Consider the following 200,724-nt stretch of genomic DNA (forward strand, 5'->3'; position numbering starts at 1 on the left):
CGCCCTCTCCCCCGCCACCTGGCACCTCGGCGACAACCTGCACGCGCTGGCCACCACCGGGGACGGCATCTACTTCCGCTGGTACCTCAACTCCCTGCTGTACGCCGGGCTCGGCGCCCTGGCCTGCGCCCTGGTCTGCGTCTGCGCCGGGTACGCGTTCCACGTCCACGCCTTCCCCGGCAAGGAGAAGCTGTTCGGCCTGGTGCTGCTCGGCGTGCTGGTGCCCACCACCACGCTGGCCCTGCCGATGTACCTGCTCGCCTCGGACCTCGGCGTGGTCAACACCTTCTGGGCGGTGTTCGTGCCCTCCCTGGTCAACCCCTTCGGCGTCTACCTCGCCCGGGTGTTCTGCGCGGGCTACGTCCCCGGGGAGGTGCTGGAGGCGGCCCGGATGGACGGCGCGGGTGAACTGCGCACCTTCTGGTCGATCGGCCTGCGGATGATGACGCCCGGCTTCGTCACGGTGTTCCTCTTCCAGTTCACCGCGATCTGGAACAACTTCTTCCTCCCCCTGGTGATGCTCTCGGACAACCGGCTCTTCCCGGTCAGCCTCGGCCTGTTCAGCTGGAACGCCCAGACCCACGCCTTCCCCGAGTACTACCCCCTCGTCGTCAGCGGCTCGCTGCTCGCCGTCCTCCCGCTGGTGGCGGCCTTCGTCGGCCTGCAACGCCACTGGCGGGCCGGCCTGACCGCAGGAAGCGTCAAATGACCACCACCACAGCCGACATCCGCTCCCCCGCCGCCCCGGCCCGCCGGCCCCGCGCCCTGCTCGCGATGGACCGCGCCCTGCCCGCCCGGCTGCTCGACCGGCACGCCGTCCAGCGGCTCACCGACCTCGCCGACCTCGACCCCGACCTGGTCGTGGACGACTTCGCCGCCCCCGAGGCCGCCGCCGCGCTGGCCCGCACCGAGGTCATCATCAGCGGCTGGGGCTGCCCGCCGCTGGACGAGGCCGTGCTGGCCGCCGCGCCCCGGCTGCGCGCCGTCATCCACGCCGCCGGCTCGGTCAAGCACCATGTCACCGAGGCCTGTTGGCGGCGCGGCCTCCTGGTGACCTCGGCGGCCTGGGCCAACGCGCTGCCCGTCGCCGAGTACACCGTCGCCGCCGTGCTGCTCGCCAACAAGCGGCTGCTCGCGATCCGCGAGGACTACCGGCACCGGCGCGCCCCGCACGACTGGCAGGGCGCCTACGCCGCCGCCGGGAACTACCGGCGCACAGTGGGCATCGTCGGCGCCTCCCGGATCGGGCGCCGGGTGCTCGAACTGCTCGGCCCGCACGACCTCGACCTGCTGCTGTACGACCCGTACGTGGAGGCCGCCGAGGCCGCCGCGCTCGGTGCCCGGGCCGTCGGCCTGGACGACCTGTGCGCCTCCTCCGACGTGGTCACCGTGCACGCCCCCGAACTGCCGGAGACCCATCACCTGGTGGACCGTCGCAGGCTCGCCCTGATGCGCGACGGCGCCACCCTGGTCAACACCTCCCGCGGCTCGCTGGTCGACCAGCAGGCGCTCACCGACGAACTCGTCGCCGGCCGCCTGGACGCCGTCCTCGACGTCACCGTCCCCGAGGTCCTGCCCGCCGACTCACCGCTGTACGAGCTGCCGAACGTCCTGCTCACCCCGCACGTGGCCGGCTCGCTCGGCGGCGAGCTGCACCGGATGGCCGCCGCCGCGGCCGACGAACTCGCCCGCTACGCGCGGGGCCTGCCGTTCGCCCACGCCGTCCACCCCGAAGGCATCCACCGCACGGCCTGACCGCCCCCCCCCGTTACCAGCTGCAAGGAGAACACCCGTGGACCGCAAGGTGATCGGTGTCGTCCTGAACGGCGTCACCGGCCGCATGGGCCACCGCCAGCACCTCGTCCGCTCGATCCTCGCCATCCGCGAGCAGGGCGGCCTCGACCTCGACGACGGCCGGGTGCTCTGGCCCGAACCCATCCTGCTCGGCCGCAACGAGGCCAAGCTGCGCGCCCTGGCCGAACGCCACGGCCTGGAGCACTGGACCACCTCGCTCGACGAGGCGCTCGCCCACCCGCTCACCGAGGTGTACTTCGACGCCCAGGTGACCCCCGCCCGGGAGGCCGCCCTGCGCGCCGCGATCGGCGCCGGCAAGCACGTCTACACCGAGAAGCCGACCGCCGAATCCCTCGACGCCGCCCTGGAGCTGGCCCGCCTCGCCCGGGCGGCCGGCGTCCGCAACGGCGTCGTCCAGGACAAGCTGTTCCTGCCCGGGCTGCGCAAGCTCAAGCGGCTGGTCGACGGCGGGTTCTTCGGCCGTATCCTCTCCGTGCGAGGCGAGTTCGGCTACTGGGTCTTCGAGGGCGACTGGCAGAGCGCCCAGCGCCCGTCCTGGAACTACCGCGCCGAGGACGGCGGCGGCGTGATCCTCGACATGTTCCCGCACTGGCGCTACGTGCTGGACAACCTCTTCGGGCCCGTCCGCACGGTGTACGCGCACACCGCCACCCACATCCCCCGCCGCGTCGACGAGCAGGGCCGGGCCTACCCCGCCACCGCCGACGACGCCGCGTACGGCGTCTTCGAGCTGGCCGGCGGCGTCGTCGCGCAGATCAACTCCTCCTGGGCGGTGCGGGTCGACCGGGACGAACTGGTCGAGTTCCAGGTCGACGGCACCGAGGGCAGCGCCGTCGCCGGGCTGCGCGAGTGCCGCGTCCAGCACCGGGCCACCACCCCCCGGCCGGTCTGGAACCCGGACCTCCCGGCCACCGACCCCTTCCGCGCCCAGTGGCAGCCGGTGCCCGCGAACGAGGAGTACGACAACGGCTTCAAGGTGCAGTGGGAGCTGTTCCTGCGCCACGTGGCGACCGGCTCCGCCTACCCGTGGGACCTCCTGGAGGGCGCCAAGGGCGTCCAACTCGCCGAACTCGGCCTGCGCTCGGCGCGCGAGGGCCGCCGCCTCGACGTCCCCGAGCTGGTGCTCTGATGGCCGAACTGGACCTGCCCGGGCACGGCCGGCTGCGGCTGCACGAGCCCGCACCGCTCGACCTGCCCGCGCACCCGCCCGCCTCCCGCACGGCCTTCGCGGCCGCCCACGTCGTCGCCGACCCGCTCGGCCCCAACGCCGCCGGCGCCCCGGCCGCCCTGGACTGGGACGCCACCCTCGCCTTCCGCCACCGCCTCTGGTCGCTCGGCCTCGGCGTCGCCGACGCCATGGACACCGCCCAGCGCGGCATGGGCCTGGACTGGGCCGCCACCCGCGAACTCATCACCCGCTCCGGCGCGGCGGCCCGCGCCGTCGGCGGCCGGCTCGCCTGCGGCGTCGGCACCGACCAACTCACCGACCCGGCAGGCTCCTTGAGCGACATCACGGCCGCTGCCCTGAGCGAGGTGGCGGACGCCTACGAGGCACAGCTCGCCGTGGTCGAGGCGGCCGGCGCGCAGCCCGTCCTGATGGCCAGCCGGGCCCTCAACTCCCGCGCCCGCGGCCCGGAGGACTTCCTCCGCGTCTACGACGGGCTGATCCGGCAGTCCGCCCGGCCGGTGATCCTGCACTGGCTCGGCGCCGCCTTCGACCCGGCACTGGCCGGCTACTGGGGCTCCGCCGACCTCGACGCGGCCACCGACACCGTCCTCACCCTCATCCGCGAACACCCCGGGCGGATCGACGGCATCAAGGTGTCGCTGCTGGACGCCGACCGGGAGATCGCGCTGCGCCGCGCCCTGCCCGCCGGGGTGCGGCTCTACACCGGCGACGACTTCCACTACCCCGAACTGATCAAGGGCGACGAACTCGGCCACAGCGACGCCCTGCTCGGCGTCTTCGACCCGATCGCCGGCCACGCCGCGGCAGCCCTGCACGCCCTCGACGCCGGCGACACCGCCCGCTACGACGCGCTGCTCGGCCCGACGCTTCCGCTGGCCCGGCACCTCTTCGCCGCGCCGACCTACCAGTACAAGACCGGTGTGGTCTTCCTCGCCTACCTGGCCGGCCACCAGGAGCACTTCACCATGGTGGCCGGCGCCCAGAGCGGCCGGTCCGTACCGCACCTCGTCGAACTGCTCCGGCTCGCCGACGCCGCCGGGGTGCTCCCCGACCCCGAGCTCGCGGCCGACCGGATGCGCCGCTACCTCGCCCTGGCCGGGTGGTCGGCATGACCGCACCTCACCCCGCCGAACGGGGCACCGCCGCCCCCGGACTGGAACGGCTCTCGCTCAACCAGATCACCACCAAGCACTGGTCCCTGCCCGAGGCCGTCCGGGGCTGCGCGCAGGCGGGCATCCCGGCGATCGGCCTGTGGCGGGACAAGGTCGCCGAGACCGGAACGGCCCGCGCCGCCCGGCTGGTCCGCGACTGCGGCCTGACCGTCAGCAGCCTCTGCCGGGGCGGCTTCCTCACCGCCGCCGGAGCGGAGGGCCGCCGCGCCGCGCTCGACGACAACCGGCGGGCCGTCGAGGAGGCCGCCGAACTCGGCACCGACACCCTGGTGCTGGTCGCCGGAGGCCTGCCCGAGGGCAGCCGCGACCTGCCCGGCGCGCGCGCCCGGATCGCCGACCTGCTCGCCGAACTCGCACCGTACGCCGGGCAGTTCGGCGTAAGGCTGGCCATCGAACCGCTGCATCCGATGTTCTGCGCCGACCGCGCCGTGGTCTCCACCCTCGGCCAGGCGCTCGACCTCGCCGCGCCGCACCCGGCCGCCCAGGTCGGCGTGGTCGTCGACAGCTACCACGTCTGGTGGGACCCGGCGCTGCCCGAACAGCTCGACCGGGCGGGCCGGGACGGCCGCATCGCCGCCTACCAGGTGTGCGACTGGACGCTGCCGCTGCCCGCCGACGTCCTGCTCGGGCGCGGCCACGTCGGCGACGGCCACATCGACTTCCGTTCCCTCACCGACCAGGTCACGGCCGCGGGCTACACCGGCTGGATCGAGGTCGAGATCTTCAACGAGCGGATCTGGGCCACCCCCGGCGCGCAGACCCTCGCCACCGTGGCCGACCGCCACCGCACCCACGTGGTCGTCGCGCCGCGCCGGTAGCCGTCGGGCGCCCGCCGTTCGGCCCTGCCCTACCCTGGCAGCCCGTGCCACCCCCTCGAAAGCTGGTCATGCCATGATCGAAACGATCGAACTCGACTACGACGACTCCGGGTTCCGCCGCAACGGGGCCCCGCACCGGATCGTCGCCGGCGCCCTGCACTACTTCCGCGTCCACCCCGAGCTCTGGGACGACCGGCTGCGCCGCCTGCGCGCCCTCGGCGTCAACACCGTGGACACCTACATCCCCTGGAACTTCCACGAACTTCCCACCGGTGAGATCGACTTCACCGGCTGGCGGGACGTGGCCCGGTTCGTCCGGCTGGCCCAGCAGCACGGACTGGACGTCATCCTGCGGCCCGGCCCCTACATCTGCGCCGAATGGGAGTTCGGCGGCCTGCCCGCCCGGCTGCTCGCCGTCGACGGCCTGCGCCTGCGCTGTGCCGACCCCGCCTTCCTGGCCGCCGTGGACGGCTGGTTCGACGCCCTCGTACCCGAGCTGGTGCCGCTGCTGGCGAGCCGCGGCGGTCCCGTCGTGGCCGTCCAGGTCGAGAACGAGTACGGCAGCTACGGCACCGACGCCGGCTACCTCGCCCACCTGCGCGACGGCCTCCTCGCGCGCGGCGTGGACTGCCTGCTGTTCACCGCCGACGGCGCCGAGGACTTCATGCAGCAGGGCGGCGCGATCCCCGGCCTGCTCGCCACCGCGACCTTCGGCTCCCGCGCCCCCGAGCGCTTCGAGGTGCTGCGCCGCCGGCAGCCCAAGGGGCCGCTCGCCGCCATGGAGTTCTGGATCGGCTGGTTCGACCGCGTCGGCGGGCCCCACCACGTCCGCGACCCGGAGGAGACCGCCCGTTCCCTGGACGCACTCCTCGCCACCGGAGCCTCCGTCAACCTCTACATGGCCCACGGCGGCACCAACTTCGGCCTCTGGTCCGGCGCCAACCACACCGGCACCAGCCCCGACACCCCGGGCTACGAGCCCACCACCACCAGCTACGACTACGACGCCCCCATCGGCGAGGCCGGCGAGCTCACCCCCAAGTTCCACGCCCTGCGCGACGTCATCGGCCGGTACCTCCCCCTGCCCGACGGCGAACTCCCCGCCGAGCCGCCCCGCCTGGCCCCGCGCCGCATCGACCGCAGGACCGGCCGGGCCCGCCTGTTCGACTCCCTCGACGCGCTCGCCACCCCGCACCACCGGCCCGTCCCGGAACCCATGGAGAACCTCGGCCAGTCACTCGGGCTCATCCACTACCGCACCCGTGTCCCCGGTCCCCGCCCCACCCTGCCGCTGCGCGTCGACGGCCTCGGCGACCGCGCCCAGGTCTTCGCCGACGGCAACCCCCTCGGCACCCTCGACCGCAACGACCCCGGCGCCACCCTCCCGCTGGCCACCGCGCCGGCCGGCACCACCCTGGACATCCTGGTCGAGGCGCTCGGCCGCACCAACTACGGCCCCCAACTCGACGACCGCAAGGGCATCCGGCGCGGCGTCTCGCACGAACGCCAGCGCCTCCACGACTGGGAGATCCGCCCGCTCCCCCTCACCGACCTGAGCGGCCTGGCCTTCGACCCGGCCACCGCCGCCACCGACGGCGACCCGGCCTTCCACCGCTTCGAGACCGACCTCGACACCCCCGCCGACGCCTTCCTCGCCCTCCCCGGCTGGGGCCGCGGCCTGCTCTGGCTCAACGGCTTCCTCCTCGGCCGCTACACCGACGAGGGACCGCAGCGCACCCTCTACGCCCCCGCCCCGCTCTGGCTCCCGGGCACCAACACCCTCGTCCTCCTCGAACTCACCCGCCACGGCGAGGCCCTCGACCTCCGCGACCGACCCGACCTCGGCCCCGTCACGGACGCCCCCAGCTCCGAGTTCTGAAACCCCGCCTCACCGACATCGTGACCGCCCTGCTCACCGGCTACGCCGTCGCCTCGACGACCCGTCCGGTCGGGGACTGAGCGTTCCCGCGGTGGTCGGCTACCGGCGCCGGCCCCAGCAGGTGATCAGCGGGGCGGTGGTCACGTCCAGTTCGGTGTCGCGGAGGTTGGCCAGGTGCCGGTCCAGGTCGGCGGCGGTGAGGTCGGGGCCGACCAGCTGGTCGCGGAGCTGACGGACCGTCGCCGCCTCCAACTCCCGGCAGGCCGGGGAGGTGACGGGGAAGTACGCCTCGGCGGCGACGTCCGTCAGGCCCGCCTCGCGGAGCAGCCGGGGCAGGGTGCGGCCGAAGGCGAGGTCGGCGCCGCGCTCGGCGAGCCGGGCCCGGAACGCCCGGCGCACCCGGTTCGCCAGCTCCTGGTCCGGTCCGTGCTCGTCCGGGCAGGCGAGCGGTTGCAGGGCCGGGTCCGCGTCCTCCACCACCAGCCAGCCCCCGGGCCGGACCGCCGACGCCAGCCGTCGCAGCACCTCGGCCCGGTCGGGCAGGTGCACCAGCACCAGGCGGACGTGCACCAGGTCGAACAGCTCGTCGGGCAGCGGGTCGCGGGTGACGTCGTGCCGGCGGACCTCGACGCGGTCGGCTGGCAGTCCGGTCAGCCAGCTGGTGTCGAGGTCGCTGGCCAGGACCCGGCCGGTCGGCCCGACCCGCTCGGCCAGCGCCAGCGGGATCCCCTGGCCGCCCGCACCCACCTCCCAGCAGTGGTGCCCGTCGGCCGGGCCCAGCCGGTCCAGGTGCTCCAGCGTCCACGGGTCGAACAGCTCGGCGATGCCCTCGAACCGTCGGCCCGCCTCCTGCTGCCGGTTGTCCAGCAGGTAGCCGCGCTCGTCGCCCATGCTCCGCGCCTCTCGGATCGCCCTTGCCCGTCGCCCCGCCCGTCGCTCGACGCGGCCGACCGCGATGGTAGGCGATCGGCGCCGGGTGCGCGAAGGCGCCCCGAGGAACGCACCCTCGCGTCTCCCGCCCCGGGCTGCGGCGTCCCGGGACGGGGGAGGGACGGCGAAGCCATGGTGGACCGGGCCTCCGCGCTCCTAGCGTGGCGGCCGACCGGTCCGACGGGTGCGGACCGCCCGCGGACCCGCCCGGACCCGCCAGCCAGCCCGCCCGCCAGCCCGCCCGCCCGCCCGCCCGCCAAGGAACAGGTGACCCCGTTCATGTACCCCGACTTCACCCCGCCCCGCCCCGGTCGCCGCTCCTTCCTGACCGCCGCCCTCGCGGTCGGCGGCGGCGCCTTGCTCGCGTCCGCCCTGCCCGCCGGGGTGGCGCGAGCCGCCGACGGGCCGACGGTCGCCGACACGGCCGCATGGGGCGCCCGGCCCTCCAGCATCCCCGTCAACGTCCTGGCCGGGGTGCCGGACAAGGTGATCGTGCACCACACCGCGACCCCCAACGTGACGGACTACTCGCAGGCGGCCGCGTTCTCGCTGGCCCGGTCGATGCAGACGTACCAGATGGACAGCGAGGGCTGGATCGACACCGGGCAGCACTTCACCATCAGCCGCGGCGCGTACGTCCTGGAGGGCCGCCACAACAGCCTGTCCACGCTGCGCGGCGGCGCCCAGCACGTCGAGTCCGCCCACTGCACGGCGCAGAACACGGTGGCGATCGGCATCGAGAACGAGGGCACCTACACCACCGTCGACCCGCGCGGCGAGCAGTACGCGGCGCTGGTCGACCTGATCACCTACATCTGCCGCCAGTACGGGCTGCGGGCCTACCAGATCTACGGGCACCGGGACTTCAACAACACCGAGTGCCCCGGTGACCGCCTGTACGCGCTGATCCCGCAGCTGCGCCGCGACGTCGCGGCCCGCATCGGAGGAGACCCGACCGGGCCCGTGTGGCCGGTGCTCACCAGCGGGGCCTCGGGCGAGACGGTGCGGACCCTCCAGTACCTGCTGGTGCAGCACGGCGCGAGCCTGACCGTCGACGGGGCGTACGGGCCCGCCACGCAGAGCGCCGTCACGGCCTTCCAGAACCTCACGCACGCCGCCGCGGACGGCATCGCGGGCAACCAGACGTGGAGCCAGGCGGTCGCGCCCCTCGCCGACGGCGCCTCGGGCGGCGCGGTGCTGGCCGTACAGAACCAGTTGGTCGCGCACGGCATCCAGGTGGGCGTGGACGGCGCGTTCGGCCCCGGCACCCGGTCCGCGGTGACGGCCTTCCAGACCTCGGCCGGACTGCCCGCCGACGGGGTGGTGGACGCCCGCACCTGGAGCCGGCTGGTCGCCTGACCCCGTGCCCGCCGGCCCTGGCCCGGATCACCCGACGCCCCCGCGGATCCGTTGCGTCCGCGGGGGCGTCGTCGTGGTCAGCCCAAGGTCCTGTCCGGCCGGGACGGCCGGCGGCCTGTGACGGCCAGCACCAGGCCCGCCCCCAGCACCAGCACGAGGGCGATCAGCGGCCTCAGCAGGGCCGTCCGACAGCGGTGGGTCCCCGTCGGCCCGGGTGCCGGCGGCACGGCGGTGTCCGGCGGTGCGCCGACCGGTGCGCCCGCGGCGCGGCAGCCGTCCGCCCGGCGCCACAGGTCGAGCAGCCGGTCGGCGTCGCCGGCGCAGACGGAGGCGATGCTCTCCACGGCGTCGCGCGGCGGGAACTGCTTGCCGTTCACCCACCGCTCCCAGGAGGACTTCGCGTAGTGGGTGCGTTCGCTGATCCGGGCGTACGTCAGGCCCGACTCGGACTTCAGCGACCGGAGCTCCCTGGCGAGTTCGTCGGCAGGGGCTGGAGACGTGGTGTACGACGCGTGGTGGCGGTCCATGTGGCTTCTCCCCCGTTGCTCTGTGCTGTGACCGTGCCCGGGCCGGGAGCCTGCCGGCGTGCCGGCCAAGGCGCGGCCCACTCTGCGGGATTCTCCGCCGGTCTTCGAGCGTCTTCGGCGGTTCTGAGACGGTCCGAGGTCGTCCCACGGCCCGGAGCTGCACCTTGGGACGCCGGGGCGGAGGCATCGTGAGACGGCGTCCGGGACGCGGGCCCCGGGTGGGCGCGCCGCAGGGCGCGGCGCAGGGCGCGGCGCCCGGGGAAGCGGGCGGTGGCCGAGAGAGGTCGACCGATTAGACTGATCATCCGAAAGTGGATCAGTTTGCATCCTCCACCGACCCGCCCGAGGTACCCGCGATGAGCCAGTCCTGGAAGCCGCTCCCTGACGATCTTTCGGAACCCGCTCGGCGTCTGGCCGAGGAGCTGCGCGCGGTCAAGGACGCGCACCAGGTCTCACTGGCCGAACTCGGGAAGAGGACCTACCTCAGCAAGGCCTCCTGGGAGCGCTGGCTGAACGGGAAGCGCCTGATCACCCCGCAGGCCCTGGCCGGCCTGATCGCCACGGTCGAGTGCGACGCCGATCTGCTCACCTCCCTGCTGCGGAAGGCCGAGGCCGCGCGCGACGCGGACGAGGCGCTCTCCCCCGAGGCCGCGCCCGCGCCGGCCGAAGCCCCCGTGCCCGCGCCCGCAGCGCCGGCCGAGGCCCCCGAGCCCCAGCCCGTACTCGCGCCCGCGCCCGCACCGCCCGCCGAGGTGCCCGAGCCGGCGGCCGAAGCGCCCGACGCCGCCCCCGCCTCACCGCGGCCCGCCCCGTGGCGGCGGCCGGCGGCCGGCGTGGGAGCCGCCGTCGCCGCCGTGCTCATCCTGTTCGCGGCCCTGTACCTGCGCGGCCCGCACGGCGGCAACGGCACGGCATCGGCGGCGACGCTCCCGCCGAAGACGGCGGCGACGACGGCGACGGCCGGGTCGGCGCCGCTCTGCGAAGGCGTCGGCTGCGCCGGCAAGGACCCCCAGGACATGCGGTGCGACGTCGACCAGCGCACCCTGCTGACCGGCAACGTGGGCAAGGTCGTCCTCTACGTCCACTACAGCCCGCGGTGCCGGGCCGCCTGGTCGGGGATCACCGACGGCTCCCCCGGGGACAGCGCCACCATCACCACCAACCACGGCTCGCAGGAGACCGCCCTGATCCACTGGGGCTACGACAACTACTCCGTGATGGTCGACGCGAGCCCCGGCGACACCACCTTGCAGGTGTGCGGCCACCAGAAGGAGGGCGACAGCTGCACCGGCGTCGTCACCGACCTCGCCGCCCGCGCGAGCGCCCTCCCCGGCCCCCCGCCTCCGGCCGCCGCTCCCACGCCCACGCCGACACCCACGCCGACACCCACGCCCACGCCGACGCTCTGAGGAGCCGCCACCATCGCGGCGAAACTCACTGGCGGCTCGGGCCCGCACGAACGAACATGGCCCGCATGAGCGACCAACCCGAACGATGGACCCAGGCGACCGTCTACCCCGACATGTGGGCCGACCCGGACGACGACCCCCGCAACAGCGAGGGAGTCAGCCCGGACGGCGAACTCCCGACTCTGAACGACTTCCTGACGAACTACCGCCACACCCTGCGGATGAAGTGCGAGGGCCTGGACCCGGAGCAGCTGGCCCGCCGCTCCGTCCCACCGTCGACGATGTCACTGCTCGGCCTCGTCCGGCACCTCGCCGAAGTGGAACGGGACTGGCGCGGCTGGATCAGCGACGGTGATCCGCTGCCGAAGCTCTACGGCCAGCGGGACGCGGACTTCGACGGAGCCGTCGCCGAGCAGGCCGAGGTCGACGCGGCCTTCGCCGACCTCGCCCGCGAACAGGCCGCCACCGACGCCGCCCTGGCCGCACACCCCGATCTGGGCGTGCGGCTGGGGAAGAACGGCATCGCGGTGCGAGAGCTGCTGGTGCACAGGATCGACGAGTACGCCCGTCACTGCGGGCACGCCGACCTGTTGCGCGAGTGCCTCGACGGGCGGGTCGGCCAGTGAGGCCCGCCCCGGTGCGCTGACCTCGGCGGGCGGCCCCGTCAGGCGGCGCCCCGCCGGAACACCGCCGACAGGCTCGCTCCCCCGGTGCCCGCCACCGCGCAGCGCAGCGCCAGCGGCCCGGCGTCCGAGAGCACCGTGATGCCGGTGCCGCCGCTCGCGAGCCGGTAGCCGTCCCGCGCCAGCGTCAGCTGGACGGTGGCCGCCTTCCGGGTGGGGTCGGCGACGGCGACGGAGAGGTCGCCGCCGTTCTCGCGAAGCAGGACGGAACAGGGGGCGGAGACGGTCAGCGGGCCGACCGTGCCGGGGGCGAAGAAGTTGGCGAGGGTGAGTCCGAGACCGGGCACGCTGATCGCCTGGGCGGCGGCCGTGTTGGCGAGCACGGTGGCCGTCGGGGCCGCCGCGCGGGCCGCCGCCTGGTCCGGGCCGGCCCCGGGCATCAGCACGTAGTGGTACGTCCCGTCGACGGGGTCGGTGCCGTGGTCGAGGCCGATCGACAGGTAGGTCCGGGTGATCGGGTCGGGCGCCCCGCCCCGGTTGATGTCGGCCCACGCCCCGGTCCGCCGTTCGCGGGCGAGGTCGAGGGTGGCGCCGTCGGGGAACACCCAGGCGCCCGACCCGGCCAGCGCCGCCCAGCGGACGCCGTCGGCCCTCCGGCTCCAGCCGGGGTCGGCGGGCTGGCGGACGCCGTCCAGCACGAACTCCCGGTCCTCGCGGGCCCCGAGGTTGCGGTGGTCGACGGTCGTGCGGACGGCGACGCCGTCGGTGCAGCCGATGCCCGCGCCGAGGCAGACGATCGAATCGTCCAGGCAGAACCAGGACTTGCGCCCGACCAGGGCGGAGCCGAGGCCCCGGACGTCCTGGCCGACCACCGACCAGTCGCCGTCGCTCGCCCCGCCCGCCCAGGCGGTCGCCGGGCGGGCCTGGCCCCAGTCGCCGCCGGCCCCGTCGGCCAGCGGGCGCGTCGACACGGTGGTGCCGGGCAGCCGGTAGGGGTCGGCGGTGGGCCAGAAGGAGTCGCTGTACTGCTCGTCGCCCTGCTCGCCGCCGTACCAGTAGAGCATTCCGCTGCCGCTGTGCCAGGCCCGCAGGTTCTCGCCGTTACCGCACTCGTAGAAGGCGGTCCGGGACGAGGACAGGCTGAGCTGCGCGCTCCAGCCGGGCCGGCGGTGGACGGCCCGGTCCATGGTGAACACCCGGCTGCCCGTGCCCTCGTCCGCCGCCCGGGTGCCGGAGTCCGCCAGGAGGGCCTGTGCGCGGGCGAGTTCGGGGATGTCGGCGAGGACGTTGGACAGGTAGGGGAGCACCTGGTCGCGCTGGAGGGAGCCCTTCACGGCGGCGCGCCAGGCCGCCGCCTGGGCGGCCGGCACCGACCCGGAGTCGGCCAGCCGCAGGACGTCCCCGAGCAGGGCATGACCGCGCACGTGGTCGTCCAGGCGGGCCCGCCGCGCGTCGCCGGCCTGCACGCCCCGGCTGACGGCGCGGCCCGAAACCCCGTCCATCACCAGGCCGTTGAAGAGGAACGGCAGGAACCCCCGGTCCACGGCGGTGAAGACGTTCCGCAGCGCGGGATCGGTGACGGCCCAGGGCGTTCCGGCGAGCAGGCGCAGCAGCCGGCCCAGGCTGCCGAGCAGCACCTCGCCGTAGCTGCCGGTGTACGGCACCCAGGTGTGCTGGACGAAGCTGCCGTCGGCGTAGATCCCGTCGCCGGTGGTCACGTAGCGGAACACCGGTGACAGCCCCCGCTGCGCGGCGGCGACCGGGGCCGCCGAGCGGCCGATGACACCGCGCAGCGCGAGCACCCGGCACAGGTCCACCCGGTTGGCCCCGGTGCTGGTCCCGGTGTACTTGTCGACCACCGTGGACGGGACGAAGTGGTCCACGGCCGCACCGCACGCGGCCGCCCGTTCGGCCGTCAGGAGGTCGCCGATCAGCACGCACACGTCCAGCAGCGCCTGGGGGGCGCCGATCTGCCAGTCCCACCAGTTCCCGTACGACGTGGTGGTGGCGGTGTAGGCGCGCTGGAGCACCCAGTCCAGGCCGGTCGCGACGGCGGCGCCGAGGCCGGGATCGCCCGTCGAGCCGGTGGCCGGCCGGGTGAGGGCCAGGGCCATGAGCCGAAGCCGCCCGACCGTCGACGTGACGGCGGCGGAGGCCGAGCCGACCGGCAGGTCGGGCCAGAGCGACCCGGGCTGCGGGCTCAACGCGGCCTGATGGCCCCGCGCCTGGTCGCCCAGCGCGGTGAGCGCGCGGGCGAACGGCGGCGCGGCCGGGTCGTACCCGGTGCCGGTCAGCTGCTCGGACCAGGCCGCGCGCATCGCGTCGTAGCCGTCGGCGGCCCGGGCCTCGGTGGGCCCGCCGAGCCACCACGCGGCCGCCGCGGCGGTGGCGGCGGCGCTGGTCCTGAGCAGTCCGCGCCTGCTCAGGACCGGTATCGCCGCCGGGCCACCGGTCTCCGTCCACGAGCTGTCCATCGGGCCGTCCTTCCTCGCGAACTCCCTTGTCTGACCGGAGAGTAAGCGCTTTCTATCGCGAGGACAACGCTTCCGGCACGGGCCCGTGACCGGAGGCCGGCTACCCGACCGGCCCCGTCGACCCGCGGGGCACCAGCTCGGTGGCGAGGACGGCCCGCTGCCGCTCGGGGCCGGGGCGGTGCAGCGCGAGGCGCAGCGCCGTGCGGCCGAGGTCGAGGTGCGGGATGCGCACGGTGGTCAGGCCGGGCCTGAGGTCCTCGGCCCCGGGCAGGTCGTTGAAGCCGACCACCGAGACCTGTCCGGGCACGGCGATCCCGTGCTCCCGCAGGACCGTCAGCACGACGGCCGCCACGTCGTCGTCGTGCGCGAAGACCGCCGAGAAGTCCGGCGGCCCCTGGGCCAGGCGGCGGCGCAGCCAGGCCCGCGCCCCGTCCCGGGTGTGACACCCCTCCACCGTCAGTTCGGCCGGGCGGCGCAGACCGTGGGCCGCCAGCGCGGCCTCGTACCCGGCGAGGCGCTCCCGGGTGGTGGTGGTCGCGGCCGGTCCGCCGAGGAAGAGGATCCGCCGGTGGCCCAGCGCCAGCAGGTGGTCGACGGCCGCCCGCGCGCCGCCCGCGTTGTCGTAGTGCACGGCCGTCAGCGGCAGCTCCTCCCCCGGGGCCGGCCGGCCGCAGAGCACCAGCCGGGAGCCGGCCGCGTCCAGGATGCGCGCCAGCCGGGCGATCCGGGAGCGGTACCCCGGGCTGTCCTCCACCCCGCCCACCAGCACGACGGCCTCCACGTCGCGCGCCCGCATCTCCTCGACCAGCGTCAGTTCGCGGTCGGGGTCGTCGTCGGTCGCCGCCACCAGGCAGAGGCAGCCCTCGTCCACCGCCTGCCGCTCCACGCCGTGGGCGACCCGGTTGTGGAAGGGCGCCGCGAGGTTGCCCAGCAGGATCGCCACCGTCCGGGACCGCCGGCCGGCCAGCGCCCGCGCCTGCGCGTTGACGACGTAGTCGAGGTCGCGCACCGCGCGCAGCACCCGCTCCCGGGTGGCCCCGGCCACCGGGTAGTCGCCCGCCAGCACGCGCGACACCGTCGCCATCGACACGCCCGCCAGCGCCGCCACGTCGTTCACCGTGGGCCTGCCCCGCCGGGCTCTCCCCCCGTCGCTCACCGCTGTCCCCCCGGTCCCGACCAGCTCCACGCCCGGCCTCCACGGCGGGCCGTGCCCCGAGGATACGGGCGGCCGCCCTTCCCGCCTCCGCAGACCTCCGAAGACCTCCGAAGACCTCCGAAGTCCTCCGCCGACTGCTCGCCGGCCGTCCCGCGTCCGGCGGGCTCAGGAACCGTCGTCAGATGTCGGACGTCACTCCCCCTGCAAGCCGTTCGCGCAGGTCGCGGGCGAGTGGGAGCCGGAAGGGACGGGTGGGGAACGGTGACGCAGGTGACCGAGGTGACCGAGGTGACCGAGGTGGCGGACGGGGCCGTGGCCGGTGTGGACGGAGCTGCGCCGCAGGGGCGGCGGGCGTTCGCGGTGGCCGGGTTCGCGTCGGGGCGGGGCGGGAGGGCGCGGGAACGGGGGAAGGCGCTGCGCGGGCGCATCCCCCGGGAACGGCACGCGGAGTTCTCGCCCGGGCCCGGGCGGCCGACGGCCGTCGAGGCGATCGAGGCGTCCAACGCGGGCCGGATCGCCGCGTTGGTGCCGATCCGGGTGGGGCGGATGGCCGCCACGCCGTTCGCGTTCCTGCGCGGTTCGGCCGGACTGATGGCCGCCGACCTGGCGGGCACCCCGGACACCGGGGTCGGCGCCCAGCTGTGCGGGGACGCGCACGCCGCCAACTTCGGGCTGTACGGGGACGCCCGCGGGCAACTGGTGATGGACATCAACGACTTCGACGAGACCGTGCCCGGCCCGTGGGAGTGGGACCTCAAGCGGCTGGCCGCGAGCCTGGTGCTGGCCGGCCGCGAGACCGGGGCCGACGAGACCACCGCCCGGGAGGCCGCCCAGCACGCGGCCGGCTCCTACCGCCGGACGATGCGCACGCTCGCCAAGCTGCCCGCGCTGGACGCATGGAACGCCGTCGCGGACGAGCAGTTGGTCTCCTTCACCGAGGCGCACGACCTGGCCGAGGTGCTGCGCAAGGTCGGCGCGAAGGCGCTGGGCAACACCAGCGCCAGGTTCGCCGCCCGCAGCACCGCCCGTACGGCGGACGGCGGACGGCGGTTCACGGCCGCTCCGCCGGTGCTCACCGAGGTGACCGACGCGACCGCGCGGGCCGTCGCGCAGTCGCTCGGCCCGTACGTGGCGACGGTGCCCGCCGAGGTGCGCACCCTGCTGTCCCGCTACCGGGTGCAGGACGTGGCGTTCCGGGTGGTGGGCACCGGCAGCGTCGGCACCCGCTCGTACGTGGTGCTGCTCACCGACCACCGGGACCAGCCGCTGGTGCTCCAGGTGAAGGAGGCCCGCCCGTCCGTGCTGCTGCCGTACCTGGAGCGCGCGGGCCACCCGGTGGCCGGTCAGGACGGCCACGAGGGCCGCCGGGTGGTGCTCGGGCAGAAGCACATGCAGGTGGTCAGCGACACCCTGCTGGGCTGGACGACGGTGGACGGACTCCCCTACCAGGTCCGGCAGTTCCGCAACCGCAAGGGCAGCGTCGACCCGGCCGCGCTGCTGCCGGGCCAACTGGACGACTACGCCCGGATCACCGGCGCACTGCTGGCCCGGGCGCACGCGCACACCGCCGACCCCGGCCTGCTGGCCGGCTACTGCGGCAGGAGCGAGGCGCTGGACGAGGCGGTCGCGGCCTTCGCCGTCGCGTACGCGGACCGCACCGAGGCCGACCACGCCGACCTGGTCGCGGCGGTGCGGGCCGGCCGTCTGCCGGCCGAGTTCGGCGTCTGACCAGGGGCACCGGGCCCGAACGGAGCCCGCGCGTCAGGACGCCCGGGTCAGGACGCCCGGGTCAGGACGTCCGCGTCAGGACGCCCGGGTCAGGACGCCCGGGTCAGGCGGACAGGAACGGCGCCACCGCGGCGACGAACTCGGCGGGCCGGGCACTGTGCACGAGGTGCCCGGCCTCGATGGTGACCATCCGGCAGTCCGGGATCAGCCGGGCGAGCTCGGCGAGCCGCTCCTGCGGGACGTGGCTCGCCGAGCCGCCCGCGACCACCAGGGTGCGGGCGGTGATCCCGGCCATCCCCGCCAGCCAGGCCGGGTCGGGGGTGTCGACCTGCGCCTTGACGGCCTTCACCACGGCCCAGTCGAAGTGCACCGGCTCCTCCGGCGCGTCCGGCACCGCGCCGGCCGGGCGCGGGTGCGGTGCCGGGATGTCCTCCAGGACCAGACGGCCGATCCGCTCCGGCCGGGCCTGGGCGACCAGGTAGCCGACCACGCCGCCCATCGAGTGGCCGACCAGGTCGACCCGCGCCAGGCCGAGCGCGTCGAGGAAGGCGAGCACGTCGTCGCGCATCTCCTCCAGGCCGTACCGGGCGGTGCGGCCGCTGTCGCCGTGGCCGCGCAGGTCGAGCGCGTACACGCGGTGCCTGGGGGCGAGCTCCGGCAGGACGACGTCCCAGTCCGTGGCGCGCTCCCCGAGGGCGTGCAGCAGCACCAGCGCCGGGCCGTCCGGCGGGCCGCTCTCGCGGTAGGCGAGCGCCACCTCGGGCAGGTCCACGATCCGGTTCTCGGTCATGCCCGCCACCGTACGTGCGGGCCTGCGCTAACGGACCGCTGTTCGCCCACGGCTCACCGCGACGGGCTCGCCGGTCGCCTCCCGGGCCGCCCGCCGGCCGGCGAACACCGAGGCCAGGACGGCGAGGGCGGCGACCGCCGCGCACACCACGCTGGTGGCCAGGTAGGCGGAGCGGTGGTCGCCGCCCCCGGCGGTCTGCCGCAGGTAGACGCCGGACAGCGCCGAGACCGCGACGGCCGCCGCGATCCGCTGGGCCATCTGCAGGATGGCCCCGCTCACCCCGGCCGCCTCGGCGGGCGCGTGGCGCAGCACGTACGCCTGGTTGGTGGCGCCCATCACGCCGATCGAGGCGCCGCCGAACAGTTGCAGCAGCGCCAGCAGCCAGGGCAGGACGGCCTCGGGCGCCCAGTGCGCGACGAGTCCGCTCGCCAGCATGACCAGGGCGGAGCCGGTCATGCCCGCGGTGATGGTGCGCCGCCCGAAGCGCTGCACCACCCGCCAGGCCAGCGCGGAGGCGACGCCCATGGCCACCGCCGAGGGCAGCGCGACGAGCGCGGCGCCCATCGGGGAGAGCCCGAGGCCGTCCTGGAGGAACATGGTGAGCACCAGTCCGGCGGCGAGCGAGGAGCCGAACTGGGCCATCGCGGTCGCGGTGCCGAGCGCGTACGGCGCGGAGCGGGTGAGTGCCGGGTGGATCAGCGGGTGGCCGCCGGAGCGGGCGTAGCGGCGCTGCCACCAGGCGAGGGCGCCGAGCAGCAGGACGGCGACGGCGGCGAAGGCCAGCCAGCCGGTCCAGCCCGGCGGTTGGACGAACGGCAGCATCAGGGCGAGGGTGAGCGCGGCGACCAGCAGCAGGCCGACCAGGTCGAGGTCGGCGTGCCGGGCACTCGGGCGCGGCCTGGGCAGGTGACGCACCGCCAGCGCGACGGTGGCCAGGCCGAACGGCACGTTGAGCAGGAAGGTCAGCCGCCAGCCGTGCTCGGGGCCGGCCGCCGCCAGGACCGCGCCGCCGATCGGCGGGCCGAGCGCGAAGGCCAGCCCTCCCGTGACGGCGTACATGCCGAGGGCGCGGGCCCGTAGTTGGCCGTCGAACACGTCCTGGAGGGTGCCGATCATCTGCGAGTTGACCAGTCCGGCGCCCACGCCCTGGAGCAGCCGGGCGGCGATCAGCACCTCGGGCGCGGTGGCGGTCGCCGAGACCAGGCTGACCAGGGTGAACAGGGCGAGGCCGGTGACGAAGAACCACTTGCGGCCCCTGACGTCGCCCAGCCGCCCGCCGGGGATCAGTGCCAGGCCGAAGGCGAGCGAGTAGCCGGCCACGATCCACTGGAGGTGGGCGGGCTGGGCGTGCAGGCTCTCGCGCAGGGCCGGGATGGAGGTGTTGAGGACGGACTGGTCGAGCAGCGTGGTGAAGCCGCCGGCGACGCAGACCAGCAGGACGCGGCGCCCGGCGGCGTCGAAGCGCTCGCGGGGCCCGGCGGCTATCCGGGTCTTCGGGCGCCTCACGGTTCCACCACCACCAGGGCGTACCGGGCGTCGTCCGGGCCGGGGGCGCGGAAGCGGCTGGTCCCGGAGACGTAGCGCAGGCAGTCGCCGGGGCCGAGCAGGTGCCGCTCGCCGTCGACGGTGAGCTCCAACACCCCCTCGAACACCCACAGGTGGTGTTCCAGGTCCGCCACGCAGGGGCGGTCGTAGGCGATGTCGGCGCCGGCGGGCAGCCGGCCCTCGACGATCTCGGCGCGCAGCGAGCCGTGCGGCGGGGAGACGGAGCGGCGGACGAAGCCGGTGGTCTCGTCCCGCCAGATCCGCTGGTCCGCGGCCCGCACCAGCCGGGCCGGCGCCGACTCGACCTCGGCGAGCAGCCGGGACATGGTCCGCCCGTAGACGGCGCAGAGCCGCCCGAGCAGCGCGGCGGTCGGGCTGACCTCGGCCCGTTCGACGCGCGACAGCGTCGAACGGCTGACGTCCGCCAGCCGGGCCAGTTCCTCCAGCGTCCAGCCCCGTTCCAGCCTCAACTCGGCGAGCCGGTTGGCGAGCCGCTCGTCGGCGGCCGTCTCGATTCCCATATTCGCGATGCTATCCCGGATATGAGATCACTCCCAGGGGCGCGGGCGGCTGTGGCCGGGGCGTGGAGAAGGGCGGGAGGCGTGGACTCGGCCGGGACGGCGTGCCGTGTTCGGGTGCGCGCCCCTGCGCTCCTCGCGCCCTCGCCCTTCCTCCGGATCCTCCGCCCCTCGGCTCTTCCGCCCCCTCGGCCCGGGAGGGGCGGTGATCATATGATGTGCGGCGGATCAGGGCTGGTCAGCGGCCCACCGGCGAGGGGGAAACGTGTTCGGCATCATCAGACCGTGCAAGCACCGGCTGTCCGAACGGCTTCAGGCGTCGTGGCTGGCGCACCTGTGCGGGCTCTGCCTCGCGCTGCGCGACGACCACGGCCAACTCGCCCGCACCGCCACCAACTACGACGGCCTGATCATCTCGGTCCTGGTCGAGGCCCAGGCCGCCCGCGAGGACGCCTCCTGGCGGCGCACCGCCGGGCCCTGCCCGCTGCGCGGCATGCGCACCGCCTCCGTCGCCCGGGGCGAGGGCGCCCGGCTCGCCGCCGCCGTCTCGCTCGCCCTCGCCTCGGTCAAGATCCGCGACCACGTCGAGGACCGTGACGGCGTGTTCGGCCGCCGCCCGGTCGCCGTCGGGGCCCGCGCGGTCACCCGGCGGTGGGACCGGCAGAGCGCCGGCAGCGCCTCGACGGTCGGCTTCGACACCGGTGTACTCCTCGAAGCCGCCTCCCGGCAGGGCGAGTTGGAGCGGTCACTGCCGCCCGGCGGCTCAGTCCTGCTGGTCACCGAGCCCACCGAGACCGCCACCTCGGCCGCGTTCGCGCACACCGCCGTCCTCGCCGGACGCCCCGGCAACGCCGCCCCGCTCGCCGAGGCCGGCCGGCTCTTCGGCCGGCTCGCCCACCTCCTCGACGCCGCCGAGGACCAGGCCGCCGACGCCGCCGGCGGCGCCTGGAACCCGCTGACCGCCACCGGCACCGGCCGCGCCGAAGCCGAACGCCTGTGCCGCGACGCCGTCCACGGCATCCGGCTCGCTCTGCGCGAGGTCGAACTGACCGACCGGGCCCTGGTGCACCTGCTGCTCGCGCACGAGACCGAGCGGGCCGTCGAGCGGGTCTTCGGCCCGGCCGCCCACGCAGCCGCCTGCCAGACCCGGAACGCCGGACCCGCCGCCGCCGGGTCCGCGCACCCGGCGACCGGCGGGCACCCGCACACCGCCGCCGGGGAGCACCCGCACGACGCGCCGCCGCGCCAGGCGCCGCCCGGGCAGGATCCCGGCCGGACCCCGCTCCCGCCGTGGGTGCCCCAGGGCCCCGGCTTCACCCCGATCGGCGCCAAGCCGCCGCGACCGCGCAACCTGCTGGCCGGGTGCGCCGTGTGGGCGCTGATGGCCTGCACCTGCCAGTTGCTCTGCTGCGAGCACGACGACCCGTTCAGCCGGGAGCGCCGGGAGGGCTGGTGCCAGCGGCACGACTGCGACTGCGCCGACTGCTGCGACCCTTGCAATTGCTGCAACGGTTGCGATGGCTGCGACGGCTGCGGCTGTTGTGATGGTTGTGACTGCTGCGACTGCAGCTGCTGACGTGCCGTACCGTCAGCCGTCCGGATTCCACCGCGCCGCCGGCGGCAGCGGCGGCATCTGCGACACCGCCACCTGATCGACCGCCACCGGCCCGGAGCGCCCCCGCGGCACCCCGGGCCGGTCAGCCGGCCCGTACGCCTCACCGCGCCGCCAGAGCGGCAGCACCACCACCGGGCGCCGCTCCGGCCCGTCAGGCATCGGACCCGGCCGCCGCCCGGCGCCTCGCCCGGTCAGCCGTCCGATCCGCCGCCAGCGAGTTCTCCAACCGCGCCAGCAACTCCCGGAACCGCTCGGTGTCCTGCTCCGTCATCCGCCCCTCGGGCGCCGCCCCCGGCCACTCGGCCGTCATCTCGTTCATGGGTCCGACGTTACGCCCCGACGATCAACAGGCGATAAATGCGGAACGCACGCCTACGGGTGCGGCGGTGAACGGAGCCGGTCCTCTTGGCGCGCACGGGGGTTGGTGGTTCACTTTCCATGTTAGGCAACTTTCCTAACATGACATCAGCGCTCGACCGCCTCCCCCGCGAGAGGAACACCTCCCCATGGGACGTAGCAGCACCAGGACACTGATCGCCGCGGCGGCACTCGCCGCCCTGCTCCCGCTCGCCTCCGCACCGGCCGGGGCCACCGCACCCGTCGCACCCGCCCCGCACAGCCCGCGGCCCGCGTTCCAGCACCCCGGCGTGCTGGTCGGCGACCAGCAACTCGGCTTCCTCAGGGACAAGCTGGCGGCCGGGGCCGAACCCTGGACGTCCGCCTTCGCCGACCTCCGGTCGAGCAAGTACGCCTCGCTGGACTGGCGGCCCCGGCCGCGCGCCACCGTCGAGTGCGGGTCCAGCTCCCACCCCGACAACGGCTGTTCGGACGAGCGCGACGACGCGATGGCCGCCTACGCCCACGCCCTCCAGTGGGTGCTCACCCGCGACCAGCGGTACGCCGACAAGGCGATCGAGATCATGGACGCCTGGTCGGCCGTGATCCAGGAGCACACCAACAGCAACGCCCCGCTGCAGACCGGCTGGTCGGGCAACAACTGGTCCCGGGCCGCCGAGTTGATCCGCCACTCCGGGGCGGGCTGGCCGGCCGCCTCGATCGACCGCTTCGCCGCCATGCTGCGCACCGTCTACGTGCCGCTGCTGTCGCCCGGCAGCCCGCGCAAGAACGGCAACTGGGAGCTGATCGAGACCGACGCCCTGATGGGCATCGCGGTCTTCCTCGACGACCGCGGCCTGTTCGACCAGGCCGCCGGCATGTGGCGTAAGCGCCTGCCCGCCTACGTCTACCTGTCCTCCGACGGCGATCTGCCGGTGCCGCCGCCCAAGGCCGGGATCGAGGGCGAGGCCGCGCTGGTGAAGTACTGGTCCGGCCAGTCGACCTTCGTGGACGGGCTCTCGCAGGAGACCTGCCGCGACTTCGGGCACACCGGCTGGGGCCTGGAGGCCGCCGCCCAGACCGCCGAGACCGCCCGGCTCCAGGGCCTCGACCTGTGGGGCGAGGGGCGTGAACGGCTGGTCAAGGCCCTGGAGTTCCACACCGCCTACGACAACGGCGCGAACGTGCCGGACTGGCTCTGCGACGGTTCGGCGAAGACCGGCCTCGGCCCGGCCGTCCAGCTCGCGTACAACGAGTACCACCTGCGCGAGGGCGTGGCGATGCCGCAGACCGAGCAGTACGTGGCCGCGCACAGCCCGTTCGGGGCCAACTACTTCATCGGCTGGGAGACCCTGACCCACACCAGCGCGCCCTGACGGCGCGGGCGGCACGCGGCGGTTCCGGGAGTGCACCCGCCCGGAGCCGCCGTCGCGGCTGCTCCCTTCCCGGGAGCGTCCGTTCCGGGAACGGGCCTTCCGGTAACAGGTGGTCCCGGAACGGGCGTTCCCGGGAACGCCCGTTCCGCGCGACTCACCCCTCGGGGAACAGGCCCTCCAGGACGACGGCCACCCCGTCCTCGTCGTTGCTGCCGATGACGTGGTCCACCGCGGCCAGCACCTCCGGGTGGGCGTTGGCGACGCCGTACGAGGTGCCCGCCCAGGCCATCATCGGCAGGTCGTTGGGCATGTCGCCGAACGCGACCGCCTGCTCGCGGGTGATCCCGCGCCGCCTCGCCAGGTCGCCGAGCGCGGCGGCCTTGCTGACGCCCTGCGCGACGGCCTCGACCAGCCGCTCGCCGTTCGCGTGGTAGACCGTCACCAGCTCGCCGAGCACCGGGCGGGCCAGCGCCAGCAGCTCGTCCGCGGACAGCTCCGGGTGACGGCCGATCAGCTTGGGCGCCGGTCGGCCGAACAACCGTGTGTCGTCGAGGCGTTGCACCGCGGTGTCGGCGTCCCAGGCGCCCGCCTCGTAGTGCGCGTCCCCGGCCAGCTCCTGGGCGTACTCGACGGCCAGCCCGATCCCCGGCACGGCCTCGCGCAGCCGCCGGGCGCTCTCGCCGAGCACGTCGACCGGGATCGGGTTCTCGGCGATCACCGTGCGGGTGCGCATGTCGTAGCCGAAGGCGCCGTTGGAGCAGATCGCCACGCCCCGGTGGCCGAAGGCGGCCGCGATCTCGCCCATCAGGCGCGGCGGGCGGCCGGTGACCAGGACGACGAGCCCGCCGGCCCGTTCGACCCGGGCGAGGGCGGCGACGGTACGGGCCGAGACGGTGCGGTCGCCGCGCACGATCGTCCCGTCGAGGTCGGTGGCCACCAGGCGCGGCGGCCGTATCGGGGTGACGGTGGGTGGGGTGGCGCTCGGGAGGCTCATGGGTCGGTGCTCCGTGCTGGTCGGGGTTTCGGTGGGGCGGCCGGGCGCGGGGACGTGTCCAGTACGCGCGCGCACGGCGCAGGCGGTGCGCACGCGGCGGGCACGCGGTGTGTGCGTGCGCGCGGGGCACCCGGGTCGGCGGTGCAGGGAGCTCGCGGGCCGGGCCCGGCGGTGGCCGGGCAGTCGGTCGCCAGACGCTCGGACGGTATCACCGGGGTGGCCCGATCGGCGACGGCCGAGCACCGCCTCCGAGGCCGAAGTAATTTTATTAGGAAACTTTCCTTACCTTATGGACCGCCACCGACCGCAGACCGTACTCTGCTGCCGCGAGCTCGCGCTCTTGCCCCCACAGCGCCCGGTCGACCGGCGCGCCACCCCCCACTGCCTCCGGCGGCACCGCCCCGGAGATCGGAGCACACCCATGCGAGTTTCCCGAACCCGACGCCTCGCCGCCGCCACCGCGGCAGCCGCCCTGGTCGCCGGTGCGGCCTGGGCCGCCACCTCCGCCTCGGCGTCCGCCGCCCCCGCCCGGGCGACCGCCGCGGCCGTGCAGCGGGCGTCCGCAGGCGGCCTGACCCCCGATCAGCACCGTCGGGCCGACCAGCTGATCAGCATCTTCGAGAACAGCACCACCGAACTCCAGTACGGCTACGCCGAGAACATCAACGACGGCCGCGGCGTCACCGCCGGCCGCGCCGGCTTCACCACCAACGACGGCGACGCGCTCAAGGTCGTCCGCGCCTACACCGCCGTCTCCCCCGACAACCCGCTCGCCCGCTTCATCCCCGAGCTGGAGCGCCTGGCCGCCGCCGGCAGCGGCGACACCAGCGGCCTGCCCGAGAGCGACTACGTCGCCGCCTGGAAGCAGGCCGCCCAGGACGCCACCTTCCGGCAGGTCCAGGACGACCAGGTCGACCAGCGCTACTTCACCCCCGCCATGAACCAGGCCGACCAGCTCGGCCTCACCACCGCCCTCGCCCGCGCCGAGCTGTACGACGCCTCCATCCAGCACGGCAACGGCAGCGAGTACGACGCCCTGCCCGCCCTCATCAGCCGCACCAACGCCAAGGTCGGCTCGCCGTCCGGCGCCGGCGAGAGCACCTGGCTGAACGCCTTCTTCGACGTCCGCGTCGACGACCTCACCAACCCCGCCAACTCCTCCACCGCCGCCGAATGGAGCAAGTCCGTCGACCGGGTCGAGTGCCTGCGCCGGATCGCCGCCACCGGCAACTACAACCTGGACGGCCCGCTCAGCGTCACCGCCTTCGGCTCCGGCTACACCATCAGCTGACCCACCCGCACCCGTCGAGCCCGGGGTCCGGTGTGTGGGACCGGACCCCGGCCCGGCGAAGCCCGCCCCCGGACTCCCCGGCCCCGGCGGAGCGCGGCCGCGCCGGGCGATCCGACCGCCGGTGGCGGCAGGGAGCCGGGACTCCCCGCCGCCACCGGCGGTCCGCGCTTCCACTCCTCCACTCCGCCGATCCGCTCACTGCCCGTCCTCTCACCGCCCGTCCTCTCACTGCCCGTCCTCTCACTGCCCGTCCTCGTTCGTCGGCTGACGGGTGCCCTACGATCGACCGAATGAGCACAGCAGGACGGACTACGGCCACGGACGGGGCGCCGCAGCCCGTCACCCTCGCTCCACTGTCAGGGCCTGGACAACAGCCGTGGAACCGGCAGCGGCTCCGGAGCAACAACGAGTGGCTCCTGCTGGAGCGGCTGCGCCGGCACGGCCCGCTCTCCCGGGCCCAACTCGCCCGCGACACCGGGCTGTCCAAGCCCACCGTCTCCACCGCGCTGGCCACCCTCGAACTCGCCGGACTCGCCCGCGAGGCCGGCCGGTTCGCCCCCGAGCGCGGCCGCACCGCCGTCCTGTACGAGACCGACCCGGCCGCCGGGCACGTCCTCGGGCTCGACATCGGCCGGGCCCGGCTGCGGGTCGCCGTCGCCGACCTGTCCGGGTGCGTCGTCGCCCGCCGCGACCTGCCCAACCGCGGCCGCTCGGCCAACGCCGTCGCCGACGCCGTCGTCGCGGCCGCCCGCGAGGCCATCGCCGAGGCGGGCCTGCCCGGCACCGCCGTGGCCCACACCGTGGCCGGCACGCCCGGGGTCTGGGACGAGCGCAGACGCAGCGTCAGACTCGCCGCCAGCCTGCCCGGCTGGGGCCGCCCCGGCCTGTTCGACCGAATAGCCGACGGCCTGGGCACCACCGTCACCGTCGCCAACGACGCCAACCTCGCCGCCGTCGGCGAGTACACCTACGGCGCGGGCGCGGGCAGCCGGCTCTTCGTCTACCTGCTGGTCGGCACCGGACTCGGCCTGGGCGTGGTCAAGGACGGCGAACTGCTGACGGGGGCGCACGGCGCGGCCGGCGAACTCGGGCTGCTGCGCCTGCCGGGCTGCACCTCCACCACCAGCACCGGCACCGGCACCGGCACCGGCACCACCCTGGAGGAGACCGTCTCCGCCGACGCCGTGGTGCGCGCCGCCCTCGACCTCGGGATGCGGCGGCCGCTCACCGCCGAGAAGGTGTTCACCCGGGCCCGGCTCGGCGAGCCCGCCGCGGTCGAGGCCGTCCGGCAGGAAGTGGACCGCCTGGGCTACGTCCTCGCCGTCGTCGCCGCGCTGCTCGACCCGGACGTGGTCGTCCTCGGCGGCGGCATCGGGCGCAGCGCCGACCTGCTGCTGCGCCCGATGGAGCAGGCCCTGTACGAGCGCTCCCCGCTGCGGCCCCGGTTGGAGCCGAGCCGGCTCGGCCAGGACGCCGTCCTGCTGGGCGCCGTCGCCACCGCCCTGGAGGCGGCCCGCCCCGAGGTCTTCGAGCGGCGCACGGCCCCCGTCCCGGGCTGACGGCCCCCCGGTCCGTCAGGTGCGGGCGGACAGGGCGGCGTCCAGCAGTACGCGGGCGGCCGCCTTGGCGTCGGCGGCGGCGCTCGGGTCGCCGTGCACGGCGGCGGTGGTCATCGCCCCCTCGGCGAGCAGCGCCAGCTGGGCGGCGGTGGCGGGCGGGGCGCCGGCGGCCTCGGCCAGGCAGACGAGGTAGGCGTTGAACTCCTCCTTGTGCTGCCGGGCGGTCGCCGCGACCGCCGGTGAGACGGCGCCCAGCTCGCCGAAGGAGTTGACGAACGCGCAGCCCCGGAAGCCGGGTTCGGCGAACCAGCGACCGAGCCAGTCGAAGACGGCGAGCAACTGGTCGCGCGGCGGCGTGGCGGCGCCGGCCACGTAGGCGGCGAGGTTCGCCCGCCAGCGCCCGTCCCGGCGCCGCAGGTACGCCTCGACCAGGTCGTCCTTGGACGGGAACTGCTGGTAGAGCCGGCGCATCGTCAGGCCGGAGGCCGCCCGGACGGCGTCCATGCCGACCGCCTGGATGCCCTGCCCGTAGAACAGCTCCTCGGCCGCGTCGAGGATCAGGCCCCGCGGGTCGTGCTGGTCCATCTGCCGTGCCCTTTGCGTGAGAACGATGGTTCTCCTAGGGTAGTCGCTGCGGCGAGAACGACCGTTCTCGCCGTCGGCTCCGCCGCACCCGAGGAGACCCCGTGACCGAACAGCGCCCTCCCCTGCCCCCGTTCACCCCGGAGACCGCCCGACGGAAGGTCCGCGCCGCCGAGGACGCCTGGAACACCCGCGACCCCCACCGCGTCGCCCTCGCCTACACGCCCGACAGCCGGTGGCGCAACCGCACCGAGTTCCTCACCGGACGCGAGCAGATCGCCGACTTCCTCACCCGCAAGTGGCACCGCGAACTCGACTACCGCCTCGTCAAGGAGCTGTGGGCGCACGACGGCGACCGCATCGCCGTCCGCTTCGCCTACGAGTGGCACGACGACTCCGGCCAGTGGTACCGCTCCTACGGCAACGAGAACTGGGAGTTCGACCGCGACGGCCTGATGGCACACCGCCACGCCGCCATCAACGACCTGCCGATCACCGCCGCCGAACGCCTCTTCCACTGGCCGCTCGGCCGGCGCCCCGACGACCACCCCGGCCTCACCGCCCTCGGACTCTGACCCGGCATCAGGCTCCGCTCCCGGCAGGGCGGCCGGGGCGGCTGTTGTTCCACGACCGTGACACGGCTCGCACCGGTCGTGGAACTCCCCCTGGGATGCTCCTCCTCGAACGCGAACAGCACCCGAGGGGGGACCTGGAAATGTCCGTGCGCAACAGATTCGGCACCACCGCCGCGCTCGCCCTGATGGCCACCGTCGGCGCCGTCCTGCTCTCCGCCTGCGGCCCCGACAACGCCGGCTCGGACCCGACCGCCGCCACCGGCAGCGCGGCGCCCGGCGCCACCGGTCCGGGGACCCCGGCCCCGGGCCGCTCCGCCCACCCGAGCACCCCCACGCCGAGCACCCCCACGCCGGGTGCCCCCACGCCGGGTGCCAAGGAGGTCAACGGCACCAGCGCCGCCAACCACCTGACCATCAGCACCGGCACCCGGGCCGTCGCGATGAACGGCACCACCGTCGACTTCGGCACCGTCGTCCGCGACCTCGCCTGGTCCCCCGACGGCAAACGAGCGGCCTTCATCGACGGGAACGGCGACCTCGTCGTCGCCGACCCCGACGGCGGCGCGAAGGTCACCCTCGCCACGGCCCCCGGCGGCGAGACCTGGTCCCATCCCACCTGGCAGCACGCCGCGCAGGGCCCCAGCGACCTCCCCGAATCCGCCGAACGCTTCGACACCATCGTCTTCGCCGCCGCCGAGGGCGGTGTCCTGCGCCTGGAGAAGATCCCCACCAAGGCCGTCGGCGGCACCCCCGAGGTGCTCACCCCGCACACCTCCCTGGACGGCAGCGCGAACATGCCGCAGCCGCCGCAGACCGGCAACACCTGGGCCGACGCCGGCGGCCGGCACGGCGAGATCGTCTACGCCAACACCCCCGCCGACGAGGTCTACCTCTACGACGACTACATCCGCCCCGCCACCCGCGACCTGGGCCAGGGCTCCCAACCCGCCCTCTCCCCCGACGGCGAGCACGTCGTCTTCGTCCGCTCCGTCGACGGGCACGACCACCTGTTCGCCCGCTCCAGCCGGATCGACCAGAAGGACGAGAAGGACCTCACCCCCGCCGCCACCGCCGACTACACCGAACCCGCGTGGTCCCCCGACGGCCGGACCATCGCGGCCCGCACCCCCGACGGCGTCAGCACCCTCCCCGCCGACGGCTCCGCCGCCCCGGCCCAGGTCTCCACCGTCAAGGGCCTCCCCGCCTACCGGCCGTGAGCCCCCGGATCGGGCAGCGTGATCGACGGACGCGGCCCGTTGAACCCGGGCGGCCCGATCATCCGTCCTTCACAAGGGGCTTGAGAAATCGCCCGCACGGGTTCGGGCCGGCGCACCGCGGGCGTCAGGCCTACGCAAGGGATGCGTATGGATCGAGACAAAGTGGCACTGATCGGCTGACCGGAATGCCATATTTTGTCCCGCCCATCACAGAACTCGCAAGGAGAGCACGTGCGTTCGACGAAGAAGCTGTCGGCCCTGGCCGCAGGCATGAGTGCCGTGGCCGTCCTGGGTCTGGCGGGGCCCGCGATGGCCGACGGCTCGTACGACCCGGCCCAGGAGAACTGCAACGCCGCCAACACGGTGACTCCCGGCTCGACCAGCCTGGTGTGGTGCATCGAGGCGGCGCAGCACACCTCGGAGGTCAAGAACCAGGCCCGCGGCGAGTTCGTCCAGGGCACGCTCGACATGCTGATCAAGGCGACCGGCGGCAGCTACAACATCATGGTCTTCAACATCAAGGGCGACAACGCCTTCGGAGACCCCTGGTACGTCCACAACTACGAGCAGAGCTTCCAGAACGTCGCCTTCACGTACGACGTCGACTACCACGACAAGACCTCGCGCGAGGACCAGACCTACCGGATCTGGGTCTTCTCCGGCGGCGGCAGCTTCGCCAACGGCTTCGACGGCGGCTGGGGCAACTGGGGGTTCTACGGGCTCTTCAACCGGACCACCCGCGAGCACACCTGGACGTACCCGAGGGGCACGGGCAGCGCCGGCCAGCGCTACAACCACACCGACGGCGTCGTGAACTTCTCCCCGATGGCGTTCCCCGGCGTGCCGAGGGACCCGGGCACTCCCGCGCCGGGCGGGCTGCCGGCCACCCAGATCGTCCCCGCGATGCCGCAGGACCCCGGCACGCCGTACGACCCCGGGGTGCCCGCCACGCCGGCCAGGCCTCCGCACACCGGCAAGCCCGGTGAGCCGGCCGAGCCCGGCACCAAGCCCGGCACCGGCACCGGCTCCGGCCGGCCCGCGCTCAACACACCCGTGCACCTGCGGACCGTCAACAACCTCGGCGCCGTCGCCACCGGCTCCGGCGAGGGCGCCTCGGTGATCGCCGGGAAGCCGGGCGACGCGGGCGGCACCTGGACGTTCCGCGACGCGGGCGGCGGTCGCTACCGGATCACCAACGCGCTCGGGCGGGACCTCACCGAGAACACCGGCACCTACTTCGCCAACACCAAGGGGTGGAAGGGCTCTTCGGAGCAGAAGTGGGAGGTGAAGAACGTCTCGGGCGACCGGTACGTGATCCGGATCAGCGACCAGGACTGCCTGACCTACCACGAGGACGACAAGGAGCTCGGGGTGTGGACCTGCGACGGCTCCGCCGAGCAGCAGTGGACCATCACCCGCTAGCCATGGCGCCGTCCCGCCCGCCGCACGGGCGGCGGGCGGGCGGCGGGCGGGACGGCGAATGCCTTCGGCCGGGCAGGGCCCAGCGGAACCGGCCCAGCGGACGGGCCCCACGGAACAGGCCTGGCGGAAAGGCCTAGCGGAACAGGCGGTCGCCGCTGTTGGCCATGCGGTGGGTGCCGCTGTGGCGGTTCACCCAGTCACGGACGAGGTTGATGGCATTGGCGCACTGCCAGCTGTTGTCGTACTCGCGCACGCCGGTGAAGGCGCCGTAGCCCGCGATGATGCCGTCCACACCCGCATCGCCGAGCAACTTGTCGACGTACCACGGGTCGTTGTAGGTGGTCGTCCAGGACAGCGTGGCCGCGAGCCGCCCGGCGGCGCGGTCCCCGGCCCCCTTCTTCAGCTCCGCACACGTGTTGTAGGTGGCCTCCGTGCAGTTGCCGAAGCCCTTGGTGATGTCGGAGTCGCCGTAGTCCATCGCCCGGTGACCGGCCGGGAATCCGGAACCGGACCGGTTGAAGGCGCCCTGGACCTGGTCGCGGGTGCCGGTGGACGTGATGCCCTCCAGCGGGCCGAGCCTGCCTTCCAGGCTCTGCCAGCCCCTGCCGCCGACGTCCGGGGTGTTGCCGCCGTGGTACTCGAAGAAGCCGTAGAGGACCTGGATCCCGGCGGCCGTCAGCCGCTGCGCCTTGTCGCGCAGTCCGGCGACGCTGCACGTGCGGTTGGGCTGCTCCCCGCAGTAGTTCGGGTCCTTGATGTCCAGCCAGACCAGCGACAGCCGGCGTCCGGCGTTGGCGTTGGAGAGGATGCGGTCGATCATGCTGTCGAAGCTGGGGCCCAGGCGGTTCTCACCGGCCGAGGAACAGTCGTGGTAGGCGCGCCATTCGTTCGGGTTCCACCAGGCGCAGACGTCGATCTCGATGGCGTTGGCGCCGTGGCCGAGCGCGGCGTCCACCCCGTCCAGGGTGTCGACCCGGTGCGCGATGGCGTAGATCGCGTGACGCGAATCGGCCGCCGCCGCAGGGGTCGTACCGAGCGCGGTGAGGCCGACGATCCCGCACAGTGCCGCCAGCAGCGCCAGCGCCTTCCGCGCGCCGGTGCCGTGCCTGAGGTGAGTGGTCAAGAAACGTACTCCTCGATGTCGGCGCCCTGAAGCCGTCGCTGATGGACGGCCGCCCCCGATCCAGGACTGGTCATGTCCGCCTCAGTCTGACACTGGTTCGTGGCCGGTACGGGGCGAACCGCGCAAATCCTCCGCTAAAGTCCGTCGCGCGAGGCCAACTCGGCCCGGAGCGCGGACACATGCTCGTCGGCGGACTCGTGCGGCAGGAACTCGACCGGGTCCAGGAAGCGGAACAGCACCCGGCTCTCGGTGACGGCGAACTCGTAGTCGCCGAACCCGACCACCGCCCCCGTGCCGCCCCGCACCGCCCCGCGGACGGCGGTCTCCGTCAGCTCGTCCACTCCGCCGGGCGCCGTCGCCCGGCGCCGGGCGTTCGGCCGGGCCAGGTACGGGCACACCATCGCCGCGTAGAGCATGCAGGCCCGGTGACCGGGCCCCTCCATCGTCGGCGCGAGGTTGCGGTACGGCCGCCCCTCGGCGAGCGCGGCGGCGATCGCCGCGCTCTCCGCCGCTCCGACCACGCGCCACACGGGGCCCCGGGCCATGAACCCCCCGCACACCGAACAGAGGCGCTCCAGCGCGCAGTTCGCGCTGCGCTCGTGGTCGGTCAACGCGAACTGCGGCTCGCCGCCCCGCCACGGCGTGACCGCCGGCACCGGATAGCCCCGGACGTCCCGGGGCCGCTCCCCCACCCGCTCCGGCATCGGCACCGCATCGAATCGCACGCTCCCATCCTCGCCGCCCCCCGCGCCGCTGTCGACCTCCGACGCGGCGGCCGCCCCGCGCGGCGGGCGCGGGGCGGCCGGTGGTCCGGGTGCGGCTCCTGGTGGATCGTCCGAGCGGCGGGCCAGGACCTAGTTCCAGATGCCGGTGATGTCACCGGCGTTGGCCGCGTTGCCCGCGTGGGTGGTGGCGCCGGCGAGGTCCTCCAGGGTCCGCAGCACGTTGTAGTGGTTGTAGGTCGCGGCGGAGGTGCTGCCGGGGGTCACGTGGGCGCCGTAGAAGACGGTCGGGATGCGGTTGCCCGCGAGCCGGTTGTCCTCGTCGAAGGTGACCACGAGCAGGCTGTTGTGACTCTTGGCCCAGGTGGCGTAGGCGCCGAGGTTGTTCTTGATCCAGGTGTCGCCGGTGCCGACCGAGCAGTCGTGCATGTCGCTGCAGAGGTTCGGCACGACGAAGGAGACGTTCGGCAGGGTGGTGTAGTCGGTCGGGAACTGGGCGAAGGTCCTGGCCGAGTTCAGCGGGACGTTGCCGAAGCCGAACCAGGGGTTGTGCTTCTGCGCGTACTTGCCGCTGCTGCACGCGGTGCTGCCCTGGGCGGGCAGGGTCTCGTTGTAACTGGCCCAGGTCCTGCCGGCGGCGGTGACCTCGGAGGCCAGGTTGGGGCCCTGGAGGGCACCGACGGAGACGCAGCTGTCGTCGGTGACACCCTGGGTGGAGCCGGAGAACAGGGCGTAGTAGTTCGGCTGGCTGGGGTGGGTGATGCCGAACGACTGGGTGAGGTTGGCGCCGCCGGTGGCCAGGGAGTTGAGGTAGGGGGCGCTGCTGCTGCCGACGACCTGGTTGTAGGCGTGGTTCTCCATCACCACGACGACGATGTGGTCGGGCGCGGGCAGGGCGGCGGCCTGCGCGGTGGAGGCGGTGGCGGCCCAGAGGCCGGCGGAGGCCGCGACCAGGGCTGCCACCGAGCCGAGGGCGGTGGCGGTGCGACGGGAGCCGGGCTTGGTGGACGAAGTCATGACAATTCCTCGGGTAGGGAGCGGCCCGGGCGCGGACGCTCGATCAGGCCCGCGCGACGAACCGTTCTAGTACGGCGTGCCGTTGGCGAAGTCGCGGGCGACGGTGGACTCGACGGTGGTCAGCACGCCGGGGTCGGTGGTGATCAGGCCCAGCTCGCGGTTGTTGTTCAGCGAGTTGTCGGAGAAGTTCTCCGAACCGGCGAACACCTTGGCCGAGGGCGTGCCGTAGTCGGCGACGATCGCCTTGGCGTGGATGTACAGGCCCGTGGTCGAGGAGTAGGTGACCACCTGGCCGCCGGCCGTGACCACCTGGTCGAAGTAGCTGCTGTAGGACGAGGGGTTCATGCCCACCACCCGCACGGTGACTCCCCGGCCGGCGGCCGCGGCGACCGCGTCCACCAGGGCCTGGTCGCCGAACTCCAGCTGCTCCAGGTCCAGCGTGTGCTGCGCGCCGTTGATCAGGTCCAGCAGGCGGGCCTGCGAGTCGGTGGGCGACCAGACCAGGTTGTCGCCGTCGGAGGGGGTGATCGAGGTCTGGGCGTAGTCGGCGGCGAAGACCTGCTCGATCGCGGCGACGTCGTTGGCGTCGGTGTCGACGACGCCGTAGTCGCGGCTGCTGGAGTAGTAGGTGGAGTCCAGGTTCCCGGTCAGGATCAGGGACTTGGCGCCGTCCACGGTGACGGTCTTCTGGTGGGTGTAGACGAACGCGGAGGAGGAGTACGTCACCCCGACGCCGGCGGCCCGCAGGGCCGAGTAGGCGGCGCCGTTGACCGAGGTGTGCCGGCCGTCGAGGATCACCCGGACGGTGAGGCCGGCCCGCTGGCGGCCGATCAGGGCGTTGACGGCGGTGGTGTCGCGCAGCTCGTACATGGTCACGTCGACCGAGCGGGTGGCCGAGTTGATGAGGTCGTAGACGACGCCGTGGTCCCGGTCCGGGAACACGATCGGCGTGTACGTGGCGGCGGTGGTGGCGGCCTGGGCGGTGCCGGACAGCGGTATCAGGCCGGCGGCGGCGAGCAGCAGCGCGCCGGCCCGGCGCGCGGAGGTGGCCAGGGGCATGCGGAACTCCACGATCGATGAGGGGGAAGGCCTGGGCGAAGGTGCGGGAGCACGCGCGAGGCGCCCGAACAGCATCGGGTGGATCGGTCGACGCGGGTAGACGACAGCAGGTAAAACCTTGACCCCGGGTCGGGAAACGGATGGTGCGGCCGATCGGGTTCACTTTGCCAGCCGCACGCCCCTCCGGTGATAGTGGATCTTCGAGGACGTGGCCGGACGCCGCGTCAGCCGAGTGAGAGAACAGAGGATCATGGCGAAGATCAGCCTTCTGCGTCCGCTCGCGGTGGCGGCCGCGGGTGTCGTCCTGCTGGCGACCGGAGCCGCGCACGCCGTGGCCGCCGACCAGGGCACCACCGGCGCGCCCACCCCGGACACGGCCGCGGTGCGCGCCGCCCTCCAGGCGACCACCGACGCGGGCGCCCCGGGCGCCTTCGCGGTGATCCGCGACCACGGCGACGCCGAGTCCACCCGGTCGCTGGCCGTCGGCAAGGCCGATCTGGACGGCACCCCGATGAACTCCTCGTGGAGGTTCCGGGTCGGCAGCAACAGCAAGATGTTCAACGCCGTTCTCGTGATGCAGCTGGCGGAGCAGGGCCTGATCGACCTCGACAAGCCGCTGCGCGACTACCTGCCGGCCGGCACCCTGCCGGACACCTGGACCATGACGGGCCGCCAGGTCATGGAGCACCGCGCCGGGATCTACGACCACACCAACGACCTGCTGGAGCAGGTCGGCGAGGAGACCACCAGCGCCTTCGAGGCGCGCATCCGCACCAACGTGTACGCGCCGCGCGACCTGGTGGCGATGTCCGTCAAGCACGGCCAGCAGTACACGCCCGGGAGCCGGTACTCCTACTCCAACACCGACTTCGTCCTGATGGGCCTCGCGGTCGAGCACCTCACCGGCCGCCCCTACGAGGACGTCCTGCGCGAGCGGATCATCGAGCCGCTGGGCCTGAACAAGACCTCCTTCGTCGTGCCCGACCAGGACATCCAGGGCGCGCACGTCACCGGTTACCTCACCAACGACGACCGCACCAAGCCGCTGCTGGACTCCACCGCGCAGACCGGTTCCTGGGTGTGGACGGCCGGCGCGGTCATCTCCGACGCCGCGGACCTCGACCACTTCCTCACCGCGCTGATGGCGGGCAGCTCCGGCGGGCTGGTCTCGGACGACTCGCTGAAGCAGATGACGGCCGCCCTGGCCACCCCCACCGCCAAGATCAGCTACGGCCTCGGGCTGCGCCGCATCTCGCTGTCCTGCGGTGACGTGTACGGCCACGGCGGCATCGTCCAGGGCTTCCAGACCCAGTCGTTCGCCACCCCGGACGGCAAGCGCTCCGTCGTCGTGTTCGCCAACGCCTCCAACAACGGCTCCGTGACGCAGGGCCTGATGAACGCGCTGGAGCCGGCCTTCTGCGGCAAGAAGCCGACCGTCGCGCCGCGGACCTCGTTCGCCCCGAGCGCCTTCGCCGAGAACCACACGCTGCCGGTGGTCGAGGACACCCGGATCTGACCGTCCCGCACAGTCCGCCGCTCACGCGCCCGCACGGCCCACCCGCCGTGCGGGCGTGCGCGTTTCGCCCGCCACCGGGCTTCCCGCCTCACCCCGTCCGGCGCCGCCCCTGCCGGGGGCCGTCCGCGCTGAGGTCGGTGAGCGCCTCGGTGAGGAGTTCGCGGGCCTCCTCGGCGCGGCCCTGCTCGATCAGGGCGGTGCCGAGCTCGGTGAGGGTCTTGGTCATGCTGTCCGGCCGGCCGATCTCCTCGTAGTGGGTCAGGGCCTGCCGGTAGGCCTTCTCGGCCGCCGGCCAGCGCCCCAGCGCGGCGCGGTCCAGGCCGAGTTCGTGTGCCGTCATGGCCGCCGCCAGGTGCATCAGCGGCGAGGACCAGCGCTCCACCAGTTCCAACGCGCCGGCCAGCGCGCGCCGGCGGGACTCCACCGCCTCCTCGGCCCGGCCCGAGTCGCGCAGGCAGTTGGCCGCGCCGCGCAGCGTGACCAGCCGGCCGATCCAGCCGGAGCGGCTGTTGACGGCGGCGAAGGTGTCCGCGGCCCGGTGGTAGGCGTCGATGGCCTCCCGGTGCCGGTGCAGGTGCCGAAGGCCCGCCGCGAGGTAGGTCAGCGCCCAGCCCTCCTGCTCGCGGGCGCCGATCCGGCGGGCCAGTTCCAGCCCCTCGTTGGCCAGGTCGATGCCGCGCTGGTAGCGGTGCAGGCAGGTGACGTACGTCCACGCCAGGTAGTTGACGTGGACGGCCTCGGCCAGCTGGTCTCCGCAGGCGCGGGCCGCGTCGACCGACAGCTGGAAGACCTCGGCCCAGATGTCCCAGCTCAGCAGCCGGTCGGAGAACCAGTGCATGGCCTCGGCGGTGTCGATCACCTCCCGGTGCCGGCCGGCGGCGAAGGCCTGGTGGAGGGCGGCCAGCCACTCCGGGTGCTCCTCCTCCAGCCAGCGCGCCGCCTCGGTGAGCGGCACCGGGGGGCCGGTCCGGTCCGCGTCGGCGTCGGGATCGGTGTCGGGGTCCGCCGTCGCGTGGTCCGGGTCGAACCGGAGGCCGTACTCGGCGGCCCGGTTCAGCAGCCAGTCACCGGCCCTGGCCCGGGCCCGCGCCACCGCCTCGGGGCCCTCGTCGGCGCCGAGCCGCTCGCCCGCGTAGAGCCGGACCAGGTCGTGCAGCCGATAGCGCTCCGGGGTGGCGAGTTGCACCAGCCCGGCGTCGATCAGCTGCTCCAGGACGAGTTCGGTCCGGCCGACCGGCAGGCCCGCGTAGGCGGCGGCGACGGCGGCGGTGAAGTCGTGCCCGGCGGTCAGTGCGGAGCGGCGCAGCACCAGCTGGGATTCGGCCGGCAGCCGCCGGTAGGACAGCGCGAAGGCCGGACGGACGGCCAGGTCTCCGGTCTCCAGCAAGTCCAACCGGTGTTCCTCTGCGGCCAGTTGGCGCACCAGATGGCTGACCGGCTGCTGCGGGCGGGCCACCAGCCGCTGCCCGGCGATGCGCAGCGCGAGCGGCAGGTAGCCGCAGAGCCGGGCCAGTTCGGCGGTGGCGTCGGGCGCCGCGTCGATCCGCTCGCGGCCGGCGATCCGGGCCAGCAGGTCGGCGGCCTCGCCCGGGGCCAGGGCGTCCAGCCGCAGGCGGAGCACCGACTCCAGTCCGGGCAGGGTGTTGCGGCTGGTCACCAGGGTCACGGCGGGCCCGGAGCCGGGCAGCAGCGGGCGCACCTGGCTCTCGTCGGCGGCGTTGTCCAGGACCAGGACGAGCCGGCGCTCGCGCACCAGGGCCCGGTAGAGGCCCGCCCGTTCCTCCGTCCCGGCGGGCACCGCGTTGTCGGCGACGCCCAGGGCGCGCAGCACCTGGCCGAGCGCGTCGCGGGCGGAGAGCGGGGTGGCGGCCATGCCGCCGAGGTCGAGCGAGAGCTGCCCGTCGGGGAAGGAGGGGGCCAGGGTGTGGGCGGCGTGCAGGGCGAAGGCGGTCTTGCCCAGGCCGGGCTGACCGCTGATCAGCACCACCCGGGGGTGGGCGGGTCGGTCGTCCTCGGCCAGCTCGGTCAGCAGGGCGAGGGCGTTCTCGCGGGCGGTGAAGTCGGCGATGTCGCGGGGCAGCGCGAGGGCGCCCGGCACGAGCGGGGCGGGGGGCGCGGCGTCCCCGGTCTCGGCGTCCCCGGTCTCGGCCGGTCCGGCGGGGGCCGGGGCGGGGGCGGCCTGCCCGCGGGTGGGGGCGGCGGCCGGCACCGGCCTGGTCCCCCGGGGGCGGCCGCACTGAGCGGCGCGGTCCAGCGCGGCGGTTTGCGGGGCGTCCAGGCCCAGCGTCTCGGCCAGGGCCCGGACGGTGCGCCGCTGCGGCCCGCGGGTGCGGCCGCGCTCCATGTCACCGACGGCGCGCAGGCTGACGCCGGCCGCCGCGGCGAGCTCCTCCTGGGTCAGGCCCGCCGCCACCCGGTGCCCGGCCAGCAGGCGGCCGAAGTCGCCGGCCCCCTCGGACTCCGTGCCCGCTCCCGTGCCGCTCACAGCCGTCATGTCCCGCCCCTGCTAGCGCCGTTACTTCTGCCAGGCCTTGTGCCTGATCGACCGTCCCAGGCAGAAGTATGCCCGGGCAGAAGTATGCCTCGCACCCAGCCCTTTCCCAGCATCGAGCGCCCAGCTCAGGCGCCGGGCACCCCGGTGCGGGCCGCGGCGTCCCACCTGCTGGTGGGACGGCCGTGCGTGCTGGTTCTGCCCATAGTTCCGCCTGTAGTTGTGCCGATCGGACGGGACGAACGGGACGAACGGGACGGGCAGGACGGGCAGGACGAGCGGGACGAGCGGGACGGGCAGGACGAGCGGGACGGGCGGGGCAGGGCTGCTGCTGCGGCGGCGGGGCGGCGCACCGTCAGCGCTCCCCCGCCGCCAGGGCCCGGGCCGCCTGCCGTCTGGCGACGGCGCCCTCGGTGGTGCGACCCAGTTCGCACAGCAGGTCAGCCAGCAGGCCGTGGGTGCGGGACTCCAGTCCGGTGTCGCCGACCGTACGGCCCAGGGCGACGGCGAGTCGGGCCGTGGACAGGGCGGCGTCGCGGCGGCCGAGCGCGTGCAGGGCGCGGGCCCGGCTCTGGGTGGCGAGGACGGCCTCGGCGCCGGAGCGGGTGGTGGCGACCCGGACGGCCTCGTCGGCGTGGACCAGGGCCGGGCCGGGGGAGCCGGCCAGGACCAGCGCGTCGGCGAGGTCGGTGAGCGCGCGGACGAGCAGGCCGCCGACGGCCGGGGTGCGGGCGGCGCTCACCAGGTCGGTCATCAGCGGCAGGGCCTGGTCGTAGCGGCCGGCCCGCAGCAGCGCACCGGCCACCCGGGCACGGCATTGGTGGCGCAGCAGTTGGTCGCCGGCCCGGTCTGCGGCGGCCACGGCCCGTTCCAGTTGCTGGACGGCGGTGCGATGGGCGGCGCGGTCGACGTGCAGGACGGCGAGGTCGGTGGCCAGCCGGGCGACGGCCGCCTGGTCCGCGCAGCTGTGGGCGGCGCGCAGGCCGGCCTCGGTGACGGCACGCCAGTGCGTCCGGTCGTGGCCGGTGGTCTCGTACAGCAGGCCTATCCGGTGGGCGAGTTGCCAGGATTCGGCGGTCCGGCCGAACTGCTCGGCGCAGACCACCACCGCGCGCAGGGCGCTCTCCTCCCGGCGGAACCAGGCGGCCGCCTCCGCCGGGGCCGCGCCGCCGCCCTCGGGCGTCCAGGCGCCGGTGGTGCAGCCGCCGGTGGTCCAGGCCGCGGTGACCGCGAGGTAGTGGGCGATCAGCCGGTCGAGGGCGACGAACCGGTCGTCGCAGGTGAGTTCGGCGGCCTGCCCGGCCGCGAAGCGCCGGACCAGCTCGCGCCGGGCGTAGCGGCCGGGCGTGGTCTCCTCCAGCAGGTGGACGGCGTCGAGGCGGGTCAGCAGGGTGCGGGTGGCGGCGGGCGGCAGGTCGGCGAGCGCGGCGGCGGTGGCGGTGTCGATCACCGCGCCGGGGTGCAGGCCGAGCAGGGTGAACAGCCGGGCGGGGGCGGGCGGCAGGGTCCGGTAGGTGTGGTCCAGGGCGGTGGTGACACCGATCGGGCCGCGGTCGGTGCCGGCCAGGGTGGCGAGGCCGGTCTGCTCGTCGGCGAGTTCCGCGGCCAGGTCGCCCAGGGTCCAGCCGGGGCGGGCGGCCAGCCGGGCGGCGGCCAGCCGCAGGGCGAGCGGCAGGTGGTCGCAGGCCGCGGCGAGGTCGGCGGCCGCCTGCGGTTCGGCGGCGACCCGGGCCGGGCCGAGGGTCCGGGCGAGCAGTTCGGCCGCGTCCTCGGCGCCGAGGACGCCCAGCGGGAGCGGGATGCCGCCGTCGCGGACCAGCAGGTCGCGCAGCCGGCTGCGGCTGGTGACGACGACGACGGGGGTGCCGCGGGTGCCTGCGTCCCCGTCCCCGGCCCCGTCCCCGTCCGGGCCGTCCCCCGGCGGGGGCGGGTCGGGCAGCAGCGGGGCGAGCTGCTCGTACGAGCGCGCGTCGTCCAGCACGATCAGCAGCCGGCGGCCGGCCAGCAGTTCCCGGTAGCGCTGCTCCCGCTCCTCGGGCGAGGCGGGCAGGGCGCCCGCCGGCTCGCCGAGGGCGAGCAGGAACCCGGCCAGCACGTCGGCGGGTTCGCGGGGCCCGGCCGGGTCGAAGCCGCCCAGCTCGGCGTGCAGGACTCCGTCGGGGAAGTGCCCGGTGGACCGCTGCACCCAGTGCTGGACCAGGCTGGTCTTGCCGACCCCGGCCGGTCCGGTGACCAGGATCGGGTGGCCGGACCGGACGGCGGCGGCCAGGGCCTCGTCGAGCCGGGCGAATTCGGCCGACCGGCCGGTGAACCTGCGGTCCGGCGCACCACGCCTCGGAAGCCGGGCGGGTCTGGGCGGCGCGTCCCGCTCGGGGCCGTCCGCCGACCGTTCACCGGCGTGGCACAGCTCCGGACCGGGCGGGCCGGAGAGCCGGGCCACCGCCCGGTCGTACCAGGCCGCCGCCTCGTCCCGGCGGCCGGCCTGGTCGAGGCAGCGGACCAGCCGGGCGACCAGCGTCTGCCGGGTCGGGTGGGCGGCCGCCGCCTCGGCCAGCTCGGCGGCCAGCTCGCCGCCGCGGCCGGCCCCGAGCAGGCCCTCGGCGAGCCGGTCCAGGGCGCGCAGCCGCAGGTCGGTGACGTGCGGCAGGGTGCGCTCGCGCAGCAGGACGGACCCGCAGTCGACGAGGGCCGGGCCTCGGAACAGGTCCAGGGCGGCACGCAGCAGGGGCACGGCCGGATCGTGCGGCTCGGGCTCGGTGCTCCCGGCGGGCGCGGCCGGGGCGGGCCGCAGCACGCCCGCCCGGTCGCAGAGCCCGCGGAAGTGCAGCAGGTCCACCCGTTCGGGGTCGCCGGCCAGCAGGTAGCCGGCGCCGCGGGTGCCCAGGGTGAGCCCGGGGCAGTCGAGCAGTTGGCGCAGGGCCGCGACGTGCCCCTGGAGCGCGGCGCGGGCGGTGGGGGGCGCGTCGCCGTCCCAGACCAGCTCGATCAGCTCGTCGGTGCCGACGGTCTGGTTGAGCCGGATGGCGAGGGTGCTCAGCAGCGCCCGGCGTTTGGGGGCCGAGGGTGTGACCGTCGTCCCGTCGTCCCGTCGTACGGCGACCGGCCCGAGCAGGTCGATGTGCATGCGGCCCTCTCCTCCCCTGTCGCCGATCGGATCCGCCGCCGACGACAACCTCCGGCGTCTTCCCGGCGTCGTCAGAGGATAGGCCTGGTCCGGTCACGTGCACGCGGCCGGATGGGGTCTGCTCGGATCTGGTGGATCTTGTCGGGTCGGACCCGGACCCGGCAAGATCCGCAGGGCCCGGCATCGACGTCCGTTCCGCCGGGCGCCGCCACCCGGTGGCGCCCGGGGAGTGGGCGATCTGGCGCGAACAGGACACTTCAGGGCACTACACTGCTCCACCCCGGGGCACGCCCCGGACGTCAATGGGGCGGGGGGACGCCCTGCCCGTCGTGGGTGAAGTGGGGGTACTGGTGCGGATTCGGCTCCTCGGCCCGGTGGAGCTGCGGGCCGGGGCGGACGGCTTCGCCTCGCTGCCGGGGGCGCAGCGCAGGGCGATCCTGGCGCTGCTCGCGTTGCGGCTGGGCCGGGTGGTCGGGGTGGACGGCTTCTGCGAGCTGCTGTGGGGCGAGCGGCCGCCGGCCAGCGCCCGGGCCGCCCTACAGGGGCACGTGGCGGCGCTGCGCAAGGCGATCGCCGACACCCCGTTCGTGCTGCACACCCGTTCGTCCGGCTACCTGCTGTCCGGTCCGGCCGAGGAGGTGGACGCGCTGCGCTTCGAGGCGCTGACCGACCGGGCCGCCGAACAGGCCGGACTCGGCTGCGACACGGCGGACGCGCAGGCGATCGCGCTGCTGGAGCAGGCGTTGCGGTTGTGGCGCGGCGAGGCCCTGGCCGACCTGCCCGACACCGCCGTGCGCGCGGCGGTGGTCGACCAGCTGGAGCAGGCCCGCACCGCCGCCGTGCTCAGCTGGGCCGGGCTGCGGCTGCGCCAGGGCAGCGGGGTGGCGGCGGTGCCGGCCCTGGAGCAGCACGTGCGGACCGACGGGCTGCGCGAGGAGCTGGTGGCGCTGCTGATGCGCTGTCTGCACCAGGCCGGGCGGCCGGCGGACGCGCTGTCCGCCTACCACCAGGCCCGGGTGCGGCTGGACCGCGAGCTGGGGATCCGGCCCGGCCCGGCGCTCCAGGCGGCGCTCGCCGAGGTGCTGTCCGGGGGCCGGGCCGAGCAGCCGGCCCCGGCCCGCTCGGCGGCCCCTCCGGCCGCGCCGCGGGTGCCCCGTCAACTCCCGCGCCGCCCGGTCGACTTCGTCGGCCGGGACAGCGAGGGCTGCTGGCTGGACGGCGAGTGCGGCCCGGACCGCGCCGGTGACGGCCTGGCCGTGGTGGTCGGACCGGCCGGGGCCGGCAAGAGCGCGCTGGTCACCGCCTGGGCGCACCGCCGCGCCCCGCACTTCCCGGACGGGCAGCTGTTCGCCGACCTGCGGGGCCTCGACCCGGCCGGCCCGGCCGACCCGGAGGCCGCCCTCGGCGGCTTCCTGCGGGCCCTCGGGGTCTCCGAGGGCGCCGTACCCGAGGACCGGGACGACCGGGCCGCGCTCTACCGCGACCGGACCAGGGGGCGGCGCCTGCTGGTGGTCCTGGACGACGCCGCCGATGCCGACCAGGTCGCCGACCTGCTGCCGCAGGGGCCCGGCTGCGCCGCCGTGGTGACCAGCCGCGGCTCGCTGGAGGGGCTGGTGGCCGCCGACGGTGCGGCCCTGCTGCGCCTGCCCCCGCTGCCCCAGGACGACTCCCTGCGGCTGCTGGAGCGCGCGCTCGGCCCCGACCGGCTGCGGGCCGAACCGGCCGCCGCCGCCGAACTGGCCGGGCTCTGCGACCACCTGCCGCTGGCGCTGCGGATCGCCGCGGCCCGGCTGGCCACCCGCCCGGACTGGACGATCGCCGAACTGGTCGCCGAACTCGCCGACGAGCAGACCAGACTGCCCGTCCTGGACGCCGACGGCGCGACCGGCGTCACCACCGAGCTCCTCCTGACGTACCGCCGCCTCTCCCCCGGCGCCGCCGAACTGCTCACCCTCCTGGCCGCCCACCCGGGCCGGGAGGTGGACACCCTGACCAGTGCGGCCGTGCTCGGCGCCGACCCGGCCACCGCCCGCCGGTCGCTCGGCGAACTCGCCGCCCACCACCTGCTCACCGGTGCGGCGCCCGGGCGCTACGGCCGCGCCGAGCTGGTCCGGCTGTTCAGTGCCGGGCTGCTCGCCGAGCAGCCCGAGCCGCGCCGGCGCCTCGCCCGGGAGCGGCTGCTGGACTACTACCAGGCGGCGCTGCGGCAGGGCGGCGAGTTCATCGAGCCGGGCCAGGACGGTTTCGACGCGCTCGTCCACCCGCCGCGGGCCCTGCCGCCGGCCGACGGCATCCGCGCCGCACTGGACTGGTTCCAGGCCGAGGAGCCCGCGATCCGCGCGCTGATCACCGGCACCGCCGACGACCCGGACCGGGTCTGGCGGCTGGCCCAGGCCGCCGGCCCGCTGTACTACGGCTCCAGCCGGTTCACCGACTGGCTGGGCTGCCTGCGCGCGGGCGTCCGGGCGGCCGAGCGGTGCGGCGACGAGCTGGCCGCCGCCCAGTTGCACGGCGCCCGGGCGAACGCGCTGCTCGGGCTGGAACGCCGTCAGGAGGCGGCCGAGGCCGCGCGCCGGGCGGTGGCCGCCGGCGAGGCCGCGACCGGGCCCGCGGGCCGCGCCGCGTACGCCCGCGCGCTCGCCACCCAGTCGCTGATCACCGCGATCCTGGGCAGCGCGACCGAGGCCGCCCGGCTGGCGTCCGGCTCGGCCGCGCTGGCCGTGGAGTCCGGCGACCCCCGGCCGCTGGCCGTCGCCCTGGTCCACCACAGCTGGGTGAGCCTGCTGGCCGGGGACCGGCAGGGTGCGCTGCGGCAGGCCCGGGAGGCCAGGGAGCTGCTGCCCGCCCGCCCGGTCACCTCGATCCACCTGTGGTCGATGCTGACCGAGGCGCACACCCTGCCCCCGCACGGGCGCAGCGAGACCGTCGACCTGGCCTGGCACCGGCTGCTGGCCGGCTGCGAGGAAGCGGGCCTGCTCTACCTCCAGGCCATCGCCGAACAGTCGCACGCCGCCTACCTGCTGAGCCGGGGCCGCGAACTGGAGGCCCTGGACCGGCTGCGCTCGGCGCTCGACCGCTTCCGCAGCCACGACCGACTGGCCGGGGTGCAGAGCGAGTTCACCACCAGCCTGGAGGAGTCCCTGAGCTCGCGCGCGCCACACCGGCGCAGTCAGCAGTCAGCGGTCAACGGTCAGCGGGAGACGGCGGCACCCGGGCGGTCGAGCGCGGCCGCCTGGCCGCGGCCGTCGGCCGGGCCGTAGCCGTGCTCCGCCGCGAGGACCGGGCGCAGCGCCCGGATCGCGTAGAAGTTGCGGGACTTGACCGTCCCCGGCGGCACCCCGAGCCGGGCCGCCGCCTCCACCACCGAGCGGTCCCGCAGGTGCAGTTCGACCAGCACCTCGCGGTGGTGCTTCTGCACCCGGCGCAGGGCCAGTGCGATGTCCCGGGCGACGACCACCTGCTCGTACGGGTCCTCGGCGAGCGGACGGTCCTCCAGCGGCTCGCCGATCACCTCCTTGGCGCGGGCGGCGGCCATCCGGTAGTGGTCGATCGCGATCCGCCGGGCCACCGTGAACAGCCAGGGGCGGCTCTGCTCGGCACCGGCCGCCAGCGCCTCGGGGTGCTGCCAGGCGCGCAGCAGGGTCTCCTGGAGGATGTCCTCGGCCTTGCCCCGGTCGCCGCCGGTGGCGCGCAGCAGCGCGCGCAGCAGGTAACCGCCGTGCAGCCGGTGGATCTCGGCGAGCGTGTCCGGGTCGAGGGTCGGGCGGGCCGCCTTCGGCGTGCCGGGCGCGGGGGCGGATCCCGTGGTGGCCGACGGGTCCGTGCCGGCCGGCGGGCCGACGGGCGGCTGGGCGACGGACGTGGGCTGGGCGACGGGCTGCTTCGACACGCGCGGCCTCTCAGATCGGGCAAGGGCAGGGCGACACACCGACCGGACTTCCCCGGCGGCTACAAGCAGCAGACTGCCCGCAGCCGCCAAGGCCGCACCAACGATCCGCCAACGCCCCGGCCCCGCACGACCGGGCCGCAGGCCACGACTCCGCACGGACACCAGCCAGTCATCTCGCAGCCATCTCCCGGCCGCCTCATGGCCACCAGGCCGCCCCTCAGGCCTCGTTGAGCACGCGCACCAACTCCTGGACCCCGTCCTCCCCCCGGTGCTCGATCAGCACCGCGACCCAGGTCGCCAGCTGCTCCCGCTCCACCGCCGACCAGGCCGGTGCCGAGGGGTGCTCGTCGACCACCAGCGCCACCGCCAGCTCCCGCAGCCCCGGTGCGGGCTCCGGCCTCCACCGCTCGGTCGGCAGCGCCCGCAGGGCGAGCCGCCGGGCGGCGGCGGTCACCTCCTCCGCCGTGCCCTCGGGCACCTCCAGCGCGGGCGGCCCGGGCCTGCTCGGCTCCTCCTGCCGTACCAGCGCCGCGACGACCTCGCGCACGTCCGGCCCGTCCGGATCCATCGTTGTCCCTCCCCCATCCCGTCCCACGGGAGTCACGCCGGCTGCTCCTGCATGGCACTCGTTCCGCATCGAGTGCCATCCGAAGACGGTATCTACTGACAGCCGGTCCAGCAGAGGGTTTTCCGGTACGGCCGGGCAGTTGCCGCTCAGCTGCCGCCCGCACGCCGGTTCGGCCGGCGACGAGGCGCCCGGCTGGGCCTCCGCGTTTCGGCAACACCGCGGCCACCGGGCGGGCGCCCACCCCGCACCACGACACCGGCCCCGCCCCAGACCGCCGTCGAGGCCGGGCCGCCGCCGGCGTCCGCGCCGGCCGGAGGACCGGCCGACGACGGCGGACCGGCCGTCGTGACGGCGCGGTTCCTGGTGGCGCGCATGAGCTCCTCCGAGCATGACGAGGAACGCGAGGTGCGCCCTGTCCCGCTCAACGGACCTTCCACCGGGGGCGGTTCACCGATCCGCAGGGTGACGCGCGTTGAACCGGAACGGGCCCTTCGCCCGTAGTCCCGACTGAACGCACCGACGGTCCGGCCCGGCGCACCGTGAACCAGGAGGTCACCCGATGGCTTTCTCCGACGGCACCCCCGACGACGGAGCCGCCGCCACCCCGGAACGGCCCGACTACACACCCGCCGCCTGGCCCGAGCCCGTCCCGCTGCTCCCCCGGCAGCCCCTCGACCCGCTCGGCACCGTCCTGATCCCGCCCGCCGAACGGCGGCTGTTCACCCGCGCACCGGCGCCGCAGGCGCAACCGCCCGCACCGCCCGGCGACCCCACCCCCACCGCCCTGCTCGCGGTACCCACGCCGTCCCCGGCCACGGCCCCCGCCGCGCGCCAGGACCGGGCGGCCCACCCGCGCGCCCTGCGACTGCCCTTCGGCGGCGGCACGGAGGCCCGGCGCCGCCGCCTCGTGGAGCGGATCCGGACCCCGCTGCGCAGCTGCCACCGCATCGCCCTCCTGGGCAGGCCCGCCGGGGGCGTCCCGGTCACGCTCGGCGCCCTCCTGGCGCAGCACCGGCCCGACCCGGTGATCGTCCTCGACCTCGCCGACGCCTCCCGCGTCTCGCACGCCGACCGGCGGATCCTCGACCGGAGCGCGGCCGGCCGGCTCGACATCCTCGCCGTCCGCCCGGACACCCCGGGCCCCGCGTTCCGGGACGCCCTGACCGACCTCAGCGGCCGCTACCCGATGATCCTCAGCGACACCACGGCCGCCGCGGGCGACGTCCAGCTCACGGCCGTCGAACTCGCGGACCAACTGGTCATCTGCGAACACGCCTCCGCCGACGGCGCCCGCAACGCCTCAGCGCTGATCGACCACCTGACCTTCCGCGGCCACGGCGACCTCGTCCGCGGCGGCACCGTCGTCTTCGTCCCCAGCCCGCCCACCGAGCGCCCCGTCGCCGACCGCCAGCTCCTCGCCCACTTCCGCACCCTCTGCCGCGACGTCGTCCTCCTCCCCGCGCACGCCCCGGGCATCCCCGGCCGGCTCCGCCCCCACACCCACCTCGCCTACCTCGAACTCGCCGCGCTCGTCGGCGACGCCCTGGCCATCCGCCACACCGTCTGAGGCCGCACCCCCGCCCGGAGGACGGATGGGCGGCCTCGGGGTACGTGCATCACGGGACGAACGAGGGGGCGCCCCCGCCCGGAGAGCGGCTACGAGCGCCGGGGCCACCGGGAGCCCGGCGGTCGAGGGCGCGGCGCCCACGCCCGAGGAGCCGCGCGACGGTGCAGCGGGAGGACGGCCGGGCCGACCTCTCACGCCTGGCCGTCCTCCGCCCTCCCCGGGCGCCAGCCGCGAGCACGGGCACGCGGCGTGACGGCGCCGGCGGCGGCGACGAGGGCGATGACGGCCAGTGCGGCCAGGGAGATCACCACGGCCTGGGTGGGGGCGGTGGAGGCGGGTGGAGCGGGGGGCATGGCGAGGGCGGCCGGTGTCGCGGCGGGGGGCGCCTGGTCGGGGACGGAGAGCTGGGTGACGGCGGCGACGGGGTCGATGGTGCCGTAGCCGACCTGCGGGTCGGGGGTGGTGACGGTGTGGTAGGCGGTGGTCTCCAGGCGCCGGATCAACTGGTCGGCGGTGAGGTCCGGGTGGCTGCCGAGGGTGAGGGCGGCGGTGGCGGCGACGAAGGCGGCGGCGAAGCTCGGCCCGGCGCCGGTGTAGTTGCCGCCGGAGGCCGGGCCGGTGCCGGTGACGGCGTCGCCCGGGGCGGCGAGGTCGACCCGGCCGCCGATCGGGACGGCTCCGGCGCCCGAGGGGAGGGCGCCGCCGGGGGCGAGGTCGCGGACGGCGAGGACCTCGCCGTAGGCGGCCGGATAGGCCGGTCCGGGTTTCCCCGAGCCGGGCTGGACGTCAGGGGCCGCAGGCGCGACGATGACCGCCCCCTTGCTCCGGGCCGCCCGCACCGCCCCGGCGAGCGCGTCGTTGCCGGCCGGCAACGCCGCCCCGACCGCGATGATCCGCACTCCCCGTTCGCTCGCCGCCGTGATCCCCTGGGCGAGCAGGTCCGCCGTCGTGGCACCGCCGTCGTCGGTGACGGAGACGGCGAGGATCCGGGCCCGTGGGGCGAGTCCGGCGAAGCCCGTCCCGTCGCGGCGGTCGGCGGCGATCAGGCCGGCCAGGAAGGTGCCGTGGCCGACGCAGTCACGGGCTGGGTCCCCGCCTCCGGTGAGTTTGGGGGCGTAGTCGAGGCGACCGGCGAGCAGGCCGGTGCCGTCGGTCACGCCGGAGCCGAGGACGGCGACGGTGACGCCGTCACCCTGGCTGAGCGGCCAGACCCGGTCGGGGCGCAGGAAGGTCTGGGGCCAGGGCGTGAGCGACGTGCGCTTGGTGGACGGGGGCAGGCAGCCGGCCGGCTTCCCGGACGCGTCGCGCCGCAGCTGGGTGACGCCCGGGAGGCTGTCGTCGCCGACGGGGGTGTCGGCCAGGGCCGTGCCCGCCGTCGGCAGCAGCAGTCCGACGGCGAGGAGGGCGGCCGCCGTCCTCACGCGAGGCTGCCGATCCGCCCGGCCGGGATGTCCTGGGGCAGCAGCAGGCTGAGTTCGTCCAGGTCCGCCACCTCCAGCCGGGAGAGCCGGCCGGCCTGCCGGGTGATCATCGACTCCAGCACCTGACGGGCGAAGCGCCCGTTCCCGAAGGACCGGTCGCGCGGGACGGCGGCGAAGAGTTCGCCGAGCGCCGCCAGCGTCTCCGGTGTGCAGTTGTACCCGGCGGTCTCCGCCTGGAGGCGGACGATGGTGACGAGTTCGTCGTCCGCGTAGTGGTCGAAGGTGATCTCGCGGGAGAAGCGGGAGGCCAGGCCGGGGTTGGAGGAGAGGAAGCCGCGCATCTCCTCCTGGTAGCCGGCCACGATCACCACGACCTCGTCGCGGTGGTCCTCCATCAGCTTCATCAGGGTGTCGACGGCCTCCTGACCGAAGTCGCCGCCGGTGCCGTTGCGGGGCGTCAGGGTGTAGGCCTCGTCGATGAAGAGCACGCCGCCGCGGGCGCGTTCGAAGGCGTCGCGGGTGAGCTGCGCGGTGTGGCCGATGTAGCGGCCGACGAGGTCGGCGCGGGCGGTCTCGATGAGCTGACCGGCCGGCAGGACGTCGAGTTCTGCGAGGAGTTCGCCGTAGAGCCGGGCGATGGTGGTCTTGCCGGTGCCAGGCGGGCCGGAGAAGACCAGATGGTGGCTGATGGTGGCAGCGGGCAGTCCGGCCTCGACGCGGCGGCGGGTCTGCCGGGTCAGGTTGACCAGGTCCTCGACCTGTTCCTTGGCCGCGGCGAGGCCGACCATGCCGCGCAGCCGGTCGAGCAGGCCGGGCTCCTCGGGCTGGTCGGCTCCGGCGGCGGCGCGGGCGACGGCGGCGGCGGCCTGCTCGCCGACGTCGGCGGGGAGCAGCCGGCTGAGGTCGGCGTTGTCGAAGTCCTCCAGTTCGGCGAGCCGGGAGGCCTGGCGGTCGACCATCTCCTCGAAGACCTTGCGGGCGGCGCGGCCGTTACCGAAGTCGGCGCCCTTGGGCATCCGGTCGAAGTGGACGGCGAGGGCCTCGCGGGTGCCGTCGGCGAGCTCGTAGCCGTGGCCCCCGGCGGCGTGTTCGACGATGGTGGTGAGTTCGTCGACGCTGTAGTTCTGGAACTCGACGGTGCGGCTGAACCGCGACGCGAGGCCCGGGTTGGAGGCCAGGAAGTCACGGATCTCGTTCTCGTACCCGGCGACGATCACCACCAGGTCCTCGCGGTGGTCCTCCATCAGCTTGACGATGGTGTCGATGGCCTCGCGGCCGAAGTCCGGTCCGGTCCCGCCGGAGCCGGCCGACAGGGTGTACGCCTCGTCGATGAAGAGCACGCCGCCGAGCGCCTCCATGACGACCTCGGTGGTCTTGAGCGCGGTGCCGCCGATGATCGAGGCGACGAGGTCGGCGCGGGCGACCTCGACCAGGTGGCCGCTGCGCAGCACGCCGAGTTCGGCGAGGATGGCGCCGTAGAGTCGGGCGACGGTGGTCTTGCCGGTGCCGGGCGGGCCGGCGAACACCAGGTGGCGGCTCATCGGGAGGGAGGGCAGCCCGGCCTGCTCGCGGCGCCGGGCCAGCTTGTTGAGGTTGACCAGGGTGGCGACCTGCTCCTTGACGCCCTCCAGGCCGACCAGGGTCTGCAGGACGGCCTGCGGGCCCTGCGGTCCGGGAGCGGCGGGGGCCTCCTGCGGGGTGCCGTCGGCGGACTCGCCCTCGTCCCCGGCGGCGGTCGCCGCGGCGGTGACCGTGCCGTGCGCGTCGGGCGAGCGGTTGTCCCGGCTGTCGAGGTTCTCGACGGCGAGCCGGTCGGTGGGCTCGCTCTGCCGCAGCCCGGCGCCCTGGTTCTCGGCGGTGACGCAGTCGGTGAGCCGGACGGGTTCGGCGGACTCCGAGCGCAGGCCGTCCACGGTGTTGTCGGTCAGCTGGCAGCCGGTGAGGGTGGCGCGGGCGCCGGGCAGCAGGTGGAGCCCGTGGCGGCGGTTGGCCCGCAGCCTGGTCCTGGTCGCGGTGAGTTCGCCGCCGTGTTCGACGCTCGCGCCGTCGAACGCGTTGTCGGCGGACTCGACGTCGCGCAGGGTGGCGATGCCCTCGGCGCCGATCGAGATGCCGCAAGCCTTGCTGCCGCGCACGAGGCTGCCGCCGAGGTAGGTGTTGGCGCCGTCGGCGATCCGGATGCCGTTCTTGCCCGCGTCGAGCACGGTGGCGTCCTCGATCCGGCCGCGCCCGTCCCGCACCACCTCGACGCCGTGGCCACCGGCGTCCGTGACGGTGGTGCGGCGCAGCAGCGGGTTGGCGCCGTCACGGATGACGATGCCGCCGCCGGCCGCGTCGCGCACCTCCAGGCGGTCGAACTCGGCGGCGCTCTCCCCGGTGAGGTCGACGCCGTCGGTCTCGCTGTCGCGCACCACGGCCCGCACCAGGCTGGGGCTGGCCGATTCGTCGACGTGGATGCCGGCCTGCGCGGCGGCGGTGACCTCGCAGTCCTCGAAGGTGCCGCGGGCACGGCCGGCGATGTGCAGGCCGTGGCCCTGGCTGCGGACGGCGCGGCAGCGGCGCAGCAGGGGGTCCGTGCCGTTGGTGAGGACGTACCCGTGGCCGCGCACGGCGGTGACGGTGCAGTCCTCCAGCACCACCCGCGCGGTGGAGCCGAGGAAGACGCCGACCGCGCTGTCGCGGACCTCGGTCCGCAGCAGGCGGGTGGTGCTCTGCTCCTCCAGGGCCACGGCGGGTTTGTCGGTGGCGGAGATCTCGCAGTCCTCGATGACTCCGCGCGCCTCCCCGTTGGCGCAGATGCCGTTGCCGCGCGCGTCGCGCAGGACGCAGCGCCGCACGGTGGGGTTGGCCCGTTCGCCGATCACCAGGGCGGAGGTGCCGAGGTGTTCGATGACGCTGTCCTCGATGACGCTGGCGCCGGTGGAGGTCTCGACCAGCCCGGCGCCGGCGGTGTTGACCACCCGGCAGCCGCGCATGGCCAGTTCGCCCTGCTGGCGGGTGAGAACGGCCGTCCAGGCGTTGCCGATCACCTCGCAGTCCTGTAGGGCGAGCTGGCCGCGCGGGACGTCGACGGCGGGCAGGTCGTCGTCCTGCCCCTGGATCACCAGGCCGGTCAGCTGGACGGCCTCGGCCAGGACCTGGACCACCGAGCCACGGCGCGGACTGATCCGCACACTGCCCCGGACGTCCTCGGCGGTGATGGTCACCACCTTGGTGAGCACCAGGTTCTCCTCGTACCGGCCGGGGCGTACGGAGATCACCGCGCCGCTGCGGGCTGCCTGGAGGGCCTCGCCGATCGTGCGGTAGGAGCCGCGTTCCCGCTGCTCCGCGCAGACCGTCAGCACCGGGCGCGACATGCCTGGGGGTTCCCTTCGTCGTGGGGCGTTCGTTCGTGACCTGCTCGGAGGATCAGGGTCAGGTCAGGGTGTGCAGGTGACGCGCATGGCGCTGGCGGCGTGGTGGGCGTAGGTCTTGTTACCGCCGACCCAGTCCTGGCCGCGGGTGTGCAGGGTGACGGACAGCGAGCCGCGGTACTGGAAGGTGCCCTCGCCGACCCAACGGCCCTGGTTGGAGGTCTGGTTGATCTTGAAGTCGCTCGACCCGCTGCCGCTCTGCACGGTGTAGTAGGTCGGGTTCCCGCCGACCTTCTTCACGTCCCCGCTGGCCGGGATGTAGACGTCCAGGGTGCAGCTGGTGACCTTGTCCACGGTGAAGGTCCACACCACCGAGTTCTTGTCGTCCGAGCCGTCCCCGGACATCGGCACCGAGGTGTACGTCCCGTTGCAGCCGTCGCCGCTGTAGCCGCCGGAGTTGCTCCGCCAGCCGGAGTCGCCCTGGTCGAACCAGCCCTTCTGGCTGTACACGCCGCTCTTGTTGCCGCAGTACGGGCCGGTGACCACGACGGTGGGCGCGGCCTTCTGCGGGGGCGGCGGCGCGGGCTGCTGGGAAGCCGGCGGCGGCGCGGGGTTCTGCGGGGCCGGCTGCTGCGGCGCGGGGTTCTGCGGGGCGGGGTTGGCGGCGCCACCGGCCGCGCTCCCCGCCGCGCCACCTGCGGCGGCAGCGGCGGCGCCACCGGAACCGGAACCCGAGCCGGAGCCGGAGCCGGAGCCGTCCTGGGCGCGACCTGGAGCGGTGGTCGAACTCGCTTTGCCACCACCGGAGTTAGCGGCTCCGCCGGATCGAGCGACAGTGCCCCCCGCGCCTCCGCTGCTTCCGGTGCCGTTCGGGGCCGAGGCCGGCTGGTCGCCCGGGGCGGGCGTGCCCGTACCGGCGTCCGCGGCCGGGACCACCGCGTCGGGCTGACCGGGGGCAGGGGTGCCGCCGGAGCCGCTGGTACCGCCGTGCTCGTCGAAGTTCGGGACGAAGCCGTTGCCGCCGTCCCCACCGCTCTGCCCGTAGCCGGGCGGGGCGTCCGCCTGGGCCGGGCCGCCCTTGTGCTCGTTGCCGCCGAGCTGGGTCACCACCACGGAAGTGCCCACCAGCACCAGGCCGACGGCGACGGCCGCCGCGATCATCGGGCGGGAGACCCGGCCCGGCCGGGGGCCCTGGTCGGTGCCGGTGTCGGTGGAGGGCTCGGCGACGCTCGCGGCGGCCACCGCCTCGGGCGTCCCGGCGGCGGTGGGTGCTGCGGTGGCGGGTGCTGCGGTGGCGGGTGCTGCGGTCGTCGTGGCCGTGGCCGGTGCGGGCACGGGCGGGACGGCGGGAGGTGCAGCCGGCTGCTCGCGCTCCGGCTGCGCGGGCAGCACCGCGGTCGCGGCGCCGGAACCCGCCTCCGCCGCTTCACCCTTCGCCGAGGCGGTTCCCTCCGAGGCGGCCGCCGCCGACGCACCCTCCGGCGGCTCGACCTCCGCCGCCAGGGCCCAGTTCACCTCCGGGAGCTGGAACCCGGCGCCCGTCCGCCCCGCCTCGCCGCGCTTCTCCTCGGCCACCATGCATCCCCTGCACTCGACGACACTCCTGTGGGGAGGTACGGACGGAGTGGCCGAACCGGTTCAGCCGCTACGAGCCGACCGTCCAGACCGGCTCCTCGTCGGAGTCCGGCGGGGTCAGGACGAAGGACACCGCCCGCTCCAGCACCGCCGCGTCCGGCGCCGCCCACGGACCCTCGCCCTGCGCGCGGACGTGAGCGAGCAGCTCCGGGTCGGGCGCCAGCCCGTACTCCTCCAGGTAGTACGTCACGGTGTCGGTCCAGATCCAGGACCCGTCGGTACGGAAGCCCATCGGGACGATGGAGCGTCGCTGCCGGTCCACCACGTCGTCCATCAGCATCGGCGTCAGCAGCACGGGCGCGCCCGCGCGCAGGTAGCCGACGAGTGCCTCGCGCTCCGCGCGCTCCTCGATCCTCGGCCGGTCCGGCCCGAAGCCCGGCCCCGTCACCGGGTCCACGGCGTCGAACACCGACGCCAACCGGAAGTCGTCCCGCATCGTCCCGCTCGTCCCGCTCATCCCGCACTCCTCCCGCCGGTTCGCCCCTACGCTTCGTCCGACGGACGGAAGGCCGCCCCGGGTTCATCGCGGTGCCGGGCCGTCGGCCGACGGCCCGACCGGCCGGGTCGGAGCCAGGGCCCACCACCGGCCGGGGAGAGCGGGAGGGGCGCCGGTGCCGCGCCTCGGACCAGGTGATCCGCGCCACGACGGCCGCCCGGCCCCCACAGGACGTCACCGTCCGGTCGCGCCGCCGAGGTCCAGGAGGTAGCGGGCCGGGTCGGCGGGGCGGATCCGGTCGGCGGGAGCGACGGCGTCGCGCCGGGCCAGCCAACTGCGCAGGCGGTCGGGGCGCGGGCGGACGCCGCCGATCTCGTGGAGCAGCACGCGGGCCGGACGCCCGGTCGTCTCGTCCGGCAGGTCGACGTCCACCACCTCGAACTCCGTCCCCGGGGCGAAGATCACGGTCGGCTGATCGCCCGGCTCGCCGAAGACCGAGCTGCGGCGGCCACCGACGGACCAGATGGCGAACTCCACCCCGACGTCCTCGCCGAAGTCCGCGCCCGGCGCCGCCAGGCCGCTGACCGGGGCCCGCTCGGTGACCACGGTTCCCGGGGTGTAGGCGGCCAGGTCGGCCGACTCGACCGGGCCCGCCACCAGCACGCCTCCGTAGTGGCTGGGCAGCCGCCGGAGCCCGGCCGCGAGGCAGCGCAGGTAGGGGCCGAACGGGCCCGGGGCGCCCGACCGCGCCGCGGCGCGGAGCTCGGCGCGCTCGGCGAGGACGGTCGAGTCGGTGTGGTGGAGCAGCACGGCGACCAGTTCGGGCCGCGGATCGCCCTCGTCGGCCCGGGCCCGCAGGCCGGGCAGGCGGGTCGCGACGTCCTCGGCCCGCCGGACGAAGCGCTGGTAGGCGGGCCCGAGGAGGGTGACCAGGGCCGCGCGGTCCTCGGCGGGGGTGGAGAGCTCGACCAGGTCCGACAAGGGGGCGGTCGACTGCGCCTGAGCTTGCTCGGGGACCTGCTCGGGGGCAGGCCCCGGGGCCTGCACTGGCGTGGAGCCGGCCGCGGGCTCGGGCGTCGAGTGTGCCCCGGCCTGGCCCGCCGTGGTTCCCGGCGGCTCCGTGGACTCGGCGGTCTCGGCGGCCTCCGTGGACACGGCCACGGGCACGGGCTCAGGGTCGAGTGCCGGGGCAGGGGCCGGCACCTCCTCCGCTGCGGGGGTGCTCTCCTCCGAAGCTGCTGCCGGCGCGGGCCCGGGGCCGGCCTCCCCGTCGGGCGGCGTCCGGTCTCCTCCCCCGGGTGCGGCACTCGCCCCCGGCTCCACGGCCGGGCCGGGGCCGGCGTCCGGGGCCACCGTCGTGCCGGTGTCGCCCACCACGGCCGCAGTCGGCCCGGGGGCGGGCTCGGGGGTGGGAGGGGAAGCGGGGCGTTCCCCGGGCTCTCCTCCGAAGACCCCCATCGTGGCCATGGGGACCGGTACGGCCACCGGATCCGTCTCGATCCCGCGCTCCGTCCCAATCCCGGCTTCGGACTCTGTCCTGGTCTCGGTCTCCGTCCCGGTCCCAGCCTCCGTCTCGATCTCGAACACCGGACCGGTCGCGGCCACCGGCTCCGGCGCCCCGGGCTCGGTCGACACCGGTAGCGGCGCCGGGTCCGCCTCCGCCGACGCTCCGAGCTCCACCGACGCGGGCTCAGGTACAGCTACGGGCCCGGCCGCAAGCTCGGGCGCCGCCTCCGGGCCGGGCGCCGCCACGACAGCCGAAGCAGCGGCGGGTCCGACCCAGTCGAGCCCGTACAGCCGGGCGCAGAAACGCCCGACCGCCCCGGACTCGAGGTCCAGCGTCCCCTCGACGGCGAGGGCGAGGCGCGCGGGCGTCGGCGGGAGCGAGCCGAGGACGGCCCCGAGGTGGTCCCAGAGTGTCTCGGGGACGGGGCGTCCCGGGGACCCGACGACCAGGGCGGGGCCGGCCGGGTCGGGCCTCCGAAGGCGGGGGCCGCGGTCCGCGGTGGCGGCCGGGCGGAGCCAGAGTCCGGCCGCGACGGCTTCCAGTTCCCAGCCGGGGAAGGCCGGGTAGCGCGCGGGCCCGGGGGCGGCGGGCAGGTCGGGCCGGCTGCGCCAGCCGACGGCCGTGACGGTGCGGTCGGTCGGGCAGGCGACCAGTTCGGTGAGGTAGGGCTCCCACCCTTCGGTGCCGTCCGCGGCAAGGTGGACGTGGCGCAGCCCGGCCGCGCCCCGTACCGGCAGGCCGACGGCCGCCCGGACCTCCCGCCCCAGCGAGGCCGCCGCGACCGCCGCGAGTTCGATGAGCTCGACCGGCGCGGCCCACGGCGCGCTCAGGGTGAGGCGCGCGTCCTCCGCGACCGTCCCGAGCAGCAGCGCGGCGGCGTTGGCGAGTTGGGCCCCAGTGGGCAGCCGCCCGGCCGGTTCGCCGAGGACGAGCAGCAGTCCGCCGTCGGTCGCGGCCGCGTGGTCCAGCGCGGCGGGCCGCGCCCGGCCCGCGATTTCGGTGACCCAGTACGCATCGCGCGTCAGCGGGGTGATGGCGGCCGCGGCGGGCCACCGCGCGCCGAGCGGTTCGGCCCGGAGCTGGGCGCCGCCCGGCGGGCAGCGCCACCAGGAGCCGTCCGGGGCCGACAGCGTTCCGTCCGGCTCGATGCTGACCATCGCGTCGGGCGCCACGATCGTCAGCCCGGAGCGGGCGGCGAGCAGTTCGGCGGGCCGCCGCCCGTCCGGCCCGATCGCGGCGAGTCCCGAGGCGGCGAGCACCAGCACGTCGGCGCCGCGCTCACCCGCCGCCCGTACGAGGTCGTCGAGCGAGGCGAGCAGGACGGGCGCGGCGTCCGCGGCGGCGGCCAGCAGCAGCAGCGCGCCGGGTTCGGCCCCGACGGGCGCGAGGGCTTCGGCCAGTCCGGCGGCCTCCGCGCCGGGCGGCGCGATGACGTAGTGCGGGCCGAGCGCCCGCAGCGTGGAGGCGGTCACCGGCCGGCCTCCGGTTCGTCCGCCACGTGCCCGGTCTGCACCTGGACGGTGCGCCGCCGGGTGATGTAGAGGCCGCGCCCGGCAGGGAACTGCCGGGGCTTGACGTTGCCGAACAGGTACCCCTCCGAGGGCGGACAGGAGAGCAGCAGGGAGGGCGAGTTGACCTCCTGGAGCTTGCGCATCAGCGGGTCGCCGAGGGCTCGCCCGACACCGTTGGCGCCGCGCGCGACGACCAGGTGCAGGCCGATCTCGGCGCCCTGGGAGAGGTCTTCGAGCAGGGCCGCGAACGGGTGGGCGCCGCTGGTGGAGCCGACGAGGTCGTAGTCGTCGACGAGGATGAACAGTTCGGGCCCGGTCCACCAGTCGCGCAGCCTGAGCCGGGCGGGGGTGATGTCCGCGGGCGGGATGCGGTTCTTCATGGCGCGCGAGGCGCCGTCGACGATCTGGCGGAGCTTGTCGACGGCCACCGCGTAGCCGAGCTGGTACTCCTGGGGCACCGCGTCGAACAGGCCGCGCCGGTAGTCGACCAGCATGATCCGCGCCTCGGCGGGGGTGTAGGCCGAGGTGATGGCGTTGATCATGAGCCGCAGCAGGTTGGTCTTGCCGGATTCGCTGTCGCCGACGACCAGCAGGTGCGGGTTCTCCTCGAAGTCGTGCCACAGCGGCGAGACCTCGGTGTCCTCCAGGCCGATCGGGACGCGCAGCCGGCCCTCGGGGGCGGGGAGCCCGGCGGCGTCGAGGGTGAGCGGGAGCATCCGGACCTCGGGGGCCCGTGGGCCGGTCCAGTGGGCGGCGACCGCGTCGACCAGGTCGGCGACACCGTCGCCGAGGTCGTCGGTGTTGCCGGAGCCGTCGATCCGGGGCAGGGCGGTGAGGAAGTGCAGTTGCTCGTCGGTGAGGCCGCGACCGGGCAGCTTGGGGACCTTGGCGGCCGCGCGCATGTTGATGACGGAGTCGACGGAGTCGCCGAGCCGCAGTTCGAAGCGGGTCTGGAGCTGGTCGCGCAGGCCGCCGCTGATCTCGCCCCAGCGGGTGGTGGCGACGACCAGGTGGACGCCGTAGTTGAGGCCGCGCTGGGAGATCAGGGTGAGCGGCTGGAGGAGGTCGCCGAACTCCTGGCGCAGGGTGTTCCAGCCGTCGATGACGAGGAAGACGTCGCCGTGCGGGTCGTCGGGCAGTTCCCCGGCGGCCTTGCGGCGGCGGAAGGACGCGATGGAGTCGATGCCGAGTTCGGCGAAGTACTGCTCGCGGCGGGTGATGATGCCGTTGACCTCGGCGACGGTGCGCAGCACCCGTTCGCCGTCGTGCCGGCCGGTGACGCCGCCGAGGTGCGGCAGCCCGCGCAGGGCGGAGAGCGTGCCGCCACCGAAGTCCAGGCAGTAGAACTGGACTTCGCGCGGGGTGTGGGTGAGGGCGAGGCCGGTGATCAGGGTGCGCAGCATGGTGCTCTTGCCGCTCTGCGGGGCGCCGGCGATGCCGACGTGCCCGCCGGCGCCGGCCAGATCGGCGGTGAGCAGGTCGCGCAGCTGCTGGAAGGGGCGGTCGACGATGCCGACCGGCAGGCCGAGCGAGCCGTGGGAGCGCTCGTCCTCGGTGGTGAGGCCGCGTTCGGGGTGCGGGACGAGCGGCGGCAGCAGCTCGTCGAGGGTGGGCGGGACGTCCAGGGGCGGCAGCCAGACCCGGTGGGCGGGCGGTCCGGCGTCGCGCAGCCGGCCGGCGGCGACCTCCAGCAGCGAACCGTCGGACGCCTGCTCCTCCTCGGGCTCGGCCGCGGCCACCGGGAGGTGACGCGGCAGCACGTAGTCGGTGCCGTAGGAGACGACCTGCCCGGCAAGGGCGGCCTGCTGGGAGGACCGGCGCTTGGGCCGGTACGGCCCGGAGACGTAGGCGGCCTTGAACCGGGTGAGGGTGGAGATGTCGCTGCGCAGGAAGCCGTTGCCGGGCTGGGAGGGCAGCTGGTAGGCGTCGGGGACGCCGAGGACGCCGCGGCTCTCCATCGCGGAGAAGGTGCGCAGGCCGATCCGGTAGGACAGGTGGGACTCCAGCGCGCTCATCCGACCCTCGTCGAGGCGCTGGGAGGCGAGCAGCAGGTGGACGCCGAGCGAGCGGCCGAGCCGGCCGATCATCACGAAGAGTTCCATGAAGTCCCGGTGCGCGGACAGCAGTTCGCTGAACTCGTCGACGACGACGAAGAGCGTGGGCATCGGGCGCAGCGCGGCGCCGCCGGCGCGCGCCGTCTCGTAGTCCAGCAGCGAGGCGTAGCCGGCCTCGCGCAGCAGCTCCTGGCGGCGGATGAGTTCGCCGTGCAGGGCGTCGCGCATGCGGTCGACCAGCGCGGCCTCGTCGGCCAGGTTGGTGATCACGGCGGATGTGTGCGGCAGGCCGTCCAGGCCGAGGAAGGTCGCGCCGCCCTTGAAGTCGACCAGGACGAAGTTGAGCACCTCGGAGGAGTGGGTGACGGCGAGCGCCATCACCAGGGTGCGCAGCAGTTCGGACTTGCCGGAGCCGGTGGCGCCGATCAGCATGCCGTGCGGGCCCATGCCGCCCTGCGCGGACTCCTTCAGGTCGAGGTCGACCGGGCGGCCGTCCGGACCGAGTCCGAGCGGGACGCGCAGCCGCTGCGCGATGCCGCGCTGGCCCCAGAGCCCCTCGACGTCCAGGGTGTTCAGGTCGGGGATGCCGAGCAGGGCGGTCAGGTCGAAGTCCGTGGCGAGCGGCTCGGCGACGTCCACGCCGTCGGCGATGCGGTAGCGGGCGAGCAGCGCGGCCAGGCGGGTCGCGGCGGGCACGGCGAGCGCGTCGGGGCGGCCGAGGTCGGTGACGACGTCCTTGCGGTTGCGGTCGGCGCCGATCATGGCGAGCCGTCCGTCGTCGATCCGCAGCCGCAGGGTGGTGCGGGCGGCGCGCCACTCCAGGCTGTCGGACAGGTCGATCAGGACGGCGTTGCGGTAGCCGGTGAGCGCGGCGCGGCTGCCGGTGTGGGCGCCGGGGCCGTCGAGCACCAGGACGGTGAAGGGCTCGTCCCGGTTGGGCACGGCGTCCGGTTCGAAGCCCGGGCGGCTGGTGAACTCCTCGCCCAGCAGCTGCTCGACCTCGCCGAGGCTGCCGGCGACCAGCCGGACCGGGCCGGCGCCGTCGGTGTCGGTCGGGTGCAGGGCGTGCGGCAGCCACTTGGCCCAGTCCCAGGAGGTACGCCGCTCGGCGTCGGTGACGACGGCGATGCGCAGTTCGTCCGGGCCGTGCACGACGGCGAGCTGGGCGAGCACGGCCCGCACCAGGGCGCGGGCGGCCTCCGGGTCCTCGGCCCGCAGCAGCAGTTGGGCGAAGCCGCGCAGGTGGATCGCCATCGGCTGGTCGGCGACGGTGCCGTAGGCGTGGATGAAGCGGCGCAGCGCGTGCGCGCACAGCGGCTCCAGGTCCTCGACCGGCTTGGTGGCCAGCGGGGCGAGCGGGGTGGCCAGGCGCTGGGCGCCGACCGCGATCCGGACGTCGCTGAAGTCCGGGTGGGCGGCCCGCCGCTCCCACAGCCGGGTGGTGCCCACCAGTGACCACAGCTCGTCCGGGGCCGGGTGCCGCCAGGCGAGCGCCTGCCGTTGGGCGTCGACCGAACGCCGCACCTGGCGGCGCACCTGGGAGAGGTAGCGCAGGTAGTCGCGGCGCTCGCCGCGCAACTGCTGCTTGCGGTCGCTGGAGCCGCGGATCAGCTGGGTGACCAGCATGCCGACGGCGGACAGCGCCATCATCCCCATCGCGAGGTAGCTGAGCGCTCCACCGCCGCCCTCGCCGCCGCCCGGGTGCAGGAACATGAAGACCATCGACAGCGAGCCGAGCGCCATCGGGGCCATGCTGATCACGCTCGCCATGCCGCTCTGCTTCTCCGGCAGACCCGGCGGCTCCTGCAACTGGATCTCGCCGTCCGGCATCTCGGGCCCCGGGCGCCGGGGCGTCCGGGTGACCAGCACAACGCTCACTCAGGGCTCCTCACTGTGACGGGCTCCTCACTGCGACAGCCGTCCCTCTGGCTCACGGACGGCGTGGCACCCGGGGTTCAACCGCGGTTGAACGCGGCGCGCCGAGCCGCCCGTTCAACCGAGCGGAGAACACCACCGAGCCGGAGGACTGGCGTGAGCAGCAGTGTCGTCGCAGGACTGTGCCGATTGAGGTTCCACGCGCCGGAGGTGGTCTTCGAGCTGGCCGTCCCGGCCGACGTACCGCTCGGCGACCTGCTTCCCGCCATCCTCGGCCACGCGGGCCCGGACCTCGCCGAGACCGGGCTGGAGCACGGCGGCTGGGTGCTGCAACGGCTCGGCGAGGACCCGCTCGACGAGGAGCAGAGCACCGAGGCGCTGAAGCTGCACGACGGCGACGCGGTCCACCTGCGCCCGCGCCACCAGGCCCTGCCGCCGGTCCACTTCGACGACCTGGTCGACGGCGTGGCCTCCGGCATGAACGAGCGCGGCGACACCTGGCGCCCCGCCCTCACCCGCCGCCTCGCTCTCGCCGTCACCCTCACGGCCCTCGCCGCCGCCTGGGTGCTGCTCGCCCTGCCCGGCCCCGCCGGCCCGCGCCAGGCCGCCGCGGCGGCCGTCGCGGCCCTGCTGCTGCTCGGCGCCGCCAGCGCCTCCCGCGCCATGGCCGACGCCGGCGCGGGCGCCGCGCTCGGCGCCGCCGCCGTCCCGTACCTGGGCCTCGCCGCCCTGCTGCTGCCCAGCGGCCCGGGCGGGGACGACCTGCTCGGCGCCCGGGTGCTGGCGGCCGCCTCCGCCGGGGCCGGCGCGGCGGTGCTGGCCCTGGCGGCGGTGGGCGGGGCTGCCCCGCTCTTCCTCGGGGTGGTGCTGGTCGCGGTGCTCGGGGTGCTGGCGGGGGTGCTGGTGCTGGCGGGGCTGACGCTCGGCAAGCTGGTCGCCGTGGTCGCGGTGGTGGCCGTCCTGATCGGCGCCTTCGTGCCGTCGTTCGCCTTCCGGCTCTCCGGGCTGCGACTGCCGATGCTCCCGCGCAACGCCGAGGAACTGCAGGAGAACATCGAGCCCGTCCCGGCCGCCGCCGTGCTGCCGCGCGCCCTGATCGCCGATGACTACCTGATGGCCCTCTACACGGCGATCGGCGCCGTCTGCGCGGCCTGCCTGACCGTCCTCGCCTTCACCGACGGCTGGGCGGGCCCGGCCGAGGCCGCGGCACTCAGCCTGCTGCTCCTGCTGCACGGCCGGGCCGTCGGCAGCATCCGCCAGCGGCTGAGCATCCTGCTGCCCGGGGTCTACGGCGGCCTGGTGCTGGTCTCCCGGGCCGCGGAATCGGCCTCGCCCACCGAGCGGCTCGGCCTGCTGGGCGGCCTGCTGGCGGTGGCCGTCGCCCTGCTGGTCGTCGCCTGGACGGTCCCCGGCCGGCGTCTGCTCCCCTACTGGGGCCGGATCGCCGACATCCTGCACACCCTCAGCGCCCTCTCCCTGCTCCCGCTCGCCCTCCAGGCCTGCGGCGTCTACCACACCCTGCGGGGCCTCGGCGGCTGAGCCGCCAAGGCCCCCGGGGCGGGCCCCGGCCGGATCATCCGGCCGGGGCCTCGCCGTCTTCGTCCGACGGGGCCTTGTACTGCTCACGGCAGATCTGGTAGATCCTCTTCAGCTGGTCCTCGGTCAATTTCCCGACCATTTCCTTGACTTCCGGGGTCCAGAAACCCTTCCGCATTTGTTTGATGGTCTTCTCGTCCACCCCGGGGTTGGCCTGCCTCGTCAAGTACTCGGCGAGAGCCTCCTCCAGCCCCTCCCTGATCGCCTTGAAAGCGGCGTTGCTGACCTTCTTGTCGATGGTTCCGGTGTAGTCCTCCGCCAGGACCTTCCAGTGGTTGTCGGCTATCCAGGTGACTCCGAGCGCCTTGAGTCCGTTGGCGCCGAACTCCGGCACGGCAGTCGCGCAGACCTTGGCGGCCGCCGACTCGATCTCGTGCGCCATGTCCTCCGCCAGAGCCAGCTGCCCCTCCACCTGCTCCCACGCGTCAGGAGCGAGGCGCTCCTTGAATTCGTTGAATTCACGCAGGTAGGGCAGGGTCTGCTTCGCCAGTTCGAAGCCGGTCATCTCCTTGACGGCCTTCATCTGCTCCAGGCCCACGCGCACGGGATCCGCCAGGTGCGGGTGGGACTCGTGCCCGACTTCCATGGGCCTCTCGTGACGGCCCAGATAGAATTCGATCGCACTTCGAATCACCTTCGGATCGCCCCCCAGGAACTTTCCGGGGAACGCGCCTTCGAGCATCCGGTCATTCGCCCTCGCCTCGGTGATGAATGCCCGGCCGTAGTTCCGCCCCATGGCTTCCTCGAACTTCAGTCCGCGCGTCCATCCCTTGGACTGCTTGAGGTTCGGCAGCCCGTCGCCCTCGTTGCGGTGCGGGCTGATGTCGATCGAGACGATCTTGATTCCGGCGAAGGAGAGCTCGTCCATCACGCCGCTGCGCATGCCGACCGCTCCGACCACCTCGTACGTGTCGGAGAGGTACTTGAGGAGCGCGAGCTCCTTACGGCGGTTCCCGACCGACGGCCAGTTCCAGTACTCCCGCAGGGCCGGCCCCTCCCAGACGGCGGGCTCCTCGCCCATCGGAACGATCGTGTGACCGTCCCCGAGCGCCGCCTTGGCCTGCTCGATGATCTGCACCACGCCCTCCGTACCGGTGTCGAGGGCCGGTGCGTTGGCGCCGGCCCGGCCGCTGTGACCGCTGCCCCGGTACACCACGAGCACGTACTTCTTCCCCTCCTCGAAGCCCCCGAAGTCCGGATTCGCCAGGTCCCGCCGGAAGGCCTCGCCCTCTTCCGGGGTGTAGTGCCCGTAGCCACGGGCGAACTCCGTCACCCGGGCGTCCTGGAACGTCACCTCGCCCGTCGGATCCTGATAGTTCGCGGTGCGCTTCTCGACCATGCCCACGGCCCGTGTCAGCGCCTGCACCTGCTCCTTGGTCTCCGCGTTCCTCGTCGCGGACGGCACGGCACTGTTGACCAGTTTCAGATGGTCGGCGACGAGCGGCCGCTTGAGGTAGGCGGCGAGATCCTCCGACGCGTCGGTCTCGTTGCGACCGAACTTGCTCGGCAGTTGCGTCTCGGTCGTGTACACCACCGTGCGCCCCGACCGGATCAGGTCGTCATGCAGATTGATGATCTGTTCGACCTGGCCCTTGGTGGCTTCGGTGACGTTCCAGATCACCAGGCCGCGGTCCGGATAGGCGACCAGGGCGGCGCGCATGTGGTACATGTCGCCGGAGTTCTCCGCCCTGATGGTGTAAGTCGTCTTCGGAAGCAGCTTCAGACCGTCCGCCGATACGTGGTCACCGGACGCCGTCACCCACAGGTGGGTGTCGGGCGTGATCGACGGGGGAACGACCGCGCCGGCGGACTGTTCCACGCTCTCCTGTGCTTCCTTGAGCTCCCAGCGCAGGCCGCCTCCCTCCTCCTCGGTGTTCCCGCGGACGGTCCACACCTCGGCGAAGCCGCCCGGTCGGGTGACGGCCACCGTGGCCACGGTGGCGGAATCACGCAGCCGCAGCTCCAGCGCGGTGCGGGCCGCTTCTCCGGTGCCGTAGTCGTACGCCAGCCGTTCCAGCCTCCTCGACCCGGGTGCGCCGCCGCCGTCCGTCGGGCCGTACACCTCCCCCTCGATCCGGTTCCGCTTCGGCGGTTGGAGCAGCTCCAAGGCGCGGGTGCGCTGAACCGACCACTCGGCCGGGGGCCTCGGCGCGGCCGGGGTCTCCGCCACCGGCAGGGGCACCGTCACGTGGAAGGTCATCAGGACCGAGTAGACGGAATCGCCGTCGCTGCTCGAAGATCCGGCGACGGCCTGGTCCTCATCGCCCGCATGCCCGGCGACGGCCTGGTCCTCATCGCCCGCATGCCCGGCGACGACCTGATCCTCATCGCCCAGATGTCCGACGCCGACCTGACCCACGTCGCCCAGGACGACCGGCACCGGCTGGTCCGGGTCGATGGGGTCGTGCTCGGTGGCCTGGGGGACGGGCTCCTCGTCCGGGCGCAGGAGTTCCTGGCCGTGTGCGGTGGACTGGACGGTGCCGTGCTCGGTGACCGCCAGGTGGTACCAGTCGCCGGCCCCCTCGACTCTCGGGAGGCCGTTCCCCGTGTAGCCGACGCGCGCGGCGACGACCATGCGGGGCTGGTCCCCGCCGGTGAGGTGGACCAGGCCCCCGGCGGCGAAGGCCTCGGGGCGGCCGAGGCGCTCCAGCGCCGGGCTGAGGGGCAGGTTGTTGGCCTCGGCGAAGGCCCGGCGGGCCGCGAGCGCCTCGTGGAGGGCGAGCAGGGTCCTGTCGGCGTAGGAGGCCTGGCGCTCGGCGCTTCCCTCGGGGCCGGGCGGGCGGTAACCGGAGTTGCAGGAGAGGAAGCGCAGCGGCTCGCCCTGCCACTGGCCGCCTTCGGCCAGCCGCAGCAGCACGCCCGCCATCTCCTCCGGGCTCAGCTCCCTGCCGAGCCAGGTCGGCGCTCCGTCGTGCTGGAGGGTGTGGTAAGCGAGGGTGAAGTACCGGGAATCCGCCGGGAGGTGGCTCAACGCCTCCAGGACGGCCTGCGCGGCGGGGGTGCCCCGCTCGTTCAGGTCGGCGAGGTAGTGCACCCCGTTGGCGGGGCCGGGCAGGGGCGTGGCGAGCGTCTCGGCGACGGCGTCGGAGGTGGAGCCGCGGCTGATCGTCTGCCCCTCGGGGTGCAGGACCGAGTACAGCACCCGGTGGTTGCTCACCGACTGGACGACGGTGGTCTCGCTGATCGGGATCTCCATCTCGATCGGGACGAGGCCCTTCACGGTCTCGGTCCGGTCGCCGTCCCGGAAGGTCAGCTGGACCTCGGCCTGGCCGACGTAGCGGGCGGCCGGGGTGGGGATCTTGGCGTTGGCCACGGTCTTCCCGGAGGAGCCCGCGGAGGGCCCCTCACGCCACCGGTGGCCGCCCCCGCCGACGACGCCGACGGTGAACTCGGCGGCGCCCTTGGTGCCGAACTTGGCGCCGAGCTGGCCCTGGGCGTTCCACCGCCGCCAGTCGAGGCGGGTGTGCCGCCCGCCGCTGGTGACGTCGTTGGCCGGGCTGAAGGCGGCCGCCTGGTTGTCGCTGTGGTACTCCAGCTGGACGATCGAGATGGTGGCGCTGATGCCGGCGTCGTCGACGAACAGGCGCTTGCCGGCCGACGGGGTCTCGATGGTCCGGCCGTCCTGCACCACCGCGTCGCGGCGCGGGGCGTTCGGGTGCTCCTCCGACGGCGCCAGGATCTCCCGGCCCCGGACGACCGACCCGAACAGGGCGGACAACTGCGCGTGGCTGTGGGTGTTCCGGGCGACGGACTCCAGCCAGGACCACGTCCCCTCGCGGAAGAAGCGCTCACCGAACACGGTCAGCAGGTCCCGCACGCCGGAGGTGTCGTCGAGCCAGCGCACGATGCCGGTGTCGTGCAACCCGTTGGTGAACACCGATGCCGGCGGCCGCCGGACGACCTGCGTCGCGGACGGCACGGCCGGGGGGATCGGGGGCAACTGCCGGTTCGGATCGTCCGGGCGCGGCGGCCGGACGGGCTCGCCCCGGCCGGACTCCAGCAGCACGTCGGCGTGGATCCGCGTCTCCACGACCGTCCGCCGGTACAGGCCGACGCGGGCGAGGCGGTCCCCGGTCCTGACCAGCTCCCGGTTGAGGGCCTGGAACTTGGACGGAGCGGCGCTGCCGCCGGCCTCCTGCCGCTCCCTGTCCTGCCGCCGGAACATCTGCTCCCGTGCCTCGCGGCTGGGGCGGATCTTGTGCGGGGAGGCCAGGCTCACCGCCGGCTTGCGCTCGAACTCGACCTTCAGCACCACGTCCGCGCGGTAGGACCGGCCGTCCGTCACCTTGCTCTTGACGGCCGTCCCGCTGGCGGTGCTGGCGCTGCCGTGCTCAAGCCGGTCGACGCCCCACGCCCCGGTGACGCTGCCGCCGCCGACGAACGCCGCCCCCGTGGGCAGGACGTCGGTGGTGGCGAGCAGGCTACCGGTGATCGCGGTGCCCTGGCCGCCGCCGGTGTTGGTCCCGCCGTCGGAGCTGGTGAGCGAGGTCTGGGCGCCGTGGCCGATGTTGAACTCGACCACCGGTGCCGAACCGGTCGGGGTCAGTTCCCGTACCTCGGCGGTGATCCACGCCCGGCTGCGGCCGTGCTTCACCACGATGGGGTGACCGGCCATCACCGACTTGAGGTCGGTGTGCAGCCGGTCGAAGTCCAGCTCGGCGAGCAGCTTCCGCTGCATGCCGGGCCAGTCCTTGCCCAGGAAGCCCGCAGCCCTGCGGCCCAGGTCCTGGACGACCTCGTGGACCGTCCCCTCCCGGGCCGTCCCGTCCGGGCCCAGCCTCCGGTAGACGGCGGTGACGACGTCGGAGGAGCCGAGCCGGTGGCTCGGGAGCTGCCGCACGGGCGCGGCCGGATCGACGGTGCGGTGCGGCGCGGCCACCACGGCCGGCACCGGAACGGTCAGGTCGTCAAGCCTCGCCGACCGCTTCGACGGCTCGAAGGAGACGGTGAACTCGGCGGTGGAGTCGGACAGTCGGGCCGACTCCGTGGCCTTGGCCCGACTGTTGGTGCCGCCGGTGCGGTCGATCGAGAGCCCCTTGACGAAGTCCCGGGTGTGCGAGGCCTCCCCGGCGAGGTCGACGTGCGGGACGGAACCCCCGAGCTTGAGCCGGAACCGGAACCGGGTGCGCAGGTCGGAGGTGGTGCCGGTGGTGGTGCGCTGCTGGCTGCCGACCTCGAACTCGAAGCCGGTGACCAGCGTCTCCCTCGGCCGGGGGTTGATCAGCTCGGCCGCGACCACGACCGTTCCCTTCCACCCGTCGAGGTCGACCGGGATCCGGATCCGCTCGCCCCGGCTCAGCCGGGACAGCGCGGCCTTGAGGCCGTACGGGTCGACCGCCCTGGCGAGCCGCGCCAGGACGCGCTCGGGCACCGGGTGGCCGGACTGCCGTTCGAGCGTCTCCCTGATCTGCCTCAGCACGGCGGTGTCGCCCCTGCCGAGGCTCAGCACCACGTCGGACTGGCCGAGCCGGGTGACCGTCCGCTGCGTGGCCACCTGCTCCGCGACCTCCTGGTGCGGGGCCGAGGGAGCCGTGAAGCCGTTCCGGTCGTGCTCGCCGACCTGGCGCAGTGCCGTGTGCACCTGCTCCAGGCTCAGTTCGGCGGAGAGCGGGACCGACCCGCGGTGCTCCCCGTTGACCGTCACGTCCAGGGTGATCTCCGTCCGGAACAGCTCCTGCGCACTGCCGTACTTGCCGTTCGCGTAGCTCTTGCTGGACTCCCCGCCGCGCCACCCGTCGCGGACCCGCGACTCCACGGAGGCCGTGACGTTGCCCTGCATGCTGTCCTTGAAGGGCTTGCCCGCGGAGTCCAGCACCTCCCGGGTGTGCACCGGGCCCTTGCCGCCGCCCTGGCCCTGCACGGTCTTCGTGTCGGAGCGCAGGTGACGCGACGAGTCGAAGGTGCTGCTCTCGCGGATCGGGTTGAGCTCGGCGTTGCTCTGGGGCCGCACGTGGTCGATCCGGGTGACCCGGGCCGTGACGGAGACGTGCATCTTCTCCAACGGGCCGAGGGTGACCTCGGGACCGCGCAGTTCGGATCCGCGCGACATCCCGACCAGGTGGGCGCTGACGGCGGCGTGCGAGTAGGCCTGCAGGATGTCCTCGCGCACCGCCGACCAGCCCTGCTCGCCGCCGAACACCTCCCGGCCGATCCGGTCGAGTGCGGCGTGCAGCGGGGCGACGCTGCGCAGGTCCCGGACGGTGGCGGTGTCGGGCAGCCCCTGCCAGAACTCGTCCCGGGGGGCCAGCACTTCGTCTCCCACCGCGTGGGCGTGCTCGGGGGGTGTGAGCTGCTGGGCGGCGGTGAACACGGGCGGCTGCGTGCCGAGCACGACCTCCTCGACCGGGGTGACGAGGATCGCCTCGGCCTGGTCGATCACCGTCCGGAAACCCAGAGCGACGTGGGCGTCCTGGTCAGCGGGCTGGGACAGCCTGCTGCGCCAGCCGAAGGTGACGACCAGGTCGGCCGTCCCCTCGAAGAGCACCGCCGGGTTCTTGACCTTGGTGCCGAGCCCCAGATCGTCGCCCGAGCCGTGGAGTTCGACGTCGTCCCGGCCGGCCCGGCCGCCCACCCCGCCCCCGGCACCGCCGTTCTTGGCGGCCCAGTTGCCGACCGAGGACGGCAGCGTCTGCCAGTCCTTGCTGCCGGTCTTCTGCTCGACGTGCGAGCGGGTCGTCGCGGTCGCGATGTTGAGCTCGGTGGTCGGCAGAACGTGGACCTGCTGCATCCGGGAGACGGTCCCGCCGCCGATGGTGAGCACCGCGGCGGGCCCGGTCAGGCTGTCGTCCACGATGGTCAGCTTCTGACCGGACATCACTCCCTTCAGCTCCTGGTGCAGGGTGCCGAGGTCGAGTTCCTCCAGCAGCCTGCGCTTGAGGGCGGGCCAGCGGCCCTCGAAGTACCGCTCGGCCTGGCCCTCGAAACCCGCCACGAACCTGGCCAGGGCCGCCGCTCCGTTGGCTACGGGCGTGACGGGCTGGTTCACCGCGGCGAGCTCGATGTTGCCCTCGGCGTCCGGCACGGGCGCCGGCGGGCGGTCGACCGGCCAGACGTCGGTCACGATGTGCGAGCCGGCCAGCCGCAGGTTCTCGGCGGTCTCCCGCGGCACCGTGTAGTGGGCCTGGGGCACCTGCGGCGCGTTCGCGGTCTCCCGCACCGGCACGGCGACCCGCCCGGTGAAACCGAGGTCGATCGGCTGCGGCACCTTCCACGGCCCCGGTGCGCCCTGGAGGCGGGCGTCCAGGAACTCCACCCGCACGTTGAACGGAGTGTCGAACAGCGCCGCCGGCTCGACGGTCTTACCCCGGGCCAGTGTCCTGCTGGCCTCGGCGGTGGCACTGCCGTGCAGCCAGCCGTGCTGATAGCCGAGTGTCTCGGTGAGATCCCCCGAGCTGCCGAACTTCGCCTTGAACTGCACACCGAGGTTGGCCTGCGTCAACCCGTCGGAGGTGACGCCGATCATGCTCTGCTGCTCCGAGCCGTACTCGAACTCGAAGCCGGACACCGTCTCGACGTACGTGCCGTCCCCCGCGCCACCCGTGATCCGGACCGTGCCGGACCACTGGCCCGCCTGGAAGTCCACCTCCCGGACATCGCCCCGGGACAGCGCGGACACCGTCGGCCGCAGCACCTCGCCGCCGAACAGACTGTTCGCCAGCGTCCGCGCGGCATCCCGGTCCCCGTGCAGCGCCTCGGCGAACCGGTCGGTGAGCTGGTTCAGAATCCGCACGTCGTCGTGGTTCAGAGCGACCAGGACGTCGTACGCGGCCAACCCGCGCTCGCCGACGCGGGCCGGCGGTAGCGGGGCGGGCGGCGGCGGAGGCTGCACCTCTTGCTGCTGTTGTTGCTCCAGTTGCTGTTGCTGTTGCTCCTGCTGCTGCTGCTGCTGCGAACTCTGCGTTACCTCATGGGAGTTCGCCACCGCCAGCGACTCGTCGGTGATCCCCTCGGTGGTCTCCTCGGTGTGCGAGGAGGTCTGCTGGAGCGCAGCCCCCTCATCGTCCGTGGTCAGCGGCAGGTCGCTCTCTTCGGCGACCACCGATTCCTGCGTGGTGGACTCGTCGTGGGAGACGGTGTGGTCGACGGCCTGCTCTACCGACTCGGTCTCGGAGACGACGTGGGAGGTGTCCTGCGACACGACCGCCGTCTCCTCGGGCACGACGATGTGCTGTTCCTCGCCCCTTCCGTCCATGAACTCCCGGAAGCCCTGGAACATCTCCTCTACGCGCTGCTCCTCGGACCTCCCGTCCATGAACTCTCGGAAGCCCTGGAACAACTCCTCTTCACGATGTTCCTCGGCCCTCGCCTCCATGAACTCCTGGAAGACCTGGTACATCTCCTCCTCGGCCCGGGCTCGGCTGACCTGGTTCGAGGGCCGCGCCTGGACGGACTGCGGATCGGGCCCGTAGAGCTGCTCCAACAACGGCAGCAGCTCCGGCTCGTTCTCACGGACCCAGTCGACACCGTTATTGCGAGGCTTCCCGGTCTGCGGATCGTTCCCGTGGTTCGTCCCGAGATACGTATTGCTCAACTGAGCGAAGAACTCGTGCACATCCGCCGAGGAGTAGTTGCCGACCAACTCACCCACAGCATTGCGCCGCGATCCATCGGGCCAGACCGTCACGGACTCCTCACCGAACAGATCAGCCAGACCGTCCGCGAGACGCTTACCCCGGTACGCCTCCTCGACCAGCGCCCTCTGCTCACGACTCAGCCCGAACTCCAATACCGCGTGCGCGAGTTCATGAGTCACCGAGGAATACCCCTCAGGCTGCGTGGCATGCGGACCGACCGTCGTCCGCTCACCGAGCAGGTTCTCCTCAGTGATCGCCACCAGAAGCTCGTCGTTCGCCCCCCGCAACTGGTCAACGCTGCGCCCGTTGCCCGCCTCACCATCGGCCAGGACACCGCGAAGCCGCTCGAAACCCGCCACCCCGGTCAACGGCACGTCACGCGGCACCACCACCACCCGCACACCCGCCGCCACCAGCCTGGCCGCAACCTCCTTGTCCTGCAACATCCGCGCAACCTGCAACTCGGCCTCACGCCGCGAAGCAACCGGCTGATGCACACGGGGGTCCACGTCGATCACCAACCGCGCCGCCGCCTGCGCAAAGTCCTCCGCCGACAACTCCGACCGCAGGCTCTCCACAAAAGCGGTAGAGGCCGCGAGCTCCCGCCGGGCCTCCGGACCGAGGTGCTCCAACGCCTGCACCCGCTCATGCAACGGCCCCGGCACCGGCATCCCGCCACCATGCTCCACCGCCAGCGGATTCACCACCACCGACTCCTCCGACACCCCCGACGGCGCCTGCCGAAGCTTCTTCCCCGCCTGATCCTCCGGCTCCGAGTCACTGTTGTGCTCAAGCTGCCGCTTCTGCCCCCCATCGCCTTCCTGGGTACTGCCGGCAGCCTGCGCCCCTTCCGGGGCCTCGACCCGAGCCAGCGGGGAGTAGTGACTATCGGAGAGGAACAGGTACACATCCCTGGTGCCCTCGGGGGCACCGGGTACCGGCGCCAAGGAATGCCAGTTGACCCCGTCGAAGATGTGCAGCCGCACCCCCAGGGCCGAGGCGACGATCGACGGGATCAGATCACCGTTCGACCCGGCCCACCACCCCCTCGTCTTGACCATCCAGCCGAGATCATCGGGCTTCGCCCCGTGCGTCTGCGCGAACGCGGTGACCAGCTCCATGTTGTGGCCGATCCACCTGGAGACGCGGTTGCGCAGCATCGCCGCGTTCTGAGGGCTGACGGCCGTGTCCATAACGTGGTTGACGGAGTGGTAGAGACAGTCCCCGTCGCGGGGCACCTCGTGGATCTGGTAGCCCATCTCGTACAGGTACGCGCCGTCGTGGAGGCTACGGTGGTACGACTGCAGTTCGGGCAACAGGGGCAGCCCCTCCTCGGCCATCCTCCGGTACACCTGCCACGGGGGGTTGTCGGCGTACCGCGGCCCGTCGGCGAAGACCTCGTCGAACTTGCCCAGGTAATCCTCCACCGCCCGTCCGCCGCCCGAGGCCGTCACGACCTCCTGGCGCAGCTTGCCGTACCGGTTCCGCAGGTGCTGGACGCGGTTGGCGGCGAACTGCCCGGCGTCGAGCGGCCGGTCACCCGAAAGCCCCAGCTGCTCCCGGATCTTGGCCACAGCGTCGTACCCGAAGCCGCGTTCCTGGCCGTAGACGTCGACGGGCTTGCGCCACCGGAGGATGTCGCCCCTCAGGTGGAAACCGTGGTTGGGCTTGGCCTGCGGCTGGTTGCCCTTGCCGCCCCCACCCGACTGCTTCTTCTCCTTGCCCTTACCGCCCGCCCCCGACTGCTTGGAGGCGCCGTGCTTCTCGTCGTACGGGATGGTGTACCGGCCGGACGCGGTGGGCGGGGTGGGGATCACCACACGCTCGTAGCCCGGCGCCATGCCTCCGGCCTTGGTCTTGCCTGCGTCCTGCTCGTGCCACTTCTCCATCCGCTCCCGTCCGCTGGAGCCCTTCTCCTCCAGGTACGTGACCTTGTGGCCGAGCAGCGCGGCGGCTTCCAGGTTTCCGGAACGGGTCCCCAGGTGGTTCATGTCGTAGTGGCGGTCCAGGAAGTCGTACAGCCTCAACTGCCCGGTCCTGAGGTTCTCCGTCCAGACCGAGGGGTCCGATCCACCGTCCTTCCAGAAGCCGGTGACGTGGTGGATGGTGTCGATCCCGAGCTCCTCGCGCATCTCCGCGACCAGCTCGTTCCACTTGTTCTGCCGAGAAGGATGGGGGTCACCGGTGATGAGCACCATGCCCTGCTCACGGGCGACCTCCCGCAGGATCTGCCGCACGCCCTGGAAGCTCGTGTCGTGCTCCATCCGGCCACCCAGGTCGGCCCACTGCGTGGCCTTGCCGGTGAAACGGGACCACAGCACCAAGACCTTCGAACCCCGGGCAGGCAGCGTGATCCCACGGCCCGTCAGCCAGTCGGCGATCCGCTGATCGTGCGCAGGAGTCATCTTCCAGGCGTCGCGGACGGTCTGGCGCAGTTCGTCCGAGAACACCTTGGCGACCTTGTCAGTACCGAACGTGACGCTCTTGACCGCCGCCTCCTGGTCCTGCTCGGAAAGCACCTCCCAGTCCTCGGCCACGATGCGGCGGGCCTCCGCGTCCATCACCTCGTAGAGGCGGCCCGTCTCCATGGTCGGCACCTCCACGGTGTGGATGCGATCCCCGTCGATCCCGATGGAACGGTAGAAGGCCTCGATCTCCTGGGACTTGTCCTTGGGATTGACGGCATGACCCTCCGCCGTCCGCGGCCCCCGCGCGATCAGAACATGCAGATTCGGGTCGTTCAGCAGCGCGACCGAGATCCCGAACTGGTCACCGGACGAATAGCCCGGCTGCTTGATGAGCCGCTTGTGCTCCGCCGGCAGGTTGTCCTCATGGATGTTCGCCCTCGGCGCGACGTCGAGCGGGCCACCCTCGTGCGAGCCGATCCCGAGCGGAGCCGACACCGGGTCCACCCAGACATGCTCACGGTCATGCACCGCCGCCAACGACCAGGCCTCGTCCCAGGTCCGGCCATGCGTAGCAGCCGGGTCCAGGTGCCCCACCACCGACGAGATCAGCTGCAAGTGCCGCTCACGCAGACCACCCTGCCGCAACCCCTCCGGCGCCGGGGCCCGGTGGTCACCCAGCAGACTGCCCTCGACCGCCGGACGGTGCGGCAGACCCGAAGCCCGGTACTCGTCCCGCAGACCGATCTGGTGGCCCAACTCGTGCGCGTAGTCGATCGGATCGGCGTCCAGCCACCAGGACCTCTGATCCATCTCCCGGCCCCGCGAAACCAGGTCCACCGTCAGATGCGCCCGCTCACCCGGCCTGGCCGGCAACACCGTGACATGCATCCGGTCACCATTGGCCAACCGGTAACCGGGCGCATTGAGATACTCCTCCACACCCCGAACGACCTTGTCCCACACCAGAGCCGTGTTGTGCCCCCGACCACCCTCGACGAAATCGATCCGCACCGTCAGATCCGTCACCGGACCCTCATGATCGAACCGACGCGCCTCGAACGACGACTGCACCACGAAACGCGGCGTCCGATCCACCACCATCCGCGGCGCCGACACCGGCGACTCCACAGACTCATGCACGACCACCGTCTCGTCGGAGGTGTGGACGACCGCCTCGCCGTCGGGCCGGGGCCGCAGCGTGAGGTCGGACGGGGCATCGGTGTGCGACGGTGCGGGCTGCTCCTCGGGCCGGGTGGTGGCGCCGGTCAGCGCCGTCTCGATGGACTCGGGGAGGTCGTCCTGCCGAGGGCGTTCGTGCGAATCCGTCTCGTGCGAATCCGTCTCGCGCAAATCCGTGTGGTGGCCCGCCCCCTCCGGGGTTTCGGTCCGGGGGGTGGTCCGGATCAGCGCGAACTGCTCCTCGGCGGCCGCGGCCTCCTCCTCCCGGCGGCGGGCGAAGGCGTCCTCGTGGCCGCGTTGGTGGGCGCGCCAGCCGGCCGCGTCCAGGTGGGCGAGCTTCCACAGTTCGCGGTACCGCGCGAAGAACTCGTCGCCGTACTCGCGCTTGAGGAAGGCGATCACGTCGTCGGTGAGGACGTGCGGCGCCGCCCGGTCCTCGAAGCCCGCCGCGGCGTCGCGCAGGGCGGGCGCGGCCTCGGCCTCGAAGGCGGCGTGCTCGACCAGCTCCTCGGTGAGCTCCCGGTGCCGTGCGTCCCACTCCTCCTGGCGGACCTTCAGGTCCTCGGGCTTGCCGAACACCTGGTCGAAGGCGGAGGTGATCCGGTCCCGGTGGCCCTCCTTCAGGCGGCCGATGCCGTGCCCGGTGAGGCCGCCGTGCTCCTGGGCGGCCTTCTCGGCGGCCTCCTCGGCGGCGCGGCGGGCCCCGAGGCGGGCGGCCTGGTGGGTGAGCCGGTCGTGCACGGCACCGGTGCCGGTGAGCTCGTCGAGTTCCCGGCCGAGCGCCTCGGTGTCCTTGGTGCCTCGGTTGAGGTGGTCGGCGACCAGTCGGTCGGCGGCCTTGGCCAGTTCGCGGGTGACGGTGCCACGGGCCTGCTGGACGTCGTGCTCGGTGACACCGAAGGCGGCGGCCCGGTCCTTGCGTTCGGCGCCGGCGTCCGTGTTCCAGGATTCGGTCGCCTTCTCCGCCTCCGTGGCGGCGCGCCGGATCACCGCCTCGCGGACCGCCTGGACGGCGAACTCGTGCGGCAGGCCCTGGGCGCGGCCGGCCAGCGCCAGGCCGAAGAGGTCCACGGCCTGGGTGCGCTCGCGGCGCGGTCCGGCGGCCGTGTCGACGGGGCCGGCGACCTCCTCGAAGTCGGTGCCGAGGCGGTCCCGCAGCTGTTCCCTGATCAGGGTCACGCTGTCGGGTGACAGCTCGGGGCGCTCCGTCACCCCGGCGGCGGCCAGCAGCTCCCGGTCGGCCGGGGAGAGGCGGTCGTACCAGTCGGCGGTGGCCCGCTCGACCAGGTGCTCCGCCTGGGCGAGCGCGGTCTCGTGGTCGGCGCGGAAGTCGAGTTCACCGCGCAGGTGCTCGGTGAGCCGGTTCAGGGCGTGCTGGGCCTGCGCGTTGCCCACCCCGGTGAGGTCCTCCGGGCGGGCGTAGATCCGGGCCACCTCGGCCTCGGCCCGGGCGCTGAAGCCGCCCCGCGCCTCGCTGCGGATCAGGTCCCGGATCACCGCCGGGAGGTCGGCGTGCGAAACGGTGGCGGTGCCGTCGCCGAGGGCGCTCGGCGGGGCGCTCCACTCGGTCACCGTCCGGTCGAAGCGCTCCATCGCCACCCGGACGGCCGCCTCGCGGACCGCGGCGAGGTGGGTGATGCCGTCCAGGCCCGCGAGGATCTGCTCGCGGTCCTGCGGCCGGGCCGTCAGCTCCTGGTACATCAGGTCCTTGGCGCGCTTCCACACCGCCGTGGGCAGGCCCGGCGGCGCGTCGTCGGGGAAGCGAACGGGCCCGTCGGTGAAGGCCTCGCGGAGCAGTTCCTCGGCCTGCGCGTCATGGACGTGGCCGCTGCCGTCCGGGTCCTGGCGGAGCTTGTCGGCCGCCTCGGCGAGCTTGGCGTCGTAGGCGTCCTGGAGGTCGCGCTGGGCCTGGCGCCACTGCTCCCCGCGCCGGCCGTCCTCGTCGGCGCGGACGTGTTCGGGCGCGTCGGTGTAGTGGTAGGCCGGTGGCGGTTCCTGGCCTGGCGCCGATCGTTCGTGCTCCTGCGCGGATTTCGCCGCGTCGCCGAAGACCGAGGCCTCCGCCATGTCCGTGTGCTTGGAGCCCGACGTGTAGTGCTCCGGCAGCGGCGAGGGGTACGAGCGCACCAGCGGCTCGCCGGCCTCGATGCGCGCCTTCCCCTCCTCGGAGGCGGGGTTGACGTATTCGTACCAGTTCCCGCCGCTCTCGACGACCGGCCGGCCGTCCGCGCCGAAGCCGACCTTCGCGGCGACCACGACGTGGCCCGTACCGGGGCCCTCCTTCATCGCGGTCGGGGAGTCGAACCCCGGCACCACCCAGACCGGGCCGTCGGCCGCCACCGCCTTGACGTCGGCGAGCTTCGGGTCCGCCCAGATGTGCTCCATCACCTCCTGGACGTAACGGGCGTTGAGCGGCCCGTTCAGGTCGCAGGCGACGAACTCGATCGTGCGCCGGTCCCCGCCGAGGTGCCCGGTCTGGGCGAGCCCGCGCACGATGGAGGCCAGCTTCTCCACCGACAGCTCGCGGCCGTTGTGCATCGGCATCCCGTGCTCGTTGGTGTGGATCACCAGGGCGAAGCGGGACGGGTCGAGGGGCAGGCGCTCCAGGGCCTTCAACGTCTCCTGGGACGGCCTGTCACCGAGCACCCAGCCGGGCTGCCGCTCCGGGCCGGCGGACGGCAGGTGGTGGCCGTGGTCCTTCGGGGCGCTGGACTCGTCGACCTCCAGGTACTGCAGTTCCTCGTTGTGGGCGTGGGTGTTCTGGTTCTCGTGGGTGTTCTGGTTCTCGTGGGCGCTCTGGTTCTCGTGGGTGTTCTGCTGTTCGGGGGTCTTCTGGTTCTCGTGGGAGTTCTGGCTCCCCCGGGGGTTCTGCTGCTCGGGGGTCTTCGGGTTCTCCCGGGTGTTCTCGTTCCCCCGGGGGTTCTCGTTGTCGCGGGTGTTCTCGTTCCCCCGGGGGTTCTGCTGCTCCCGGGGGTTCGGCTGCTCGTGCCCGCCGGTCACCGGGACGTGGGCGGGGGCGGGGGCAGGGACGTTGGATTCGGACGTCGTGGCGGGCGCGGGCACCGTCTCGTGCGCCGGAGGTTGCTGCGTCGACTTCTGCCCCTGCTCGTGCGAGCCGCCGCCGGACGTAGGCACCTTGGCCGGCGGCTCGGGCTTGTTCGACGTCTCCCCGGGGGCCTTGGCCTCCGTCTTGACCGGAGCGTCCTTGGTCTGCCGCTCCCCCGTCGTGGACGACTGCGACCTGGAGCCCTCGGAGCTGGTGTGGAAGTCCTTCGGCTGGGTGGCGTGCTCGAAGTTCCCCTCCGCCGCCAGCCGGGCCTCGCGGGCCTTCGGCCCCTCCGGCCGGGGGATCAGCAGCGAGGTCGGGTGCCCCATCAGGGTGGACGCGATGGCCAGCAGGGTGCGCGGGTGACCCAGGCCGTAGTACTTGCCGTCGCTGGTCATCGAGGACTCCGCGTCCCACGCGCGGATCTTGTCCTGGAACCGCAGTCGCGCCGGGCCGGTGAGGGTGTGCCCGGCGTGGCCGATCGCACCCATGGCGACGCCCGCGAAGAAGGTCTCGGCGGTGACCGAGAACGAGCCGTCGCCGAAGATCGAGTTGTAGGTGCCCTCGGTCAGGATGTTCTGGACGCCGCCCTTGAGGTAGCCGCCGATGCCCTCGCCGAACTTGTAGAGCATCTGCAGTGCGGTCTGCGGCCGCAGACCGTCCATCAGGTGGAGCGTCCGGTCCGCGAGGTCCTTGACGGCCTGGTGCTCGCCGCCCTTGCCTGCGTCCTTGACCGCCGCGTCCAGGAGCTTGCGGACGGTCCCGAGGTCCACGGCGTAGCGGGCGCCGCTGCCGGCGATCGTCTCGGCGACCTTCCGCCCGGCCTCGTTCGCCAGGTCCTTGGAGATGCCCAGGCTCCCGAGCTGCTCCTCGAAGGACTTGCCCATCTCCTGGGTGAACTTCTCGACGTTGGACAGCTTCTTCTCGGCGGCCTTGACCGCGTCCTCCGCCGCGTCCTTGGCCCCGGCCTTGGCCGCGCCCTCCGCCGCATCCTTGGCCCCGGCCTTGGCCCCGGCCTTCGCCGCGCCCTCCGCCGCATCCTTGGCCCCGGCCTTCGCCCCAGCCTTCGCCGCACCCTCCGCCGCATCCTTCGCCCCAGCCTTCGCCGCACCCTCCGCCGCATCCTTGGCCCCGGCCTTCGCCCCGGCCTTCGCCGCACCCTCCGCCGCGCCCTTGGCCGTGGTCTTCGTCGCCCCCTCGACCGCGTCCTTGGCCGTGGTCTTGGCCGCGCCCTTGAGGCCGTCCTTCACCCCGGTCTTGCCGAGGCCCGCCAGCCCGCCCTCGCCGGTCTTCTTGAGGGTGTTGAGCCCCGCATTCTCCAGCGAGCGGCCCGCGCCCTTGGCGAGGTCGGCCGCGGTCTTCAGCTCGGCGCCGGCCAGGTTCTTGAGGTTGTTCTGCAACTCCTTGCCGATGCCGCCGCCGAACACCTTCCCGAAGAGCTTGCCGAAGCCGAAGGTGAGCAGTTCCAGCGGGCCGGTGAGCAGGCCGTTGATCGCGCCGAACTCGATCGCCTGGAGGAAGGAGTCCTTCTCCCAGTGGTCCTTGTGGCCCTGGCCGATCTGGATGCCCTGGATGATCCCGTCCATGATCATGGAGGTGGTGATGTTCAGGAACTCGTGCAGGGCGATCTGCTTGAACAGCCAGATGAAGACCTGCTTGACCAGTTCCCTGGTCGCCACCTCGGCGGCGAAGATGGTGGCGAGCGAAGCCCCGAAGGTGAGCGGGATGTTGGCGATGGCCCAGGCGATCTGCGCGGCCAGCTGGACCAGCTGGGCGATGATCATCCACTTGGCGTACTCGACCTGGTTGGCGGTCTTGTGGGCGTAGTCGCCGAGTTCCTTCGCCGAGTCCCCGGAGGCCGTCACGTAGTCGGTGCCGCCGTCGGCGCCGATCAGCTGCCCCATCTGCTGGACGAACCGGTCGGCCGCCTCGCCCTCGAACTCATCCTTGACGTAGTTCACCAACTCCAGCAGGTAGGAGCGGAGTTCGGGGACCTTCTTGTAGATCTCCAGGTAGTCGTCACCGGCCGTGCGCAGCCGGTCCTCGTTGGCCTCGGGCCACTTCATGCCGGTCACGAACCCGAACAGCTTGGCCAGGGCCGGGGGAAGCATGATCGACACGGGGGCGTACTCCTGGCGTTCGTCGGGGGTCGGGCGAAGCGGGCCGGCACAAGGGACTGACGGATCGTCAGTTCTGGTTCTTGGCTTCCTCGTCGGCGTTCTTCAGCATCTCGGAGGTCTTCTGACCCTTGGTTCCGGCGCCCTCGACCTGGTCGCGCACCTTCTTGAACAGGTCGTCGAGATCGGCGGTCGGCCCGTCCACGTTCTTGTGGTACTCCTTGCCGATGTCGTCGTTGCCCGCCGAACTCTTGTTGAACTCGTTGATCTCGTCGGTCCACCGGCGAACTTCCTCGATGGTGTCCGAGAGCGGGCCGAACTTGGCGAACTTGTCCTTGAGGTCCGCCATCGCGGTCAGCTGAGGCTTAGCCACGGAACTCCTCCTGCCGGTCGCGCTTGCGGCGGTCCGCCGCGGCGGCCTCGTCGGCGTAGCCGGGCCGCATCTCCCGCAGCGGCGCGAAGAGGTCGTCGAGTTCGGTCCCGCCCGTCATCGAGGCCCGCAGGGCCTCACCCAGGCCGCTGAACGCGCCCATGGTCTCCGCGACCCGCTCGCCGATGTCGGCCCGCGCGGTGTTCAGCACGTCGGCCAGGACCTGACCCAGCTGGGCCGGCGCCATCGACCGGTACGCGGTGGTGTGGAAGACCAGGGACACCACCTGCCCCTGCGCCCCGACCGTCGCGGTGACCATCCGGTCCTTGGACGTCACCGAGGCGGTGGCCGCCTGCAACTCCTTGGCGGCCACCGCCATCTTGGCCTGCTGCTCCTCCAGAGCAGCCATGGCCTGTTCGATCTGCTCGGCGTACGACAACGCCATCACCCGCACTTCCGTCTCGTCCCGAATCCCGATGACGCGTCCCGGGCCTACGGGGGTGAGGCCCGGGACGCGCCGGCTCGTGGGGTCGTACGGTTCTCTCTACGGATGGGCGGGGTCCTGCGGTTCGACCGCCGACGCGAATCGCCCGCTCAGCGGCCGATGACGCCCGTCACGGCGCCCGAGTCGGTACCCCAGACCTCCTCGTCCTCGGCCAGCCAGGTGGTGCGCTGCCGTTCCTTCTCCCCCTGACCGCCCGCGCCCGCGCCGGCACCGGCGCCCATCGGCGGCATCATGGGGCCGCCGCCACCGGTGGTGGAGACCCCCCGGCCCATCAGCTGGGCCTCCTCGCCGGCCAGCCCGGCCGCTGACGCCCGCTCGGCGGCCATGGTGCGGGAGGCCATGGCCTCCTCGGCGGCCGTCGCCCCCTTGTCGATGCCCAGGGCGGAGGCCAGGCGGTCGCTGACGCCAACGCGCGGCGGCCCCTGAGCGGCGATCCCGCCCATGGTCTTGGGGCCGGAGCCCTGGCCACTGAAGGGCTCGCCGAACAGGTCGGTGCCGCTCTTGAGGGAGCTCGAACCGCCGGAACCGCCGAAGGAGATTCCGCCGCCGCCGAGCGAGCTCGGCAGGCCGGTCCAGCTGCTGCCACTGCCGCCGCTGCCGCCTCCCCCGCCGACGACGAGCCCGCCGCCCCGCCCGGAGAGCGCGTGCTCCTCGTCGGACAGCAGCTGCTCGAACTGCGAGACGGGCCGACCGCTCGCGGTGCGGACGGTGCCGTCCGCGTCGATCTTGTCGTCCTTGCGGAGCACCACCGGGTTGCCGTTGGAGTCCTTCAGCAGGTTGCCCTCGGGGGTGGTGACGGTGCCGTCGTCGTTGATCTTCGACCCCGGCGGCACCTTGAACGCCGTGTTGGAGGTCGATCCGCCCCCCGAACTGCCCGATCCGCCCGATCCGCCCGATCCCGTGGTCGGCTGGCCCACCACGGTGCCCACCGGCACGTGCCGGGGCTTGCCGTCCTTGTCGAGGAGCGGCTTGCCGTCGGGGCCGATGAGTTCGCCCTTGTCGTTGACCTTCGTCCCCGGCGGGACGTACATCGGCTTGCCGTCCTTGTCGAGGAGCGGCTTGCCGTCCTTGTCGAGCAGCGGCGCCTGGCCGTTGCCGCCGCCGATCCCCCCGATGCCACCGATTCCGCCGATGCCTCCGGTCCCGGTGCCGCCGCCCTTGCCGCCGGTGCCGCCGCCTCCGCCGCCGATCCCGCCGGGCTTCGGCGGCGGGGGGCCAGTGTCGATCTTCGGCGGCGGCGGACCGCCGATGCCGCCGTCCTTCGGACCGTTCTTGTCGTCCTTCGGGCCGTCAGGGCCGCCGGGCCCCTTGTCGGGGCTGTCCTTCGGGGGGTCCACCTTGTCCGGGGCCAGGTCCATGTTCGGGGCCGCGAACGACATCAGGACCTTGGACGCGGCCTCGTAGGCGGCGGCGAGGGCGGTCCCGGCGTCGGTGGCCGCCTTGTCGAGCGTCTTGACCACCTCGTCCGTCCACTGCTTGGTCGCCGCGTTGTTCAGGACCGTGGCGAAGGCGGCGACCGATGCGGTTCCGGTGGAACCGCTCGTCATGCTCGTGGTGCCGCCGCTGACCGTGGCCTCGTACGAGGACTCGTTGTTGAACGTCGTCGGGTAGCGGACCGCCGTCAGCTTCTGGACTTCCTGCGTGAACGCGTAGTGGATGCACAGGTCCGGCCAGGCGTACGTGGCGTGCTTGTCCGGGTCGTCGTTCTTCTTGTACGCCCACGAGCCCGTGGGGTCCGTCAAGGCGCTGTACCCGCGCCAGGGGTTGTACCCGTTGTTGTACATGTCCTGCTGGACCTTGACCAGCGCATCGCCGGCCGCCTTCAGCTTGTCGGCGATGCTGCTGCCCGCGGCCGGCGCGGGGGCGTCGTCCTTGAACGCGTCGAGGTCTCCGCTGAGTCGGTAGTGCAGCGTCTTGAACTCGTTCTGCAGCCCGACCAGGACCTCCTTGAACCGGCCGGCCGCACTGCCCTGGAAGTCGCTGCCCGCGCCGTCCACGGACTCGGCCCACTGGTGGATCTTCGCCCGGTTGTCCGCGAAGAACGCGTCCACCAGGGCGAGGATCCGCGCCGCCTCGGTCAGCGTCTTGTAGTTCGTGTTGTCGTTCCCCGGCCCCCCCTGGAAGATGGCTCCGCCCAGGATCTCTCCGGGATCGGTGTGGAACCGGTGCAGCACGCTCCCCGACGTGCCGGAGGGCGTGTCGTCGAAGAAGTGCCAGTTGTAGGTCACACCCAGGATCGTGGTGTACGGGGTAGTGGCGTTGCCGTCACCGTAATCCCACTCCGCCCACATGTCGTAGCCGGCGTTGTTGGACAGGCCACCCTGCTTCTTGCGCAGGTTGTTGTTGTACCGGGAGTCCGTCACCAGCTCCTGCCCGGTGATCCACGGCTGCCCCGTGACGTCCGTCCGTTTCACGATGGCGCTGTGGTCCGACCCCGCGAACGCCTCCAGCATCTGTTCCCAGGTGTACGTGACCTTGGGCGGCTCGTCCGCCATGGTTTCCTCCGAACGCGGTGACACGGGTCAGGACAGCGGTGTGCCGTCGGATCGGGCGGCCCCACAACCGCCCGATCCGACGACGGGCCCTCACTTGGGCGGGGTGGGAGGTCCGGTGACTCCGCCGAGCACGTCCTTGAGGACGTCCATCATCTGGGCCTCCGACAGGGCTTCGCCGTCACCGAGGTGCAGCTTCTCCCGCGCCTTGATCAGGTCGAGCACGATCTTGTCGACGTCGCCCCGGATGGCCTCGATCGATTCGCCCACACTCTTGGAGAAGGCCTCGAAGTTGGTCTTCAGGGCCTTCGTCGCGGGGAACGATTCCCGGCCGGGCTTCAGCGCCGGCACCTCGGTCCAGGACGTCTTCTGGCCGTTGACGTCCTGTTCGAAGGTGTTCAGATCCTTCACGAAGGTCTCCAGACCTTCGACCGTCACCTTGATCGTCGTTTCACCCATGGTCGCGCGCCCCCGCCCGGACTAGAACTGCTTGCCGGCGTTGTAGTCCGATTCCGTCATGATGTCGTGCATCTTGGTGAGCGTGTTCGCCGCGGCCTCGATGTCCTTGTCCATCTGCGACTCGTTGGCCGCGACGACCCGGGAGAGCTCCTCGAAGGCGGTGGCGGCGACACCCTGGAAGTGCCCGCCGTCGATCACGCCCCTCAGCTTGCCCATGAGTTCTTCCAGGTTGCTGTGCATCAGGTTGCCGGCCTGCCGGAGCTCGGCCGCCGACTGCTCGACCGTCTCGTGGTGGAGCTGGATGTTTCCGAAGTCCATCGGTTCGCTTTCCCTAGTCTTCCTGCTCTTCCGACGCGTCCTCAGGCGCCCTGGAGCCCGTTGTAGATGCCGTCCGCAGCGTGCGCCCGGGCATCGTTCTCGGCCTGGGTGAGGATCTGGTTGGCGCCCTGGGTGGACTGGACGAAGTTCTCGAAGGCACCGATGACCTTCTGGTAGCGCTGCATCCAGTCATCGACCTTCGACTGGAACATGCTGCTCGCGCCGGAGATGTAGCCGGCGGCGAGCTCCTCCTTGATCCGCTCGACCGTGCGGCCGGCGGTCACCATGTTCTCGATCTGCTGCTCCAGGCTCGAAAGAACCTGGCGGATCGCCTCGTCTTCCTTCGTCAACATGGACGGTGTGCCCACGGCATGCTCCCTTCCCTGCACGAGCGGGGGCGCGACTGCGACCCCGCACACGTTCCTGACCGACTCAACGGGCTCGCGAGACCGGGTGGTTCAGCTGCACGGGGCCGAACCGGGCGCGGCGGCCGCGGCGGCGGCCGTCGAGGCGGCCGTCGGCGTGGCGGCGGCCCCGTCGGCCACCGCCGCCGGGTCCAGGAGCGGCCCGGTGGGGAGCAGCCCGACCACCGGGGCGGGCACCGAAACCGGCGTGGCACCCCCGTAGCCGAGCTGTTTGGCGACGGCCGCCGAGGGCAGCGGATACCGCACCCCCGCCTCGGTGACCAGGTACTCGGTGCTGCCCGTGCCCGCGCCGGAGACCACCTTGACCAGGGCCCCGCGCCCGGGCCGGACGGAGATCCGGTCGGCCACCGCGCAGCCGCTGCCCACCGCACCCGCCGGAGCGGTCGGCGGGCGGCCGGTGTCCGCCCCGGCCGCGTCCAGGAGGGTGATCGCGGTGACCGGGGAGCCGGCGCCGGTGTGCAGGTCGGCGCAGACCCCCTCGCCGTGCAGCGGGGTGACCAGGGTCGGCGGCGTCTCGGGCAGTCCCGTGGCCGGAGCCCCGCCCGGCGCGGTGTGGGCGGCCAGGTCGACCGGGCCGATCAGCGCGGGCGCCGGGGCGTTGTTCGCGTACGCCTCCTTCTGGGTGCGCGGATCGCCGCGCAGCAGCTCGTACAGGGTCGTGGTGAGCGGGACCAGGCCGTCCTTGGTGAGCAGGTAGTGCGCACCGCCGGCGACGTCGAAGAGCTGGCCGATGCGGGTCGGCTTCCCGGCCAGCACCGGGCCGTCGCCGCCGCGCCCGGGGACGGCGGGGGAGGCGAGATCCGGTCCGGCGGGCAGCGCGTTCAGCACCCCGGCCGGGACGGGGAAGGGCGTCGCCCCGCCGTAGCCGAGCGCCTGCAGGGCCTGGTTGGCGGTGTCGACGCGCAGTCGCTGGCCCTGCCAGAGCAGGTGCACCGTCCCGTCCGGAAGGGACACCAGCACGGCCTGACTCGGGGTCAGCACCTTGCCCTCCTTGACCGGGTCCATCAGCAGGCCCAGCCGGGGTGCGGGGGCGCCGGTCGGGCCGGGCTGGACGGTCCCGCACACCAGCCAGGTGCCGCCCGCGAGTTCGGCGGCCGGCGGCAGCCCGTCGGGGGCGCCGACGATCCCGACCGGAGCGCCGCGCGGCACGTCCGCGAGCGACGCCCGGCCGACCTGGGCGACCGCCATCTGGTCGCCGGCCACCAGCCGGGCGCTGGTGTCGTTCAGCACCGGGTGCAGCTGCCCGCCCACGAACAGGTAGCGGGCGCCCGTCTCCTCCACCACCACGAGCGTGCCGGGCTTGGTCCAGCCGGCGTCGCCGCCGGGCTTGATGACCCCGTACACCACGACCCCGAGCCCGATCAGGACGGCCACGGCCAGTCCGGTCGTGGTGCCCCGGGTGGTCCGCCCGGTGGGGGTGTCCGGCGCGTCGGGCTCGGCCCGCAGCATGCCGGAGGCCAGCCTGCTCATCACGAACAGGTGCGCCTGCACCTGGTCGCGTCGGGACTGCATCCAGTTCCTCCCCGGTGTCCGGGCGCGCCGCTTCCGCGCCCCCACCCCGGTGCTACGGCTCGGAGGGGCGCGGGAGTTCACCGGGCCTCGTCGACCGCGGTTCTCCGTGGCTCGGCGTCAAGTCAAGTTGTCTGTACAGCTCCGGGCCCCTTGGCGGCCATCGGATCGTCATCGAACTCCCCGGCCCCGGTCACCTCGGTCGCTTAGAAACATGACTGGTCCGGGTCGAACCGATGGTCCGGCGCCCGTCAGCAAGGAGCCCCACCCGATGAGTCCGATGCCCGAACTGTCGCGCCGCAGCCTGCTCGGCGGCGCGGCGGCGGCCGCCGTGCTGTCCGCCCTCCCGATCAGCGTCCAGGAGGCGCTCGCCGCGCCGGCCAAGCCCGGACGGCTGGCGGACATCCAGCACGTCGTGGTGCTGATGCAGGAGAACCGCGCGTTCGACCACTACTTCGGCACCCTGGCGGGCGTCCGCGGCTTCGGCGACCGGACGGCGGTGCGCGGGATCAACGGGCGCTCGGTGTTCCACCAGCCCGACCCGGGCCGCAAGGAGGGCCACCTGCTGCCCTTCCCGATGAACGCCGCGCACACCAGCGCCTACCAGCAGGGCGCGCCCGCCTTCGGCTTCGTGGACTCCATGAAGGCCTGGAACGACGGCCTCGCCGACGGCTCGGTCACCCGCCGCTCCGGCGGCTGGCTCGGCCAGGGCTACTACGAGAGCGCCGACATGCCCTTCTACCACGCGCTCGCCTCGGTGTTCACCACCTGCGACGCCTACTACGCGTCCGTCCAGTGCAACACCAACACCAACCGCGACCACCTGATGACCGGGACCAGCGGCGGCACCGTACGGGACACCCCGGTGACCGACAACACCGAGATCCCCGGCGGCTACGAGTGGACCACCTACGCCGAGCGCCTGGAGCGGGCCGGCGTCAGCTGGAAGACCTACCAGGCGCTGGACAACTTCGACGACAACGCGCTCGCCTGGTTCGCCCCCTTCGTCAAGGCCAAGCCCGGCGAGCCGCTGTACGAGCGCGGCATGCGGGCCGTCGGCGACCCGGCGAAGAAGAACGACCCGTTCGCGATGGGCGACGCCCTGGTCGACGCCTTCGCCGCCGACGTCCAGGCCGACCGGCTGCCGCAGGTGTCCTGGATCGTCGCCCCGGCCGCGCTCTCCGAGCACGCCAACTACGCGCCGCCGAACGGCGAGCACCTCACCGCCAGGCTGCTGGCCGCCCTGGCGGCGAAGCCCGAGGTGTGGCAGAAGACCGTCTTCATCCTCAACTACGACGAGCACGGCGGCTTCTTCGACCACCAACTGCCGCCCGTCCCGCCGCTGGCCACCGGGCGCGGCAAGTCGACCGTGCCGGTGGACGGCGAGGTCGTCGTCCGCGTCAGCAAGGGCTCCGCCACCTACCACCGGGTCGTCGGTCAGGACGGCAAGTACCGGGTCAAGGCCGCGGACGGCTCGCTCACCTGGTCCGACACCCTGCCGGCCGGCGAGACCCTGGTCTCCGGCCCGTACCCGATGGGCCTGGGCGTGCGGGTGCCGATGGTCGTGGTCTCGCCGTGGACCCGCGGCGGGGTCGTCGACTCCACCGTCTACGACCACACCTCGGTGCTGCGCTTCCTGGAACAGCGCTTCGGCGTCCAGGAGCCCAACATCAGCCCGTGGCGGCGCACCGTCTGCGGCGACCTCACCAACGTCTTCGACTTCTCCGGCCGCAACCCGGCCTGGCCGCAGCTGCCCGACACCAGCGGCAACCGGCAGAAGGTGGTCGACACCGGCAAGCTCCCCGCCCCCACCGTGCCCAGCCCGCAGGCCTTCCCGCAGCAGCAGCGCGGCACCCGCTCGGCCCGCCCGGCGCCCTACGACCTGCTGGTCAAGCCCCGGCTGAAGGGCGGCGAGCTCACCCTCGACCTGGTCAACCAGGGCCGCCAGGGCGCGGTGTTCGCCGTCTACCCGGCACCGGGCGGCGCGCCCCGGCACTACACCGTCGGCGCGAAGAGCCGGCTCTCCGACGTCTGGACGGTCGGCCCGGAGGGCTACGACCTGCGCGTCCACGGCCCCAACGGCGCGCTGTGGCACCTGCGCGGCGATGCCGCCGCCACGTACGAGGTGTCGCTGTCGGAGGAGCGCGACGGCAAGGTCCTCGAAGTCGACGTGATCAACCGCTCGCGCACCGCCCAGACCTTCCTGGTCGGCGACCTCGCCTACGGCGACGGGCTGCGCGAGGTGCGGGTCGCGGCCGGCGACGACCGGACCGTCAACCTCGCGGTCCGGCCCGAGGGCTGGTACGACGTCGCGGTGGCCGTCCGCGGGGACCTCACGTTCCGCCGCCGGATCGCCGGCCGCTTCCCCTGGGACGACCGGACGGTCACCGACCCGGCCCTGGGCCTGGCCGACCCGCTCGCCGTGGACGTCGCCCTCGGGGCCGCCTCCAGCACCATCGACGAACCCGTCCTGCTGCCCGGCCGCCCGGCCCGGGTCTCGGCCGTGCTCACCGCCACCGCCGCGCTCACCGCCGTCGAGGCGCAGCCGGTCGTCCCGCCGGGCTGGACGGTCACCGCCGTCACCGCGCCGCCCGCCGCACTCGCCGCCGGCGCCACCGCCACCGCCGTCTGGGAGGTCACCCCGCCCGCCCAGCTGCCGGACGGCGCCACCCACCGGATCCTGGTCACCGCCCGGGCGCTGGCCGGCGACCGCTTCGCGATCGCCGACGGCGAACTCGCGGCCCGCCCCGCCCCCGTGATGGCCGGCCACCTGCTGGGCGAGGACTTCGAGTCGCTGGCCGGCGCGCTCCAGCCGCAGGACGGCGTGCTCGGCTGGACGGCTCAGGCGCCGCAGGGCTGGTCGGTGGTCAACGCCCCCGGCATGCCGCAGGGCACCGTCCGTCTCCAGGGCTGGACCTTCCACACCAAGCGGGAGTGGTCCACCCCGGCCGGGCAGGACCGCGGCAACTTCACCCGCGGTCTGGGCGTCCTCGCCGTCGCCGACCCGGACGACTGGGACGACACCGGCTCCCCCTCCCGCAAGGGCGTCTTCGACTCCACGCTCGTCTCCCCCGCCGTCCGCCTCCCGGCCGGCGCCGACACCCTGTACCTGGCCTTCGACTCGCACTACCGGCAGGAGGCCCCGCAGAAGGCGTCCGTCACCGCCGTGTTCGACAACGGCACGGAGACCCGCCTGGTGTTCTACAGCGCCGACGCCACCGGCAACGACAACGCCGGCAAGGACGTCCAGAACGCCCTCGTCACCCGCCGCCTCGCCGTCCCGGCGGGGGCGCAGGCGGTGACGCTGAAGTTCCGGATGTACGACGCGGGCAACAACTGGTACTGGGCGGTCGACCACATCCGCCTGGACAGCCGGCCGATCACGGGCTGACCGTCCGGGAACGGCCCGAGCGGCCGTGCTGCGCCGCCCCGGCTTCCGGGCTCGGCGCGGCCCGGCCGATCGGTCAGGTCTGGTCGCTCGGTCAGGCCGGGCCCGAGGAGCCGCCGGAGGCCCCGGCGGCCCCGGGCTGCTGTTGGGTCGAGCAGTGGATGCCGCCACCGCCGGCCGCGATGGCGTTGATGCTCACCGGGACGATCTCGCGGCCGGGGTGGAGGTCGGCCAGCACGCCCGCCGCCCGGTCGTCGGAGGCCTTGTCCCCGAACTGGGGCATGATCACGGCCCCGTTGACGACGTAGTAGTTGAGGTAGGTGGCCAGGAAGTCCTTGCCCCGGTCCGGCTGCCCGGTGAGGTCGGGTTCGGCGAGTTCCACGATCCGCGGCTTGCGGCCCTTGGCGTCGGTGGTGGAGCCGAGCACCTGCAAGGCCTGGTCGGAGGCGCGGGACCAGATGTCCGGCGGCGTGTCGGGGCCGGGGCGGTGGATGACGACCACGCCCGGCTCCGCGAACCGGGCCAGGGCGTCGATGTGGCAGTCGGTGATGTCCTGCCCGGCCACGCCGGCGAACCAGATGACCTTCTGGACGCCGAACAGGTCCTTCAGGGCCCCCTCGATCTGGTCGCGGCTCGTGCCCGGGTTGCGGTTCGAGTTGACCCACGAGCTCTCGGTGGCCATCAGGGTGCCCTCGCCGTCGACCTCGATCGCGCCGCCCTCGCCGGTGATCGGCGCCTGGATGCGCCGGATCCCGTAGTGGTCGAGGAGGTTCCGGGCGACCTTGGCGTCGTTGTCGTGGGTCTGCTTGCCGCCCCAGCCGTTGAAGTTGAGGTCGACGCCGGCCAGCCCTGCCGGGCCGGTGACGAAGGTCGGGCCGGTGTCGCGGGCCCACAGGTCGTCCACCGCCAGGTCGAGGACCTCGACGCTGGAGCCGCACAGCTGCCGGGCCGCGGCGCTCTGGTCCGGTCGGGCCATCAGCACCACCGGTTCGAACCGGGCGACGGCCTGCGCGACGTGCGCGATGTCCTGGCGGACGGCGGGCAGTTGGTCGCCCCACACCGAGTCGAGGGCCGGCCAGGCCATGAACGTCCTGGTGTGCGGACGCCACTCGGCCGGCATCGCGTACGACGCCGCGGCGCTCGCCGCTCCTCCCGTGCCCGTGCCGGCGGCCGTGGTCGGCTCGTCCTTCGGGGACGAGGCCCCCGACGAACCGCAGCCTTCCACCATCGCGACCACGGCCACGGCCGCCCCGGAGCGCAGCACGGCCCGGCGGGACAGGGCGGGTTCTCTCACGGCAGGTCCCCTCGTCGACACGGATTCCACCCCGAAACGGGCGATATCCGACAGTAGGGGCGGCCGGCGGGTCCGGCGGCGAGCCCGCGCGGCGCCGATCGGGCGAATCGGGCGATCCGCCGGGCCGGGAGGCCTGGGTGGGCGACTCCCGGGAGAAACTGAAAGTTCAGTCAATAATTCGAGTACAGTGGACCACCATGCCAGACCGTCGAACAGAGATACTGAGAGCGGCCACGAGACTCATCGCGCGACGCGGCGTACGCGGACTGCGGGTGGGGGAACTCGCGGCCGCGGCCGGGGTGTCGACCTCGCTGATCTACTACCACTTCACCGACCGCGCCGGGATCCTCCGCGAGACCCTGGAGTTCATCGGCGAACGGGCCGACCGCTACACCGCCGAACCGGAGCCCGGGGCGCCCGCGAACGACCCCTGGAGCGAACTGGCCCAGGCCCTGCTGCTGGAACTCCAGGACTCCACCGAGGTCCGCGAGAACAGCACCGCCTGGGGCGAGTTGCGGGCCAGCGCGGTCTTCGAGTCCCGCCTCCGCGAGGACCTGGCCAGGGCCACCCACACCTGGGTGCACGAGATCGCCGGCCTGCTCGGCCGCGCCCACCCGTTCGGCACCGCGCCCGCGCACGCGGCCTCCGCCGAACGCCTCACCGCACTCCTGGAGGGCCTCTCCACCCGGTGGCTGAGCGGCTCGCTGCCGCTCGACCGCGCGCGCAGCCTGCTCGGCGAGGCGATCGGCACGGAGATCGCGGGCTGGCGCGCCGAACGTCTCCCGGGCCGACCGGACAGGCCCTAAGGCAGCGGTTCCTGCATCGTGGAGCAGTGGATGCCGCCGCCCCCGGCCATCAGGCGGTCGACGTCGAGCTGGACGACCTGGCGCCCGGGGAAGGCCTCGGCGAGGGTGCGCCGGGCGGCCTCGTCCTTGTACACGTCGCCGAACTGGGCGGCGATCACGCCCCGTTGACGACGTGGAAGTTCAGGTACGAGTCGACGAACTTCGAGTCGCGCGAGCGGACGGTGTCGGGGCCGTCCACCCGGATCACCTGGAGCCGGCGGCCCCTGGCGTCGGTGGCCCGGGAGAGGATGTCGAACTGCTCGCGGGCGTCCCGGGCCCAGACGTCGTGGCGGTCCGCCGGGGGCAGTTGCACCAGGACGACGCCCGGCCGGACGAACCGGGAGGTGACGTCGATGTGGTCGTCGGTGATGTCCCGGCCCTTGATCCCGGGGACCCAGATCATCTTGTCCGCGCCGTACACCTCCAGGACGGCCTCCTCGATCTCGTCCCGGCTCATGCCCCGGTTGCGGTTCTTGTTGACCAGGCTGCTCTCGGTGGCCATCAGGGTGCCGTCGCCGTCGGTCTCGACCGAGCCGCCCTCGCCGACGAACTCCGCGTAGGAGAAGGGGAGTCGGAGCATCTCGGCGATGCCGCGCGCGACCTCGGCGTCGTCGCGGTGGGTCTGCTTGCCGCCCCAGCCGTTGAAGTTGAGGCCGACGGCGTCGAGCCGCCCGTAGCCGTCGCGCCGGAACACCGGGGCGGTGTCCCGCATCCAGAGGTCATCGGTGGGGACGGCGTCCGTCACGGTGACGGCGGATCCGCACAGGGACCGGGCCTCCCGGACGCTGTAGTCGTCCGGGGCGCACATGACCACCGGCTCGAATCGGGCGATGGTCCGGGCGATGAGCGCGATGTCCTGCTGGACACCCGCCAGCTGCCGGCCCCAAACGGACTTGCGGGACGGCCAGGACATCCAGGTGCGGGCGTGCGGGACGTCGTCGCGGTCCACCCACCACTGCGGGAGCCCGGCCTCGCCGGCGTACGGCAGCCCGTGCTCCGCCTGGTGCGGGGGCGGGGGCGGGGGCGGGGGCGGGGCCCCGAAGAGGCGGTCGAACAGGGAGCGGTTGTCACCGTGGGTGTTGCTCATGACGATCTCCGAATCAAGTATTGCCCACCGAGCGACCGGTGGCCCCGCAACCGCAACTCTGACATTGACTGAATTTTCAGTCAAGCTCCAGATGACGGAACTGCCCAGCCGGCCCCGACACGGGAAAAGGCCCGGCCCGGGAAAAGGCCCGGCACGCGAGAAGGCCCCGGGCCGCCTCGCCCGGGGCCGGAACGCGACGCGCGCTACCCGCGCAGTCGCTCCACTTCGGCCTCGATCGCGCCCGCCATCAGCTCGCGCGCGTGCGCCACCGGCAGGCTGCCGCTGAGCCAACGGACGCTCAGCCCCTCCAGCAGCGCGGTCAGCCGCTCGGCCGAGGCCGCCAGGGCGGCCGCCCCGTTCATCGGCCGCACCTGTCCGAGCAGCTCCGCGACCTCCTGGACCCAGACGAGGGTGGCCCGGGCCAGGTCCTCCCGCAGCTCGGGGTCGAACACCGCACTCGCCCGCAGCTCGCCCCAGGCCGTGCTGTTCTCCCGCACCTCGGGGGTGTCCTGGAGCTCCAGCAGCAGCGTCTGCTCCAGCTCGCCCCGGGCGTCCAGCGGCGGCGCGTCCGCCGCGCGCTCCGTCGTGTAGCGCTCGGCCCGGTCGTTGATGAACTCCAGCGTCGCGCGGAGGATCCCCGCGCGATCCTTGAAGTGGTAGTAGATCAGCGCGGTGGACACACCCGCCTCCGCCGCCAGTTCCTCCACGCGCAGCCCGCGGACGCCGCGCCGGGCGATGACCCGCGCAGCCGCTTCCATGATCAAGGTTCGACGGTCAGCCACAAGGAATCACCTTACCCGGAGGGGGCACCGACCGACCGGAGGACCCCATTCCTGACTGAAATCCCAGTCGGGTTATGATCCGGTGCGCTTCACGACGCCGGCGTCCGCCCGGGCCCCGGCCCGCCTGCCTGCCTGCCTGCCTGCCTGCCTGCCTGCCGCACCCTCGCCTTGCCCCGCCCCGCCTTACCCCGCCCCCCGCTCCGCCACTCCCCCGTCCCACCCGCACGACCCGCTGGGAGCCAGCATGACCGCAGAGCCCTTCGGCGCCCCGTCGCCCACGGCGTTCCAGGCGCTGTCCCCGGACGACCCCCGCGAGGTCGGCGGCTACCGCCTCTGCGCGCGGCTCGGCGCGGGCGGCATGGGCCTCGTCTACCTGGCCTACACCCCCGGCGGGCGGCCGGTCGCGCTCAAGGTCGTCCGGCCCGAACTCGCCGAGGATCCCGAGTTCCGGCACCGCTTCGCCCAGGAGGTCGCCAGCGCCCGGCGCATCCACGGCCTCTACACCGCCCAGGTGGTCGACGCGGGCACCGACGCCGCCACTCCCTGGCTGGCCACCACCTTCGTGCCCGGCCCCTCCCTCCAGCAGGTCGTCCAGCACTACGGACCGCTGCCCGAACGGGCCGTCCTGCTGCTCCTCGCCGGCATCGCCGAGGCCCTCCAGGCGATCCACGCGGCGGGCGTCGTCCACCGCGACCTCAAGCCCGGCAACGTCCTCGTCGCCGCCGACGGCCCCCGCGTCATCGACTTCGGCATCGCCCGGGCCGCCGACGCCAGCCCGCTCACCGGCACCGGTCTGCGGATCGGCTCGCCCGGCTTCATGGCCCCCGAACAGGCCCTCGGCCTGTCCGCCTCCCCGGCCACCGACGTCTTCGCGCTGGGCGCCCTGATCGCCTACGTCGGCTCCGGCACTCCCCCCTTCGGCGACGGGCCCGAGCCCGCCTCGCTGTACCGGGCGGTGCACGAGGAGCCCGACCTCTCCCAGCTGCCGCCCGGACTGCACGAACTGGTCCGGCTCTGCCTGGTTAAGCGCCCCGAGGACCGGCCGGGCACCGCCCAGCTGATCGAGGCCGCCCGCCTGCACCCCGCCACCGGCGGCGAGCTCCGCTTCTCCGACGACTGGCTGCCCCAGCGGGTCAGCAGCGCGATCCGCCGCCACAGCGACCTGCCGACCACGCCCGGCGCATCCGCCCCGCCCGCCACCGTCCTCTCCCCGGCCCGGGCCGCGGCCGACGCCCCGACCACGCTCGGCCTCCCCGCCCCGCCGCCCACCCGGCTGCAACCGGCCCCCGACAGACCCGAGCCCGCCGCCCCGGCCCGCCGGCGCACCCGCACCCGCACCGTGCTCCTGACCACCGCCGCCCTCCTCGTCGGCGCCGCGGCCGCGTTCGTCCTGCTCGATCCCGAGTACCTCGACGACCTCGACGACCAGAACGTCGCCGCCGGCCTCGCCCCGTCCGCCGGCGCCGCCGCCACCACCGCTCCGGCCCCCGGCCAGGCCACCGCCGCCGCCACGACGGCCGCCGGGTACACCTCCGTCCACACCAACCTCGAACTCACCTCCCCCGACCCCACCTACGAGTTCGACCTCAAGGCCGGGAAGGTCACCGCCCAGGACGCCTCCACCTGGTACCTGGGCCGCCACGCCGGCGAGTTCTCCATCCCCGAGGACAGCGACGCCTACGTCGCGCCGACCGGCCGGCTCACCCTCCCCGACTGCGTCAAGGGCGTCGAGACCCAGCCGGTCTCCGCCCTGCCCTTCAACGCCCTGCGTACCGACCGCAGCTTCTGTGTCCGCGCCCAGGGTGGCCAGGACATCGCCATCGTCCGCGTCCTCGCCACGGCCGACGACGGCCCGGTCCGGATCTCGCTCACCTCCTACCACCGCTCCGCCTGACGCGGCGCCACCCCGGGCGGACGGCCTGGACGACGAGCAGCTGCGGCGAACGATGACCCCGTCGGGGACGAACCTGCCGGGCCTGGTCAAGCACCCGGGGGGGTGCCGAGCCGGGCTGGTTCTGCGAGGCGTTCGGCCGCGGGACGGGGCCCCTGCCCTTCGACCTGGAGGCCGACGAGACCTCCGACATGAGGGTGGAGCCGCACGAGTCCACATGGACATCCTGCGCGAACTCCTCGACGGCGCGGCCGGCGACCACAACCGGGGCTGAGCCGGGCAGGAGCCGCACCCGCGCCATCCCGCGCTGTCTCCGGCGAACGCCTGACGTGCCCGCCCGGCGCCTTCACACTGGTGGTGAAAGACGCAGGCCGACCTGCGACCGCGAAACCCCGAAGGTGCACATGAGTGAGCGATTCGCCGCGTTGGACGACCTGGCCGAGCGGTGGGGCCTGAGCGGCCTGGAACTCGTCGGCCAGGGGCTGGAGTTCTCCGTGTTCCGGGCGCAGGCGCGGGACGGGCAGCCCGTCGCGGTGCGGCTCGCGCGCCAGCGGTTCGAGTCGAACGCCAACGACCCCCACGTGGACACCCGGACCCTGCTCCGGCAGGAGTACGCCATCGCGAAGCACCTGGCCGCCCACGGCCTGCCGGTCGCGCAGCCGAGGGAGCTCGTCCTGGCGGACGACCCGGCCGCCCCCGACGTACTGCTGTCCGCCTACGTCCCCGACGACGGCTCGGACCTCGACTCCTTCGAGCTGGGTCACCTCCTCGCGCGGCTCCACCGGGTGCCGCCGCCGCAGCTGAGGCCCGTCGCGGCGGAGGGAACCGGCACGGCGGCGGCGATCGCCGCACGCATCGGGCGCCGCTGGGCCGAGATCGGCCGCCGCGTCGGCGACTGGCCCGAGCCGCCGGCCGCTTCCCTGATCGCCGGCCACCTCGCCGGTTCCACCGAGGACAGCCTGCTGCACCTCGACGTGCGCAGCGCCAACATCCGCCGCCGCCAGGGGCGGGCGGTCGCCCTGCTCGACTGGTCGAACGCCCTGCTCGGGCCCCCGGCCCTGGAGTTCGGCCGGCTCGTCGAGTACGCCCGGTACCCGGAGAACGACCTCGACCCGGCGGCGGTCCGCAGCGGGTACGCGAGGACGGCGACCGCCCCGGCCGACGACGATCCGTGCCTGGCCGTGGGCCGGCTGGACGCCGCGCTGATGCTGGCGCTCGTCTTCCTCTCCGAGGCGCCCGACGCCGGCCGGGGCCCGGCGGCGGCCGACCACGCCCGCGAGCTCGCGCTCAGGATGGGCGCGGGCCGCGCGTGAGGAAGCCCGGGAGCAGGGCTCTCAGGGCCGGCCGAGGACACGGTCGACGGCGATCTCGATGACCACCCGGTCCGGGTTCGCCCGGGGTTCGCGGTAGCGCTCGGTGTAGCGCCGCTCGGCGTCGGCGACCTGCTCCGGCTCGTCCCGGACGACGGCCACGCCCTCCAGGGTCGACCAGCGTGCCCGGTCCACCTGGCAGACCGCGACCCGCAGGCCCTGCGGGCCGGCCGCCGCCACGTTGCGGGCCTTGCGGCTGGTGCGGCTGGTGATCACCCGGGCCGTCCCGGTCTCCGGCTGGTACGTCACGCCGACCGGCACCACGTGCGGCGAGCCGTCCGGGCGAGCGGTGGTCAGGGTGGCGATGTGACGCTCCCGCCAGAAGGCGAGGAAGGCGTCGTCGAGGTCGCGGGGATCATGGGCCATGATCGCGATGCTACGGCCCCGGAGCACGCGCCGTGCTCCGGGGGCCGTTCGTCGTCAGTGCCCGCGGGCGATCCAGTCCGGCAGGGCCGGGGCCTCGGCGCCGATGGTGGTCGGGTCGCCGTGGCCGGTGCGGACCACCGTCTCGGCCGGGAGCGACAGCAGCCGCTCACGGATCGAGTCGATGATCGTCGGGAAGTGCGAGAACGACCGGCCGGTCGCGCCCGGGCCCCCGTGGAACAGCGTGTCGCCGGTGAAAACGGTGCCGAGCTCCGGCGCGTACAGGCAGACCGCGCCCGGGGCGTGGCCCGGGGTGTGCAGGACGGTCAGCTCGGTGCCGGCCACCTCGATCCGCTGCCCGTCGGCGAGTTCGCCGTCCGGGAGGCGCTCGGGGTGGGTGAGCTTCCACAGCGGCAGGTCGTCCGGGTGCAGCAGGATCGGCGCGCCGGTGCGGGCGGCGAGGGCCGGGGCGGCGTCGATGTGGTCGTTGTGCGCGTGGGTGGAGACGATCGCCAGCAGCCGGCGCCCGCCGAGCGCGGCCTCGATCGCGTCGGCGTCGTGCGCGGCGTCGATCACCACCGCCTGCTCGTCGTCGCCGACGATCCAGACGTTGTTCTCCACCTCCCAGCTGCCGCCGTCGAGTTCGAAGGTACCGGCCGTCACCAGCCGGTCAATGCGCGGACTCATGCGCCCACCTCGCTTCGCTCGGCAGGTGCTTCGCCCGATGCGCACCTCTCGATGGTTCGCTCGCTACGCTCGCTCACAGGACCACGACCGAACGGAGCACGTCGCCCTGGTGCATGCGCTCGAAGGCCTGCTCCACCGCGTCGAGTTCGATGGTCTCGGTGACGAACGCGCCGAGGTCCAGGCGGCCCTGGAGGTGGAGGTCGATCAGCATCGGGAAGTCCCGCGAGGGCAGGCAGTCGCCGTACCAGGAGGACTTCAGCGCGCCGCCGCGGCCGAACACGTCGAGCAGCGGCAGCTCCAGCGTCATCTCCGGCGTGGGCACGCCGACCAGGACGACGGTGCCGGCGAGGTCGCGGGCGTAGAAGGCCTGCTTGTAGGTCTCCGGGCGGCCGACCGCCTCGACCACCACGTCCGCGCCGTTGCCGCCGGTCAGCTCCCGGATCGCCTCGACCGGGTCGGTGCTGCGGGAGTTGACGGTGTGGGTGGCGCCGAGCTTGCGGGCCGTCTCCAGCTTGCGGTCGTCGATGTCGACGGCGATGATCTTCGCCGCGCCCGCCAGCCGCGAGCCCATCACCGCCGCGCCGCCGACGCCGCCGCAGCCGATCACCGCGACCGAGTCGCCGCGGCCGACGCCCCCGGTGTTGATGGCGGCGCCGATGCCCGCCATCACACCGCAGCCCAGCAGGCCGGCGACGGCCGGCGAGACCGCCGGGTCGACCTTGGTGCACTGGCCGGCCGCGACCAGGGTCTTCTCGGCGAACGCGCCGATCCCCAGCGCCGGGGACAGCTCGGTGCCGTCCAGCAGCGTCATCTTCTGCTTGGCGTTGTGGGTGTTGAAGCAGTACTGCGCGCGGCCGCGCCGGCAGGCGCGACACTGGCCGCACACCGCGCGCCAGTTGAGGACGACGAAGTCGCCCGGCTCGACCTCGGTGACGCCCTCGCCGACCGACTCGACGACGCCCGCCGCCTCGTGCCCGAGCAGGAACGGGAACTCGTCGTTGATGCCGCCCTCGCGGTAGTGGAGGTCGGTGTGGCAGACCCCGCAGGCCTGGATTTTGACCACCGCCTCGCCCGGCCCCGGGTCCGGCACCACGATCGTGGTCACCTCCACGGGCGCGCCCTTGGCGCGCGCGATGACTGCCTTGACCTGCTGGGCCATCCGATTCCACCTCCGTCGGCCGATGCGGCTCTGCACCGGCGTGACCTGCGACAAACGACTGCCCACGAAGCGTAGCGCCCGTAGCGACGGGCGCCGACGGGGCGGGCCCGGTGATCCGGCTCACCGCACCGGCCGCGAGGGCGTCATATGCCGTCGAGATATCCGCCGGACCCCCGGCGCGGCCCGCACGGCAGGGCGCGCGGGCGGCGCCGAGCGCCCGTCAGCGTGCCTCGAAGTGCCCGGAAAGGAGCGCCGTTGGCTGGAAGTGCCGCTGACGCGCGCACCACCGCCCACGTACGGTCGTAGCAGAAGCGGTCCACGCGACCACGCTCAGCACATCCGCCCCACCCGACGGTGCGCCACCGCGCGCCGTCCGCGCCGAGGCGTACCGACCGTACGCCGTCGCACGATTCGCGCCATCCCCCGTTCCGGTCCGCGTTCGCCTTCGCTTCCGCCTTCGATCCGCCGTTCGTCCCACCCGATCCGCCGTTCGTCCCGATCTGCCGCCCCACCCGATCCGCCGTTCGTCCCGGTCCGCCGGACCCGGCCCGGGCCGAGCCGCCCGCCGGCCCGCCCCACCCGTCCCCGCACCATCCCGGTTCCACCCCCCGTCGGGCCGTCACGCGCGGCCCCCCGCCCTGGAGTCTGGAGTACGGATGTCCGCCGAGAACAGTGCGACCGGTGCCGGAACCGGCACCGTCCCGCTCATCCCGCTGCACTGCCTGCGCAGCCTGGAGCCCGGCCCGCCCCGGCTCGCCGCGCTGCCCACCGGCACGCCCGTCTGGCTGGTCAGCCGCCACGCGGACGTGCGGCAGGTGCTGACCGACCCGCGCCTGGGCCGCGCCCCGCTGTACGAGCCGGACGCGCCGCCGATCACCGCCATCCCCAACATCCTCGACGACCCGCAGGGCCTGCTGAACATCGACGGCACCGAGCACCAGCGGCTGCGCCGCACCGTGCAGCGGGCCTTCACCCCGCGCGCGATCGCCCGCTGGCGGCCCTGGGTCGCCTCGGTGGTCGAGGGCCTGATCGACGAGCTGATCGACCACGGCTCCCCCGCCGACATCGTGGCCGGCTACACCCGGCCGCTACCGGTCCACGTGATCAGCCGGCTGATGGGGCTGGACAACCTGGACGGCAAGAAGCTCGCGCACTGGAGCGACCACGCGCTCTCCGCCACCGCCTACACGGCCGAGGAGATCGCCACCGCCATGACCGAGTTCGCCGGCTTCGGCGCCGCCGTGATCGCCGAGCGCCGCGCCGACCCCGGCGAGGACCTGGTCAGCAGCCTGCTCGCGGCCGCCGCCGAGGACGGATCGATCACCGAACGGCAGCTGGTCACGCTGGTCATCGGCCTCGTCGTGGCCGGCCACGAGACCACCATGACCAGCCTTGGCAACGCGCTCGTCTACCTGCTCGCCGACGGCCGCGAGGCCTGGCAGCGGCTCGCCGCCGACGAGGCCAGCGCGACCGCCGCGACCGAGCAGATCCTGCGCGCCGTCCCGCTCGGCGACGCCAAGCACCTGCCCGGCCTGTTGCGCCGCACCATCGAGGACGTCGAGATCGGCGGGGTGGTCATCCCGGCCGGCAGCGTCGTCGCCGCCGACACCGGCGCCGCCAACCACGACCCGTCGGTCTTCACCGGGGACCTGCTCACCGAGCTGTTCTCCCCGCTGGCCGCGCCGATGCTGACCTTCGGGGCCGGGCCGCACCACTGCCTGGGCGCCTGGCTGGCCCGGATGGAGCTCGAACTCGCCCTGCACCGCCTGGCCCGCCGGCTGCCCTCGCTGCGCCTGACCGGGCCCGTCGAGGAGATCGACTGGCGGAAGGGCCTGCTCACCCGCAGCCCCGAGACCCTCCAGGTCGCCTGGTGACGGCCACCCCGGGGACGGGCGCCGACGCGGTGGTCGTCCGGGTCGACCGGGACCGCTGCATCGGCTCCGGGATGTGCGCCCTGAGCGCCCCCGGCTCGCTGGCGCTCGGCGCGGACGGGCTGGCCGAGCCGGTGGCCGACTACGCGGCCGACGGCGCCGAGCTGACGGAGGCACTGGCCGACGCGGTCGACTTCTGCCCGGTCGAGGCGCTGACCCTCTACTCGGCCGCGGGCGGCCACCGGATCGCCCCGCCGGAGTGACCGCGCCCCGGCGCCGCCTGCCGCACCACGGCGGGCGGCGCCGGGGGCACCCCTGGATCGATGAACCTGGCTAATCGACGGATGAGCTCATCGATCTTGTTCCGCCCTCGGCGCGGCTGATGGGCTGGCTCCATGACCGACACCGACACCCTCGCGCCCCCGGCCGCCCCCGGCAGCCCGCCCCGCTGGGCACCGATCACCGCCGTGGCCCTCGCCACCTTCACCGTGGTCTCCGCCGAGATGATGCCCGTGGGGCTGCTGACCCCCGTCTCGAAGACCCTCGGCGTCTCCGACGGCGTCACCGGGCTCTCCCTGACCATCACCGGGCTCCTCGCCGCCGCCCTGTCCCCGTTCGTTCCCGCGCTCATCGGGCTCCGGGACCGCAAGCACGTGCTGGTCGCCTTCATGCTGCTGCTGTCGCTGGCCAACGCGCTCACCGCGCTCGCCCCCGACTACCCCGTACTGGCCGTCGGCCGCGTCCTGCTCGGCCTCGCGATGGGCGTCGTGTGGGGCATCACCGCGGGGCTGGGCCCACGCCTCGCCGACGGGCCGCGGATCGCGCTCGCCACCACGCTGATCTTCTCCGGCGTCTCCATCGCCTCGGTGCTCGGCGTCCCCCTGGGCACCTACCTCGCGGCGCTGCTCGGCTGGCGCTCCGCGTTCTGGGCCCTCGCCCTGCTCGGCGCGGTGTCCGCCGCCGTCCTCGCCCGCACGCTCCCCGCCCTCCCCGTCCACGAGCGCGGCCGGCTCGACCGGATCGCGGACGCGCTGCGCAGCCGGGGAGTCGCCGCCGGACTCGCCGTCACCGCGCTGGTCGTGCTCGGCCACTTCACCGGCTACACGTACGTACGGCCGGTGCTCGAACTCGACGCGGGCCTGAGCAGCGGCGTCATCGCCGCCTGCCTGCTGGTCTACGGACTGGCCGGCGTCGCCGGGAACTTCACCCTCGGCCCGGCGGCCGGCCGGCGCCCCAAGGCGGCCGTGACCACCGCCCTCGCGGGCGTCGCGCTCGCCACCGCCCTCCTGCCGCTCCTCACCGGGAGCGTGGTGGCGGTGCTGATCGCGCTCGTCGTCTGGGGCGCCTCGTACGGCGGGGTCTCGATCTCCACCCAGACCTGGGTCCGGATCGCCGACCCCACCCGGATGGAGGCCTCGGCGGCGCTGTGGGCGGGCGTGTTCAACGCGAGCATCGCGCTGGGCTCGCTCGCCGGCGGCCTGGTCGTCGACCGGGCCGGGACCCACGCCGTGCTCCTCACGGCGGCGCTGATCACGGCGGCCGGACTGCTGCTCGCCGCCGTCACGCGCCCACGGCGGTGAGCGCCCGCACGAAGGCCCCGGCCAGCGGGTGCGGCGGCCGCTCGCCCTGCACCACCAGCAGCGTGGACGGCTCCAGGCCCGGCACCGGCAGATAGCGGATGTCCGGCCGCTGGACGTACGCCGTGCTCGCCTCGCACAGCAGCAGCCCCAGGCGGGTGCTGGCCACCGTCGACAGCCCCTCCTGGAGCGTGGCCGCGCCCGCCGGGTAGGCCAGCTCCCGCCCGTCCGGCGTCCGCCGCGGGGCGTTCGCCCGGCGCCAGTAGTCCGGGGCGGGCCCACGCGGTTCGATCAGCGCCAGCCCGGCCAGTTCGTCCGCCGAGACGCTCGCCGCCCCGGCCAGGCGGTGCCCGGCCGAGAGGGCGACGTACATCGGCTGCCGCGAGAACTCCAGCAGCACCCGCAGACCGTCCTCCCGGCACGGGGACAGCACGATGGCCAGGTCGATCTCGCCCCGGCCCAGGTGGGAGAACGGATCGCCCCAGGACAGTTCGACGAGCTGGGCCGCCCCCTCCGCAAGGCCCGCGATCGCCCTGGCCACCGGCTCGTACACGGCGCACTGGAACCCCAGGCGCAGCGGCCGGTCCGTCGAGGCGGCCCGGGCGCGGGCCGCCTCGAAGCCCTCCCGGAGCCGGTCGACGGCGGGCACCACCTGCTCGGCCAGCTCGCGCCCCAGCCCGGTCAACTCGACCCGCCGGCTGGTGCGTTCGAACACCGGGGCGCCGACCCGGCCCTCCAGCCGCTTGATCAGCTGGGAGACCCGGCCCTGGGAGACGCCCAGGAGCTGCGCCGTCCGCCCGAAGTGCAACTGGCGCACCAGGACGGAGAAGCACTCCAGTTCCTGGAGCGGCAGCTCCGGGAGCACGGGGCCTGGCGTCGTCCGATCCACCCCGGCAGTCTAGGTGTTCCGACCTGTGAGGTCGGGAACGCCGCAGGCCAGTGCCGCGCGCAGCTCGGCGGCCGGGTCGCCCGCGTGGTACGGGCGTTCGCTCTCCTCGATGTGGTCCAGGAACTCCTGGTAGCGCAGCGCGTAGGACAGGTGGTACAGCGGCTCGACCAGCTCCAGCGCGCGCCACGGCCGGGATCCGGGCGCGTGCTCGCTCCAGGCCTTCAGCCAGACCTCGACGAGGTGCTGCCAGCGCTCCGGCGCGAGGTAGGCGCGCGGGCGCAGCCCGTCCAGGGCGGGGTGGCCGAGGTAGGAGTCGGCGTAGTCGACGACCACCGGACGCTCGCCGTCGGAGCGCCAGTTGCCGGGGTGGAAGTCGCCGTGCACCAGGGTCTCGGGGAGGCCGCAGGCCGCCAACTCCTCCAGCAGCGCCGGCAGTTCGGCGACCAGTCGGCGGACGTCGGCCAGTTCCCCGGGCGTCAGGTCGGTCTCGCCGGGGAGCCGGTCGAGCAGCGCCTGCGCCTGGGCGAGCAGGGTGCGGGGCGTCCGGTCGCGCAGCCCGGCCTTCGCCGCGCGCCCGTCGGCGGCCAGCGCCGCCTGGGCGGCGACCAGCCGGGGCACCACCTCCTCGACGGTGTCGAGGGACGGCGACCAGCAGTCCTCGCCGGGCACGTGGTCCAGCAGCAGCCGCCCGCCCGCCGGGTCGGCGGCCAGCACCGGCGGCACGAGGCCCGGGTCGACGCCGCCGAGCAGCGCGATCACCTCGCCCTCCCGGGCGTTGAAGGCGGGCGTCGTGGTCTTCAGCCAGGCGTCACGGCCGGTGGCCGTCGGGAGGCGGAGGAGGCCCGACAGGTTCCAGGTCCGGATCTGCCGCGCCGGGCCGGCGACCGGACGGCCCGCCCCGGCCAGCTCCGCCTCCGCCCAGGCCAGCGCCTCCCCCAGCCCGGCCGGCGTGGCCCAGGCCGCGCGGCGCTCGGCGGGGCCGAGCAGCGCGGCCGTCCCGGCGTCCAGCGGCCGGGCCTCGACGGCCGTCGGCCGCTCCAGCGCCTCGGCGTGGTACCACACCTGCCCACCGTGCCCGCCGCGCCCGCCCTGCTCGCCCCGGCCCTCCACCAGCCGCAGCACCAGCACCGGCACCCCGGCGAGTTCGGCCGTCCGCGCCCCCACCCCGTCCACCGACGACCACCACCCGCCCGCCGCCTGGAACGGGCCCACGGGACCGAAGTACTCGGCCCCGTGGGTGAGATGGACCGTGACGGTGCGTTCGCTCGCTCGCTGCATCCGGGCAGCTTCGCCCACCCGGGCCCGGTATGCGAGCGAATTTCCGGACGCCTCGGGCCGGGGCCGGGCCGATCGCGTTCGCGCTACGGGATCGCCACCGCCGCGCCGGACACCCGGATCCGGCTGTCCGCCGTCCGTAGTTCGACGTGGAGCACGCCCGGGCGGCCCAGGTCCTCGCCCTGGTGGAGGGTCAGCACCACCGGGGCCGCCGCCGCGCCCTGCTCCCGCAGGTAGGCGCCGAAGGCGGCCGCGGCGGCGCCGGTGGCCGGGTCCTCGACGACGCCGCCGACCGGGAAGGGGTTGCGGACGTGGAAGACGTCCGCGGCCTCGCGCCAGACGAGTTGGAGGGTCACCAGGTCGCGGGCCCGGGTGTAGGCGGCGAGGCCGTCGAAGTCGTAGTCGAGGCGGGCCAGGCGGTCACGGGTGGCGGCGGCGAGGACGAGGTGGCGGGCGCCGGCGTAGGCGATCCGGGGCGGCAGGGTCGGGTCCAGGTCGGTGCGGGCCCAGCCGAGCAGGGCGAGGACTTCGTCGACGTCGGCCTCGGTCACGTCCTCCACCTGCGGCTCGACACTGGTCAGGGTGGCGCGCAGCACGCCCTCCGCGTCCTGGTCGACCTGGACGGGGACTTCGCCCGCGGCCGTCGTGAAGACGTACTGCCCGGGGCCGGTGCGGGCGGCGAGCGCGACGGCGGAGGCGACCGTGGCGTGGCCGCAGAACGGCACCTCGGTGAGCGGGCTGAAGTACCGGACTCCGTAGGCGCCTTCGGTCGCTCCCGCGGTCAGGAAGGCCGTCTCGGAGTAGCCGAGCTCGGCGGCGATGGCGAGCATCCGCTCGTCGGTCAGGCCTGCGGCGTCGAGTACGACGCCCGCCGGGTTGCCGCCCTCGGGGCGGGTGGTGAAGGCGGCGTAGCGCAGGATGCGGGGTGAGGCGTCGTCGGTCATGCCCGGACGAACGCGTTCCGCTCCCCCGCTGTTCCCGCTCACCCGCCGCCGCTCACCCGCCGCCGCTCACCCGTCGCCGCTCCGCCGGTCACCACGACACCGGTCACCGCAGCAACGCCTCCAGGAAGTCCGAGCCGAGCCGGGCGCTGCCGGACAGGTCGAGCTGGTAGAGCATGTACCGCCCGCGCCGCTGGGTGATGAGCAGCCCCGCCTTGCGCAGGACGGCCAGGTGCCGGGACACCTCCGGCGCGCTGAGCTGCCAGGTGGAGGCGAGTTCGCCGGTGGTGTGCGCGCCGCGGGCCATGGTGCGGGCCAGACGCAGCCGGACGGGGTGGGCGAGGGCTTCCAGCCGCTGCTGGACGAGGGCCAGCGAGACGGGTTCGGGGATGCCCGCCTCGGCGACGGGGTACTGGAGGACGGGACGCCAGCCGGGGGTGTACACCACCACGAGGTGGGGCCGGCCGAAGGCGGTGGGGATGAGGGTGACGCCGCCGCCCTCGGTGCCGCTGGTGGCGTTGTCCTGGAGCTTGTCGATGACGATCCGCCGCCGCCCGTCGGCGCTCTGGTCGAGGGTGACGGAGGGTGAGACCGCGGCCAGCGCCTCGGCGGGGCCGCGCCGGGCCAGCAGATCGGCCTTGCGCCGGGCGTCGGCGGCGAGGGCGGGCAGGACGCGCTGCCAGGCGTCGGCGAAGAACGCGGACTCGCAGTCCTCCAGCATCCGCCGGACGAGGGCCCGCACGGCGGGCGGGTCGGCGAGCAGCCGGTCCGCGAAGGCGGCCTGCCGGGGGCCCCGGGCGAGCGCGAGTTCGCGGGCCCGCTCGTTGGCCACCGGGTCGGTGAGCGGGGAGGGCGCCCGGCGGGCCGGCCGGGAGGAGCCGCAGGTGGTGACGAGGGCGGCGGCGACGTACAGCTCGTCGTCCATCCGGTCGACGGCGTCGAGCTCGGCGGCCAGGGTGGCGCCGGGCAGGCCGGGGACGAGGAAGTCGGCGCGGGAGGAGCGCCAGAGGAAGTCGGCCTCCAGCAGCCGCTCGGACAGCTCCGGCGGGATCGTCGCGGCGGTGCTGGACGCCCAGCCGTGCAGCGCGGGGTGGTGCGCGGGCTCGGCGAGGACGTCCAGCATCGCGGTCAGCTCGCCCAGCGGGGACGGTGTGAAGAGCAGGCGCTCGTCCGGCAGGCCGGTGATGTCGATGGTCACGCTCATGCGCCCGCCGTGCTCCTCCCGGCAGGGGCGTTCGCCCACCCGCGCCTCTCGATGATCGGTTCGCTCACGACGGCGATCCTGCCACCCGCCCGGATCCGCTCCCGCGTCGATTGACGGTTAGCGTCAATCGACGTGCCCGGCGGGCCGGGCAGGGCGGACGGTACCGGCCATGAGCCTGATCCAGGAGAAGTCCGTCCATGACCACGCCGCCGTCCGCGACGGCGTGCCGCCGGCCCCGCCGATCGGTGCGAGCCGCGGGGGCCCGTCCACGCTGCTGCGGCTGCTGACCGCCGCGGGCGGGCCCCGGTACGCGGCCGCGCTGGTGGTGGACGCGGTGGGCTCCGGCCTGCTGCGGCCGTTCCTGCTGCTGTACGGGATCGGGGTGCTGCACCTGGGCGCGGCGGCGGCGGGGCTGACGATGTCGGCGGGGATGGTGGCGGGCCTGCTGGTGGTGCCGCTGACCGGCCGGTGGATCGACCGCGGCGCCCGGACCGTGCCGGCGGCGGCCACGTTGGCGGTGCGGGCGGCGGGCGCGCTGGCGCTGCTGGTCTCGGACGGCCTGCCGGGGTTCGTGGCGGCGTCGGTGCTGATCGGGGTGGGCAGCCAGTCCTGGCCGACCACGCACGCGGCGGTGGTCAGCACGCTGACCGAGGGCCGCCTGCGGGACGCCGCGCTGGCGGCCGGGCGGTCGCTGCGCAACGCGGGACTGGGCGCGGGGGCGCTGCTGGCCACCCTGGTGGTGACCGGCGGGACGGGCGCGATCCGGGTGCTGGCCGGGGTGACGGGCGCGGCCTGCCTGGCCGCCGCCGCGCTGGTGCTGTCGCTGCGGGTGCGCGCGCCGCAGCGGGCCGCCGACCGGGCGGTGGACGTGCCGGAGCAGGGCGAGTCGCTGCGGCGGATCAGCCTGCTGAGCCTCGCCAACCTGCCGTACGCGTTCTGCTTCGACGTGCTGGAGGTGGCGCTGCCGGCGCTGCTGGTGCTGCACCTGCACGCCTCCCCGGCGTGGTCGTCGGGCGTGTTCGTGGGCAACACGGTGCTGGTGATCGCGCTGCAGCTGGTGCTGGTGCTGCGGCTCGCGGACCGTTCGCGGCGGGCCGTGCTGGCCGCCTCGGGGGTGACGCTGGCCCTGGCCTACCTGGGGTACTGGGCGGTCGGGTCGCTGGGCGGCACCGCGGGCGCGGCGGGCGTCGCGGCGGTCTCGGTGGTGTTGACGCTGGGCGAGATCCTCTACACCGGTGCGGGGACGGCCCTGGTGACGGCCGCCGCCCCGCCGCACCTGCTGGGGCGGGCGCTGGCGCGCTGGGAGCTGTCCTCGGGCGTGGGCCGGGCGGCGGCGCCGGCGGCGCTGACGGCGCTGCTCGCGGCCGGTCCGGGGGTGCTGTGGCCGGTGCTGGCCGGGGCGACCCTGCTGGGGGCGCTGGCGGTGCTGCGACTGGCCCCGAGGACGTGACGCCCACGGCGCGGGTCGGATCGGGCCCGGCCCCGCCCCTCCTCCGGATGCGGAGCGCACCCGCAAGGCCGATGCTGGCCGCGAGGCGTGCCCGGCAGCAGGAAGGACAACAGACCCATGAGTGCTCTCGACTTCGAGATCATCGACAGCCCCGACAGCTCGCTCAACAAGACCTCCGTCCTGGTCACCGGCCCGAAGGACGCCCTGCTGGTGGACGCCGGGTTCACCCGCTCCGACGGCCGCCGGCTGGTGGAGCGGATCCGCGCCGCCGGCAAGCGGCTGGCCGCGGTCTTCGTCAGCCACGGGGACCCGGACTTCTACTTCGGCGCCCAGGAGGTCCAGGACGCCTTCCCCCAGGCACGGTTCCTGGCCACCGCCTCCACCGTCGAGCACATCCAGGAGACGTTCGAGGGCAAGCTCAGGGCCTGGGCCCACCTCGGCCCGGAGCTGCCCACCCGGCTGGTCCGGCCCGAGCTGCTGCACGGGGACGAACTCGTCTTCGAGGGGCACCGGTTCGAGCTGCGCGGCGCCGACTTCCACCTGCCCGACCGGCACTACCTCTGGCAGCACCACCACCGCGCCGTACTCGGCGGCGTGCTGCTCTTCGAGGGCCTGCACGTGTGGACGGCCGACACCCCCGAACCGGCCCAACGCGCCGCCTGGATCGACCTGTTGGACGGGATCGAGGCGCTCGAACCGCAGTTCGTCGCGGCCGGCCACCGCACCGCCGGCGCGGCCACCGACCTCACCTCCGTCCGTCACACCCGGGACTACCTGCGCGCCTTCGAGACCGAGATCGGCCGGGCCCCGGACGCGACCGCCGCGAAGGAGGCGCTGGAACGGCGCTTCCCCGACCTGGGGCTGAAGATCGCCGTCGACCTCGGCACCAAGGTCGCCATGGGCGAGATGGCCTGGGGCTGAGCGACGATGATCGAGATCCCGAGGGACACCGCCTCGTTCGCCGAGTCCTCCGCCCCGGCCGACGTGGTCCGCCGCCAGTACCTGGCCTCCGCCCACGGCGACCTGGCCGCGCTGCGCGCCACGCTCGCCGACGACGTGGAGTGGACCGAGATGGCCGGCTTCCCGCTGGCCGGCACCTACCGCACCCCGAAGGGCGTCACCGCCAACGTGATGGAGCGCCTGGCCGCCGCCTGGGAGAACTGGACGGCGCACGACGACACCTACGTGGTCGACGGCGAGAACGTGGTGGTGCTGGCCCGCTACACGGCCGTCCACAAGATCACCGGAAAGCCGCTCGCGGTGCGGGTCGCCCACCACTTCACGGTGCGCGGCGGCCGGATCGTCCGATTCGAGCAGTTCGCCGACACCGCGCTGGTCCGGGAGGCCATGACCCCGTAGCGAATTCCCTGACCGCGCCCGTAGCGGTTCGCGTTCACCCGTAAGGGGGAGCATGGCGCGGCGCGCCCGGCACGCCCTCGACACGCCACCCGGACGGCGGCAGGCTGGCCCCTGATTCCGGCCGGAGAGCGAGGAGTTCAGCATGGGCACGGGCACGGCGGGAACGGCGGAGGACGGCGGGCGCGAGCGGCCGATCGTGATCGTCGGGGCGTCCCTGGGCGGCGCGAAGGCCGCCCAGGCGCTGCGCGAGGCCGGGTACCGGGGCGGCATCGTCCTGATCGGCGACGAACACGAGCGCCCGTACGAGCGGCCGCCGCTGTCGAAGGGGTACCTGCTCGGCAAGACGCCCCGGGAGAAGATCTACGTCCACCCGCCGCAGTGGTACGGGGAGCAGGACGTCACGCTGCGGCTGGGCACGGCGGTGGCCGCGATCGACCCGGCCGGACACACCGTGACGCTCACCGACGACGGCCGGATCGAGTACGCCAAGCTGCTGCTCACCACCGGCTCGACCCCGCGCCGGCTGCCGGTGCCGGGCGCGGACCAGGACGGCGTGCTCTACCTGCGCCGGGTCGAGGACAGCGACCGGATCAAGGCCGTGCTGCGCCCGGGCGCGCGGGTCGCGGTGATCGGCGCGGGCTGGATCGGCCTGGAGGTGGCGGCCGCCGCCCGGGAGGCCGGCGCCGAGGTGACGGTGCTGGAGGCCGCCGAACTGCCGCTGCTGCGGGTGCTGGGCCGGGAGGTGGCGCAGGTCTTCGCCGATCTGCACCGCGACCACGGCGTCCAGCTGCGGTTCGGCGTCGAGGTCACCGAACTGACCGGCTCCGGCGGCGCGGTGAGCGGCGTGCGGCTGGGCGACGGCACGACGGTACCGGCCGACGCGGTGGTGGTCGGCATCGGCATCACCCCGGCGACCGGCCTGGCCGAGGCCGCCGGGCTGGAGATCGACAACGGCGTCAAGACCGACCAGCAGTTGCGCACTTCCGACCCGGACGTCTACGCGGCCGGCGACGTCGCCAACGCCTACCACCCGCTGTTCGACACGCACCTGCGGGTCGAACACTGGGCCAACGCCGTCAACCAGCCGCAGACCGCCGCCCGCGCGATGCTCGGGCACCCGGACGCGGTGTACGACCGGATCCCGTACTTCTTCAGCGACCAGTACGACCTCGGCCTGGAGTACGTCGGCTACGTCGAACCGGACGGCTACGACCAGGTGGTGTTCCGGGGCGACCCGGCCACCCGCGAGTTCATCGCCTTCTGGCTGGCCGACGGCCGGGTGCTGGCGGGGATGAACGTCAACGTCTGGGACGTCACCGACCCGATCCGCGAACTGGTGCGCTCCAGGCGGGTGGTGGACCCGAAGGCGCTGGCCGACCCGGACACCCCGCTCGGCGAGGTCTGACGTACGCGCGCTGCCCTGGGACCCCGCCACCCCTTTCCGGAGTGGCGGGGTCTCCTGGCCGACCGCTCCCTGATGAAGCTGTTGAAAGCACGCCCGGCCTGTACCAGTTCGACCTGATCGACACTTACCGGCGATCCGGAGTGAGTCGGGCAGTCAGAGCAGGATCTTCAAGAGGCTTCCAGGGATCCGGCCAATGGCTTCGGGTCAGGTCCGCTTGCGGCTCGCGATCTCGTCAGCGAGCTGCTGCACGTGGGCGGGGTCCGCGTCCCGGGCAAGGGCGACGTAGTGGTCCATGACGGCCGGCCGGTAGCGCACGGGAAACGTCTGTCCTGGGGCGAGTCGGGTGAGCTCGGTGATCGTGAGGCCTTCGTCCGCGATACCGCGGAACGAGATGCCGTCGGCGGTCTCCACGTCGAGCATCAGGACCACGCGCGGACTGCTGTTGACCTCCCGCCAGTCGACGAGAACGCCGAGCGCAAGCGCCCCCGTACGCAGTTCCGCATTGCGCTTCCGTGCGTCACTGCTCAGGAACGGGTTCGGGGCGACGCCCGGGAAGTCGGGCCCGACACCGAGCGATTCCCGACTCAGGTCGGGCCTGAGCTGCGCCATCAGATCGTTGAGCTTCTTCTGCGAACCGAACATCCTGGCCCTCCCTCACACCGGTGCCGGAATCTCGGCCTGGCGCTTCGTATTCACTGCGATGGTATGTCGCGGCCATTCCCGACCTCCGGCGCATCGCCCCGTCCCGATGGGGTCGCCGTCTGCGGTCGCGGAGGGACTCGGTCGGTGCACCTGTCTGTCGGACGAGCCACGTCCACACGCCGACAGGAGGACCAAGCCGTGATCGATACTGACCCCAACCGCGCGTCCCGGGCAAGACCGTACGGTGCCGCGATCCTGTGCGGAGCGGCCGTCACGCTGATCAACTTCTTCTGGACCGTCGGCCAGTGAACATCAACGCACAGAGCTCGACGATCCCGTCGTAGGCCACCCTGGTCTCATCCTGGTGTTTCAACACAGGCAGGAAACCAAGAGAGGATCTACCGCGACCACCGAGCCTCAGCGGTTCAAGTCTTCGTACAGCGACAACGGCGGCGCTTGCGTAGAGGTGGCCGCCAACGTCCCCGGTGTTGTCCCCGTCCGCGACTCGAAGGACCCCGAGGGCCCGGCCCTCGCCTTCTCCCCCGATGACTTCGCGGCCTTCGTTGCCGCCGTCCGTACCGGCGAGTTCGGCGACGTCTGACGTACGCGCGGTGCCCTGAGGGCCCCGTCACCCCTTTTTCCGGAGCGGCGGGGCTCCGCCATGAACTGGGCGGGTTCCAGGCGTCAGGAGTCCCTGCGGTCGGCAATACTGGGGTGTCCGGGGGCGATTCGGACAGGGAGGCGCGGTGGGCGGGACGGCCGGATTCGCCGTGGTGGTGTTCGGAGGCCTGGGCGGCGTGGTCGCCTACCTCGCCGGGGTGGTCGGCCTACGCGACCTCCGGCGGCTGCGCCGGGTCGGCGTCCCGGCCCTGGCCCTGGTGCGCGCCCGCGTCCCCGCCCCGGAGGACCGCGCGCTGCCGCCGCGCCCGCTGCTGCAGTTCGAGACCGAGGACGGCCGGGTGGTGGAGGTCTTCTCCCCCGTCCCGTCCACCCCGCGCCACCCGCTGCCGGACGGCGGCCACGTGCAGGTCCGCTACGACCCGGCCGACCCCCGGCAGGTCCTGGTGGAAGGCCGCGAGCGCAGACCCCTGGAGTACGGCTTCGTGGCGCTCGGGCTGCTGATGGTGCTGGCCGCGATCACACTGGCGGTCGCCGTCCTGTGAGGCTGCCCGCCTGAATCGTCTTCGAGAACGAGGCCGGGTTCGCGATGACGCCGCCGCGCGCCCGCACCTGGGGCCAGCGCGGACACACACCCGTCGTCCGCGTCCGGGGACGCTCCCGCCGCCGGATCTCGGCGGCGCGCCTTCGTGCCGCGCGCGGCGTGGTCGAGCCGATTCCGCGGCACCGCCGAAACACCGGCGCTCCGGCGGTTCGACCACGGCATTCCGGCGCTCCGGCGCCGGCCGGAACAGCCGAGGCGAATATGACGCCCAGTCATCGGAAAGTCACGCATTTTCATGGTCGGCGCACACCCACGATATTCGCGGCCCGATTCCCACGGACGGATCTCCGTAGCCGGTTCGTCACGTCCCGCATTCGCTCCGCCCGGAATTCCACGCGCGACACGCGGCCCGCGCGGGCCTTCCGGGTGGGCCTTCGGGCAGTCCTTCAGGCAGGGCTTCAGGCAGGGCTTCCGCGCAGGCCTTCCGGACGGGGCGCGGACACCCGGGCCGTCGGCCCGACCTCGGCTAGACGTCGAGAGCGGCCTCGATGCGCTTGAGACCGTGCCGGGCGAGCGCGAGGTTGGCGCGCGAGCGGTCCAGCGCCAGGTAGAGGAAGAGCGAGCCGTGACTGCGGGTCAGCGGGCGGATCAGGTGGTACTGGGTGCCGAGGGTGATCAGGATGTCCTCGATGACATCGTCGATCGACAGCGCGGCCAAGGCGCGTATCTTCGCACGAACGACCTCGGTGTTGGCGGCGGCCGCAATCTCCAGGTCGAGCTGCTGCCCCCCGCCGAGGAACCCGAGCGACATGCCGCTATCGTAGTCGGCCACAGCCACTCCGATGGCCCCCTCGATGGCCATCGCGTCCTTGAGTGCGTCGTCAATGTTCATGCGCTGTTCGTCCTTTGCGTGACTTCCGGGCAGAACTCCCGTGTGCAGGAACAAAATAGCAAGAAGTCACCGGTTGTGGTCGCCTCGTGAAAATGATGGAATAAAGTACGCTACCGGGGTTCAGAACGTGAAGGGGTACTGGTGCGCGCACTCGAAGCTTCCCTCTCCGATGTGCTCGGCTCCCCCGGAGTGGTCGGTGCCGCGCTCGTCGACGCCGTCACAGGTCTCAGCTACCAGTCCGCCGGGGACCACCGGCTGCTCGGGCCCGGGGCCGAACTCGCCGAGCTGACCAACCTGATCGGCGAGCGGCTGTACGAGGCAGGGGCGGAGAGCGAGTTGGAGAGCCTGGTGGTCACCAGCACCCGCCATCACCAGGTCGTCCAGGTGGTGTCCCGGAAGGGCGACCCCCTGCTGCTGGCCACCGTGCTGGACCGGGAACGGACCAACCTGGCGCTGGCCGTCCGCCAGACCGCCGACCGCGCGCAGGACTTGCTGGCATGACCGACCCGTCCCACGACACGGCGCCGCCCGCCATCCCCGCAGCTCCCACGACGCCGGCTCCGCCCACCGCGCGCAACGTGCCCGCGCTGCTGCTCGCGCTGCGCCGGACGGAGTTCACCGGCTCGGTCACCGTCTCCAGCGCACCGGGCGGCACGATCCACCTGGAGCAGGGTCTGGTCACCGCGATCGAGACCCCCGGGGCCCCGACCGCCGCGACCCTGCTGCTGAAGTCCCGGCGCGTCGGCGAGGAGGAGTGGGCGTCCGCCGAGGTGGCCGCGTCGGTCGGCCGGCCGACCGACGCTCCCCCGACCTGGGGCGGCGACCTCGGCGCGGCCCTGGTGGCTCAGGGGTCGATCGGCGCCGCCGAGCTCGAAGCCGTCTGCGCCGCCGCCGCCTTCGACGGGGCCTTCGCCCTGGTGCTGAGCCCGCCCGGCGGTTGGGAGACGGCCGAGGCGGCGCCGCCTGCCAGGATCGCGCTGCGCCCGGGCATCGAGCCGGAGCGGCTCTTCGCGGAGACCGCCCGGCGGACGGCCCTGCTGACCCGCCTCTGGGGACCGCCCGGCGAACTGGCCCGCATCCGGATCCGTCCTGCCGCCCGGGCCGAATCCGGTGCGCTGCGGATCCCGGTCCGCTACCGGGAGATCCTGGCCGCCGCCACCGGCCGCCGCACCGCGCGCGACCTCGGCTTCGCCCTGGGACGCGGCGTGTTCGCGGTACTCCTCGACGTCGTACGGATGGACGCCCGGCACCTGCTCCACCGGGAACCGGCGCACCCGGCTCCCCTGGCACCGAGCGTGGCCCCGCGCATAGCGACGAGCGAACCGCCGCCGGCCGACACCGGGCCGCTGCCGCGCCGCGTCCGCAGCGGACGCGGCGCGGGTGGTCCGGGCGGCCCCGGCGGCCTGCCCGCCCGATCCGAGGGAGCGGCGGCGGCTTCCGACGGCCCACCGAACGCACACCGCGCCGAGCACACCGCGCGTACCGAGACGACCGAGCAGAGTGAGAAGAGCGCACCATGAGCAGCCAGACACCGACCGCCGTACTGGTCGACGAGTTGAAGTCCCTCCGCGACCGGGTCATGGGCATCTCGGAGAGTGTCATCTCCACCACCGACGGCCTGTTGGTGGCCGCCGACACGGCTGCCGTCCACCCCGAGTCGGCCGCCGCCCTGTCGGCCGCCATGCTCGGCCTCGGCCGGCGCACCGCGGCCGAGGTCGGCGTGGGCGGCCTGCGTGACGTGGTCACCCGCTGCAACAGCGGCTACGTCGTGGTGCTGGCGATCGGGGAGCAGGCGCTGCTGATGATCCTGGGAGACGAGGGCCTCGACGTCGCCGGCCTGCACCGCGAGTCACCCGCCACGGTCCGCCGCCTGAGCGAGCTGCTCGGGATGGTCCCCGCGGTCTAGAAGTCTCCTGAAGATCTTGCTTCGGACACCCGATTCACCCCGGTTTGCCGGGAAATGTCAACCAGGTCGAACTGGTGCAAGCCGGGCGCGTTTTCAAGATCTTCATCAGCCTTCTAGTCCCAACGCCGTTCAGTTACAGCAATCAGGGGCGATCGGGCCGGTCGCCGCACAGGGCCTCGACCAGCCGCCGGGCCCGGGTCTCCTCCGAGAGCAGCGTCTCCACCAACGGCCCGGTTCCCGGCCTGTCCGCCGCGCCGGACAGGTAGGCCTCGACCGCCCGCGGGTCGGCCGCGAGCGGCACCCGCCCGGCGGTGAGCGCGGCGTGGGCCCGGGCGTAGTCCAGGCCGAGCCGGGCCAGCCGCACCCCGCCCGCGTGCCGCTCGGCCGGGTCGACGCCGCCCTCGCCGGCCAACTGCGGGTGCCGGCAGGCGACTTCGTGCACGGCGAGAACGGCCAGCAGCACGTGCTCGGTGCCGGGCGCACGGCGGCCGAGGCGCTGCGCCTGCCCGTCGGCCTCCAGCCGGACCCAGGCCATCGGCGCGGCCGCGATGTTCACCTTGGCGAAGCCGGGTACCAGCAGCCGCTTCCAGCGCGGCAGCCGGTACGGCGTGCGGCCGAGCAGCGCGTCCCGGGTGGGGCGCAGCAGCGGGTCGAGGTCGTCGCGGTCGGGGGCGCCCGGGGCACCGGGACCGTCCGGCGCGTCAGGGCCGGCGGGCGCCGCCAGTCGCTCCAGCACCGCTCCCCGCGCGACGCCCGCCGCGCGCAGCAGTTCGACGGCCCGGGCATGCGGATCGGCGAGCAGGGCGCGCAACAGGTGTTCGGCGCTGAACTTCCGCTCGCCGTCCTGCCGGGCCCGCTCCATGGCACCGGTCAGGGCGCGGGCGGCGGCGCCGCTGAGCAGCACGCCGCGCTCCCCGGTCGGGCCGAGCGCATCGCGGGCCGGCACGCTCGCGCCGGCCCCGTCGTCCGAGCCCCAGCGTGCCGTGTCGGCCCCGCCCTGGCGGTCGCGCAGGACGGCGAGCAGGGCGGTCGCGGTCGCCCCGGCGGCCGCCAGGGCCTCGCCGGCCGGGCCCTTCGCCCCGGCGACGGCGGCCAGCAGGTGTTCCGTCCCGAGGCGGCCGTCACCCCCGCCGCGCGCGCCCCGGGCCGCGCCCAGGACGCCGAGCGTGCGCCAGTCCGGTTCCAGCGTCGTCTCCATCCGGCCCCTCCCACCACGATGCTTTGCCCGAACTATATGCCTGCTTTGCTAGTCCTTTACACGTGACTGCGCGTCAAGGAAACGTCAGAACCAGCCGGTTCGGGGCACCGGCAACTCAGGGCGCGGAGGCCGGGTCGGCGGCACTCACCGGGACGTCCGGGTGGCGGAACCAGGACCCCTGCACCACCCGCTGCACCAGCATCAGCACCGCGCCGAGCAGCAGCGCGCCCAGCCCGATCACCGTCACCCCGCCGACCCGGCCGACGCCCGGCAGGTCGATCGAGGTGGCGCCGTAGTCCGGATCGGCGTAGACGTCGAAGGCGCCGTAGGCGAAGAAGTACAGCAGCATCAGGCCGCCGGCCAGCGGGAGCACGCCCTTGAAGACGAAGTCCCGGACGCTGCGGGTGAGGACCCGGCGGTAGTACCAGACGCAGGCGAAGCCGGTCAGGCCGTAGTAGAAGGCGATGCCGAGGCCGACCGAGGCGATCGAGTCGGCCAGCACGTTGCCGCTGATCGCGGTGAGCAGGACGTAGAAGGCGATCGACGCCAGGCCCATGGCGACCGTCGACCAGGTCGGGGTGCGGTGGCGCGGGTGCACCCGGGCGAAGCCGGTCGGGATGGCCCGGTGGGTGGCCATCGAGAAGGTGGTGCGGGCGGTGGGCAGGATCGTCGTCTGGGTGGAGGCGGCGGCCGAGGTCAGCACCATCAGGATCAGCAGCCGGCTGAGCACCGCGCCGATCCCGGTGGTGCCGAACACCGCGTCACCGAGGCCGGACAGCACGTCCCCCGAGTGCGCCGGGTTGCCGAGCCCGATGCCGTCCGCGCCGACCCCGGCGAAGGACTGCGCCGAGGTGGCGACCAGGACGTAGATGAGGAGCAGCAGCACGGTGGAGATGACGGCCGCGCGGCCGGGCGTGCGCGCGGAGTCGGCGGTCTCCTCGTTGACGGACACGGCGGTGTCCCAGCCCCAGTAGATGAAGACCGCGGCCAGCATGCCGGCGGTGAACGCCGAGGTCGAGGGCACGTTGAACGGGTTGAACCAGGACGCGTCGACGGGGATGGCGGTCGGGGGCGCGGCGGAGCCGTACGCCTTGACGAGCGCGGTGACCGAGAAGGCGACCAGCATCACCACCTCGACGGCCAGCAGCCGGCGTTGCAGGGTCGCGGACAGCTCGATGCCGACGTAGCAGATCGCGGTCATCAGGAGGATCCACAGCACCCCGGCGCTGGTCGTCCACACCCGGCTGTCCGCGAGCGAGTCCAGGCCGACCAGCCGGAAGCCGTACACCCCGGCGATCTGTGCCAGGTTGGCCATCACGATGACGTCGGCGACGACGATGCCCCAGCCGCCCATCCAGCCGGTGCGCGGGCCGAACGCCCGGGCGGCCCAGGTGAAGGTGGTGCCGCAGTCCGGGTCGGCGGCGTTGAGCTCCTTGTAGGCGTAGGCGATCAGCAGCATCGGGATGAACGCCAGGACGGTGACGACGGGCGCCTGGAGGCCGACCCCGACCACGACGATGCCGAGGGTCGCGGCGAGGCTGTAGGCGGGGGCGGTGGAGGCGAGGCCGATGCACACCGAGGACAGCAGGCCCAGGGCGCCGCTCTTCAGGCCCTTCTCGCCCGCCCCGGAACCCGTCGGACGGTCACGGGGACCGCCGGTCGGGGGGCTGGTCGGGGACGCCGACACTGGCCCCACCCCCTTGGGTGCGCAGCGGGGGCCGCGAGGACGGATCTGGTCGTCTCAGCGTACCGCCGCCCTCGGCGGGCGGCCCGGGGGCGGCGAGCGGGCGGCCCGGGGGCGGCGAGCGGGCGGCCCGGGGGCGGCGAGCGGGCGGCCCGGGGGCAGGACTGCCGGGCTACCGGGCTACCGGGCCTGCGGGCTGCGGGCTGCGGGGCTGGACGGACGACGCGCGGCGCGGGCCGTGGTGCGGTCGCGGCGGTGCCCGCCTGGCTCGGCGGGCCCGCTGTCCGAACGGCGACCGCTCCGCCGCCACGGCGCCGCGCGCCTCCTACCTGTTTTCCACCGGTTGCCGAGGGCTCCGGAGTACCGGCCGGAGCCCTGGTCTCGGCGTGGTCCGCCCGCCGGCCCGAAGGCCGGTGAGGGACCGTCTGTGGGGTTTCACCCGAGCTGGTCGAGGCGCAGCCGCGCCACCCGGACCGTCCGGCGCGGCAGGGTGGTGGGCAGGGCCACCAGCAGGGCGGTGGCGGTGAACATCGCGAAGTGCGAGCCCTCCGGCCAGGTCCCGGCCCAGCCCAGTTCGCCGTGCCGGTGCTCGGCGAAAGCGTTGCAGCACAGCCAGGCCGCCAGTCCGATCAGCGGCGCCGCCCGGGGCCGGGAGAAGGCGCCGAGCATCGCGCACAGGCCGAGGTAGGCGACGTGGGCGAGCCCGCCGGAGTGCAGTTCGCCGAGCCCGCCGAGGCCCATCGCCAGGACGCCGCCGGCGAGCAGCGCCACCGTGCCCGAGGCCGGGGCGGAGAGCCGCTCCAGGACCGGGTGGTAGCGCCGCCCGCCCGGCCGGGCCGCGTACATCCGCACGCCCTACCCCTTCGCGGCGACGAGTTCGGGCGCCGGGCCGACCGGCAGGTGCCACCGGGTGCGCCGGTGCAGCGCCTCCAGCTCGTGCAGCAGCTCGGGCACCGGGACGGTCAGCACCGGGCAGCCCGCCTCGCGCGCGCAGTGCGCCGTGACCGAGCGCCGCAGCCGGCGGCGCAGCAGGCCGCCGCTCCGGCCGAGGACCAGCAGGTCGTCCGTCCGGTCGGCGGCCTGGACGAGGGCGGGCCCGGTCTCGCCCCTGATCACCAGCGGGCGCAGCGGCACGCCGGGGTCGGCGCCGCCGAACGCCGCGTCGAGGGCGTCCCGCAGCCGCTGTTCGGCCGCCTCCCGCACCGCCGCGAGCAGCGGCGGGCACGGCGACCGGCGATAGCCGAGTTCGCCGCCGGGCGGCTCCCAGGCCAGCACCGGCACGAGTTCGGCGCCACGGCTGCGGGCTTCCGCCACGCCGCGGTGCAGGGCGGCGAGGCTGCCGAGCGATCCGCTGACCCCGACCACCACCCTGCCGGTGCCGCTGCCCTGGTGCCGCCCGTTGCCGTGCATGGTCCGTCCTCGCGTCGTCGTTCCGGTACCCGGCGTGTCGCCCGGTGTGTCACCTGGTGTGTCGTCCTCCACCCAACCGCCGCGCCGGCCGGCCGCCGCCCGTCCTTGACGCCTTCCTGACGCGCCGGGCCGCCTTCCCAACGCGCTCCATACGCCTGCCTCCCGCCGGCACCTGGTTTCACCCGTTCGGCGGACGGGAGCCGGGAGGCAGGAGACAGGAGCCGGGAGGCGACGCGGTGCCCCGGATACCGGATCACGGGCGATCAGCCGTAACGTCAGGCCGGGGCGCGGGCGAGGTCGAGGGTGTAGGCGGTGCCGCCGGCGGGAGACGGTTCGACGGTGAGCTCGCCGTTCATCGCCTCGACGAAGCCCCGCGCCACGGTGAGGCCGGTGCCGTCGGCGGCCGGGCCCGGGGCCCTCACCCGGAGGTGGATCCGCCCGCCCACCGCGCCCGCGTCCACCAGGGCGGGCCCGGCGGCCCCCGCCAGGAGGTCCGCGAGGGCGCGTTCCAGCAGGCCGGCGTCGGCGAGCACGGGCGGCAGGCCGTCCGGGAGGGCGAGGCGCACGTCGCGCTGCTCACCGCTCTGCTCGGCGGGCAGGGCGGCCAGCGCGGCGGCGAGCACCGGGGCCAGCGCGGTCGGACGCAGCAGCACCGGTTGCTCGCCGGCCCGCAGCCGGTCGAGGTCCAGCAGGTCGGCGACCAGGCCTTCCATCCGCCGCACCTCGGCGGCGATCCGCCGCCCCGGCGGCCCCGGCAGGTCGGCGGCCTCGCGGCGCAGCGCGGCGAGCGGGGCGCGCAGGTCCTGTCCGACGGCCTCCAGCAGCGCGGTGTGCAGGGCGTCGGTGTGGGCGAGGGTCTCGGCGGCGGCGGCCTGGGCGGCCAGCCGTTCGCGTTCCCGGGCCAGTCGCAGCTGGGTGACGTAGGGGCCGAGCAGTCGGGTGTCCTGCTCGGTGAGCGCCGGTCCGCGCAGCGCCAGGACGGCGTCCGGACCGAGGTCGACGGCGAGCGAGGCCTCTTCGGGGTGCTGCGGGAGGGCGGTGCCGGACGCGGCGGCGGGGCGCCAGAGCCGGCCGGTGCGGACCAGGACGACGGCGCCCTCCAGGCCGAACACCTGGCGCAGGTCGGCGACCAGGTCGGGCACTGCGCGGGCGCCGGATTCGGCCGCCGCCCCGGCCAGCCGGGCCAGCACCGCCGCTTCGGCGCGGGCCCGGTCGGCCTGCTGGGAGCGGCGGGTGAGGCCGTCGATGAGGTGGGCGATGATCCCGGCGACGGCGAGGAAGAGCAGCAGCGCGGCGAGGTCGGCGCCGCGGGTGACGGCGAGGCTGTGCCAGGGCGCGGTGAAGAAGTAGTCGGCGGCGAGCGCCCCGGCGGCGGTGCTGGCGGCGGCGGGCGGCAGGCCGCCGAGCCGGGCGGTGGCGGCGACGGCCAGCAGCAGGCAGAGCAGGGCGCCGGGGAGGGCGAGCGAGTCGCGCAGCGGGGAGAGCGCCCAGGCCAGGGCGGCCGTTGCGGCCGGGCCGGCCAGCCAGGCCAGGCGCCGGCGGCGCGGCGGGACGGCGGCCGGGCGGCGGCGCCGGGGTGCGGGCGGGACGGCGAGCAGGCCGGGTTGGGGCGGGGGGACGACCCGGACGTCGATCGGGCCGGCCAGCCGGATGACGCGGTTGATCACCGAGCCCGAGACCAGTTCGCGCAGGCGGCTGCGGCTGGTCGGGCCGAGCAGGATCTGGGTGGCGCTCTCGGCGTGGGCGAAGTCCACCAGGGCGCGGGCGGCGTCGTTGCCGTCGACCTCGATGTAGCCGCCGTGGAGTTCGTGCAGCAGGGCGCGCTGGCCGGCGAGGGCGGGCGGTTCGTGGACGGTGGCGCCGTCGTCGGGCCGGACGTGCACGCCGATCAGGTCGCCGTGGACCCGGGTGGCGGTGCGGGCGCCGCGGCGGATCAGGTGCTCTCCCTGCGGGGCCCCGTTGAGGGCGACGACGATGCGTTCCTTGGTCTCCCAGGGCGCCCGGATGCCGTGCCGGGCGCGGTAGTCGGCGAGTTCCTCCTCGACCCGGTCGGCCAGCCAGAGCAGGGCGAGTTCGCGCAGGGCGCCGAGGTTGCCGGCCCGGAAGTAGTGGTCGAGGGCGACGTCGATCCGGTCGGGCGGGTAGATCGCGCCCTGGGCCATCCGGGTGCGCAGGGCCTGCGGGCTGAGGTCGACGAGTTCGATCCGGTCGGCGGCGCGGACCACCTCGTCGGGGATCCGCTCGCGCTGGGCGACGCCGGTGATCTGCTCGACGACGTCGTTGAGGCTCTCCAGGTGCTGGATGTTGACGGTGGTGGCCACGTCGACGCCGGCGTCGAGGAGTTCCCGGACGTCCTGCCAGCGTTTGGGGTGGCGGCCGCCGGGGGCGTTGGTGTGGGCGAGTTCGTCGACGAGCGCGAGCTGCGGGCGGCGGGCGAGCAGGGCGTCGACGTCGAGTTCGGTGAGGGTGGTGCCGCGGTGGCCGACGGTGCGGCGGGGCAGCACGGGCAGGTCCCCGAGCTGGTGCTCGGTGCCCCGGCGGCCGTAGGTCTCGACCAGTCCGACGACGACGTCGAGGGCTTCGTCGTCGCGCAGCCGGCGGCCCTCGGCGAGCATGGCGCACGTCTTGCCGACCCCCGGCGCAGCCCCCAGGAACACCCGCAGTCGTCCGCTCACCGCCGTGCCGCCACCTCCTCGGTGTCCATGCTCCGCCGGGACGCCGGGGTGCGCGAGGGGACGGGCGCTCCGGCGGGTGCCGGGGGGCACGAGGGGACCGCCGCAAGATCCGGATGGTGCTATCGTCATTAGCACCATGTTGCTGAAGCTGGACACCGGTGACGCCCGTCCCCTGCACGAGCAGGTGGCGGGCGCGATCAGGCGGGCCGTCGCCGAGGGCGAGTGCGCCCCCGGAGACAGGCTGCCACCGGCCCGGGAGCTCTCCCGGGCGCTGGGCGTGAACACCAACACCGTCCTGCGCGGGCTGCGCACGCTGCGCGACGAGGGCGTGCTGGAGTTCCGCCGGGGCCGTGGCGTCACGGTCGCCGAAGGCGCCGAAGCGCGCTCCGAACTCGCCGATCGGGTAAGGCAGTTGGTCGCCGATGCGGCCCGGGCCGGCTACAGCAGGAACGATCTCGTGGACATGATCAGGGGGATGTCGTGACGGACGGGAAGCTCATAGCGAAGGAGCGCCGGGAGCCCGGGGCGGGGCGCGGCGCGCTCTGGGGCGCGGTGGCCTGGTCGGCGGGCGTCCTGGCCCTGCTGATCGCGCTGCCGTGGGCCGCGCGCCACCGGCTGCCGGACCCGCTCGCCACCCACTGGAGCGGACAGGACCCGGACGGCTCCATGTCGTTGACGGCCGCCGCGCTGTTCCCGGCGGGAGTCTGGCTGGTGCTGGTGCTGGCCGCCGCGGCCGCCCGCCGGTTCCGGGCCGGGACGGCGGGCGGCGCCACCGGGGCGGCACTGGCGGCCGTCGGGGTGCTCCTGACGGGGGCACAGACCTCCATCGTGCACGCCAACCTGGACCGCGCGCGCTGGCAGGAGGCCGCGCCGATGGGCTTCGAGGTGGTCGTCCTGGTCGTGGCGGCGGGCCTGGCCGGCCTGCTGACCTGGCTGGCCGTCCGCCCGCGCATCGACTCCCCGACCGGGGCGAGCCCGGCGGCCCGGATCCCGGCGCCGGCGACCGCGCCGGGCGAGCAGCTGGTCTGGCTCTCCCAGGCCGCCAACCCGTGGCTGCAACTGGGCGCCTCCGTCCTCGCCCTGGGCGCGCTGGTCGGCGTGCTGGCCCCGGCCAGCGGGCTGATGGAGTTCAGCTGGGCGACGGTCGTGCCGTTCGTCACCACCTCCCCCATCGTCCTGTGCTCGGCCTCGGTCAAGGCCCGGGTGACCGCGCAGGGCCTGTCCGTCGGCTTCGGCCCGTTCGGCTGGCCCAGCCGGCGCTGGTCCCCCGCCGACCTCGACTCGGCCCGCGCCGAGCTGCGCACCCCCGCCCAGGCCGGCGGCTGGGGATACCGCGTCAACGGCCTCGGCACCACCGTGATGCTGCGCCGCGGCGTCTGCCTGGTGGTCCGCACCCGGCGCGGGCGCGAGTTCGCCGTGAGCGTCGACGACGCCGAGCGCGGCGCGGCCCTGCTCAACTCCCTCATCGCCAGGTCCGCCAGCCCCACCGGCTGACCCCCGTCACGCCGCTGGGGCCCGTCTTCAAACCGCCCGTTCCGGTGGTGTGGACAGGGGTCGCACCGTGGGTACACCAGCTGACAGCTGCTCATAGTGCAGAGGGCAAGGAGGCGTCCGTGACCCACGAACGGCGGACGGCGGAAGACCCGGAGCGCGACGCGGTCGACGCCCGGGGAGGCACCAACCAGGACGAACGGACCATCACCTTCCTACGACTCGGCGTCGGACTGATCGGCATCCTGCTGCCGCTCGCACTACCCCTGGGGAACTGGCTGTTCGCCGAGCTCAGGGGCCAGAGCACGGCGGGATTCTGGCCGGCCTCGATGAGCGGCTCGTACTACACCAGCACCCGGAACCTCTTCGTGGGCGGCCTGTGCGCGCTCGGGGTGTTCCTGATCTGCTACCGCTTCGACCGCCGGGACGACCGCTGGAGCACCGCCGCCGGCGTGTTCGCGCTCGGGGTCGCCCTGTGCCCGACCGCGCCGCAGGGCGCCACCGCGTTCCAGAGCGCGGTCGGCCTGCTGCACTACGCCTTCGCCGGACTGCTGCTCTTCGTGCTGGCGATGTTCTGCGTCTACTCCTTCCGCAACCCGCGCTCCACCCAGCCGTCCTGGGTCAGCCGGGCCTACCTGGCGGCCGGGGTGCTGATCCTGGCGCTCCTGCTGCTCGCCGTCGTCGCCGGGGTGGCCGGCGTCGGCACGGACTGGGCCGTCCGCCCGCTGTACCTGTGCGAGTGGTTCTCGACCTGGGCCTTCGGTGCCGCCTGGACCGGCGCCGCGCTCGAACTCGCCGCCGCCGGTCGATCGTACGGACACCATCCGCTCCTCCCGGGGCAGAGCGGCTCCCCGACCGCCGGCAGCCCGGCGGCCCAGCCCTAGGATGCGCTCTTAAGGGGGCCTTAACCCCAAGAGATGGTCATCTTGTCGTCCCGTAACACCGTTACCATGCGCACCAAGGCCCGCCACCAGGGCGGCCGGTGACGGAACCCCAGCAACGGGAGGACGAGCATGTCGAACGAGGTCCGGGCAGGGCGCGGCCCGCAGGAGGAGTACCCGTCGGTGGATCTGCGGATGGACGTACCGCACTCGGCGCGGGTCTACGACTACCTCATCGGCGGCAAGACCAACTTCGAGGCGGACCGCGTCGCCGCGCACGCCTCGGTGCAGGCCTGGCCGTCGCTGCCGATCTCCATGCGCACCACCCGCGACTTCATGCAGCGCGCCGTCCGCCACCTCACCGAGGAGTACGGCGTCCGGCAGTTCCTGGACATCGGCACCGGCATCCCCACCTCGCCCAACGTCCACGAGATCGCCCAGTCGATCGCCCCGGACGCGCGGGTCGCCTACGTCGACAACGACCCGATCGTGCTCACCCACGCGCGGGCCCTGATGTCCAGCACGTCGCAGGGCCGCACCTGTTACGTGGACGCCGACTTCCGCGACCCGGAGTCGATCATCCAGAACCCCCGGCTGCGCGAGGTCCTCGACTTCTCCCAGCCGGTGGCGCTGTCGCTGATCGCCATCGTCCACTTCGTGCTCGACGAGGACGACCCGCAGGGCATCGTGCGCCGCTTCATGGACGCCCTGGCACCGGGCAGCTTCCTCGCCCTGACCGTGTTCACCGGGGACACCGACCCGGTGGGCGTGGGCGGCGTCGGCCGGGAGTACAACGCGCGCGGCATCCCGCTGCAGATCCGCGACCAGAAGGAGACCGCGGCCTTCTTCGACGGCTACGACCTCCTCGACCCCGGCGTCACCCTGGTCCACCACTGGCGCCCGGACGCCGGGGCCGCGCCGATCCGCGACCAGGACATCGCGATGTACGCGGGCGTGGCGATCAAGCGCTGAGCCTGCCGACGTCAGCCGGGGACGGCGACCAGGCCCGCCTCGTAGGCCAGGATGACGAGGTGGACCCGGTCGCGGGCGTCGAGCTTGGCGAGCAGCCGGGTCATGTAGGTCTTCACGGTCGCGATGCTGAGGACCAGTTCGGCGGCGATCTCGGTGTTGGACAGGCCCCGGCCGACCAGGGTGAGGATCTCCCGCTCCCGGCCGGTGATCGCGCCCAGCCGCCGGGCGGCCGGTGTCGGCGCGGGGGCCTGCACCGGCGCACCGGTCGGTGACGCGGCGATCGGTGACGCGGCGGCCGGGCCCGAAGCCGCCGCCGGGCCCGGAGCCGGCCGCTGGTCCGCGAAGGAGGAGATCAGCCGGCGGGTGACGCTCGGTGCGATCAGGGCGTCCCCGGCGGCCACCACCCGGACGGCGGCGAGGATGTCGTCCAGCGCCATGTCCTTGACCAGGAAGCCGGACGCCCCGGCGCGCAGCGCCGCGTACACGTGGTCGTCGTCGTCGAAGGTGGTGAGCACGACGACCCTGGTCGGCCCACCGCCGCCGGTGATCAGGCGCGTGGCCTCGATGCCGTCCATACCGGGCATCCGCAGGTCCATCACGACGACGTCGGGCCGCAGTTCGCCGGCCAGCCGGACGGCCTCGGCACCGGTGCCGGCCTCGCCGACCACCTCGACGTCGGCGGTCTCGGTGATGACCATCTCCAGCGCGGCCCGGACCAGCGGCTGGTCGTCGACCAGCAGGACGCGGGTCATGCGGTCACCTCCCCGGGGATCGGCAGTCGGACGGCGACCCGGAAGCCGCCCTCGGGGCGCGGCCCGGCCTCGAACTCGCCGTCCAGCAGGCCGACCCGTTCGCGCAGCCCGGCCAGGCCGAAGCCCCCGCCCCGACCGGTGCCGGTGCCGCGGCCCCGGTCGGTGATCTCCACCGCCACCTCGCCCGCCGTGCGGCGGTCGACCAGGACCTTGCAGGAGCGGGTGTCCGCGTGCCGCACCACGTTGGTGACGGACTCCTGGATGACGCGGAACGCCGAGAGGTCGATCTCCGGTGGCAGCGGGCCCTGTTCGCCCCGCCGCCGGACCTCGACCCGGACGCCGGCGGCGGTGGTCGCGGCGGCCAACCGGTCGAGGTCGGCCAGACCTTGAGGGGTGGTCGCCGACGTCGAGCCGTCGGCCTGGCGCAGCGCGACGAGCATCCGGCGCAGCCCGGCCAGGGTGTCCCGGCCGGCGTTCTCGATCTCGCCGAGCGCCTGCTTGGCCCGTTCCGGGCGGGTGTCGATGACCCGGCGGGCGGCGCCGGCCTGGAGCGCGACGATGCCGATGGTGTGGGCGACGGTGTCGTGCATCTCGCGGGCGATCCGCAGCCGTTCGGCGGTGACGGCCTCGGCGGCCGCCCGGGTGCTCAACGCCCGGGCGTGCTCGCGGTTCTGCCGCATCGAGCGGCCGACCAGCCAGGCGACCAGGGCGAGCAGCGCGGCGCCGTCGGCGGAGCCGACGTGGGTGCCGGTGAAGATGCCGACGGTGTTGCCGTGCACCAGGCCGATGTGCAGCACGAGCAGGCTCATCACCAGCGCGAACGCGGTCCGCGAGCTGCGGCGCGGCCGGGTGGCGGTGATCAGGCAGAGCGCGACGTCCACGGCCAGCAGGGAGGCCGGCGGCACCTGGGTGTCGGCGGCCCAGCCGTCGGTCTCCGTGAAGGCGGCGACGAACAGCAGGGCGACCGCGAGCACCGGAAGGCGGCGCACCAGCGCGGCGCCGGCGAAGGCCACCACCGTGGTGGCCAGGGTGAAGGCCAGTCCGCCGTGGGCGGCGGCCCCGCCGTGGTACCGGGCGTTGCCGCCGAGCAGGACGGCGGGGTAGGCGGCGGCCACGCACCAGGCGAGCCCGACCCAGACCTCGGGCGGAACGCGCCGGAACAGGGGCGGAGAGGGCGTCGCAAGCATACGAAGATCGTATCGGCGGCCTGAATCACCGTCATCGGACCGTGGTTGTACGACCGGGGGTGACAGCCGGGGCCCGCGGTGTCAGCGCCGGTCCGATGCGGCGGCCCGGCCCCGCCCGGCACCGTGGAGCCCATGATCGAAGTCACCGAGCTGACCAAGCGCTACGGCCGCACCGCCGCCGTCGAACGCCTCACGTTCACCGTCCGGCCCGGCCATGTGACCGGCTTCCTGGGCCCCAACGGCGCGGGCAAGTCCACCACCCTGCGGCTGATCCTCGGCCTCAACGACCCGACCGGCGGCACCGCCACCGTTGACGGCCGCCCGTTCCGGGCGCGGACGCGCGGCCTGCGCGACGTCGGCGCCCTGCTCGACGCGGGCGACGTCCACGGCGGGCGCACCGGCGCGGCGCACCTGCGGGCACTGGCCCGCGCCAACGCGATCCCGGCCGCGCGGGTCGAGGAGGTGCTGCACGAAGTCGGGCTCACCAAGGCCGCCGGTCGCCGGATCGGCGGCTACTCGCTGGGCATGAAGCAGCGGCTCGGCATCGCCGGCGCGCTGCTCGGCGACCCGCCGGTGCTGCTGTTCGACGAGCCGCTCAACGGCCTCGACCCGGAGGGCGTGCTGTGGGTCCGCGGCCTGTTCCGCCGCCTCGCCGAGGAGGGACGGACGGTCTTCGTCTCCAGCCACATGATGGCCGAGATGGAGCACACCGCCGACCGGCTGGTGGTGATCGGCCGGGGCCGGCTGATCGCCGACGAGAGCCTGGCGGAGTTCTCCGCCCGGGCCGACCGCACCGGCGTCACCGTCCGGGCGGCCGAACCCGACCGGCTGGCGGCCGTGTTGACCGCCGCGGGCGCCACCGTCCGCCCCGGCCCGGACGGCGCGCTCGCCGTGACCGGCCTGGACGCCACCCGGATCGGCGAACTCGCCCTGGAGCAGCGCCTGTTGCTGCACGCCCTGACCTCCCGCGCCGCCTCCCTGGAGGAGGCGTTCATGGAACTGACCGCCGACAGCGTCGACTACCTGGCCGGAGAGCCCCGATGATCACCGCGACCACCACCCCCCAGCCCCAGCCCCACCCCCACCCCCAGTCCCGTCCCCGGCCCCTCCCCCGGCCGCGCGCCCGCTTCGGCGACCTGCTCGCCGCCGAGTGGATCAAGTTCTGGTCCCTGCGTTCGACCGTCTGGGTGCTGGGCCTGAGCGCCCTGTTCGTCATCGCCGCCAACCTCAAGGCGGCCCGGTACACCTACGACCACTACACCGTCGGCGACGGCGATCCGGCGACCATGCTGCAGGTCGCGCTCGGCGACTCCTTCACCATGATCGCCGCCGACGTCGTGATGATCGTCGCGGGCAGCGTCGGCGCTCTCGCCCTGGTCGGCGAGTACGCGAGCGGGCTGATCCGCACCACGCTGGTGGCCGTCCCGGACCGCCGGGCCGTGATCGCCGCCAAGGCCTGCGTACTGACCGCGGTCATGCTCGGCTACGGCGCCGTCACCGCGGGCGTCTCCTTCGGTGCCTGCCAGGCGGTCCTCGCCGACACGCACATCGGCGTCTCCGTCACCGACCCCGCCGCGCTGCGCTTCGTCGCGGCCGCCGCCCTGTTCGCCCCGGTCTGCGCCCTCGCCGGATTCGCCCTCGGCGCGCTGATCCGGCACACCGCCGGAGCCGTGGTGGGCACCGTCCTGGTGCTGTTCTTCCTGCCGGCGTTCTTCAACGAGCGCTACCGCTGGTCGGCCGACCTCCTGCACGCCATGCCGCTCCAGGCCTGGCGCCGGCTGGCCCAGGTCGACCTGACCCACTCGCTGCCCTCGGCGCACCCGGCCACCGTCGCCGGATCCTGGGCCACGTTCGCGCTCTGGGCGCTCGCCTCGGTGGTGGTCGCCGTGGCCGTCGTCCAGCGCCGCGACCACTGACCCGCCGTCCGGCGGCGGCGCCGGGAGCGGTGCTCACCCGTCGCGGCGGCCCGCCGCCACATCCGCCAGCGCCACCAGCAGCGCCGCCAGGACCAGGCCCGCCGCGACCGTCACGCCCAGCTGGAAGGCCAGCGCCCAGTCCGGGTGCGGGCCCTGGGCGTGGGCGAAGAAGACCGAGCCGACGATGGCGATGCCGACCGCCGAGCCGACCCGCTGGGCGGTCTGCAGGACGCCGCCGGCGCTGCCCGCCCGGGCGATCGGCACCCGCTGGAGGGTCAGGGTCTGGTTCGGGGCGATCACCAGCCCGCTGCCCACCCCGGCGACCAGCAGCGGCACCACCGTCGCCCAGCCGATCGCCGACCCCGACCACAGCTGCACCGCCAGGGCCGAGGCCAGCAGGCCGACCAGCACCAGCACCAGGCCGAGCAGCACCAGCCGGCGGCCGAGCCGGTGCACCAGCCGTCCGCCGATCGCCGCGGACACGCCCGAGCCCACCGCGAACGGTGTGACCGCCAGGCCCGCCGTCAGCGCCGAGTAGTGCAGGCCCGCTTGGAGGTAGAGCGTGAAGATGAAGAAGATCGCGGTGAACCCGGCGAAGTACACCAGCGACAGCGCCACTCCCGCCGCGTACGGGCGCACCGCGAACAGCGCCATGCTCACCAGCGGCTCCCGGCCCCGCGCGTAGTACCGCTCCCAGCCCACGAAGGCCCCCAGCAGCACCGCCGCCAGCGGCAGCAGCAGCCAGCGCGTCGAGCCGTGCCACTGCTGCGCCTGGACGAACGGCAGCAGCAGCGCGACCGTCCCGGCACCGAGCAGCAGCACCCCGACCGGGTCGAAGTCCCGGTGCCCGGCCCGCGAGGCCGCCGGCGGGGGCGGCGGGAGCAGCCGGTAGGCGATGGGCAGGGCGGCGACGCCGATCGGCAGGTTGACCAGGAACACCCAGCGCCAGCCGTTCTGCGGGCCGAACAGGTGGATCAGCAGACCGCCCAGCAGCGGGCCGACGGCGGTGGACAGACCGATGGTGGCGCCGAGCGCGCCGAAGGCCCGGCCGCGTTCGGCCCCCTGGAACAGGACCTGGATGAAGCCGGAGACCTGCGGCACCAGCACCCCGCCGGCCGCGCCCTGGAACAACCGGGCCAGCACCAGCCACTCCTGGTTCTGCGCCGCCCCGGCCAGCGCGCTGGCCGCGGTGAACAGGGCGAGCCCGGTGAGGAAGACGGCCCGGCGGCTGCGGGCGTCGCCGAGCCTCCCGGACGGGACCAGCACCAGGCCGAAGGCGAGCGCGTAGCCGCTGAGCACCCACTGCAGGCCGCTGTCGGACATGTGCAGCCCGGCCCGCACGGTCGGCAGGGCGACGTTGACGATGCTGACGTCCAGCAGCGTCATGAACCCGGCGACCAGGCAGACCGTCAGCGCCCGCCAGCGCCGCGCCTCGGCCCGCCGGCCCGCGGCGGAGGCGCCGGGCCGCTGTTCCGGGGTGCTGCACGGGGGTTGGGCCGTCATGGGAGCACCTTCCGGGCGTCCGGCGGTCGTCTGGCTTCGCGTCCGGCGGCCGGCCGTCGTCCGGCTTCCCGGTCCGGCTGCCCGCCCGCCGCGCGCGGCCCCCCTCCGAACGGCCATCGTGGACGGCGCGGCCCCGGAGCCGCCAGCCGGGCTGCGCCGCCCGCGCCGCCGCTCACCCGGACGGCCGAACCCGATCGCGGCCTCCCCCGGCGCCCCGGAGGCTGAGGACATGAACGCCGCCACCGAAACCCCGCCGACCGCCCCGCCGGTGCTGGACGCCCGGCAGCGCAACGTCGTCTTCGGCACCATCGTGCTCGGCATGCTGCTGGCCGCGCTCGACCAGACCATCGTCGGCACCGCGCTGCCCACCATCGTCGCGGACCTCGGCGGGGCCGCGCACATGTCGTGGGTGGTGACGGCCTACCTGCTGGCCGAGACGGTGGCCACCGTGCTGGCCGGCAAGTTCGGCGACCTGTACGGGCGCAAGCTGCTCTTCCAGATCTCGGCGGTCGTCTTCATCACCGGCTCGTTCTTCTGCGGCCTGGCGACCAACATGACGCTGCTGATCGCCTGGCGGGCGCTCCAGGGCATCGGCGCGGGCGGCCTGATGGTGACGGCCATGGCACTGATCGCGGACGTCATCCCGCTGCGCGAGCGCGGCAAGTACCAGGGCGCGATCGGCGCGGTGTTCGGCGTGGCGACGGTGATCGGGCCGCTGCTGGGCGGGCTGTTCACCGACCACCTGTCCTGGCGCTGGGCGTTCTACGTCAACGTGCCGATCGCGATCCTGGTGGTGATCGCGGCCGCCCGGACCATCCCCTCGGTGCGCTCGGCGGTGCGCCCGGTGATCGACTACCTGGGGATCGCACTGGTCGCGATCGGCGCCAGCGCACTGATCCTGGCGACCAGTTGGGGCGGCAACGAGTACGCCTGGGGCTCCGGGGTGATCATCGCCCTGTTCGCCGGCGGCGCCGTCGCCCTCGGGCTGTTCTGCTGGGTGGAGAGCAGGGCCGTCGAACCGATGCTGCCGATGCGGCTGTTCCGGAACCCGGTGTTCGCGGTCTGCTCGGTGCTCAGCTTCATCGTCGGCTTCGCGATGCTCGGCGCGCTGACCTTCCTGCCGACCTACCTGCAGTACGTCGACGGCGACTCGGCGACCGTCTCCGGCGTGCGGACGCTGCCGATGGTGATCGGGCTGCTGCTCGCCTCGATCGCCAGCGGCAACGCCGTCAGCAAGACCGGCAGGTACCGGGTGTTCCCGATCGTCGGCACCCTGGTGATGGCCGTCGGCCTCTACCTGCTCTCCCGGCTCGAACCCGGCACGGGCACCGCGCTCGCCTCCCTCTACATGTTCGTGCTCGGCGTCGGCATCGGGCTGAGCATGCAGGTGCTCACCATCGCCGTGCAGAACACCGTCGACTACGCGGACCTCGGCACCGCCACCTCCGGCGTGACCTTCTTCCGCACCATCGGCAGCTCCTTCGGCACCGCCGTGTTCGGCACCATCTACGCCAACAGCCTCAAGACCGAACTCGCCCGGGGCGTGGCCTCCTCGGCCCGCCTCACCGGCGCGGACCCGGCGCTGCTCACCCGGGCCGCCGAGAGCCCGCAGGGCCTGCACCGGCTGCCCGCCGCGCAGGCGGCCCCGATCGTCCAGGCCTACTCCGACGCCCTGCACACCGTGTTCCTGTGGACGGTGCCGGTCGCCCTGGTCGGGTTCGTGGTCGCGCTCTTCCTCAAGCAGGTGCAGCTGCGGGACACCGCCCGGGCCGGCTCCACCGACATGGGCGAGGGCTTCGCCCAGCCGACCACCAGCGACTCCGACCCGCACCTGGAGTACGCCGTCGGCAAGCTCGTGCACGGCGTGGACCTCGACACCGTCCGCTCGATCGTCGACGACGCCGACACCCGGGTCGACCTGGCCGGGGCCTGGGCGCTGATGGAGGTCGCCGGCCACACCAAGGCCGTCGGCCAGGCCTCCCTGGACCTCATCGCCGCCCGCAAGCGGGTGCCGCCCGAGGTCCTGGAGCCGGTCTTCGACCGGATGGCCGCCGAGGGCTACCTCACCCGCGACGGCGACCGGCTCTCCCCCACCGAGACCGGCTCCCAGGAGGTTCGCGTCCTCGCCCAGGCCTGGTCGGACTGGCTCAACGCCCGGCTGGACGCCGACGCCGGCCGCCCGCGCAGCCCCCAGCTGCGCACCGCGGCGACCGCCATCGCCTGGCGCCTGATGGTCGAGGACCTCGCCAACGGCCTTCCGGCCCACGCGCGTTCGAAGGACGCGGTGCGAACCTAGGCCGCCAGGACCTAGGGCTTCCTCGCCAGGATCAGTTCGCGCCGCACGCCGTCGGCCATCAGGTCGCCGGGCTCGTCGGTCTCGGCGAACCCGTTGCGGTGGTAGAGGGCGATGGCCGCGTCGTTGTCGGGGTTCACCGCCAGCTTGAGGGTGGTGAACCCCTGCTCGGCGGCCCAGCGGGCGATCGCGCCGATCAGCCGGTCCCCCACGCCCCGGCCGCGCGCCGCCGGGCCGACCCACAGGGAGATCAGCTCGGCGGCCGCCCCGCCCTCGTCGGCCGGGACTCCGCTGGCCATCGCGACCGGGCGGCCGTCCAGCACCGCGACCAGGTCGAGGGCGCCGGGGATCTCCAGGCGGGAGCGCCAGCGGGCCTCGTGGTCGCCGGCGCCCTGCCAGTCCGCCAGGGTGGAGCCGAAGGCGTACGGCGCCTCGGTCAGCGCGGCCAGGCGCAGCTCGCGCCAGAGCGCCCAGTCGTCGGAGCCGAGCCGGCGCAGTTCGGGTTCGGGCAGTTCGGGTTCGTGCAGTTCGGACATGGTGCGGACCTTGCCGCAGGCCGGGCGGCACGGCAAGCGGATTACCCGGTTCAGCCCACGAGCGGCGGGTTGAGGCGGGCGAAGGCCTCCTGCCGGCGGTAGGGGAAGTACGGGTACGGCGCGGTGCGGGCGCTGGCCGCGTCGAGCCGGGCGACCTGCTCGTCGGTCAGCGACCAGCCGACCGCGCCGAGGTTCTGCCGCAGCTGCTCCTCGTTGCGGGCGCCGATGATGACCGAGGAGACGGTCGGGCGGCGCAGCAGCCAGTTGATGGCGATCTGCGGGACGGTGCGGCCGGTCTCGGCGGCGATCCCGTCGAGCGCGTCGACCACCCGGTACAGCAGTTCGTCCTCGACCGGCGGGCCGTAGTCGGCGGTGTCGTGCAGCCGGCTGTCGGCCGGGAGCGGCCGGCCGCGCCGGATCCGGCCGGTGAGGCGGCCCCAGCCGAGCGGGCTCCACACCAGGGCGCCGACGCCCTCCTCCTGGGCGAGCGGCATCAGCTCCCACTCGTAGTCGCGGCCGACCAGCGAGTAGTAGACCTGGTGGGCGGCGTAGCGGGGGCGGCCGTAGCGCTCGGCGACGGCGAGGGACTTCATCAGCTGCCAGCCGGAGAAGTTGGAGACGCCGGTGTAGCGGAGCTTGCCGGCCCGGACGAGGTCGTCGAGGGTAGCCAGTACCTCCTCGATCGGGGTGCCGGCGTCGTAGGCGTGCAGTTGGAAGAGGTCGAGGTAGTCGGTGCCGAGGCGGCGCAGCGCGTCGTCCACGGCCCGGGTGAGGCGGGCCCGGGAGGTGCCGGCGTCCTGCGGGCCGTCGCCGGTCGGCAGGCCGGCCTTGGTGGAGACGAGCACCTGGTCGCGGCGGCCGCGGATAGCCTGGCCGAGGACCTCTTCGGAGGCGCCGTCGGAGTAGACGTCTGCGGTGTCGAAGAGGGTGACTCCGGCGTCGATGGCGATGTCGAGCAGGCGGCGGGCCTCCTGGACGTCGGTGGTGCCCCAGGCGCCGAACAGCGGTCCGCGGCCGCCGAAGGTGCCGGTGCCGAGGCTGAGCGCGGGGACCTTGAGGCCGGACGAGCCGAGTCGGCGGTATTCCATGGCGGTTGCCGTGCTGGTTGTCGTGTTGGTTGTCGTGTTGCTTTCCATGGCAGTTCTCCCCTCGGAGCCCTTAACGGGACTCCCATTCCGTTAGGATGGTTCGACCTTAGCAGGGCCCATCGACCTAATGGAACAGGAATCCCGTTAATGACTGCCGAGCCCTCCGCGCCGGACGCACCGGACACTCCGGACGCGCCGGAGACCCCCACACCCGGGACGCGGCGCCCCGGTGGCCGCACCGCCCGGGTTCGCACCGCCGTCCTGCGGGCCGCCGAGGACGCCCTGGTCGAGCGCGGCTTCAGCGGGCTCGACCTCGGCGACGTCGCCCAGCGGGCCGAGGTCGGCCGGACCACCGTCTACCGGCGCTGGGGCACCACCAGCGCGCTGGTCGCCGACCTGCTCGCGGACATGGCCGAGCAGTCACTGCCGCGCACCCGCAGCGGCTCCCTCGCCGAGGACCTGCGGGCCAACGCCCGGCTGGTCCAGCGCACCCTGGCCGACCCCCGACAGGGAGCGCTGTTCCGTGCGGTGATCGTCGCCGCCACCTGCGACCCTGACGCCGCCGAGGCGCTGCGGCACTTCTACCTGCGCCGGGTCGAGGAGTGGGCGCCGTGCGTCGCCGAGGCCGTCGAACGCGGCGAACTCCCGCCGGACACCGACGCGTTCGAGGTGGTCCGGGCCGTCTCCGCGCCGCTCTACTACCGGATGCTCACCACCGCCGAGCCGCTCGACGAGGCCGCCGCCGACCGCGCCGCGACCGCCGCCGAGGCGGCCGCCCGGGCGGGGGCGCACCGGCGGGAGAGCGCCTGACGGCGCCCGGGAACGCCGCCGGCCGCGCAGTTCGGCGAACTGCGCGGCCGGCGGGAGGGCTGGCGGTCCGGGGGCGACCCGGGGAGCGGCCTAGAAGAAGCTGTCGTCGTCGCCCTCGTAGTAGTTGTTCACAACCACCTCGGGCGTGTCGTCGCTGAACGCCTCGTTGAGCAGCGCGCCGCCGACCAGGCCGGCCGCGCCCGCGCCGATCAGCGCGCCGGTGCCGAAGCGGCGCCCGCCCTGGCCCGGCTGGCCCTGAGCGGGCTGGCCCTGGACCGGCTGCGGATAGCCCTGCTGGACCGGCTGCGGGTAGCCCTGCTGCGGGGTGTAGAACGGCGGCACGGTGGTCTGCACCCGCTGGGCGCAGGCGGCGCAGGTCTCGATCTGGCGCGGCACGCCCCACTGCGGCGACCACAGCACCGCCGTCGAGCCGAGGCCGTGCGAGGGGTCGAAGAAACACGTCACGGGGGAACTCCCTGGTCCTGGCTGGGTCATCGGGACAGCGGGCGCCACGGCGGGCACGGCGGGCGCCATGGCCGGCGCGGCGGGCACGACCGGAGCCGGCGGGGGCGCGGCGGGCGCGGGGGCGGCGGGTGCCGGTTGCAGGACGTCCACCCCGAAGTCGGCGGCGATACCCGCGAGCCCCGACGCGTACCCCTGCCCGACGGCCCGGAACTTCCAGTCCGCACCGTGCCGGTACAGCTCGCCGAACACCATCGCCGTCTCGCTGCCCGCCTCGGCCGCCACGTCGTAGCGGGCCGTCTCGGCGCCGCCCTCCGGGTCGGTGAGCCGGATGTACGCGCCGCGGACCTGGCCGAAGCTCTGGCGCCGCTGCACCGCGTCGTAGACCGCGACCGCGAAGACGATCTTCTCCACCCCGGCCGGGACGTCCGCGAGCCGGACGTCGATCCGCTCCTGGTCGTCGCCGCCAGCGGCGCCGCCCTGGTGGCGGACCGAACCGTCCGGGCTCTGCAGGTTGTTGAAGAAGACGAAGTGCTGGTCCGAGACGACCTTCCCGGAGGCGTCGCAGAGCAGGGCGCTGGCGTCCAGGTCGTACCCGGCGCCGGCCGTCCAGCCGAGGCCGACCCGTACGACCCGCAGCCCGGGGGCCTGCTTGCCCAGGGAGACGTTGCCGCCCTTCGTCAGGGCCACACTCATGGGACTCCTCCGCAACCGTTCGAATTACCGCTGTTTCCGCTGTTCGACCACGACAACGCTGTAGAGCTCGCGCCGGTTCCCGACTTCCCGTCAGTACTGGACGGGACGTTCCAGCAGGCCACGGGCCCGCGGCGCGGCCTTGCCGGCCGGGGCGCTCGGGCGGTGCGCCCTGGCGGGGCATCGACCCCCGACCTATTGTCAGGTGACATGACACGCCTTCGTCGCGCCGCCACCCTGGCCGCCGCCCTCACCGGCACCCTCGCCGCCCTGCTCGCCCCGGCCGCCGCCCAGGCCGGCCCGGCAGCCTGCCAGATCGTCGGCACCGCCCCGGTGGACACCGAACAGGCCCGGCTCCAGGACCAGCGGACGACCGCCTTCACCGAGCGCTCCGGCCTGCGCGACCTGCTCCGGGGCTTCCCCGCCGCCCTGTGCGCCGCCCGGAACACCCGGCAGGCGGAACGGGTGGCGGGCGCCTGGGGCCGGGCGCTCTGGCAGGCCGGGGTGGACCGGGCCCAGGGCCGGCGGCCCAGCGGCGAACTCCCCGCCCGCGACGACCGCCCGCTGTACTGGACCAGGCTCGCCATGACCGTCCAACTGGCCCGCTGGCAGCCCGGGTTCGACGTCGACCCGGCCGACCTCCGGGCCCGCTTCGAGGACGCCTCCCGGGGCCTCGACGACGGCTTCACCGCCGCGCCCGGCGTCCGGCGGATCTTCGTCAGCGGCTTCGACCCGTACGGCCTCGACACCGAGCCGCGCCGCGCCAACCCCTCCGGCGCGGCCGTGCTGCAACTGCACGGACGGCGGATCACCCTCGCCGACGGCAGCCCGGCCGAAGTCCGGGCCGTCCTGCTGCCGGTCCGCTACGGCGACTTCGACGACGGCGTCGTCGAGCGCGCCTTCGGCCCGCACCTCACCCCCGGCCCGCAGGCCGCCGACCTGATCACCAGCATCAGCCAGGGCTACCCGGGCCTGTTCACCCTGGAGGCCTGGGCCGGGCGGGCCCGCTCCGCCGATCCCGCCACCGACAACACCGGCACCCTCTCCGGCGGCACCCGGCAGCACCCGGTCACCGCCCCGGGCCTGGACGACGGCCCGGAGTTCATCCGCACCACCCTGCCCACCGACGCCATGACGGCCGTCCAGCAGCCCTACCCCGTCCGCCTCAACACCACCGTCACCGAGATCCCCGAGGGCGGCGTCGACCCCGTCGACCGCGCGGACGGCCCCACCCCCGGCTCCCGCGCCGTCGCCGGTGGCGGCGGCGGGTACCTCTCCAACGAGGTCGCCTACCGCTCCAACCGCCTGCGCCTCGACCTCGCCCCCGACCTCCCCGGCGGCCACCTGCACACCCCCGTGCTCACCGGCCTGCCCGCCCAGCAGGACCGCCTCACCGCCCCGGAGTTCGAGCAGAACGAGGCCGCCATCGCCGACCAGGTCCGCGAGATCCTGCGCCACGCCCGGTTCTGAGCCCCGGTGCCGCGCCCGGTTCTTGAGCCCCGGGCGCGGCGGGGACGGCTACTACACCGGCCGGGCGAAGCGCGTCCCCGCCGCGCGCGCCCGGGACTCGGCGATCTGCGCGTACGCGGCCTCCCGGTCCGCCCAGTGCGAGCCCTCGACCGACTTGCCGCGCTCCAGGTCCTTGTAGACCTGGAAGAAGTGGGTGATCTCCAGCAGGTCGAACTCGCGCAGGTCGCCGATGTCGCGCAGGTCGCCGTAGCGCGGGTCGTGGGCGGGGACGCACAGCACCTTCTGGTCCGGCCCGCGTTCGTCCCGCATCACCCACATGCCGACCGCCCGGCAGGTGATCACGCACCCCGGCACGGCCGGTTCGCCGCCGAGCACCAGCGCGTCCAGCGGCTCCGCGTCGCCGCCGAGGGTGCCCTCGACGTAGCCGTAGTCCACGGGGTAGCGGGTGGCGGTGAACAGGGTGCGGTCGAGGCGGATCCGGCCCGCCGCGAAGTCCATCACGTACTTGTTCCGCGACCCCTGCGGGGTCTCGATCAACACCTCGAACTCCACCGCCGCCTCCTCCTCTGCGCCTGGGGAGATTGTCCGCCGTCCCGGCCGTCCGGGCACCCTCCGCAAACGCCCTCCGCGGCCCGCTGGGGTCCGTTAGCATCCGGATCATGGGGAGTTGGCGTGTCACCGTCCAGGACCATCACCGGCGCAGCGGCGGGCGGCCGCAGGGGCGCCCGGAGGGGCCGCTGGCCCGCCACGGCGGCCTGGCGCTGTACGGGCGGGACGGCGAGATCAGCTGCGTCGACGCCGAGGGCCTGGTCCGCTGGCGCCGCCCCTGCGCGGGGCGCCCGAACGCGGCCCACCTCTCCGGCGGCCGGGCGCTGGTCACCACCGACTCCTTCGAGTACACCGCCTGGGGCCACCTCGGCCCGGCCCTGCTGCTGGACCTCGACGACGGCGCCCTGGTCGCCGAACTGCGCGGCGAGCGCGGCACGGCCCTGGGCGGCGGCCGCTTCGTGCTCGGCCTGGAGGGCTACGGCGCCTTCGACACCTGGGCCTACGACCGGGACGCCACCCTGGTCGACTCCTGGCGCAGCTACGGCCACTACGTGGTCGGCGGCGGCCTGCGCGTCGTCGAGACCGACCGCCGCCGGCCGACCGGGAGCCGGGTGGTGCGGCTGCTGCCCGGCGGGGGGATCGAGAGCGGCCCGCTGCTCGCCGACCCGCAGGCCCCCGCGCCGGTGGTGCTGGCCGACGGCACCGTCCTGGTGCTGGACGCGGGGGTGCTGCGCGCCGTCGGGCGCGACCTCGACACCACCGTGCTCGCCGAGTTGCTCCCGCTGTCCGGCGACGACCTGCACCGGTTCACCGGCACGCTGCGCCGCACGGCCGACGGCCTGACCGTGACGCTCGTGGAGCGCCACCCGACCCGGATGGGCGGCTACACGACCCACCGCTGGACCCTCGGGCTGGAGTCGCCGAACTAGGGCGTGTCCGGCCGGGCGAACTGCTCTCCCGGCCCCCGGCGTTCCCCGGCGGCCACTCTCCGCGACCGCTCCCACGGAGCAGTACCGGGCGCGGGGCCGCTCCGGCGGCGGTAGGACGGACACAGACGTGCCCGGGAGGAGAGACCGTGAAGATCGTCGTCGACCTCAACCGCTGCCAGGGCTACGCGCAATGCGCGTTCCTCGCTCCCCGAGTGTTCGAGCTGCACGGGGAGGAGGCCCTGCTCTACACCCCGCAGGCCGCCGAGGACCAGCGTGACCGCGTCCGGCGGGCCGTCGCGGCCTGCCCGGTGCAGGCCATCGTGGTCGAGGAGGAGGGCCGGTCCGATGTCCGATGACCTCAAGAACGGCCGGATCGTCATCGTCGGCGCCTCGCTGGCCGGCCTGCGCGCCGCCGAGACGCTACGGGACGAGGGCTTCGCCGGGCAGCTGACCGTGGTCGGCGAGGAACGCCTTCCCCCGTACGACCGGCCGCCCCTGTCCAAACAGGTGCTGCTCGGGCGGGTGCGCGCCGAGGAGACCGCGCTGCCCCGGCGCCGCGAGGTGGACGCGCAGTGGAAGCTCGGCGTCCGCGCCACCGGTGTGGACGGGGCCGGCAGGCAGGTCCTGCTCGCGAACGGCGAGCAGCTGCCCTACGACCGGCTGCTGATCGCCACCGGCACCCGGGCCAGGCCCTGGCCGAAGGCCGAGCAGGCCGCACTCGACGGGGTGTTCACCCTGCGCACCGCCGAGGACGCGGCCGGCCTGGCCGAGCGGCTGGACGCCGGCCCGAAGCGGGTGCTGGTGATCGGCGCCGGGTTCACCGGCTCCGAGATCGCCTCCGCCTGCCGGGAGCGCGGTCTGGCGGTGACCGTCGCCGAGCGCGGCCCCGCCCCGCTGGTCGGGGCCCTCGGCGGGGCCTTCGGCGCCCTCGCGGCCAAGGTCCAGCTCGCCCACGGCGTCGACCTGCGCTGCGGGGTGACCGTCTCCGCGCTGACCGGCCGAGCGGGCCGGCTCACCGGCGCCGAGCTCTCCGACGGCACCCGGATCGAGGCGGACGTCGCCGTGGTCGCCCTGGGCGCCGTCCGCAACACCGAATGGCTGGCCGAGTCGGGGCTCGCCGCCGGTCCGCGCGGGGTGGCCTGCGACGCGGGCTGCCGCGCCTTCAACATGTACGGGATCGTCACCGACGACGTCTTCGTCGCGGGCGACGTCGCCCGCTTCCCGCACCCCCTCTTCGAGTACCAGCTGCTCTCCCTCGAACACTGGGGCAACGCGGTCGCGCAGGCCGAGGTGGCGGCGCACAACATGGTCAGCCCGGGGCCGCAACGGCGGCCGCACCTGAGCGTCCCCTCCTTCTGGTCCAGCCAGTTCGGGCTCAACATCAAGTCCGTCGGCGTGCCCACCTTCTCCGACCACGTGGTCCTCGCCCAGGGCTCGGTCGAGGAGCGCCGGCTCGTCGCGGTCTACGGGTACCGGGGCCGGATCACGGCCGCCGTCAGCGTGAACCGGGCCAAGTGGCTGGAGCACTACCAGCGGCTGATCGAGGCCGCCGCGCCGTTCCCGCCCGACTGGGACGGCGTGGAGCCGCCCGCCTCCCGCATCCCGGTCCCCTCCGACGTACCCGACCCGAAGGTGCTCTCGCACGGCCCGACCGTCGCCCTCACCGGCCACCTGCCCGACCGGCGGCTGACCCTGCGGCGCTGGGGCGGCTGAGCCCACCCGCCACCGCTCGACGGGCGCACGCCCACCGGGCCCCGCCGCCCGTCGAGGACCACTACCGCCGCCACCCCCGAGGAGCCACCGCGCATGGCCGCCGCCGACACCCTGTTCCGCCGGATCACCGACTACGCCAACCGCGCCGACCCCTACCCCCTGTACGCCGAGCTCCGCGACCACGGCGTGGCCCGCCAGGACGACGGCAGCTACCTGGTCGGCACCTACCACGAGGTCGCCGCGCTGCTGCACGACCCGAGGATCAGCTCGGACCGCCGCAACCGCACCGTCCCGGACGAGATGCAGGGCAGCGTCCCGGTCGCCTTCATCGGCCGGGACGACCCCGAGCACGAACGGCTGCGCAGCATCGCCATGCGGCCCTTCGGCCCGCCCCACGCGCCCGACCGGGTCGACGCCATGCACGACGAGATCGCGCGGATCACCGGGGAACTGGTCGACGGGCTCCGGGGCCGCGACCGGATCGACCTGGTCGAGGACTTCGCCTACCCGCTGCCGGTCACCGTCATCTGCCGGCTGCTCGGCGTGCCGCGCGAGGACGAGCCGCGGTTCCACGCCTGGTCCGAGACACTGATCGCGGGCTTCGACCCCACTCCCGACAGCGATCCGACCGAGCGCCAGCGCGCGGCCACGCAGGCCCGGATGGAGATGGGGCTGTACCTCGGCGAACTCGCCGAGAGCCGCCGGGGCAAGCCGTCCGACGACATGCTCTCCGCCTTCGTCAACGACCCCGGCCCGTCGGGCGGCTTCACCCAGACGGAGCTGATGGCCACCGCGGTCCTACTGCTCATCGCCGGGCACGAGACGACCGTCAACCTGATCACCAACGGCGTGCTCACCCTGCTGCGCCAGCCGGAAAGCCTGGAACTGCTGCGCGACAAGCCGGAGTTGATGCCGCGCGCGGTGGAGGAACTGCTGCGCTACGAACCCCCGGTCCAGCTGTTGCCGCAGCGCACCGCGCTCACCGACATCGAGGTCGCCGGGGTCACCGTCCCCAAGGGCGCGCCGCTGATCCTGGTGCTCGCCGCCGCCAACCGGGACCCTCTGCGGTTCCGGGAGCCCGACCGCTTCGACCCGAACCGCCCGGACAACCAGCACCTCGGCTTCGGCAGCGGCGTGCACAGTTGCTTCGGCGCACCGCTCGCCAGGGTCGAGGCGCAGCTCGCGCTCACCGCGCTCATCCACCGTCTGGACGGCCCCCGGCTGCTCCAGGACCCGCCCGAGTACCGGCGCAGCCCCGTCCTGCGCGGGCCCCGGCACCTGCCGCTCGCGCTGTCCGGCGTCAGGGACTGAGCAGCCCGGGCCCGGGAGGCCGATGCCGCCTCCCGGGCCCGGGCACGTTCGGCGGCGCTACGGGGTGCCGCGCACCACCGGCAGCTCCAGGAAGGACGGGTCGGCTCCACCGTGCCCGATCCGGTAGCTCGCCCGGCCGTCGGCCGGGAGCAGTTGGAAGGAGTCCGGGTTGGCGGCGGCGACGGTGAGCCGGATCCGCTCGCCGGCCCGGAAGAGCACCGCGACGGGTTGCAGGTCGATGGTGACCTGACGGGCCCGGCCCTGCGGGAAGGGCGCCGCGTCGGCGGCCGCGTAGCTGCGGGGCGTGCGCAGCCGGCGCCAGTCGGGGTTGTCGTCCCGGTCGGCCACGGCCCGGTCGGCGAGGGCGAGTTGGCCCTCGGTCAGGTAGGTGACCCGGCCGTCGGGGGTGACGTCCTCCAGGTAGACGTGCAGGGCGCCCTGGGCGGTGCCGTCGAGGCCGGTGACGTCGAGCGTGACGCGGCCGTTGCCGGTCACCCGGGTGTCGCCGGTCAGCGGCGGGGTGGTGTAGCTGAGGAGTTCGGCGTCCACGGCGGCCCGGTCGGGGTAACTGACCTGGTTGCCGGTGAGGTTGGCGTTCCAGCGGTCCAGCGGGCCGGTGCCGGCGGTGGGGTCGAGGCGCAGCAGGTCGGTGCCGGGGCGGTCGTCCGGATCGGGCCGCCGGCGGCTGAGCGTGGTGCCCTCGCCGAGGTAGAGCCGCTGCGGGCGGGTGCCGGGCAGCGGCCAGCGGGTGGTGGTGCGCCAGACACCCTCGTTGAAGGTGTAGTAGTGCAGGTGCCGGGTGCCGTCGGGGCGGCCGTCGGCCCGCACGTAACGGTCGAAGAAGTCGAACGTCCGCTGGGCGATCTGGGCGCGTTCCTGGTCGGTGAGGTGGCGGGCGGGCTGGAAGGGGTCGGCGAGGTAGCCCTGGCCGTGGCTCCACGGGCCGATCCAGGCGTCCTGGGTGTTGGAGAGGCCGGTGAACTGGGAGAGCACGCCGTTGGCGGTGCCCGCGTCGAGCCAGCCGGCGTCGGTGAGCACGGGGACGCCGCCGGCCTCGACGGCGTCGGCCTTCTCGCCGACGCTGCCGACCGTCCAGCTCTTCGGGCCGTCCCGGTAGTCGCGGTACACGCCGGCCTCGGCCATGTCGACCAGGTTGGCGTTGCCCGCGTGCTCGGCGCGCGCGGCGGCGAGCAGGGCCGGTCCGTCCGGGCCGTCGACCGGCCGGGGCACGGCGCCGGTCAGGCCGGTGGCCGCGCAGGCCTGCCGGGTCTGCTCGTCGGTGTCGCAGGTGGTGCCGCCGGCCTGGTCGAGGATGCGCAGCAGCAGCGCGTACGGGGCGATCCGGGGTTCGATGAGCAGGCCGCCGGGGCGCACCAGGTCCTCGTACGGATCGAAGTCGTAGGAGATCGGGGCGGCGGCGGTGATGTGGTGGTTGCCGAGGGCGGTGGCGAGCATCGCGGTGTCGCCGCCGTAGGAGACGCCGGTGGTGCCGACCCGGCCGTTGGACCAGGGCTGGGCGGCGATCCAGTCGCTGAGCGGGCCGCTGTCGGCGACGGTGTCGGCGCCGAGTTCGGAGCTCAGGGTGCCGAAGGAGGCGCCGGTGCCGCGCAGGTCGGCGACCACGTAGGCGTAGCCGTGGGCGTTCCAGCCGTCGGCGTCGCTGCTGCGGCCGCCGTCGCCGGGTGCGCCGGGGTAGACCCGGGCCCGCCAGTAGCGCTGGGTGACCAGGACGGTGGGCAGGTTCGCACCGTCCCTGGTGCCCTCGGGCAGCCAGACGTCGACGGCGAGGCGGACGCCGTCGGGCATCGTCACGTAGCGCGACTGGAGGTGCGGCTCGGCGGCCGGGGCGGCCGCGGCGGGCGCCACCGCGAGTCCGAGCACGGCCGCGGCCGCGACCAGCGCCGCCAGCGGGCGGCGCTGGATCCCCCCTACCCGGCTCACCGGGAGGTCGCCTTCCAGGGGCCTTCCTCGGGCCTGGCCTCGGTGTCGGTGCCGGGCCAGGGCGGCATGGTGACGGCGGCGATCCGCAGCGGCCGGTCGGCGTCCTCGTCGGCCCGGAACTGGAACGCCGTACCGAGCGGGATCGAGGCCGCCGTCCCGGGCACGAGCCGGACGGTCTCCTCCCGCCCGCCCTGGCGGCGCCACAGTTCCCCGGCGCCCTCGACGACCTGCCACAGCTCCTGCACGGTGGCGTGCGACACCGCGTGCGACACCTGCCCGGGGGCGAGCTCGAACACCGCGAGGCTCCCCTGTCCGTCCAGGACCAGCAGCGGGAACACCGCGGCCCCGTCCGGTGCGGTCACCACCTGGACGTCACCGACGTCCGCTGTCTGGAACGGTTGCTGCGCTGGCTGACTGGTCATCCGACCCGGCCTCTCTCGCGTCACGGAGTACCTTGGTCTCGCCCCCCACCGCCGATGAGAACACGCCCCGGCGCCCGGCCGCCACCCTGAGATGTCCCGTAGTTCGACGCGTCGGCCCCGCGCCGGTCCGACGGTGGCCCCGCGCCGGCCACGCGCCGGTCTCAGCCGCCGGCGGGCGTGCCGAACTCGCGGAGGGCGTCGGTGACGATCGCGTCCAGCCGGGCGTGGTGGGCGCCGCGCCAGTAGGCCTGGCCGCAGTCGACGCACTGGGCGAAGACGTCGTAGGAGCGCTCGGTGCCGTCCCGCAGCTGCTCGCGCACCGAGGTCTTGTCGGCCTCGCGCAGCGTGCCGTTGCAGGTGGTGCAGCGGCTCCACGGATCGAGCGGGGGCGCGAAGCGGGAGAGCACGTCGCGCAGCTGCTCGTTGGGGCGGTGGCTGTAGACGTAGGCGCCGGCCCACAGTTCGCGGCGGCGCAGCAGGCCCCGGTCGCGCGAGAGCAGGACGCGCTGCTCGGCGGCGGAGCGGGCGGCGAGCGCGGCGTCGCCGATGTCCGGGTTCTCGTAGGCGGCGTCGACGCCGAGCAGGCGCAGTCGGCGGGTGAGGGTGCCGAGGTGGACGTCCAGCAGGAAGCGCGGCGGGGCGGGCGAGGGCTGCGGCCGGTCCACGGCCCGGACGGTGACGTGTTCCTCGTCGACCGGCACGTGCGACCCGGGCACCGGCCGGCCGTCCACCAGCAGGGTGCCGACCTCGGTGAGCGGGACGCCCAGGGACTCGACGACATGGCCGAGCGTCGAGGTGCCGTCGGTGCGCAGCGCCGAGCGGCCGGCCCGCCGGGGCCCGGAGACGAAGAGGTGCAGCTCGGGGGCGAAGTCGAGCCAGATCTGGGGTCGGTCCACGCGGCCAGCATGCCAGCGGGCGGCGGCCCGGGCCACCGGTTTCCGGTCAGCCGTCGGAGCATTCTCGGGCGGGCTCGCGGCGGCGGCGGCCGGCGCGGGCCCCGACCGGGGCTGAGCAGCCGGTTCGGGGCGGCGCGCAGGGGCGTCGAGAAGGGGCGTCGAGGAGGGCGCCGGGTCGGCGGGGAAAGCCGGTGCGGGGCGCCGGGTCGGCGGGGAAAGCCGGTGCGGGGCGCCGGGTCGGCGGGGAAAGCCGGTGCGGGGGCCGCTACGGGACTGCGACAGCGGAGGTGACCGGCGCCGGGCGGCCCCGGTCGCGGTCCCGCTCGGCCCAGCGGACGACCGGCCCCATCGCGTACCCGGCCGCCAGGAAGAGGCCGCCCAGGACGAGCCAGCCCGCGAGCCCGCCGTCCAGCAGCAGGGTGGTCAGCAGCAGCGGCCCGAGGGTGCGGGCGACGGCCACGCCGGTGCCGAAGAAGCCCTGGTACTGGCCGATCCGCTCGGGCGGGGCGAGGTCGAAGCTGATCTGCCAGGAGCCCGCCGACTGCCGCATCTCGCCGATCACCTGGAGGACGGAGGCCACCACCAGCAGCGCGGCGACCGCCCACACCGGGACGTCCAGGGCCGACAGGCCGAACACCGCGCAGGAGGCGAGCAGCACCAGCCCGGCCGAGCGGACGGCCCGTGCGGCCGGGCCCAGGCCGGTGACGCCGCGCGCCGCCCGGACCTGGAAGGCCAGCACGGCCAGGGTGTTGAGGACGAACAGGGCCGAGCCGAGCCAGCCGATCCCGGGCGCCCGGTCGGCGATCCAGAGCGGGATGACCAGGCTGAGCAGCGGCATCCGCAGCAGCAGCACGGTGTTGACCAGCGCGACGGCGGCGTACCGGCGGTCGCGCAGGACGGCCAGCCGGGGCCCGGCGCCCGACCGGGCCGGGGCGGGCGGGGCTTCGGGCAGCCGCAGCAGGATCAGCGCACCGGCCAGGAAGCCGAGCGCCGTCACCACGAAGGCGCCGAGGAACGCGGCCCGGGTGCCGACGGTGAGCGCGATGCCGCCGATGGCGGCGCCGACGGCCAGCCCCCCGTTGAGGGTCGACTGGAGGTGGGCGAGCAGCCCGGTGCGCTGGGCGGGCGGCACCAGGGTGGCGACCAGCGCCTGCCGGGCGGCGGTGAGCCCGGACTGCGTCGTGGCGTAGAGGCAGACCGCGACCAGGAACGGCCCGTAGGAGCGGACCACCAGGAAGGCGGCGACCACCACCGCCGTGGCCAGGGCGAGCGCCACGGCCGTCCGGCGCGGGCCGCGGCGGTCGGCGAGGGCGCCGAGCGGGACGCCCGCCAGCGCGCCGAGCGCCCAGGCCACGGCGAGGCCGGCGCCGAGAGCGGTCGCCGACATGCCGACGACGTGGGTGAAGTAGAGCGCGGAGCAGGTGTAGTAGGCGCCGTCGCCGACGGAGCTGGCCAACTGGGCTGCGGCGAGGGTCCGTTGGGGCCCCGGGGGCGGGATGAGGGCGGGCGCCGGGGCGCTGCTGGTCGACACGGGTCTCCTGGCTGGGGGCGGCGCGCGGGCCGGGTGTTCGCAACGGGTTCACGGCCCAGCCTAGGCAGGAGGCGGACCGGCGGTAAGGTCCAGTGATCACGGAACTCCTTGGTCCACTTCCGGGCCCCACCGCACCGGCGGGCGAGCGCTGAACCCCCGTACGACGGCGGCGGATCGCTCCTCCCGCGGGCCCGGAACCGGCCCCGGCCGTACCGCCGCCGCGCCCTCCGTACCCGCTCCGAATCCGCCTCGCCCAGCGGCCTTCGGGCGTCACCGACCCCGCCGAAGGGCCAAGTTTTGCCGTATTGACCGGTCAGTAACGCCCTCCTATGCTCAACGGCGTTCGCGATCCGGCACCGGGCCCGGCGCCGCCGTGCCCGCCCGATCCGCCGCCGTCATCGGCTCGAAGGGCTCTTCCCATCAGCACCTCCATCGCCCGCTCGGACGACACCGGCCACTCGGGCAACGCACGGGACGGCGCCGGCACCCGCCGCCGCCGTTTCCTCACCTACCTGCTGGCCGCCCCGACCCTCACCGTCGGCGCCCGGCTCGGCCTCGACGCCGCCGCGCCCGCCACCGCGCGGGCCGCCGTCCGCGCCGCCGCGGCCGCCCAGGACGCCGCCGCCCCCTCGCAGTTGATCGGCCTGCCCGGCATCCCGGACATCCTCGACCTCGGCGACGCACTGATCGTCGCCGGCCTGCCGACCTCGCACCTGCTCGTGCTGGAACTCACCGCCGCCGGGCGCGCCGTGCTGCACCTGCCCCGGCTGGAGGTCGGCCAGGGCCTCACCACGGCCATCGCGATGCTCGTCGCCGAGGAACTCGACGCCCGGATCGGCGACGTGGACGTGCCGCTCTCCGACGGCCGCCCCGAACTGCTCTTCAACCAGCTGACCGGCGCCTCCAACTCGGTGCGCTCGCTGTACGACCCGGTGCGCGCCGCGGCCGCCGCCGCCCGCGCCCGGCTGGTGACCGCCGCAGCACGGCGCTGGAACGTTCCGGCAGACACCCTGCGCACCGCCGACTCCGCCGTCCTGGCCCCCGACGGCCGCCGCGCCGGCTACGGCGACCTCGCCGCCGAGGCCACCGCCGTCGCCCTCCCCGCCGTGTCCAGCTCCCCCAAGACCGCCGACCAGTTGCGCCTGGTCGGCCGGCCCACCGGCCGGATCGACGCCCGCGACATCGTCACCGGCCGCGCCAAGTACGCCGGGGACCTCGCGATCCCGGGCGCCGTCCCCACCGTCGTCGCCCGCCCGACCACCATCAACGGCACGCTCAGGACCCTGGACGCCTCGGCCGCCCGCGCCATGCCCGGCGTGCTCGGCGTGGTCCGGATCCCCAGCGGCGTCGCCGTCCTCGCCGAGACCTTCGACCAGGCGCTCAAGGCCCGCGACGCGCTGCGCACCTCCTGGAACCCGGGCCCGGTCGCCAACCTCTCCACCCCCGACATCCGCGCCCAACTGCGCGCCGCCCACGCGCCGTTCCTCATCCCCCCGCTGCTCACCCAGTACCTGGACGGCGAATTCGACTTCGCCTTCGTCAACCACGCGCCGATGGAGGTGCTGACCGCCGTCGCCGACGTGCGGCCGAACCGGGCCGAGCTGTGGTTCGCCGCGCAGGCGCCGATCGTCGCCCAGCAGGCCATCGCCGCCGAACTCGGCCTCCCGCAGAACGCCGTGACCGTCCACGTGGTGCGCGGTGGCGGCTCGTTCGGCCGGCGGCTGTTCTTCGACGCCGCCCTGGAGGCCGCCCAGATCTCCAAGGCCGCGGGCCGACCGGTCAAACTCATGTGGACCCGCAACGACGACATGCGCCACGGCCGGATGCGCCCGGCCAGCCACCACCGGATCCGGGCCACCTACGCGCTCGGCCAGGTGCTCAGCTACGAGCACCGCGCCGCCACCGTCAAGACCGACTTCCGGCACGGCCTCGGCGAGATGCTCACCGCCGCCGGCTTCAACCTCTCGCTCGCCGGGCTCAGCCTCGCCCAGGCCTTCTTCCTGCTCAGCGAGAAGAACCCGTACAACGTCGGCATCCCCACCCAGCTGCTCGCCGAAGTGCCGCTGGACGTTCCCACCGGCAGCTGGCGGTCGGTCTACTCCGGCACCGTCCGGGTCGCCGACGAGATCATGATGGACGAACTCGCCCGCCGGATGGGCCAGGACGCCGTCGCGTTCCGCCGCGCCCGGCTGCGCAGCGCCGCCGGCCGGGCCGTCCTCGACACCGTCGCCAAGGCCGGCGGCTGGGGCCGCCCGATGCCCCCCGGCCACGCCCAGGGCATCGGCTACCACGACGAGAACAGCGGGTGCGCCGCCTACCTCGTCGAGCTCGACGCCACCGACCCGGCCGACCCCCGGGTCACCAAGGCCGTGATCGCCGCCGACGTCGGCCGGGTCATCAACCCCCGGGGCCTGGAAGCCCAGCTGACCGGGGCCCTGATCGACGGCATCTCGGTCATCCTGCAAGCCGGCAACCACATCGACAACGGGGCCGTGCGCGAGGGCAGTTACGCCGACTTCCGGTACGCCCGACAGCGGCACACCCCGCCGGCCGTCGAGATCCACCTCATGCCGCCGAGCGGAGCGCCCGGCGGCGCCGGCGAGCTGGGCGTCCCGGCGGCCTCCGCCGCGGTCGCCAACGCCTACGCGCGCGCGACCGGCACCAGCCCGCGCTCCTTCCCGATCAACTTCTGACTCCCCCAGCCAAGGAACCCCACCACCCCATGCCCACCCACACCTTCGTCCTCAACGGGCACCCCGTCACCGTCGAGGCCCCGGACGACATGCCGCTGCTCTGGGTGCTGCGCGACAAGCTCGGCGTCACCGGCCCCAAGTACGGCTGCGGGGTGGGCGTCTGTCGCGCCTGCACAAGCCACCTGGACGGTGAGGAGTTCCAGCCCTGCACCCGCTCCGTCAAGGACTGCGAGGGCCACCGCGTCACCACCATCGAGGGCCTGGCCGACGGCGACACCCTGCACCCCGTCCAGGAGGCCTGGCTCGGCTGCGACGTCGCCCAGTGCGGCTTCTGCCAGCCGGGCCAGATCATGACCGCCGTCGCCCTGCTGCGCCGCACCCCGAACCCGACCGACGCGGACATCGACCAGATCCAGAACATCTGCCGCTGCGGCAGCTACCCGCGCATCCGCGAGGCCATCAAGCAGGCGGCGGCCCGGCAGGTGTCCGGCTGACGGCACGCCGCCCCGCCCGGGGCACGGGCGGGGCGGACGGGTTCAGCCGGTCGTCAGCACGCCCGCAGGCCGTTGTGGAAGTACCAGTTGCCGTCGGCGTACGCGCCGTAGACGTAGGCCGGTCCGAAGAAGTTGCCGTTCGTCCCGCCCACCTGGTACCAGACGTTGCCCTGGCTGTTGATGTCCTCGCCCCTGATCCAGCACTCGATGTAGATCTCGTCGGACGACCACGTGTACGATCCCAGGTCGCCGGCGACCTTGGCCGTCCAGGAGTACTGCTGCGCGTAGACGCCCACACCGTGGCCGCTCGCGTGGTAGCGGAGCGCGTACCAGCCGTCGGCGAACGCGCTGCCCTCCGAGACGCCCACCGCGCCGGCGGCCAGCGCCACCACGGCCGCCGCGGTCGCGCCACGGCGGCCGATCTTCTTGAGGATGCCCTTGGCCATGTCGATTCCCCTGTTCGGTCGGACCGTTGCGCCGCCCCGTTGGCCGCGGCGACTGGGACAGCTGACCCGACTTCCCACGGTGTTCGGTACCGCCTGACGGAAACTGACAACACCTGACACCGGCCGACGCCCGCCCCGAACACCCCGTCCTGCCAACCGGAGTCCGTCGATCACGTAACGCCGCAGCCACGCGTCACTATGATCCGTACGCGACAAGCAGACACCGGTCGCCGTTGGATCTGACATCTGACAACAGGGGGACGCCATGGCGGAACAGGAGTCGCAACCCGCGGAGAGCGAGCAGGCCCCGAGCGCGGCGGAGGCCCTCGCCGCCGACCTGCGCCGGTTGCGTCTGGGGGCGGGCCAGCCCTCGTTCCGCACGATGGCGAAGACGGCCGGCTCCATCTCCCACACCACGCTCCACGAGGCGGCCTCCGGCTCGCGCCTCCCGTCCTGGACCACGACCAGGGCCTACGTCCGGGCCTGCGGCGGCGACGAGGCCGAGTGGCACCGCCGGTGGACCGCCGCCGCCGACGAGGGGGCGGCCCAACCTGCCCCACCGACCCCACCGGTCGAGCCCTCGGGACCACCGGTCGCCGCGAACACCACGGCCGACACCCCGGCCGACGCCAGGGCCGACCGCACGGCCGCCTCCGCCGCCGAGCCCCCGGCCGCACCGGGCCGGGGCCGCCGCCGGATCTGGACCCACGCGTTCTGCCTGCTCCTCGGCGTGGCGCTCGGCGTCGGCAGCACGCTCGGCGTGGTCGGCTTCCGCGCACCGGACGCCCCGCCGCCGTCCGCGCACGGCTGCCCGTCCGGGGACACCGAGTCCGCGCCCGCCGAAGCGGCCGCCCGCCCCGCGCCGGGCCCGCGGCCGGCGGCGGCACGAACGGCCGCCGACGACGGCGCACCGTCCTGGGCCTCTCGGATCGCCTTCGACCAGCAGGCCGTCTCCAGTACCGAGATCGTCCTTCCGGTGCTCTCCCCCGTCACCCCGGGTGACGCCCTGGTGGTCACGATGATGCTGACCAGCACCTGTCCCGGCGCGGTCACGGTCACCGACAGCCAGGGCGACCGCTTCCGGATCGTCGGGGACGTCACCGACTCGCTCCGGCACCGGGTGCTCCTCCTCGCGGCCTTCGGGGCGTCCGCACTGACCGCGGAGGACTCGATCCGCGTCGCCCACCCGCGGGCGAGCAAGTACCACGTCGCCGTCGACGAGTTCCGCGGCGTCTCCGCCGTCCGGTCGGTCGGCCGCGCCTCCGGTGACGCCGGCGGGACCACCTTCTCCACCGCGGCCAACGCCGCCGCCTGCGCGCCGGGCGACCTCCTGGTGGGCACGGTCGGCAGCAACAGCGGCAGCGCCCCCGAGTTCGGCACCAGTTGGACCAGCCTGCCCGCCCTGCGGCTCTCCTCCTACCGCCTCACCACCGCCCACCGGATCGCGACGGATCCGGACCACTGCGCCGCCACCGGGCAGACCACCTCGCAGTGGGGCGCCGTCCTCGCCGTCCTGCGCTGACCGCCCCCACCGCTCCGCCACCCCTGGCCCGGCCGGTCCGGACCACTTAGGCTGACCGCACCTCAACCACCCCACCACCGAGGGATGCTGGATGATCAGGCGCCGTTCACTGCTGGCACTCGCGGGCCTGGGCGGCGCCGCAGCCCTGCTGCCCACCGGGCCCGCCCAGGCCTCTCAGACCAATACCGCTCAGACCGCCCGGCCGCGCGCCATCGACCTGCCCGCCCCCACCACCGGTCGCCCGGTCGGCACGACCACCCTGCACCTGGTCGACCGCGATCGCCCGGACCCGTTCGTGCCCGCCGCCGGCCCGCGTGAGCTGATGGTGCAGCTCTGGTACCCGGCACGCGCCACCGCCGGCCGCCCCCGCGCGCCGTACACCACGCCCCGGGTCGCCGCCGCCATCGATCAGCGCCTGCCGCTGGATCCGGGCACCATCGCGGCCGTCCGCCCCACCGCCCGTACCGACGCGCCCGCGCTCCCCGGCCCGCTCCCCCTGCTGCTGCTCGGCCACGGCCGCACCGGCTTGCGCAGCAACTGCACCGCGCTGGCCGAGGAGTTGGCCGCCCACGGCTACCTCGTCGCGTCGGTCGACCACACCTACGACGCCCTCGCCGTCGAGTTCCCGGACGGCCGGCTGGTGCGCACCGTGCTGGAGGACGAGCCGGCCGACTGGGAGGCCTCCGAGCGCCGCGAGATCGCCGCCCGGGTCGCCGACCTCCGCTTCGTCACCACCGAACTGACCGAGCGCCAGGACCGTTTCCGCGTCGACGGGGGCCGGATCGGCGCGCTCGGCCACTCGATGGGCGGCTCGGCGGCCGCCGAGGCGATGCGCCAGGACGAGCGGTTCCGGATCGGCCTCAACCTCGACGGCGGCCTGTTCGGCTCGCCCGTTCCCGACCTCGGCCTGGACCGGCCCTTCCTCCTGCTCACCTCCCTCGCCGACCACGAGACCTGGCAGCGCTGGCGCAGCCACCAGCACGCCTGGGGGAGGCAGTTGCACACCTTCGGCGCCGGCCACCTCAGCTTCACCGACCTGCCGCACGCCACCCTCCCCGGCAACCTGCCGGGCCACCTCCCCGCCGACACCTACGCCGCCCTGCTCGGCACCATCGCCCCCGCCCGGGCGACCGCGCTCACCCGCGCCTACACCCGGGCGTTCGCCGACCACTTCCTCCGCGGCCGCCCCGCGCCCCTCCTCGACGGCCCGTCACCGCGCTTCCCGGAGGTCGAACTCCGCTGGAGCCGCGACTGACGCCCGGCCGGGGCCGCGACCTCGGACGTCAGGCCCGCCGGGTCGCCCGCAGCGAGTTGCCGTCCCGCCGAACCCGGAGGAAGAGCACCGTCAGCGCCACGACGGTGAGCGTCACCAGGATCCCGGTCTCGACGAGCTGGATCGGCACGAAGTGCCCGACGGGGTGGTACTCGATCCAGTTGCTCGTGGCATCCTCGCAGCCCTTCGTCCGATCGCCGTCCCAGCAGAACTCGTTCGAGGCCCACCGGCCGTCCTGGAGCACGACCCCGCGGTCGATCAGCCACGCGTTGCTGGGCTGCCCGAAATAAACGCCGCGCGGGGCCAGCTCCCTGACCGACGGGTAGAAGGAGGCGCGGTTGCACCGGAGCAGGCCGTGGACGACCGCCAGCAGCACACCGGTGGTCAGGACCGAGGCCACCGTGCGGCGCAGCAGCTGCCCGACCAGCAGGCCCAGCACCAGCGCGAACAGCGACCAGGCGACCGGCACCACCCCGAGGACGGGGTAGGTGAGGCCCTGGAACGGCGGATCGAAGGCGAACGGGCGGCCGCCGATGTCCGCGCGCCACACCCAGGTCGCCAGGACGGCGAGCACCGCACCGGCGGTCAGCACCGCCAGTGCGGGCAGGGCGATCCGCGCGGTGAGCCAGCGCAGCGGGCTGACGGACTGGGTCCAGGCGAGGCGGACGGTTCCGCGCTCGTACTCCTGGGCGAGCATCGGGGCGCCGAGGAACATGCCGATCAGCAGGGGGACGGCGGCCAGGGCCGGCTGGAGCCACATCGTGTACAGGTAGGTGCGGCGGGTGATGGGCGCGACCATGCCCTGGCAGCCGGCGTTGGACCAGCTGACGATCTCGGAGCACTCGGCCCGGCGCAGATCCGCCATCAGCGGCTGGAGGGAGAAGTGCAGCCACAACAGGGTGGCCGACGCGGTGACGACCAGGGCGGCGATCGCCCAGAGCGCGGTGCGGCTCTGGCGCCAGCTCAGCCAGATCAGGCCGCCCGGGCGGGGCGCGGTCCGCGGCTCGCGCGGTGGCGCCGCGGTGGCGCGGCCGGCCAGGACGTTGGTGCTCATGCGGCGATCCCGTTCTCGGTCGTCTGGGCCTGCGTGGCCGGTCCGGTGGCGGCCCGGGCGGTGCCGGCCGGGGTCCGGAGGTAGCCGAGCAGCAGCTCCTCCAGGCTCGGCCGGCCGCTCTCCCACGGGCCGTCCACCGGATCGCCGGTGCGGACCAGCGCGTCGATCCGGCGGCCGGTGGAGCGCTGTTCGACCAGGACGTCCTCGGGGAGCGCGCTGCCGGCCGGACCGGTGAGCAGCTGGTGTCCGTCCAGCAGGTCCTCCACGTCGCCGCAGAGCCGGATCCGCCCGGACTGCACCAGCAGCAGGTAGTCGATGACGCCGTCCAGCTCGGGGATGATGTGCGAGGAGACCACGATGGTGGTGCCGCGCTCGGCGGCCTCGGCCATCAGGGTGCCCATCAGCTGGTGCCGGGCGAGCGGGTCGAGGTCGGACATCGGCTCGTCGAGCAGCAGCAGGTCGGGGCGCTTGCCGAGGGCGAGCGCCAGGGCGACCCGGGTGCGCTGGCCGCCGGAGAGCGAACCGATCTTCACCATCATCCTCAACTCGCCCTGATCTATGACCTGTTGAGCGAGGTCCTGGTCCCAGGACGGGTTCAGCTCCCGGCCGAGCCGCAGGGTCTCGGCCACCGTGAAGCCGGGGTAGAGCGGCTTGTCCTGGGCCACGTACGCGACCCGGGCGCGCAGGTCCTCGGTGGTGGCGGGCTCACCGAACACCCGCAGCTCGCCCTCAGTGGGGGTGAGCAGACGGGCGGCGATGCCGAGCAGGGTGCTCTTGCCCGCACCGTTGGGGCCGGCCACCCCGCAGATCCGCCCGGCCGGGACGGCGAACGTGCAGTCGCGCAGCGCCCACTCGCCCCGGTAGCGCTTGCCCAGGCCGTCGGCCGCGAGCGCCGCCGGGGCCTCCGGCGCCGCCGCTGCCGGTGGTGTGTTCATCGGGTCGTCCACCCGGTCCCCCCACTGTCCTCTAACTCGGTGTTTCCGGGGAGACCCCGGTGTCGAATCGCTGCTCCAGAACGGAGGCCATCAGCGCGGCGATGTCCTCACGCTCCAGTCCGACCTCGCGGGCCCGGTCCACCCAGCCGACCAGGTCCGCGCGCAACGGCCCGTCGGCGGCCGCCTCCGGCCGGGCGAGCGAGCGCCGGACGAAGGTGCCGAGCCCCGGCCGGGGCTCGACCAGGCCTTCGCGTTCCAGTTCGCGGTAGGCCTTCAGCACGGTGTTGGGGTTGATCGCGGTCAGCTCGACGACCTCCCGCGCGGTCGGCAGCTTGTCCCCTGGCTGGAGCAGCCCGAGCCGCAAGGCCTGCTTGGTCTGCTGAACGATCTGCTGGTAGGTGGAGACGCCGCTGCGCCGCTCGATGCGGTACTCGATCACACGCGATTCGACCTTTCACTAGTCCAATAGTGGAATAGTGACCCACTGCGGCACCCGGGTCAAGCCGGACCGGGGGCCCGGCGATGCGGACGATCAGGGCCGCCGCAGCAACAGGAGGGAGTCCTGGTCGACGACCCGCCGGTAGCCGCGCTGCTCGTACTCGACCAGCATCCGGGCGGTGTCGGCGGTCGCACACGGGGCCTGCACGCTCGGGTCCGTCCGGTCCACGACCACCCACTCGGGCCCCGGCCCGGTCGGCGCCTGGCAGACCAGGGTGACGGTGGCCCGGCCGGTCAGCTGCGCGGCGAGGCGGTTGGAGGCGGCGACGGTCGCGCCGTCGGGTATCGAGCCGAGCAGCGCCCGGGTGTACGCGAGCCGGGGCGAGGTGCGCCACGCCTCGGGCATCACCACCTCGTGCAGCGGATAGACCGGCACCGTCACGGCCGCCACCAGGGCGCTGACGGCGAGCGCGCGCCGCGCCCGGCGCGGGTCGGTGCGGGTCAGGGCGTCCACCAGCGCGGCGAGCACCAGCGGCATCAGCACCGCGCTGTAGTGGTAACTGACGCCCCAGTAATGCGGGTTGGCCGAGAGCAGCCGCCAGCCCAGGGTGGGCACGCAGAGCAGGACCAGCGGCGAGCGCAGCCCGAGGAAGCCCGCGGTGGCGGCGAGCAGGAAGAGCAGCAGCCACTTGATCGGGGGCCAGCCGATCCGGGCCGCCAGCGACCAGGGCGAGGGCCGCCCGCCGCCGTCCAGCTGCTGCCAGTAGTCGAACCCGCCGTGCGGGTTGAACGAGGGCAGCACCACCGTCACGGTGAGCACGGTGGCCGCGAGCCCGACGCCCGCGAGCACGAGCCCCGGCAGCGGGCCGCGCCGGCCCCGGCGGGCCTGCCAGGCGATCAGCAGGCCGAAGGCGGCCACGGTCAGGCCCAGGTCCTCCTTGACCAGCAGCAGCGGCAGCGACCACAGCGCCGCGGCCAGGTGACGGCGCCGGCCGAGCGCGGCGGCTGCGAAGGCCAACAGCGGTACGGCGAAGGCGATTTCGTGGAAGTCGTCACTGACGGCCCGGACGATCCCCCAGGACGCCCCGGTCACGCATCCGATCACCAGGGCGACCCGCGGCCCGCCCGCCTCGTACGCCCACCGGGTGAGCGGCACGACCGCCAGCGCCATCAGCAGCGCCTGGGCGACCAGCAGGGTGACGGCCCCCGGGAACAACCGGTAGACCGGAGCGAGCACGGCGATCAGCGGATGGAAGTGGTCCCCGAGCAGGTGGTAACCGGGCCCCTTGAGCGGCACGATCGGCGCCTGCCCGTGCGCGTACGCGCGGATGGCCTGCTCGAAGATGCCCAGGTCGTAGGCCTTGCTCAGGCCGCGCCGGTAGCGGTTGACGGCGACGCAGGTGTAGAGCGCGGCGAACCCCGCGGCCAGGCCCCAGGCCAGGACGGCAGGTCGACGCGGCGGACGGAACAGACGCATCGGCAAAGTACCCTTTCACTATTCGATTAGTGGAAGGGTGGTGGAAGAGCACACCGTCGTCAATCCCGGTCCGGCCGCGCCGACCGGGCCTCTGACCTGCCCGGATGCGGTCCGCTAGGCGGGTGATGTGGAGCCTGCGGAGCCCGCCGGCTCAGTGGGACTCAGGACCGCACGGCCTCCGGGTCGCGGCCGAAGAAGCCGGCGAGCCGGTCGTACGGCGGGGCGTCCTCCGGAACGGCGACCTCGGGTCCGAAGGCGTGCCGCTCCTCCTCGGCGCCGCGGTACCCGGGCGTGAGGGCGCCGCGGGCCCAGGCCAGGGCGGCGAGAGCCACCTCATGGTCCAGCCCCTCGGTGGACTGGTCGGTGGCATGGGCCAAGTCCCAGTCGTGGACGGCGAATTCGGCGATCTGCTGGTCCACCGGGAAGCGGGCCGGCAGGGCGCCGACGCCGGGGACCTCCAGCGTGCCGGTGAGGTCGCCCGCCGCCCGCCAGGCGTCGACCAGCTCCTCGGCGCCGGCCTCGAAGGCGTGCAGCCAGTCCTCCTCCACCCGCTCGAAGGGCTGCGACCAGTCCGGCTGCCCGCCCCCGGCCCGGACGGTGAACTGCCGCAGGTCGAACAGCAGATGGCTGACCAGGTCGCCGACGTCCCAGGAGCGGCAGGCCGTCGGGTGCCCGGCCAGCTCGACGCCGACACCGTCGATCAGCCCGGCGGTCTGCGCGAGGGCCCGGGCGAGCAGGTCGATCGGGTCTTCCGCTGCGGTCATGGCACACCTCTCGGTCGGGAGCGCGTCGCCGGCGTGGCCGGGTGCGGTCGGGAGCACCGCTCGGACCGGGCGATCGTAAACGCGTCCGTCGACGACCGCCCGCCACGACACCGGCCCGGTGGTCGCACCACCGGGCCGGTCTCCGTACTGCGACGTGCCGCGAGCTGTCAGGCCTGAACTGTCAGGCCCGAACTGTCAGGCCGCGAACCCGCCGTCCACCGCGAGCTCCGCGCCCGTGACGTACCGGCCGTCCTCGCCCGCCAGGTAGGCGACGGCGGCGGCGACGTCCGCACCCGCGCCGAAGCGGCCGAGTGCGGTCAGGCTGTTCTGGAGCTCGGCGGCCTCACCGTCCGCCGGGTTCATGTCGGTGTCGATCGGGCCGGGGTGGACCACGTTCGCGGTGATCCCGCGCGGGCCGAGCTCCCTGGCCAGCGCCTTGGTCAGGCCGATCATCGCCGCCTTGCTGAGCGAGTAGATGGTGGCGCCGGGGAAGGCGACCCGCTTGGCGATGCAGCTGCCGATGGTGACGATCCGCCCGCCGTCGGCCAGGTGCGCGGAGGCGGCCTGGGCGAACAGGAACGGCGCCCGGACGTTCACCTCCAGGACCCGGTCGACGTCGTCGAGCGCCAGGTCACCGATCGGGCCGAGGACACCGACGCCCGCGTTGTTCACCAGGACGTCCAGCCGCCCGAACCGCTCCGCGACCTTCGCGACCACGGACTGCACCGCCTGCGGGTCGGCACAGTCCGCGCGGACCGCCCAACCGCGGCGCCCCATCGCGGTGATCTTCGCCGCAACCGCCTCGGCCCGCTCGGCCCCGCCCTGATAGGTCAGGGCGACGTCGGCACCCTCCTCGGCCAGCCGTAGCGCGACCGCCGCCCCGATCCCCCGGCTGCCACCGGTCACCAGGGCCACCTTGCCGTCGAGCTTCGCCGCACCGTTCATCGTCATATCTCCAGAACTCCTCATTCGGATGTGATCCGACTCGTTCCGATCAGAACCCCCGGTTCCGATCTCGGACATGACTCGATCCTGGGCCTCGGCGCCGGAAAGCTCCGGCGGTATTCAGACATCGCGTTCAACCTTCAACTATCTCCCGAAGCGCCCGTGCGCACGGCCTCACGCCCGCTCGCACGCCCCCTCCCCTCGTGCCTGGCCATCTCTCGCGCCCGACCCCGGAAACGCACCGGGCCGAGCGGCCGGCCCCGGGGAGGGGCGGCCGCTCGGCGCGGGTGTGCGGAGGTGTCAGACGGTCAGGGTCTGGCCCGGGAAGATGAGATCCGGGTCGCCGCCGATGGTGCGGGCGTTCTTGCCGTACAGGTTGCCGGTGTCGGTGCCGAACTTGGCCGCGATGCCGCTCAGCGTGTCGCCGCTCCTGACGGTGTAGCCGCCACCGGAGGTGTTCTTCTCCGAGGACGGCGCCGACTGCGCCGGCTTGGCCGACTGCTGCGGCTTCGACGCCTCCTGCTGCTTCGGCGCCGGCTTGCTCTTCGGCGCCTGCGGGGCCTGCGGCGCCTGGGTCTTGGGCGTCTTGGCCTTGGGCGCCGGCTTGGCAGCCGGCTTCGAGGGTGCGGTGTCGGTGGTGTCGACGGCGGCCGGGGCGCCGCCCTTGCTCAGGCCCGCCTTGGCCGAGCAGACCGGCCACGCCCCGGGCCCCTGCGAGGCGAGGACCTTCTCGGCGACCGTGATCTGCTCCGCCTTGCTGGCCTGGTGGGCCTGGGGGGCGTAGGCGGTGCCGCCGTACGCCCTCCAGGTGCTGGGGGTGAACTGCAGTCCGCCGGAGAAGCCGTTGCCGGTGCTGATGCTCCAGTTGCCGCCGCTCTCGCACTGGGCGACGGAGTCCCAGCTGGAGGTGGGCGCGGCGGAGGCCGAGGTGGCCGTGACGAGGCCGGCCACCGGCAGGGCCGCGACGGCGGCGCCCGCGACGACCGCCATCCGCACGCGGTTGCGCTTGGTGGCGGTGGTGTCGGTGGCAGCGGCGGTCTCGTGACGGGAAGTCATATAAGTCCTCTCGGCAAGCCCCGGGCGGGCAGGCGGAACCAGACCCATGACGGGCCGATAGTCACGCTCACCTCGCTCGACGGGCGGCCGGACACGTCTGGGACGCGCCGTGCCGCCCCGGCCACCTCCACTCGCCGACGACCTGTTCGAGCTGGTCGCGTCGGCGGGCACGGCCCTCGCGCCGGGGGTCAGGTCGGCGGGCCATGCGTCGGGGTGAACCCGGGTGGTGCTCGTTGCACCGCCAATGAAGCTACGGGCCACCTCGGGGTGCAGCAAGCAATTCTTGGTCTCCGCAGGTCAGTTGACTGTTACCGGCGGTATTGATCAAGGCACCGTGCCCAGTTCGACCGGGTTTGACCACATTTCCAAGATCAACTGATCAACTTTCACGCCCCCCTTCACCTCTGTCCACCTGTGAGCCCGAGCACACCATCCACCCACCGCGACGATGAGCTGACGCACCGTCACCACGGAAGCCGGAGTTCCCCGTTCCGTCGGGCCATCTGGTGGCATCCGCCACACCCGACACGCTCCGCGACCGGTCGGACGCGTTCAGTCCCGGGCGCCGAGCTCCGCGTCCCGCGCCAACAGCGCCGCCTGCACCCGGTTCTCACAGCCCAACTTGGCCAGGATCCGGCTGACGTACGTCTTCACCGTCGCCTCGCTCATGTGGATCCGCGCCCCCGCGTCCGCGTTGGACAGCCCCTCGCCTAGCAGCGCCAGCACCTCCAGCTCGCGCGGCGTCAGCACCTCCAGCCGGCGCCGGGCCTCCGTACCCCGGGAGGCCGCGGAACCGCTGCGCCCGGAGGCCAGCGAGTCGACGATGTGCCGGGTGGCGGCCGGGGACAGGAACGCGTACCCGCCGGCCGCCGCGCGCACCGCCTGGATCAGCTCGTGCGGCGCCGTGTCCTTGAGCAGGAATCCGGCGCCGCCCTCGGTCACGGCGCGCAGGACGTTCTCGCGCTCCCCGAAGGTGGTGAGGATCAGCGCCCGCGCGCCGGGTGCGACCCTCGGCAGCTCCGCGAGCGCCGTCAGCCCGTCCATCACCGGCATCTGGATGTCCAGCAGCACCACGTCCACCCGGTGCGCCCGGGCCAGCTCCAGCGCCTCCCGCCCGTCGGCGGCCTCGGCGACCACCTCGATGTCGGCGGCAGAGCCCAGGATCATCCTGATCCCGGCGCGGATGAGCGGCTCGTCGTCGGCGACGAGGACTCGGATCACGGCTGGTCATTCCCCTCGAACGGTGCTGCGGCAGGAACACCATCCTCACATCCGGCCGAACCCCGCGCCCCACCCGGTCAGAGCGGTCAGGACGGTCGGAGCGATCAGGGCGTCAGGGCGGTCAGGGCGGTCAGGACTTCGTGAGGTAATGCTCCTTCTCCACCAGCACCCCGTCCTTGAAGCAGAACCGCATCACGTTGTCCTGGCCCCAGGTGTCGCTGAGGTCACCGGACAGGTACCAGCGGCAGTGCGCGCCCTCCGGGGGCTTCGGCCCGCTGCCCCGGTAGTCGTCGGTGAAGAAGGTGTTCCCCGGCGGCAGCCGGTGCAGCACGTCGGCCTCGGGCGTGCCGGTCTCCAGCCCGTCGTACACCGACTTCGGCACCGTCGCGTCACCGGTGCCCTGGACGAAGGCCACCACGCCCCAGATCAGCAGCCCCAGCACGGTCAGGCCGACCACCCCCACCCCGACCGCGCAGCCGATCGCCGGACTGCGCCGCCCGTCCTCCGCCCCGACGACCGGCGGCAGGCCGTCCAGCACCCAGTCGTCGACCCCGGCGATCGCCGCGGCCCCGTCGCCCGCGCCCTCCGCCCCCTCGTACGGCAGCACGCCGGCCAGCCGGAACCCCTGGTCCGGCGTCGGCCCGGCGTGCACCATGCCACCGACCAGCCGGGCCCGCTCCCGCAGGCCGGTCAGCCCCTGGCCGCCGCTGACCGCCGGGCCCGCTCCGGCGCGCACGCCCACGGGCTCCGGGGCGCACGGGTTGACCACCTCCACCACCAGCGCGTCCGGCTCGTACCGGAGCGCGACGGTGATCGGCGCGCCGGGGGCGTGCTTGTGCGCGTTGGTGAGCGCCTCCTGCACCATCCGGTACGCCGCGTGGTCCACCGCGGCGGCCAGCGGACGCGGCTCGCCCTCCCGGGAGAAGGAGACCCGCGCCCCGGCCGCCCGCGAGGAGTCGACCAGCCCCTCGATCCCGTCCACCCCGCCCCGGGCCGGGGACGCGTCCGTCGCCGGCCGCACCGCCGTCGACTCGTCGTGCAGGACGCCGACCACCTCGCGCAGCTCCCGCATCGCCGCGACCGCCGCCTGCCGCAGCACCCCGACCGCCTCGCGCTGCCGGTCGTTGAGCGTACGGTCCACCTCCAGCGCGCCGGAGTGCACGGAGATCAGCGCCAGCTGGTGGCCCAGGCTGTCGTGCATGTCCTGGGCGATCCGGTGCCGCTCGCGCAGCCGGGCCTGGTGCACCACCATGACCCGCTCGCGCACCAGCTGGTCGTTGCGCTCGCGCAGCGCGTCCAGCAGGGCGCGGCGCTGGGCCCGGTAGCGGCCCCACAGCGCGGGCAGCACGGCGACCAGCAGGAAGCCGCCGAGCGAGAGCCCGACGATCAGCTTGGGCGAGGCCGAGCCGGCGTCCTTCAGCACCCCGGTCACCATGAACAGCACCCAGCTCAGCACGAAGGTGCCGACCAGCGCGGTGACCCGGCGCAGCCTCGCCCCGGCCGACCAGCCGGCGCAGACCAGCAGCAGCATCGGGCCGACGGCCCAGCCGGCCGCGGCCGAGGTGAGCAGCAGCACGGTCGCCGGGAAGGCCGGCCGCAGCACCCACAGCAGCGCGACCCCCAGCCCCACCAGGACGGGGTGGCCGGCACCGGCGGCCACCTCCAGCAGGGCCGCGACCCCGCCCATCAGCAGGGCCAGCGCGCCCTGGCCCGCCACCCGCCGGGGCGGCCAGGGCCCGGGAAACGCCGTCCGTACCGCCTTCTTCCAGGCCCGCGCCATCGCATCCACCCGTCGAGGCTATCGGGCCGCGCCACCCGGCCGCCGCCACCGTTCGTCGCCCCCGCCCCCGACGAAAGTCGCCGCTCACGGCGTTCGGGGCACCTCCGTGGGCACCCCCGTGGACACGACTGTGGACACGTCTGTGGAGTCGTCTGTGGAGTCGTCCTCACCGAAGGCCATGAGCAGCAGCGCCACGTCGTCCACCCGGTGCGAGGAGCCGACCTCGCGCAGGATCCGTTCCGCCAGCAGCTCCAGGCCGTCCGGCCCCTGCGCCCCGCCGCGCCCGAGCGCGGCCCGCAGCAGGTCCACCCCCTGGTCGATCGCCATCGCCGGATCCTCCACCAGCCCGTCCGTGTACAGCGCGACCACCGTGCCGGGCGCCAGGCGCAGCTCGCTGACCGGGTACTCGGCCTGTTCCTCCACGCCCAGCAGCGGCCCGCCCGGCACGTACAGCGCCTCGGCCCACCCGTCCGGGAAGCGCAGCACCGGTGGCAGGTGCCCGGCCCGGGCGATCCGGGCGCGGCCGTCGGCGGGGGTGAGGCGGACGAGGCAGCAGCTGGCGAGCAGTCCGGGGTCGAGGTCGAGGAGGAGCCGGTTGGTGCGGGCGAGCACCTGGTCGGGCGGGTCGCCGCCGGTGGCGAAGGCGCGGACGGCGCTGCGCAGCTGGCCCATGGTGGCGGCCGCACCGACGCTGTGGCCCTCGACGTCGCCGATCACCAGGGTGACGTCCCCACCGGTGACGATCGCGTCGTACCAGTCGCCGCCGATCTCCATGCCCTGGGTACCGGGCAGGTAGCGGGCGGCGATCCGGATGCCGGGCACGTCCGGGAGGCGGTGCGGCAGCAGCGCCTGCTGGAGGCCGCGGGCCAGGGCGAACTCGGCGTCGTACAGCCGGGCCCGTTCCAGGGCCTGGGCGATGAAGCCGCCGAGGGCGGTGAGCAGGCCGCGGTCCTCCGCGGTGAAGGGGCGCGGCCGGTCGAAGCCGAGGATGCAGCTGCCGACGGGGTGGCCGGAGGCGATCAGCGGCAGGAAGGCCCAGGCGCCCATGTCGTCGAGCGCGATGCCGGGGTAGGCGGCGGCGAGTTCGCGGACCGATTCGAAGAAGATCGGGGTGCCGGTGCTGAGCGTCTCCGCGCCGGGGATGCGGGCGGCGACCGGGGTGCCCTCGAAGCCGTCCAGGAAGCCGTCCGGGTAGCCGGTCTGCGAGATCAGGTGCAGGTGTTTGTCGCGCACCCCGTAGATGGCGAGCTCCTGGCCGCCGAAGGCCGGCAGGATCTCCTCGGCCACGGCCCGGCAGACCTCGCGCACGCTGACCGCCTCGGTGAGCGCGCTGGCGAGCTGGAGCAGGTGGTAGGTGCCGCCGATGCCGGCTGGGGCACCGGTCGGGGTGGCGCCGCGGGCCGCGGACGGCGGGGGCGCGGCCCTCGGTTCGGCCGCGCCCGGCGGGGCTTCGGCGGCCACCACCCGGCCGGTGACGCCGTGCGTGTCGGGGTAGAGCGAGAAGGCGAGCCAGCCGTCCGGCGGGCGGGCGGCCAGGAAGGCGGTGGGCTGCTGGGAGAGCAGGGCGGCCCGGTAGCGGTTCTCGAAGAAGGGGTCGGCGAGCCAGGGCAGCACGTCCCACAGGTGGTGGCCGACCAGGTCCTCGCGGCGCGCCTGGAGCAGTGGCTCGGTGGCGCGGTTGGCGTAGCTGACCCGGCCGTCCGGGTCGAGTGAGAAGACGCCCTCGCGCAGTCGCTCGACGGCGGCCGCGGCCGCGGTGAGGGTGCGGGCGTCCAGCACGGCGCCGACCAGATGGGTGCGGCCGTCCGAGATCGCCGCGGGCACCCGCGCCCAGAGCTCCACCGGGTACGGGTGGCCGTCCGGCCCGAGCACCCGGACCCTGGCCGCCAGCACCTCGCCCCGGGCCAGGGCGGTCCGGGCGGCGGCCCGGAACTCGGGCAGGTCACCGGGGGCGATCCGGCTGCCGAGGGCCGCCACCGTGCCGTCGAACTCGTCGGGTTCGAGGCCGAAGATCGCGAGGAACTGCTGGTCGGCGGCCAGCGCCCCGGTGGCGACGTTCCAGTCGAACATCCCGACCCGGCAGGTCGGCGCGGACGGCGGCGGCAGCTCGACCACGGCCGCGTCGCCGCCCGGCTCCACGGGGTGCCCGGCCGCCGCCAGGCCCGCCAGCCCGGCGGCCAGCCGCTCGGCCACCTCCGCCAGCCGCGACGGGGCGTCCTCCGGGACGCCGTCGTCGGAGGCCGGCCAGAACACGCTGAGCACCCCGAACCGCTCCTCGCCGCCCGCCACCGGCACGCAGGCGGAGGCGAAGTCGTACGGCATGCCGACCGCGAGCTGCGGGAAGCGCCGCATGGTGTCCTCGGTGTCGGCGAGGGTGACGGTCCGCCCGGTGCGGAAGCTGACGGCGACGGGCAGCGGGCCGGCGGCGGCGATCCGCCGGAACGGGCTCATGATCGACAGCGGTACGCCCGCGATCGTGCAGAGCACCAGCGAGCGGCCGTCCCGCGAGCGCAGGTACACCATCGCCCCGTACGCCCCGGTGCCGCCGAGCGCCCGGCGGACGGCGCCCGCCAGCAGGTCGTCCCGCTCGGCCGCCGCCGGGGCGGCGTGGGGCTCCAGCGGCCGGTGCGGGCCGGGCGGCGCCGCCCGGTCACGGCCGCCCGCGTGCGGATGGCGCATGCTCTTTTGCTACGCCGGGCCCCGGGGCGTGTCAAGGCGAGCCCTCCGGGGCCCCGGATGCCCGTCGGCCCCGGTTGCGCCAGCATGGACGGCATGCCGACCGCCTCCGGCCGCACCACCGTGGTCAACCTCAAGGGCCACCGCGACGACCCCTCCTGCGCCGACGTCGTCTACGTCGGCCGCGCCATGCACCGCAGCGGCTGGCACCTGTCCGAATCCCCGCTGCACTGCCCCTTCCGCCCCGGCCCCGACCTCACCCGCGAGCAGATGGTCGCCGACTACCGCGCCTACCTCCTCGCCCGCCCCGACCTGCTCGCCCTCGTCCCGCCCCTGCGCGGCCACCGCCTCGGCTGCTGGTGCGCCCCGCTCCCCTGCCACGCCGACGTCCTCGCCGACCTCGCCGACCACCCCCCGCACCACTGACGCGCGGGCGCCTCTGCTCCTGCGGACCATTACGCCCCGGTCGGGGTTTCGGGTGGTTCGGGGGCTGTTCGATATCCTCCGGGCGAGTGGTGGCGCGTGGGGCGCCATGGGGGAGGTGGGAGCCGGTATGCAGTCGCCGTCGTCCGAGGGGCCCGTGCGCGAGGCCTCGTGGCAGTGGGACGGGGAGGCGGACGGCGCCGCGCGGGAGCCCGTGGACGTGGTCGGCGGGGGCGGGGACGGGCCGCGGCTGAGCCGGCGCGGGCTGCTGGCGGGGGCCGGGGTGCTGGCGGCGGGCGCGGCGGTGTGGGCGTTCGGCCGTTCGGGTGCGGACCAGCCGGCTCCGCCGCCGAAGCCGCGGCCGACCGCGCTGTCCGGGCCGACCCCGCTGTGGACGTACCGGGGGCCGGAGGCGATGACCCCGGAGCGGCTGACCGGCCCGCCGACCCGGCCGGTGTTCCTGTCCCGGGCCGGGCTCCAGGTCCTGGACCCGGCCACCGGCGAGCCCGCGCGGCTGCTCACCGTCGACCCACCGCGCGGGAACTGGCCGAGCGATCTGGAGGTGCTGGGCAAGGTGGTGCTCGGGCCGGACCGGGCCTTCACCACCTCCCCGGGCCACCTGGACGCCCGCCACCTCGGCGACCCCGCCGCCGACTGGAGCCTGCCGCTGCCCGACGACCTACAGGGCTCCGTCCAGTTGTCCGGCTTCGACGACGGCACCCTGTACGGCTACGTCTGGGACTGGTCGCAGCAGAGCTCGACGCCGAACGGCCGGCTCTTCGCCGTCCGGGTCGCGGACCGCTCGGTGCTGTGGCACCTCTCCATCGACCGCAACGAGCGGCCGTTCACCCCGGTCACCGCGCCCGGCAGCCGCCTCCCGTGCCTGCGCAACCTGGGCGGCGGCAGCGAGCTGGTGGTCCGGGACGCCGCCGACGGCCGGGAGCTGTGGACGGCCCCCAGCACCGGCGGCCTGAGCTGGTGCGTCGGCGGCCCGGTGCACGTCTACGTCCCCGACGGCGCCGACGGCGTCCGTGCGCTGCGCCCCGGCGGCGAGCCGGCCTGGACGGTCTCTCCCGCCCGGGGCGAGTCGTGGCGGGCGATGGCCCTGGTCTCCGACGGCCCGCGGGTCTACCTGACCCGCGACAACGGCCTGGTCACCGGGCACGACGCGGTCACCGGCGCACGGCAGTGGGCCTACCGGCTGCCGTTCCTGCTGGACCGCCGCAGCCATCCGCTGGTGGTCGGCGGCACGCTGTTCGTCCCCGGCCCGGCGGCCGCCGGGGTGTGCGCGATCGACACCGCGAGCGGCACGCCGCGCTGGACGTTCCTCGACTCGGGCCCCGGCAAGGACGTCTGGTCGCTCGCCGTCGACGCGAACCACCTCTACGCCGGCCACGACGACGTCCTGCACGCCCTCCCGCTCACCTGACCGCCCGGCACCACAGCCACGACGGCACGACAGCACGACAGCACGACAGGATGGCCTGATGCAGGTGCACCCGATCTCCCCCGACCGGCTGGCCGAGGTGCTCGCCGACCGCATCGCCGCGCTGTCCGACCCCGGCGGCCGGTGGCTGCGGGTCGCGGTGGACGGCGCGCCCGCCGCCCGCCCCGACGTGCTCGCCGACGCCCTGGTGGAGCCGCTGCGGCTGCGCGGCCGCCCCGCGCTGCGGGTGTCGGCGGCGGGCTTCCTGCGCCCGGCCTCGATCCGGCTGGAGTACGGCCACCAGGACGCGGACGCCTTCCACGACCTCTGGCTGGACGACCGCGCCCTGCTGCGCGAGGTACTGGACCCGCTGGAGCCCGGTGCCAGCGGCCGCGTCCTGCCCTCGCTGCGCGACCCGGTGACGGACCGCTCGACCCGCGCCGCGTACACCGAACTGCCGCCCGGCGGCGTGCTGTTGCTGGACGGCGCGCTGCTGCTCGGCCGCTGGCTGCCGCTGGAGCTGGCCGTCCACCTCGCGCTCACCCCGAGCGCCCTGGCCCGCCGCACGCCCGCCGACCAGCAGTGGACGCTGCCCGCCTTCGCCCGCTACGAAGCGGAGACCGGCCCGGCCGAGGCCGCCGACGTCACCGTCCGGGTGGACGACCCGCGTCATCCGGCCCTGGTCGAGCGGACCTGACACCCGTACCGGCCGGGGCCGGGCCGCGCTGGCAGTAGGGGCACCAGTACGCCACCCGGTCCTGCGGGGGCGCGCCCTGGCGGGCGGTCCGCACGAGGGTGCCGCAGCGCGGGCAAGGGAGGCCGGCCCGGCCGTAGACCCAGTGCTGGTGGCCGCGCCGGGTGTCGCCGGTGGTGACGTGGCCGGGGCGCAGCCGGTTGGCGTCGAGGATCTCCCGGGCCCGCTCCACCAGCCGGTCGGGGCGCGGGAGTTGGCCGACCTCGGTCCACGGGGTGACGCCGGCCAGGTAGCAGAGTTCGGCGGCGTAGACGTTGCCGATGCCGGCGAGGTTGCGCTGGTCGAGCAGCGCCTCGGCGAGCGGGCGGCCGGGGTGGGCGAGCAGCCGGCGGACGGCCTCCACCGGGTCCCAGTCGGGGCCGAGCAGGTCGGGGCCGAGGTGGCCGACGGCGCGTTGCTCGTCGGCGGTGCGCAGCAGGTCGACGACGGGCAGCCGGTAGCCGACGGCGGTGCCCCGCTCGGTGCCGAGGACGGCGCGGATCTGCCAGGCGGGGCCGCCGGACCAGCGCTCGCCAGGCCGGTAGACCTCCCAGCGGCCGTCCATCCGCAGGTGGGTGTGCAGGGTGAGGCCGCCTTCGAGGCGGGTGAGCAGGTGCTTGCCGCGCGGGGCGACCTCCAGCACCCGGCGGCCGGCGAGGACGGCGGTGGCGTGCGCGGGCACCCGCAGGTCGGCGCTGGTCAGCACCTGCCCGGCGAGGGCCTCGTGCAGCCGGGCCGCCGCGCGGTAGACGGAGTCACCTTCTGGCATGCCTCCATCCTCCACCGCGCGGCGGCCCGGCGGGGCGGCGCGCTACTCGGCCTCGGCCACCTGGCCCTCCCGGACGACGACGACCGGGCAGGGCGCGTGCTCGGTGAGGTGGCGGCTGACCGAGCCGAGCAGCACGCCGGAGAAGCCGCCGAGGCCGCGGCTGCCGACGACGAGCAGCGCGGCGCCCTTGGCGGCCTCCAGCAGGGCCTGGGCGGCGTTGCCGGGCATCACGCTCTCGCTGATCCGCACGCCCGGGTCGTCGCCGACGACCCTGACGACGGTGTCGGAGAGGGTCTTGCCGGCCAGTTCCTCGGGGTTGAAGACCTCGGCGGACGGCACGCTCGGCGCGGCCCAGCCGTAGAACGCCGGGTACTCCCAGGCGGCGATCGCGGTGATGGTCCCGCCGACGGCCCGCGCGTAGTCGACCGCCCAGCGCAGCGCCTGCTCCGAGGCGGGCGAGCCGTCCACGCCGACGACGATCCGGGGGTTGGCACTCATGGCGTTACTCCTTGGCGCTCAGTTCCTGCTCGGTCCCGACACCCCGAACATAGATCAAATCGGGCGTGTGGTCGATATTTGCCACGCCGTGATCGGCGTTTTGCATTCAGATCGATGGCAATAGGCCTGACCGATCTGCGGTTCTGCGGTTCTGCGGTTCTGCGGTTCTGCGGTTCTGCGAGGATGCCCGCTTACCGGACCATCCCTGACGGCTCAACTCCGGTAAGCGGCCCAGGAGTCGGCCATCCGCTGGACCTGGCCAGGGGTGAACTGGCTCATGCAGGAGTCGTAGCTGTAGTCCATGAAGTTGTGGATCGGGTCCAGGCCGGGCCCGGTGCAGGTGTGGCGGCCCTCGGGGCAGCCGTAGGCGGGGGTGCGCTCGGGCGGGGTGTCGTCCACGTAGTCGCCCGGGGGCAGGCAGCCGCCCTGGAAGGTGTGGAAGAGGCCGAGCCAGTGGCCGATCTCGTGGGTGGCGCTGCTGCCCTCGTTGTAGTGGGCGGCGGTGCCGCCGGGCAGGGAGGCGTCGAGGACGACCACGCCGTCGTCGGCGGGGTTCGAGCGGTAGGCGCCCGGGAAGGTCGACCAGCCGAGCAGGGACTGGCCGAGCTTGGCGGTGTAGAGGTTGAGGGTTCCCGCGTCGCCCTTGCGCAGCGCGCTCTTCATCGCCGCCTCGGCCCCGGAGCCGGGAGTGATGCCGTCGTACCAGGAGGCGTTGTCCGTGTAGTCGGTGCCGGCCAGCTCGAAGTGGAACTGGCTGGGGGTGTTGCCGTCGCCCTGGCCGCCGTAGGTCGCGTTGAGGTGGTCGATCTGGGCGGCGACGACGCCCCCGTCGAGCCGGCCGGCGTCACCGGCGTGGATCACGTGGACGAAGACCGGCACCGCCGTCGGGGCGCCGATCCGGGCGTGGGCGGAGGAGAGCTGGGCGAGCCGGTCGTCGAGGTCCGCCTGCATCGCCCGGGCCTCGGCGGCGGTGACGGCGTTCGGGTCCCGCCCCGCCTGGCTGCCGGCCGGCTTGCGGGCGGCGGCGTCGGAGTCGGAGCCCGCACAGGCCGCGGTCACGGCGGCCGCGGCGGTCACGGCGGCGGAGTGCGGGGCCGGGGCGGCGAGCTGGCTGAGACCGGTGGCCGCGACCAGCGCGGCGGCCCAGGGGAACAGACGGGGGGCACGCGAGCGCACCCGGGCAGTACGGCGCATCTGCGCTCCTGACAAGGGAGTTGACGGAGTGTCGGCCGCGCCCCGGGCCCGCCCGGCTCGGCGCGGACCCGCCGAGACTACGACGCGGCGAAGACGATCTCCCGCAGGGCGCGCGCGGCGGCCCGGTCGAGTACCACGGCCGACGCACAGCCTTCCGGCGGCCGCCCGGCCCCGGTGAGCCGGCGCCGCAGCCTGTCGACGGCGGCCCGGTGCCGGAGGAAGGCGTAGCGGGAGACGCCCTGCCCCCGGCTCTGCTGGCCCTCCCGCGCCTCGGCCGGTTCGGCGTCCAGCAGCAGCAGGTGCACCCGGCGGCCCTGCCGGGCGGCGGCGCGGGTCAGCCAGAACCGCACCCAGGACAGCGAGCCGCAGTCGTGGACGGCGAGCGGCCCGCCGGCCAGCACCGCGCGCCGCAGCCGCCGGTAGTGCGCGATCCGCGCCAGCGGGCGGTAGAGGGCGTACGGGAGGCGGCCGGGCAGCCTGGCCGCGTACTCCTCGCGGACCAGCTGGGAGTCGACCAGCGGGGCGCGCACGCAGCGGCGCATCAGGGTGCTCTTGCCGCTGCCGGGCAGGCCGGAGACGACCAGCAGGTCGCCGGCGGGGTAGTGCAGCGCCACCGGGGCGGGGCCGGCCCGCAGGTCGTGCAGGCCGGGCTGCACCCGTAAGGCCTGCCGGGCGGCGGCGAGGCCCCGTCCAGGGGGCGGCGGCACCCGGGGTGCCGCCGCCTCCGCCGTTCTCGTCCTGGTCACCGGTCCTCCCCGCGCCGTTCCCTCCCTCGGAGCATTACGCATTCCCAAGAGCGAGTAAAGAGCGGTGGTCGCCGGGCCCGGTCGGCCGGTGCCGGATCAGGGCGTGCCGTGCGGGCGGGTCAGCCGAGCTGGGGGGCGACCCGGGAGGCGATGAGCTCCAGGTGGTCGAGGTCGTCCAGGTCCAGGATCTGCAGGTAGACCCGCTCGCTGCCGACGGCCGCGTACCGGCCGATCTTCTCGGCGACCTCGTCCGGGGTGCCGGCCAGGCCGTTGGCCTTCAGCTCGTCCACGTCCCGGCCGATCACGGCTGCCCGGCGGGCCACCTCGGCGTCGTCGCGGCCGACGCAGGCCACCAGGGCGTTGGAGTACACCAGGTCGCCGACCGAGCGCCCGGCCTGCTCGACGGCGGCCTTGACCCGGCCGAACTGGGCGGCGCTGTCCTCCACCGAGGCGAACGGCAGGTTGAACTCGTCGGCGAAGCGGGCGGCCAGCGCCGGGGTCCGCTTCGGGCCGAGCCCGCCGACCAGCACCGGGATCCGGTCCTGGGCCGGCTTGGGCAGCGCCGGCGAGCCGGTCAGCGTGTAGTACTCGCCGGCGAAGTCGAAGGTGTCGCCGAGCTTGGTGTTCCACAGGCCGGTGATGATCGCCAGCTGCTCCTCCAGCCGCCCGAACTTCTCCTTCGGGAAGGGGATGCCGTAGGCGGCGTGCTCGGCCTCGTACCAGCCGGCGCCGAGGCCGAACTCGACCCGGCCGCCGCTCATCGCGTCCACCTGGGCGACCTGGATCGCGGTGACGCCGGGCAGGCGGAAGGTCGCGGCGGTCATCAGGGTGCCGAGGCGGATGGTGCGGGTGTCGCGGGCGAGGCCGGCCAGGGTGATCCAGGCGTCGGTCGGCCCGGGCAGGCCGTCGACGTCGCCCATCTTCAGGTAGTGGTCGGAGCGGAAGAAGGCACTGAAGACGCCCAGGTCCTCGGCGGCCCGGGCGACCGCCAGGAGGGTGTCGTAGCTCGCGCCCTGCTGCGGTTCGGTGAAGATGCGGAGATCCATGCGGACCATTCTGGTACAGACCACCCGCGGATCGGCGCAGAGAACCGGCCAAGCCGCCGAAGCTCCCGAAGGTGGCCAAGGTCTCAGCACGGAACCGTCACGAGCCGCCGGTCCGGCCGACCCGCTCGCCTACCGTGGACGGATGTTCGCCACCCCCGACGAGTCCTTCCGGCGCTCCCCCGACGAACCGGCCGGCTGCCCGCTGCCCGGCATCGTCGCCGCGTTCACGCCTCGGCTGGCCGAGTTCGCCTTCGAGCCCGGCTTCGTCGCGATGGTCGACCAGCACGTCGCGATGCTGCGCGAACTGCTGTACGCACAGGGACCGGAGCTGGCGCCCCGGCCCCTGGACCGTGAGGAACTGTCGGACTACGCGCTCGGCTTCCTGGACGCGCTCACCGAGATCGGCTGGCGGGAACCGGTGGGGTACGACTACGCGGTGCACCGGCTGACCGCGATCTGCTGGCTGGTGCGCGAGCAGGGCCTGCTGCGGGCCTGAACCCGCTGCGGGTCGCCGCCTACCTCGGCTGGTCGCCCGGGCGGCCCGGGTCGATGCCGGGCGGCGGCGGGGTGGTGCCCGGAGCGGCCTGGGTGGTCGGCCGGGCCGGCTGGTTGGCCAGCACGTCCGCCCGGCCCGCCTGGTAGGCGCTGCCGCGCAGTTTGGCGCTCTCCTGCTCGGCGTGGTCCAGCCAGCGCTCCCAGCGCTGGCGCATCGGCAGGATCAGGCCGCCGCCGACACCCACCACCAGCACACCGGCGATCGTGGCGAGCGCCGCGATCAGCACCGGTCCGGTGATCGCGGTGGCGATCCCGGCCTGGCCGAGCGCCGCGATCACGCCCAGCGCGACGATGAACGCCCAGGCGATCGTGGCGACCGTCCGGCCGTACGAGGCGCCGGCGAGCGCGTTGCGCACGATGTCGCGGACGCCGTTGGCGATGGCCATCGCGACCACCACGATCGCGACCGCCACGATGCCCCTGGGCAGCCAGGCGACGATGCTGTGGATCATCACGCTGATCGGGTTCGGGCCGAAGACACCGAACGCCAGTTGCAGCACCATCAGCAGGATCGCGTAGTAGACGATCTTGCAGATGATGCCGGTCATGTCGTAGTTCGACCCGCTCAGGTGGCGGGCCATCCCGGCCCGCTCGGCGACCCGCTCCGAGCCGACCTTGCGCAGCACACGGTCCAGGACCTTGGCGATCGCCTTCGCCACGATCCAGCCGATGACCAGGATCGCCAGGAAGGCGATGAACTGCGGGATGAATTTCGCGATCTTGGACCAGGCGTCGGTGAAACCCGATCCGAAGTCCACGGAGAGTGCGAGCTGCTGAGCCACGGAGTCCTCCACTCGGTGACACGGCGCCACGAGCGGCGCGTGCGGCCCCCCACCCTTCGTGGATAGCAGCACCCCGCCCGGCCCGCGCGCGCCTGGTCCCCGGGCTGCTCCCCCCGGGTGAAACGGGCCCGTAGACGCCCCGCGTAAAGTGATGTTCAAGGGCACGGGACGGGGGCGGGACGGGACGGGACGGTGCGGGTGTGAGCAGCGACACGGTGGACGGCGGCACGACGACCGGCAGCACGGCCGGGCACCCGGCACTGCGCTGGCGGGTGCGGCCCGAGGCGGCGCGCGCCGCCGTCCTGGTGCTGCACGGCGGCGAGGAGCACAACCTCTCCCGGCCCGGTCCGGTCAACCTGCCGCTGCTGCGGATGCACGGCTTCCTGCGCTCCCTCGCCAAGGACACCGCCGGCGCCGACGTGGCCGTCGGCACCGTCCGCTACCGCCACCGGGGCTGGAACGGGCAGCGCGCCGACGCCGCGCTGGACGCCCTCGCCGCCCTCGACGAGCTGGCCCGGGAGCTGGGCGAGGTGCCGACCGTCCTGATCGGGCACTCGATGGGCGGGCGCGCGGCCCTGCGGGCCGGCGGCCACCCGGCCGTCACCGGCCTGGTCGCCCTCGCCCCCTGGTGCCCGGCCGAGGACCCGTGCGAGCAACTGGCCGGACGGGACGTGCTCCTGCTGCACGGCGACCGCGACAAGGTCACCCCGCCCGCCGAGACCCGGGCCTTCGCCGCCCGCAGCCGGGCCGCCGGCGCCCGTGTCTGCGGCTACACCGTCACCGGCAGCGGCCACGCCATGCTCCAGCGCATCCCCGACTGGCACCGGGCCACCACCCGCCTGGCCACCGCCCTGCTCGGCCTGCGCCCGCTCCCCGCCGAGACCGCCTCCGCCCTCGCCCTCCCACCCGCCTCCCCCGAGGCCCTCACCCTCGCCCTGCCCCGCCAGCCGCGCGACTGACCCGGCGCGGACCGGCGGGCGCGCGGGGTCAGCGGGCCAGGCGGCCGAGGAGCGCGGAGGCCGCGGTGATGCCGAGCACGGTGGCCAGGGTCAGGACGGCGAAGTCGAGCGGGAGGTGGGCGCGGGTGCCGATCAGCAGGCCGCGCAGGGCGTCGACCTGGTAGCTGAGCGGGTTGGCCCGGCTGACCACCTGGAGCCAGCCCGGCATCAGGTCCACCGGGTAGAGGGCGTTGGAGCCGAAGAAGAGCGGCATCGTGATCGCCTGGCCGATGCCCATCAGGCGGTCACGGGTGAGCACGATGCCGGCGATGGTCATCGAGAGGCAGGAGAAGAACGCCGAGCCGAGCAGCACGGCGACCACGACCCCGAGCAGCCGCAGCGGGTTCCAGGTCATCGCGACTCCGAGCAGAGCGGCGATCACCACCACGACGACGGCCTGGATCACCGCCTTCACCCCGGCGGCGAAGGCCTTGCCGGTCACCAGCGCGGCGCGCGGGGTGGGGGTGACCAGCAGTTTGGTGAGCACCCCGGAGTCCCGCTCCCAGATGATCATGATGCCGTAGAAGATCGCGATGAACATGGCGGACTGGGCGATGATCCCGGGGGCCAGGAAGTCCAGGTAGGGGATGCCGCCGGTGGGGATGGCCTTGAGCCGGGTGAAGGTCTCCCCGAAGATCAGCAGCCACAGCGCGGGTTGCACGGCCCGGGTGTAGAGCTCGGTGCGGTCGTGGCGCAGCTTCTGCAGTTCGACGGTGCACATCGCCAGCGTCCGGGCGGGCACCAGCCGCCAGCCGGTGCGGGCGCGCGGGGGGACCAGCAGCAGGCCGAGGTCGGGACGGGCGGCGGTCGCGGCGGCAGTGGCAGCGGCAGTGGCGGGGCCCGGGGGCTCAGCCGACGCGGGAGGCGGTGCGGCGGGTACGGCGGACATCGCTGAACTCTCCTTCCGGAGCCTCGCCGGGGGCCAGCTCGCGGCCCGCGAAGTGGCGGAACACGTCGTCCAGACTGGGGTCGGCGAGCTGCGGATCCTGCGCGCGGACCACGGTCTTCAGTTCCTCGGTGGTGCCGAGCGCGCGGATCCGGCCACGGTCCATCAGGGCGATCCGGTCGCAGTAGCGGTCGGCCTCGTCCATGTAGTGGGTGGTGACCAGCACGGTCATCCCGGTGGCCTGCCGGACCGCCTCGACGCACTCCCAGACGCCGGTGCGGGCGATCGGGTCCAGGCCGATGGTGGGCTCGTCCATCACCAGCAGGCGCGGGGCGCTGACCAGGGCCTGGGCGAGCTCCAGCCGGCGGACCATGCCGCCGGAGTAGGTGCCGGCCATCCGGTCGGCCGCCTCGGCGAGGCCGACGGCGGCCAGCGCCTGGGCGACCCGCTCGCGGCGCTCGCCGTGCGACACGTCGAAGACGCGGGCGAACAGCGCGACGTTCTCCCGACCGGTCAGCCCGCCGTCCGCGGAGAGCTGCTGCGGCACGTAGCCGAGCAGCCGGCGGACCTCCATCCGCTGCCGGGCGGGGTCGTGGCCGAAGACCCGCACCATGCCGGCGCGGACCGGCAGCAGGGTGGTGATCGCCCGGATCGTGGTGGTCTTGCCCGCGCCGTTGGGACCGAGCAGGCCGAACACCTCGCCGGTGCGCACCGTCAGGTCGACACCGTCGACGGCCTTGGTGCCGGCACCCTTCCCGCGCCCGTGGTGGAAGGTGTACTCCAGACCGCGGCAGGCCACCGCCGCGTCACCGTCGTCCTCCGGGAACGTCATCGCTCCTCCTCCCCCGGCTCACCGGGCCGGGTGCGCAGGCCCGTCGCCACCTCGCGCAGCGCGGGCACCGCGGCGGCCAGGGCCGCCCGGGAGTCGGCGGGCAGCCCGGCCACCACCTCCCCCACCAGCGCGGCGCGCCGGGCCCGCCAGACCGCGAGGCGTTCGACGGCCTCGTCGGTGGCGTACAGCAGGGCGGCCCGGCGGTCGGCCGGGTCCACCTCCCGGCGCAGCAGCCGCAGCGCGACCAGCTGGTTGACCAGGGTGGAGACCGAGTTGCCGGCGAGGCACAGCTCCTCGGCCGCGTCGGACACCCGCAGCCCGGGGGCGTCCATCACCAGGCGGAGCAGTTCGATCTGCGCTCCGCGGAGCCTCGGCTCGGTGAGTCCCTGCCGCAGCCGGCGGCGGACCAGGCGCTGGATGCCGACCAGCAGGGCGGAGAGTTCGTCGGCCACGTCGGGATCGGGGGTCGCCGGGAGGCCGGCGGCCGGTGCGGGGGCGAGCGTTTCCGGTGTCGCACTCATACCCCCGATTTTAGCTCTCAGTGAGAGGTATTCGTCCAGAGGACGGACGGGGTGGACCGGAGGGCTGCCGGGCGGGGCGCGGCTGTGCCAGGATCCCGGGTGACCGTGTACGGACACCCACCCACCCTCACCGCTGGGGACCATCATGAGAAGACTCGCGCTCCGCGTGCTGTCCGCGGCAACGGCGCTGTCCGCGTTGCTCGTTGCGCCGGCGGCCACTGCGGCGACCGGCGCTGCGGCGACCATCCCCGCCAGGGCCGCCGCCCCGGCCGCCGCCACCGACGCCGCCGCCGCCCCGGTGCCGCTCAGCGGCGCGCAGTTGGCGGCCTCCTGGGCGGGGCCGCTCAGCACCCGGGGGCGGTACGTCGTCGACGCGTCGGGCGACCGGTTCAAGCTGAAGTCCGGCAACTGGTCCGGCGCGCAGGGCACGTGGCAGGGCAGCGGCTCGACCACCGATCCGGCGAACAACCAGGCCGGCCAGGTCTCGTACAACCTGCCGCTCGGCCTCGACCGGGCGCCGCTGTCCGAGATCATGGCGGGCTTCCACAGCCTCGGGCTGAACAGCGTCCGGCTGCCGTTCGCGGACGCGATGATCCGGGACACCGCCGCCGTCCCGGACGCCGCCGTCGCCGCCAACCCCGGGCTGCGCGGCAGCACCCCGCTCCAGGTGTACGACGCGGTGGTGGCGGCGCTCACCGCCGACGGGTTCGCGGTGATCCTCAACAACCACACCACCGGGTACCGGTTCTGCTGCGGCCTGGACGGCAACGAGCGGTGGAACAGCGGCCAGTCCACCGAGACCTGGGAGCAGGACTGGCTGTTCATGGTGAACCGGTACCGGGCCAACAAGCGCGTGGTCGGCGCCGACCTGCGCAACGAGGTCCGCCGCGACACCTGGGACGACCCCAACTGGGGCCTGGGCGACGGCCACGACGCGTACGCCGCCTTCGAGGAGGCGGGCAACCGGATCCTCCGGGCCGCCCCCGACCTGCTGATCATCATGGAGGGCATCAACTGGCAGGGCGTCCCGCTGGCGGGCCTGCCGCACGGCCGTCCGATGCTCAAGCCGGTGGCCACGCTCTCCCACACCCTGATCGACTCGGGCAAGCTGGTCTACTCGGCGCACTTCTACGGGTACACCGGCTCGGCCAACACCGGCGCGGGCAGCGGGCCGGGCGCCACCGGCGATCCGCGCTACCAGGACCTGACGCCCGGTCAACTCGCTGCGGTGGTCGACGAGGAGGCGCTCTTCGTCACCCGCGCCGGGCAGCACTTCACCGCCCCGGTCTGGATCAGCGAGTTCGGTGCGGGCGGGCGGGGCTCGACCGACGCCAAGGAGCAGGCCTGGTTCGACCGCTTCACCGCGATCCTGGCCGAGCACGACACCGACTTCGCCGTCTGGCCGCTGGTCGGGTGGCACAACGACGGTGTACCACAGGACAGTTGGGCACTTCTCCACTACGACCGGGCGGGCCGGCGGCTGAGCGTCGAGGACCCGGGCGACTGGCGCGCCGCGTACTGGAACCGGCTGGTCGCCGCCCCCGGGTACACCGGTCCGGTCCCGGTCCCCGCCCGCTGGAACCTGCTCGACCTCGACCACGCCGACCAGAACGCCTCCCGGCGGATGCTGGCCCTGCCCGACTGGAGCAGCGGCAACCGCAAGGGGAACTGCCCGGACGGCCAGCGCCTGATCGGCCTCGGCCGCGGTGACGGCCGTGGCCTGTGCACCGACGCCGGGCAGCCCGCCACCGGGCCCGACGCCTGGACGACCGTCACGGACGAGCGCTACGTCACCGGCGGCGACTGGGCGCCCGGCTACGACAAACTCCAGTGCCCGGACGGCCGGTTCGCGGTCGGCTACAGCGTCCGCGCCGACGCGATGGCCGCCCTGCTCTGCGCCCCGGCCGCGGCCGCGCCGCCCGCCGCGACCGACCGGGTGCTCTGGTTCGACCACGGCGACAACCGGCCCCCGGTCACCACCGGCGCCGACTCGGCGGCCAGCGACTGGGCGCCCGGGGCCTACAAGGGGCAGTGCGCCTCTAACGAGTACGTCGCGGGAGTCGCCTTCACCTGGCGCTGGCTGCACGCCGGCGTCCCGGACGCGCTGCTCTGCCGTCCGCTGGCCTGACACCGCCGCTGCCGGGGCCCGGCCGACGGGCCGGGCCCCGGCGGGAACGGTTCAGCTCAGCGCGGCCTGGGACTCCACGACCACGCCGTACAGGTCGCCGATGGTCGCCAGGGCGCTGCGGTGCAGCTGGGCGGCGCTCACCCGGGTACCCGCCGAGGCGAGCGGGCGGGTCGCGCAGGCGTCGGCGACGACGGTCGGCCGGTTGCCGCGCAGGAAGGCGCCCGCGGTGGTGAAGGCCACGCACATGTGGGTCATGAAGCCGGCGACCACCACGTCCTGGTGGCCGGCCTCGTCGAGCAGGGCGCCCAGGCCGGTGCCGACGAAGGCGTCCGGGGCCTGCTTGACGACCACGGCCTCGCCCTCGGCCGGCGCCACGGCGGGGTGGATCTGCCCGATCTCGGCACGGACGTCGTACGGGGTGCCCGCGCCGCCGTCGTTGATCACGTGGATGACCGTGGCGCCCGCCGCACGCGCCCGGGCGAGCAGGGCCGCGGCCGCGTCGAGCGCCTCCCGCCAGCCCTCCAGCTCCATCACGCCGCGCACGTAGGTGTTCTGGTAGTCGATCAGGATCAGCGTGGACGCGGCGAGCGTGGCGGGCGTCTCGTCGAGGCCGTTCAGGGCGCGCAGGGTCGTCGTGGGCATGGGGGGACCACCTTCGGTTCGGTACACGGGTAAGGGCGGGCGCGGCTGCGACGGCCGCGGCGGCCCGCCTCCGGAACGCTACGACCGGCCACCGGATGTCGGCAATGCCGTCTAACCTGCAGATTCCGACATCGAGAGAGCATCGAGAGAGCAAGGTGGGGGCCGTGGGCGCCGTACAACGACTGATCGTCATCGTCCTGTTCGAGGGCGTCGACCTGCTCGACGTCACCGGACCGCCCGAGGTGTTCTCCCTCGTCCGGCGGGAGACCGGCGACGCGACCGGCTACCGCGTCGTCCTCGCCGCCGCGACCGCGGACCCGGTCACCACCGCCGCCGGCGTGCGGATCCTGCCCGACCTCACCTTCGACGAGGCCGCCGCGAGCGCCATCGACACCCTGCTGGTGCCCGGCGCCGTCGAGGTGGACGGCCCGCGCCGGGTCCGCCCGCGCACCGACCCGGCCGTGGTCGACTGGGTGCGCACCCTCGCCGGGCGCTCACGCCGCATCGCCTCGGTCTGCGTCGGCGCGCACCTGCTCGCCGCCGCCGGGCTCCTCGACGGCAAGCGCGCCACCACCCACTGGTCGACCGCCGCGCAACTGGCCGCCGAGTACCCGGAGATCGAGGTGGACGCCGACCCGATCTTCATCCGCGAGGGCGACGTCTGGACCGGCGCGGGCATCAGCGCCTGCCTCGACCTCTCCCTCGCCCTGGTCGCCGAGGACTTCGGCGAGGAGCTCGCGCTGAGGGTCGCCCGCCAGCTCGTGATGTACCTCAAACGCCCCGGCGGCCAGAGCCAGTTCAGTGTCCCGCTGGAACCCGTCTCCACCACCCGGCGGGTCGAGGAGCTGCGCCACCACGTCCTGCGCAACCTCACCGGCCGGCTCACCGTCCCCGATCTCGCCGCCCACGCCCACGTCAGCGAAAGGCAGTTGACCCGGATCTTCAAGACCGAACTGGGCACCACGCCCAGCGCCTACATCGAGTCGGCCCGGGTCGAACTCGCCCGCCACCAGCTCGAATCCACCGATGCCACGCTCGACCGCGTCGCCGCCGACTGCGGGTTCGGCACCACCGACACCCTGGTCCGGGCCTTCCGCCGCCGGCTCGACACCACCCCGACCGAGTACCGCCACCGCTTCCGCACCGCCACGCCCACGCCCTGGGGGCCGCCCCCGGTCAGAGCGGCAGCCGGACCGTGAACACGGTGCGCCCCGGCCGGCTCGCCGCGTCCACCGTGCCGCCGTGCGCCCGGACCACCGCCCGCACGATCGACAGGCCGAGCCCCGTCGACCCGGTCGAGCGCGAGCGGGCGCGGTCCCCCCGGACGAACCGCTCGAACATCCGGCCCGCCAGCTCCGGCGCGATCCCCGGGCCGTCGTCGGCGACGGCCAGCCGCACCCCCGCCCCGGCCGGCTCCAGGCTCAGCTCGACCTCGGTGCCGGGCGGGGTGTGGGTCCGGGCGTTCGCCAGCAGGTTGACCACCACCTGGCTGAGCCGGTCCGCGTCCCCGCGCACCAGCACCGGTTCCTCGGGCAGCGCCAGGCGCCAGCGGTGCCCGGGCCCGGCCGCCCGGGCGTCGGCCACCGCGTTCAGCGCGATCCGGGTCAGGTCGACCTCGGCGTCGGCCAGCGGCCGGCCGGCGTCCAGCCGGGCGAGCAGCAGCAGGTCCTCGACGATCGCGCCCATCCGCACCGCTTCGGCGTCGATCCGCTCCAGCGAGTGCCGGACCGGCCCGGGCACCGCGCCCGGGTGGCGCAGCGCGAGTTCGGCGTGGCCGCGGACCGCCGCCACGGGGGTGCGCAGCTCGTGGCTGGCGTCGGCCGCGAACGCCCGCAGCCGTTCCTCCACCGCGTGCCGGCGGGCCAGCGCGTCGCCCACGTGCCCGAGCATCCGGTTGAGCGCCGCGCCGACCCGGCCGACCTCCGTCCGCGGATCGTCGTCCGGGACGCGTTCGGCCAGCGTGACGGCGCCGCTGGCGAGCGGCAGCGCGGCGACCCGCTCGGCCGTGCCCACCACCCGCCGCAGCGGACGCAGCGACCAGCCGACCCAGACCGCCCCGGCCGCCCCCGCCCCGGCGACGGCGATCGCGAAGACGGTCAGCTCCAGGGTCGCCAGCCGGTCCACGGTGTCCTCGGCCGGGCGCAGCGGCAGTCCGCTGACCAGCACGTCGCCGTCCCGGCCGGCCACCGCGCGCACCCGGTAGTGGCCCTGCGCGCGGCCCAGGTCGACGGTGCGGGCCGGCCCGCCGACCGGCAGGGCGGCCAGGGCCCGCTGCTCGGCCGGCGAGAACACCAGCCGGTCGTCGGCGCTGGGGCCGTTGGCGTCGTCGGCGTCCCCGTCGACCACGCCCGCCGCGGTGACCCGGCCGTCCAGCAGCCGGGCGCCCAGGGTGCCGGGGGTCTGCGCCCGGGTGTCGGTGCCGCCGCCCTGGCCGGCGTGCTCCAGGCTGGCGGCGTAGCGCCCGCCGGCGTCGGCGAGCTGCTGGTCCAGGCGGTCCACCAGAAAGTGGCGCAGCGCCGCCGTGGTGGCGAGGCCGACCGCGGCGCAGGTCACCACCAGGAGCACCAGCAGGCCGGCGATCAGCCGGGCCCGCAGCGTCCGCGGCACCAGCCGGGCGGCCCGGCGGCGCGCCCTGGCGGCGCCCGTCACGGGGCCGCCCGTCGTGGGCCGGCCGGTCACGGGGCCGCCGGTCGTGGGCCGGCCGGTCACGGGGCCGCCTTGATCAGGTAGCCGGCGCCGCGCACCGTGTGGATCATCGGCGTCCGGCCCGCGTCCAACTTCTTGCGCAGATAGCTGATGTACAGCTCGACGACGTGCGCCTGCCCGCCGAAGTCGTACGACCAGACGGCGTCCAGGATCTGCGCCTTGCTGAGCACCTGGCGCGGGTGGTGCATCAGGTGGGCGAGCAGCGCGTACTCGGTCGGGCTGAGGTCGACCACCTCACCGGCGCGGGTGACCTCGCGGGCCCGCTCGTCGAGGACGAGGTCGCCGAGCACCAGGGCGTGCGCGGGCGGTTGCCCCACGGCCCCCGGCGGGGTGGCGCGGCGCAGCAGCCCACGCAGCCGGACCACCACCTCGGCCAGGCTGAACGGCTTGGTCACGTAGTCGTCGCCACCCGCCGCGATGCCCGCGATCCGGTCCTCGACGGCGTCCCGGGCGGTGAGGAAGAGCACCCGCACCTCGGGCCGCTCGGCGTGGATGCGGCGCAGCACCTCCATGCCGTCGAGGTCGGGGAGCATCATGTCGAGCACCACGGCGTCCGGGCGCCAGTGCGCCGCCGCCCGGACGGCGGCCAGACCGGTGGTCTCGCCCCGTGCCTGCCAGCCCTCGTAGCGGACCGCGCCGCAGACCACCTCCACCAGGTCCGGTTCGTCGTCGACGACGAGGACCCGCCAGTCCTGCCGGTCGGCGCCCCGCTCGGCGGTGTCGTCCATGGTGCTCCCTGGGTGCAGGCGGTCGGCCGCCTTCATCCTGGCCCACCGCGATGAGAAAGCCGTGAGACCGGCAGTCGCCCGGGAAACCCGATCCACCCACCCTGACCTGCGGCGACATCGCCGGAGGCGACGGGGGTGGCGGCCCCGGTTCAGAGCCGGCTCAGAGGTTGCGGTGCGATCGTGGTGCGCCCCGGCGGTGCTCGCCCGCCGGGCCCGAAGGAGGATCCCCGATGGCCACCGCCGCCCCGCCGAGACCCGCCGCCCGCACCCGCCGGGCGGCCCCGCGCCGCCCGGCCGCCGCCCGGCCGGACGCGGTGCTGGGCCTGATCGCCGCCGGGGCGCTCGGCGTCCTCGCGCTGTGGTGGTCCGACACCCCGGCGGTCGCCGGCGCGGCCGGCTGGCTGACCGGGGCGGGCCGGATCACCGGCCTGCTCGCCGGGTACGCGGCGCCGGTGCTGCTCCTGCTGATGGCCCGGCTGCCGCCGGTGGAGCGCGGGGTCGGCGCCGACCGGCTGGCCCGCTGGCACGCGTTCGGCGGGCGCTGGCTGGTCGCCGTGGTGACGGTGCACGTGCTGTCGGTCGTCTGGGGGTACGCGCTGACGGACGGGCGCGGCCCGCTCGGCGAGGGGGTGGAGATCGTCCTCCACTACCCCGAGATGCTCAAGGCCGCGCTGGGCACCCTGCTGATGCTGGGCACCGGCGCCGTCTCCGCCCGGGCCGCCCGGCGCCGCCTCCCGTACGAGGCCTGGTACTACCTGCACCTGGCCACCTACCTCGCGGTGGCGCTCGCCTTCGGCCACCAACTGGCCACCGGCGCCGACCTCGGCGACGGCCCGGCCCGCGCCGCCTGGTACGCGCTCTACCTCGGCACCGCCGCCCTGCTGGGCTGGTACCGGCTGGCCCGGCCCTGGCGGCTCGACCGCCGGCACCGGCTGCGGGTGGCGGAGGTCCGCCGGGAGGGGCCGGGCGTGGTGTCGCTGTTCCTGACCGGTCGGCGGCTGGACGAACTCCGGGCCGAGCCGGGCCAGTTCTTCCGCCTCCAGTTCCAGACTCCCGGCCTGCGGTGGGCCGCCAACCCGTACTCGCTGTCCGCGCCGCCGCGCCCGGACTTCCTGCGCTTCACCGTCAAGGACCTCGGCGGGCACAGCGCCGCGGTGGCCGCGCTGCGCCCGGGCACCCCGGTGCGCGCCGAGGGCCCGTACGGGGCGTTCACGGGGCGGCTGCAACGGCGGCGCCGGGTGCTGCTGCTCGGGGCTGGGGTGGGGATCACCCCGCTGCGGGCGCTGTTCGAGACGCTGCCGGGCGAGCTGACCCTGGTCCAGCGGGCCGGACGCCCGGAGGACGTGCTGTTCCGGGCGGAGCTGGCGGAGGTGGCCCGGCGGCGGGGCGCCGCGGTGCACGAACTGGTCGGCCCGCGGGCGCGGATCGGCGACCTCGGCCGCGCGCTCGCCCGGCTCGTCCCCGACCTCGCCGAGCACGAGGTCTACCTGTGCGGGCCGGACGCGCTGGCCGAGGAGGCCGTCCGTTCGCTGCGGGCCGCCGGGGTGCGGGCGGGGCGCATCCACCGGGAGTCCTTCGACTTCTGAGCCCGATCGCCGAGCCCGCCGGACCTGCCGAGCCCGTCCCACCACGCCACCTCCACCACACCCCGAGGAGCCCCGCCCATGCGCCGAGCCGTCGTCACCGGTGCCGCCACCGCGGCCGGAGTCGTCCTGCTGCTCTCCCTCAAACCGCACGGGGCCACCGGGCCCGCGCCGGTGATCAGCTCCGGCGGCACGGGCTCGTCCGGTGCCGCGGGCTCGTCCGGCACCGGTTCGTCCGGCACCGCCGCCGGGGCCTCCGACGCCACCGCCGGGCCGTCGGGCTCCCCCACCGCACCGGCCACCGGTGGCTCTGGCGGCACCGGCGGCACCGGCGGCACCGGCGGCACCCGGAAGGTCACCGGCGACGCCGTGAACACCCGCTACGGCCCCGTCCAGGTCGAGGTCACCCTCGCCGGCAGCCGGATCGCCGCCGTCGACGTCGTCAAGTACCCCACCGAGGACCGCCGGGACCGCGAGATCAACAGTTCCGCGCTGCCCCTGCTCAACCAGGAGGCGATCGCCGCGCAGAGCGCCGGAATCGACGTGGTCAGCGGCGCGACCTTCACCAGCGACGGCTACGTCCGCTCCCTGCAGAGCGCGCTCGACCGCGCCGGGCGGTGAGGCACGGTGCTCCGCCACGCCGAACCCGTCATGGGCACCGTCTTCTCGATCGCCGTCCGCGATCCCGGCCCGGACACGCCCGCCGCGCTCCGCCGGATCGCCGACCGGCTGCACCGGATCGACGCGGTGTTCTCGCCCTACCGGCCGGACAGCGACATCAGCCGCCTCGACCGGGGCGAACTCGCCCTCGCCGACTGCGATCCGCAGGTCCGCGCCGTCCTGGCCGCCTGCCGCGAGGTCGCCGCGCAGACCGACGGCTTCTTCACCGAGCGGCCCGGCGGCCGGCTCGACCCGAGCGGCTGGGTCAAGGGGTGGGCGGTCGAGGAGGCGGCGGGGCTGCTGCGCGCCGCCGGGGCCCGGCAGTACTGCGTCAGCGGCGGCGGGGACGTGCAGACCGCCGGCGGGCCGTGGCGGATCGGGGTCGCCCACCCGCTGCGGCCGGACGCGCTGGCCGCCGTCCTGGGCGGCGACGACCTCGCGGTGGCCACCTCCGGCACCGCCGAGCGCGGCGCGCACATCCTCGATCCGCACACCGGCCGGCCGGCGCTCGGCCTCGCCTCGCTGACCCTGGTCGGCGCCCCCGGCACCGGGATCGCCCGCACCGACGCCTGGGCCACCGGCGCCTTCGCGATGGGCCCCGACCGCGCGCTCGTCTGGGCCGCCCGGCAGCCCGGCGTCGAGGCCCTCGCCGTCCTGCCCGACGGGACCAAGCGCTGGACGCCCGGCCTGCCCCGGCACCTCCCGCCCACCGGCCCCGCCGACTGGCGGCCGGCCACCCCGGCGGCCCGAGCAGGGCCGTTTGCGCGCCAACTGGCTTTCGAACGCTGATAGTTCACTCCATCAGGTGAAGAACTCGATCATGACTCATCCGCCCCGACCCGGGTGGCCGATAGTGGGGAGACCGATCGGACGCACACCATCCGGTCCCACCGGAACGCGTGGACCCGCGGACACGCGTGAACCCACGGAAAGAGGTAGCGACACATGCCCACCGAGGCCACCCGGCGGATCGACCTCGTCTTCTCCCTGTTCGACGCCAACCGCAACGGCGTCGTCGAGGTCGACGACTTCAACCTGATGACGGCCCGCGTGGTCGCGGCCGCCGCCGATTCGGACGACGCCGCGAAGGCCGCGATCCGCGCCGCCTTCCGGCGCTACTGGACCACCCTGGTCAGCGAGTTGGACACCGACGGCGACGGCGTGATCAGCCGCGAGGAGTTCGGCGGCTTCGTCCTCTCGCCCGAGCGCTTCGGCCCCACCGCCGGCGAGTTCGCCGACGCCCTGGCCGCGCTCGGCGACCCGGACGGCGACGGCCTGATCGAGCGCCCGCTGTTCGTGGCGCTGATGTCCGCGATCGGCTTCGAGCACGCCAACGTCCACGCCCTCTTCGACGCCTTCGGCCCCACCCCCGAGGACCGCATCACGGTGGCCGTCTGGGCCGCCGGGATCCGCGACTACTACGCCCCGGACAAGGTCGGCATCCCCGGCGACCTGCTGGTGGGCCAACCGGCCGCCTGATCTCCCCGGGGCGCGCCCGCCCCGGATCGGCTGAGCGACGGCGCCGCCGCCCCGCACCTGCCCGGCGGCGCCGTCCCGCGCTTCGCGCACCGGGCCCACGGCCGCCCGCGCCACCACCCACGACCGGTCCGCCGGGCAGGTCCTGTCCGGCCGATCCTGCCGGACAGGACCTGGTCGCGGCTTCCCGAAGTCCGAACACCAGGAGGGATCATGGCCACCGCCGCCCGCCCCCGTGCCGGCGTCGACGAGGGCGTCGGACCGACCGCCCTGATGGTCGCCGCCGCCCGCGCGATCGAGACCCACCGCCCCGACGCCCTCGCCCGGGACGCCCACGCCGAGCACTTCGTACGCGCCGCCCGGTCTTCCGCGCACTGGCCGGTGCACCCCCGGGACGTCCCGGGCGGCGAGGCCGATCCGCTCTGGGGGCGGCTCGGCCGCTACCTCGCCCTGCGGACGAGGGCGCTGGACGACCAGCTGCTGTGGTCCGCCCACCTGGGCGTCCGCCAGGTCGTCCTGCTCGGCGCCGGCCTGGACACCCGGGCCTTCCGGCTCGACTGGCCCGCCGACCTCGCCGTCTTCGAGGTCGACCGGCCCGAGGTCCTCGCCTTCAAGCAGCGCGTCCTCGACCGGGTCGACGCCCGGCCGGCGGCGCGCCGCGTACCGGTGGCCGCCGACCTGCGCGGCGACTGGGCCGACGCCCTCACCGCGGCCGGCTTCCAGCCCGCCGAGCCGACCGCCTGGCTCGCCGAGGGCCTGCTGCCCTACCTGCCCGCCGCCGCCGAACAGCGACTCGCGGCCGCCGTCGACCGACTCGGCGCCGCAGGAAGCACCTTGGCGTACGAGGCCAAGCTCGGACCGGAGTCCGCGGCGGTCCGCGACAACCCCGTCTACACGACCGCTCGCGAGCGGCTCGGGGTCGACCTGCTCGCCCTGTTCGACGCCGGGCCCCGCCCCGACACCACCGCCGATCTCACCGCGCGCGGCTGGTCCACCACCGTCCACACCCCGTTCGACTTCACCCGCCACTACGGCCGCGGCCCCCGGCCCGAACCCCACGACGCCTTCGCCGCCAACCGCTGGGTCTTCGCCACCCGGTGACGCCCCCGCTCCGGGCTGCCCCGGCCGGCTCCGGCCCGCCCGGTGTTCGGTTCTGCGCACAGGCCGCCGCCGCACGGGCCCGACGTGATCCAACGGACACGCCCTAGACTTCGGCCATGCTCAAAGCCGACCGTACCGCCCGGATCCTCACCCACATCACCGAGGCGGGCAGCGCCGATGTGCACGAGCTGGCCGGCCTCCTCCAGGTGTCACCGGCCACCGTCCGCCGGGACCTCCAGGAACTGCACGACCAGGGCCTGCTGCACCGCACCCGTGGCGGGGCGGTCACCGGTGCCGTCAACCTCGAACTGCCGCTGCGCCACAAGCACGGGACGCGGCAGGCGGAGAAGCGGCGGATCGCGCTGGCGGCCGACCGGCTGGTACCGGACGGCGCCGTGGTGGGCCTGACGGGCGGCACGACGACGAGCGAGCTGGCCCGGGTGCTGGCCGAACGCGGCGGGATCACCATCGTGACCAACGCGGTCAACATCGCGGCGGACCTCATCGTCCGGCCGGAGGTCCGCCTGGTGGTGGTCGGCGGCCTGGCCCGGACCACGAGTTACGAGCTGGTGGGGCCGGCCGCCGACCGGATGCTCGCCCAGTACCACCTGGACCTCGCGTTCATCGGGGTGGACGGCCTGACCGCGCAGGACGGCTGCACGACGCACGACGAGATGGAGGCCCAGACCGACCGCGCGTTCCTGCACGCCAGCGCGCGGTCGGTGGTCCTGGCGGACAGCACCAAGATCGGCCGGGTGACCTTCGCCAAGATCTGCCCGCTCGCCGAGGTGCACGACCTCGTCACCGACGACGAGGCCACCGCGGCGCAGGAGAAGGCGATCGCCGCCTGCGGGGTGCGGGTCGCGCGCGTCTGACCTGTTCACGCGGGGTGCCCGGCCGGGGAGAACCGGCCGGGCTCTCTGTCGCACCGTCAGTTGTCATGCAACGGTCCGATAACGACATCCGGGCGACACCTCGACCCCGCCGGTCCGCCTCGTGAATACTGCCCGACGCCACGCTCTTTCGAATCTGCTCAGAACCAGCGCTCTTCAAGCAACTAGGATCAAGCGGCGTACGAAGGCGGTAACTGCGGTGAACACACGTGTACGTACCCTCTGGGCGGTCTGTGCCGTCGGCGCGCTCGCCCTCACGGCGTGCGGCGGCAGCAGTGGCGGCGGGTCCTCCCCGAACGGCGCCGTGACGCTCAAACTCGTCGCCGCCGACTACGGCGAGAAGGAGTCCAACAGCTCCAAGGCCTACTGGAACGGCGTCGCCACCGCGTTCACCGCGGCCAATCCCGGCATCAGGGTCGACGTCCAGGTGATGAACTGGAACGACATCGACAAGCAGGTCAAGACGATGATCCAGAGCGGCAACGTCCCCGACGTCCTGCAGACCGGGGGCTACGCCGACAAGGTCGCCGACGACCTCCTCTACAAGGCCGAGGACGTCCTGTCCGCCGACACCCGGGCCGACCTGATCCCGAGCTTCGCCGAGGCCGGCCGGGTCGACGGCGTGCAGTACGGCATCCCGTTCGTCTCCTCCGCCCGCGCCCTCTTCTACAACAAGGCCGTCTTCCAGCAGGCCGGCATCACCCAGCCGCCCGCCACCTGGGACGAGGTGCGCAAGGACGCCGAACTGATCAAGGCCAAGGCGCCCGGGGTCACCCCGTACGCGCTGCCGCTCGGCCCGGAGGAGGCCCAGGGCGAGAGCATGATCTGGGAGCTCGGCAACGGCGGCGGCCCCACCGCCAAGGACGGCACGTACGCCATCGACAGCCAGGCCGACGTCGACACCTTCCGCTGGCTCAAGGCCAACCTCGTCGACCCCGGCCTGACCTACGCCAACCCGGCCACCACCGACCGCAAGACCGCCTTCGCCGACTTCGCCGCGGGCAAGGCCGCCATGGCCAACGGCCACCCCTCGCTGATCCAGATGGCCAAGGACGGCAAGGTCGACTACGGCGTCGCGCCCATCCCCGGCAGGACCGGCCCGCTCGCCTCCACCCTCGGCGTCGCGGACTGGACGATGGCCTTCAAGAAGAACGGCCACCGCGACCAGATCAGGAAGTTCCTCGACTTCGCGTACTCCAAGGACAACACGCTCGCCTTCGACGAGACCTACAACCTGATGCCGGTCACCCAGAGCACCCTGCGCGAGATGACCGCCAGCGGCAAGCACAAGGACCTCGAACCGTTCTTCGCCCTCCTGCCGAACGCCGTCTTCTACCCGCTCGGCAACACCACCTGGGACGCGGTCTCGGCCGAGCTCAAGAAGAGCATCGGCACCGCCGTCGCCGGCGACCCGGCCAAGGTGCTCGGCGACCTGCAGAAGAAGGCCCGGGACGCCGTCGCGAACAAGTAGGGCACGCCCGCCCCGGCCCGCGCCCCGTCCGAAAGGCACCGCCGTGTCCCTCGACTCCCCCACCCCCCAAGCCTCCGGGCCCGGGCGGCCCGCCCGGACGGGCTCCGGCCCCGGCCGGCTCGGACCGCTGCCGTGGATCGCCCCGGCCGTCCTGCTGATCCTGGCCGTCGTCCTGTGGCCCGTCTACGAGATGGTCCGCACCTCGTTCCTGCGCATCAGCACCAGCGGGTTCGTCCGCGGCTCCGCCGGGCTGGACAAGTACCGCAAGCTCTTCGGCGAGGCCGACCTCGGCCGGGTGCTGCTCTCGACGGTCGTCTGGACGGTGGCCGTCGTCGGCCTGACGATGGCGCTCTCGCTCGGCCTGGCCCAGCTGTTCAACCAGCGCTTCCCCGGGCGCCGGTTCGCGCGCTGGGCCCTGATCGCCCCCTGGGCGGCGTCCGTCCTGATGACCGCCATCGGCTTCCGGTGGATGCTCGACCGGACGGCCGGCGTGCTCAACACCGCGCTGACCGACCTCGGCCTGGTCGACGGCCCCCGGGACTGGCTCGGCGACCCGTCGACCGCCTGGCCCTGGATGGTCCTCGTCGCCGTCTTCGTCTCGCTGCCGTTCACCACCTACACCCTGCTCGCCGGCCTGCAGACCGTCCCCGGCGAGCTGTACGAGGCGGCCCGGGTGGACGGTGCCTCCCCGTGGCAGGCCTACCGGAGGATCACCCTGCCGCTGCTGCGCCCGGCCTTCCTGGTCGGCCTCGTGATCAACCTGATCAACGTCTTCAACTCCTTCCCCGTCATCTGGGGCATGACCCAGGGCGGCCCGGGCAGCGCCACGGCCACCAGCACGGTGTTCATGTACCAGCTGAAGAACACCGACATCGGCGAGTCCGCGGCCATGTCGGTGGTCAACTTCGCCCTGGTGGTGCTGATGGTGCTGGTCTTCCTCAAGGTCGGCCGCTGGAACGGGGAGGAGCGTTGACGGCCCGCCCGCCCGCGCGCCGGATCCGCCCGCGCGCCCTGGTCATGGCGGCGGCGGCCTGGCTGCTGGCGGCGGTCTTCCTGCTCCCGTACCTGGAGATGGCCGTCACCGCGCTGCGCCCCGCCGACGAGCTGCGCGACGCGGGCTACCTGCCGCGCCACCCCGCCTGGTCCAACTTCGTCGATGTCTGGCGCGAGTCGACGCTCGGCGCCAACCTCAAGGTCACCCTGCTGGTCGCCGGCGGCTCCACCGTGCTGGCGCTGCTGGTCGCGCTGCCCGCCGCGTACTGCACCGCGCGGTTCAGGTACCGGGGCCGCAGGCTCTTCCTGCTGCTCGTCCTGGTCACCCAGATGTTCCAGCCGACCTCGCTGCTGGTGGGCCTCTACCGCGAGTTCTACCAGTTGGACATGCTCAACTCGGTCTGGACGCTGATCCTCTGCAACGCCGCCTTCAACCTGGCCTTCGCCGTCTGGATCCTCACCGCCTACATCGGCTCGATCCCGGTCGAGTTGGAGGAGGCCGCGCTGCTCGACGGCCTCGGCCGGCTCGGGGCGCTGCGCCGGGTGGTGCTGCCGCTGGCCATGCCCGGCGTGGTCACCGCGGTGATCTTCACCTTCATCTCCGCCTGGAACGAGTTCGTGATGGGCCTGACCCTGTCGACGGCCCCGGAGAGCCAGCCGCTGACCGTCGGCATCAACGGCTTCATCGGCAACTACACCGTGGAGTGGAACTACCTGTTCGCCGGATCGGTGGTCGCGATCGTGCCGGTCGTGGTGCTGTTCGCCGTCATCGAGCGCCACGTGGTCTCCGGGCTGACCGCCGGATCGGTCAAGTAGCCCCGGCCGTCCGGGGTGTCGGGAACGGCGACCCCGCCATTGACATGGACCGGCCACAACTGTGAATGTTGCTTGTATTCCCCCATGTTCAAGCAGCTTCGCGCAGTAAGTGAACATCTCTTGCTCATCCGACGGGAGAACACACCGTGCGCTTGGTACGACCTCGCCTCCGCCGGGCCGCCCTCACCGTGGCCCTCACCAGCATCGCCGCCGTGGCCGGGCCCGCCCTGCCGGCCCGCGCCGCCACCCCCGGCTCCGCCGTCCTCGACGGCAGCCACCAGAGCACCACCTGGCAGAGCCCCACGTACGCCAAGGGCACCCTCGGCGGCGCCGCCTCCTGCCCGTCCGCCGCCCAGGACCCGGACGGTACGGTCTGCGGCCGCTTCGACCTGACCGTCGACGCGCCCGCCGGCTACTGGGACGACAACCCCGAGGGTGGCGTCCCGCTCTCGATCCAGTGGCAGAACCCCACCGACGACTTCGACCTCTACGTCTACGACGCCAACGGCAAGGAGGTCGCCGAGAGCGCGGGCACCGCCAACCCCGAGGCGACCGTCATCCCGAAGGCCTCGGGCACGTACCACGTCCTGGTCGTCCCCTACGACGTGCACGGCGGCTCCTTCACCGGCCGCGCCTACCTGCCGCAGACCGCCGACGCGGGAGACCTCACCTCCTTCTCCGGCGGCCAGGGCAGCTACGACATCGCCGCCGGCACCCTCAAGGCCAAGGTCGACTTCCTCGCCGACGACCAGTTGCGGCTGCGCGCCGCCCCGGACGGCGTGCTCACCGACCCGGCCGGCAGCACGATCATCCGCAAGCAGCCCGAACTCCAGCGCGGCACCTCGTCGTTCGACGCCGGCGACTACTACGGCATCCGCTCCAAGGACCAGGTGCTGCGGGTCTACAAGCACCCCCTGAGGTTCGGCCTGTACAAGGCCGACAACCGCACCGCCATCTGGCAGGAGGACGCCCCGCTGCGCTGGTCCACCAGCGGGCTGCGGCAGAGCCTGGTCCGCGGCGCCGACGAGCAGTTCTTCGGCGGCGGCGAGCAGAACGGCTCCTTCTCCCACCGGGACAAGACCGTCCACGTCGCCAACAGCACCAACTGGAACGAGGGCGGCTACAACAACTCGCAGCCGTTCTACATCTCCACCGCCGGCTACGGCGTCTTCCGCAACACCTTCGCCCCGGGCAGCTACGACTTCGGCTCGCCCGTGCGCACCGGACAGCAGGAACGGCGCCTGGACGCCTACTACTTCACCGGTGACGTCAAGTCGGTGATCGGCAAGTACACCACCCTGGTCGGCAAGCCCTTCATGCCGCCCGTCTACGGCCTGGAGCCCGGCGACTCCGACTGCTACCTGCACAACGCCAACCGCGGCGAACGCCACACCACCGACGCGCTCAAGGTCGCCGACGGCTACGTGCGGAACCAGATGCCGCTCGGCTGGATGCTCGTCAACGACGGCTACGGCTGCGGCTACGAGAACCTCGCCCAGACCGGCGAGGGCCTGCGCAAGGACCACGCCCAGCTCGGGCTCTGGACCCAGAACGGCCTGCCCGACCAGGCCGCCGAGGTCAAGGCCGGCGCCCTGGTGCGCAAGCTCGACGTCGCCTGGGTCGGCAACGGCTACGACTTCGCGCTGAACGCCTGCGACCAGGCCAAGGCCGGCATCGAGGACGGCAGCGACGCCCGCGGCTTCGTCTGGCTGCCCGTCTCCTGGGCCGGCGCCCAGCGCTGCGGCGTCCTGTGGAGCGGCGACCAGAGCCTGTCCTGGGACTACATCCGCTGGCAGATCCCCACCTACGCCGGCGCCACCATGTCCGGCATCGCCTACAACACCGGCGACGTCGGCTCCATCTACCGCCGCGACCCGAAGATGTACACCCGCGACCTCCAGTGGAAGTCCTTCCTCCCGGCCATCATGACCATGGACGGCTGGGCCAGGGACATGGCCGGCAAGGAGCAGCGCGACCAGCAGCCCTGGCTGGACGGCGAGCCCTACACCTCGATCAACCGCAAGTACCTCCAGCTGAAGGAGCGGCTGCTGCCGTACATGTACACGCTGTCGGCGGAGGCCACCAGGACGGGCGTCGGCGCGGTGCGTCCGCTCGCCCTGGAGTACCCGGACGACCCGGCGGCCCTCGGCCCGAACGCCAAGTACGAGTTCCTGGCCGGGCCGGACTTCCTCGTCGCACCGGTCTACTCGGACACCTCGGTGCGCGACGGCATCTACCTGCCCAAGGGCACCTGGACCGACTACTGGACCGGGCGCACCTACCAGGGCCCCACCACGGTCAACGGCTACTCCGCGCCGCTGGACACCCTGCCGCTGTTCGTCAAGGGCGGCTCGATCGTGCCGATGTGGCCCGAGGGCACGCTGTCCTGGGAGAACCGGGACCGCACCCGGCTCGACTACGACCTCTACCCGCAGGGCGACTCCTCCTACACCCTGTACGAGGACGACGGCGTCACCCGCGGCTTCGCCGCCGGCGCCTCGGCCACCCAGCGGGTGGACGTCCGCGCCCACGGGCCGGTCACCGTCGTCAAGGTCGGTGCCAGCATGGGGAGTTACACCGGCAAGCCGGCCGAGCGGGGGTACCGCTTCACCGTGCACGGCAAGCCCGCCCCGCGCCTGGTCGTCACGCAGGGCGGACCGCTGCCCCGGCTGGACTCCGCGGCGGCGCTCGACTCGGCCGCCTCGGGCTGGTACTACGACGCCGCGACCGGGGTCACCCAGGTCAGGACGCCCGCCGTCGCCACCGACCACGGCTTCTCCGTCGAACTGATCCACGGCGGCCACTGACCGGCCGGACGCCGCAGGGCCCCCTCGCGAACCGCCGCGAGGGGGCCCTGCGGCGTTCCGGGGCCGCTGTGTCCGGGGCATTCCCCGGCCCGCCCCCGTCCCGTAGCGTGGCGGGGGTGAACGCGAACCCGTCCACCCCCGCCCGGTACGACGCCGTGATCGTCGGCGGCGGCCACAACGGGCTGGTGGCCGCCGCCTACCTCGCCCGGGCCGGACACCGGGTCCTGCTGCTCGAACGGCTGCCCCGGGTCGGCGGGGCCGCCGTCTCCACCCGGGCGTTCCCCGGCGTGGACGCCCGGCTGTCGCGCTACTCCTACCTGGTCAGCCTGCTGCCGCGCAAGATCGTCCAGGAGCTGGGCCTGCGGCTCGACCTGCGGCGCCGCCGGATCGCCTCGTACACGCCCACCGTCCGGGACGGGAAGCCCACCGGCCTGCTGGTGGACGCCGCCGACCCCGGCCGGACCGGGGAGGCGTTCCGGGCGCTCACCGGAACCGACCGGGAGTGGGAGGCCTGGCAGCGCTTCTACGGCATGACCGGACAGGTCGCCCGACGGGTCTTCCCGACCCTCACCGAGCCGCTGCCCGCACGCGCCGAACTGCGCCGGCGGATCGCCGACGACGCCGCCTGGACCGCCCTGTTCGAACGGCCGCTGGGCGAGACGATCGAACGGACCTTCAGCGACGACCTGGTCCGCGGGATCGCCCTGACGGACGCACTGATCGGTACCTTCACCCACGCCCACGACCCCTCGCTCCGGCAGAACCGCTGCTTCCTCTACCACGTGATCGGCAACGGGACGGGCGACTGGGACGTCCCGGTCGGCGGCATGGGCGCGGTGACGGACGCGCTGGCCGAGGCGGCCCTGGCCGCCGGCGCGGAGATCCGCACCGGGTGCGAGGTCACCGCCATCGCCACCGACGGCCACGGCGACGCCGAGGTGACGTACCGCCACCGGGGCGGCGAGGCCACGGCGGCGGGCCGCCGGGTGCTGGTCAACGCCGCCCCGGCCACCCTGGCCCGCCTCCTCGGCGAGGAGCCCGGGCCCGCGCCCGAGGGCGCCCAGCTGAAGGTCAACCTGGTGCTGCGCCGGCTGCCGCGGCTCCGGGACACCGGCGCGGACCCCCGGGAGGCCTTCGCGGGCACCTTCCACATCGCCGAGGGCTACCGGCAGTTGGAGACCGCCTACGCCGAGGCGGCGGCCGGCCGGATGCCCTCCGCGCCCCCGTCGGAGATCTACTGCCACACCCTCACCGACCCCACCATCCTGGGCCCCGAAGCCGTCCGCCAGGGCCTCCAGACGCTGACCCTGTTCGGCCTGCACATGCCCGCCCGGCTGTTCACCGACCCGGCCGCCAAGGAGCGCGCCCTGGCGGCCAGTCTGGCCCAACTGGACGAGGTGCTGGCCGAACCGATCGCCGACTGCCTCGCGCCGGACGCCACCGGCCGGCCCTGCGTGGAGGCCAGGACCCCGCCCGACCTGGAACGGGAGATCGGCCTGCCCGGCGGCCACATCTTCCACCGGGACCTCTCCTTCCCGTTCGCGACCGGGCCCGTGGACGGCCCCGCCGCCCGCTGGGGCGTGGCGACGGCCCACCCGAACGTCCTGCTGTGCGGCGCGGGCGCCGTCCGCGGCGGCGGAGTCAGCGGCATCCCCGGCCACAACGCCGCCCGGGCCGCCCTCGAAGCCCTCTCCGGTTAGCCCCGGTCGGCGTCGGCCCCGGCGCCGGTCAGCTCCGGTCGGCGTCGGCCCCGGCGATGGCCTCGGCGGTGGTCTTCAGGTCGTGCAGCCACCCGTCGAGGCCCTGGCGCAGGATCGCGGTCGCGGTGGGAACGTCCGCGTCGACCTGGGGCCCGGTGTGGGTCTCCTCGGTGCTCACCCGGACGCCGCCCTCGACCTCGGTGAAGTTCCACACGTGGACGCCGTCGATGTGCAGCCCTTCGGCGACGGCGGGGCCCGTCCAGCGGATGCAGGACTCCCGCTTGAGCTGCTGGACGGTCGAGGTGATGTCCAGGCTGGTGGCGGTGGTCGCGGGGTTGGGCGGGAGCGGGGTCGTCCACCGGAACGCCGAACCCGGGCGCAGGCGGCCGTGGTCGAGGCGCTCCGCGCTCGCGACGGGGCCCTGCCAGGACGGCCAGCGCTCCACGTCGGTCTGCAGCTTCCAGATGGTGTGCAGCGGCGCGTGGACCACCGTCTCGGCCCGGTAGCGGACCTGGGCCCGGGGATCGACGCCCTGGCCGCGGCAGGTCAGGGACGGACCGGGGCGCGAGGTGGCGGCCCCGGCGGGCGCGGCCGCGGTGCCGAGGAGGCTGACGACGAGCGGGACGGCGAACAGGGCGGCGCGGACGCCGGTGCTGCGGGTGCCGGACATGGGATTCCCCTTGATCGAGTGTCAGTTGGTGGGCGGGCGTTGCCTGTCGGGCCGCGGGCGAGGCTGCGGCAGCCCCACACGCGGTAGACGCTTGCGCGTTCGTTAGAAGTTATAACGCGAATTCCCGTAAGAGGTCAACAGCTTTCGTGACACCCTCTAACCAGAGGTCGGGTGGCGGGCGGCCGAGCGCCCCAAACTCTCCTTATGGGACGGAACGTGTCGAACCCGGGACCCTACGTGACCTTCGCCCCTGCCCCAGGTCGACGCACCACCGCGCCCCCGGGCCATAAGTCCTGCTTGGCGAGGGGCCTATGAACCGTCGTTGGACGCGGCGGCGCGATCGGCTCGATGTTGGCCGCATGACGTCTCCCGCTGCGTCCGACGCGGCCGCCGTGAACCACAGCAGGCCCCCGCACGAGATCGCCGTGGTGGGCGCAGGCGCCGCCGGCACCCTCACGGCGCTGCGCCTGCTCCACCACGCGGCCGCCGGGAGACCCGCACCGGCCCGGATCTGGCTCATCGACCCCGGGCCCGCAGGCCCGGGGCTGGCGTTCGGCACCGACGCGCCGCACCACCTGCTGAACGTCCCGGCCGGCCGGATGAGCGCCCACCGGGACGACCCCGGCCACTTCGTGCGCTGGCTCGGCGACCGCGGCGGCGAGCACGACTTCGTCCCCCGGCGCCTCTTCGGCCGCTACCTCGCCGAGAGCCTGGCAGCGGCTGCCTCCGGCCCTGGCACCCCCGACCTGGTCCGAGTGCCCGACCGCGTCGTCGCCCTCACCCACCGGCCCCGGGCGACCACCCCGCCGCTGCGCCTGTGGCTGCACGACGGGCCACCGCTCGACGTCGACGCGGCGGTGCTGGCCCTGGGCAACTTCGCACCCGGCCAGGCCTGGGCACCGCCGGCGCTGCGCGACTCCGGGCGGTTCCTGGCCGACCCCTGGGCACCCGGCGCCCTGGCGGCCGTCCCCGAGGACCGCGACGTCCTGCTCGTCGGCACCGGCCTGACCATGGTCGACATGGCGCTCAGCCTGCAACGCCCCGGACGCGTCGTCCACGCCCTGTCCCGGAACGGACTGGTCCCCCGACCGCACGCCGCCACCCCGCTCACCACCCCGGCCGCACCGGCCGTCCCGCAGCTCGACGCCCGTGCGGGGCTGCCCGCGCTGCGCCGGGCCGTGCTGTGCCAGATCGCCCGCTGCCGCCGCGTCCACGGCGACTGGCGGGCCGGGGTCGACAGCCTCCGCCCCCTCACCAGCGCCCTGTGGCAGCAGCTCTCACCCGCCGACCAGGCCCGGCTGCTGGCCCGGGACCTCCGGCTCTGGGAGACCCACCGCCACCGGATCCCGCCGGTCAGCGCCAGGGCCCTGCGCACCGCCGTCGACGCGGGCCTGGTCAGCATCGGCCGGGGCACCGTGGCCGACGCCAAGACCACCGCGGACGGCCCCGGCGAGGTCGGCGAGGTCATCGACGTCCGGCTGGACGACGGCCGCGCGCTGCGGGTGGGGGCGGTGCTGAACTGCACCGGCTCCGAGGCCGAACTCACCCGGGTCGACGACCCGCTGATCACCGACCTGCTCACCACCGGCCTCGGCTCCCCCGCCCCCGGGGGGGGGGGGGTGGACACCCCCGCCGACGGCCCGCACCACCC

At 74.3% G+C, this 200,724-nt stretch carries 154 protein-coding genes and 3 pseudogenes (1 of these 157 only partly in view); 73 read left to right on the forward strand and 84 right to left on the reverse strand.

Annotated features, from left to right (window positions below; all coding sequences use genetic code 11):
* From AB0O19_RS03155 to AB0O19_RS03180, 6 genes are all read left to right on the forward strand, one after another.
* On the forward strand, window positions 1–709 hold the 3' portion of the coding sequence (locus AB0O19_RS03155; RefSeq protein ID WP_363586471.1) for a carbohydrate ABC transporter permease. The gene continues 194 nt to the left of window position 1, outside the view; only the last 709 of its 903 coding nucleotides appear in the window; its start codon lies beyond the left edge, outside the window; it ends in the stop codon at window positions 707–709.
* A 65-nt stretch (window positions 710–774) separates the two neighbouring features.
* Entirely contained in the window at window positions 775–1,755 is a 981-nt protein-coding gene (locus AB0O19_RS03160) for a hydroxyacid dehydrogenase (protein WP_363617613.1), read from the forward strand.
* A gap of 37 nt (window positions 1,756–1,792) precedes the next feature.
* Window positions 1,793–2,944 carry a Gfo/Idh/MocA family oxidoreductase gene (locus tag AB0O19_RS03165; protein ID WP_363586472.1) on the forward strand — a complete coding sequence of 384 codons (1,152 nt, stop codon included), beginning with the start codon at window positions 1,793–1,795 and terminating at the stop codon, window positions 2,942–2,944.
* Entirely contained in the window at window positions 2,944–4,116 is a 1,173-nt protein-coding gene (locus AB0O19_RS03170) for a dihydrodipicolinate synthase family protein (protein ID WP_363617369.1), read from the forward strand. The genes AB0O19_RS03165 and AB0O19_RS03170 overlap by 1 nt, the downstream gene beginning before the upstream one ends.
* The gene (locus tag AB0O19_RS03175) at window positions 4,113–4,994 is read left to right on the forward strand and encodes a sugar phosphate isomerase/epimerase (RefSeq protein WP_363617371.1); all 882 of its coding nucleotides are present in this window, start codon (window positions 4,113–4,115) and stop codon (window positions 4,992–4,994) included. The genes AB0O19_RS03170 and AB0O19_RS03175 overlap by 4 nt, the downstream gene beginning before the upstream one ends.
* Before the next feature lie 73 nt (window positions 4,995–5,067).
* Window positions 5,068–6,873, forward strand: a complete 1,806-nt coding sequence (locus AB0O19_RS03180; protein WP_363617373.1) for a beta-galactosidase — start codon at window positions 5,068–5,070, stop codon at window positions 6,871–6,873.
* Window positions 6,874–6,972: 99 nt separating this feature from the next.
* Here AB0O19_RS03180 and AB0O19_RS03185 read toward each other — a convergent pair whose 3' ends face one another.
* Window positions 6,973–7,764 carry a methyltransferase domain-containing protein gene (locus AB0O19_RS03185; RefSeq protein ID WP_363617375.1) on the reverse strand — a complete coding sequence of 264 codons (792 nt, stop codon included), beginning with the start codon at window positions 7,762–7,764 and terminating at the stop codon, window positions 6,973–6,975.
* 306 nt (window positions 7,765–8,070) lie between these two features.
* Here AB0O19_RS03185 and AB0O19_RS03190 point away from each other — a divergent pair, with 306 nt between their 5' ends.
* Window positions 8,071–9,162 (forward strand): N-acetylmuramoyl-L-alanine amidase, encoded by a 1,092-nt coding sequence (locus AB0O19_RS03190; RefSeq protein ID WP_363617377.1) that lies wholly within the window; start codon window positions 8,071–8,073, stop codon window positions 9,160–9,162.
* A 77-nt stretch (window positions 9,163–9,239) separates the two neighbouring features.
* Here AB0O19_RS03190 and AB0O19_RS03195 read toward each other — a convergent pair whose 3' ends face one another.
* Complete coding sequence (locus AB0O19_RS03195; RefSeq protein WP_363617379.1) at window positions 9,240–9,689, reverse strand: helix-turn-helix transcriptional regulator; 450 nt, start codon at window positions 9,687–9,689, stop codon at window positions 9,240–9,242.
* Between the two features lie 311 nt (window positions 9,690–10,000).
* Between AB0O19_RS03195 and AB0O19_RS03200 the strand changes: the two genes are divergently transcribed.
* Together AB0O19_RS03200 and AB0O19_RS03205 are read left to right on the forward strand one after the other, a co-directional pair.
* Complete coding sequence (locus AB0O19_RS03200; RefSeq protein WP_363617381.1) at window positions 10,001–11,098, forward strand: DUF2690 domain-containing protein; 1,098 nt, start codon at window positions 10,001–10,003, stop codon at window positions 11,096–11,098.
* A gap of 56 nt (window positions 11,099–11,154) precedes the next feature.
* On the forward strand, window positions 11,155–11,724 hold the full coding sequence (locus AB0O19_RS03205) for a DinB family protein (RefSeq protein WP_363617383.1): 570 nt from the start codon (window positions 11,155–11,157) through the stop codon (window positions 11,722–11,724).
* A 38-nt stretch (window positions 11,725–11,762) separates the two neighbouring features.
* Here AB0O19_RS03205 and AB0O19_RS03210 read toward each other — a convergent pair whose 3' ends face one another.
* Window positions 11,763–14,195, reverse strand: coding sequence for a polysaccharide lyase 8 family protein (locus AB0O19_RS03210; protein ID WP_363617385.1), 2,433 nt, complete (start codon window positions 14,193–14,195; stop codon window positions 11,763–11,765).
* Window positions 14,196–14,295: 100 nt separating this feature from the next.
* Window positions 14,296–15,312, reverse strand: coding sequence for a LacI family DNA-binding transcriptional regulator (locus AB0O19_RS03215; protein WP_363617387.1), 1,017 nt, complete (start codon window positions 15,310–15,312; stop codon window positions 14,296–14,298).
* 399 nt (window positions 15,313–15,711) lie between these two features.
* On the opposite strand from AB0O19_RS03215, the gene AB0O19_RS03220 reads away from it, so the two are divergent.
* Window positions 15,712–17,079 (forward strand): DUF2252 domain-containing protein, encoded by a 1,368-nt coding sequence (locus AB0O19_RS03220; RefSeq protein ID WP_363617615.1) that lies wholly within the window; start codon window positions 15,712–15,714, stop codon window positions 17,077–17,079.
* A 103-nt stretch (window positions 17,080–17,182) separates the two neighbouring features.
* On the opposite strand, the gene AB0O19_RS03225 is transcribed toward AB0O19_RS03220, so the two are convergent.
* The 3 genes from AB0O19_RS03225 to AB0O19_RS03235 are packed head-to-tail and all read right to left on the reverse strand — an operon-like array spanning window position 17,183 to window position 19,935.
* Entirely contained in the window at window positions 17,183–17,869 is a 687-nt protein-coding gene (locus AB0O19_RS03225; RefSeq protein ID WP_363617389.1) for an alpha/beta fold hydrolase, read from the reverse strand.
* Between the two features lie 27 nt (window positions 17,870–17,896).
* Window positions 17,897–19,375: an MFS transporter gene (locus AB0O19_RS03230; protein WP_363617391.1), complete on the reverse strand. Its 1,479-nt coding sequence runs from the start codon at window positions 19,373–19,375 to the stop codon at window positions 17,897–17,899.
* Complete coding sequence (locus AB0O19_RS03235) at window positions 19,372–19,935, reverse strand: XRE family transcriptional regulator (protein ID WP_063350572.1); 564 nt, start codon at window positions 19,933–19,935, stop codon at window positions 19,372–19,374. The genes AB0O19_RS03230 and AB0O19_RS03235 overlap by 4 nt, the downstream gene beginning before the upstream one ends.
* A gap of 262 nt (window positions 19,936–20,197) precedes the next feature.
* On the opposite strand from AB0O19_RS03235, the gene AB0O19_RS03240 reads away from it, so the two are divergent.
* Window positions 20,198–21,508 carry a DUF5685 family protein gene (locus AB0O19_RS03240; RefSeq protein WP_363617393.1) on the forward strand — a complete coding sequence of 437 codons (1,311 nt, stop codon included), beginning with the start codon at window positions 20,198–20,200 and terminating at the stop codon, window positions 21,506–21,508.
* 190 nt (window positions 21,509–21,698) lie between these two features.
* Here AB0O19_RS03240 and AB0O19_RS03245 read toward each other — a convergent pair whose 3' ends face one another.
* Window positions 21,699–21,866, reverse strand: coding sequence for a hypothetical protein (locus AB0O19_RS03245; RefSeq protein WP_350879489.1), 168 nt, complete (start codon window positions 21,864–21,866; stop codon window positions 21,699–21,701).
* A gap of 187 nt (window positions 21,867–22,053) precedes the next feature.
* Between AB0O19_RS03245 and AB0O19_RS03250 the strand changes: the two genes are divergently transcribed.
* A complete protein-coding gene (locus AB0O19_RS03250) occupies window positions 22,054–23,259 on the forward strand; it encodes an alginate lyase family protein (protein WP_363617395.1) in 1,206 nt (401 codons plus the stop codon).
* 154 nt (window positions 23,260–23,413) lie between these two features.
* Here AB0O19_RS03250 and AB0O19_RS03255 read toward each other — a convergent pair whose 3' ends face one another.
* A complete protein-coding gene (locus tag AB0O19_RS03255; protein ID WP_363617397.1) occupies window positions 23,414–24,253 on the reverse strand; it encodes an HAD-IIB family hydrolase in 840 nt (279 codons plus the stop codon).
* 421 nt (window positions 24,254–24,674) lie between these two features.
* Here AB0O19_RS03255 and AB0O19_RS03260 point away from each other — a divergent pair, with 421 nt between their 5' ends.
* Window positions 24,675–25,544, forward strand: a complete 870-nt coding sequence (locus AB0O19_RS03260) for a chitosanase (protein WP_363617399.1) — start codon at window positions 24,675–24,677, stop codon at window positions 25,542–25,544.
* A gap of 290 nt (window positions 25,545–25,834) precedes the next feature.
* Entirely contained in the window at window positions 25,835–27,103 is a 1,269-nt protein-coding gene (locus tag AB0O19_RS03265; protein ID WP_363617401.1) for an ROK family transcriptional regulator, read from the forward strand.
* A gap of 15 nt (window positions 27,104–27,118) precedes the next feature.
* On the opposite strand, the gene AB0O19_RS03270 is transcribed toward AB0O19_RS03265, so the two are convergent.
* Window positions 27,119–27,688: a TetR/AcrR family transcriptional regulator gene (locus AB0O19_RS03270; RefSeq protein ID WP_363586491.1), complete on the reverse strand. Its 570-nt coding sequence runs from the start codon at window positions 27,686–27,688 to the stop codon at window positions 27,119–27,121.
* Between the two features lie 101 nt (window positions 27,689–27,789).
* Here AB0O19_RS03270 and AB0O19_RS03275 point away from each other — a divergent pair, with 101 nt between their 5' ends.
* From AB0O19_RS03275 to AB0O19_RS03285, 3 genes are all read left to right on the forward strand, one after another.
* On the forward strand, window positions 27,790–28,260 hold the full coding sequence (locus tag AB0O19_RS03275) for a nuclear transport factor 2 family protein (protein ID WP_363617403.1): 471 nt from the start codon (window positions 27,790–27,792) through the stop codon (window positions 28,258–28,260).
* A gap of 140 nt (window positions 28,261–28,400) precedes the next feature.
* On the forward strand, window positions 28,401–29,477 hold the full coding sequence (locus AB0O19_RS03280; RefSeq protein WP_363617405.1) for a hypothetical protein: 1,077 nt from the start codon (window positions 28,401–28,403) through the stop codon (window positions 29,475–29,477).
* Between the two features lie 231 nt (window positions 29,478–29,708).
* The gene (locus AB0O19_RS03285) at window positions 29,709–30,899 is read left to right on the forward strand and encodes a hypothetical protein (protein ID WP_363617407.1); all 1,191 of its coding nucleotides are present in this window, start codon (window positions 29,709–29,711) and stop codon (window positions 30,897–30,899) included.
* Between the two features lie 133 nt (window positions 30,900–31,032).
* Here AB0O19_RS03285 and AB0O19_RS03290 read toward each other — a convergent pair whose 3' ends face one another.
* The 4 genes from AB0O19_RS03290 to AB0O19_RS03305 form a co-directional block, all read right to left on the reverse strand.
* Complete coding sequence (locus AB0O19_RS03290; RefSeq protein WP_363617409.1) at window positions 31,033–32,022, reverse strand: phospholipase; 990 nt, start codon at window positions 32,020–32,022, stop codon at window positions 31,033–31,035.
* 134 nt (window positions 32,023–32,156) lie between these two features.
* The gene (locus AB0O19_RS03295; protein ID WP_363617411.1) at window positions 32,157–32,747 is read right to left on the reverse strand and encodes a hypothetical protein; all 591 of its coding nucleotides are present in this window, start codon (window positions 32,745–32,747) and stop codon (window positions 32,157–32,159) included.
* A gap of 129 nt (window positions 32,748–32,876) precedes the next feature.
* A complete protein-coding gene (locus AB0O19_RS03300; RefSeq protein ID WP_363589478.1) occupies window positions 32,877–33,761 on the reverse strand; it encodes an alkaline phosphatase family protein in 885 nt (294 codons plus the stop codon).
* A 66-nt stretch (window positions 33,762–33,827) separates the two neighbouring features.
* Window positions 33,828–34,820, reverse strand: coding sequence for a phospholipase D-like domain-containing protein (locus AB0O19_RS03305; RefSeq protein ID WP_363617413.1), 993 nt, complete (start codon window positions 34,818–34,820; stop codon window positions 33,828–33,830).
* Window positions 34,821–35,070: 250 nt separating this feature from the next.
* On the opposite strand from AB0O19_RS03305, the gene AB0O19_RS03310 reads away from it, so the two are divergent.
* A complete protein-coding gene (locus tag AB0O19_RS03310) occupies window positions 35,071–36,336 on the forward strand; it encodes a serine hydrolase domain-containing protein (RefSeq protein WP_363617415.1) in 1,266 nt (421 codons plus the stop codon).
* A gap of 88 nt (window positions 36,337–36,424) precedes the next feature.
* Here the strand turns inward: AB0O19_RS03310 and AB0O19_RS03315 are convergent, their stop codons facing one another.
* Both AB0O19_RS03315 and AB0O19_RS03320 read right to left on the reverse strand, forming a co-directional pair.
* Window positions 36,425–38,830, reverse strand: coding sequence for a tetratricopeptide repeat protein (locus AB0O19_RS03315; protein ID WP_363617417.1), 2,406 nt, complete (start codon window positions 38,828–38,830; stop codon window positions 36,425–36,427).
* Between the two features lie 352 nt (window positions 38,831–39,182).
* Window positions 39,183–41,951 carry a BTAD domain-containing putative transcriptional regulator gene (locus AB0O19_RS03320; RefSeq protein WP_363617419.1) on the reverse strand — a complete coding sequence of 923 codons (2,769 nt, stop codon included), beginning with the start codon at window positions 41,949–41,951 and terminating at the stop codon, window positions 39,183–39,185.
* A 350-nt stretch (window positions 41,952–42,301) separates the two neighbouring features.
* Here AB0O19_RS03320 and AB0O19_RS03325 point away from each other — a divergent pair, with 350 nt between their 5' ends.
* A complete protein-coding gene (locus tag AB0O19_RS03325; RefSeq protein WP_363617421.1) occupies window positions 42,302–45,211 on the forward strand; it encodes an AfsR/SARP family transcriptional regulator in 2,910 nt (969 codons plus the stop codon).
* On the opposite strand, the gene AB0O19_RS03330 is transcribed toward AB0O19_RS03325, so the two are convergent.
* A complete protein-coding gene (locus tag AB0O19_RS03330) occupies window positions 45,142–45,840 on the reverse strand; it encodes a sigma-70 family RNA polymerase sigma factor (RefSeq protein WP_350879510.1) in 699 nt (232 codons plus the stop codon). The two genes, AB0O19_RS03325 and AB0O19_RS03330, sit on opposite strands and share 70 nt — an antisense overlap.
* Before the next feature lie 217 nt (window positions 45,841–46,057).
* Window positions 46,058–46,408: a hypothetical protein gene (locus AB0O19_RS03335; protein WP_363617423.1), complete on the reverse strand. Its 351-nt coding sequence runs from the start codon at window positions 46,406–46,408 to the stop codon at window positions 46,058–46,060.
* Window positions 46,409–46,967: 559 nt separating this feature from the next.
* Between AB0O19_RS03335 and AB0O19_RS03340 the strand changes: the two genes are divergently transcribed.
* Entirely contained in the window at window positions 46,968–47,975 is a 1,008-nt protein-coding gene (locus AB0O19_RS03340) for a hypothetical protein (RefSeq protein ID WP_363617425.1), read from the forward strand.
* Between the two features lie 191 nt (window positions 47,976–48,166).
* Here the strand turns inward: AB0O19_RS03340 and AB0O19_RS03345 are convergent, their stop codons facing one another.
* The 6 genes from AB0O19_RS03345 to eccCa form a co-directional block, all read right to left on the reverse strand.
* A complete protein-coding gene (locus tag AB0O19_RS03345; RefSeq protein WP_363617427.1) occupies window positions 48,167–49,396 on the reverse strand; it encodes a S8 family serine peptidase in 1,230 nt (409 codons plus the stop codon).
* Window positions 49,393–52,752 carry a right-handed parallel beta-helix repeat-containing protein gene (locus tag AB0O19_RS03350; RefSeq protein ID WP_363617429.1) on the reverse strand — a complete coding sequence of 1,120 codons (3,360 nt, stop codon included), beginning with the start codon at window positions 52,750–52,752 and terminating at the stop codon, window positions 49,393–49,395. The genes AB0O19_RS03345 and AB0O19_RS03350 overlap by 4 nt, the downstream gene beginning before the upstream one ends.
* Before the next feature lie 63 nt (window positions 52,753–52,815).
* Complete coding sequence (locus AB0O19_RS03355; RefSeq protein WP_363617431.1) at window positions 52,816–54,327, reverse strand: hypothetical protein; 1,512 nt, start codon at window positions 54,325–54,327, stop codon at window positions 52,816–52,818.
* Between the two features lie 67 nt (window positions 54,328–54,394).
* Window positions 54,395–54,841, reverse strand: coding sequence for a hypothetical protein (locus AB0O19_RS03360; RefSeq protein WP_363617433.1), 447 nt, complete (start codon window positions 54,839–54,841; stop codon window positions 54,395–54,397).
* Window positions 54,842–55,054: 213 nt separating this feature from the next.
* The gene (locus AB0O19_RS03365; RefSeq protein WP_363617435.1) at window positions 55,055–57,799 is read right to left on the reverse strand and encodes a hypothetical protein; all 2,745 of its coding nucleotides are present in this window, start codon (window positions 57,797–57,799) and stop codon (window positions 55,055–55,057) included.
* Window positions 57,796–61,722 (reverse strand): type VII secretion protein EccCa, encoded by a 3,927-nt coding sequence (gene eccCa, locus AB0O19_RS03370; protein WP_363617617.1) that lies wholly within the window; start codon window positions 61,720–61,722, stop codon window positions 57,796–57,798. Before eccCa ends, AB0O19_RS03365 begins: the two co-directional genes overlap by 4 nt.
* Window positions 61,723–61,923: 201 nt before the next feature.
* Here eccCa and eccD point away from each other — a divergent pair, with 201 nt between their 5' ends.
* Window positions 61,924–63,306, forward strand: coding sequence for a type VII secretion integral membrane protein EccD (gene eccD, locus AB0O19_RS03375; protein ID WP_363617437.1), 1,383 nt, complete (start codon window positions 61,924–61,926; stop codon window positions 63,304–63,306).
* Between the two features lie 34 nt (window positions 63,307–63,340).
* Here eccD and AB0O19_RS03380 read toward each other — a convergent pair whose 3' ends face one another.
* The 8 genes from AB0O19_RS03380 to eccB form a co-directional block, all read right to left on the reverse strand.
* Entirely contained in the window at window positions 63,341–80,689 is a 17,349-nt protein-coding gene (locus tag AB0O19_RS03380) for a hypothetical protein (RefSeq protein WP_363617439.1), read from the reverse strand.
* 67 nt (window positions 80,690–80,756) lie between these two features.
* Window positions 80,757–81,059 carry a hypothetical protein gene (locus AB0O19_RS03385; RefSeq protein WP_363587577.1) on the reverse strand — a complete coding sequence of 101 codons (303 nt, stop codon included), beginning with the start codon at window positions 81,057–81,059 and terminating at the stop codon, window positions 80,757–80,759.
* A complete protein-coding gene (locus AB0O19_RS03390) occupies window positions 81,052–81,501 on the reverse strand; it encodes a YbaB/EbfC family nucleoid-associated protein (protein WP_350879529.1) in 450 nt (149 codons plus the stop codon). The genes AB0O19_RS03385 and AB0O19_RS03390 overlap by 8 nt, the downstream gene beginning before the upstream one ends.
* 149 nt (window positions 81,502–81,650) lie before the next feature.
* Window positions 81,651–84,056 carry a hypothetical protein gene (locus AB0O19_RS03395; RefSeq protein WP_363617441.1) on the reverse strand — a complete coding sequence of 802 codons (2,406 nt, stop codon included), beginning with the start codon at window positions 84,054–84,056 and terminating at the stop codon, window positions 81,651–81,653.
* A 90-nt stretch (window positions 84,057–84,146) separates the two neighbouring features.
* The gene (locus AB0O19_RS03400; RefSeq protein ID WP_350879531.1) at window positions 84,147–84,512 is read right to left on the reverse strand and encodes a hypothetical protein; all 366 of its coding nucleotides are present in this window, start codon (window positions 84,510–84,512) and stop codon (window positions 84,147–84,149) included.
* Between the two features lie 21 nt (window positions 84,513–84,533).
* Complete coding sequence (locus AB0O19_RS03405) at window positions 84,534–84,830, reverse strand: hypothetical protein (RefSeq protein WP_350879532.1); 297 nt, start codon at window positions 84,828–84,830, stop codon at window positions 84,534–84,536.
* A gap of 41 nt (window positions 84,831–84,871) precedes the next feature.
* Window positions 84,872–85,198: a hypothetical protein gene (locus AB0O19_RS03410; RefSeq protein WP_363617443.1), complete on the reverse strand. Its 327-nt coding sequence runs from the start codon at window positions 85,196–85,198 to the stop codon at window positions 84,872–84,874.
* Window positions 85,199–85,288: 90 nt separating this feature from the next.
* On the reverse strand, window positions 85,289–86,767 hold the full coding sequence (gene eccB / locus AB0O19_RS03415; protein ID WP_363617445.1) for a type VII secretion protein EccB: 1,479 nt from the start codon (window positions 86,765–86,767) through the stop codon (window positions 85,289–85,291).
* Between the two features lie 268 nt (window positions 86,768–87,035).
* On the opposite strand from eccB, the gene AB0O19_RS03420 reads away from it, so the two are divergent.
* Window positions 87,036–90,155 (forward strand): phosphocholine-specific phospholipase C, encoded by a 3,120-nt coding sequence (locus tag AB0O19_RS03420; RefSeq protein WP_363617447.1) that lies wholly within the window; start codon window positions 87,036–87,038, stop codon window positions 90,153–90,155.
* A 91-nt stretch (window positions 90,156–90,246) separates the two neighbouring features.
* On the opposite strand, the gene AB0O19_RS03425 is transcribed toward AB0O19_RS03420, so the two are convergent.
* A complete protein-coding gene (locus tag AB0O19_RS03425; protein WP_363617449.1) occupies window positions 90,247–91,446 on the reverse strand; it encodes an agmatine deiminase family protein in 1,200 nt (399 codons plus the stop codon).
* Between the two features lie 197 nt (window positions 91,447–91,643).
* Between AB0O19_RS03425 and AB0O19_RS03430 the strand changes: the two genes are divergently transcribed.
* Entirely contained in the window at window positions 91,644–92,252 is a 609-nt protein-coding gene (locus AB0O19_RS03430) for a TetR/AcrR family transcriptional regulator (protein WP_363617451.1), read from the forward strand.
* On the opposite strand, the pseudogene AB0O19_RS03435 reads toward AB0O19_RS03430, so the two are convergent.
* Together AB0O19_RS03435 and AB0O19_RS03440 are read right to left on the reverse strand one after the other, a co-directional pair.
* Window positions 92,249–93,378 (reverse strand): annotated as a pseudogene (locus AB0O19_RS03435) (agmatine deiminase family protein). The gene AB0O19_RS03430 and the pseudogene AB0O19_RS03435 sit on opposite strands and share 4 nt — an antisense overlap.
* Before the next feature lie 203 nt (window positions 93,379–93,581).
* The gene (locus AB0O19_RS03440) at window positions 93,582–94,160 is read right to left on the reverse strand and encodes a TetR/AcrR family transcriptional regulator (RefSeq protein WP_244293542.1); all 579 of its coding nucleotides are present in this window, start codon (window positions 94,158–94,160) and stop codon (window positions 93,582–93,584) included.
* 244 nt (window positions 94,161–94,404) lie between these two features.
* On the opposite strand from AB0O19_RS03440, the gene AB0O19_RS03445 reads away from it, so the two are divergent.
* Window positions 94,405–96,054 carry a protein kinase gene (locus AB0O19_RS03445; protein ID WP_363617453.1) on the forward strand — a complete coding sequence of 550 codons (1,650 nt, stop codon included), beginning with the start codon at window positions 94,405–94,407 and terminating at the stop codon, window positions 96,052–96,054.
* Window positions 96,055–96,455: 401 nt separating this feature from the next.
* Entirely contained in the window at window positions 96,456–97,364 is a 909-nt protein-coding gene (locus AB0O19_RS03450) for a phosphotransferase (protein WP_363617455.1), read from the forward strand.
* Between the two features lie 21 nt (window positions 97,365–97,385).
* Here AB0O19_RS03450 and AB0O19_RS03455 read toward each other — a convergent pair whose 3' ends face one another.
* The 3 genes from AB0O19_RS03455 to AB0O19_RS03465 form a co-directional block, all read right to left on the reverse strand.
* Window positions 97,386–97,787 carry a TIGR03618 family F420-dependent PPOX class oxidoreductase gene (locus AB0O19_RS03455; RefSeq protein ID WP_063350534.1) on the reverse strand — a complete coding sequence of 134 codons (402 nt, stop codon included), beginning with the start codon at window positions 97,785–97,787 and terminating at the stop codon, window positions 97,386–97,388.
* 54 nt (window positions 97,788–97,841) lie between these two features.
* Window positions 97,842–98,471, reverse strand: coding sequence for an MBL fold metallo-hydrolase (locus AB0O19_RS03460; RefSeq protein ID WP_363617457.1), 630 nt, complete (start codon window positions 98,469–98,471; stop codon window positions 97,842–97,844).
* A 73-nt stretch (window positions 98,472–98,544) separates the two neighbouring features.
* The gene (locus tag AB0O19_RS03465) at window positions 98,545–99,630 is read right to left on the reverse strand and encodes an S-(hydroxymethyl)mycothiol dehydrogenase (protein ID WP_363587547.1); all 1,086 of its coding nucleotides are present in this window, start codon (window positions 99,628–99,630) and stop codon (window positions 98,545–98,547) included.
* Between the two features lie 656 nt (window positions 99,631–100,286).
* Between AB0O19_RS03465 and AB0O19_RS03470 the strand changes: the two genes are divergently transcribed.
* From AB0O19_RS03470 to AB0O19_RS03480, 3 genes are all read left to right on the forward strand, one after another.
* Window positions 100,287–101,504 carry a cytochrome P450 gene (locus AB0O19_RS03470; RefSeq protein WP_363617459.1) on the forward strand — a complete coding sequence of 406 codons (1,218 nt, stop codon included), beginning with the start codon at window positions 100,287–100,289 and terminating at the stop codon, window positions 101,502–101,504.
* Window positions 101,501–101,764, forward strand: a complete 264-nt coding sequence (locus AB0O19_RS03475) for a ferredoxin (RefSeq protein ID WP_363617461.1) — start codon at window positions 101,501–101,503, stop codon at window positions 101,762–101,764. Before AB0O19_RS03470 ends, AB0O19_RS03475 begins: the two co-directional genes overlap by 4 nt.
* A 132-nt stretch (window positions 101,765–101,896) precedes the next feature.
* Window positions 101,897–103,081, forward strand: coding sequence for an MFS transporter (locus AB0O19_RS03480; protein ID WP_363617463.1), 1,185 nt, complete (start codon window positions 101,897–101,899; stop codon window positions 103,079–103,081).
* On the opposite strand, the gene AB0O19_RS03485 is transcribed toward AB0O19_RS03480, so the two are convergent.
* The 4 genes from AB0O19_RS03485 to AB0O19_RS03500 all read right to left on the reverse strand — a co-directional run bounded on the left by AB0O19_RS03485 (window position 103,062) and on the right by AB0O19_RS03500 (window position 107,387).
* Window positions 103,062–103,967, reverse strand: coding sequence for a LysR family transcriptional regulator (locus tag AB0O19_RS03485; RefSeq protein WP_363617465.1), 906 nt, complete (start codon window positions 103,965–103,967; stop codon window positions 103,062–103,064). The genes AB0O19_RS03480 and AB0O19_RS03485 overlap by 20 nt on opposite strands.
* A gap of 9 nt (window positions 103,968–103,976) precedes the next feature.
* The gene (locus AB0O19_RS03490; protein WP_363617467.1) at window positions 103,977–105,245 is read right to left on the reverse strand and encodes an aminoglycoside phosphotransferase family protein; all 1,269 of its coding nucleotides are present in this window, start codon (window positions 105,243–105,245) and stop codon (window positions 103,977–103,979) included.
* A gap of 83 nt (window positions 105,246–105,328) precedes the next feature.
* The gene (locus tag AB0O19_RS03495) at window positions 105,329–106,186 is read right to left on the reverse strand and encodes a PhzF family phenazine biosynthesis isomerase (RefSeq protein ID WP_363617470.1); all 858 of its coding nucleotides are present in this window, start codon (window positions 106,184–106,186) and stop codon (window positions 105,329–105,331) included.
* A 103-nt stretch (window positions 106,187–106,289) separates the two neighbouring features.
* On the reverse strand, window positions 106,290–107,387 hold the full coding sequence (locus tag AB0O19_RS03500) for a DUF5937 family protein (protein WP_363617472.1): 1,098 nt from the start codon (window positions 107,385–107,387) through the stop codon (window positions 106,290–106,292).
* 169 nt (window positions 107,388–107,556) lie between these two features.
* Between AB0O19_RS03500 and AB0O19_RS03505 the strand changes: the two genes are divergently transcribed.
* The 4 genes from AB0O19_RS03505 to AB0O19_RS03520 all read left to right on the forward strand — a co-directional run bounded on the left by AB0O19_RS03505 (window position 107,557) and on the right by AB0O19_RS03520 (window position 111,601).
* Window positions 107,557–108,837 carry an MFS transporter gene (locus tag AB0O19_RS03505; RefSeq protein ID WP_363617474.1) on the forward strand — a complete coding sequence of 427 codons (1,281 nt, stop codon included), beginning with the start codon at window positions 107,557–107,559 and terminating at the stop codon, window positions 108,835–108,837.
* Between the two features lie 117 nt (window positions 108,838–108,954).
* The gene (locus AB0O19_RS03510; protein ID WP_363617476.1) at window positions 108,955–109,758 is read left to right on the forward strand and encodes an MBL fold metallo-hydrolase; all 804 of its coding nucleotides are present in this window, start codon (window positions 108,955–108,957) and stop codon (window positions 109,756–109,758) included.
* A gap of 6 nt (window positions 109,759–109,764) precedes the next feature.
* Window positions 109,765–110,196, forward strand: a complete 432-nt coding sequence (locus tag AB0O19_RS03515; protein ID WP_363587527.1) for a nuclear transport factor 2 family protein — start codon at window positions 109,765–109,767, stop codon at window positions 110,194–110,196.
* 142 nt (window positions 110,197–110,338) lie between these two features.
* Window positions 110,339–111,601 carry an FAD-dependent oxidoreductase gene (locus AB0O19_RS03520; protein WP_363617478.1) on the forward strand — a complete coding sequence of 421 codons (1,263 nt, stop codon included), beginning with the start codon at window positions 110,339–110,341 and terminating at the stop codon, window positions 111,599–111,601.
* A gap of 204 nt (window positions 111,602–111,805) precedes the next feature.
* Here AB0O19_RS03520 and AB0O19_RS03525 read toward each other — a convergent pair whose 3' ends face one another.
* Entirely contained in the window at window positions 111,806–112,243 is a 438-nt protein-coding gene (locus tag AB0O19_RS03525; protein ID WP_363617480.1) for a hypothetical protein, read from the reverse strand.
* 364 nt (window positions 112,244–112,607) lie between these two features.
* Here AB0O19_RS03525 and AB0O19_RS03530 point away from each other — a divergent pair, with 364 nt between their 5' ends.
* Both AB0O19_RS03530 and AB0O19_RS03535 read left to right on the forward strand, forming a co-directional pair.
* The gene (locus AB0O19_RS03530) at window positions 112,608–112,844 is read left to right on the forward strand and encodes a DUF397 domain-containing protein (RefSeq protein WP_363617482.1); all 237 of its coding nucleotides are present in this window, start codon (window positions 112,608–112,610) and stop codon (window positions 112,842–112,844) included.
* A gap of 145 nt (window positions 112,845–112,989) precedes the next feature.
* Complete coding sequence (locus AB0O19_RS03535; protein WP_363587519.1) at window positions 112,990–113,406, forward strand: DUF3592 domain-containing protein; 417 nt, start codon at window positions 112,990–112,992, stop codon at window positions 113,404–113,406.
* 525 nt (window positions 113,407–113,931) lie between these two features.
* Here AB0O19_RS03535 and AB0O19_RS03540 read toward each other — a convergent pair.
* On the reverse strand, window positions 113,932–114,297 hold the full coding sequence (locus AB0O19_RS03540; RefSeq protein ID WP_363587517.1) for a hypothetical protein: 366 nt from the start codon (window positions 114,295–114,297) through the stop codon (window positions 113,932–113,934).
* A 141-nt stretch (window positions 114,298–114,438) separates the two neighbouring features.
* On the opposite strand from AB0O19_RS03540, the gene AB0O19_RS03545 reads away from it, so the two are divergent.
* The 3 genes from AB0O19_RS03545 to AB0O19_RS03555 are packed head-to-tail and all read left to right on the forward strand — an operon-like array spanning window position 114,439 to window position 116,203.
* Window positions 114,439–114,798, forward strand: coding sequence for a hypothetical protein (locus AB0O19_RS03545; protein ID WP_363617484.1), 360 nt, complete (start codon window positions 114,439–114,441; stop codon window positions 114,796–114,798).
* Window positions 114,795–115,817: a hypothetical protein gene (locus tag AB0O19_RS03550; protein WP_363617486.1), complete on the forward strand. Its 1,023-nt coding sequence runs from the start codon at window positions 114,795–114,797 to the stop codon at window positions 115,815–115,817. Before AB0O19_RS03545 ends, AB0O19_RS03550 begins: the two co-directional genes overlap by 4 nt.
* Window positions 115,814–116,203, forward strand: a complete 390-nt coding sequence (locus tag AB0O19_RS03555; protein WP_063350516.1) for a roadblock/LC7 domain-containing protein — start codon at window positions 115,814–115,816, stop codon at window positions 116,201–116,203. The genes AB0O19_RS03550 and AB0O19_RS03555 overlap by 4 nt, the downstream gene beginning before the upstream one ends.
* 142 nt (window positions 116,204–116,345) lie before the next feature.
* Here AB0O19_RS03555 and AB0O19_RS03560 read toward each other — a convergent pair whose 3' ends face one another.
* The 5 genes from AB0O19_RS03560 to AB0O19_RS03580 form a co-directional block, all read right to left on the reverse strand.
* A complete protein-coding gene (locus AB0O19_RS03560) occupies window positions 116,346–117,401 on the reverse strand; it encodes a Clp protease N-terminal domain-containing protein (RefSeq protein ID WP_363617488.1) in 1,056 nt (351 codons plus the stop codon).
* A gap of 115 nt (window positions 117,402–117,516) precedes the next feature.
* Window positions 117,517–119,088: an APC family permease gene (locus tag AB0O19_RS03565; protein ID WP_363617490.1), complete on the reverse strand. Its 1,572-nt coding sequence runs from the start codon at window positions 119,086–119,088 to the stop codon at window positions 117,517–117,519.
* Window positions 119,089–119,520: 432 nt separating this feature from the next.
* The gene (locus tag AB0O19_RS03570; RefSeq protein WP_363617492.1) at window positions 119,521–119,937 is read right to left on the reverse strand and encodes a hypothetical protein; all 417 of its coding nucleotides are present in this window, start codon (window positions 119,935–119,937) and stop codon (window positions 119,521–119,523) included.
* Between the two features lie 3 nt (window positions 119,938–119,940).
* Window positions 119,941–120,495 carry a universal stress protein gene (locus AB0O19_RS03575; RefSeq protein WP_363617494.1) on the reverse strand — a complete coding sequence of 185 codons (555 nt, stop codon included), beginning with the start codon at window positions 120,493–120,495 and terminating at the stop codon, window positions 119,941–119,943.
* A 275-nt stretch (window positions 120,496–120,770) separates the two neighbouring features.
* A complete protein-coding gene (locus AB0O19_RS03580; protein WP_363617496.1) occupies window positions 120,771–123,170 on the reverse strand; it encodes a DUF4118 domain-containing protein in 2,400 nt (799 codons plus the stop codon).
* 136 nt (window positions 123,171–123,306) lie between these two features.
* Between AB0O19_RS03580 and AB0O19_RS03585 the strand changes: the two genes are divergently transcribed.
* The 4 genes from AB0O19_RS03585 (at window position 123,307) to AB0O19_RS03600 (ending at window position 126,514) form a co-directional block, all read left to right on the forward strand.
* Complete coding sequence (locus tag AB0O19_RS03585) at window positions 123,307–123,654, forward strand: GntR family transcriptional regulator (protein WP_363617498.1); 348 nt, start codon at window positions 123,307–123,309, stop codon at window positions 123,652–123,654.
* Window positions 123,651–124,664, forward strand: coding sequence for a DUF1648 domain-containing protein (locus AB0O19_RS03590; protein WP_363617500.1), 1,014 nt, complete (start codon window positions 123,651–123,653; stop codon window positions 124,662–124,664). Before AB0O19_RS03585 ends, AB0O19_RS03590 begins: the two co-directional genes overlap by 4 nt.
* Before the next feature lie 119 nt (window positions 124,665–124,783).
* Window positions 124,784–125,545, forward strand: a complete 762-nt coding sequence (locus AB0O19_RS03595; protein WP_363617502.1) for a hypothetical protein — start codon at window positions 124,784–124,786, stop codon at window positions 125,543–125,545.
* A 129-nt stretch (window positions 125,546–125,674) separates the two neighbouring features.
* The gene (locus tag AB0O19_RS03600; protein ID WP_363589115.1) at window positions 125,675–126,514 is read left to right on the forward strand and encodes an SAM-dependent methyltransferase; all 840 of its coding nucleotides are present in this window, start codon (window positions 125,675–125,677) and stop codon (window positions 126,512–126,514) included.
* An 11-nt stretch (window positions 126,515–126,525) separates the two neighbouring features.
* Here the strand turns inward: AB0O19_RS03600 and AB0O19_RS03605 are convergent, their stop codons facing one another.
* Both AB0O19_RS03605 and AB0O19_RS03610 read right to left on the reverse strand, forming a co-directional pair.
* Window positions 126,526–127,266, reverse strand: a complete 741-nt coding sequence (locus tag AB0O19_RS03605) for a response regulator transcription factor (protein WP_363617504.1) — start codon at window positions 127,264–127,266, stop codon at window positions 126,526–126,528.
* Window positions 127,263–128,453 carry a histidine kinase gene (locus AB0O19_RS03610; RefSeq protein ID WP_363617506.1) on the reverse strand — a complete coding sequence of 397 codons (1,191 nt, stop codon included), beginning with the start codon at window positions 128,451–128,453 and terminating at the stop codon, window positions 127,263–127,265. The genes AB0O19_RS03605 and AB0O19_RS03610 overlap by 4 nt, the downstream gene beginning before the upstream one ends.
* Window positions 128,454–128,585: 132 nt before the next feature.
* Between AB0O19_RS03610 and AB0O19_RS03615 the strand changes: the two genes are divergently transcribed.
* Window positions 128,586–129,497 carry an ATP-binding cassette domain-containing protein gene (locus tag AB0O19_RS03615; RefSeq protein WP_363617508.1) on the forward strand — a complete coding sequence of 304 codons (912 nt, stop codon included), beginning with the start codon at window positions 128,586–128,588 and terminating at the stop codon, window positions 129,495–129,497.
* A complete protein-coding gene (locus tag AB0O19_RS03620; protein WP_363617510.1) occupies window positions 129,494–130,369 on the forward strand; it encodes an ABC transporter permease in 876 nt (291 codons plus the stop codon). The genes AB0O19_RS03615 and AB0O19_RS03620 overlap by 4 nt, the downstream gene beginning before the upstream one ends.
* Before the next feature lie 33 nt (window positions 130,370–130,402).
* Here AB0O19_RS03620 and AB0O19_RS03625 read toward each other — a convergent pair whose 3' ends face one another.
* Window positions 130,403–131,872 (reverse strand): MFS transporter, encoded by a 1,470-nt coding sequence (locus AB0O19_RS03625; protein WP_363617512.1) that lies wholly within the window; start codon window positions 131,870–131,872, stop codon window positions 130,403–130,405.
* A 229-nt stretch (window positions 131,873–132,101) separates the two neighbouring features.
* Here AB0O19_RS03625 and AB0O19_RS03630 point away from each other — a divergent pair, with 229 nt between their 5' ends.
* Window positions 132,102–134,168 carry an MDR family MFS transporter gene (locus tag AB0O19_RS03630; RefSeq protein WP_363617514.1) on the forward strand — a complete coding sequence of 689 codons (2,067 nt, stop codon included), beginning with the start codon at window positions 132,102–132,104 and terminating at the stop codon, window positions 134,166–134,168.
* An 11-nt stretch (window positions 134,169–134,179) separates the two neighbouring features.
* Here the strand turns inward: AB0O19_RS03630 and AB0O19_RS03635 are convergent, their stop codons facing one another.
* Window positions 134,180–134,701: a GNAT family N-acetyltransferase gene (locus tag AB0O19_RS03635; RefSeq protein ID WP_363617516.1), complete on the reverse strand. Its 522-nt coding sequence runs from the start codon at window positions 134,699–134,701 to the stop codon at window positions 134,180–134,182.
* Between the two features lie 50 nt (window positions 134,702–134,751).
* Window positions 134,752–135,789, reverse strand: coding sequence for an aldo/keto reductase (locus AB0O19_RS03640; RefSeq protein ID WP_363617619.1), 1,038 nt, complete (start codon window positions 135,787–135,789; stop codon window positions 134,752–134,754).
* 147 nt (window positions 135,790–135,936) lie between these two features.
* On the opposite strand from AB0O19_RS03640, the gene AB0O19_RS03645 reads away from it, so the two are divergent.
* Window positions 135,937–136,599: a TetR/AcrR family transcriptional regulator gene (locus AB0O19_RS03645; RefSeq protein WP_363617518.1), complete on the forward strand. Its 663-nt coding sequence runs from the start codon at window positions 135,937–135,939 to the stop codon at window positions 136,597–136,599.
* Window positions 136,600–137,205: 606 nt separating this feature from the next.
* Here the strand turns inward: AB0O19_RS03645 and AB0O19_RS03650 are convergent.
* Window positions 137,206–137,757 (reverse strand): annotated as a pseudogene (locus tag AB0O19_RS03650) (TerD family protein); the annotation flags it as partial.
* 207 nt (window positions 137,758–137,964) lie between these two features.
* On the opposite strand from AB0O19_RS03650, the gene AB0O19_RS03655 reads away from it, so the two are divergent.
* Entirely contained in the window at window positions 137,965–139,224 is a 1,260-nt protein-coding gene (locus AB0O19_RS03655; RefSeq protein ID WP_363617520.1) for a pyroglutamyl peptidase, read from the forward strand.
* 51 nt (window positions 139,225–139,275) lie between these two features.
* On the opposite strand, the gene AB0O19_RS03660 is transcribed toward AB0O19_RS03655, so the two are convergent.
* On the reverse strand, window positions 139,276–139,776 hold the full coding sequence (locus AB0O19_RS03660) for an inorganic diphosphatase (RefSeq protein WP_363374548.1): 501 nt from the start codon (window positions 139,774–139,776) through the stop codon (window positions 139,276–139,278).
* A 107-nt stretch (window positions 139,777–139,883) separates the two neighbouring features.
* Here AB0O19_RS03660 and AB0O19_RS03665 point away from each other — a divergent pair, with 107 nt between their 5' ends.
* The 4 genes from AB0O19_RS03665 to AB0O19_RS03680 all read left to right on the forward strand — a co-directional run bounded on the left by AB0O19_RS03665 (window position 139,884) and on the right by AB0O19_RS03680 (window position 143,726).
* Window positions 139,884–140,702, forward strand: coding sequence for a hypothetical protein (locus AB0O19_RS03665; protein ID WP_363617521.1), 819 nt, complete (start codon window positions 139,884–139,886; stop codon window positions 140,700–140,702).
* 146 nt (window positions 140,703–140,848) lie between these two features.
* Window positions 140,849–141,058, forward strand: coding sequence for a ferredoxin (locus AB0O19_RS03670; RefSeq protein WP_363589618.1), 210 nt, complete (start codon window positions 140,849–140,851; stop codon window positions 141,056–141,058).
* Window positions 141,048–142,415, forward strand: coding sequence for an FAD-dependent oxidoreductase (locus tag AB0O19_RS03675; RefSeq protein ID WP_363617523.1), 1,368 nt, complete (start codon window positions 141,048–141,050; stop codon window positions 142,413–142,415). Before AB0O19_RS03670 ends, AB0O19_RS03675 begins: the two co-directional genes overlap by 11 nt.
* A gap of 93 nt (window positions 142,416–142,508) precedes the next feature.
* A complete protein-coding gene (locus AB0O19_RS03680; RefSeq protein WP_363617525.1) occupies window positions 142,509–143,726 on the forward strand; it encodes a cytochrome P450 in 1,218 nt (405 codons plus the stop codon).
* Window positions 143,727–143,783: 57 nt separating this feature from the next.
* Here the strand turns inward: AB0O19_RS03680 and AB0O19_RS03685 are convergent, their stop codons facing one another.
* The 4 genes from AB0O19_RS03685 to AB0O19_RS03700 all read right to left on the reverse strand — a co-directional run bounded on the left by AB0O19_RS03685 (window position 143,784) and on the right by AB0O19_RS03700 (window position 148,516).
* Window positions 143,784–145,667 (reverse strand): CocE/NonD family hydrolase, encoded by a 1,884-nt coding sequence (locus tag AB0O19_RS03685; protein WP_363617527.1) that lies wholly within the window; start codon window positions 145,665–145,667, stop codon window positions 143,784–143,786.
* Window positions 145,664–146,089 carry a cupin domain-containing protein gene (locus AB0O19_RS03690; RefSeq protein WP_363617529.1) on the reverse strand — a complete coding sequence of 142 codons (426 nt, stop codon included), beginning with the start codon at window positions 146,087–146,089 and terminating at the stop codon, window positions 145,664–145,666. Before AB0O19_RS03690 ends, AB0O19_RS03685 begins: the two co-directional genes overlap by 4 nt.
* Before the next feature lie 161 nt (window positions 146,090–146,250).
* Window positions 146,251–146,985 carry a Mut7-C RNAse domain-containing protein gene (locus tag AB0O19_RS03695; protein WP_363617531.1) on the reverse strand — a complete coding sequence of 245 codons (735 nt, stop codon included), beginning with the start codon at window positions 146,983–146,985 and terminating at the stop codon, window positions 146,251–146,253.
* Window positions 146,986–147,250: 265 nt separating this feature from the next.
* A complete protein-coding gene (locus tag AB0O19_RS03700; protein ID WP_363617533.1) occupies window positions 147,251–148,516 on the reverse strand; it encodes an MFS transporter in 1,266 nt (421 codons plus the stop codon).
* Between the two features lie 329 nt (window positions 148,517–148,845).
* Here AB0O19_RS03700 and AB0O19_RS03705 point away from each other — a divergent pair, with 329 nt between their 5' ends.
* Both AB0O19_RS03705 and AB0O19_RS03710 read left to right on the forward strand, forming a co-directional pair.
* Window positions 148,846–151,209: a molybdopterin cofactor-binding domain-containing protein gene (locus AB0O19_RS03705; protein ID WP_363617535.1), complete on the forward strand. Its 2,364-nt coding sequence runs from the start codon at window positions 148,846–148,848 to the stop codon at window positions 151,207–151,209.
* Between the two features lie 29 nt (window positions 151,210–151,238).
* On the forward strand, window positions 151,239–151,703 hold the full coding sequence (locus AB0O19_RS03710; protein ID WP_363617537.1) for a (2Fe-2S)-binding protein: 465 nt from the start codon (window positions 151,239–151,241) through the stop codon (window positions 151,701–151,703).
* A gap of 53 nt (window positions 151,704–151,756) precedes the next feature.
* Here the strand turns inward: AB0O19_RS03710 and AB0O19_RS03715 are convergent, their stop codons facing one another.
* Window positions 151,757–152,149, reverse strand: a complete 393-nt coding sequence (locus AB0O19_RS03715) for a hypothetical protein (protein WP_363588467.1) — start codon at window positions 152,147–152,149, stop codon at window positions 151,757–151,759.
* A 265-nt stretch (window positions 152,150–152,414) separates the two neighbouring features.
* Between AB0O19_RS03715 and AB0O19_RS03720 the strand changes: the two genes are divergently transcribed.
* Both AB0O19_RS03720 and AB0O19_RS03725 read left to right on the forward strand, forming a co-directional pair.
* Complete coding sequence (locus AB0O19_RS03720; RefSeq protein ID WP_363617539.1) at window positions 152,415–153,671, forward strand: hypothetical protein; 1,257 nt, start codon at window positions 152,415–152,417, stop codon at window positions 153,669–153,671.
* Window positions 153,672–153,762: 91 nt separating this feature from the next.
* Window positions 153,763–154,926, forward strand: a complete 1,164-nt coding sequence (locus AB0O19_RS03725) for an alpha/beta hydrolase (protein WP_363617541.1) — start codon at window positions 153,763–153,765, stop codon at window positions 154,924–154,926.
* A gap of 28 nt (window positions 154,927–154,954) precedes the next feature.
* On the opposite strand, the gene AB0O19_RS03730 is transcribed toward AB0O19_RS03725, so the two are convergent.
* The 10 genes from AB0O19_RS03730 to AB0O19_RS03775 all read right to left on the reverse strand — a co-directional run bounded on the left by AB0O19_RS03730 (window position 154,955) and on the right by AB0O19_RS03775 (window position 167,293).
* Complete coding sequence (locus tag AB0O19_RS03730) at window positions 154,955–155,998, reverse strand: hypothetical protein (RefSeq protein WP_363617543.1); 1,044 nt, start codon at window positions 155,996–155,998, stop codon at window positions 154,955–154,957.
* The gene (locus AB0O19_RS03735; RefSeq protein ID WP_363617545.1) at window positions 155,995–156,933 is read right to left on the reverse strand and encodes an ABC transporter ATP-binding protein; all 939 of its coding nucleotides are present in this window, start codon (window positions 156,931–156,933) and stop codon (window positions 155,995–155,997) included. The genes AB0O19_RS03730 and AB0O19_RS03735 overlap by 4 nt, the downstream gene beginning before the upstream one ends.
* Window positions 156,934–156,964: 31 nt before the next feature.
* Complete coding sequence (locus AB0O19_RS03740) at window positions 156,965–157,372, reverse strand: GntR family transcriptional regulator (protein WP_063350485.1); 408 nt, start codon at window positions 157,370–157,372, stop codon at window positions 156,965–156,967.
* Window positions 157,373–157,465: 93 nt separating this feature from the next.
* Entirely contained in the window at window positions 157,466–158,848 is a 1,383-nt protein-coding gene (locus AB0O19_RS03745; protein WP_363617547.1) for a DUF2079 domain-containing protein, read from the reverse strand.
* A 161-nt stretch (window positions 158,849–159,009) separates the two neighbouring features.
* Complete coding sequence (locus AB0O19_RS03750; protein WP_363617549.1) at window positions 159,010–159,612, reverse strand: TIGR03086 family metal-binding protein; 603 nt, start codon at window positions 159,610–159,612, stop codon at window positions 159,010–159,012.
* A 195-nt stretch (window positions 159,613–159,807) separates the two neighbouring features.
* The gene (locus tag AB0O19_RS03755) at window positions 159,808–160,557 is read right to left on the reverse strand and encodes an SDR family oxidoreductase (protein WP_363617621.1); all 750 of its coding nucleotides are present in this window, start codon (window positions 160,555–160,557) and stop codon (window positions 159,808–159,810) included.
* 300 nt (window positions 160,558–160,857) lie between these two features.
* The gene (locus AB0O19_RS03760; RefSeq protein WP_363588481.1) at window positions 160,858–161,613 is read right to left on the reverse strand and encodes a transglycosylase family protein; all 756 of its coding nucleotides are present in this window, start codon (window positions 161,611–161,613) and stop codon (window positions 160,858–160,860) included.
* A 552-nt stretch (window positions 161,614–162,165) separates the two neighbouring features.
* On the reverse strand, window positions 162,166–162,834 hold the full coding sequence (locus tag AB0O19_RS03765) for a response regulator transcription factor (protein WP_363617551.1): 669 nt from the start codon (window positions 162,832–162,834) through the stop codon (window positions 162,166–162,168).
* Between the two features lie 130 nt (window positions 162,835–162,964).
* Window positions 162,965–164,614: a sensor histidine kinase gene (locus tag AB0O19_RS03770; protein ID WP_363617623.1), complete on the reverse strand. Its 1,650-nt coding sequence runs from the start codon at window positions 164,612–164,614 to the stop codon at window positions 162,965–162,967.
* A gap of 84 nt (window positions 164,615–164,698) precedes the next feature.
* The gene (locus AB0O19_RS03775; protein WP_363617553.1) at window positions 164,699–167,293 is read right to left on the reverse strand and encodes a SpoIIE family protein phosphatase; all 2,595 of its coding nucleotides are present in this window, start codon (window positions 167,291–167,293) and stop codon (window positions 164,699–164,701) included.
* 93 nt (window positions 167,294–167,386) lie between these two features.
* On the opposite strand from AB0O19_RS03775, the gene AB0O19_RS03780 reads away from it, so the two are divergent.
* The 3 genes from AB0O19_RS03780 to AB0O19_RS03790 all read left to right on the forward strand — a co-directional run bounded on the left by AB0O19_RS03780 (window position 167,387) and on the right by AB0O19_RS03790 (window position 169,836).
* Complete coding sequence (locus tag AB0O19_RS03780) at window positions 167,387–167,716, forward strand: DUF4326 domain-containing protein (protein ID WP_363617555.1); 330 nt, start codon at window positions 167,387–167,389, stop codon at window positions 167,714–167,716.
* A 127-nt stretch (window positions 167,717–167,843) separates the two neighbouring features.
* Entirely contained in the window at window positions 167,844–169,142 is a 1,299-nt protein-coding gene (locus tag AB0O19_RS03785; RefSeq protein ID WP_363617557.1) for a PQQ-binding-like beta-propeller repeat protein, read from the forward strand.
* 58 nt (window positions 169,143–169,200) lie between these two features.
* On the forward strand, window positions 169,201–169,836 hold the full coding sequence (locus AB0O19_RS03790; protein ID WP_363617559.1) for a uridine kinase: 636 nt from the start codon (window positions 169,201–169,203) through the stop codon (window positions 169,834–169,836).
* Here the strand turns inward: AB0O19_RS03790 and AB0O19_RS03795 are convergent.
* From AB0O19_RS03795 to AB0O19_RS03815, 5 genes are all read right to left on the reverse strand, one after another.
* Window positions 169,784–170,641 carry a DNA-formamidopyrimidine glycosylase family protein gene (locus AB0O19_RS03795; protein ID WP_363617561.1) on the reverse strand — a complete coding sequence of 286 codons (858 nt, stop codon included), beginning with the start codon at window positions 170,639–170,641 and terminating at the stop codon, window positions 169,784–169,786. The two genes, AB0O19_RS03790 and AB0O19_RS03795, sit on opposite strands and share 53 nt — an antisense overlap.
* A 42-nt stretch (window positions 170,642–170,683) precedes the next feature.
* Window positions 170,684–171,139: a universal stress protein gene (locus tag AB0O19_RS03800; RefSeq protein ID WP_363617563.1), complete on the reverse strand. Its 456-nt coding sequence runs from the start codon at window positions 171,137–171,139 to the stop codon at window positions 170,684–170,686.
* A gap of 213 nt (window positions 171,140–171,352) precedes the next feature.
* On the reverse strand, window positions 171,353–172,333 hold the full coding sequence (locus AB0O19_RS03805) for a zinc metalloprotease (protein WP_363617565.1): 981 nt from the start codon (window positions 172,331–172,333) through the stop codon (window positions 171,353–171,355).
* Window positions 172,334–172,410: 77 nt separating this feature from the next.
* On the reverse strand, window positions 172,411–173,079 hold the full coding sequence (locus AB0O19_RS03810; protein ID WP_363617567.1) for an AAA family ATPase: 669 nt from the start codon (window positions 173,077–173,079) through the stop codon (window positions 172,411–172,413).
* A 119-nt stretch (window positions 173,080–173,198) separates the two neighbouring features.
* Window positions 173,199–174,125: an LLM class F420-dependent oxidoreductase gene (locus tag AB0O19_RS03815; RefSeq protein WP_363617569.1), complete on the reverse strand. Its 927-nt coding sequence runs from the start codon at window positions 174,123–174,125 to the stop codon at window positions 173,199–173,201.
* Window positions 174,126–174,267: 142 nt separating this feature from the next.
* Between AB0O19_RS03815 and AB0O19_RS03820 the strand changes: the two genes are divergently transcribed.
* A complete protein-coding gene (locus AB0O19_RS03820; protein WP_363588504.1) occupies window positions 174,268–174,621 on the forward strand; it encodes a DUF6401 family natural product biosynthesis protein in 354 nt (117 codons plus the stop codon).
* A gap of 19 nt (window positions 174,622–174,640) precedes the next feature.
* Here AB0O19_RS03820 and AB0O19_RS03825 read toward each other — a convergent pair whose 3' ends face one another.
* Window positions 174,641–175,462: a hypothetical protein gene (locus tag AB0O19_RS03825; RefSeq protein ID WP_363617571.1), complete on the reverse strand. Its 822-nt coding sequence runs from the start codon at window positions 175,460–175,462 to the stop codon at window positions 174,641–174,643.
* A gap of 200 nt (window positions 175,463–175,662) precedes the next feature.
* Here AB0O19_RS03825 and AB0O19_RS03830 point away from each other — a divergent pair, with 200 nt between their 5' ends.
* Window positions 175,663–176,421, forward strand: a complete 759-nt coding sequence (locus tag AB0O19_RS03830) for an alpha/beta fold hydrolase (RefSeq protein ID WP_363617573.1) — start codon at window positions 175,663–175,665, stop codon at window positions 176,419–176,421.
* A gap of 28 nt (window positions 176,422–176,449) precedes the next feature.
* Here AB0O19_RS03830 and AB0O19_RS03835 read toward each other — a convergent pair whose 3' ends face one another.
* The 3 genes from AB0O19_RS03835 to AB0O19_RS03845 are packed head-to-tail and all read right to left on the reverse strand — an operon-like array spanning window position 176,450 to window position 178,699.
* Complete coding sequence (locus tag AB0O19_RS03835; protein ID WP_363617575.1) at window positions 176,450–177,349, reverse strand: ABC transporter permease; 900 nt, start codon at window positions 177,347–177,349, stop codon at window positions 176,450–176,452.
* Window positions 177,309–178,178, reverse strand: a complete 870-nt coding sequence (locus AB0O19_RS03840) for an ATP-binding cassette domain-containing protein (RefSeq protein ID WP_363586594.1) — start codon at window positions 178,176–178,178, stop codon at window positions 177,309–177,311. Before AB0O19_RS03840 ends, AB0O19_RS03835 begins: the two co-directional genes overlap by 41 nt.
* Window positions 178,175–178,699: a MarR family transcriptional regulator gene (locus tag AB0O19_RS03845; protein WP_363617577.1), complete on the reverse strand. Its 525-nt coding sequence runs from the start codon at window positions 178,697–178,699 to the stop codon at window positions 178,175–178,177. Before AB0O19_RS03845 ends, AB0O19_RS03840 begins: the two co-directional genes overlap by 4 nt.
* A gap of 145 nt (window positions 178,700–178,844) precedes the next feature.
* On the opposite strand from AB0O19_RS03845, the gene AB0O19_RS03850 reads away from it, so the two are divergent.
* Complete coding sequence (locus tag AB0O19_RS03850; protein ID WP_363617579.1) at window positions 178,845–180,827, forward strand: cellulase family glycosylhydrolase; 1,983 nt, start codon at window positions 178,845–178,847, stop codon at window positions 180,825–180,827.
* Window positions 180,828–180,878: 51 nt separating this feature from the next.
* Here the strand turns inward: AB0O19_RS03850 and AB0O19_RS03855 are convergent, their stop codons facing one another.
* On the reverse strand, window positions 180,879–181,469 hold the full coding sequence (locus AB0O19_RS03855) for an isochorismatase family protein (protein ID WP_363617581.1): 591 nt from the start codon (window positions 181,467–181,469) through the stop codon (window positions 180,879–180,881).
* Between the two features lie 164 nt (window positions 181,470–181,633).
* Between AB0O19_RS03855 and AB0O19_RS03860 the strand changes: the two genes are divergently transcribed.
* On the forward strand, window positions 181,634–182,668 hold the full coding sequence (locus AB0O19_RS03860; RefSeq protein ID WP_363617583.1) for a DJ-1/PfpI family protein: 1,035 nt from the start codon (window positions 181,634–181,636) through the stop codon (window positions 182,666–182,668).
* Here AB0O19_RS03860 and AB0O19_RS03865 read toward each other — a convergent pair.
* Window positions 182,646–184,118 carry a HAMP domain-containing sensor histidine kinase gene (locus AB0O19_RS03865; protein WP_363617625.1) on the reverse strand — a complete coding sequence of 491 codons (1,473 nt, stop codon included), beginning with the start codon at window positions 184,116–184,118 and terminating at the stop codon, window positions 182,646–182,648. The two genes, AB0O19_RS03860 and AB0O19_RS03865, sit on opposite strands and share 23 nt — an antisense overlap.
* 56 nt (window positions 184,119–184,174) lie before the next feature.
* Window positions 184,175–184,903 (reverse strand): response regulator transcription factor, encoded by a 729-nt coding sequence (locus AB0O19_RS03870; RefSeq protein WP_363617585.1) that lies wholly within the window; start codon window positions 184,901–184,903, stop codon window positions 184,175–184,177.
* A gap of 230 nt (window positions 184,904–185,133) precedes the next feature.
* Between AB0O19_RS03870 and AB0O19_RS03875 the strand changes: the two genes are divergently transcribed.
* From AB0O19_RS03875 to AB0O19_RS03925, 11 genes and pseudogenes are all read left to right on the forward strand, one after another.
* A complete protein-coding gene (locus tag AB0O19_RS03875; protein WP_363617587.1) occupies window positions 185,134–186,489 on the forward strand; it encodes a ferredoxin reductase family protein in 1,356 nt (451 codons plus the stop codon).
* 78 nt (window positions 186,490–186,567) lie between these two features.
* Window positions 186,568–187,107, forward strand: a complete 540-nt coding sequence (locus AB0O19_RS03880; protein WP_363617589.1) for an FMN-binding protein — start codon at window positions 186,568–186,570, stop codon at window positions 187,105–187,107.
* A gap of 30 nt (window positions 187,108–187,137) precedes the next feature.
* Entirely contained in the window at window positions 187,138–187,935 is a 798-nt protein-coding gene (locus AB0O19_RS03885) for an FAD:protein FMN transferase (RefSeq protein ID WP_363617627.1), read from the forward strand.
* Between the two features lie 156 nt (window positions 187,936–188,091).
* A complete protein-coding gene (locus tag AB0O19_RS03890) occupies window positions 188,092–188,625 on the forward strand; it encodes an EF-hand domain-containing protein (protein WP_363617591.1) in 534 nt (177 codons plus the stop codon).
* 210 nt (window positions 188,626–188,835) lie between these two features.
* A complete protein-coding gene (locus AB0O19_RS03895; RefSeq protein WP_363617593.1) occupies window positions 188,836–189,723 on the forward strand; it encodes an SAM-dependent methyltransferase in 888 nt (295 codons plus the stop codon).
* Between the two features lie 116 nt (window positions 189,724–189,839).
* The gene (locus AB0O19_RS03900) at window positions 189,840–190,598 is read left to right on the forward strand and encodes a DeoR/GlpR family DNA-binding transcription regulator (RefSeq protein WP_363586604.1); all 759 of its coding nucleotides are present in this window, start codon (window positions 189,840–189,842) and stop codon (window positions 190,596–190,598) included.
* A 217-nt stretch (window positions 190,599–190,815) separates the two neighbouring features.
* On the forward strand, window positions 190,816–192,087 hold the full coding sequence (locus AB0O19_RS03905) for an extracellular solute-binding protein (RefSeq protein ID WP_363586605.1): 1,272 nt from the start codon (window positions 190,816–190,818) through the stop codon (window positions 192,085–192,087).
* 43 nt (window positions 192,088–192,130) lie between these two features.
* On the forward strand, window positions 192,131–193,060 hold the full coding sequence (locus AB0O19_RS03910) for a sugar ABC transporter permease (RefSeq protein WP_363374460.1): 930 nt from the start codon (window positions 192,131–192,133) through the stop codon (window positions 193,058–193,060).
* Window positions 193,061–193,104: 44 nt separating this feature from the next.
* Entirely contained in the window at window positions 193,105–193,896 is a 792-nt protein-coding gene (locus AB0O19_RS03915; RefSeq protein WP_363586619.1) for a carbohydrate ABC transporter permease, read from the forward strand.
* A gap of 605 nt (window positions 193,897–194,501) precedes the next feature.
* Window positions 194,502–196,685, forward strand: a pseudogene (locus tag AB0O19_RS03920) (TIM-barrel domain-containing protein); the annotation flags it as partial.
* A gap of 134 nt (window positions 196,686–196,819) precedes the next feature.
* On the forward strand, window positions 196,820–198,403 hold the full coding sequence (locus tag AB0O19_RS03925; RefSeq protein ID WP_363617595.1) for an NAD(P)/FAD-dependent oxidoreductase: 1,584 nt from the start codon (window positions 196,820–196,822) through the stop codon (window positions 198,401–198,403).
* Window positions 198,404–198,431: 28 nt separating this feature from the next.
* Here AB0O19_RS03925 and AB0O19_RS03930 read toward each other — a convergent pair whose 3' ends face one another.
* The gene (locus AB0O19_RS03930) at window positions 198,432–199,073 is read right to left on the reverse strand and encodes an SRPBCC family protein (protein WP_363617597.1); all 642 of its coding nucleotides are present in this window, start codon (window positions 199,071–199,073) and stop codon (window positions 198,432–198,434) included.
* Window positions 199,074–199,432: 359 nt separating this feature from the next.
* On the opposite strand from AB0O19_RS03930, the gene AB0O19_RS03935 reads away from it, so the two are divergent.
* Window positions 199,433–200,724 (forward strand): FAD/NAD(P)-binding protein (locus tag AB0O19_RS03935; RefSeq protein ID WP_363617599.1); only part of this gene is annotated, 1,292 nt, incomplete at its 3' end.

Source organism: Kitasatospora sp. NPDC091276, assembly GCF_040684355.1.
Classification (GTDB): Bacteria; Actinomycetota; Actinomycetes; order Streptomycetales; family Streptomycetaceae; genus Kitasatospora.

Coding starts and splice junctions, on each gene's coding strand:
- AB0O19_RS03160 (WP_363617613.1), top strand. CDS start 775: ATGGACCGCGCCCTGCCCGCCCGGCTGCTCGACCGGCACGCCGTCCAG.
- AB0O19_RS03170 (WP_363617369.1), top strand. CDS start 2,944: ATGGCCGAACTGGACCTGCCCGGGCACGGCCGGCTGCGGCTGCACGAG.
- AB0O19_RS03175 (WP_363617371.1), top strand. CDS start 4,113: ATGACCGCACCTCACCCCGCCGAACGGGGCACCGCCGCCCCCGGACTG.
- AB0O19_RS03180 (WP_363617373.1), top strand. CDS start 5,068: ATGATCGAAACGATCGAACTCGACTACGACGACTCCGGGTTCCGCCGC.
- AB0O19_RS03185 (WP_363617375.1), bottom strand. CDS start 7,764: ATGGGCGACGAGCGCGGCTACCTGCTGGACAACCGGCAGCAGGAGGCG.
- AB0O19_RS03195 (WP_363617379.1), bottom strand. CDS start 9,689: ATGGACCGCCACCACGCGTCGTACACCACGTCTCCAGCCCCTGCCGAC.
- AB0O19_RS03205 (WP_363617383.1), top strand. CDS start 11,155: ATGGCCCGCATGAGCGACCAACCCGAACGATGGACCCAGGCGACCGTC.
- AB0O19_RS03210 (WP_363617385.1), bottom strand. CDS start 14,195: ATGGACAGCTCGTGGACGGAGACCGGTGGCCCGGCGGCGATACCGGTC.
- AB0O19_RS03225 (WP_363617389.1), bottom strand. CDS start 17,869: ATGACCGAGAACCGGATCGTGGACCTGCCCGAGGTGGCGCTCGCCTAC.
- AB0O19_RS03235 (WP_063350572.1), bottom strand. CDS start 19,935: ATGGGAATCGAGACGGCCGCCGACGAGCGGCTCGCCAACCGGCTCGCC.
- AB0O19_RS03245 (WP_350879489.1), bottom strand. CDS start 21,866: ATGAACGAGATGACGGCCGAGTGGCCGGGGGCGGCGCCCGAGGGGCGG.
- AB0O19_RS03250 (WP_363617395.1), top strand. CDS start 22,054: ATGGGACGTAGCAGCACCAGGACACTGATCGCCGCGGCGGCACTCGCC.
- AB0O19_RS03255 (WP_363617397.1), bottom strand. CDS start 24,253: ATGAGCCTCCCGAGCGCCACCCCACCCACCGTCACCCCGATACGGCCG.
- AB0O19_RS03260 (WP_363617399.1), top strand. CDS start 24,675: ATGCGAGTTTCCCGAACCCGACGCCTCGCCGCCGCCACCGCGGCAGCC.
- AB0O19_RS03265 (WP_363617401.1), top strand. CDS start 25,835: ATGAGCACAGCAGGACGGACTACGGCCACGGACGGGGCGCCGCAGCCC.
- AB0O19_RS03270 (WP_363586491.1), bottom strand. CDS start 27,688: ATGGACCAGCACGACCCGCGGGGCCTGATCCTCGACGCGGCCGAGGAG.
- AB0O19_RS03280 (WP_363617405.1), top strand. CDS start 28,401: ATGTCCGTGCGCAACAGATTCGGCACCACCGCCGCGCTCGCCCTGATG.
- AB0O19_RS03300 (WP_363589478.1), bottom strand. CDS start 33,761: ATGACTTCGTCCACCAAGCCCGGCTCCCGTCGCACCGCCACCGCCCTC.
- AB0O19_RS03305 (WP_363617413.1), bottom strand. CDS start 34,820: ATGCCCCTGGCCACCTCCGCGCGCCGGGCCGGCGCGCTGCTGCTCGCC.
- AB0O19_RS03310 (WP_363617415.1), top strand. CDS start 35,071: ATGGCGAAGATCAGCCTTCTGCGTCCGCTCGCGGTGGCGGCCGCGGGT.
- AB0O19_RS03315 (WP_363617417.1), bottom strand. CDS start 38,830: ATGACGGCTGTGAGCGGCACGGGAGCGGGCACGGAGTCCGAGGGGGCC.
- AB0O19_RS03320 (WP_363617419.1), bottom strand. CDS start 41,951: ATGCACATCGACCTGCTCGGGCCGGTCGCCGTACGACGGGACGACGGG.
- AB0O19_RS03335 (WP_363617423.1), bottom strand. CDS start 46,408: ATGGATCCGGACGGGCCGGACGTGCGCGAGGTCGTCGCGGCGCTGGTA.
- AB0O19_RS03340 (WP_363617425.1), top strand. CDS start 46,968: ATGGCTTTCTCCGACGGCACCCCCGACGACGGAGCCGCCGCCACCCCG.
- AB0O19_RS03350 (WP_363617429.1), bottom strand. CDS start 52,752: ATGTCGCGCCCGGTGCTGACGGTCTGCGCGGAGCAGCGGGAACGCGGC.
- AB0O19_RS03355 (WP_363617431.1), bottom strand. CDS start 54,327: ATGGTGGCCGAGGAGAAGCGCGGCGAGGCGGGGCGGACGGGCGCCGGG.
- AB0O19_RS03360 (WP_363617433.1), bottom strand. CDS start 54,841: ATGAGCGGGACGAGCGGGACGATGCGGGACGACTTCCGGTTGGCGTCG.
- eccCa (WP_363617617.1), bottom strand. CDS start 61,722: ATGCCGGACGGCGAGATCCAGTTGCAGGAGCCGCCGGGTCTGCCGGAG.
- AB0O19_RS03390 (WP_350879529.1), bottom strand. CDS start 81,501: ATGGCGTTGTCGTACGCCGAGCAGATCGAACAGGCCATGGCTGCTCTG.
- AB0O19_RS03395 (WP_363617441.1), bottom strand. CDS start 84,056: ATGGCGGACGAGCCGCCCAAGGTCACGTACACCTGGGAACAGATGCTG.
- AB0O19_RS03400 (WP_350879531.1), bottom strand. CDS start 84,512: ATGGGTGAAACGACGATCAAGGTGACGGTCGAAGGTCTGGAGACCTTC.
- AB0O19_RS03405 (WP_350879532.1), bottom strand. CDS start 84,830: ATGGACTTCGGAAACATCCAGCTCCACCACGAGACGGTCGAGCAGTCG.
- eccB (WP_363617445.1), bottom strand. CDS start 86,767: ATGCAGTCCCGACGCGACCAGGTGCAGGCGCACCTGTTCGTGATGAGC.
- AB0O19_RS03420 (WP_363617447.1), top strand. CDS start 87,036: ATGAGTCCGATGCCCGAACTGTCGCGCCGCAGCCTGCTCGGCGGCGCG.
- AB0O19_RS03430 (WP_363617451.1), top strand. CDS start 91,644: ATGCCAGACCGTCGAACAGAGATACTGAGAGCGGCCACGAGACTCATC.
- AB0O19_RS03445 (WP_363617453.1), top strand. CDS start 94,405: ATGACCGCAGAGCCCTTCGGCGCCCCGTCGCCCACGGCGTTCCAGGCG.
- AB0O19_RS03450 (WP_363617455.1), top strand. CDS start 96,456: ATGAGTGAGCGATTCGCCGCGTTGGACGACCTGGCCGAGCGGTGGGGC.
- AB0O19_RS03455 (WP_063350534.1), bottom strand. CDS start 97,787: ATGGCCCATGATCCCCGCGACCTCGACGACGCCTTCCTCGCCTTCTGG.
- AB0O19_RS03460 (WP_363617457.1), bottom strand. CDS start 98,471: ATGAGTCCGCGCATTGACCGGCTGGTGACGGCCGGTACCTTCGAACTC.
- AB0O19_RS03465 (WP_363587547.1), bottom strand. CDS start 99,630: ATGGCCCAGCAGGTCAAGGCAGTCATCGCGCGCGCCAAGGGCGCGCCC.
- AB0O19_RS03470 (WP_363617459.1), top strand. CDS start 100,287: ATGTCCGCCGAGAACAGTGCGACCGGTGCCGGAACCGGCACCGTCCCG.
- AB0O19_RS03480 (WP_363617463.1), top strand. CDS start 101,897: ATGACCGACACCGACACCCTCGCGCCCCCGGCCGCCCCCGGCAGCCCG.
- AB0O19_RS03490 (WP_363617467.1), bottom strand. CDS start 105,245: ATGCAGCGAGCGAGCGAACGCACCGTCACGGTCCATCTCACCCACGGG.
- AB0O19_RS03495 (WP_363617470.1), bottom strand. CDS start 106,186: ATGACCGACGACGCCTCACCCCGCATCCTGCGCTACGCCGCCTTCACC.
- AB0O19_RS03500 (WP_363617472.1), bottom strand. CDS start 107,387: ATGAGCGTGACCATCGACATCACCGGCCTGCCGGACGAGCGCCTGCTC.
- AB0O19_RS03505 (WP_363617474.1), top strand. CDS start 107,557: ATGAGCCTGATCCAGGAGAAGTCCGTCCATGACCACGCCGCCGTCCGC.
- AB0O19_RS03510 (WP_363617476.1), top strand. CDS start 108,955: ATGAGTGCTCTCGACTTCGAGATCATCGACAGCCCCGACAGCTCGCTC.
- AB0O19_RS03515 (WP_363587527.1), top strand. CDS start 109,765: ATGATCGAGATCCCGAGGGACACCGCCTCGTTCGCCGAGTCCTCCGCC.
- AB0O19_RS03520 (WP_363617478.1), top strand. CDS start 110,339: ATGGGCACGGGCACGGCGGGAACGGCGGAGGACGGCGGGCGCGAGCGG.
- AB0O19_RS03525 (WP_363617480.1), bottom strand. CDS start 112,243: ATGTTCGGTTCGCAGAAGAAGCTCAACGATCTGATGGCGCAGCTCAGG.
- AB0O19_RS03540 (WP_363587517.1), bottom strand. CDS start 114,297: ATGAACATTGACGACGCACTCAAGGACGCGATGGCCATCGAGGGGGCC.
- AB0O19_RS03550 (WP_363617486.1), top strand. CDS start 114,795: ATGACCGACCCGTCCCACGACACGGCGCCGCCCGCCATCCCCGCAGCT.
- AB0O19_RS03555 (WP_063350516.1), top strand. CDS start 115,814: ATGAGCAGCCAGACACCGACCGCCGTACTGGTCGACGAGTTGAAGTCC.
- AB0O19_RS03560 (WP_363617488.1), bottom strand. CDS start 117,401: ATGGAGACGACGCTGGAACCGGACTGGCGCACGCTCGGCGTCCTGGGC.
- AB0O19_RS03575 (WP_363617494.1), bottom strand. CDS start 120,495: ATGCACGGCAACGGGCGGCACCAGGGCAGCGGCACCGGCAGGGTGGTG.
- AB0O19_RS03585 (WP_363617498.1), top strand. CDS start 123,307: ATGTTGCTGAAGCTGGACACCGGTGACGCCCGTCCCCTGCACGAGCAG.
- AB0O19_RS03600 (WP_363589115.1), top strand. CDS start 125,675: ATGTCGAACGAGGTCCGGGCAGGGCGCGGCCCGCAGGAGGAGTACCCG.
- AB0O19_RS03605 (WP_363617504.1), bottom strand. CDS start 127,266: ATGACCCGCGTCCTGCTGGTCGACGACCAGCCGCTGGTCCGGGCCGCG.
- AB0O19_RS03610 (WP_363617506.1), bottom strand. CDS start 128,453: ATGCTTGCGACGCCCTCTCCGCCCCTGTTCCGGCGCGTTCCGCCCGAG.
- AB0O19_RS03615 (WP_363617508.1), top strand. CDS start 128,586: ATGATCGAAGTCACCGAGCTGACCAAGCGCTACGGCCGCACCGCCGCC.
- AB0O19_RS03620 (WP_363617510.1), top strand. CDS start 129,494: ATGATCACCGCGACCACCACCCCCCAGCCCCAGCCCCACCCCCACCCC.
- AB0O19_RS03625 (WP_363617512.1), bottom strand. CDS start 131,872: ATGACGGCCCAACCCCCGTGCAGCACCCCGGAACAGCGGCCCGGCGCC.
- AB0O19_RS03630 (WP_363617514.1), top strand. CDS start 132,102: ATGAACGCCGCCACCGAAACCCCGCCGACCGCCCCGCCGGTGCTGGAC.
- AB0O19_RS03635 (WP_363617516.1), bottom strand. CDS start 134,701: ATGTCCGAACTGCACGAACCCGAACTGCCCGAACCCGAACTGCGCCGG.
- AB0O19_RS03640 (WP_363617619.1), bottom strand. CDS start 135,789: ATGGAATACCGCCGACTCGGCTCGTCCGGCCTCAAGGTCCCCGCGCTC.
- AB0O19_RS03645 (WP_363617518.1), top strand. CDS start 135,937: ATGACTGCCGAGCCCTCCGCGCCGGACGCACCGGACACTCCGGACGCG.
- AB0O19_RS03655 (WP_363617520.1), top strand. CDS start 137,965: ATGACACGCCTTCGTCGCGCCGCCACCCTGGCCGCCGCCCTCACCGGC.
- AB0O19_RS03665 (WP_363617521.1), top strand. CDS start 139,884: ATGGGGAGTTGGCGTGTCACCGTCCAGGACCATCACCGGCGCAGCGGC.
- AB0O19_RS03675 (WP_363617523.1), top strand. CDS start 141,048: ATGTCCGATGACCTCAAGAACGGCCGGATCGTCATCGTCGGCGCCTCG.
- AB0O19_RS03680 (WP_363617525.1), top strand. CDS start 142,509: ATGGCCGCCGCCGACACCCTGTTCCGCCGGATCACCGACTACGCCAAC.
- AB0O19_RS03690 (WP_363617529.1), bottom strand. CDS start 146,089: ATGACCAGTCAGCCAGCGCAGCAACCGTTCCAGACAGCGGACGTCGGT.
- AB0O19_RS03705 (WP_363617535.1), top strand. CDS start 148,846: ATGCTCAACGGCGTTCGCGATCCGGCACCGGGCCCGGCGCCGCCGTGC.
- AB0O19_RS03710 (WP_363617537.1), top strand. CDS start 151,239: ATGCCCACCCACACCTTCGTCCTCAACGGGCACCCCGTCACCGTCGAG.
- AB0O19_RS03715 (WP_363588467.1), bottom strand. CDS start 152,149: ATGGCCAAGGGCATCCTCAAGAAGATCGGCCGCCGTGGCGCGACCGCG.
- AB0O19_RS03720 (WP_363617539.1), top strand. CDS start 152,415: ATGGCGGAACAGGAGTCGCAACCCGCGGAGAGCGAGCAGGCCCCGAGC.
- AB0O19_RS03725 (WP_363617541.1), top strand. CDS start 153,763: ATGATCAGGCGCCGTTCACTGCTGGCACTCGCGGGCCTGGGCGGCGCC.
- AB0O19_RS03730 (WP_363617543.1), bottom strand. CDS start 155,998: ATGAGCACCAACGTCCTGGCCGGCCGCGCCACCGCGGCGCCACCGCGC.
- AB0O19_RS03735 (WP_363617545.1), bottom strand. CDS start 156,933: ATGAACACACCACCGGCAGCGGCGGCGCCGGAGGCCCCGGCGGCGCTC.
- AB0O19_RS03745 (WP_363617547.1), bottom strand. CDS start 158,848: ATGCGTCTGTTCCGTCCGCCGCGTCGACCTGCCGTCCTGGCCTGGGGC.
- AB0O19_RS03750 (WP_363617549.1), bottom strand. CDS start 159,612: ATGACCGCAGCGGAAGACCCGATCGACCTGCTCGCCCGGGCCCTCGCG.
- AB0O19_RS03755 (WP_363617621.1), bottom strand. CDS start 160,557: ATGAACGGTGCGGCGAAGCTCGACGGCAAGGTGGCCCTGGTGACCGGT.
- AB0O19_RS03760 (WP_363588481.1), bottom strand. CDS start 161,613: ATGACTTCCCGTCACGAGACCGCCGCTGCCACCGACACCACCGCCACC.
- AB0O19_RS03770 (WP_363617623.1), bottom strand. CDS start 164,614: ATGGCGCGGGCCTGGAAGAAGGCGGTACGGACGGCGTTTCCCGGGCCC.
- AB0O19_RS03775 (WP_363617553.1), bottom strand. CDS start 167,293: ATGCGCCATCCGCACGCGGGCGGCCGTGACCGGGCGGCGCCGCCCGGC.
- AB0O19_RS03780 (WP_363617555.1), top strand. CDS start 167,387: ATGCCGACCGCCTCCGGCCGCACCACCGTGGTCAACCTCAAGGGCCAC.
- AB0O19_RS03785 (WP_363617557.1), top strand. CDS start 167,844: ATGCAGTCGCCGTCGTCCGAGGGGCCCGTGCGCGAGGCCTCGTGGCAG.
- AB0O19_RS03790 (WP_363617559.1), top strand. CDS start 169,201: ATGCAGGTGCACCCGATCTCCCCCGACCGGCTGGCCGAGGTGCTCGCC.
- AB0O19_RS03795 (WP_363617561.1), bottom strand. CDS start 170,641: ATGCCAGAAGGTGACTCCGTCTACCGCGCGGCGGCCCGGCTGCACGAG.
- AB0O19_RS03800 (WP_363617563.1), bottom strand. CDS start 171,139: ATGAGTGCCAACCCCCGGATCGTCGTCGGCGTGGACGGCTCGCCCGCC.
- AB0O19_RS03805 (WP_363617565.1), bottom strand. CDS start 172,333: ATGCGCCGTACTGCCCGGGTGCGCTCGCGTGCCCCCCGTCTGTTCCCC.
- AB0O19_RS03815 (WP_363617569.1), bottom strand. CDS start 174,125: ATGGATCTCCGCATCTTCACCGAACCGCAGCAGGGCGCGAGCTACGAC.
- AB0O19_RS03820 (WP_363588504.1), top strand. CDS start 174,268: ATGTTCGCCACCCCCGACGAGTCCTTCCGGCGCTCCCCCGACGAACCG.
- AB0O19_RS03835 (WP_363617575.1), bottom strand. CDS start 177,349: ATGTCCGCCGTACCCGCCGCACCGCCTCCCGCGTCGGCTGAGCCCCCG.
- AB0O19_RS03840 (WP_363586594.1), bottom strand. CDS start 178,178: ATGACGTTCCCGGAGGACGACGGTGACGCGGCGGTGGCCTGCCGCGGT.
- AB0O19_RS03845 (WP_363617577.1), bottom strand. CDS start 178,699: ATGAGTGCGACACCGGAAACGCTCGCCCCCGCACCGGCCGCCGGCCTC.
- AB0O19_RS03850 (WP_363617579.1), top strand. CDS start 178,845: ATGAGAAGACTCGCGCTCCGCGTGCTGTCCGCGGCAACGGCGCTGTCC.
- AB0O19_RS03855 (WP_363617581.1), bottom strand. CDS start 181,469: ATGCCCACGACGACCCTGCGCGCCCTGAACGGCCTCGACGAGACGCCC.
- AB0O19_RS03870 (WP_363617585.1), bottom strand. CDS start 184,903: ATGGACGACACCGCCGAGCGGGGCGCCGACCGGCAGGACTGGCGGGTC.
- AB0O19_RS03875 (WP_363617587.1), top strand. CDS start 185,134: ATGGCCACCGCCGCCCCGCCGAGACCCGCCGCCCGCACCCGCCGGGCG.
- AB0O19_RS03880 (WP_363617589.1), top strand. CDS start 186,568: ATGCGCCGAGCCGTCGTCACCGGTGCCGCCACCGCGGCCGGAGTCGTC.
- AB0O19_RS03885 (WP_363617627.1), top strand. CDS start 187,138: ATGGGCACCGTCTTCTCGATCGCCGTCCGCGATCCCGGCCCGGACACG.
- AB0O19_RS03890 (WP_363617591.1), top strand. CDS start 188,092: ATGCCCACCGAGGCCACCCGGCGGATCGACCTCGTCTTCTCCCTGTTC.
- AB0O19_RS03895 (WP_363617593.1), top strand. CDS start 188,836: ATGGCCACCGCCGCCCGCCCCCGTGCCGGCGTCGACGAGGGCGTCGGA.
- AB0O19_RS03900 (WP_363586604.1), top strand. CDS start 189,840: ATGCTCAAAGCCGACCGTACCGCCCGGATCCTCACCCACATCACCGAG.
- AB0O19_RS03915 (WP_363586619.1), top strand. CDS start 193,105: ATGGCGGCGGCGGCCTGGCTGCTGGCGGCGGTCTTCCTGCTCCCGTAC.
- AB0O19_RS03930 (WP_363617597.1), bottom strand. CDS start 199,073: ATGTCCGGCACCCGCAGCACCGGCGTCCGCGCCGCCCTGTTCGCCGTC.